The following is a 173820-nucleotide window of genomic DNA, read 5'->3' on the forward strand; positions in this document are numbered from 1 at the left end:
CAACCAAAATCATATGTCCAAACGTGGCTCCCCTTATTTGCGCAGAGCTATCTGGTTAGCTGCTAATGTTGCCAAAATACATAACCCCATTTTGAAAGACTTTTACACCCAAAAAATCGCTCAAGGCAAGCATTCTTTTTCCGCAACTGGTGCTGTTGCTAGGAAGCTCACATACATAATTCATGCAGTTCTTAGAAATCAGAAACCCTATGTGCCTCTAGCTTAACTTATTGAAATCCTTTGCCTATTATAGGCTTATTTCTTGTGCCCAAAAATAACCTCCTTTTAGATTTCTTAACTTGTGGTACTTGACTTTTCATAGCTGGTCTTTAATTTAATTTAGATTTTAATATACCCTAATTGAGGTATATAACTAATCTCTTTTCTGCAAAATGTTCGAATATCCTATAAGGAAACAACCATTAGGCTGCAATGCACGTGCCCCTTACAGCGTATGACACCCTGAAATAGCAGCTTTGCCAAAGGATTATATCGAGCTTTGGCGCTAAATTCACCCCAGACGCCACCTGATCTCAAAGGCTATGTTTTCTTTTCAGCCAAACACAACACTCCATCGCTTCCGAAGATCATTTATTACCCTATCTATGGCATGGTACTTTTCTTCTCCTTTAAAAAACAGTCCCAACTGCTCCTGTACTTGTAACACGATTTTCCCAGCAGTAATATTTACTGAGCGTGCTCGGTCCTTTACATTCTTTAATGACAATATTTTGGACATCGGATGCGGCGGCGGTGCGAATATCGCCCGGATGTTGGATATGGCTCCAGAGGGAAAAGTCTGTGGCCTGGATTACTCTGCTCTAAGCGTAGAGAAATCCATAAAATACAACCGAAAGGCGGCAGCTGCCAAACGTACGGAAATAAAGCAAGGAAGTGTGTCTCAGATACCATATTCAGACAATACGTTCCATATCGTCACCGCTTTTGAAACAGTTTATTTCTGGCCAGACTTTATAAATGACCTAAAAGAAATATTACGTATATTAAAGCCCGGTGGAACCTTCTTTATTTGTAACGCAGCGGTGCGTTTGGATGGTGAAGAGCCCCCATACAAAGGATTTGTAAAAATGTTGGATTTAAAAATGTATTCCCCGAATGATTTCAGGCAAACACTGATATCAGCAGGCTTTAAAAACGTGGATGTCATTCTGTCAAAACAAAAAAGCCTTGTTTGTGTGATTGCGAATAAACCTAAAAATGAAAAACTATGAACTTGCTTTCCGATAAGGAAAATAAATTCACGGACAAATATAGAGAAAGAGCCTATAAACCCTTATAAATCAAGGATTCATAGGTTTTTTCCATTTCTATCCTTCCGTGTCGATTTTCATAGTGTTTACTACGTAAAACGCCAAACTCAAAAACCTAATGTTTCTAACCATGTCCGGGAAAACATATGCTATTTCCCCATGACCTTGAAGCCTTATTCCACAAGGCTTCAAGGGTTGTGTTTTCTTTGCAGCCAAACTACCGACTCAATGTGCATTAAGTTTACCAACCGGCATTCCTTGATCTATGAATTAGAAGCAAATATAAGTCCCCTTCGTTCTTATTATTTATATATCCAGAGTAAAGTGGAGCAGAAAAACACTAAAAATAACGGCAACTTCCCCGACTAAACGACATGAGAAGAGTTGCCGTAAAACCTTATGAGCATGCGATCTGTAAGACGCTCTTCTTGACTGGAAAAAAATTGATGTTATACTATAATTAATAATATTCCTATTTAGGTTTATTACTAATTTTTAAGTGGTTTCTAAGGAGGAGTCTATTATGTTTCAAGACAAAACGTTAACTTGCCGTGAATGTGGCGCCCAATTCGTGTTCACGGCGTCAGAGCAAGAGTTTTTCGCTGAAAAAGGGTTTACCAATGAACCCGGTCGTTGCCCTGCATGCCGGGCCCGTAGGCGCCAAGAAAGATCTAGCAATATTAGCAGACCTCAAAGACAATTGTTCGATGCCATCTGTGCTGAGTGCGGCGCAAAAACTCAGGTGCCTTTCCGCCCTACCGGCGATCACCCTGTATACTGCAGAGATTGTTTTAATAGATTGAAAAACAGACGATAAGTAATCGACTCCTTGCAATACAAGGATTACATCATATCTATAGGTTCTTCATGAGCAACATGCGCTCTGTCTTCCGGTTGCGCTGTCAGCCATCCTTACACCGGCATCAATCTCCCGTTAACAAATTCAAATGAAGAGTTTTAAATTGTTCCACTAATGTTCAACGAACTAGTTTGCACATGCCTATTATCCAATCTCAGGATAGAATGGTTCTTAATTCTTGTTTACAGAATATATTAACAAGTGCTATTGTATAAACAACCCTATAGTTTCAGCCAGTCGCTTACTTCGACTGGCATATTTCATTTTCGGAGGTAAAAATGTGCCGTTGTAAAATTCCAATCATATTCATTCTTTTTCTGGCTTTAAGCTTAATGCCGGTAACACCGGTTGCACTGGTTTCGGCAGCCTCATTACCTGATGTTTTGCCTCAACTTAGCTCTGATACCAGCTCCAGTAGTGGATTAGTCAATATTATATTGGGGTTGCTTGTGGGAAAGCTTCTCGGTAATACCGCAAATAATGATTTATCGGGTATAACCAGGACACAAGAAAAAACCACTACCTCCGCCGCTTCAGTTGATTCCAGTGGCGCCAATATCGTGAATACCGCGCAAAAGTATATGGGAGTTCCTTATGTCTGGGGTGGCGAAACCCCTAGCGGTTGGGACTGTTCAGGATTTACCAGGTATGTGATGAAAGAGAACGGCATTAATCTCCCACGCACCGCCGCCGAGCAGTTTGCAGTAGGAACTCCGGTAAACAAGACTAACCTTCAGGCGGGAGACTTGGTTTTCTTCACCACCTATAAACCCGGCGCCTCCCATGTAGGCTTTTACATGGGAAACGGCAAGTTCATCCACGCTAGTTCGGCGGCCAAACAGGTTACGATTTCCGAACTGGCGGACGAATACTATACCTCCCACTACATTGGAGCTCGCCGGTATGTGAAATAAGCAGGAAAAATTAGGACTCGCCTAATGGTGAGTCCATTTTTTGTCTTGAACCATCTATATTAAGATAATTGTCATGATAAAGTCATCCATATACATAATTCCCCTTCAAACCTACAGCTCAGAATGAAAGCAATACCAAAGAATTCGCAAAATTCACGCGCCCCACTGGCTGACGTCAATAATGAAAAAGCCGCTTCAGTTTTGAAAACCGAAGCGATCTTGGATAAGAATTTTATTCATCTACCAGCCGATAGCCAACCCCTATTTCTGTCAGGATATACCGTGGTTTTGCCGGATTTTTTTCGATTTTTCGTCTGAGTCCCGCCATGAGGGCCCGCAGTGCCTGTGTATCACTGCCATAGCCTACACCCCAAATCTCTTTTAAAATTTGCTTTGTCGTAAGCACTTTGCCAATATTCTTGAAAAATAGCGCTAGCAGGTTATATTCCATGGGCGTAACATGGGTTTCACTGCCATCGACATAGAGCAATCGTTTATCGAGATCAATTTGCAGCCCGCCTACCTGGAGGATACTCTGCGCTTTATTACCGCTATTTTGCCGATATAAATATCGCAGCACAACACGGATTCGGGCAAAAAGCTCGGTTGCGGAAAAGGGTTTTGTCAAATAATCGTCGGCTCCCAAATCCAGCGCAGCTGCCTTTTCCTTGTCTTGATCGCGCGCGGAAATAACGATAATCGGCATTTCCGACCATTCGCGCACTTTCCTGATGACCTCCATGCCATCAATATCCGGAAGTCCCAGATCGAGCAGCATCAGGTCGATTGGTTCCGAGACAAGTATGCTTAATGCACCCTCACCGGTGCTTGCAGCAATGTGACTGAAGCCTTCTGCGTCCAGCAAATAACAGATATAATTCCGTATTTGCCTGTCATCCTCAACCGCAAGGACATAGGCGTTATATAAATTCATAGTCTATTCACCTCCAACGGGAGCGTAAAGATAAGCTCCACTCCAGGGCCATCCATGCGATTACGGGCCATTATGCTCCCTCCATGCGCCTTCACTACCGCGTCGCATATGGGAAGTCCCAGTCCTATGCCAGGCTGCGCATCCGAATGCTTGACCCGCGACGTATAAAACATCTGAAAGATATTCGGCAGTTCGGAGGCTGCAATGCCTTCTCCACGGTCACGGATCGAGAACACGGCACAGTTCTTCTCCGCATCCTTTGTCACCGAAACACAGATTTCATCTTGGAGATTTGTATGCTTGACAGCATTGTCCAAAAGATTGATAAGTACCTGTCTGATCAGCTTTGCATCCATTGGTACGAGCAACAGTTCATCCGGTACATTTACTGCTATTTCATACTCCGGGTAGTGCCGTGAAATATGGCGGATGGCAGCACCTACGACCTCTTCGGCGGCTTCCTCCTGTTTGTTGAGCACCAGCTTTCCATCCTGCAAACGGGTCAGGCTCAAAATATTCTCAACCAAGGAATGCAGCCAGTTGGCATCTTTATGGATTCCCGCCATAAGAGGGTATCGCAGGTCGTCCTGCGCCGTCATATTCAGCAGCATTTCAGACGTTCCTATGATGCCGGAAAGTGGTGTGCGCAAGTCATGAGAAATTGACCGCAGCAGATTTCCACGAAAGCGCTCTCGTGCGATTTCCTCATTGAATTCTATTCGCTGCTGCGTGGCGCGAAAACGATCCATTGCCAACGCCGTGCTTTCGATCATGGCGTGCAGCATTCGGGTTTGCGATTCGTTCATGGCTTTCGCCGCTTCTTGGGGAACCCGGATAATACCCAGCGGTGTCTCCCGTCCATAGATCGGCCAGTCATAAAACTCCGTGCCGACATTGCAGTCGCTCTTCAGTCCTTCGATCCGGTGCCGGAGTGCGTCCATGTCCGGTATTTCCCGGAGAAATTGCTGTTGGGAAGAAACCTGCTGACTAAAGGTCTGCTCCGGTTTTCCATTCGGATCAAACCAAAGGCATCCTACATTACTGTTTAGCATTTTGCTGATAGCACCCGTTGCAATCCTCGCAATATCATGAATATCTGCTGCCTCTGTAAGATGATTTGTCAATGTATACAGAATCTTTGTTCCGGTTTCTTTTTCACGGGCTTCTATTGCATTTTGCTTGGCATGTGTAGTAAGGGTACTCGTGACCAGCGCCGCGATGGTCATGATAATAAAAGTGACAACATATCTGTGGGCATATACAGAAAAGGTAAAGAACGGATCAACAAATAAGTAATTGAAGAAGAATGCCGCAAGCAGGGAAGCAAGAATACCGAAAGCATATCCATCCGTAAAACGTGCTGTTAACAAAACGGCTAAAAGGTATACAATGACTATATTGGTTTCCAGTAATCCCAGCGCACGAAAAAAATATCCGATAGCAGAGGCGGCGATTACCAAAACAAGCATAATGCCTGCACGATAGACGATAGATTTTATATCACTTTCCCGTTTTGCGGTCATCATAGATATAATATTTTTAGTAATCTGCTCCATCATGGCTTAGGTCCTTTCTTCTTTAAGATCCCACACGGCAACAAAAAAACCGTCTCACCAGACGGCGCAAAGGCGCAGGCAGATTAGCCCCTCAGCATAAAACTAATGGGCTCTGCCGCGATAAGCACCGAGTGTTCCTCACAGCGCTCTCACACGGTTTCGCGCATTCTCACACCGTACTCACAGCATCTTTGTTATAATAACTTCCAATGAGCTAACTCGCTTAGAGTGGGCAATAAATAGGTTCCACGTTTTGGGTAAGCCGCTGCATGATCTGACGGAAGGAGGCGCCTGCCAATGGGAACAAATTGTGCAATTCAAGATGATAATATGTCTCAGTATTTAATTGATTATCATGTCGCAAAGGCAAAAAGCCGATCTGGCTTAATTACCATTGAAGCAACCGCTGTCGATCCATTGGGAAAAACTATCGTGGATCAACTTGGGTTATGGTCTGATGAGCACATTACCGGGTTTAAAAACTTAGTGGATGAGTGCCATAAATATGGTGCCAAGGTCTCAGTACAACTCCACTATGCCGGCAAAGAAACCAATGCTTTAGTCACGAATATCCGCCCTGTTTCCTTAGCTCCCAGTGCTTGCTCAAAATGGTTGGAGATTCCGCAGGAACTTACAACTGAAAAAATTCATGAGATTATTCAAAAGTTCGCAGATGCCGCCAGAAGGTGCCGGGATGCCGGTGCTGACGCCGTTGAAGTACATGCTGCGCATGGTTATTTAATTGGCCAATTTCTGTCGCCACACATGAATAAAAGAGTAGACGAATTTGGTGGTAATCTCGAAAATAGGCTGAGATTCCTCCTGCTAATTATTCAGGGTATTCGACAGCAAGTTGACAACGCATATCCTATCATCGTTAGAACCGGGGATTTAAGTATTACCGAAATAGGTGCTATAGTCAGACACCTGGACGGCACCAAGATTAGTGCGATACTCGTCTCAACAAGTTCCGGATACTTAGCCTACCTAGCAGAAAAGATCAAAAAATCCGTTAAAAACCCTGTTATTATAAAATTCCTGTTATTACCATTGGCAGAAACACTGAACCTTGTGTCACAGAAGATATTTTGCAGACTGGCAAGACGAATCTGATTTCTTGGGGGAGGACAATTCTCTTAATTTTCCTGATCTTTTTCAGTATACCAATATACAGGCGAAAGTACAATCCTGTGACCAGACGCTATGGCCAGACCCGTTTATCCCAAAAGTTACCCGCTTCCTTTAATAAGCATTATACGATGCATGGCAAGATAACCGCTCTGTTTATATAACCGCTGAGTCAATTTGAAAAAAAAGGGGGGACAGTATTGTCAAGAGCTATTTTTATTACCCGTACAGATCAGGAGAGACTGGAGAAATTAATCCAGCTCGAAGAAGAATTTGCACCAGACAGAAAGGTGCACCTGGAGGAATTGAAGTACGAGCTGAAACAGGCTGTTATCATAGAGCCGAAGGCTATTCCCTCTGATGTGATTACGATGCGGTCACAAGTATTGCTGAAAGATCTGAGCAACGGAGAAGAAATGATCTGCACTCTGGTTTATCCGGATGAAGCCGATATGTTAGCAGGAAAGATTTCGGTATTAGCGCCGATCGGCACGGCTATTTTGGGATACCGGGAAAGCGATAGGGTTGAACGGGCAATTCCCGGGGGGATCGCCCTGTTAAAAGTAGAAAAAGTTCTTTTTCAGCCTGAGGCCAGCGGTAATTTTGATTTATAAAGAGTAAGCATAATGTATGGAAAGAAAAAACACCGACAATACCACGATCTGAAACAAGCAAGGCCATTGCCATATTTTGCAGTGGCCTTGCTTGTTTCAAAACCGTAAACCTTCTAATACCTTTTTCATAGCCGGACTTGCAAAAACTATATCTATAAAAGAAAAGCAACCGGCCAAGAAGCCGTCATCTTCTGCACAAGTTCCCGAACATCCCGGCTATCGCAAATCGTAACAACAGCTCCGATAGCTTCATTGGTATCGTTGCGCAGAGGCAGAGTACTAACCATACAGTATCTGCCGATACTCTCAATAAAGATCTCCCTGTTGCGAAAAGAATAGCCGCTGTCCAACGTTTGCCAAATAAGGAGACTATCCGCCAGGCTGGATGATAACGGTTGTTCCAGGCTGTCTTCCTTTAGTCTTAGAATGTTGGCAGCTGCTTTATTGCAGTGTTTCAGTATCCCTGAGTCATTTACGGCCAACACGCCATCCGGAACAGAGTCCAGGGCAGCCTCAAGCTGCTCGACCCGTTCTTTCGACGGCATATCAAAGACTTCGCTAACTTTGTAGATTCCATCCACTTGTTGCAATTCTCGCATAATCTGCGGCTTTTGCTTTTCAGAAGCAAGCTGATACTCCAGATAAAGTTCACCCTTATCCACCTCGACAGATACTATATTACATTCCCAATTCACCAGAATTTGCGAGATGTCCAGCAGCAATCCAGGCCTATTTGTACATGGCATACATAAACGCACCAAATCACCTCCCTTTTACAACTTTCTCATATGGAATATGTCATCGGGCGCAGAATTTGAGGTTGTCCAATATTTTTCCGGTGCCATGCGCCACACAAGTAAGAGGCTCCTCCGCTATACGCACCGTAATACCGGTTTCCTTAACCAGCAGCTCATCCAGCCCTCGCAGCAAAGCGCCACCGCCGGTCAGGACCATACCACGGTCGATAATATCAGCGACCAGTTCAGGCGGGGTGCACTCCAGCGTGCTTTTTATCACTTCGACAATGGCGGCGACCGATTCAACCAAAGCAAAGCGCACCTCCTGTTCCGAAAGAACCAATGCCTTTGGCAGCCCGGTCAACATGTTGCGTCCACGAATCTCCAGTTGTGCTTTATCCTCCGGTAACGCGACAGTTGAACCAATAGCAATCTTGACAGCCTCCGCTGTCCGTTCACCGATAATCAGATTGTGTGTTCTTTTTACATATTGGCTGATCGCTTCGTCCATTTCAACGCCGCCAATACGGATAGTCCGGCTCCTGACAATACCGCCCAGTGAAACGACCGCCACCTCGGTTGTTCCACCGCCAATATCAACCACCATATTGCCTGTGGGTTCCTCCACAGGCAAGCCTGCGCCGATAGCTGCCGCCATAGCCTCTTCGATTAAATACACTTTATGGGCTCCGGCCTGTGTAGCTGCCGATACTACCGCCCTTTTCTCCACCTCCGTATTGATCGAAGGAACGCCGATAACAACCCGCGGCTTCTTATAAAAACGCGCCGAAACAGTTTTGTGGATAAAATACTGTAACATTTGCTGAGTGACGTCAAGATCAGCAATAACCCCGTTTTTTAACGGCCGGAGTGCTACGATATTACTCGGGGTCCGACCCAGCATGGCTCTGGCTTCCTCGCCGACTGCCAGCACCTCGCCAGTGTGCTGAAGCACCGCAACTACCGAAGGTTCCTGAAGAACAATCCCCTGACCCTTGCTATAGACCAGCGTGCTGGCGGTCCCTAAATCGATTCCCAGGTCACAGCCTAATGCCCGAAACAACCTAATCATTAACAGTCACCGCCTACACTAGCGGGGTTAACTGTGTTCAATTTTTTCATCTCTTTTGACCTCATATCAATTGATGTTCAATACCAATCATCATAACAAAAATGCTGTGAGCACGGTGTGAGAAAGTCCGAAATCGTGTGAGTACGGTGTGAGAATGCATTTCCCTGCTTATCGATGTCAATGAAAAAAACCTTAATTCCAATTTTCCCCTTCTCTTTTTTTGAGATAAAAAAATAGACGTTCAATGCAAAAATTGAACGTCCTAATCTGTTATTTCATCATCTTTTGTGTTTACGCATTCCAGGTTAACAATTATAGAAACCTGAAAATACTTTTTGAGGACCTTATTTCGCTTTTTAAGGCCTTCTTCCACAAACATGAATGGTCATGAAGCAGCAAAGTCTAAGGATTTCCAGTGGCACGGCGTTGTATCGAAACAATAGCCTCCACGTGCACTGAGTTAACATAATGTTTGAAAAGAAAACACAATTCATCTTACCTTGGAATTGAAATCAATGGCTGACAGATACCTACGAGGGATTGACCGCTACAGCAATTTTAGTAATGCCAGCCTGTCGAATGGTATCCATCAATTCAATCACATGTCCATGTTCTGTGTTTCGATCAGCATTGATTATGACTGATGTTTGCTGGCCGTTGCTTTGCTGAGAAAGACACTGCACCACTTCTGCTGGCGAGGCGATTGGTTCTTGATCATAAAAGAGCTTATTGTCTTTAGTCAATGTTAAGATATGTACCTGCTGTTTTTCGGTCTGAATACCATTAGCATGCGGCAGGTTGACCGGTAAGCTATTTTGACTGGTCATAGATAAGGTGGCAATCATAAAAAATACCAAAAGGAAAAACATCGTATCAATCATCGGAATAATCTCAATGTGGGCCTTTTTAGGCGTATTTCTTGCTATCTTCATGCATATCGCTCCTATGTGGCCGTGTGCCTAATACCACTTCCAGCCGGGTTGCGTAGTATTCAATGACTTCCGTCTCTTTCTCGACACGGGTTAAAAAATAGTTATATGGAATTAAGCTACTTACAGCAACAAGGATGCCTGCCGCAGTCGCAATCAGAGCTTCCGCCACCCCTCCGGTGATCACATGGGGCTGACCTATTGAGCCTACTGCCATTACTTGAAACGAACTGATCATGCCAATAATCGTACCTAATAATCCTAAAAGCGGTGATAGGGTAATAATGGTATCCAATACCGGTAAGCCGCGTTTTAGGATGGTAATTTCAGCTATGGCTGCTGCTTCCATGGCTTTGACGGGATTACTTATATGCTCAATTCCTGCATGTAATACTCTTAGCAACGGCGCTGCATCTACATTGCTCAGTCGGGCCGCTTCCTCCACCTGCCCCTTTTTTACTAAACTAACAATCTGTTCAGCATAGTCCGTCGCTGCAATTTTTTTTAAAAACCAGAGTCGTTCTACGATAATTGTAAGAGAAACAAGTGAACAAATGATTAGCGGCACCATGACCCAGCCGCCTTTGATTATAATCTGAAGCATATTTTTTAACCTCCCCTTGTTGTATTGCTTTTATTGTTTTTGTATTACTGGCTTACTGCCAATCGTCCAACCGGAATTTTACCCGCACATCATAATAACTTTCTACTGCTGTCGAGCCGTAGCGTGCTGGTGCAAAGCGCCATTTTTTCACTGCCCGCATTGCCGCTTCATCAAGAGATGCACAGCCGCTGCTTGTCAGCACCACTACGTCTACAGCCGAGCCATCAGTGCTAACAAGCGTCCGGAGTACGACAGTTCCTTCTTGGCCTGCCCTGCGAGCATCCAGTGGATAGACAGGACGCGGGCCGGAAATGTATCCAGGTTGTGAGCGGATAATGGAACGATTTACCGGACCATTGACTGACGGTTCGTTAACGTCACCACCGCTGGCTGCTGTTACTCCCTCTGTCGTTATTTCATTAGCAGTTGCAGATACTGCGCTTGTCTCATTTGCTCCCGACTGCTGGCTGCTTTTAGCTGGTGCTGTTTTTTGGTTTACAATACGTCCCTCCAGTTTAGTCTGCTGCTCGGATGATTCAGCCTGTCGTTCGAGTTGCAGTGCGGCAGGTGCTGGTGAAGAGTTAACTTTATTCAGGCTATCTCCCTGATCAACCACATTCACCAAGGCAAATTCCACTTCGATAGGTGAGATAACCGCAGGCGGCGTAAACATACCGCTGTAGCCAATTGTTAAAATACCGATCAGTACAGTATGAATAGCTAAAGATATTCCGGCTGCCTTGCTATAAGGGTGTTTTATCATCGCACGCACTCTCCCTAATATTCTTTTACAGCGGCACTAGCTTATAAATAGATAACTGTAGAGAGATGCGCTGAGCGACCTCTACAAAAAGTACGGGCTAGGTTTTTCCATTCTTAACGCATAGCTGCAGGGTGTACCATTAAACACCAATACGCCATTTTATTAACCAAATTTTCTGTTGGTCAAGTTATTAATTTATCGCATAATTTCAACAATCAAGTAAACTAGGTTATGGCTAGTCCAAAGGCCAGGACCGTAAAACATCAGTCCTGGCCTTTAGTTTTCTATTAATCAGCCAAACGCTATATTCGACCATATAAAAGAATGTGTAAAGCTAATTAATACCTATAGTTTGCCTTTACCCAAATAGTACGGCCCGGTTCGTTTACTCTAAAGGAAGAAACGATGCCCAGCGCCGGAATTGAAGCGCCCGAACGGCTAATAAATTCGGCATAATTCTTGTCAAAAATATTATCCACACCGGCAGCAATCGTAATCTCCTTACTGGCTTTATAGCCCACATTAGCCGAAAGAATACCAAAGCCGCTGCTTGCTCCCAAATCATAGCCGATTTCACTGCCGCTGTTTAAATCATAGCGAGTTTGTGCCTGAACGCCGCGCCACAACAAGCCGGCTTCTAACTTCTCATGACTGTATTTGAGACCTAACGTTCCTTCCAGCGGTGGAACCTGAGCCAAGGGTCGATGATCCGAATCATTATTGCCCCGTACATAAGCCAGGGAAGCGGTGACCGTCCAATTTTTATTCAGCAAATAGGCCGCATCAATCTCGCCGCCATACAATGAGGCATCGATATTCTCTGCCGTCTTGCTTGACGAGTCATTGGCATTTTTAAATAAAATAAAATCATTAATATTGGCGTAAAACACCGACAAACTGCTATTCAGTTTACCGGAACGATAAAGAAGCCCTGTGTCAAGCTGGGTGTTCTTCTCCGGCTTCAGGTAAAAATTAGTGTTCCGTTCCCAGTAATCAGCCGGCCGCTGGGCATGACCAAGGCCGATATATGTGGTAACCGGTGCGTTGGCGTGATCATGTTCATAGCGCAGGAAAGCGCCGTAAGTGCGATCATGGCCTTCCGCCGCTGTTTCTTCATCTTTTACGTCCAGGCTGTCGGTCCGGAATCCGGCCAACAGACGGCTGTTCTTCGCTAACTGGTGCTTAAACTCGCTGAATAAGCCGTAATTGGTAAACGTCAAATCACGGGACCAGCTTGTATATCCCATTCCCATATTGCTTCGTCCGGCATGCTCATTCTTTTGATAATCCAACCCTACCGTTGCTGTCGTAGTCTTCCCCAAATTCAAATCTGCCGCTAACCGTCCCCCATTGGTTGTCCGGTCAACTTCCATCGCCATTGGCATCATAGCACCAGGCCGCAGCGAATAGTTATCCATCACATGGTCCACATAGTTATGAAAGGCTTTGAATTCCAGGTTACGCACCACCGGTGATATGTTTTTCTTATTGAATTTAAAGCTGTAATCATTGCGGTCAAACCGGGGGCCGTCCATTGACCGGCCGCCGTAAGCCGCCTCGGCATCACTGGTCTCGGCCGTAAATTCGTACAGGGTATCGGCATCAGGCGTCCAGCCAAAGATGCCGGTCAGGCTCTGCCTGGTATAGAACGAATGAACCTTATTGCCGTTACCGTCGGTATAATCATCGGCATTGGAGTGGGTTTTTATGATCCGCACATAGCCTTTGGTATCACCGGCCGTAATGTCCAACAGCTCATCATCACGACCGTTGCTGCCGAACAGTAGGCTGCTGTTGACACGAACGTCCGGTTTGTCAAACCGCTCCGTCTCCCGGTCAAACAATACCGTCCCAGCGACATTGCCGCCACCGTATTTGACCGTTTCCGGTCCTTTTAAAATTGTGATCTTGCTGTACGATTCGGGGAAAACATACGAGGTAGTGGGGTCCATCCGGCCGGGGCAGGCGCCAAACTGATAAGTGCCATCCAATAAAACATTAAGGCGCGTTCCTCCCAGCCCCCGGAAAACCGGATCACTGCCTGTCCCACCCTGACGGGCCACGGAAAACCCGGGAATATTTTTCAGATAGCCGCTGCCATCAGCCGCCGGCACCGGCTGTTTGGGCGACTTGGGGTCGGTTTCCACCGTCAGGGGATCACTCACCGCTGGCGCGGTAACCACAATCTCATTCAACGTAAAGGTTGTCTTCTCCTCATCTTCCGCCAAAGCTGGCTGTGTATTGGCAGATAATAGCAATAGAGAAGAGGCAACTAGAGTCCGTACTTTTTTCATCCATCATCACCATTCTTATTTAATTCTTTTTAGGCTAATTCAGTTTCCCACTTGTTACGACAAACTATATGTTTTATTCATGTCCCCCTTTCATCGCTAAACCAAACGTTACTGCCTGGCAAAAAAATAAAGGCCAGGTGTTCTTAAAGAACAGTCCTGGCCTTCAGTTTTTACTAATCAGCCCTATTTATTTATTCTAACCGTATTATTGATTATATCCTTTTACTTTGAAATAGAATACCATACTAAAGTACTAATTAATTATCTATAAACACTAAAAACAGTCATTTATCTCCTGCGCTTGTTAATATATTATTTATATTTTAATTTGCAATTTGACCCATAAGTATCACTGACAAACCGAGAATAGTACTTTTAGACAGCATCAATAGTACTTTAGGGTAATTGACATGATAAAAATATAGTTTTAATATAAATAACATAGTTGATTAGCAACGGGCTAAAGGCTACAAGGGTCATTCGACCTTTGTAGCCTTTAGTGTTTTTCCGGCACAGGCGGCATCCCGCAAGAAAAGGCAAGCTTGACTGTGAACACCGGTAGCTGTCAGCCAAGAACACTCATTTTTATTAAGGAAGGACAACTGTTGCTTTCATCAGCCGGTGCATAATTTCAACAAAAATAAGGAGGCTTTACAATGAAAACTCGTATTCTGCTGATATTAACGTTATTTTTAACTCTCACGCTAATGCCAATCTACGCTCACGAGAGTCCTGCCACCGATTCTGTTTCCGGCGGGCACGACGGCACTACATCACTGCACGCAAAAATTGACCAGTTTTTAAAATCAGTGTCTGATAATCATTCTTTTGTTGTGTCGCTAGATAGTAAAACGGCCACTGACCTCCTGCTGGATGTACGCGCAGCAGAAGATTTCCAGAAATCACCGGTCAAAGATGCCCTGAATGTACCGCTTACTGATTTACATGATCATATAAAAGACTTACCCAAAGACAAGCGCATATTGGTTATTGGCGATCCTGTGGACGGGGCGTACGCCGTCTTTGTCTTACGCTTGCACAGCATAGACGGCTGGCTGGCAAAAAGCAGCGAAGCAACAGGCGGCTGCCCACTGATGGAAGCGCATAAAAAACATCACTAACAGGTTTTAACAACGCATAAAGAAGGCCATGCAGCCATTCTTTATGCGTTATTCCACATCCGAAGCTCACTTCGCCAAGACGTTTCTTGCTGAATAATAAAAACCAAGTGTAAGGAGATTGGCAAAAATGAAAACTCATTGCTTTATCGCATTGCTCGTCACATTTATCCTGGCCGGCTTTTCCTCCACCGTTTTTGCCACCGGCCAGGAGATCACCATTGTAAATGCCAGTAATTCCGACCTCTATGATTTATCAATTACGCCAACTAACAGTACTGCCCAGGGACCAAACGCCTTAAATGGGCAAGAACTACTAAACGGGCAAAGCAGGCGAATTGTCTTTCCTAATTATGACACCGGTGTTGTACAATGGGATATGTGGGGAATTACCTGTTGCGGTGAAAAAGTGAAGTGGCAACAGCTTAATTTAACTATAGCGCATACGATTATCTTACGCGAAGGCGGCCTTGCCGAATTGAATTGATGTTTTGGCAAAACCGCCGCCACTTATTGCCTGAACGTACAGCGCTGCCTCATGATAGTTTTCGAACTATTAAGGCAGCGTTTTTAGATCTAAAGCGGAACGATTGCTACGCCCTTTCCCGCGCTAAGCACCTGCCGGCTGCAATGCAGTTGCCGCATAATGCCAGCCATTGCTCCTATTGACAAAGGACTTATCTGCGTATTACATCCTGCTTACCTACCTTGGAGGTATCCGTATGCATACTACTCAAATGAAATGGATCGCAGCCATCGTACCGGCTATCTGCATCGGCCTGTTCGAATTCGCCAGGCACGAATTTTTACACGTTATTTCGATGGATTGGGGCAATGTTTTGGTAGCTGTACTGACGGGGATCATCTTTATGCTATTTTCTCACGGCATTTTCACCTTGATGGAAAATCTTTACGGCAAACTGCAGCAGGAAAAGCAGGAAACAGCCGTATTGCAGGAGCGGTACCGGATTGCCCGCAATTTACATGACAGTATCGCCCAATCATTATTTTTTATGAATGTAAAAATAATGGATATCGAAAGAGCTTGCCAAAATCGGCAGGAACCATGGACGGCAATTAAGGATTTGCGTGAAGCTATCCGCTTTGCCGATACCGAACTACGGCAGCATATTTTTGCCTTGCAAACCGTGGCTGCGGAGGACAACATTGATCTCATCGCCGCCATGCAGGATCACTTACGCCAGTACGAAACGCAAACCGGCACGAAAGTCAATCTAGCTATCACTTGTGCTAAGAAAATTCCCTTTAGCTCCTATGAGCGAAAACAACTGTTCCATATCTTTCAGGAATTATTATTCAACATCCGCAAGCATGCTGCAGCCACACAGGTGAATGTCAGCTTAAGTGAACAAAGCGAAGCCTTTACCCTGTCAATCGCCGACAACGGGAAAGGATTTGTAGCGGCAGAAAATCTTCGTCAAAAAAAATCTTTCGGCTACAAACTATTGGAACAGGATATTCAATCCATCGAGGCTGACCTTCAACTTGTCAGTATTCCGGGTGCCGGGACTACTGTAACAGTTACGAAAAAGAAGAAAAAGGAGCTGCCGTCGTGACTATTCGAGTATTAATCGTTGACGATCACTTTCTGTCACGCAGGGGAATCGCCAGCATTCTTTCGGCCAATCCTTTGTTTGAAGTCATCGGCGAAGCAACCACAGGAACTGAAGCGCTGAAAAAGGCGACACAGCTGGTGCCGGATCTTATTTTGATGGACATCCGCATGCCGGACGGTGATGGATTAGAAGCTACCGGCAGGATTAAATCAACCATGCCGCATATAAAAATCATCATTCTGAGCGTATCGGACGACGTCCAGGACTTCTTCGAAGCCATAAAACGCGGCGCCCAGGGATATTTACTCAAGAATATGGAACCAGAATACTGGTTGGATTATATTATCAGCATTGTGCAGGGTGAAGCTCCCATATCCCGGGTGCTGGCAGCCAAAATACTGCAGGAATTTGCCGGACAGAAACAGGCAGTTCCGGATAGCAGACTGTCCGAGCGTGAACAAGAAGTACTGCAGCTAATTAGCCAAGGGCTTAGCAATAAAGAAATCGGAGAAAATCTATATCTTAGTGAAAGCACGGTAAAAAACCATCTACGCAGTATTCTGGATAAACTCCATTTGCAAAACCGGATGCAATTGATTGCCTTTGCTTATAAAAATCGGCTGGTTGGCCATTAGCTTGCATAAAGAATTCTAAAATACTATTTGATTACTAGAGAAAATATTATATGATTATCATAACTAAGCTGATTGGAATAACCCGAAGGCTGAGCGCAACCAATGCGTTCAGCCTTTTACTTTAATAAGCCAAAAAAAACCGAGGAGAGATGCAAGATGACATTAGGGAGATATTTCATTGTAGCTGCTATTATTTTCTTTATCGGTTTAACCGCCTTGTATGTCGGCGTAAACCGTCCTCCTTTCCGCCAGACGCCACAGCAGGAGCATACCGGTAACCACCATGGGACAGCACCAACAGAAAAAACAACGGCAGACGAAACACTCTGTCCAGCACCGATCCTGCAGCCAAAAGAAAAATCTTAACTAAAGGGGTTAACAGATATGAACTATGAGAAGATTTTAGCCTGGGTGGTTCTACTTCTTAGCATGGGACTTTTACTCCTACCAAGAATCATTCCAATTTGCACAGGACTTGCCGGCGGCAAACCGATGACCTGCCATTATACTTACCAGGCGGAATTTCTGGTGACCTTGCTTGCCGTGATTGTCGCCGGCAGCCTGTTTGCGCTGCATACCGCTGAGGCCCGCCTACTGAGCGGATTTATCCTCGCACTCCTGGGCGTAATCGTGGTGGTATTGCCGCAACCATGGGCCATTGGTTTATGCACTTATGGTAACTGCCAAAAAACTGCATTCTTTTCCGTATGCGGCGGTAGCCTATTGACTTTGACCGGAGCGGCAATCGCCTGGTATAGCTCCAGAAAAATACAAACCGATCCAGAAAATTGGGAGGACAATGCATGAAGTCGCTGATTTTGAAAAGCCTGCTGCACCGAAAATTGCAAAGTCTGGCCATTGCCATATCCATTGCATTCGGCATCGCTATTATTTTTGCTATTGCGGCCATCTATCAAGGTGTACATTCAGGCATGGAGCTTTCCAAGCAACGGATGGGTGCCGATATCGTGGTCATCCCTGGTGGGGTAACCATGGAGCCCAGTTTATATCTGTTTGGCGGTGCAACGGTGAATACCTATATGCCAAAAGAGACCTTCGACATATTAAGAAAACTGCCGGGGGTGACCAAGGCCACTCCTCAGTTTTTTACGCATACGCTCACAGCCGACTGTCACGACATCGGAACAAACAATCGGATGCTCGGCTATGATCCGGACAGCGACTGGATTCTTCAGCCGTGGCTGAAAAAAATCAATAAAAACTGCCTGGCTGACGATGAAGTCATACTTGGAGCCAAAGTGCCAACTTGGACACAGGATAAAATATCTATTCTAGGCAAATGGTACAATATTGTAACTATTGCCGAGGAAACAGGCACTACTCTGGATTATTCCCTGTTTGTCAGTATGGAGGAAGCACGGCGGGTAGCCGGTAGCAGTTCGCAGCTCCAATCGGTTTGGGCAAACGAAGGTAATCCGACGGGCCTGATCTCTTCGGTACTGCTACAAATTGATCCCGCAGTAAAGGCGAGCAGTATCGTTGACAAGATTCAACAGATCGGCTACTTTCAGACTATTGTCGCAGCGGAAGTGAAACAGCGCATTATCGATCAGTTCACCATACTGGTGTACCTGTTGGGCAGTGTAGGTGCATTAACTGCTATATTATCACTATTTCATCTATTTACCCGTTTCTATGCACTGACCTGGGAACGGCAGGCGGAATGGGGATTATATCTGGCTATCGGTGCCTCCGCCCTGGACCTCGCAGCCCTGATTGTGGGTGAGGCTGTAACAGTTTCCCTGATCGGTTCGGTATGCGGAATAGCATTGGGCAGTCTTTTGTATGTCGGTGGCCTGCACATCCTCCAGTATTACCAGTCTTTTCCGTTTATCCAGCCCTCCTGGCAGTTTTTAACAGCAACAGCCCTCCTGCTAGTTGTCAGCTTCTCGGGACTGGGTGCACTGGCCGCCTGGCTGCCGGCCTATCGAGGCAGCCAAATTGATCCGAGTACGATTATGACTCGCGGCGAATTCGATTAATCGGCTGTTGTGAAAGTCAGTAATTTATTTTCAAGGAGGAGTTCCATGTCAGCCATTTTGGCAGTTCATCACATTCATAAGAATTATGACGACGAGAGCATTTTAACGAATATTTCCTTTACGTTGGAGACGGGAAGATCATTGGCGATTACCGGGCAGTCGGGCAGCGGCAAGACCACATTGCTTTCGATTATTGGATTACTGCAGCAGGCAACTTCAGGACAGATAGTAATAGCCGGACAAAACACCGGTAGTTTAAGCCCAAAACAGCAAGCCCGGCTACGGGCCACTTATTTGGGTTTTGTCTTTCAGCGCTCCCGGCTAATTAATTCGCTGACCGCCTATGAAAATGTCGTTGTTCCCGCCTATTTTGCCCGGACGGGCAAAAACGCCGATAAACGCGCCCTTGAGCTACTGACTGATTTTGGCCTTGAGCACCGGCTGAATCACCGTCCCCAGGAACTCAGTCTCGGCCAGTTAAGACGGGTGGCTCTGGCTCGGGCCCTGCTGCTTAATCCTAAAATCCTGTTAGCGGATGAACCGACAAACGACCTTGATCCCACTCTGGCCAAAGTCGTGACAGACAGTCTGTTTCAAGCCCGCGACAACGGCAGTACCGTTATTATTGTCACCCATGACCTTGAACTGGCCGAGCGGGCTGATGCCCGACTTCATTTGCAGCAGGGCCGGCTAACTGTTCCAGATGTGACAACAGATTTGGCCTAGGGGGTAAACGAAGTATCATAATACATAATAAAACCAAATAATGAAATTTGGTTAAAAACAAAACTTTTATTTAAAAAACATCCAATCACACTCACCTTAAATTCTTTTTATCAGTTGTTTACCTTTCCCACAAAGCTTTCCACCACGGAGGTGCTGGTGGTTCATTAAAACTGATCGCAATGTTTCTTTTATGCATAGTTTCAATCAATGGACTTGCATCCTGGGGCAAGATAACACTGAATTCCTGACCATTTTTAAGCTTGCCTCTAAGATATTTATCAGTGATGCTAACGCGCTCAATTGCCCCTTGATCGACTTCCTGTAGCAAATTTGAATATGTAATCTCTTTGATATTTTGATTTCTTGATGAATAATAGTCAATAACAGAAATTATAAGCACAAGAACGAAGAAAAATCCTGCTACATATAACATCCTCTTGAAAAACTTACCAAAATTGTTGCTGCCAGCTGTTTCTTCCTCTCCACGTAAAAAGAGCTTACCGATAAAATAAAATAAGACGATAGTAGCAAGTATTGTTAAAAGCCTGGCAAAAAGTCTAAAGCTAAAAACGCCTAAAATTATGTACGTAATACCCAAAATAATTAGTATTGCATTAACCTTCAACTCTTTTATCTTTTTCAATTCTCTGCCCAAAAGGCAGAACAAGAACCCTTCTACTAAAATTAGAATCGTATAAATATTGAATGTAACAAGTGCAAATTCCTCACTCACCAGAGCAAAGAATTGCGACAGGTGCCTGGCACACCTACCATGCGATCATGTTGCACATCGTTATCTGCATAAAGGGGAATACAAAATAGCAGCTTCTTATTTTTCAGGCTGACAATTTGTCGGACTACGCCAAAATCCCGCAACTTTCTTCCATTGGTTAACAAGGAGGATATTGATTCGCCCTTCCGGTGTAATCAGTACCATGTCACCGTCGATTAGCTGTCTGCCTGAAATACGGAATGGACTACCCTTCTGTTAACCGGTTCGGTGATTGTATGACCGGTGATGGTGGCGCTATAGCCGAAATTGTCTGTATAACCGTCAGGTGTAACCAGGATTCGATCTTGCCGATTAAAGAGGTTATGCGATTTGCTGGTAATGACTCCGACTATGGAGTGGGGAATAGTTCAATGCAAGACTGTTTGACCAGCTCTTGTACTACCTGACCGGCAAAGATCTCCTCATAGGTGTTTTTTAAGACACGTCCCAGGAGAAAACGCTTATCACCGGTTCTGGCAAGCATGCGGGCTTCATCAGTCGGGTATATCTCTCCATAGAATAGCCCAGTTGTTCCATGTTGTTTCTAGCAAATCCATATGGGTTTAACGCCCGTAAGAACACACCATCAAGGCATCCCAATTCCTTCTTAAATAATCCATTTTTATTTGAATTTCATTAAAAAATCCTCGGATTTTAAAATCCGAGGATTCGTTATTTAAGGGCTATTTTTAATTTTGGAAATATGTTGATTTACTTTTTAGGTTTTACAAAACCGTGTATACAAATGGGCATAAATAAAAACAGCCTTGGGGAAAATTTTATTCACACCTGCCTAAATAGTTTTTTAATGGTTCCCTTAGCAGATCATAGCTAATTTCCACCCGATGCGGAATATCTATGTGTCCAAAGTAATTTTTTCCCTGTGGGCCATAGCCTTTCTCATCATCCCGCAAACGCCATATTTCCCCCATTAACAATTCGTAGAAACGTTCTTTACTCCATAAATCCTCTATCCTGTTATCAAACTCCATTTTGCGATTCATTTCAGGAATAAAGGGTGCATAACTAACCAGCAAAGTGTCTTTCGGAAGATATTGTTTTAAAGAAATATAACTCCGATATTGCAACAGAGGATCCTGCAACAAAGCTATCGAAGGATATTCTACTCCCTGCTCCTTTAAAACCTTCAAGGCAAATCGACTATTTTCACTACAATTGGTTGATCGGTTTTCAACCAAGATTCTCTCTGCCGGTATATGATAAAGCTTTCGGGCTATTTCGGTGAAAATATCCCCCTCACCGCCTTGCAAATTACAGTTTGCATATAGAGGATTCTCTCTGAGTTTTTTCCTGAGAATCTCCGTAGAGTGTCCGATGCCGCCGCACATCAGCAAATAATCACATAGTCCGACCTGATATGCCTGACAGGCCACTGCCGGAACACAAGGCAGATCATTGCCAAATACAACTAGTACAGCTACTTTGTCCAAACTGTACGTTTTTTGTAAATGATCTCGTGTGAACTTTTCCAAATTTCTAAACGCCAGAAAACGGCTTATGGTATTAATCGCTGTGTGAAATTCATCTTTCATATTCCGGCTCCTTTACTTTTTTATGGCCATGGTAACAAGCGTGTATCTTACTGTCTAAGTAGGTTACACATCTATTTACCATATAATTACTCCTCCACCCGTTCACTTGACTATACGTAAAAGAGTTACCGTTCTTGTTGAATAAAACGATAACTCCTCTACCTAATTTTACTATCATTCGGCTATAAATAAGCAAATGACTGTCCTGTATAAACAAAATACGGCATGCCACACAATATTAGGTAAGTACCTTACATGCCCAATTCACTTCTAGCATCGACAAGAGCTTCTATCATTTCCCGGAGTGTCGCTACCTTATCCGGTGCGCAGACAATCCCACTAGTGCCACCGGTACCGTCAGCCCCGGCTTTAATCACCTGGTAAACATCTTTTCCCGTGCTGATACCTGCCCCTTGCAAAACCAGGGTATCCGGTGAAATCTGCTTAACCGCCGTGTTACTTGTTTCCCTATAGTGAGCACTGCTGGTCTGTCCAGTGCCAATCAATTCAGTTGGCTCACAAATAAGAATATCCGGTTTTAGCTGAGCGATAGCCTGCGCTTCCTCAACAGAATCGGCACAGGCAATTGTATACATTTCTAAACTGTTGGCCAGCTTTATTGTTTTTACCAAATCCCGCAAATTCATCGGATGTTCAGCATGATTAAGAAAGGTAGCTTTCACGTTATAATATTGCAGAGCCGCTGGAAAGATATATCCCATCCCTCGCCCAGGAGCCAGCGGATCCATATGCTGCGCCGTCAAAAATATCCTTTCGGCAACCTCATTGATTGCCGGGAAATCAATGACCTGAGCTGTGTAAAATAAGTCAATGTTATATTGTTTAGCCAGACGGTCAGCTTCGACAGCCAACTCAACTACTTCTTTCCCATACAGATACCCCTTCGGATTGACTGAAAAAAAGGGGGTTTTAATCTTTCGTTTCATTGTGTTTCCTCTCGTATTGTCATATTTATAAACTAGAGGCCGTTAATAGGCCGCTTCCGGGAAAATTATATACCCTCTTTTTCTTCTTTTTGCTTTTCTGATCTATTTATTCTGTACTTACCTATGCATTATCCGAGCAAGCTATACCGGTAAGATCTTCCTGACTGCTTTCGCCAATCATACTTAAATCCACATATTTAAGATCCGCTGGCGCTTTACCGATTCCACCACAACAATCAATATATCCTTTTAAACACTCACGAATAGCTTTTTCCGCCACTATTCCCTCTTCCGCATATTGCAGATTAGCAGTGGATTCATGAATGGCGCGCCTAGCTGCTTTCATTAAATCTGTGCCCACATTCAGCTTACTGATACCAGTTGTAACAGCCTTGGCTAACAGTTCTTTGCCTGTCCCCGACCCACCATGTAAAACCAGTGGCACATCTACTTCTTTTTTTATATCGGCCAATCGCTGAAACTCCAACTTCGGTGTTCCATTATATTCACCATGAGCAGTTCCTACAGCAACAGCTAAGCTATCAATTTGTGTTCTCTCAACAAACTCACGAGCCTGTAATGGATCAGTCAACAGGCTTTGATTGATTACTATTTCCTGATAATTTTGACCGCTACCTACATGTCCGAGTTCCGCTTCCACTGTAACATTACAAGTCTTGGCAACACGAACGACTTCACTTGTCACACGAATATTCTCCTCATAAGGCAAACTTGAAGCGTCAATCATAACTGCAGTGAAACCAGCCCTAATCGAACGGACGACTGCATCAAAAGTCATACCATGATCCAGTTGTAATGCAATGGGCATATCTGTTTTACTAGCATAGTATTTAACCAGTTCACCTACTTCTTCTGGTGTAATAAAACGAAAATGAACTTCTGCCAAACCAACAATAATCGGACACGAGGTTTCCAAGCTGGACCGCAAAATCGCCCGCAAGCTTTGCAAATCCCATACATTGGGTTGAATTATACAATATTTTAAGTCTGAGGCCTTTTGCAACATTTCCTTTGTGTTTACCAACATAAACGAACATCCTCTCTAATTTAAGATTTAGTTATAAAGAACTATGTAGGTGACACTTTTATAGCTCAATAACCACTTTCAAACCTTGACCTGTTTTGACTAAATTAAACCCATCAATCAATTGTTCCAACGGCAAGACATGAGTAATTAATTTTGCTGCATCCACTGTTTTATCAGTCAATAGCTTATAAGCCTCTATATTCTGATCCAACCGGGAACCATAGGCTCCATGGATTGATACTTCATTGTAGTGAACAATATTCATATCTAAGCAATTAACTGCTTTTTCTTTAGGCAATCCGGCAAAAAAGCTAACCCTTCCACCCTTTCCGACAGACTTAAGAGCCTGTTCCTGGGCAATCGGAACGGAACAGGCCGTAATCGCCACATCCACGCCATTTCCGTTTGTTAATTCTTTTACCTGCCCCACCAAATCCACGTCCTTGGAATTAATCAACAAATCAGCACCGCATTTGCCGGCCAACTCTAATCGATTAGAATCAATATCAGCTAAAATGACGTTGGCACCATTTGCCTTGGCTAACAATACATGCATAGCACCAATTGGGCCAGCACCGATCACCAATACTTGATCACCTTTTTTTATATTTAATGGTTGCTGTCCATTAATAACACAAGATAACGGCTCTGCCAGACAATATTCCGACAATCTCGCACGGGGCGCCAGTTTGATCAAGTTACCGTTTGCAATCGCAGTAGACGGTACACGGATATATTCGGCAAAGCCACCATCTACGCTATAACCAAAGGCATTTGCTTGCGTACAAAAATTACTATGGCCTCGTCCGCAGTCTTTACAAGTTCCGCAAGCGATAGCAGGAGCCAAAATTGCATTTTCACCAGTCACATAACCACTCACGTTTTTTCCCACTTTATCAACAACACCAGTTATTTCATGCCCTAAAATCCGGGGCGGTATTACATTTGCCTGACCAAAACTATAAATCCTGACATCAGTACCACAAATAGAACAATACTTCACTTTGAGAAGAATTTCATCATCTCCGATTTGTGGGATGTCACGTTCTTCAATAACAACATTTTCTCGGCCATAATATACCGCAGCTTTCATAGTAGACACATCTCCCTCATTAAAGTAATTTTTGTAAAAACAGGAAAAGAACCATGAGAAGCGATTCTTTGCTAGCCCCCGGCCCTTTTCCTCTTTACCAAACTCTATGGACTTGTCTTCAATCATTTACTTCCATTTCCCAGAATCTATCACTTGTACTGAAAAACTTCTTGATGATATCTTTTATTTTTTAAAATCTAATAATAATTTTGAAGTTTCTTCATCAGTAATCAATCCATTTATACACTTTCCCTGTAAATAGTTGAGAAACAGCTTCTAAAGTTGGAAATAACCACAAGCATAGCCTTATTTTTTTTGCATGAAATATGGCAGGGTAATAAAGCAAACAGTATTTTAGCTCACAACAACGTTACTCACGAATAACTGTAATCTTAGAACCAACATTAAGAGCAGGTATTTGTTCCCCAATTAAATGAATGGAGCCGGGAAGCCTATCCGCCTCTGGTTTAACATTAAAGTCCAGAGTACAATGCCCCATGGCTAGTAAATTTTGATTAGCAACGTCACCAACACTGGTAACCCGATATGTCTTATCATCGATTTTTACAATATCGCCATTTGCAATTGATTTTTTTACAGAATTATTGTTGTGTTTATAACACACTTCCTGTAAAAACTCCGGAGCTTCAGCTCCAAATAAAACAAGAAGTTTTTCATCATTTAAAAGTTGAACCGCCATATCCCCGATTGCAAAAACTTCCGTTTCATAAATTACTTCCTGCATAACAATTCTTCTCCTAGATTATATAATTTATACCCCTAACACCAGGGAGTAGACACCTGCTACCAATACAGCTATCGGTCCTGTAATAAAACGCCCTATCAGTATGGCCGGCACCGACACTTCAATGGTCTCAGGATCCGCTTCGCAAAGACCTACGCCTACCGGGATAAAGTCACATCCAACCTGAGCATTAATTGCAAACAATGCCGGCAATGCCATGGATGGAGGAATATGTCCCAGACCGATTTCCGTACCGACTAAGACGCCGATAACCTGAGCAATAACCGCGCCTGGTCCCAGCAAAGGAGACAACACCGGGAAACCGCAAATCATTGATAAAAGAACCAGACCTGGCAAGGAGGAAGCCAGCGGACTCAACGTCTTAGCAATTACATCGCCAATGCCGGTTGTTAAAATAATACCGATCAAGGCCGACACGAAGAACATAAAGGGTAGAACTGTTTCCATAATTACATCTTTCGTTTCTCTACCAGCCTGAAAAAACGTTGATGTAAATTTCCCTGCCAAACGCCCAAACTTAGTCATAAATTTTCCTATCGCAGAGTCATTCATATTCATAATTTTACCTCCTAGTATTTGTTATCAGCCTTCAACAATCTTTACCGTATCCACAGTAGCTCCCGAGAGATAAATTCCTTCCTTTGCATGCTGACCCATGGGACCGCTCGGTGGGCCGCCATTAATATTGATTGTCAAGATCTTCTTCATTGGCAATATACCAAGCCGGCACGTACCGCCGCAATCAATAACAGCACACGCTACTTCCTTGTCCGGCACCGAATTCTTCAATCCGTCAATAGCTATACCACCCGTTAACTCTGCAATCTTTTGTGCAAGAGGATCAATTCCTCCACCTGTAATGGAAAGGATTTTGTCTTTTCCCGGCACAGGCTTTATAACTAACGGCGTTCCCCAACCGCCACGTCCTTTAGAGACTTCAACTGCTTTATATTCCATTTAAGCTCCTTCCTTTCCTAACTATAATTTTAAAATACAGATTTAATGTCAATTTAACGTAGTAGCCCCTGTTCCTGCATTAACATCAATACCTTTTTTCTTAGCAAAATAAATCCAAAGCCGTTCGGTAACCAGTCCTCTAATCAACGCCACCGTTATACCAGCAACCAAATATCCTACAGCCAGGCCGGCAACCGGCAATCCCAAAGTTACTAATCCCTGCGATACACCCAGCCAAATAAATAACTCCGAGGGATCCGTATGCGGGAAAAGTCCGGTAAAAGGATGGCCCAACGCACAAATTGCATCAAAAAATGCTCCTTTATATTTCTGCGGTAGAAAACGTCCCATCGTAAATGCCATCGGATTGGCCAAGATAAGCCACGACAACGACGGCAGCACGACATACCGGATAATAATACTGTTGGCCCCTTTTTGCGCTAGTGCTTCAAGTTTTTCTTCACCAATAAATTTGACAATTGCTTTAACAACCACCAGTAAGCAGGCCAGCGTCGGAAGAATTCCAGTAATTAATGACACCAACGTTTTTCCGCCTGCTTGGAACATCGACATAAAATATACCGAAGCATTAACAACAATATCCATAAATCAATTACCTCCCTGTTTAAATATTCTCGAGATTTTACCCATTCTGCTACGCTCTCCCTCATGCTCCTTTCCACATTACTATAAATAATTCTAGGGAACCGCTGATTTAATGAGCCTGTCGGCCTGGCAAGAGATTTCTTCATCTGACAAGGAAGCAAAATCTGCTGACGCAGCCAGACAGGAAAAAATCCGTCAGGACATGCGGTGCGAATAAATCAGTAGTTCCCTAGTGATCATACCTAACGAGGATCATTTACTTAATAACATGTTTTTTTACTATTGTTCAACTGTCCGACTAAACATAATGCTGTCTTTATATAGCTTAACTTCGTATTTACAGCGATCACTTCGTACTATAGACTGTGTCATCTCAAAGATCTCCTCAGTCTCAAGGTAAGAAATACGTTCGACAAAATATCCACTCATACCGGGTTTGCACTGTAATAATTCTGCTTCATATTTTTTTAATATAATCGGTTGGTACGTCTCTACCGCATAATATGCTTCTATTGATGAGAGATCTTTTAGAATCCGGTACAACGAATCATGTTCGAGCATTTCCTTTGTTAAATAGGGACAGAATTTTGAGGGAATAAATGTAGTTTCCAATAACAGCGGCTCGCCATTTGCCATACGGACTCTGACAACCTCAAATATATTTTCTTCTGAATCGCGAATTTTCAATCCCTTCATTAGATCTCGAGACACTTTCCTATTCGCAAATCGAATGACTTTAGAGTCTGGTTTTAACCCTTGTTGAATCATGTCATTTGAAAAACTATATACATTATCAAGCTTACGCCGTAATTTAGGCTTTGCCACATACGTTCCCTTGCCCCTACGCCGGATCACCAAACCATCCTCTTCCAAGCTTCCGAATGCTTGCCTTACCGTCGAACGACTGATTTTGTACGAATCCATAAACTCCACTTCTGATGGCAGCAAGTCACCCGGCTTTAAAACAGCAGAAGTAATGTTTCTCTTAATAATCGAAACCAATTGATAATATAATGGAATGCCATTATCATCCACTAGTGTTCCCTGTAATGCAGGATTTTTTTCCATATGAGCTTTCTCCCTTATCTCCATCTGTTGCAATGATAGAGATATTTCTCAGGATTATTCTCTGCATTGCTCTTTTATCATGATCTACACAGCCAAAAATATCATTGTGGGAACAACCGGTTTGACTAATAATTATCTGCTTTACCAGCAGCAACAGCTGACTCACCCAGCACAACAGGCACCGATTTGTAGCCAACCCCCATACGGTCAATTCCCATATCGATCAGTTGCAGGAAATGCTCGCGAGTCCGAATGCAGCCACTACCCTTAACTTGACACTTATCGCCTACTTCCTCCATCATCACCTTGATAATTTCTGGAGTGGCACCATGTGCTTCGAAGCCAGTTAAAAAGCCAGTGCTCGTTTTTACAAAATCAACGCCTGCAGCTACGCAGCATTGGCATGTTTTACGAACTTGTTCTTCCGTAAGTGCATCCGTTTCAAAAATCACTTTCAATTTGCGGCCATATTTATGGCATGCATCTGCACACGCTTTGAGATCTGCTGTCACTTTGTCATACATTTCACCACGAATCCAACCAAAGTTCGCCACAACATCGACTTCTTTGACCGAGTCATATTTAGCAACCACTTCAATTTGTTGTACTTTAGATTCGGTAGAACTCGTGCCAAAAGGAAAATCACATACCGGACATAACATGGTCTCCGTATTTTTCACATATGGTTCGCAAAGTTCCATATATCCCGGATTAATGCAAATGGTTGCGCAGTGACGTTTTACTCCGTCTTGAGTTAACTCGATAATCTCTTTTTCAGTAAATTCCGGTTTTAGAACTGAATAATCAATATACCGCGCCAATTCTTTTGGTGACATCTCAATTGCTTTTTTAGTTGGTTTCATTTCTAATTCCTCCATAATTCCTTTTAACTTTTTTATTTTACAACCAAATCGAGTCTCAATGTATCAAATGTATGATACATCTGGTATGTTAAATATACTATTCTTTTTCAGTTTTGTAAAGTCCATTTTTTGATTAATTTGTTTTTTTTGATAATTCTTTTTTCTTGTCTACTAAAAACAACTATTCGAGCCTTCCCGCATGTTCGAAGCTATGAATCACACATCTATATCCAAGTATTCTTCGTTATTTGCCAAATTTTCCGTTTAGTCTGATAATTTATCATACACAAAAAACCTCTTCTAGTTATTCTTCTACCGCACTCACTACCTTTTGATTATTAAACATCAGAAAGTTATCAACCGCATTCAATATTGCTTTTTTAGTTTGCATATCCATCTTTTCATAATTTTCTTCAGTTAGATTATGCAACGAATGATTATTTAGATAATTGAAAGGCTTAAATCGAGCAAAACTGGATCTTCCTGCCATTCTTTCCGCTTTCATAATATTCCCCAGCGGATCAATACAAATTAGAACAACAACACCTGCCTTCAAGCGTCCATAAGAACGACCTATAACAACTCGTCCTTCCTCCCTTAATCGCTTAAAGCGTGCATTAAAATGCTTCATTTGCCAATATCCTAATATTCCTTGAATACTCCATAAAAGGGCTATCAATATGATAAATTTCCACATAGCAAACTCCATTTTTAATATTTTACTGCTTAATCTTGGTGTAATCTTTCTTTTTACAGAACAAGCTATCTAATTAGGGCTTGTTGATAAAATACCAGAATCTCCCCTAACAATGCTTTTTGTGCCATATTTCATTATTTTTTTAATAGGAACCGCTATCCCTAAAAAATTTCGCGTGCCCTTTAGGGTATAATTCGTCTGGCACAAAAATAACTGGTCATGAGTCATTCCGTTAATTTACACACAAGCCCTAGCAAAATTGTCTGTAGACCTAAAAAATTAGAAATTCCCTTTCTTGTTCCTCTTGATTACTAAAGCAATTAGTTCATCCGGGTCAGCTTTCCACCGTACTCCTCAATTTTTGACTTCCAATAATTTTTCAATTCTTTCTCGGGCACATAATATTCCTCTTGCTCATATCCAATTCGCTTTGCTTTAGAAACACCCATTTTGTGATAAGGCATCACTTCAATAGCAGCTAAATTTGGATATCGTTTGCACATATTTGCAATACCTCTGAGATGTTCTTCACTGTCGTTGACTCCGGGAATCAACGGACACCGTAGAACGATCTTTGCGCCACGCTCGTAAAGGCAGTGTAAATTCGCAAGAATCAGTTCATTGGAGACTCCCACCAGCTTTTTATGTGTCTCTTCACTGGTTGCCTTATAATCCCACAAGAATGTGTCGATATAGGGCATAATTTGGATGTAATTTTCCAAGGCTGAAAACCCGCTTGTTTCCAACGCCGTCATGATTCCTTGCTCTTTTGCCAGCTTTGCCAGTTCGATGGCAAACTTCGCCTGCAGCATCGGCTCTCCTCCGGAGATGGTCATACCGCCTCCAGAGGATTTAAAATAACGTGCGTCCTTGACCACTTCCGCGACCACTTCTTCTGCGGTCATCAGTTCACCCACAAGACGTAAGGCCCGATAGGGACAGTGACGTGCCAAATCCCGCTTCTGATCATCGCTCAACTTTTCAGTACTTTTTATATCCCTATAGATATGTCCGCACCGACCACAATGGGTACAATTCCGTTCGTAATATTGCAAACCAATACCGCAAGACAAGCCTTCGGGATTATGGCACCAAAGACAGCGCAACGGGCACCCCTTAAGGAATACATTGCTTCGTATTCCAGGGCCATCATGAATTGAAAAATGCTGAATTCCAAAGACTAATCCCTTTTCCACAATTACTCTCCGTACATTGTCCGAGTCAAAATTTCTTTCTGCAGGGTTCGATCCAAATCCACGAAGAACTCGCAATAACCACCGACGCGAACGATCAGGTCTCTGTGCTTATCGGGATGGATCATTGCGTCCTGCAAATCTTCGGCATTGGTGGTATAGACCTGAATTTGTGGACCACCATTGTCGATATAGGTTTTCAACACCTGCTTCATGGCGTTCCTGCCGGAATCATCCGCAAAAAAAGAGGGATTCATTTTAAAGCTTAACGCAAACGCACCTGTAATCTTGTCTGCCTCCAGCGCCAGTACAGAATTCAGAAGCCTTGTGGGACCATTGACATCCATCCCTTGACTAGGTCCCATACTGTCACTGAAAGGTTCGCCCTTTTTACGTCCATTTGGTGTCGCCTTAGCGATCTCGCCGTGGTAGATGTGGAAGAAATATCCGAACAAAGTGGACACAAACACATCACCCATGCCCCGCTTGTTCAGTGCAGAAACCTGCTGCGTGAAATAGTTCAGGACTTCATTTGCCACTTTATCAACATCACTCTGATCATTGCCATAATGCTGACCACACTCAATCAGCAGATTGCGTTCGTATTCATAGCCCTCGAAGTTCGCGTTTAGCACTTCGTTCAGATGCTCTAAGGTCATGCTTTCGTCTTCAAAGATAACCTTTTTGACTGCATACAAGGAATCCGCCGCAGTCCCGATGCCATAGGCATACACCGACCATTCCATAGGCAACTCAGCGCCGCCTTGTAGCATATCTTTACCATTTTCTATGCAGCCATCAATTAACAGGGAAGAATAGGGATCGAAGCAGCGATTCTTCATATTTGCTTTCTTCTGAACAGCTTCCTCGAAGTCCGCTTCGATTGCGGCATTCAATTCCGCCTTGTAAGCATTCATATAATCGTCGAAAGTATTGATCGTACAGGTTCCTTCAGCATACTTGCGCATGACCTCTTCAATCAACACTGGGAACGCAATAGATTCGCAAACACCATAACTGGGCTGTTTTCCGGGAACTTCCAGTTCTACGCAACCCATGTTGTAATAATCATTTGCATTTTCCTGAGAGAAACCCAGGCTCATCAGGCTGGGAACCCATATCTCATCGTTCAACAGCATGGGCTGACCGGAACCGGCAGCTGTGGTGTTGATTGCTTCATCATACAGCCAGTCAGGATTCTTCCGGTTGATGCGCAGTCCAATATTAGGATAAGGCACACGCAAATCGGCAGCCACCTGCAGACAAATTCTGGTTAGGTCATTGGCTGCATCGTTGCCTTCTCTGTCGACGCCACCCAGAGTTACGCTTTCCACGGTTCTCATTCTGGGCTCGTTTACCTTCAACCAGACGCACGCGAGCAGATCTTTCGCAAAATCTTCGGTAATTTCGCCAGCGTCCAGATCCTTTTTATAGAAAGGATACAGATATTGGTCGATGCGCGCCAAAGACAAAGCAGAGCCGCCCTGGATATTGGCAATGATGTGCAGCATCCACATCAGTTGCGTTGCTTCATAGAAGTTCGATGCCGGAGCTTCCGCAACGGTATCCAAAATCTCGGCCATCCGCTTCAGCTCTTCGGAGCGTTGCAAGGTAACAGCGGCAGCTTCGCTTTCAGCACGGGCCGTTTGCGCATAACGGCGGATAAACGCAATGGTCGCGTCCGCCGCGATGACAGCAGCCTGATAATATTCCTTTTTGTCTGCATCCTCAGCCGCCTCATACAGAGCCTGCACCTGATTGCGTGTGGCCTTCAGCCCTACCTTGACAATCCGCTCATAATTCAGACTGATATGGTTGCCGATAAAATAGGGAAGCGAATCAAATAGCTTTTTGTCTTCACTATCGTACTCAATTTTGAAAGAACGCTCCAGTTCGCGGCCAATTTCATAAGGCTCAATGTCCTGGCCCTGATACCGTTCCTTCATCTCTGCGATTGTGCCCTGTAGATCATCGTAAGGAATCGAAGCGTCCTGGTGAACGCGGGCCATCAGCGACCAGCGGCTCTTTTTACTGCCAAAGTTCTCTTCAAAGCTCTTGACATGACCTTCAGCAAATTCGATAGTATGACTAATATTTTTTTTCCTCTTTTTGTCCAAATAGGTCTCGATGATCTGAATAGCTTTTGCCCGTCGCTCATCTTCGGATAAAATATCCTTTTTCAAAGGACACTGACCAAGCATAGTGCCAGTAATCAGTTCATAGGGAAAAACGACTTGCGTTGTTCTCTCCATAACGTTCTGAAAGGCTTTTGCACGACGAATCTGGATCGGTTCCCCCACGGTTTTCCTCAGCGATTCACCAACGTATTCGTACAGTCTCTTTTCACGTACGCCCTTGTTCAAATCCAGGATTAAAGTTTTTAGATTTTCAATTCTCTGATTCATAAATTCTCCTCCTAAACAGATTTGGTAAAACGTATCTCAAGGGGGGGCACGAACCTTCTGCTTGTTCAGCCCCAACTATCTTTGAATCTGCTGCCAATCATAAGCAGATCTTTCGATATTGATCATAAATTTGTTTATCTATAAACATATTACAGCCAGATATGTTTGTCGTCAAGCATTATAATGCGAGTTCTTATAAATAAACAGATTATTTCTTTACGCCTTTGATCACTCATGATAAAATACAAATAAATTAAGAATTTTTCTATTCATACTTAGACATTGTTATGAAATGCCAATGGATCAAAAGGAGAATTTGTTCATGGTCGAAAGAATTGAATATATACTGAATAAACTAGATGAAACCGGCGTACTAAATGTGAATGAATTGGCTGAAGAGCTCAAAGTGTCTTCGGCAACTATTCGAAGAGATTTTGCGGATCTCGAAATACAAAGAAAATTGAAGCGAATCCCGGGAGGCGCTATTAAGCCACTTGACAGTTCTATTGTTACATTAGATTCAGATTTAAGAATGGCCAGTAAGCTACAATTGAATAGTTCCGGTAAAAAAATGGTATGTGAAATGGCTTGTAAAGAGGTTCGTGATGGCGAGTGTATTTTTATTGATGCAGGAACGTCAACGGTGCATATGTTCAAATTACTACAAGATCGCCTTATCACCATTGTGACGAATAATTTTTTGCTCTCATCTCAGATTACACCGCCAATTACAGCTCGCATTATCGTTGTAGGTGGATTATATTTGGCAGACTATGCACTGACATATAGCTCTACCGCTATCAATGAAATACAAGGTTACAATTTCGACCGTTGCTTTATCACTTGCGCCGGAGTTGATATCCACAAGAATTTCTCATACTCCACAGAAATTGAAACGAGAAATCTCAAAAACCTTGTATGTCAGAGATCTAAGTACCGCTATTTACTGCTTGATCAATCAAAGTTAGATACGATTGGATTTTGCACCTTAGAACCGCTGACCTCTTTTGATACTGTTTTCTGTGATCAAAAAAGAGAAGACATGGAATATCCGGATAATTTCCGCTTTTACCAGTCAATTTCGAATTGACAATTATCATTTTCAACTTTATACATTCATATCTATTTAAGAGATTGTGAAAGGTGAGAGGAGCAAGAATTATGCACAAGGTCTTAATAAAAGCACAAAAAACCTTTGTATGATCCAAGAGATAACTCTGGATAATACAAGGGCTGTAATGATATTCCCCTTCTTTTTTTATTATCTTTATTAGCAATGAGCAACCGAATAACAGATTCTCACAGTTTAATTGAAGACATCTCCATGTCCTTTCTGGTTTAAATTTACGTGAGAACTAAGTCATAACATAGAATGGGGGGATTACCCCTATTTTTTTACATTTATTCTTTGTTAGAACGAATTGTCCTTACTTGACGACCGTCTAATTGCCTCCGCCAAGAGTGGCACCTTCAATTTAAATCCGGCGAAGTGTTCCTACATCGGCTTAATCCAAGGTAAGGTCAGGCGGCAAGGTTCCGTCCCGGCCCATACCGAAGAGTATCCTCGCTATCACGGCTTGAGCCGATATCGCGCAGGTCAGACTGGCCAGGTTGCCGATCCAGAAGTATAGCGGCTGCATATAATCAGCCTGAAGCTACAGAGACATCGAAAAACCCGTATTAGGATTGGCAATCTCCTTCCAGCTTGACGGCCAGGCAATTTGGCAAAAGTAGGCAACCAGTAATTCCTCTGGTCGGCAGCCACCAACAACCACTCGACCGACCGGGTCCTTAACACAGTGGAGACACAGGCTTCCGGCACATCGGAACTTCAGTCGTTGACGGCGGCGGCTCAGTATTTTTTTTGAATACGGTCAGGACAAAAGTGCAGCAACATTCTTTTTGAATGGCACTGCTTTCATTTCATCGCCCACCTTTAACATTTCACAATAATTAACTCAATTCTTCTAACAAAATCTAGCCAGCTTGATTAATGCATTGAGCAAAAGCACCAAGGACATCGGCGACGTGGACATCCCGCCGATGTCCTGAAAAAATAACTGGCAAATAAAAGAGGACTCGGTGCGGCCGAGGGCTTACTGCCACATCCGAAAAATAGCCTCGCACACAGTTGTATCGGCGCACCAACGCGAAGGGATGGCAGGGAACATTCCCGACCATCCCTTCGTAAAACAACCGGCCATTTTTTTGTCCTTCAAAACTTTGATTTATAACAAAAAACGGCTTTCAGCTTATGCTGGCGCCGTTTTCTGTGACAAAACCTGCTTCTAAAATTCAACCATAGTATTTATCAGCTAAATCATACTTAGATAATTCCCATAACTGATAAAGCTCCTCCAAAGATAAAAATCAGTCCCATTATCTTTACAACAGATACTTGCTTTTTTGTAAGTAAATAATAGATTAAAAAGGTAGTGAGTAAAGGTAAAATGCCAGGCATAATTCCATCCAAAAGCTTCTGCAAAGACACTATCGTTTGCCCATTATAGGCTATTTTAGTAGATACGCTGACAAAACTTGCCGTTAACCCACCTATTACAGTTAAACCCAAAACTGATAATACTTCTGTGAATTTTTTAATTCCTCCACTAGCTAAAAGGGAAGAAATTGCTCCAGTCCCTAATTCATAGCCCTTTTTAAACAGCCACCAAGAAAGGCCGGTAATAATTGCAACATAACTTATAAAAAAGAAAATTGGACCGAAAACATTTCCGGCTTGCGCCATGCTTATACCGATACTGAGCAGAATGGTATTTAGCAAACCTGCAACCATTGAGTCACCAATACCGGCGATAGGCCCCATCATCCCTGATTTAACCGAATCAATAGTCTCTTCAGAAATATCACTGCCATTAGCTTTTTGCTCTTCTAAAGAAGTGATAATCCCCTGTACTATCGTACAAGATTGGGGTTCACTATTAAAGAATTTCAAATGCCGTATTAACCCTTCTTTATATTCCGTACTATTACTGGCCAATTTTTTTATCGCTTTTTCCATACTCAAAGAAAAAGCTACATTTTGCATTCGTTCCCAGCTCCAACAAACCGTATGATAATGAAACCAGGTAATCCATACGTTAAAAAGATCTCTCTTACTAAGCTTTTTAGTCTGATTATTATCCATAATTATGCAATCTCCTCATTTTTATTTCTCAAATAAAGAACTACAAAAGCTAAGGAAATTCCAATAACAGACAAGGGTACAATACTAATTTTCAAAACAGCAACCATAACAAACCCAATCAAGAAAAAAGACCAAAGGCTAAATTCATTGATCATCATTTTCAAGAGTAGCGCCATCCCGATGGCGGGCAAGATGCTTCCGATTGTACCTAATGCCGTAGTTAACCAGGCCGGAATTAATGCTGATAAATTATTTCCATAAGCAGCACCAAAATAAACGACTAGAAATGCCGGTACAAACCGTAAGGCAAAGCCAAGTAATTGAGGGAGAAAAATACCGGCAAACCTCATTTTCGCCAGACTGCCTTCTGCGGCATACTTATCTACCATATGAACAAAAAACACATTGATTGTTGAGAAGGCATTCCAGGCAAATACCCCGATTAAACCAATAGGTACTGCCAGGGAAACCGCCACTTGCGGGGATGAATTAGTAATCATAGCGAGAGCCGTTCCAATAAATCCGGCAAAATTTAAATCCGCAGCCATGGCGCCCCCCGGCGAAATAGCCCCCAGGAAAACCATGTTGATAGTAGCACCAATGATCATGCCCGTTTTTACATCTCCCAGAATTAACCCGACCAAGGTTCCCGCCACCAAGGGACGTCCGATTCCATACCAGCCACCGGTTGCTCCCAAAAGCCACGGCGTATGAATGGCCCCCAAATAAGTGACTAGACCAATTAAAACTGCCTGCAATAACGATACTTCCATCAGAAACTCCTCCCTTATATTCCTTTTATGTTTTTAAACAAAACTTTTTCACCGTCAGGCACCAATTGGAAATAAATGTGTAACCCTTGACTATCCAAATAGCGAAGAGCCTCCCATTCTTCATTTAGTAAATAAGCATTCTTTGCTACCATTTTTGCTCCCGGTTTGGCACTCATGGGACCGATATTCAATTCACCCAGAGTAACTCCATTTTCACATAGTTTTCTTACGGTTTCGGGTGTTTTGAAAATAAGCATGACCTTTTCATCGGTATTTACAGCTTCATTAATCTTTTTGGTTCCTTCTTCGACTGTGCAAATATTCAAGGTAACGCCCCGCGGTGTGGCCATTTTCAGAATTTCTAAGGTAAACATATCTTTGGCAACCTTGTCATCAACAATAATTACCCGTTTGCATCCCATGCTTGGAATCCAGGTTGTTTGAACCTGACCGTGAATCATTCGATCATCGACTCTGCAAAATACAATCATTTTCTCACCTCCTTTACTTTCCTAATAAGCTATCTAATGAAATTTTTTCAATAGATTCCTTACCATTTTTCATAGCGGTATCGGCAATTTCATTTAGGCTCAAACACTCTCTATTCATTAATGCTTCAATTACCACGCTGAGATTCATCCCCGTTACCACTTTAAATTTACAATTCCTAAAAACAGAAAGACTTGCATTAAAAGGACTTCCGCCTTTTATATCGGCCAATAGGATGATCTCTTCCTTTTGTATCTGCTCTGCAATCGCCTTAATTCTTTTTTCAAATGTCTCAATTCCGTCATCGGTAAGACAAACAGCATGCACCCCTTCCATATCACATCGCAAAATCATCTTAGCTGAACTAACAAGAGCCTCAGCTAAAGGACCATGGCTCACTAAAACAACCTGTACCAAGACTTATTCTCCTTTCTATCCCCACATTTTAAGATCGTACACTCATTTATTATGCAATTACCATGCCATATGACTTATCAAAAAAAACCTTATATTCTCTATGGTTTAAGACTACACATTTAACCCAAGCCAAACCGCACATGTCACACACATGACACAGATTGCATCCGGTACAAGCGTACTAAGTTGAAAGGCAAAGCCTATTATACACTTCCCCCTAACAGGCACAAAAAAATATGGCCAAAGAACTTTTGCATGTCTTCTTTGGCCACACCGTACTCACTCCTATTAACTAATCTTTATACTATATTGACAGCAAAATTCTTCTCCCATCTCCAGCCTTTGCATTCCTTCTTTATCTTTAAATATCTTTCTCTCATTCCTATTGTCGGAAACTCCATACCAAGGTTCAATGCAAATAAAAGGAGCTCCTCCATTGGGTCTTGACCATATTCCCAGGTAGGGAAACCTCGCAAAGTCTATTTGTATGACCTTATCAGACTTTTGACTTTTTAACGCAACTGACTTGGATTTTAAATTTTTTAGAATAATTGCGTCTTGTCTAAACAGCTCTGCCGTCAGGGGAAGAGTATCACTATCCTGCAAAATTTCTTCGCACTCACCCGACAACAGTCCCTTATGTAAAAGATAGCGGACTGTTGTCTCCTGCGCCGAAAACTTCAGATAATAATCCTCCCACCGTTCTCCGGCACCTAGCGGACACCGAAAGGCAGGATGAGCACCAATCGAAAAATAAATGGTTTTATCATCTTGGTTAATTACTTTATATTCTATGGACAATACATCATCTTGTAATGTGTAGATAATGAAAAGCTCGAATTTACCCGGATATTTTTCCAATGTTTTGCTGTTAAAAAGCAGCCTAAAAACAGCCTTTTGCGAATTTTGTAAAACAATTTCAAATTCCATGTCTCGGGCAAAGCCATGCTGGGACAATTGATAGGTCTGACCGTCAAGTTCATATTGGTTATTGATTAATTGTCCCACAATAGGAAATAACACAGGAGCATGCCTGCCCCAATAACCCGGATCAGCCTGCCATATATATTCAGTTCCATTTTGTTTCAATTGCAGACTGCACAGTTCAGCACCCAAACTTTTAATACAGGCAATTACCTTCTGTGTCTCAAGCTTAACTAACATAGTTTGCCACCTCTTGTTTATTTACAAATTAATTTTTATGACCATAAACATACGTTCTAGAAGAACCCGCCTAGATACTCCTTTACTTCAAATAAATTCGCACATAACTTATAGGCAAATTTCTTTATTTCAGCGTCCGGTTCTTTCAAATCCGGTACATGAATCCCCATCATTCCGCCACGATAAGCCGCCTCTATGCCAGCTTGAGAATCTTCCAAAACAAGGCATTTCACTGGATCGGCCTTGAGTTCTTCTGCTGCCTTTAAGAATATTTCAGGATCCGGCTTTGAATTTGTTACATCATCGCCACAAACTATCACCTGAAATTTCGTCCTTAAGCCCGCCATCTCTAATAAATAAATCGCTTTTTTTCGATTCGAAGAAGTTGCCAACGCTAGTTTACAACCCTGTTTATCCAAAAAATCCAGCAATTCATATGCTCCGGGTTTGACTGACACGCCATTCTCACGTATTGACCTAAACATAACAGCATCTTTATGCTCCCGAATTGTCGCTATTGGAAAATCCTCGCCATATAGTTTAACAAGCATGTCATTAACCATGGTAGGCTTTCTCCCGGCTAACTGATTGTATATGTCCGCTTCCATGCTATATCCAAATTCGCCCATCACTTTTTTCCAGGAGATAAAGGACGCTCGTTCTGTATCAAGCAACGTTCCATCCATATCAAAAATAATACTTTCCATTTCGCTACGCAACCTCCTTTACATATTTTATTTTATAATAAAAATTGCTCCAGCTCATACGGGGACCAGTTTTTATTTTTGTTATATATTGTCATGTTACATCGTGATGATGGTAGATTAACAGGAGTGGCCATTTGACTGATCTATTATTTAACAAACACACTAGAGAGTTACTGCCAAAAACTCACAATGACCAGTTACTGTAAATGCATCATCTTGAGCAGGAATAAAGATGGTTTCGCCTTTCTGAAAATTTAATGTTCCCGAAGTGCCGCGTAATTCAGCCTTACCGTCCAAGCAGATCAAAGCTATAAAGCTTTCCTGGCTACTGCAAAATCGCACTGTACTATCGACACGATAGCGATAGGTATTAAAATAACGACATGAACGCAGCAACTGAATAACAGCCTCAGATGTTGTAGATAAAGTCAGTTCTGGATCAGTATTCAGTATTCCGGGTTCTACATCGGCAACATCCAGTGCTTTTTGGAGGTGTAACGACCGCTTATTACCATTGACATCCAAACGATCAAAATCATATAGTCTATAGGTTATATTTGAGCATTGTTGTATTTCGCAAATTACAATTCCTTTGCCAATAGCATGAATTTTGCCCGCTGGGATAAAAAATACATCCCCTTTGTGTACAGGAAGTTTTCTCAGCACTGTATCTATTTCGCCTCTCTGAATTGCGGTTCTTAGTTCCTCTTTAGTCACCATTTGATTAACGCCCACATATAAACATGCTCCAGGCTCATGCTCAAGGATTACCCACATTTCTGTTTTTCCGCTATCACCCTCGTTTGCTCTCGCATAAGCATTATCAGGATGTACCTGAATGGAAAGTGTGTCTTTTGCATCAATGAACTTAATTAAAATAGGAAGTTTATTACCAAAGCACTTGGCTTTTAGTCCAAGACATCCTACTCCTACTTCCTTTATATAAGCCTCTAATGTATAGCCGGAATAAGAGCCGCTGGCAATAGAAGATTGTCCATCTTCATGTATAGATAACTCCCAGCTTTCTGCGATAATATCCTTTTCACTTTGTTTACCATATTGCGTTCCTAGCTTAGTCCCACCCCAAAGATAATCTTTATACGCCGGTAACAGTTTTACAGGTTTATACATAAGTAATACCTCCTTTTTATCATTTTCAAAAAAAAAGAACCGCAAGCGGCTCCTTCTCTCAACGCAAATTCCCTATCCACCGATTCTCACAGCTAAACCTTTCGCCTTTCCAATTTCACAGAAGGGAACCAGTTCTTCATTTTTTAACATGGGAAGCTCATCCTTATAAGGATACTCCAAACCAAGTTGGGCAAACTTACTCTTACCTAATGTATGATAAGGTAAAAGATGAACGGTGGATATGTTATTCTCCAACGCTATTTTATATATCCCGTCAATAGTATCCTGATTATTGTTAAAACCGGGGACCACCGGAACACGCAATATAATCATTTCCGCCTTCTGCTCGGCTGCAGCCTGCAGATTCTGCTTTATCAGACTTAAATCGCCGCCGGTAAATTCTTTTAGTATGACCGGATCGCAATGCTTGAGGTCGAATAAGAACTGATCAACAAGGGGAATCGCTTGGCAAAATTGCAAAGGATTAACCTGCCCCGTCGTCTCAACCGCTGTGTGCAACCCTGCCTCTTTACTCTCTCGCAAAAGAGCCAATGCACCTTGAAACTGAAAAAAAGGCTCGCCACCGGATAATGTTATGCCTCCTCCGGAGTTACGGTAGTAATCATGATCCCGCATAACAATACGCAGAATCTCAGAAGTAGTCATAACCTTGCCGGCGAGATAAAGTGCGTTATGGGGACAGACTTCGACGCATGCACCGCATGTAGTACATGCCCTCCGGTCAATGTTTAACCGATTATCCGAAAGCTTGATTGCGTCAACAGGGCAAACCGACGCACACCGGCCACATGCCACGCATTTAGATTTAATGTACATCAACCTGGTCTCAATGTGCCAGGATTCCGGATTGGCACACCATGGACAACGCAATGGACAGCCTTGCAAAAATACTACCGTACGGATACCGGAGCCATCATGAATGGCAAACCGTTCTATATCAAATACACGCACCAATTGACTACTCAATTACATCACTCGCTATTAATCATATAGTACACGACTCATTACCTCTTGCTGGATATCCGGTGCCAAATTAACAAACACCGCCGAAAATCCACTGACACGGACAAGAAGGTTGGGATACAGTTCGGGACGTTTTACAGCGTCTTCCAAAACCCCCTTATCAAGAACCGTCACCATCAAATGACAACCGCCTTTTTCAAAATAGGTTTTGAACAGAGCTTTGATAACCTGTCGATTTTCCTTAAACATTCTTCGGGTGAACTTGATATTCTGCACCGAACCGCCATGATATTTGGGATCGAATTTCGCCAGGGAATTCAGCATAGCCGTAGGTCCGTTTTTATCAGCGCCACCCTGGGGGTTGTTGGCCGGATTCATATACATTCCGGTCAACCGGCCATCTGGAGATGCGGCGGTACGGCGGCCCCATTCCGTATTGACCTGGTTGTTGCTGATTACAATCAGATAATATTGCATACCGGCCTTAATCCCACTGTCGCGCACTCCCATGGCGACATGGTTATAAAGATCCACCGCCAAATCATCTGCCGTATCAAGATCATTGCCATATTTATCACAGGCTAGACAATCCTTGCGGATATTTTCGTAACCCGCAAAATTCGCCCGTGTTGCCTTGACAATCTGCTCCAAAGTATATTTGCCAGTATCGTAAACCAAGTGCTTAATAGCCACTAAAGAGTCAGACGTATTGATGTTGCCATAAGTTTCATTCGTCCCACCAAGATAACGAACACCGCCATCCAGCAACGCCTTACCTCGATCAATACAATCATCCATCAGCATGCTGGTAAACAGGAAGGAAACCTGGTCGTTCATTACCTTATAGGAATGCATCTGCGCTTTAATGGACAGCTCAATATAATAATCCAGCAGGCGCTTATAACACTGGTACAGAGCTTCAAAGGTTGTAAACTCGCTTACCGGCGGGATAACCACCTGTCCCGCCTTGTACTGGCCATCCATGGGATCAATCCCCTCGTTTAACGTGATGGTCAGCAGTTTCAACAGGTTTAAACAAACATTGGGCGTACCGGTGCTCTGCCCCTGAATAACGAATTCGGTACAACCAAACGGCACATACTGTTCCGCAGTTTGCTCATCAACGCGCATACCGAACTGAACGGCAGGAATATTGACATCATCATTGTATAAAGTCGGATAGGTAGCGCCAACCCCTAGGCAATCCAAGGCCATATCTATAATGTCTTCCGGCGTGTTTTTGTCAAAACGAAGGGTAAATTGAGGCTCCACATACCGGCAATCATAAGCCACTTTCATTGCAATGCGTAGAAAAACGTCTGCTTCTTTTGGATTGCGCCGACCACGGCCACCAACAATGATCCGGCCGTTAACCGTTGTACGGCGATTCTCGATCATGGTCCACAGGGACTTAATGCAATCATACGCTTCCTGTTCGTTCATCCGGCCTTCTTCCAGGTCTTTGGCCAGATAAGGACCAAGAACATCGTCCATCCGTCCGTAATTAATAACACCGGCCAGCAGCGCAAACAGCCAGAACAATTGCAATGCCTGATGAAAATTATGGGGCTTGTCTGTCTTCACCACTTCCAGGCTGTCAATAATCCGTTTCAGTTCTTTTTGCCGCTTAGACGAAGCATTTGACATGTGGCGTTCAGCCATTTTTTGCAAATACACCGCACTAACTACAAAAAGATCAAGGCAAGACAACAGCGCCTGATAAAAGGTGTTTTCCGGGCTTTTCACCATGCATTGCTTGATTTCCTTACGCAATCCGTCAATGCCAAGATCCATCAATTTCCGGTAATCCAGCATCATACCGGATAAACGGGCCGTGGCGATCATCGGATATTCACAATCAATAAAAGCACCGACTGTCGTATCAGTTAATACATCCTTGCAATACAGGGTTTTAGTGTCATGGTCAAGCCAATAATTATACAGAGCGTCTACCCTTGGTTTTTCTGCATCAGGCAGTTCTTTTTGAAACTTTCTGAGCTTGCTGAATACACAGTAATGTCCGACACCGCCCACGGAGGTTACGCAACCAAAACCAATAGGCAGGAAATCAGTCCGGCCTATGAACAGGTCGCCATCTTCAATCTCACGAAAAAGCGTGGGGTAAAGAACCTTGAGGCACTCGACCTCTCTCATTTCTTTGGAAAGATTAGCAGACTTACGATGTGTCTCAGTATATTGCTCCATAATGGCCAATTGAACTAAAACAGGCTTTTCACAAGGGATCTTTTTACTAATCTCGGCATTTTGGGTTACCTCGACATTCAGTTTTGCCATACCGATCTTCCTCTCTTCAGAATAAATATAGTCTGCTTATTAAATTCGTATATATAAGCATTAGTGGCTGCTGCGTTCTGCATCGCGCCAATTGTTTTGGTAACCTGTTAGAAGGTCAACAAATCGCTTGGCAATCAAATGGGGCCGTGTAATTGCACTGCCAACTACCACCGAGTGAGCTCCAAGAAAAATGCACTTCATCGCATCTTCCGGCGTGTACACATGGCCTTCCATCATCACATAAGCCTGATCACCAAATTCACGGCACATTTTAGCAAAATCGCGCATATCGGGCTGTTCAATATGTTTGGTTTGTGCAGTATAACCGTACAATGTCGGAGCTATGATATCCGCCCCAAGTTCAATAGCACGCCTTGCTTCGTCAGAGGTAGAAACATCAGCAAAAATTATAGCCTCAGGAATTTCTTTTTTTACTATCGGGAGAAGTTCGTAAGCTTTTGTCTTCTCATGGGTAGTTTGCTCGGTACAATCCAGTGCAATGATCTCTGCGCCGGCATCCCATACCGCTTTGGCCGCCTCTAAAGTAGGGGTTATAAAAACATCCGTATCATTGTGCCAGATTTTCCAAAGACCAATTAATGGCAATTTAACCTTGGATTTAATAGCACGGATCTGCTCCGGCATGTTTGCCCGGATACCTACTGCACCAGCCCATTGAGCTGCTTCTGCCATTTTTACGACTATGTCATCTGTAAAAATTGGCTCATCATGTTGAACTTGACAAGACACAATCAGACCACCCTTTAGAGATTCAAGAATCGCTCTTTTCTTTGGATCAGTTGTCTTCATTAATATCAATCCCCTTTCATTACATAAATTATCAAAAATTATCTTTTATGATCATATTGTATCATTATAATTCAATAGATACAATATTAATTTAAAAAAAAATAAGCTATGGATTATGATTATTGTCCATAGCTTATCTCATCCGGGCTCTATACCCACATAACTTTTTCAATATATGGCTTGTTATCTATTCGGTTACATATAATACCTGTAAAACCTGATAAATCCGTAAACTTCAGAAATCCGTGCTTTTCCAATTTACTATCATCAAGCAGAAGATACTGTTTCTCCGCTCTCTCTAAAGCTATTTTTTTCATCAAAAGACTTTCCATCTCGGTTGTATATACTACTCCTTCTTCAACGTCAACACCGGAACATCCTAAAAATGCAATGTTAAAGCGGAACTGCTTTAGCATGTCCTGTGCCGACGCCCCGACAAACATACTATAATGAGGAAGATATTTCCCTCCAACGACAAACATTTCCGCCACTGGATTCGGCATGTTTCGGACAATCAGTGAATTATAGGTTACAATTTTCACAGGTTTCAACAGAAGGATATCCAACAACGGGGCCATGGTTGTTCCCGCATCAACAAAAACATGATCACCATCTTGTACTAAATCGGCAGCCGCCTCACTTACCAGACGCTTCTTAGGGACATGCACCGAAAGCCTATTCTGCATGGTAAGTTCCGCGTTTTCCAGAGCCTCTTCCAACGCAGCTCCACCCTGAACACGTTTTAATTTTCCCTCCAATTCCATTTTTTCAAAATCACGACGTACAGTAATCTCAGAAATATTCAATTCACGGGCAATATCTTTTATATTGATGATGCCCTTTTGGTACAGGTTTTTCATTATGTAGACCCTGCGTTCCGATGCAAGCATAATTTCCTCCAACAATAAGAATAACATAAATTTACATTTAGAATTATTATACATAATATAACATAAACGATCAAATTCCGGTTAAAAAATCTAATACAAATGGAACATACGTTGCAGTTTGCCAGTGAATTGAACACAAAATCCATCGCTCATAAATGACTAGGTTTAATGATTGTGGGAAGTGACAAAAGCAGTATTCTAGACAGTTTTTTGCGTTTTTTGATTAGCAAGGATAAACCTGCTTTGCTGTACGATAAACATTAAAAACGCTAATCATTGGTAGCTTGCATTCCATAACGGATAATTTCATGGATAGCTTTTTTCTCTTCAAAAGGAATTTCGACTTTGTATTTATAACCTAATTCTTTTATTGGGTCATTTAAGTATGAAGCATGAGGGATAATCTTTTCATCATAAACAGTTTTTTCATTCTTATCAGAGAACAGCAATCTTTCCAACATGCAACAAATATGAACGATTAAATTCGTACAGGTGTTTCTGGTTAAGTCTTCGCTAAAATTATCTTCAATTCTTTCAATTGCTATTAGAACATTTTCTAATGTTTTTCCTGGATCTAAATAATATAAATAATTTTTTATTACAGATATCATAGCGGCATTATTAAAATCCATAATGTTTGAATTATTTCCTCTTTTTTCATTGAATGGTTTGACTCGCTTAGCAAAAACTCCATATTTCATCAATAATTTTTCAATCCATACTAATCCCTGTCCAAAAATTACCTCTTCCAAAGAAATGAAATGAGAATTTAAATGTTTAGGCCGTATAGTACCAATTACAGCCAAAGGTTTATGGCCTTCACACAAATCGACAATTCCTTGTTCTAAATTATCAATTGTGTTTACATCTATAGCTTTAATTTTTACTTCTGTACCAAATAAAAATTGCTCTTCCAGCATTTCTTTCAATTTTACCGCCGTACCGCTACCGGTCATGCAAATTGTTACAATATATAAATCATCTTCATCAAAATTGTCATTTTGCAGTACTTGAAGATCTTCACTATAATACATATCACGTTTAATTTTTTGTATTTCATAAAATAGTTCATTTAGCGTCATTTTTCCGTAATAGCTTTTTTGCGCCGCTTCAAGAACCAAAAGAGTATTAGCATAGCTAACTACTTTTATCGGTATTCCGGTAGCTTTCGTGATTTCCACTCCGATATTATATAATGATCCCATGTCAATAAAGAGCAAAATCCCTTCATTAGAATGAATCTTTTTGCACAGCTCAATCGCTTTATTAAAGACCATTTCCCACTTCTCTTCAAAGGGCATATCTATATGATACACACAAACATTTCCAATTAAATAATTTGCTACGTTACTTATACTGGATGCTACTCCATCGCCATGAGCCATAACCAAAATCGGTACAGTTCCATGTTTTTTTTCATCTTCAATTATATTTTTTATAAGTAAAGCCAGTACTATAACCTCTCCTTGTGGTATATTTACACCCAAATCCTTTTCCAGCAGCGCAGTTAATTCTTGACTTAACTCTAAATATAAGCTTAAACCAGCAGCATCTTTTTCATCCAATAATTTCCCTTGGATTTTAATATTTCTATTTAGTTGTTGAATAATCGCATTAATATGCATAGTCAGCGGTGTTACATAATAAAAGTCAATGTTCAGTTTATACTTCGTCAAGGCAATTTCTAAAAATTTCCTGATTACTTCAATGATCTTTTCATCTACAAAATGAAGTAATTTTTCTCTTTGATCTTTTTCATTGCCTTTATAATAATCTAGAAAACTGGCAAAATAATTTTTCACCATGTTAATGGGGTCGTTTTTCTTCTCTTGCACAGCCTCTTCCGAATATGTATATAATTGATTTTTTATAAATTTATATATACTTGTTTCAAATTCCATCGGAGTATCAAAATCTATGCTTTTTTCACTCGGTTTAATAATCGTTGGATCCTGAATATAAATATTTCCTAATCGTTTTGTATAATGTCGCAATTTAATTTTATCTTCATCAAAACTTTCCATCAAAATGTTACTATCAATGATTAGCTTTCTTTCGTTTTCAGCTAAAGTTCTCATATACGCTCTGGCACAAACAAGCTTTATATCACCTTTTAACTGACCTATATTACCTTTACATTCATATGTTAAAAAATATTTAATAACCTGAGAAGACAATACGAGCACTTTATCAATGACATTGGCTTCTTGTTTAAATATTTGCTTAATTAAACTGAACCGTTCATCCAATCCCCTTGCGTCCAATGACGGCAAACGAATGCTAACCGGTATTCTACGCATAAACGTATTCAATAAATTAGAGCTTGGTTCTTCTGTGGTCGCAGCAATAATAAAAGGTCTTGCTTTACGGGTACTTTCAATTTCGCCTAACCTTCTGTATATACCATGGTCCATTAAATAAAATAACATTTCCTGCGCTTCCGGTGGCAAACGATGTACTTCATCAAGAAATAAAACACCACCATCAGCCTTCTCTACTAATCCACTTTTTTCTTGGTCTGCTCCCGTAAAAGCACCTTGTGTATAGCCAAAAAGCTGTGCAACAATAAGTTGAGGGTTGTAGGAATAATCAGCACAGTTAAACACCACAAATTGAGAGTTCTCTCGTCTTTTGCCTAAATGTACGGCAAACTTGTACATCATGCTGGCAAATAATGTTTTTCCTACTCCTGTTTGCCCTAAAAGTAATGTGGTAAGACCATAAGGAGGATATGTTATTGCAGCTTTTGCTTGCTCTATTTGCTTTTTTAAACTCTTATCATACCCAATCAAGTCCTGAAACACATCTTTGTCAGGCTCCTCATAATCAACCACATAATCTTCCCTGTTATGATTTTCAATAATCTCACATTGGTTAGAAACTTCCAGTACATTATCACTTAACTGCATGTTTAACAATTCTTCTACTGCTTGCTTACTGATAAATAACACAGGTTTACCAATGACTTTAATAACTGATCCTTCCCGAAATAAAGTATTTAAAATCCTACTTATATTTGTCCGGTCTATACCTAGAATTGCCTCCAAATCATAGACATTAAAACCAACTCTGTCTTTCCCCTTAAATTTTTCTAATCTAATCTTTTGAGAAAGTGAATGAAGAGTATTATACACACTTTCTTTTCTTCCCATAATTTATACACCCTTTACAAACTAATATAGAAATTAGTTTTCATTCGACGTATTATCATAAATCCTTTACTAAACTTTTTGGACGAAAACAATGATTGTTCTATCAATGACATATGGTACAGTTTCCCCGGATTTCAACGTTCCGATAACGTACGCATTAGTTTTTTTACTTACCTGTAACACAAGTACAATTCTAGAAATGAAGCAAGCTGTAAAATATCTGAAGGATTATATTGTTCACGCATCTATGCAATGACTAGTCTTGTTATACCCGGCTTTCTAACTCTATAAAACACTATTATAATTCTAAAAACAAGAAGAAATACCTGCTAATACTTAATAATTGACCTTTTACAAAAGAATAAATTCGTGAATGTACTATAAAAACAAATATAACACCGACTAGTTCTGTCAGTATTATATTTGTTTTTATCAAATTGTTTATCTGATACTAAAAGTTAATACAAAAAATCGCTCTATTTCCAAAAAATTTAGCATATATCGCAATTTTGAATTAATATTTATCAGTTCTAAAAATTCATCCACATCTAATACCATGCCATTGGCGGGCACGTTTCTGATAAACTTCGTGCCTACACGCACTACAAACTATTTCCATAGAAAGTATATATTACGTACCTTCAGAAAGGGCAGTAAGCTTATCAAGAGAGTCCTTTGATGTTACGAATTCCGTAACTTGACTCAATTACCACAATTCCTGATATTAGTCCCGTTACTGGTGCAACCACTCTCGTTATATCTCAAATTTCACCAACTCTTCTAAACTTACTACTTGCGCAGTACTGACTCTTCTATACACTAATTGGGTAATTAACAAAGTGCGAATAACAAGGGAACTGGTTTTTAGACAAATGTTTTCTTACTTTGTCTGCGGAAACAAAAACCATATTTCCCCATCTTCCTTGAAACCAGGCGCCACCTGGCTTCAAAGGCTGTGTTTTCTTTTCAGCCAAACGCAACACTCCACGTGAAAAGTCTGAGGAAACATATCCACTGGCTGAACTTCCCGGGTTTCGTATCCTTGCTCGTTAAATACCGCCAAATCCCTGGCGAGGGAGGATGGATTGCAGGATACATAGACAATACGCTGAGGTTTCATATTCACAAAGGTCTCCAGTACCTGACGGTCACAGCCGGCACGAGGCGGATCGACGACAATGACGTCCGGTCGCAGGCCTTCTTTAAACAAGCGCGGCAGTACGTCCACGGCATCACCAACGATAAATTCGGCGTTCTCCACTTGATTGCGCTCGGCATTAAGCCGGGCATCACGAATTGCCGGTTCCACTATCTCTATTCCATATACTTTCTTGGCCTTTTGCGCCAAAAACAGGCTGATTGTTCCTGTCCCACAGTATGCGTCAATGACCACTTCCTGACCGGAAAGATCGGCGTACTCCAGTGCTTTTTCATAGAGCACTGCCGCCTGTGTAGTATTCACCTGAAAGAAAGAACGGGCCGAAATGGCGAAACTGCAATCTCCCAGACGGTCGGTAATGGTATCCCGTCCCCAAAGTGTTTGTGTCTCCTCGCCCATAATGACATTGGTCTTCCGGCCATTTACATTTTGAATGACGCTCACCAGACCGGGAATGCGATTTTTCAATCGGTCAATGATTTGTTCTTTGTGAGGCAGGTGCTTAGCGGCAGTAACCAAGACAACCATCACTTCGCCGGTAGCCACCCCTACCCGTCCCAATACATGGCGCACCAAACCTGTGCCGGTATTTTCATCATAAACGCTAATCCCAAACTCATGTAAGGCGGCTTGCACTTCCTGCAGAATCACATTGTTCGCCTGGTGCTGGATGGTGCATTCGGTCGTAGGAATAATAGTATGCGTCCCTTGGGCAAAACAACCTGCCACCACGGCTCCATCTGCCAAACCTACGGGAAACTGCATTTTATTTCGGTAATACCAGGGTTTGGTACACCCTAAAGTAGCATGGACAGGAACTCCGTCCAGCTTTCCAATCCGGGTAATCGCATCAACCACAGTCTGCCGTTTACTTTCCAATTGTCCTTCATAGGTAAGGTGCTGCAGTTGACAGCCGCCACAGGACTTATAGATCGGACATTTTGCAGTTGTTCGCCGGGGAGAGGCTGTTTCAACGGTCAGCAATACTCCCTTGGCATAATTCTTTTTAACCTCTATGATTTTTGCCTTAACTTTCTCTCCCGGCAATGCCTGCGGTACAAAAACAGTAAAGTCCTCCACCCGCCCAACACCTTCGCCACTATGGCCCAGGCTGACAACATCCAGACTGTATATACCGCCTTTTTTTACCGGCGGAGTAGCAATATTCTTTTTCACACTATCACCTTTATAATTCAATTATCTTATTTGAAAAAGGGCGGCACCTGTCCGCCCTTCTTGATGACCGGACATCAAAAGTCCAGGCCATTATTTCAGAGTAAGGCTTTGCCCGCATCCCGCAAGACTCGGCACGAGCCAAGTTTTTTATTTTTCATTATCCGCACTTTTTCCCAATTTGATTAAGGTTTGCATATACTCTTTTAGCTTTTTCTCGACCAAATCATGAACCGTATTGAGCGGATAGGTGCCATCTGCCTGAAGCTGCCCGGCCGGAGTACCTGTCAAAATTTCGATACCTTCATCAATAGTCTTGACCGGATAAATATGGAAATTTCCCTGCCGGACGGCCTCCACCACTTCGTCGTTGAGTGTAAGGTCATCTACATTCTGCCAGGGGATCATAACACCCTGTTTACCGGTCAAACCCTTGATCTTACAGACCTCGAAGAAGCCTTCGATTTTCTGAGTAGCTCCGCCAATCGGTTGAATTTCTCCTTTTTGATTGACCGAGCCAGTCACAGCGATGTACTGTTTGATTGGCAGGTCCGACAGACTGGATAAGATGGCATACAATTCGGTACTGGAAGCGCTATCGCCATCTACACCGTCATAGGTTTGTTCAAAGGTCAGGCTGGCTGTCAGCGTCAGCGGCTGGCGCTGGGCAAATTTTTCTCCCATATACCCGCTTAAAATCATAACACCCTTGGTGTGGCTAGTGCCGCTCATTTTTGTTTCCCGTTCAATATTGATTACGCCGCTTTTACCCAAATAGGTGTTGGCGGTAATGCGGGAAGGTTTACCAAACATATACTCCCCGACCGCCATAACGGCCAGACCGTTAACCTGCCCCACTTTTTCTTCATCGGTATCAATTAAAAATTTCCCGTCGGCAAACATTTCTTGCAAACGTTCTTCGTACTTATTCGACCGGTATCGCTTCTCTTCAATAGCTTGTTTAACATGCTCAGCCCGGACAAGCTCGCTGTTATCCAGCGTGGCCCATACATCGGCCTCACACAAAATTTCCACAACCTCATTAAACCGGGTAGTCAGTTTCTTTTGACTCTGGGCCAGACGACAGGAGTATTCAATGACTTTGGCCACAGCCACCCGGTCAAAAGGTTTAAGTTCTTTGCGATTTACCGTAGAACTAATAAATCCAGCCAGTCTTTTGATATTCTCCGGATTATTATTCATTTGGACATCAAAATCGGCATGAACCTTAAACAGCTTCCGGAAATCCTCGTCATAATTGTACAGTAGATAATAGATTTGCGGACTGCCGACCAACACGACCTTTACATCTACCGGTACGGGTTCCGGTTTTAAGGAAGCCATGGCCAGCATGCCGTATTGCTCCCCCAGATTTTCGATATACAGCTTTTTAGTCTTTAATACCCGCTTCAAGGCTTCCCAGGCACCGATATTGGTCAGTACATCACGGATATTTAAAATTAAATAGCCGCCATTGGCCCGATGCAAGGCGCCGGCCTTAATCATGGTATAGTCGGTGCTAACCATTCCCATGCGGGTTTCATATTCGACCCGTCCTACCAGATTATAGTAAGTCGGGTTTGTTTCCACCACAACCGGTGCCCCCCGGCTAGCTCCATTATCAACGACAAGATTGACCTTGTACTTTTCTTTTCCCGTCTCCTGCATATTCCGCTTAAACAGCATCAGCGGATTTTGCTCTTCTTCGTTGTGCGGCTTAAATTCATTAATATGAGTAACAATGTCTTTCTTAACAGCCTCCAGATAGGCCGTAACTTCGGTAAAGTCCGCATATTTTTCGGTTAAACTATCAATCAAATGCCCAACCGCAAACAAACCGATACGGCTGTCCAAACTTTTAAGTTCTTCCCGTACTTCCCGTTCCACTACCTGCAGGTGACGAATAACCTCGGCAGCCTTGTCGTGCAGCAGCAGCGCCTTTTTCTCAATCTCTTCCCGCTGTGTGACATCCAGATTTTGAAATTCCTCCTGGGTCAGTACTTTATTATCCACAATGGGCAGACCGGCAAAACCGGTCGTAGACCACTGAGGTTGTATTCCCATTTCCTCTGCTTTTTTATTAAACCCTTCCACAATGAGCGTACGTTTATCCTGAAAAGTTTTAATCAACTCGGCGCGGGATTGTTCATACTCATCGCCGCTGAATACTTTGGCTATACCAGTTTTCAGCTCGTCCATGAGCACTTGCATATCCTGCTGAAATTTAGCGCCCATACCGGCCGGTAGGGAAAGTGCTTTGGGCTGCGCCGCATTATGAAAATTATTCACATAACACCAGTCAAGCGGCAATTCTTGCTTTTGTGCCGCCCGCTTAGTCACGGCCGCCTTAGCATAGGTAATCTTTCCCGTACCGACCAGGCCGGAAATAAAAATATTGTAGCCGGAATTTTGAGTATATAGCCCGAATTCAACCGCTTTTACCGCCCTGGTCTGGCCAATCATAACGTCCAGCGGCGAAACCGTCTGGGTCGTTTCAAAATCAAGCAACCTTTCATCACATATAAAGTGCAACTTATCTGCCGGTAGTTCCTGCCAGTTAGTCATTACGCCAATCCCCTCTCCCTCATTCTCCTTGACTAAACTTGCTATACATGATTTGTAGGCTCTATATATGTTGATTGATCTATATTGTTCGCCTCAGCAGCCGCTAAATCCTCTTCCCATGCCACTTCCTGGCTGCCACAGTAAAAGCAGGTATCAAAATACTCCTTCGGATGGGAGCTGGCCGCATTCACAACCGCTTTGACAGCCCCCATGCTGGTAAGCTGTTCCAGTCCGTTTTCTTTAAAATCACCGATCAAGCCGGAAAGTGGTCCGTTGCTATAGGGTGAAGCCGGCAGCACTTTGCTGGAAACAAAACTTTTACGGTTTCCACAACGCAAGCAACGAGGCATACAGCATCTCCTCCCTTGTGCTAAATTTCATTTACGTTACAGGCAATACACCGAAAAACAGCAGCAATATTTTACTAGCATTAACAAAGGCATGGGCCACTATGGCGCTAACTAATGATCCTGTCCAATAATATAAAAGAGCAAGGCCAATTCCTATCACCATCATTTCCCCTAACCAGTACACACTAAAATGCATGAGCGTAAATATAGCGGCACTGCCTATCGTTCCGCCCCACACTCCCCAACGTTCTCGCAGCGGCAGAAAAGTCAGCAGTCGGTATAGCGCCTCTTCCGCCACCGGTGCGGCCACGCCGGCCAAGAATAAAGGGGACAGCAATTGTTGCCAGGAGGCAGCAGCCTGGGCCTGCACGGCCAGTGGATGCTGTGCCGGTGTCAAGAGCAGCCAGGCGGCATAATATTTTTCACTATAGATACTGACGGTCAGCAGCCCCACTCCAGCCAACAACCCCCATAAGCCATTCCTGCCGGCATGATTCAGGCTGAGGCCAATCTCCGTCCAAGCCACCCGGCTTTTAACCAGAACCAACCACACCAAAAACAACACTGTTATTCTATCGACCAGTTCGATCCAAAAAGCAGAGTCACCAGACCAAAAGGGATATACGGTCTGCGCCAGCAGCAATCCTGTTACAATGCGTAACACATGAACAGCCATCACTGTACCGATATTCCAGCTCGCTTTTTCCGGCAGCATGATCTTCCCTTCTTTTTGAAAAGCTGTATGTACTACCATTATGTACGGTCACAAATGCTTTAATGCCAAGATATATTTTCCGCTGCAAAGATATATGTTAAAAAAAATAAGGGCAAAAGCTTCATCGCCTTTGCCCTTATTTTTTTTATAATCTTTCCCGTAGCAGCTTGTTTACCATTTCCGGATTAGCCCGGCCTTTGGTCTGTTTCATGATCTGACCAACCAAAAATCCGATTGCCTTTTCCTTGCCCGCTTTGAAATCGGCTACCGACTGGGGATTAGCGACAATAACCGAGTCAACAATAGCAACGATAGCACTGGCATCACTAATCTGGACCAGTCCTTTTTCTTTTACCACCGTATCGGCATCCTTGCCGCTTGACCACATATCCTCAAACACGGTTTTCGCTATTTTGCCGGAAATAGTCCCCTTATCAATCAAGGCAATCATTCCGGCCAGTTTAGCCGGTGTAACCGGGCAAGCTTCAATATCCAGTCCTGCCGTATTCAAGTGCTTCGACACTTCCCCCATCAGCCAGTTGGCAACTGATTTGGCATCGGCTTGGCAAGCCACGGTTTCATCAAAATAATCGGCCATCGCCTTGCTGGCGGTAATCACACTGGCGTCATAAGACGACAGGCCGTAATCGTTCATTAAGCGTTTCTGCCGGGCATCAGGCAGTTCCGGCAAACTCTGCCGGATTTCTTCCACCTTGGCCGGATCGACAATGATGGGCACCAGATCAGGTTCGGGGAAATAGCGATAGTCATGAGCCTGTTCCTTGCTACGCATCGAAAGGGTAATGCCCTTTGCTTCGTCCCAGGAACGGGTTTCCTGAATAACCCGGCCGCCTTCCTCTAAAACCTGTTCCTGCCGGGCCGCTTCATATTCCAGTCCGCGCTGTACCGAACGGAAGGAGTTAAGATTTTTGATCTCAGCCTTAGTGCCAAACGGTTCCGTACCGCATGGCCGCAGTGAGATATTGGCATCGCAGCGCAGGCTGCCTTCCTCCATCTTGCAGTCCGATACATCAATATATTGTAGAATGGCTTTTAGCTTTTCCAAATAGGCCTTGGCTTCCTCCGGAGTGCGGATATCCGGCTCCGATACGATTTCAATCAGCGGTACGCCGGTACGGTTGTAGTCAACCAGCGCATAGTCGGAATTATTGATCGTCCCGGAATGCACCAGCTTGCCAGCATCCTCTTCCATATGTACACGGGTGATGCCAATCCGCTTGGTCTGCCCCTCCACCTCAATATCCAAATAACCATTTACGGCAATGGGCAAATCATATTGTGACGTCTGGAAATTTTTTGGCAAATCGGGATAGTAATAGTTTTTACGGTCAAATTTACTAAAGGGCAAAATCTCGCAGTTCAGCGCCAGGCCAGCCCGAATGGCAAACTCAATCACTTTTTCATTAATGACGGGCAGTACACCGGGCAACCCCAAGCATACCGGACATACATTGGTATTTTGATCCGAACCGAACTGCGTGCTGCAGCCGCAGAATATCTTCGATTTTGTTTTTAGTTCGGAATGCACTTCCAAGCCAATTACAATTTCATAATCCATTTTCTAACCCCCCAGCCGTGCCGAACGCTTGTGATAGTCATTGTTTTGTTCAAAGGTATACGCGGTGCGAAGAATGGTCTCTTCTCCCAACGGCTTGCCAATGATTTGCAGGCCGACCGGCATACCGCCGGCAAAGCCGCACGGCACGGAAATACCGGGAACGCCGGCAAGATTGACCGGAATGGTGCAAACATCCTGCAGGTACATAGCCAACGGATCGCTGGTCTTTTCACCAATTTTAAACGCCGTAGTCGGAGCTGTCGGCGTAATAATAACGTCCACTTGCTCAAAGGCCTTGTCAAAGTCCTGTTTAACCAGCGTTCTGACTTTTAGTGCTTTCAGATAGTACGCATCGTAATAACCTGAACTTAAGGCATAGGTCCCCAGCATAATGCGCCGTTTGACTTCGGTGCCAAAGGCATGGCTCCGGGTTTTTTTATACATATCGATAATATCGTTGCCCTGCTCCCGGTGACCAAAACTAACACCGTCATACCGGGCTAAATTGGAGCTGGCCTCAGCCGGCGCCAGCAAATAATAGGCCGACAGAGCATATTCCGTATGCGGCATAGAGATTTCCCGGCACTCGGCGCCCAAGGCCACCAATTGCTCAATGGCCTTCCGTACAGCCGCTTCCACTTCCGGGTCCATACCGGCCACGAAATATTCTTTCGGCAGACCGATTTTCAGTCCCTTCACATTGTTCACCAGCGACTTCGTATAGTCGGGGACCGGCGCATTAATCGAGGTGGAATCCTTCGGATCGTAGCCGGCAATGACATTCATGACATGGGCAGAGTCAGTTACATCCCGCGTAATGGGACCGATCTGATCCAGTGAAGAAGCGTAAGCGATCAAGCCGTAGCGGGATACCCGGCCATAGGTCGGCTTCAAGCCAACCACGCCGCAATAGGCGGCCGGCTGGCGGATGGAACCGCCCGTATCCGAACCAAGCGCCCAGATGGCTTCCCCTGCAGCGACAGCCGCTGCTGAACCACCGCTGGAACCGCCTGGCACGCAATCCAGGTTCCAGGGATTGCGGGTCGGGAAAAACCCCGAGTTTTCCGTCGATCCACCCATGGCGAACTCATCCATGTTGGCCTTACCGGTCATCACCAAATCATTAGCCGCCAGTTTCTCGATAACGGTGGCGTCATAGGGCGGTACAAAGCGCTCCAGAATATGCGAAGCACAGGTGGTTTTTACGCCTTTCGTGCACAGGTTGTCCTTAATGATGCCGGGAATACCGCTCAACAGGGTAAGGGCTTCCCCACGGGCCAGTTTTGCGTCAACCGCTGCCGCCTGGGCAATAGCAGTTTCACGGGTTTGCGTTATATATGACTTAACCTGGCCTTCTACTTGATCGATACGGTCATGCACCGATTTTATAATTTCAACTGCCGTAATTTCTTTGTCAATTAGTTTCTGATGCAGTTCTCTTGCTGTATAGGCAAACAAATCCATACTAGTCCTCCCTAAAAACAAATTTACCACTTCTTTACCTGTCAGCCGGCAGGAAGCCTATTATCCTTCTATAATCTTCGGCACTTTAAAGTAACCATCCTCTTGCTCCGGCGCATTAGACAAAGCCAATTCACGGGGCAGGGAGGTTTTTACCGCATCCGGCCGCATTACATTTTTCAAAGGCAGCACATGAGCCGTCGGCTGAATAGCCGACGTATCCACTTTATTCAGTGAATCGGCATATTCCAGGATCGCATTGAGCTGGCCGGTAAAGGTTTCCAGTTCAGTTTCCGGCATGTCCAATCTTGAAAGAAGCGCCACTTTTTCCACATCATTTCGTGTAATCTTCATCTTTTCACCATCCAAACTAAAGTTTCACAAACATTCCATAAGACCTATATTATACCATAATATTATACCACGGCACAGAAAGAATGAAACCGTTGATTCAATAATATATTGCCGCTGTCAGGGAATTCGGCCTGTTTTACATTACGAGCCACCTCGGAACTGACGGCTTTTTGCTTCAACAGAATTCAACTCGAACCACCCATGCATAAAAGCACTGTTTTACGTTAAAGGATATTAACACCAAATGCTGAATAAAGAATGATGGATAACTAAACCAAAGACATACTGGGCCGTAGCGCTGGCTAAATCCACAATAAGGAGTCTTTTGTTATGAGAAAAAAAATCTTTCTTTTTCTGCTGAGCATGTCAATTATCTTGTCCTTTACTACCTGCCTTGCCGCTCAACCGCAAAAAGTAGCTATCCTGCCGGTCATAACCCCCGGCTATATAAAGCTGGACCAGGCCTATGAGCGTCAGATCACCCAAGCTCTGAAACGGAAATTCCATACTTCGTTAGCCTCACTGGTACCGGTCTTTGAACTTTTGCCGGCAGACACGATCCAGACCGATTATACAGCTATACAAACGCACAACGGCAAGCCAGTACTTGATAAAGCCCTGTTGCAGGCCATGGCAGCCGCCACGCAAGCGGACATTGTCATTGCGGCCGAGGTTACCTCCTTCCGCGCGCTCACGCACCGTACCTGGGATAATGAGGAGGTTCAGGAAACCGATGTCGCCTTACATATCGCCAGCTATCAAAAAAGCTCCGATTCCTTCCTAACAGTTCGTGACCGGCAAACTTACCGAGGTACCTTCCTGCTTAGCGGCCGGCCAGACTATATCCTGGACGACCTGCTCTACCGGCTGCTGAACAAGCTGCCTAACTACCAGCAATAACCCAGGTGGTGACAGGTTCCTATCTTAAATCAAAGGATGCAGGATGAAATCCCACTATTTTTTGCCGCGCTTATTGTCAATCCGCTTTTCCAGTCCATATAGCTCTTCTACTTTTTTAGTCATTAACGCCTGTGCATCGGCGACCGCCTGATTGTAAAAATAAGGTCCGATCTGCCGCACCATAAAGTCCAGCAGTACCGCTGCCTGAAAATCACTGAGTTCTTCATCCCGTTCGGTAAGAAAGAACTCCTTTATTGCACGCAATACTTCTGTTTCCGCTTCTTGCCCCAGCTTAATCTCACTCAAACTAACACCTCTTTGTCGCTTTTATTGCTTTTCATGGATTACACACAGGAGGAATTTCTTATGTTATATTTGCTTTTATCGTTTTGCGCCGGCCTGGGCATTACCTTCCAGGCCGGTCTGAATACCCAACTGCGTACCGCTCTGGGCAATCCGGTACTGGCATCGCTGATCAGCTTTGCGGTCGGTTCAGTGGCACTATTGATCTGCGTTCTGGTAACCAACGGCTCCATTCCGCCTCTGGCCAGTTTAACTCAGATTAGTTGGTGGAAATGGTGCGGCGGGCTGCTGGGGGCCTTTTATGTGTATGCCGTTATCATGCTGACTCCTTTGATCGGTCCGGCCAATATGCTCAGCCTGACCGTACTGGGCCAGTTGCTGCTTTCGATCATCCTGGAACATTACGGACTGCTGGGATTCAGCATTCACACAGTCAGCCCGTTCCGTATCGCCGGCCTGGCCCTGCTAGTCAGCGGCGTATATCTGATTCAGAAATACTAGTACGTTATCAACCTTAATCCTGTGAAAACTGGCGGTCTATTCTTCTACTGCTTTTAAGACTGACAATGTACTAGCCTGTAAAAAAGAGGTTCAGCTTACGGCTAGAACCTCTTTTTTACACGATTACTCTTCTCGTTTTTTAAAGCTTACCAGATCCATAATCGCTAAAATCTGTCTTACCGCATTAGCCATCGTTCCCGTGTTCTTTACCACATGATCGGCCATCTGCCAGTTATTAAACTCACCACTAAGTTCGGCATAATCAAGCCGCTTTTTAATATCTTCCAGATCGGCGCCCTGCAGAATGTACCGGTTTAAAATCGTATCTTTATCGACTAAAACATAAATGGATTCCACCCGTTCGCCCAGAATCTTTTTCAGTTGTTCAAACCCGGCCAGACTAACATCGACCACCGAGACAGGATAACTGCTCACTTTATTGGTCACTTCTTCCTTGCTCAGTCCGTAGTAGGCTCCGGAATAGTTCACCTTTTCTAAAAAGGCCGTCTGCGTAAATTCGGTTTTATCAGTAAAATAGTAGTCGATGCCTTGCCGCTCTCCTGCTTTGGGCGCTCTCGTCGTATGGCTGACCAGTGCCGGAATCTCATATTGGTCGTACAAGCTTTTGACAATTGAGCTTTTTCCTGATGCCGGCGGCCCAATAATAGCATACACCTTATGCATAGAGCTATCCCCCTTTAGGCTAAAATTCCATTTTCAAGCTGCTATAGTTACATATACTTTATATCTGCCCAAAACCCTTTCGGAACTTCTGGACAAACCTTCCTGAAAAGGGACTTTCAGAAAAGTTGCTTCCCTGCAACTGGCAAAAATATGATAAAATATCAACATATTGACGTATAGTAAGGAGCGATACAATGAGTAGACTTGTTAAAAACCTGCTAATCATACTAACCCTGGTAAGTGCCAGCGCTTTGCCTTCCCTCGGCTATGCCGCCGCCCAAACAGACAAGAAACCGGATTCCACCATCTCCTTCCTGGGCACCCTGGAAATACCGTCTCAACTGGAAATCATCGATATGAAAGACGTATTTATCGAGATCATAAAGATGGGTGAAAAACTGCAAGAAGAGAAAGAGGCAAAGGAAGGCTCCAGTAGCACCGGCGAAATACCCAAGAAAATATCGGAAGAAAACCTGAGAACGGCGTTAAATCAGTATGACATCGGCGCCTATCAGTTTGCCTTGAAACAGAACGGCTCTTACAATCAAGCGTTTGTTCTGGCGGCCAAGCTCCCGCCGAACATGAAGGAAGCAGCAGGCCGTTTTCTCGGCGAAATGAAAACCTATGACAAAAAAAAGCAGTCAGAGCTAAAAGCACTGACTGAAAAAGCCATCCAGGACGCCATCGCTTCCACACCGGAGCTAAAGACATCCTTTTCCTTTGAACTGCTGGAGTTCTATCCCTTTGAATATACTAAAAAGGGAAAGCTGCAAATGATCAGCGCCGGTGGCAGTATGGCTGTCCGCACCTATAAACTAATCCAGCCTTTTGCTGTTAAAACCTACTTATTGGAAAAGAACTCGGACTATTATGTCTTTGCGATCATCAATTCCGGCCCGGACCGGAAACTCTGGGACAATCTGACCAAAGAAATGCTATTGAAACTAAATTAATCCTCTGCCCCGGCACACAGGCGCAGGAATTGGTCTTCATCAAGAATGGTGACGCCCAAGGTCTGCGCCTTTTCTAATTTTCCACCGGCTTCTGCGCCTGCCAGGACATAATCGGTTTTTTTGCTGACCGACCCTGACACTTTGCCGCCGAAGCTTTCAATGAGTGCCGCCGCTTCCTGCCTGGTCATGGTAGGCAGTGTGCCGGTCAAGACAAAGGTTTGCTTGGTAAAAATCAGCTTTTTATCTGTTTTCACCACATCTTCCGTCATTTTCACGCCGGCAGCGGCCAACTTTTCCAAGAGAGCAATATTGTCCGGCACGGCAAAATAAGCCACCACACTTTCGGCTATTTTTTCCCCGATCTCATCCAATTCGCGAAGTTCCTCGGCACTGGCGGCCCGGACAGCTTCCATACTGCCGAAATGCCTGGCCAAAATACCGGCAGCTTTAACTCCCACATAGCGTATACCCAAGGCAAAGAGTAATCTTGCCAGTCCGGCGCTTTTGCTCTTTTCAATGGCATTGACCAGATTCTGGGCCGACTTCTGCCCTAACCGCTCTATGGGCACCAGCTTTTCGACGGTTACCCTATACAAATCAGCCACGTCATTCACCAGCTCTGCCTCCAGCAGGGCAGTTAAAATCGAAGGTCCCAGCCCGTCGATATTCATGGCATCCCGGGAGACAAAGTGGATCAGCCCTTCACGAATAAGCGCCGGACACTGCGGATTGGTACACTTGTGCGCCGCCTCGCCCTCTTGCCGCACCACCGGCGAAAAACATTCCGGACATTGTGCCGGCATAACAAAGGGCATCTCCTGACCACTGCGTTTTTCCTTGATTACCGAAACCACCTCGGGGATAACCTCACCGGCTTTATGGATAATAACGGTATCGCCAACACGAATGTCCTTTTCCTCAATAAAATCCTGATTGTGCAAGGTGGCACGGCTCACTGTCGATCCGGCAACCCTCACGGGGCGCAGAATGGCTGTCGGCGTCAGCACGCCCGTCCGGCCCACGCCCACAAAGATATCCTCCACGGTAGTAACGGCCTGTTCGGTGGGAAACTTATAGGCAATGGCCCAACGAGGGTCCTTGGCAGTATAACCCAGCCGTTCCTGATCAGCCAAGGAATTTACCTTGATGACCATTCCGTCAATGTCATAAGGCAGCTCTCCACGTTTTTCCGTCCAGCTCAAACAGTAGTCGATCACTTCCTGCATGGTGCTACAAACTTTATAATAGGGATTGACCTTTAGACCCAGAGCGGCTAAATATTGCAAGGTCTCCGCATGAGTTTCCAGTTCGATACCCTCATGCACACCAATGCCGTAAATAAATGCATCCAACGCCCGTTTGGCTGTCATCCGCGGATCAAGCTGACGCAGCGATCCGGCGGCGGCATTGCGCGGATTAGCCAACTCCGGTTCACCGGCTTCGCGGCGCTCCAGGTTCAGGCGGTCAAATTCACGGCGGGGCATGTAGATTTCTCCCCGCACCTCCAGTACGGGCGGCAGGGGTTGCTGCTCTGCCCGCAGCAGCAAGGGAATAGCGCGCACCGTACGGATATTACCGGTCACATCCTCGCCCTCGGTACCATCTCCCCGGGTGGCCCCCCGCAGCAAATGCCCGTTCTCATAGACCAGGTCAATGGCCAAACCGTCTATTTTGAGTTCTACCACATATTCAATTTCTGCTTCCGGTTTACCGTCAAGACCACTGACAACACGCTGATGAAAAGCCAATAGTTCACTTTCGGAAAAAGTATTGCCCAGGCTGCGCATGGGGGTGAGATGGGCAACACGGGTAAAGCCTTCGGCCGGTACGCCCCCCACTCGCTGGGTCGGCGAAGCCGGGGTTACCAGGCTGGGAAAAGCCTCTTCCAGACGCAGCAAGCGCCGCATGAGCTTATCAAATTCAGGATCGCTGATTTCAGGCTCATCCAGCACATAATAACGGTGTGTATGGTACTGAATCTGCTCCCGTAAGAACGCCGCCTCACGTTCGGCTTCCGGCAACGTGCCCGGTAATTTATCATTAGGCATTTGGTTCACTCCTAGTTATATCACTTACACTTTATAAATCGGTGCAAATTTGGTCATTAGCTGTTTAATTCCCTGATTAGGAAAGGCAATTTTCAATTCCTGTCCCTCACCGCTGCCGCGTACCTCCACAACAGTGCCAATCCCCCATTTGCCATGCTGAACTTTGTCGCCGGCCTGCCAATTAGCTGCCGTCTGCTGTCCGCCGGTCTGAGGTAAAGGCTGCCGCACCATCGGGGGAGCAGCGGCAGGCATAGCCGTTCGCTGCACACCAAAACTGCCTTGCCGGGCATACCCACTGTCGTACCGTTCCATTTTGCGCTGTTGCCGCTCCAGCATCTGGGGCGGAATTTCCAGTAAAAACCGCGACGGAGGATACATGGTGGTCCTTCCGTAAATGGTACGCATCCGCGCATTGGATAAATATAACTTTCTCCTGGCCCGGGTTATTCCCACATAGCAAATGCGCCGTTCCTCTTCGATTTCACTTTCATTCATCAAGGTCCGGGCATGAGGAAAGATCCCTTCCTCCATACCACACAGGAATACAACCGGAAACTCCAGTCCCTTGGCTGAATGCAACGTCATCAGAGTTACCCTTGCCTCCTCCAGCTCCGCCGTATCAATATCGGAAACCAGTGAAACATGGCTTAAGAAGTTTTCCAGTGTATTATCCTCTTCGCCGGCAGCAAATTCTTTGGCTACCGACAGCAGTTCCCGCAAGTTCTCCAGTCGGGCTTCGTCCTGCGGCGTATGTTCCTTTTCCAGTTCGGCAATATATCCGGTCTCATCCATGACCTTTTCGATCAATTGAACTACCGGCAATTGACCGGCTGCCGCCATAAGGTTAAAGATCAGCTCCGCCAGGTTCTCCAGCGGGCGCTTGGCCCGGGCGGTCAGATCAGGCACCAGATCGGGATTGCTGATCACATCAAACAGACTCATCCCGTGCTGTACGGCGTAGTCATTAAGACGGGCAATGCTGGTTTCACCAATGCCGCGGCGGGGTACATTGATAATCCTGAGCAGGCTGATTGTATCGGCAGGATTAAAAATAACCTTCAAATAGGCCAGCATATCTTTAATCTCTTTACGGTCATAAAATTTCAGACCGCCGACCATGGTGTACGCAATACCGGCTTTCATAAAGGCCTCTTCCACGACCCGCGACTGCGCATTGGTCCGGTAGAGCACGGCCATATCCCCATAAGAGACATGCTGTGCGGTATTCAATGTCATCATAGTATCTGCAATAAATTGAGCTTCATCACGTTCATCGTGGGCCAAATAATAGGAAATTGAATCCCCCTTCGGATTATCTGTCCACAGCGACTTGGGTTTGCGCTCCGTATTGTTTTCAATAACCGCATTGGCGGCATCAAGAATCGTTTGCGTTGACCGGTAGTTCTGCTCCAGTTTGATAGTGACGGCCTCCGGATAATCCTGCTCAAAATCCATAATATTGCGGATATCGGCGCCCCGCCAAGCATAAATACTTTGGTCTGCATCACCAACTACGCAGATATTCCGGTGCTTTTCAGCCAGGAAGCGAGCCAGCAAATACTGGGCACGGTTTGTATCCTGATATTCGTCAATCATGATGTACTGGAATTTCTGCTGATATTTTTCCCGGACTTCCTCGTTTTGCTCCAAGAGCTGCACCGACAGCATCAGTAAATCATCAAAATCCACAGCGTTATTGTTAAGCAGCTTCTGCTGGTATAATTCGTATACTTCAGCTACTTTCTGCGCATAGAAGGTATCAGCTTCTTTGGCAAATTTCCGGGCATCAATCAGCCCGTTTTTCGCATTGGAAATTGCCGACTGAATCGCCCCCGGCGTATACTGTTTTTCATCCAGATTCAGTTCTTTCAGGCACATCTTAACCAGCGCCTGTGTATCGCCGCTGTCATAAATAACAAAATTCTTCTTGTATCTTACCAGGTTCTCGATTTCCATGCGCAGAAACCGGGCACAAAAGGCGTGAAAGGTGCTCAGCCAGATATCGCGGGCCGTACTGCCTACCATGTTGTACACCCGTTCTTTCATTTCAGCTGCCGCCTTATTGGTAAAGGTAATCGCCAGAATGTTCCAGGGTGCCACCCCCTGCTGCAGTAAATAGGCAATCCGGCAGGTTAATACCTTGGTTTTTCCCGATCCGGCGCCGGCCATGATCAGCAGCGGACCGCTAACATGTGTTGCGGCCGAAGCCTGCGCGGGATTAAGTTGATCAATAATATGGTTCGTCATGTATTCCTCCACTATGCAGTTCCTTAGACTTAATTTAAGTTCTCCATCTTGGGCCTATTCCCTTTTTACCGAAAAAAATCCTCAGCTTGGTTAGAGCATGTCTTCAAACTGTTCGGAATGATCCCTGACAGCGCTTTCTTGCCATACTTTGTTAAACCTTTTTTTAAAATAGAGCTATTCCTGCAAAATTTAGCGTGCTCTTTAACTTATACCTCGTCTGGCGCAGAAATTACTACTCGCCATTGACCATTCACTAATTGTGAAGACACACCCTACAAAAATTACGCTGGATAAATGTTTTTCCATTTATCCAGCGCATAAGCCTGTCTATGTTTGCAGCAATACTCAGGGCATGTCTTCAAATTACAAAAACTTTTCCCTGGCCGCCTCCGACAACGGCGGAATAATTTGTTTTTTCCGGGACATGACGCCCGGCAGGTAAAGTAGTTCCTCGCCCTCGCCACTGCCGAAAGCTTCCGCAATCAGTACACTCTGCTTACCGCTATATAACAGATAAGTTCCTTCTTTAATAATATCGGTGATCATGAACAACACAATGTCATAATGCCCCCGGTGGCACATGCTTTCCATATCCTCTTCAATCTGTTCCCTGGCTCCCAGAATTTCTTCCGGGTCAAGCACCGACAACTGAGCTACAGCCACGCGGTATTCACCGATCTGGAATTCCTTTACATCATAACGCAGCAACTCCGAAACCGTCATATCGCCCAGCCTGGTACCGGCCCGCAGCACGGCCATGCCAAACTCCTCCAGATTAAGTCCGGCCAACACAGCCAATTTCTCCGCTGTATCCCGGTCTTTCGGCGTGGCGGTCGGTGATTTAAACAACATAGTGTCAGAAATAATGGCTGCCATTAAAAGTCCGGCAATCTTCGGAGGAATTTCAACGTCACGATGCCACAGCATGTTGGCAACAATAGTAGCCGTGCAGCCCACCGGTTCATGACGGATAAAAATCGGTTCACTTGTCCGCAGCCCGCCAAGACGGTGATGGTCAATAATTTCAATAATTTTAGCTTCCTCGATTCCCTCCACCGCTTGACTCTGTTCATTATGATCGACTAGAATGACTTTCTCCTTAGTCTTGTTAAGCAGATGATCTCTGGTAATATAGCCAATCAGCTTTCCATGATCCAGCACGGGATAACTTCGGTAATTGGTGCTGGCCATGACCTTTTTCACATCGCTTAACAGGTCGTCGGACCGGAAGGATATGATTTTCTTCTGCATAATCATCCGAACCGGTATACTCTGGTTGATCAACCGGGCGCAAGTGTATGTATCATAGGGCGAACGGATAATAATGACGCCCTGCTTGTTGGCTGCGTCGATTACTTCTTCTTCCACCGCCCGCTCACTGGTCACAATCAGGCAGGCAACCCCTTTTTGGATGCACGCCATTTGGGCGTCAAAATTATTGGATACCAGCATAATATCGCCCGGACAGGCAATATTCAAGATGGTAAAAATCCTGGCTGCTGCAATGCGGACTTCGCCTTCCACCTTGCGTTCCAAATTCTTACCGCAAATGACTTCCCCGTCAAGTGCTCGCTGTACACCATAGAAATCAACTTCGCCTTGTGCCAAATCTTGCATTTCCACTTCTTCGAAATACCGGTTAGCCAGATCACCGGCAGAAACTACACCCACCAGTTTCTGCTCATCGTCAATAACGGCAATTGATTTCAGTTTGTTTTGCTTCATACTATTACCCAGTTCACGCAGCGTTGCTTTGGGGTGAATCGAAACACTGTTATAGCTCATTACATCTTTTACCCGTGGGTATAGATCGCTGATCAGCTTAGGCGGTTCCACGCCGAGCGTCTCCAGGACAAACTTGGTTTCCGTATTGATTTTTCCGGCCCTTGCCGCAATAACATCGGCTCCTAAAGCTTCCTTTAGAAATGCATAGCCAATCGCCGAGCATATGGAATCGGTATCCGGATTGCGGTGCCCTATTATATAAATTGGTTTAGACAAGCTATCACCTCATTCTATTTTTCTTTGCTATTATTTGACGTAGTTTTGCGCTTTTCCTATAAAAAATTTGTATTGTCCATAAAAATGCAGAATCTTTTTAGATTCAGTATACCCTGTGTCAATCAGGAAAAGCAATAGCAAACAAACGTTTGCCAAACACTTGTTCGTGTTGTATACTAAGTATATCAGGCTACCAGCCGGCAACAGTACCGGCTTTAACCAGACCACAGAACAAAAGGTGAGAACATGGAAAATAAATTAAAGCTTTTAGGCGAAAGTGCCAAATATGATGTGTGCGCTTCCACCTCGTCCCAGAACAACCGGTTTAAAAACACCGCTATAGGACGCAGTCTGCCTAGCGGTGTCTGTCACTCGTTTACTCCGGACGGACGATGTATTTCCCTGTTCAAAGTATTATTAACCAATTATTGCGAGAAAGATTGCGCCTACTGCCCCAACCGGACAGCCCGCGATATTCCCCGAACCGCCTTCCGGGCGGAGGAACTGGCCGGTTTATTTATGGATTTCTATCGCCGTAACTATGTGGAAGGCCTGTTCTTGAGTTCCGGTATCCTTCATTCGACCTCACGCACGATGGGCGAAATAATCAAGGTTGCCGAACTGCTGCGCAATCATTATCGCTTTGGCGGTTACATTCATCTTAAAATACTGCCCGGTTCCAGCGAAAGTGAAATCCAGGCCGCCGCTGCGGTTGCCAATCGGATCTCCCTCAATATGGAAGCCCCGACAGCAGTCCATCTGGCCCGACTCAGCCACAGCAAACAATTTGACGCTGAACTGTTGTCAGGCATGTCCGCCATCAGCAAGCAAATAACAGCAACAAAAGGAGTAACCCATTCCACTCAATACATCGTAGGTGCTGCTGGTGAATCTGACCGGGATATTATAGGTTCTGTCAACCGGCTCTACCGTGATTATCGACTGCAGCGGGCTTACTTCAGCGCCTTCCAACCCGTAAGCGGTACACCGCTGGCCGATATTGCACCGGCTCCTTTATTGCGCGAAAACCGACTGTACCAATCGGATTTTCTGCTGCGTTTTTATAACTTTACCTTAGATGATCTGGTCTTTGAAAATGACGGCAACTTCGATCTGCAGATGGACCCCAAACTCGCTTATGCCCTGCACCATCCGGACCTGTTTCCGCTGGAAATTAACAAGGCCTCGTACCACAATCTGCTGAAAATTCCCGGCATTGGCCCCAAGTCAGCCGCTACCATCACCAAAGTACGCCGGGAGCATCGTTTTGCCGACCCAACAGAATTGAAGCATGCCGGTATTGTCCTAAAACGGGCTCTGCCATTTATCACTGTCAATGGCCGTTATTTCGGCAGTTTTACCATGCTTAGCCGGCCCCGCAAGGCGGTCTACGAACAACTTAATCTCTGGGGGGATTCCCGTGATCTTTTGCTCACCGACACCGGCTTCCATCATTAAGGCTGCATTGCTGGCAAAACTACATAACGACCTTCCCTGTATCAAAGGGGAAGAAACCTGTCTTGGTTTATTTGCCCTTACCGAAAGTCATGATGCCAACCGTTTTTCACTGCGTGATTTAATCGAACAACTGCAGTTGTCCTGCGGCCTTCAGGCCGATTGGCTTGCTACAGACTCCGTGCGAACCTTGCTTCGCCATATCAATGCCAATTTACGTTACGGCGCAGCCGACCGGTCGGCCGTGATCTTTGCCGCCGTGGAACAGGCACTTGTTTACGGGCCGGCCTATACTTTATGCGGCATTGGCGATATCAGCCGGATTTTCGTCCTGCGCACCCGCGCCGTTGCCCATGAAATACATCGGATGACCGGCTTTATCCGTTTTTCTCCCGGTGAGAATAACCGGACCTTAATCGCCGTACCTCAATTATTCCATCAAACAGCCGATTTAATTCTTGAAAGACTAGCCGCCCGCTATCCCGGTCACAAACTGGTTTTCCTCCTCGACGATCGAGCTCTCGTACTGGAAAATAAGGCAATCACCTGCGAGTCGGTTGACCACTATCAGCCCTATGTGGCCCAGGACAATTTTAAAGAACTGTGGGAGACTTACTACCGTTCTCAATATATCACGACCCGCAAAAATATCAAATTAGCCAGCCGGGTCATTCCTAAGAAATACTGGTCCTGGCTGGCTGAGGGAAAAATTCTTGCCCAGGAAGCCGGTGAGTCTGCTAAGACAGCAGTTCCGATGCAAAAACCAGACGGATTCCCTTGGCCTCCAGCTCCGGAATCATTTCCTTAATTGCGGTGGCCGTATGAAGGCGGGCATGACCGATCACAGTAACCGCGCCATAACGCAGTGCCATATTGGCCGCCGTACGAATTTGCTGTTTTATGGCATCCACTTCATTGTTGTTATCCAGGAAAAGATCATTAGAAGTGGTTCTTATCCCCAGGGGACCGGCTACGTCTATCGCCACCGACTTACTAGTTGTCCGGCTATCCAAAAAGAATAGACCATGTTCTTTGACCACACCCAAAACCTGGCTCATCACCCGCTTATCAGCCGTCGCTCTGGAACCCTGATGATTGTTTACACCGATAATTCCCGGTATGGAACGGATTGCCTGATCAGCCGTATTCCGTATTTCCTCATCACTCATCTGTACGGTAATTGTGGTGGCCTCAGATTGTTCACTGGCCGCCAGCGGTTCCATCGGCAGATGCAAAATCAATTGCCGGTCTGACCGGCTGCCTGCTTGTGCCGCTTCATTGCTATACATCCGATAAGGCAAAATGGCAAAAGTCAACGGACGGTCAATGGTTGCATAGGCCGTGATCGGCTCCCGGGCGTAACCAAAATCATCAACAACGATCGCCATCCGCGCCCTGGTCGGTTTTGGCTGTGGTTCAGTTGCTTTAACCTGCGGTTTTGGCATATTAACCAAATAAAGCTGATCGGTAATGCAGGTAATTGTTTCGTTATCCACCTTGCTTTGCAAACCAATATCCAAACGAGTAGCCTCATATCCTTGATATTGGTCGGCCTTTCGTTCAATGATTTTAGCCGGAATGCTTTGTACCGCCTCTGCCAAGGCCGTCTCCAGCTTTTTCGCCGTCGCTTCGTCGGCAACTTTAACCAGGGCCTTACGCTGTGACCAGCTAACAGCTCCTTCGGTTCCCTGCAGCTTTGTCCGCTGCTCGCCTTCCTGCTCGGCCTCAGCCTGCAGACCCGCGGCGGCAAGGGCATTGTTCACGGCCACGTGAATCTTATGGGCAGTTGCCGAAAAGTCCACTGTACCGCCAGCTCCTGACCTTTTTATTTCATAGGACTTATCTTGCTGCCGCTGGTGACTATTCTGGAAATAAAGAAACCCGGCAAGGCAAATGAAGCATAAAATTCCGCCGATCCATACTATACGTGTCCTGCGTCTCATCTCTAACGACTCCTTCTGCGCAATTGTCTATGTCGCCTACGCGTCAAAGCTGCCACCTGATTTCTTATTAGGTTTCCCTGCCAGTAAAATAAATCCTGCTTAAAAGCAAGGGGAAGCTTCCTGTTTTTGTGAAGAATGCCGCAAACTTTCCGCCTAGAACGCTGCGTACCTCGTCAGCCTTAAGATATTAGTAGCTGATCTATCGTATAGTATGAGAAATTTTGTATCTTTTGTTCCACGCAAAAAGAAAGAAGTCATTGCAAAATGCAATGACTTCTCTGTTTGCATAGATAATTATTTATGTTTTACCGTGAATTTCTTGCGGAGATAATCTCTTACTTCATCGGCATCGTTCATAGCCAGGACTTCGTCAAGAATTTGCTTGCACTGTTCCGACGAAAGCTTCCGGACAATTTCTTTAACACGTGGTATAGCCGGAGCGCTCATACTCAATTCATCCATACCCATAGCTACCAGTAAAGCGGTTGCCAGCGGGTCGCCAGCCATTTCGCCGCACATGCCGGCCCAAATACCATGATCATGGGCTGCCTTAATGGTGTTGGCAATCAGTTTTAATACTGCTGGATGGAATTGATTGTACAGCGGACTTACCTGCACATTGCCGCGGTCAACAGCCAGGGTGTATTGAACCAAATCATTGGTGCCAATACTGAAGAAGTCGCATTCCTTAGCCAGCAAATCGGCCGTAACAGCCGCCGCGGGGGTTTCAATCATAATGCCCACCGGCACGTTGTCGGCAAACTCTTTACCTTCTTTTCTCAGCTCTTCTTTGGCCTGTTCAAGAAACGCTTTTGCCTTGCGAATTTCACCGATACCGATAACCATCGGCAGCATAATGGCAATCTGGCCATATACAGCAGCCCGCAATAAAGCTTTTAACTGCGGAATAAATACGTCAGGACGCTGCAGGCTGATACGCAATGCCCGGTAACCCAGGAACGGGTTTTCTTCCTCTTCTACCTGAAGATAGGGCAGCGGTTTGTCGCCACCGATATCCATGGTACGAATAACGCAAATGTGCTCGCCGCATTTTTCAGCAACTTGTTTATATGCGTTAAATTGTTCTTCTTCGGTCGGAATGTTTTCACGGCCCATGAACAAGAACTCGGTACGGAATAAGCCGATCCCTTCACAACCAAATTTCAAGGAGTTATCCATATCGGCCGGACCGCCAATGTTAGCCGCCAACTGCACTTTGACACCATCGGTCGTAACTGCCGGAAGCTTAACATTTTCAAGGTCACGACGCCGTTGTTCCTGCTGTTCTTCCAGCATAGTTTTATATTCGGACAGGCGCTCCTGATCAGGCGAAAGAATAACCTCACCGGAATAGCCGTCAAGAATAATCTGTTCACCATCGGTGATATCACCAAGGAATTCAGCCAAACCTACCACGGTGACTAAGCCGCGGGACTTGGCGATAATAACCGCATGAGAGGTCGTACTGCCTGTGCCTAGAATAACCCCTTGCACTTTCTCAATCGGAATGTCGGCCATGACGGACGGTTCGATTTCGGCGGCACATAAAATAATCGGTTCATCACCGAACTCTACGCCTTTAATCCCGAGAATGTGCCGGACAACCCGCTTGCTGACATCACGGACATCGGCTGCCCGTTCTTTAAAGTACTCGTTATTCATCGACTCAAACATCGATGCGTATTCTTCTCCGGAAGCCAGCATCGCGCGCGGCGCTGACATGGATTTCTCAATCCGGTCAAAAATACTGGTTTCAAACACAGGATCATTCAATATTTGAATATGTGCTTCCATAATAGCAGCCTGGTTTTCCTCGTCGGCTTTATGCGCTTTATCAACAATCTTTTGTATTTCTTCTGTTGCAATTACTATGGAAGCTTTTAGTTTTTCAATTTCTTCAGCAGGCGTACCTGCATTATAGCTGTCAAGATAAGCTGTCAAATCCGTTGTTAAAATTTTTACTTGACCTACTGCAACGCCCGTTACTACACCTTTACCATGTAAAACTTTAGCCACAACCAGACCTGCCTTTCAAACATTAATTTAACATTCCCAAAGATGATTATTCGCCGAAATTGCTGTCAACCAATTTTTTCAATGCAGCCAGACATTCCTTTTCATCCGGACCGTCTACCGATACATTGATCGTAGTTCCCTTGGTTACGCCCATAGCCATTACAGACAGAATGCTTTTGCCATCGGCAGTTTTGCTGTTTGCTTCGATTTTCACTTTGCTTTTGAAGCTGGAGGAAGTTTTTACGAATTGAGCAGCCGGTCTTGCATGCAATCCTGCAGGGTTGTTAATTGTCATTTTTGCTTGTACCATAATGATCATTCTCCTTTTATCTTTTCATTTATTATTAGCGATAAGCATACGGGGAGAATCCTTGGTTACACTTTCCCCAATTCATCACCTCAATATTCATATGCAAAAACCATGCCAATCGCACGACCCCAGTTCCCACAAAGGTTTTACTGACAGCGAACCATCATCTTGGTAAAAAGTATCAACTCTTTTTTTCTTTGTTGATACTTTTTACTAGGTTACCCCTTTTTCTCCCAAAGAATATTCTTTTCAATCCCATATTTTTGGGCTTTAGCGGCTACCGTTTTGTGAGTAAGCCCCAGCGCCTTAGCAGCGGCATTGTAACTTCCATACTTTCTTAAGGCCATTTGAATAATCTGCTTCTCGTATTCCTCCCAGGGAAGTATACTTTCCTGGGAAAAAGCATGGTCGATCAAAGTTGTGGCTGATGAAACATTTTCCCGCAAATAGATAGGAAGGTCACGGCTTTCTATATATTTGCCATCGGTTAAGGTTATGGCTCGTTCAATGATATTTTCCAGTTCCCGTACGTTGCCTGGCCATCGATACTGTAGCAACACCTCCAGTGCATCCTGTCTAATTCCTTTTATTTCTTTGTTGATTTCACCATTTATTTTATCAATAAAATGTTCAATCAACATAGGAATATCTTCCTTACGCTCCCGCAGCGACGGCAAAAGAATGGGTATGACGTTCAGGCGGTAATATAAATCTTCCCGGAACTCACCAGCAGCCACCATCTCCTCCAAATTCCGGTTGGTCGCCGCAATAATCCTGACATCCACCTTAAAGATATCTTCGCCACCCACCCGGCCAATTTCCTTCTCCTGAATGACACGCAGCAGCTTGGCCTGCATGTTTTTTTCCATTTCCCCGATTTCATCCAAAAAGATAGTGCCTTTATGGGCCAGTTCAAACTTCCCAAGTTTCTTTTTTATGGCACCGGTAAAAGCGCCCCGTTCATGACCAAACAGTTCGCTTTCCAGCAAAGTGGCCGGTATGGCCGCGCAATTCACCCGGATAAACGGTCCACCGGCCCTGATGCTGGCGCAGTGAATGCCCTCCGCCACCAGTTCCTTCCCTGTGCCGCTTTCCCCGCGGATCAACACCGTGGCCAGCCCTTCAGACGCTTTGGCAGCAACCGCCAGGGCATCGAGAGCCTTGCCGCTACGACCAATAAATTTGGCAAAAGCACGGGCCGGTCTTTTAATACGCCATAGTTCCTGTTCCAGATATTCAGCTCTGGCTGAAACGCGGTTTAATTTTTCCACCAGACCCTGCACCTCGGAAACATCTTTAACAATCGAAACGGCGCCGTCCACTTCGCCGTCCACGACAATGGGATTTACATTAGCCACAATGGTGACGCCATTGTGTTTGGTACTAATGCTGCCCAATACCTGTTCCCCCGTATTAAGCACCTTGTTACGGGCGCCCTTGGGCGATATAATCTCAATGCTGTGATTGACAAGATCTTCTCTCGCTTCACCGACAATTCGCAAGTAGGACGGATTTACATAGGTAATATAGCCGTCTTTATCCAATACGCAGATACCGTCATGCACCGACTCCAGGACCAACTGCAGCTTTTCCTTTAACTGCTTGACTTCCCGCAGCTCTCCCGCCGTTTTTTCCATCGCCGAAATATCCTCAAAAATGGCGACTACACCCTTTGATTGACCGTTGACGATAATCGGGCTGCGGTTGGTCACAATAATGGAATTGCCGATCAATTGGCGACAGCCCAACTCAGGTTCCATCTTTTTATTGACAATATGCATCCGGGAACCGGGTATGATCTCACAAACCGAATTGCCGATTGCCTCCACTGCGGCAATTCCCATGATTTTTTCAGCCGCCGGGTTAAAAATAGTAATAATATCGTTTTCATCGGTAACCACCAGACCATTGGCCATGCAGCTAAATACCTGTTCTGCCGTAAAGGTATTTTCATGGATCAGGTTGTCCACCTGCGTAAACGTGCGAAAATCGGCAATCTGAAAATCGCTCTCCAGAAAACCGACCATTTCATTCACCGCCGCCTCAGCCAAAGCCCCCTCGCCGGATACTTGAACAACATCGCCTACCTTAATCCGCAGCGATACAATCAGCATTAGACTGCTGGCTGTCACCTTCTCCCGGCCCGGGCAGTGCAAATATAACGGTACGTTATATTTGTTCTTTATTTCATAGGATTTTTGCACAACCATCGCGGCAACTCTGGCATGGAGCCCGCTTTTATGCTTAATAACAGCTTTTTTTATAATATACAAACTTCCACCTCCGTCTCCATTCTTATTATCAGCCTATTTTGCAAAAATATCGTCGATAATAAGCTGTGTGGAAACAGGTCATTTTCCAGCTAAATAATTGTGTTATAGCCACCATGAGCTATATATCTTCGACGGCTGCGCTCAATTTCCTCTCACAGGGCCGCTCTATCCATCAAAAAGAAAATAAGTGCAGCTTCTGTCGAAGCCGCACCCAAAGGCCTGTTATTTTCTTCTTTTTTGCAGTTCCGCCAATAATTCACTGGGGCCAATATTATGATAGCCCAGCAGCACCAGACAATGGTACCACAAGTCGGCCATTTCGTACAGAATTTCCTCTTTACTGTTATTTTTGGAAGCAATAATGGTTTCCGCACTCTCTTCGCCGACTTTTTTCAGGATTTTATCCTGCCCTTTAGTGAAAAGATAGTTGGTGTACGAGCCTTCTTTCGGATTTTCTTTCCGGTCCATAATAACCCCGTACAACTCATGCAAAACAGTGGAAACCGATTGTCCGTATACCTTGCTTGTATCAACCAGCGCTTTCACCTCTGTCGTGCCGCCCAGCTTCCGGCTAAAGCAGGAATAGGTTCCTTCATGACAGGCGACACCTGTTTGTTCCGCCTTAACCAGCAATGTATCAGCATCACAGTCATAATAAATATCCTTAACAGTTTGAATATGCCCCGAGGTTTCCCCTTTTTGCCACAAACGGTTCCGGCTGCGGCTGTAAAACCAGGTGACACCGGTGGTCAGCGTTTTTTCAAGCGCTTCCTGATTCATATAGGCCAGCATCAGAACCTCATTAGTGGCTACATCCTGAATAATGGCCGGCACCAGTCCCTGCTCATTAAAACGAATCATTGTAATGTCGATCATAATCGTACCTCCACGCCTCTGGATTTCAAATATTCCTTCACCTGACGTACAGTAAACTGTCCATAGTGAAAAACGGAAGCAGCCAGCACCGCATCGGCCCGGCCGGCGGTAAGAACCTCATAAAAATGCTCCAGCTCTCCGGCACCGCCGGAAGCGATGACAGGCACATCAACGGCCAATGACACCGCTCTGGTCAGGGCAATATCATAGCCATCCTTGGTTCCGTCTTTATCCATGCTGGTCAACAGAATTTCTCCGGCTCCCAGTGCGACTGCCTGTTTAACCCATTCCAAAGCATCAATCCCGGTCGGCGTACGCCCGCCGTTAATAAATACTTCCCAGGCATCCGGTCCGGTCTGTCTGGCATCCACCGCCAGCACAATGCACTGGCTGCCGAAACGTTTTGCTCCTTCTTCAATCAAACCGGGATTTTTAATGGCCGCCGTGTTGAGAGATACTTTGTCGGCGCCGGCCTTCAGCATTCGTCGAATGTCTTCTACCGTTCTGATGCCGCCACCCACAGTAAAGGGAATGAATACCTGCGACGCCGTATTCTCAACGACCTGCACCATGGTGTTACGTTCCTCGTGGGAAGCAGTAATGTCCAGAAATACCAATTCATCGGCTATTTCCTTATCATAAATGCCGGCCAATTCCACCGGGTCACCGGCATCGCGCAATTGCACAAAATTGGTTCCTTTAACCACCCGGCCGTCCTTCACATCCAGACAGGGAATGATTCTCTTTGTATACATGCGTTCACTCTCCCCGCGCGACTTTTAGCGCTTCCGTCAAGCTTAGCTTGCCTGTGTAAATAGCCTTGCCGACGATAACGCCTTCCACACCCGCCGCCTCAGCTTCTTTTACGGCAATAATATCCGCCAGACCGCTTACACCACCGGAAGCAATGACCGGAATCGCCGCCGCCTTAGCCAGCGAGCAGGTCGACGGAACATTCACCCCGGCCAGCGTACCGTCACGGGATATATCGGTATAGATGATCCGTGCCACACCAACGGCGGCCATTCGCTTCGCCAGTTCCTCCGCCTGGATGCCGCCGGTAACACCCCAGCCTTCTACAGCTACCTGTCCGTCCCGCGCGTCAATACCAACAACGACACGGTCGCCATATAGCCGGCAGGCTTCTTTTACCAGGTCCGGCTGCCGGACGGCAATGGAACCCAAAATTACCCTGGCCACACCTTTATCAAAAAGAGTCTCCATATAATCAAGCGTACGAATACCGCCGCCTAATTGCACCGGAATATCCACCGCCTTGACAATCGCCGCAACAAGGTCCAGGTTTACGGCTTTTCCTTCCAAAGCGCCGTCCAAATCCACCACATGCAAATACTCCGCTCCTTCACGCAACCAACGCAGCGCCATATCAACCGGCTGATCGGCAAACACCGTTTCCTGGTCAAACCGCCCCTCTGTCAAACGCACACATTTTCCACCACGAATATCAATCGCCGGAAAAATAAGCATAAACATCTCTCCTTCTATTCCGGTTCAACCTCTATAGGCAACAAAATTTTGCAATATGCTAAGTCCGGTACGGCTGGACTTTTCCGGATGGAACTGAACGGCTTGCACATTACCGCGGCCCACGGCGGCAGTCACCGGACCACCGTATTCAGTCACGGCGGTAATTAGTTCCGGGTCCTCCGGTACAGCCTGAAAGCTGTGAACAAAATAAGTATAGGAAACCTCGTCAAGGCCAGAAAATAAAAAGCTTGGCGTACGGTACTCCAGACTGTTCCAGCCCATTTGCGGAATTTTCATGCCCGGAGCCTGTATCTTGCGGACCATACCCGGAAAAATCCCCAGGCCGGCAACGCCGGGATTTTCTTCACTGCCCTGAAACAATACCTGAAGGCCCAGGCAAATTCCCAGCAGCGGTCTGCCGCTGGCGACCACTGAACGAATCACCTCAACCATGCCACGTTGCTGCAAATTGTGCATACAGTCGCCAAAAGCCCCTACGCCAGGCAGTACGACCTTATCTGCCGCCGCAATAACCCGGGGATCACCGGACACGGTGACGGGCGCGCCCAACTTAACGAATGCTTTTTCCACACTAAAGAGATTTCCCATTCCGTAATCTATGATTGCGATCATCTTCGCGCCTCCTCTTATAGCATCCCTTTGGTGGACATAACTCCTACAATCCGTTCATCCTTCCGGGTTGCCTCATCCAAAGCCCGTCCCAGAGCCTTAAACACAGCTTCTACCATATGATGAGCGTTCTTGCCATACAAAATCCTTACATGCAAGGTTAAGCCTGCGTGCACCGCCAACGCCCGCAGGAATTCTTCCAGCAGTTCGCTGTCAAATTCACCGATTTTAACCGACGGCAGCTCTCCTTCAAAGACCAGGTAAGGCCTGCCGCTAATATCCAGCGAAACCATAGCCAACGCCTCATCCATAGGAACAAACACCGTTCCATAACGCTTGATACCGGCTTTGTCCCCTAAGGCCTTGAGTAAAGCCTGCCCTAATACAATACCGGCATCTTCTACCGAATGATGTCCGTCCACATACAAATCTCCCTGCATGCGGACCGTTAGATCAAATAAACCGTGCCTAGCCCATAATGTCAGCATATGATCGAAAAAGCCAATGCCTGTGGCAATATCGGTTATACCTGAACCGTCAAGCTGGACACTGACGGTAATATCGGTTTCCATTGTTTTACGTGATACGGTTGCTGCACGCTGCATCTATCCATTCCTCCCAACTGCCTTGTCTTATGATCGAATCTGAATCGCCCGGGCATGGGCAGTCAGCCCCTCGGCCTCAGCCAGCCGGATAATGTCCGCGCTGACCGCCGCCAGCGCTTCCGGTGTGTAGGAAATAATACTGGTTTTTTTCATAAAGGTTTCCACATTAAGCACCGAATAGAAGCGAGCTGTTCCGCCGGTTGGCAATACATGGTTAGGTCCGGCAAAGTAATCACCCAGCGGCTCTGGTGAATAGGGGCCCAAAAACACCGCGCCAGCGTGCCGCACATAGGGCAACAGTCGGAAAGGTTCGGCCGTGATGATCTCCAGATGCTCCGGTGCCGATAGATTAGCCAGTTCCATCGCTGCCTGCAGCGTATCGGTTACAACAATCAGGCCGTTTCGTTCCAACGCCAGTGCCGCAATCTCCTTGCGCAGCAACAGTGCCAACTGCTGTTCGACCGCCTGCCGCACTTTATCGGCCAGTTCACGGCTATCGGTAATAACAATGCTGGAGGCCAGCACATCATGCTCGGCCTGGCTGAGCATATCCGCCGCAATATACCGCGGTTCAGCCGTTTGATCGGCAACAATCAGAATTTCACTGGGACCGGCCAGCATATCAATATCGCAATAGCCATAAACAGCTTTCTTCGCCAAGGTCACAAAAATATTGCCCGGACCGGTAATCTTATCCACCTTGGGTATTGTATCCGTACCAAAAGCCAAAGCCGCAACAGCCTGCGCCCCGCCGGCTTTAAAAATCCGGGTGACACCGGCTTCCCGGGCGGCTATCAAATACAGGGGATTTATACTGCCATCCCGGGCAGGCGGCACAACCATGATAATTTCTTTGACTCCGGCCACCGCCGCCGGTACGGCATTCATAACCACCGAAGATGGGTAGGCCGCCGTGCCGCCGGGAACGTACATCCCGACCCGTTCCAGCGGGATACATTTCTGGCCAAGCATCGAGCCGTATTCGCGGGTGGTCAGCCAGGTTTTCGGCAACTGCTCGGCATGAAAGGATTGAACATTTTGTATGGCCTTGCGCAGAGAATTCAGAGTATCGGCATCCACTTGACGATAAGCTGCATCAACTTCCGACTCCTTGATTTCCAGGTCCTGCGCCTCCAGCCTGACTCCATCAATTTTTTCCGTATAAGCAAGCAGTGCTTTGTCGCCTTCCGCCCGGACATCACCGACAATTCGTTCCACCACCTGGGCAGCAGTCAACTCTTCACCAAAAGCGGCAGCAATCCGCGCCTTAGCTTTTTCACCCAATTCCACCGTATCAAAGGCAGGCTTTTTTAACAATGCCTCCAGTTCTACCTCAGTCATCTCGCTGGCAAATACAGTTTTCACTTCACGCCACCTCTCGTGACCAGTTCCTGCAAATCTTTGGTCAATTGATTAATGCGGTCAAATTTCATCTTAAAGCTGACCCGGTTGGCGATAAAACGCGCCGTTGCCGGTTCAATCTGCGCCACTTCGATCAACTGATTCTCCTTTAGCGTACGGCCGGTTTCTACAATATCGACAATCATTTCCGCCAGTCCGACCATCGGCGCCAACTCAATGGAGCCATTTAATTTAATAATTTCCACCTGAATTCCCATACTATGAAAAAAGCGTTCCGCAATATTGGGATATTTCGTCGCCACTCGCATATGGGCATAATCACTGAATTTTTCCTGTTTTAACGCCTGCGGCACAGCCACCATAAGACGGCAATAGCCAAACTTCAAATCAACTAGTTCATATACATGCTTTGCTTCTTCGAGCAGGACATCTTTCCCGATAATTCCGATATCAGCGGCGCCATATTCCACATAAGTCGGTAAATCAGCCGTTTTGGTAATGATAAACTTTATTTTTTTAGCTTCATTTACGATGACAAGTTTACGCGAATTTTCACTCAAACCCTCCGCCGTATAACCCAACTCAGCCAGCAAATTAGCCGAAGGCTCGAACAGCTTTCCCTTGGGCAAGGCAATCGTTAGATATTCCATATCACTGGACGTCATATGCAGTCCCTCCAGATACTTTAGTTATTTAAAGCATTAATATGATAATATGCTATCACATTAGTTTTATCCCGTCAATAAAAAACTGCCGGTGAAATCAATTTGTTTTGCCGGCGACAAATGCACAGTAGGATTTTGCCAAACCAAACTAGAAGTGTTTTTATATTAAAAATCAGACACAGGGGGTCTTCATTGTGCCATTTAACATTTTAGTCTTAAACCAGCTAAAAGAAAATCATATGGCAGCCATCCAGGATGCCGCGCCAGGCAGTTCAATCATCACCGCCGACCTGTCCACAGCCGGCCAACATATCGCCAATACAGACATTCTGGTAGCCTGGGGCAACCAGGATATTCGCCAGCTCTACACCGCCGCACCGCAGCTTCGCTGGGTTCACGCCCTGAGTGCCGGCGTGGAGGACTGGCTATTTCCCGAATTGGTCAACAGTTCTACCTTGCTAACCAACTCCAAGGGAATTCACGGCATCCCCATATCCGAGCATGTCCTGGCCCTCATGCTCGCTTTTACCCGCGGACTCAATCTGCTGATACCGCAACAACACCATAAGCAATGGAAACGGGTGCGGGTCGACGAAATACACGAAAAAACAATCGGCATTGTCGGACTTGGCAATATCGGGCGGGAAATTGCCAAAAAGGCCAAAGCACTGGGCATGCACGTAGTGGCAACCAAGCGGGAAGCAACCACAGAACTATTTGTCGATGCGCTGTACACACCCGATTACCTGACAAAAATGCTGAGCATCTGCGATTTTGTTGTCATGTCGCTACCCTTAACGGAAGAAACCAACGGAATGTTCAATCTGGACTATTTCTCGGCCATGAAACGGACAGCTTATTTCATTAACATTGCCCGTGGCGGTGTCATTGTCGAAGCAGACCTGATTACCGCTCTGGAACAGCAGCTAATCCAAGGTGCCGGTCTGGATGTTTTTGCCCAGGAACCGCTGCCAGACACTTCGCCGCTTTGGAACATGCCTAATGTCATCATCACGCCCCATCTGGCCGGTTTATCTCCCAGCTACCTGGATCGCGCCATTCAGTTGTTTGCCGATGATTTAACACGGTTTATCGATAATGATCAAATTCTTAATATAGTGGATAAACAAAAGGGGTACTAAGGCGTGTTTGCAGGCTAACGGAATGATCCATGGCACAGAAAGCGCCGTCAGGGAGCGTTTCGGATAGTTTGCAAGCAAACACGCCCTAATTCATATTATCGGCCTTTCGGAGAAGACAAAGCTCCGGTGGATCATCCTTGGCCGGAGCTTTATGATGTCGCCTTATGATTTCGATAATTTCGGGCTCGGTCCCGACCTGACTCAGTAACGCAGCTCCCCGCTCGGCATGATTAAAATAGATATAAAAGGCATGCCGCAAATTGGCAGGAAACGTTCCTCGTCCTTGCCTGCCCCAGGCTTCAGCCCAGGCGGGAGCACAGGCATGAGCCAGCACCGCCATAATTTTACCGGCTGTATTGATATCACCACGCCGCTTCCCCACATCGTGCAGCAAAGCGCAGCGAATCAACCGGTGTATGTCAATCGCCAGCCGGCCGGAAAAACTAAGCGCCGTATAGGTTACATTCAGTGCATGCCGCTGTTCGGCCATGCTCATGCCCCAAAATAATTCCTGCTCACCGGGTCGCAAATAACGGTTTGCAAATTCTTCCTCATGTCTGTTTATGCTGGCGGTAAGAGCCGAAATCACTTGTTTCACCCGTGAAAACATGACAGTCTGCTCCCTTAGGCTAAATATAGATAAGTTCTTTACAGCTTTTAGCTTTTTGGCTGGCAGCAGCTTCCTGACGTGACTGCGGGAATAGGGCCAGTTCGACGGACTGCCCCTGCATTCTTAATTCAGAAGCCTTTTGAATAGCCTCCGTCAGTTTGCCGGTTTCCCAGCCCACATACCACTCACGAAAATCAGCGTCCAGTGAAATACCCTGCCGTTCCAATGCCAGCAATACCCGCTCTATTCCTAAGGCAAAGCCGGTGGATGGGCAGTCAACACCGAAGGAAGACACCATATTATCGTAGCGTCCGCCACCGCATAGCGGAAATCCCAGTCCGGGCGTATAGCCTTCAAATACCATGCCGGTATAGTATTCAAAATCCCGGATGATCCCTAAATCAAAATTGACATACTGCTCCACACCGTACCCTTTCAGCAGGCAGTAAATATCGGACAGGTTGTCTAGAGCGGCCCGGCTGACCGGATTCTTAACCATCGCGTAGGCTTGGTCCAGCAATTCTTCTTTGCCGTACAACAGCGGAATCTGCCGCAGCAAAGCCTGAACGTCAGAGCTTAGTCCGCTGGCCGTCAGAATTTCTCCCAGGCCGACCACATTACGATTTACCATACATTGCTTGACCTTTTGGCGCTGTTCGGCGGTCAGGCGGCTTTCTTCCATGATTCCGTTGATAAATTCCACCTGGCCAATATTAACCTGAAAGGTTTGCAAACCGGGATCCTTCATTGCCTGTACAGCCAAAGCAATAATTTCTGCGTCGGCCGCCGGTCCCGGAACGCCCAGCAGTTCTACTCCGGCCTGATAGAATTCACATTGCCGTCCGGCCTGCGCCTGCTCATAGCGAAATACATTGGTTAAATAGAATAAGCGGAGCGGCAAACTGTTTTCTTTAAGCCGGGTAGATGCCACCCTGGCAATGGGAGTAGTCATATCCGGGCGTAGCGCCAGAATGTGATTCTTTTTATCAAAAAACTTGAACATATTCTGCGTCATCTGCTCGTCACTGCCGGCAGACAAAGTTTCCAGATATTCAAAAGTGGGTGTGACCACCTCATCATAGCCCCACTTGGCAAATAATCCGGCCAGCGAACCTTCCACAATCCGTTTATATTTTGCTTCCCGCGGCAAAAAATCTCTGGTGCCGTAAGGAATTTGCGGTACAAATTCATTTGTCTTCATTAAATGGTTACACTCCGTTTCAACATAAATTCAATAAAAACTTACTCTTTTCCCTTTTCGTCAAGCCGCGAAAGAACAATGCCATATCCGTCGGCGCCGTAATTCAGGCAGCGTTTCACGCGGCTGATGGTTGCCGTACTGGCGCCTGTTCTTGCCACAATATCATCATAGGTCGACCCCAACTGCAACATCCGGGCAACCTCCAAGCGCTGCGCTAGAGACTTAAGTTCCCCAATGGTGGAAACATCTTCAAAAAACTGATAACACTCCTCTTCATCCTGCAACAGTAAAATAGCCTGAAACAGTTGATCAATCAACGGATCCTTTAGTTTAGGATTCACCGGCATGGCTAGTGTCACTCCTTATTTTTCCATACTGTATATCAATATATTATATATTCGTGCAGCTAAATAGATTTCCTTCTTTATTCCTTTTTTTCTTTACTCTGTGAAAACTTTATTAAAATGTCCGTTTAAGAAAGATATTATCCAAACAATCTTCTTGACACATACAAAAAACCATGATAGGATTTAAAAAATGAATGATATTATTTATCATCTAGAGTTGGCTGAGGGACTGGCCCAATGAAGCCGCGGCAACCATCCGGAAGGAACGGTGCCAATTCCTACAGGATTTTATCCTGGCAGATGAGAGAAGCCCAAGAGTATGTGCTGGTCTCTTCGCTGCGAAGAGATCTTTTTATTTGCGCGAAAGGAAGGAGCCCCATTGATTAGTTTAAACGGGATTGAAAAAGTATACCACAGTCAGTCCGGCCAAATTCATGCTTTACGAGGCATTAACCTGGAAGTCAAGGCTGGTGAAATTTTCGGAGTAATCGGTAAAAGCGGCGCCGGCAAAAGTACGCTGATCCGCTGCATCAACCGTCTAGAGCAGCCTACGGCCGGAACAGTGATCGTCGACGGTCAGGACATCACAAAGCTAACGGAAAACGAACTCAGGGAATCACGAAAAAAAATCGGCATGATTTTTCAGCATTTTAATTTACTCTCCTCCCGCACGGTTTTTGACAACATCGCTTTCCCCCTTGAATTGGCCGGCTACGCCAAACAGGATATTGAGGATACGGTAGTCCGTCTCTTAAAATTGGTCGGGTTATCGGACAAACGCGATCAATACCCTTCACAGTTAAGCGGCGGTCAAAAACAACGGGTAGGTATCGCCCGGGCTTTGGCCAACCGCCCCAAGGTATTACTTTGCGACGAGGCCACTTCGGCCCTTGACCCGCAAACTACCAAGTCCATTTTGGAATTATTAAAGGACATTAACCGGGAGCTTAAATTAACCATCGTCCTCATAACCCACGAAATGCATGTTATCAAAGAAATCTGCGACCAGGTGGCAGTTATGGAAAATGGTTTGATTATCGAGCAAGGACCTATTTTGGATATCTTTACCCAGCCCCAGGCAGCCATTACCCAGGAATTTATCGGCACCATCATGAATCACGATTTGCCGGATCATTTTAAAGATATGCCCCTTTCGCGGACACCGCTTCCCGACAGTAAACTGTTGCTGCGTCTTTCGTTTATTGGCGATGCTGCCGGCGAGCCAATCATTGCCGGGATGATCCGGCGCTTTGATATCGATGTAAGCATTCTTTACGGAAATATGGATCATATCAGAAATGTCTCCTTCGGTACATTAATTGTTGAATTATCAGGCAACCAGGATGCTATCCATAGGGCGCTTGAATATACCAAGGCACACGAAGTGGGAAGCGAGGTGATCGGCTATGTCCCAAGACATGCTTATGCTGCTGTTTGAAGCCCTGCTTGACACAACCTATATGGTTGCTGTTTCCACATTGATTTCCACCCTGCTCGGTATACCGCTTGGTGTTATCCTGGTTGTTACCGATAAGCGAGGCATCCTGGAAAGTCTGTACATCAACCGTGTTTTAGGCAGTATTGTAAACGCAGCCCGTTCTACTCCCTTTATCATTTTAATGGTGGCCATCATTCCCTTAACCCGCTTATTAACAGGCACCTCTATCGGCACCAATGCAGCTATCGTTCCATTAAGTCTGGCGGCCATTCCCTTTGTCGGCCGGGTTGTGGAGTCGGCTCTGAAAGAGGTTGATTACGGGGTGGTTGAAGCCGCGCAGGCCATGGGAGCCTCTCCATTTGAAATCATCCGCAAAGTATTGATACCGGAATCGCTTCCTTCTATTATATTAGGGATCACCTTAACCATCATCAACTTGATCGGTTACTCGGCCATGGCCGGTGCGATCGGCGGCGGCGGTCTGGGCGATTTGGCAATCCGCTATGGTTATCAGCGGTTCCGCGCCGATATTATGCTGGCCACGGTAGCCATTCTAATTGCTCAGGTCCAAATCGTTCAATCCTGCGGTGACTATCTGGCCCGCAGAGTAAACAAAAGGTAAGTGCTATTCGTTTTCCAAGCAAGACCATATATCTATTATTTTTTAGGAGGATTCATTATGAAAAAACTGGTTTTACTCATGGTTTCCCTATTAGCATTGACGGTTCTTTTCGCTGGCTGCGGCAGTAATGATAAAAAAGAACCCAATGCCACTGCTGCCAAAACGGTGTTAAAGGTAGCAGCTACCCCCGTACCGCATGCTGAAATTCTGCAGGTGGTTAAACCCATACTGGCAAAAGAAGGCATCGACCTTCAAATTGTGGAAATGAACGACTATGTCCGTCCGAACATTGCCGTTGCCGAGAAAGAACTGGACGCCAATTTCTTTCAACATACGCCTTATCTGAACAAATTTGCCGCAGAGCATAATTTGCAATTAAGCAATATTGCCGGCGTACATATTGAACCGATGGGCATCTACTCCAAAAAAGTAAAAGCGCTGACCGAAGTTGCCGCTGGCTCGCAGGTAGCGATTCCCAACGACCCCACCAATGGTGGCCGGGCACTGGTTTTATTGGAAAAAGCCGGTCTGCTGAAACTGAAACAGGGAGTCGGCATTAACGCAACTGTAGGCGATATTGTTGAAAATCCTAAAAATCTAAAAGTAACCGAGCTGGAAGCGCCTCAACTGCCCCGCGCTTTGGACGATGTAGCCATTGCCGTCATCAATACCAACTATGCTTTGGAAGCAAAGCTGGTGCCGACCAAAGACGCTCTGTTTATTGAACAGAATGACTCGCCGTTTGTCAACATTTTAGTAGTTCGCAAAGGTGATGAGAATCGTCCGGAAATTCAGAAACTGGCCAAAGCCTTAACGTCTGATGAAGTGAAGAAATTCATCAACGACAAATATCAGGGAGCTGTTGTTCCCGCCTTCTAGGACTTGTTAAACCGTATACGTAAAAGACAACCCGGAGAAATTCTCCGGGTTGTCTTTTTGCTTAGCCCCAGGAAACGAAGAGGGAAAGTCTCCGCCAACAAGACGGAGCACTTTCCCTCTTTCTTATCCCGCTCTTTATAAGGTTTTCGGACGCTTCCGCCGGAATAGCCGCAAAAAAAGATTCCGCAGCGAAGCAAGAAAAGAGTGTTTTTCAAAAAACAGAAAAATGATGGGAATGCCGATTAAGGTGAAGAAAGTTGAGGAAGCCAGACCACCAATAACTACCCAGGCCATACTGACCCGTGTCTCCGCGCCGGCGGTTACGGCCAGAGCGGTGGGCAGCATCCCGGTAATCATCGTCAGCGTAGTCATAAAGATTGGCTTTAAACGGGTCTTGCCGGCTTCAATAATGGCATCCTGTGCTTTCATACCCCGTTCCATCAACGTCAGCGTATAATCTAAGAGCAACGTACCGTTTTTGGCTACCACGCCATCCATAACCAGAATACCGATCAAGGAGTATAAATTAATGGTATTGCGGGTAATTGCCAAAAAGAGTAGCGATCCGATCAAGCCAAAGGGCAGTGAAAACATACGGATAAAGGATGTAGACAGCGATTCGTACAATGTGGAAAGCAGCATATATACCAAAATGAGCGATAATCCCAGGGCCTGCGCCATTTCACCAAAGGTGGTGTTCATATTGTCCGCCTGCCCGGTGAAACGGTAGGTTACATTAGTTCCCAAATCCTCCGGCTTTATGTTTTTGCTGATATCGTTTAGCACTTCCTGCAACGGACGATCTGTGACATTAGCCGCTATGTTAATTGATTCCTGTTTATCTACCCGTCGCAGCATGACCGGACCAACGCCATCCTGCAGGCGAGCCACATCGCTCAGCTTCACTAAACCGTTGCCGGCTTTTACCGGTATGGAACTTATATCGGAAGCCTTAAAACCTTCGCTATATTTAAGGCGTACATAAATATCCGTATCCTGTCCATCATTAGTCGGATCATTGGCATAATAACCGGCTAACGTTCCGGCCACCGCGCCGGAAAATACATTGTTGACTTCATTAACCGTAGTATTAAAGAATTTCAGCCGTTCCCGGTCCACCGTCAGCCTTAGTTCAGGCATGCCTTCGCTATAGGAGCTACGGACATCCTTAACGCCAGGTACCTTGGCAATAATATCCTGTATCCGGTAGGAGGCTTTGATAATATTATCTAAATTAGCTCCCCGGATTTCAATCTGCACCGGTGAATTATTGGGGCCGCCGCCCCCGGTACCGGTACCGCCGGAGACACCGGCGACAGAGGACTGTGTTTCACTAACCTGTGCCGAGGCTTGCGGGAAGTTTTCCTTGAGAAAACGGCGTACTTGCTCGGTCACCTGCCAAACGCTTAAACTTCGCTCTTTCCGGTCAACCATTTGCACACTGACACTGCCGTAATTGCCGGCAGGAGTGCCTACACTGGATAGGTAATAGCTAACTTCCGGAATGGTCGTGAGGTATTCTTCTATTTTTCTTACTTCCCCGTTTGTCTGATCGATGTTTTGTCCTACGGGAAACTGAATAAAAATCCGGAAACTGCCTTCATCGGTTTTAGGCATATATTCAGAACCGATCACGCCCAAAGGAACGAGAGAAACTGCAGCGATAAAACAAACGGTAATAGCACTGATGATTTTAACCGGATTGATCAGACTCCACCGCAATATTCTTTCATATTTTTCAATGGCTCCCTGCTCCAAGCGGTTCATAAAATCCCAAAGCCGTCCCTGCGGTTCCTTGAGACCATTCTTAAAGAATTTTGAGGCCAGCATGGGAGTTAAGGTAAATGACACCATGAGTGAACACAGGGTAGCAAAGACAATGGTCAGACCAAACTGCCGGAAAAACTGCCCGGTCATGCCGGTCATAAAAGCGACCGGCATAAACACAACTACGTCGCACAATGTAATCGCCAGGGCCGCCATGCCAATCTCATTCCGCCCATCTTCCGCCGCCGTCTTGGCATCCTTGCCCATTTTCAAATGGCGATGGATATTCTCCAGCACGACGATCGAATCATCGACCAAGGTACCGATACATAACGACATGCCCATCAGTGACATCATGTTGAAAGTAAAGCCGGCCATATACATAACAAAAAAGGTAGAGATCAAAGACGTGGGAATAGCGATTAAAACAGCAATCGATGAACGCCAGCCCCGCAGGAAAAGATACAGCACCAGTCCAGTCGTAATCAGCCCTTCAATCAGCGCCTCCAGCGTATTATGCAGGGAATCCTCGACATATTGAGCGGCATCGGTAATGACCACAAACTGATAATCCGGGTACTCGGCCCGCAGACTTTCCAGCTGCGCCTTAGCCGCCTTGGCCGTATCCACCAGATTGGCATCGCTATTTTTGTAAACTGTCATAGATACAACATCCTGTCCGTTAGTCCGGGCATAGCGGGTAACCCGCTGGTCCTGCTCCCTAACTGTGGCAAGATCGGTCAACGGAATATTAACACCGTTCGTATTGGTAACATGAATACCGCCTAATTCCTCTGGCGAAGCATATTGAGCAAGCAGGCGTACATTGGTTTCCTTTTTATCGTCAAACACTGAACCGGCCGGCGTCAGGACATTTTCCTGCTGAATCCGGCTCACAATGGAGCTTAAGGAAATGTTGTAGTAAGACAGCTTATCCTTGTCCACCTCCACGGCCACTTCCTTATCCCGCCCGCCAAACAGCGATACATCGGATACACCGCTAGCCCTTTGCAAACGCTCGGAAAATACATCGTTAGCCAGGGTATATACTTCCGACAGGGGTTTGCCGGAAACAATGGACACCTCCAAAATCGGCGAGGCATTAATATCCCGTTTGATAACCGATGGCGTTTTCACACCGGTCGGCAATTTGCTTATAGCCGCATTGACATATTGTGTGGCATCAACGGCTGCCGTATCTACATTGGCCCAGAACTCAAATTCCAGGGTAATTTGGGCTCTTTCCGGTCTGGCAACCGAAGTGATATGCTTTAAATTGGCCAAAGAAGACAGTGAATTTTCCAGGGGTTTTATGACGTCCTGCTCCACCTGTTCGGTCCCGGCCCCCGGGTAGTCAACCGTTACCGTGACATAGGGAATATTGACGGCCGGCAACAGTTCTACCCCAATCCGGTAAAAGCTGAATAAACCTAACACGACAAACAGCATGACAATCATCGAAATGCCGATAGGTTTTTGGATGGAAAAACGAGTTATATTCACGACTGGCCACCTCGGTTATCTATCGTGACCGGATTGGCCTCAATTTGCAGCCCTGACCGCAGACGCGAAAGATTGCTGACGGCCACCCGCTCACCCTCGTTAAGACCGGCTATGATTTCCACATCCGCATCACCGCTTGCGCCGACCGTCACGTCCCGCTCTTCTGCCTTATTTTGTGCATCGATAATAAATACATGGCTTTTGCCATTCTTTTCTACAATGGCATCTTTCGGTAAAACCAAGGCCTGCGGCCTCAGTACACTGTTTACAATGGTCCTGGCAAACATGCCGCCTCTAATATCCGTTGTCGGATTGTTAAGCTCAATGCGCAGGGAAAACACCAGATTAGTGCTGTCGCTGGCCGGACTGATATAAATAATGGTGCCCGGCACTTCCTTGCTTAAGGCTTCTAAACTCACGTTAACCGGCATACCCAAAGTGAAGGCCGGCAAATCCCGCTCGGAAACTTGGCAGTCGACATAGATCTTGCTGTTATCAACGATAGTTAACAGTTTTTGTCCGGCTGAAACAATGGCTCCAACCTCGGCTTGACGATAACCGACAATGCCGGAAAATGGTGCCCGCAGGAGAAGATCGTTTCTTTGTTTTTCGGCAGCGCTTACACTGCTTTTAGCCTTTGACGCAGCCGCCTGAGCCGACTCCACCGTGGCCGGTACAGAATTGGCATTCATCTGATTGACCAAGGCATCCAACGAAGCCTTAGCGTCCAGCATTTGCTGTTCGGCGCTCTCCAGCGTATCTTTAGCAATGCCGCCGGCTTCGTAGAGAGTTTTATAGCGCTGATAACTGGCCATGGTCCGGTCATAGTCAGCCTTGGCCTTATTATAATTTGCCTGATAGGCCACTCCGCTGTTTACCGCATCCGCCATGGCCTGCTGATAAGCCGCCCGGTTCTGGGCCACGGCCAATTCGGCATCACCGGTATCCTGTTCAATCAGCACCTGCCCCGGAACGACCGACTGTCCCAATTCAGCATTTACCGCGACCAGCTTTCCTTGATATTTTGCGGCAATATCCACTTGAGCCTTGGGTACGGTCTGACCGGTCAAGGCTATGCGCTTTATCAAATCAGTCTTCCCTACAGTTACTACATCCACGGTTGTCTGTGCCACACCATTACCGGCCCGCCCGGCGGAAGAACTGTGCATGACCCGGAAATAAAGAACCAAGCCCAGACACAGTATGATAACCGCTCCGGTAGTCAGCAGAAATCTTCCCCGTTTATCGCCTTTTATGAATTGTCGCATGCTGCTTCCCCTTCTTTCCAATATCCCTGAAATTCACCAATGGTCCGTTAACTTTGAAAGTACAAATTAAATTTACGGAAACTTTTTCGTGAGGCAAGGCGCAATTGTCGAAAATAAACGAGTCGACGCTAACGAAGCCTTGTGAAAAAAGATCCGTGAAGAAATTGTGGTTTCAGAGTTGACGGACCACTCGCTTCCCTACTGCTTTTTTGCCGGCAAAGGACAAAAATGCAGTACAGCTAATGATTGGACCAAATGCCTTCATTATATTCCACAGCTATGACAAAACTGTGACAGCCTCCCATTTTCTGCAAAAGACTGCAATCTTAACACTAATCCTGTCCCACCTGTTCAATCGTCCTCCAGCCACCCTTCTTTTATCCAAAAAAGGCTTGAGTTTATGTTGGAATAAACTCAAGCCTAAGGGTAAAAAAACTAGCTGAAACACCAAATCATGGGTAGTTTATTTTTTTCGCGGCGGTAGGCTTTGAATCATAGCAAGTAAGCCTTTCGCCGATTCTTCCGGTCCCTTTTGTTCCCAGCCTTTAATACTTAAGCGAGTGCGCATCTGCCCCACAAACACATCTTTGGCAAAAAATTGATCAAAATATCTTTGGGCAATAGCCTCATGGGTTTCCCGGTACTGCGGCGGTCCAAACACATTAGCAAAATACGTATGCACCAATCCGCTCGAAGTTGTCGTCCCCTTGCTCATAACGGCGCCTGAACGGAATACATTAATGGCTTCGGCCGCCGACGTAAACCGCTCAATGACCGGATGGTCCTCATCAATTTCCTCAAAGTTATTGCAATATAGCACAAAATCAATCTTATGCCCTTTAATTACATTCTCATAGGAAGTAACCGGCAGGATGGTTCTGGCATTTTTTTGGCTCGGATTCATAATAATAGCCCGGTCAAGCTGGCCGAACGCATAGCCCGGGTTCAGATCATCCAGCCGCACGTAAGCGCCGATTTCCGTACCATAGGCAAGAATATCGCCGTCTTCACCAATAGCCAGCGACCCCATATCATCGGCAACAACCACAATATCCTGAATAAACTCCTGACCTAATACCCGGAAGGCCTCCAGTGTTTCCGATTTGCCGGCGCCGGTATCTCCCATGACCAGAATATTAGCCTGTTTATCACCCTTTAACACAATCCTGAACATAGCGCCATGGAAAGGCATCTTGCCAGCCCGCATCATGCGGATATTATGCAACGTTAACACCATCTTTTTCAAATAGCCGAAATAACCGAACTGATCCCGGTTGGGAATGGCCGCAACAAACATATCATTCTCTTCATCGTCATAAAATACAGTCGGCAGCGGTGCCAATTCGTCAATGGCATTGCCGGGAACACCACACAAATAAACAGCGTCCGGTTTTTTAGCCAAGTCAGCGTCATTGGCCAATTCAAAGAGATTACACATGGAGAATCCCAAATCATAAAATTGTTCATGGAAATAAACATGAATCAACAAGGGCCCGACTTTAGCCGGGAAACAAAGCCATTCGTCAGGCTCAATGGTAACAAGATCCAATGGATTTTTATATACCCGTTCAAATTTCCCGGTCCGTTTATTCATCGGCGGATCGAGTACTAACGGGGGATTCAATAGAATTTGACGGATAACGGCAATCTTATCCAGCTTCTTATACAACTCACCGGTATAGGGAATGGCTTTGCGCTTGCCAATGGCAGCCAGTTGTGCCCCGGCTTTAACCTGGCGGAATATGTTGGGATGCTTGCCGGCAACATTGTCCTGCAAATCCCGGTATACTTTACGTACCAAATTGGTAAGCTTCTCAACCGTCGCATTAAAGGTCCGGTAAGGACGTTTATCAATATCATCATTTTCGGAAGTGCATACAACGAATCTGTCAAAATTGCGCCAGTAATTATACAGGTATTGGATAAATTCATTGAGCAGCATCGGGTTTTTAGCAAACTGCTCCGAACCCTTAACCACATGCGTCACCAGATCAATTTGCATTTTGGTCGCGTAAACTAATGTATCGATAAGAACCTGAACATCCTCATCGGTAATATTGTTTTTATCAGCGAAAATATCCAGCAAAATAGAATTTCGCTTTTCCAGATCACGGATAGCTAGTTTTAAAACCCGGCTAAATAAATCACTGGACAACATTTCTTCGCCAGTATCACAAATTCTGTCATTCACTTTAATAATTACTTTTTTTTCCAATATCTTACTAGAAATAACATTCATCCATACATCACTCCTTTTGGTCTTCAGCCTTATCAAATTCCTGCATATTGTAGAGTCAAGCATACATCCCTATCTTTCCAGTGTAGCATATTTTACAATAGTTCTCAATAAGTGAGGTATAAATATACAGTATTATAAAGGACGCTATTCCAGCATAGTTTATGCATCGACAACGTTCGGCATTCAACATAGCCGGCCTTTCCTTGAGAACTACTGATTAGGCAAAAGGAAATCCAGCCAAGGCTGGACTGTTTAATAAGCTTGATAAATGCGCTTCCCTTCCGGCAGACATAGCTGAGGGCAATCACCCTTGGACTGCGTCACTGTTTAGCCACTCCATATAAGAACATATCGGCAATCATTTGGGCGCAAGCCTCCACATCACCAGCCATTTTTTGAAAAGCTAGCATGACAATCACGCTAAATAGACCATGGGCACATTTAACGACATCACATTCCCTAAATACACCCTTGCTGACCCCTTCCGCCAGGACCTTTTCCAGCATGCCGATTGTGTCATGAAAACCCTGGTGATATTTCTCCCGCTGTTCCTGCGTAAAACTCGAAGTCTCGTCATCATGGCCAAAGCCGCGGACTTCATGCATCATGACCCGCCATAGATCGGCATTAACAATATAAAATTCAAGAAACACCTTGATCATTGCTTTGATTTTTTCCATCGGCGGCTCTTGGGAAACAACAATTTCCTCCAGAGCTCGGTCAAAAGGTATACTCCGTTCTTTGATCAGGGTATAAAAAAGCTGTTCTTTATTTACAAAATAATTGTATACCGTGCCTTTGCCGGTATCTGCCAAAGCAATAATTTCATCTACAGTTGCCCGGTGGTAGCCGTTGCGTGAAAATACAATATAAGCGGCTTCCAGAATTTGCTGCCGCTTGCTTCGCGAATCCGAACTTAAGGCGAGCCCATCTCGATTATAACTCATAGTAGCCTCCATGCTATCTGTCAGGTAAGGTATGACCCTGCGGCCGATTGTTCCATTGGTAAGATACATTCTACAAATTTTGCTTATTTCCTTTTTACCGTCAGGCATAAGTAAGACTCCGGGAAGAAAACCGGAGTCTTACCAAACTGTACCGCCTACCTGACAAAACTAGGGAACCGTTGATTTGATGAGCCTGCCAGCCTGGCGAGAGATTTTTTCGGCTGGCAGGGAAGCAAAAGTACAGGAATAGCGGTTCCTATTTCAAGGTTTTGCTGACGCAGCCAGGCGGAAAAAAATCAGGCTGCGCAGGGTGAATAAGGCAGTAGTTCCCTAGCGATTCATTGCCCGATAGGCAATGTCCTTACGATATTGGACGTCTTTAAAATCAATATGTTTCACAGCGGCATAGGCTTTTTGCACCGCCGCCGGAATGGTCTCGGCAGTTGCCGTAACCCCCAGAACCCGGCCACCGCCGGTTACAACGGTATCACCTCGCAGCGCCGTTCCGGCGTGAAACACACAAATCCCCTCCTCGGCGGCGGCCTGCAGTCCCCGAATAGGCTCTCCCTTAGCATAATCTCCCGGATAGCCACCGGCAGCCATAACCACGCAAACTGCGGCCTGATTCAGCCAGTTAATCTCACACTGTGCCAATCTTCCTTCCACACAGGCTTCCATAATATCCACCAGATCGCTGGCCAAAAGCGGCAAAACCACCTGGGTTTCGGGATCGCCAAAGCGGGCATTGAACTCAATCACCTTCGACCCCGTTTCGGTAATCATCAGTCCCGCGTACAAACAGCCGCAATATAGCCGCCCTTCCTGGCGCATAGCATCCACGGCAGGTTGTAAAATATCTCTGACAATATCCGCCTGCAGCGCAGCCGTAACCACCGGTGCCGGTGCATAAGCTCCCATACCTCCGGTATTGGGGCCCTGATCACCATCAAAAATCCGTTTGTGATCCTGAGCCGCCAGCATCGGCACAACTGTCGTGCCATCAGTAAAAGCCAGCAACGATGCTTCCTCACCCTGCAGGAATTCCTCAATAACCACCTGACTGCCTGCCGCGCCAAAGGTGTGGTCCCGCATAATGGAATCCACGGCCCGCAGGGCTTCTTCCTCTGTCATGGCCACAATCACACCCTTACCGGCAGCCAGCCCGTCGGCTTTCACCACAATGGGTGCCTTATGCTCCCGGATATAGGCAGTTGCCTGATCGGGATCACTAAAAACGGCATAGCGGGCGGTAGGAATCCCGTATTTTTGCATTAGCCCTTTAGCAAATGCCTTGGAGCCTTCCAATTCCGCAGCAGCCTGCGAGGGGCCAAAAACCTTCAGTCCCCGGCCGGTAAAATAATCTACAATTCCATTGGCCAAAGGAGCTTCCGGTCCTACAACGGTAAGAGAAATCCCCTTTTCCCCGGCAAATTTGGCCAGCGCTTCATTATTTCCAATTCCGATATCCACACATTCTGCCAGTTGGGCTATTCCCGGATTTCCGGGAATGGCATAAATTTTTTCAACCCGCGGACTCATCGCCAATTTCCAAACCAAGGCATGTTCACGACCGCCGTTTCCAATAACCAAAATTCGCACAATGTCACCTCTCAAACTCGCTAGATCGTACTGACCGTGTGGCTGCGCCAAGCAGCCGGCTTAATGTTTAAAGTGCCGCATACCCGTAAAGATCATAGCGATGCCCTGTTCATCGGCGGCCTGAATGGATTCGGCGTCCTTCACCGATCCACCGGGCTGTATAATCGCGGTAATTCCGGCGGCCACGGCGGTATCCACCGTATCCCGGAAAGGGAAAAATGCGTCAGAGGCCAAAACAGCGCCTCTGGCCTTTTCACCGGCCTGGTCCAGAGCAATCGCAGCCGCACCGACACGGTTCATCTGTCCGGCACCGACCCCCAGGGTCTGATTGTTCGCCGCCACTACAATAGCATTGGATTTCACATGCTTCACCACACGCCAGGCCAGCATTAACTGCTCCCATTCAGCCTGGGTCGGCGGACGTTTAGTCACAACTTTCATATCTTCAATTTCCGCATCCCTGGTATCCCTGTCCTGCAGCAAAATACCACCGGATACCTTTTTAATGTCAAATTCCGCCACATCTGCGTCAACCGCTTCGGCCGTCAACAGCCGTATATTCTGTTTCTTGGTGAGAATGGTCAGTGCTTCCGGCGTAAAGGAAGGAGCAATGACAGCTTCAATAAAAATTTTGCTGATCTCTCCTGCCGTTATCGCATCCACCTCACGGTTTAAACCGACAATGCCGCCAAACGCGGAAACCGGATCGGACTCATAGGCTTTTTCATAGGCTTCGGCCAGGGTCTTGCCAACCCCCGTACCGCAGGGATTGGTATGCTTGATGATAGCAGCAGCCGGCTGTTCAAACTCCCCGACAATTCCATAAGCCGCTTCCACATCAACAATGTTATTGAAGGAAAGTTCCTTGCCATGAAGCTGTTTCGCATTGGCAATACCAAATCCGTCACCGTACTTTTCCCGGTAAAAAGCAGCCTGTTGATGAGGATTTTCCCCGTAACGCAATTCCTGAACTTTCTCGTACACGGCATGCATGGTTTCCGGAAATTGCCCGTTATCCAACTGTTTGCCCAAATACTGGGCAATGCAGGCGTCGTATTCCGCCGTATGATGGTACGCCTCCTGGGCCAATGCCATGCGGAATTCAGCACTGATTTCCTGCTTGGCCGCCAATTGGTCGATAATTTCAGTGTACCGCTCAGGATTCACCACAACGGCTACATACTGGAAATTTTTTGCCGCAGCCCGGATCATGGCCGGTCCGCCAATATCAATGTTCTCAATAGCATCTCCCAGCGTCACATCCGGCTTGGCTATGGTCTGACGGAACGGATAAAGGTTGACCACAACCATGTCAATCCCTTTAATATTGTGCCGCTCCATGGCTGCGGTATGCTCCGGATTATCCCGCAGGGCCAGGATGCCGCCATGGATATAGGGGTTCAAGGTTTTTACCCTGCCGTCCATGATCTCGGGGAAACCAGTTACATCACTTACATAGGTTACCGGAATACCAGCTTCCCGCAAGGTCTTCATGGTCCCCCCTGTCGAAATGATCTCAACCCCATAGTTTGCGAGCCGACGCGCAAACTCTACAATACCGGCTTTATCCGAAACGCTGATAAGCGCTCTTTTAATTTTCATGAGTACCCTCACCTTTTTCCAAAATGGTAACCCGGCGGCCTTCCACTTTTAGCCGGCCTTCGCAATACAGACCAATGGCCCGCGGGTACAGCACATGCTCCACATGCAGAATGCGTTCCGCCAACGTCTCCGGCGTATCCCCTTCTTCCAGCGGCACGGCTTCCTGTAAAATAATCGGCCCCGAATCCATTCCTTCATCAATAAAATGTACGGTGCAACCGGAAACCTTCACTGCATGATTAACGGCCTGTTCCTGCGCGTTCCGTCCGGGAAAGGCCGGCAGCAGCGAAGGATGGATATTCATTACCCGACCGGAGAGCCGGTTGACAAAATAAGGACTTAAAATGCGCATGAAACCGGCGAGCACCACCAGTTCTGCCTGATGAACATTGAGTTCATCGGCAATGGCCGTTTCCCACGCTTCCTTGCTTTCATATTGCTTTCTTTCGATACAAACCACCGGCACATCCCATTCAATAGACCGCTTGATCACATTGGCATCCGGATTATCACTGATGACAACGCCGATTTTAGCAGACAACCGTCCGGCGTCTATCGCATCCAGGATAGCCTGTAAGTTACTGCCACGCCCTGATGCTAAGACTCCCAGCACCATTTTACTCACCAAACACTCCTCCTTTGAGCACCACATTCCGGGATCCTTCCGTAATTTTCCCGATCACATAGGAAGTCTCACCGCGGGCCGCTAGATCTTCCTGTATCGGATTTACCTGCTCCGGCGGTACAACCAGGATCATGCCGATCCCCATATTGAAGGTCCGGTACATTTCAGGCCAGGCCACATGTCCCCATTCTTGCAATAGCTTGAAGATCATAGGCTGAGGCCAGGTTGTGGTATCCACCTCTACAGCGCAGTGTTCCGGTAAAATCCGTGGAATATTGTCATAAAATCCGCCACCGGTAATATGAACCATACCTAATATAGGAAAATTATCCAAGAGTGGCAGACATGCTTTAGGATACAATGTCGTCGGTGTCAGCAACTCTTCACCAAGGGTTTTGCCAAGTTCCGGCACATAATCTTTAACAGACAGTTTTTTCACATCAAAGCAAATTTTTCTGACCAGCGAATATCCATTGGAATGGAGGCCACTGGAGGGAAGTCCAATAAGCACATCGCCGGGAGCAATGTTTTCACCGGTGATGATGCGGGATTTGTCCACCACCCCGACGGCAAAACCGGCAATATCATATTCGCCTTGGCTATAAAAGCCGGCCATTTCGGCGGTCTCACCACCAATCAAGGCACAACCGGACTCCCGGCAGGCTCTGGCAACGCCGCCAACAATATCAGCCACTTTCTCCGGCTCCAATTTCCCTACTGCCAGATAATCCAGAAAAAATAACGGTTCGGCGCCTTGTACCAGAATATCGTTTACACACATGGCCACAGCATCCTGACCAATCGTATCATGTTTATCCGTCATAAAAGCCAGACACAGTTTGGTCCCTACTCCATCCGTACCCGATACTAAAACAGGTTCTTTATATTTTGCCACCTGCAGGCCGAACAAACCGCCAAAACCACCAATATCACCTAATACTTCCGGCCGATAGGTCGATTTAACCTGCCGCTTGATTAAATCAACGGCCCGGTTGCCGGCATCAATATCGACACCGGCCTCCCGGTACGTCAACTCCTGGTTTAACTTGGCCTTGGAAACCGAATTTTCTTTTATACTCACATTGATCCCTCACATGTCTTAGTATACCTACCTAAAAACGTCACATCAGCGGGCGCGCACACGTTGCTCAAAGACAAATTTGTTGCTGCCGCAATGGCTTTCACAGGGAGTGCTGGCCGGATACTTGCTGTTAAAGCAGGCATAGCACATATTGTCATACTTAATGTTGGCAACAGACCCATACAACCCTTCCAGGGATAGATAATGCAGCGAATCGGCACCAATATAGTCCCTGATTTCCTCCACTTGTTTGGTCGCCGCAATCAGCTCCTTACGCACCGCGGTATCGATACCGTAGTAGCAGGGATAAGCAATCGGCGGCGAGCTGATACACATATGAACGGCCGTGGCTCCTGCTTCTTTTAACATATGAACGATTTTCCCGCTGGTAGTACCTCGGACAATCGAATCATCCACCATGATAATCGATTTGCCTTCAACCACCGACCGTACCGCATTCAGTTTAATCCTGACTCCTAAATCACGCTTTTTCTGCTCCGGCTGAATGAAAGTACGTCCGATATAGCGGTTTTTCATAAGACCTTCGGCAAACGGAATGCCCGCTTCCCGACTGAAGCCCAAGGCTGCCGTCGTTCCCGAGTCGGGTACGGATATAACAATATCCGCTTTGTAGCCGCTTTCCCGGGCTAGTTGCCGGCCCATTTCCCAACGGGCCTGATATACGCTCTGTCCGTCGATAATGCTATCGGGACGGGCAAAATAAATATATTCAAATATACATAAGGCCTGTGCATCATTTTCAGCAAACCCGTAGGAATGCAAGCCTGCCTCATCGACCACCACCATCTCACCGGGAGCAACATCACGGATTAATTCGGCTCCCACTGTATCCAAAGCACAGGATTCCGAAGCAATAACCCAGCCGTCGGCGGTTTTGCCGATACATAAGGGGCGAAAGCCATGGGGATCCCGCACACCGATTAACTTGTCTTCGGTCATGACCACCAGACAGTAGGCTCCTTCGATCTTGGTCAGACTTTCCATCATTTTTTCTTCAATAGTAGGTTTTCGCGAACGGGCAATCAAATTTACGATGACTTCACTGTCAATCGAAGTTTGAAAAACACTGCCCGTTTCCTCCAAAGTACAGCGCAGCTCCTGCGCATTGGTCAAATTGCCGTTATGAGCCATGGCAATATGACCACCCGAATAAGTTACCATAAGGGGCTGCGTGTTAATCAGTAGACTGGAACCGGTTGTCGAATACCGGACGTGACCGATGGCAATTCGCTGGCCTTCCATATGCGGCAACTGGTGACGGAATACTTCACTCACCAAACCCATGCCCCGGTGGACATCCATCCAGGCACCGTCGGTTATCGCAATCCCGGCACTTTCCTGGCCCCGGTGCTGCAACGCGTATAAACCCCAATAAGTGCTTAACGATACATTATCCTCACGCGAGTATATTCCGAAAATACCGCACTCCTCGCGGGGTTTATCCATTTCCAGTGCCTCATAACTCATAAAACTTCTCCTGTAAGACGCTGTAATACTTCTTGGTACGCTTCCTCCACGTTGCCAAGGTCACGACGGAATCTGTCCTTATCCATTTTTTGACCTGTCTCGGTATCCCAAAAACGACAGGTATCGGGCGAAATTTCATCACCTAAAATGACTTCCCCGTTGTGAACACCAAATTCCAATTTAAAGTCGATCAGCTCCAGTTTTTTATCTTTCAAATAGGTAGATAAAATGGAGTTTATTTGCAGTGCATATTCCGACATAGTTTTGACCTGCTCTTTAGTGGCCAGTCCCATTGCTTCAATATGGTATTCATTGATCAACGGATCGCCCAGTTCGTCATTCTTGTAATACAGTTCCAATACGGTGGAGGGCAGCTTCGTGCCTTCTTCCCAGCCGATTCGTTTAGCCAAACTACCGGCAGCAATATTGCGGACAACAACTTCCACCTGAAGGATTTTCAATTCCTTTACCAACATTTCACGGTCGCTGATCATCCGGATGAAATGATGAGGAATCCCCTTTTCACCCAAAAGTTTGAAAAAGAAGCTGGAAATTTTATTGTTTAAAACTCCCTTGTCGGCAATGGTGCCTTTTTTCAGACCATTAAAGGCCGTAGCATCGTCTTTGAAATAAACAATATATTCACCGGGATTATCGGCAGCAAAGATTTGCTTTGCCTTTCCTTCATATAATGGTTGCTTTTCCATTGATTACCCCTCCTGATTATATATAATACAAATTATTGTTTTGCCAATAACTTAGCAGCCTTTTTCTCCACCTCAACTGCCATGGTTTCACGGTGGCGCCGTAAAGCTTCTTCAATGGTCGCCTCACTGACCCCCAAAATTTGCGCCGCAAAAATAGCTGCGTTTTTAGCACCGTTGATCGCCATAGTAGCTACCGGAATGCCTGACGGCATCTGTACAATGCTGTATAACGCATCGACCCCGTTGAGCGGCGTGCTGTTGATCGGCACACCAATCACCGGCAAGGTTGTATAACTGGCTACCACGCCCGGCAGATGAGCCGCCGCACCGGCTGCGGCGATAATGACTTTTACACCCCGTTCCCGGGCAGTCGCAGCAAAGGTGTGAACCTTATCCGGCGTCCGGTGAGCCGAAGCCACCATAACTTCCGTAGCAATACCAAATTCCTCCAAGGTTTTTACCGCTGTTTCCAGAATGGGCCAATCGGAATCGCTGCCCATAATAATAGCTGCTTTCATTATATCCCTCCTGCTCTTTTATCCGCTTACGGCCTATCTCACGACTGTCATTCTCTGCCTAGTATTTCTACAATAAATGAGACTTATTTCCGTCGGCTGGCCCTTAAGCGAAATATATGGCCTATCTATTCCATTAGTATTAAACCCAGACATCAGAACTTCTGATGTCTGGGTTTATTTGTTTCCCGGCAACTACTCGGCAAGGAATACAAACCGTGCTACAACCAGCACTGCCAAGACGTATATAATCCAGTGAACCTCGCGCCCCCGGCCGGTAATCAGCTTAACCAGCGGATATACAACAAGCCCGGCGGAAACACCGTTGGCAATACTGTACGTGAAAGGCATCATAACAATCGTGAGGAAAGCCGGTAAGGCTTCCGTAAAATCACCAAAATCAATGTGACGGACAGACTCCATCATCAGTGCGCCAACAATAATCAGCGCCGGTGCCGTTGCTGCGTCAGGAATCAGCCCGGCCAAAGGACTGAAAAATAAGGCCGCGAAAAATAGCAAACCGCAAACAACAGCCGTCAACCCGCTCCGGCCGCCGGCACCAACACCAGCTGCGCTCTCCACATAGGCGGTAATCGTGCTAGTGCCCAGTAAAGCCCCCAGACTGACACCGGTTGCATCAACCAGCATGGCTTTGCCGATGCCAGGGAAATTACCGTTTTTATCCATCAGGCCGGCTTTTGTTGCCGTACCAACCAGTGTTCCCATAGTGTCAAACAATTCAACAAAGGTAAACGTGAAGATAATAGTCAACAGTCCCATATGGACAGCACCCATAATGTCCAGCGCGAAAAATGCGTTCTGACTAAAATCAGGAACCGCAACCGGGCTGAAGCCAGCCGGAATCTTAACAACGCCCATAACAACACCCAAGATGGTTGTTACTAAAATACCGATCAACATGGACCCTTTAATATTGCGCGCTATGAGAACCCCAATAAACAAAAGACCAAACACAGCCAATAGAACTTCTTTGTCGGCCAGTTTTCCCATCTCAATGATGGTCTCAAAACTCAGCGGAGTGCCATTGCCATGAGCAGCTACCAGTTTTTCCAAAGTCGGCGGAATGAGCGACAGACGAATAGACATCAAACCGGAAAGCTTCAGGCCAATAATTGTAATGAACAAGCCTATCCCGACGCTGATCGCGTGCTTTAGCGAGGCTGGCATGCCTTCCACCAAAAGCTGACGCACTTTCGTAACGGTTAACAATATAAAAATAAGACCGGAAATAAACACGGCACCCAGTGCCACCTGCCAGGAAACACCCATACCAATAACAACAGTGAAGGCGTAGAACGCATTCAGACCCATCCCCGGGGCCAGGGCAATCGGATAGTTAACAAAAAGTCCCATCATGATGGTAACAGCACCGGCACCAATAGCGGTAGCCAAGAGTACCGCATTCTTGTCCATCCCTGCCGAACCAAGAATACTTGGATTTACAAATAATATGTACGCCATAGTCATAAACGTGGTGATACCGGCCATAACTTCCGTGTTTACATCGGTTTTGCGTGCTTTCAACGCAAATAATTTTTCTAACATTTTATCGCTCCTTAAAAAATAAAAATACCTGTTTTTGTGCTGCAGTATCTTGCGTTACTTAAAACATAGGGTAAGCTTGCAAGGATTTTTTCGTCCCACAAGGCGGAGGAGCCGCACATATCGGACATATGTAAGGCGACGACAAAGGGATCGAAAAAAACTGCAAGATGATCCATGTGTTTAGTGATGCAAGGTACTAAAGTGTATACTTTATCCACCTCCAAAAATAAAAAAGAACGGAGAAGTTTCACATCGTTCCTGAGCGAAACTCCTCCGTCCGGGCTTTTATCCCATCGGTGTAACGCAACACTGCGCCTATGTCGCTCGGTCCTGCCACAACAACAAAAGAGACCTCTCCCTGTTATGCGGAACCCTAGACATACTTTCACTCGTAGTCAGGTAATTTACGGTTGCCTGGTAGATACTTTTGAGCCTTATCCTCAAATTTATACGAGCACTATTCGTTTACGCTATTATTTTAACAGTTGGTGTCAAAGCATGTCAACAAAAAATATGAACTATAAAAGTTATCTAGTTGTCAACGTTCGGATTTTACCGTCTTACCGCCTATAAGAACAACCTTATTCAACCACTAAAAAACAAAAAAGGTAAAGCCTGCTTGACGCTAAGACGTACGGTCTTAGTCTGATATAACAAACCGCTTCTTATTCACGTCAATCCAGGAAACCGCTGATTTAGTGAGCCTGTCGGCATGACGAAAGATTTTTCGTCCGGCAAGGAAATAAAACTTTGAAATAGCTCAACTACTTCAAAGTTTTACTGGCGCAGCCAAGCTAAAAAAGACAGGACACGCAGTATGAACTAACCAGGGGATTCTGGCAAAACCGAAACATAAACGACCGGATCACGAGGCAAGTCCGCCAGAAGGACCTACTCTTTATCCTACTCAAAAGGCAAACGGTCCTGTTGCAGGCACCACATTTGCCAAAACATACCCTGCTGTGCCAGCAGTTCCCGCAAAGTACCCCGCTCTACCATTTCGCCCTGATGAACAACCAGTATTTCCTCCATCATTTCAAGGCCGGTCAACTGATGGGTAATCCATAAAGAGCTGCGCTCCCGCAGGGTCTCTTGAAGTCCTGCCAGCACCCGGCTGGCTGTCAGCGTATCCAAATGGGCGAAAGGTTCATCCAGCAGCAACACCGGTGCCTCCTTCAGCAGCGCCCGCGCAATGCCAATCCGCTGCCGTTGTCCGCCCGACAACGCTTGTCCATGCTGCCCTACCGGCGTATCAACACCTTGCGGCAGCGAATCAATTAATTCGTCAAGAGCAGCCTGAGAAATAACAGCTTCCAGTTCAGCCTGACTTGCTGTCGGTTTAGCCAGCAGGATATTTTCTTTTATACTGGCGTGAAATAAATAAACCTGCTGCGGCACAACGCTAAAAATTTCCCGCACGGCTTCCGGGCTAAAATAAGTACTGTCTTTCCCGTCGAACGTGATGCTGCCCTTGTCACAGTAGCCAAACTGCAGCAGCGCAGCTATTAAACTGCTTTTCCCTGCCCCGCTTGGCCCCACCACGGCAACCGGCCGCCCCGGACGCAATGAGAAAGAAATATTTTTCAGCACCGGTGAAGCGTCCTTGCTGTAACGGAACTCAACCCGCTCTAAAGTCACGGTTCCGTTGAGCCTATCTTCATGCCGCGCCCTTCCCTGGCTGACGGCAGATTCCGGTAAGGAAAAAAGGCGTTTGGCCGCCGCGGCACTTTCCGGCAGATAGCGGCTGGCCGCCGTCAAAGGAAGAACCGCCTCAAAACCGCTTTGGACAGCAAAAACCAGAACAGCCAGATACACTCCCGGCAATTGTCCTGTTTCAACCAGCCGGACTGCCAGGTAAAGGATACACCAGACACTGCCATGCAGCGTAAACAGGCCAATAGCCTCGCTGGTTGCCTGTCCCCAGGCAATGCGGGCCTGCAAAGTTGTCAGCCGCTTGCCGGTACGGATCATTTGGCCCGTCAGCTTTTCACCGTATTGGAAGGCGGCCAGCTCAGTCATACCGGCAATTCCGTCTACAATATGCCCGTTTAGGCTGGCCCTGGTCCGCAGCAATTGACCGGCATTGCCAAGTTGCCAATAATACATCCCGGCCGGACATAAAACACCACAGATAAAAAAGGCAGCCAGCAGAACATAGAGAAAAGCGGTATCAAGCTCAGCAAACAGGCGCAAAGCCGCCAATAAGATTATACCGGCAACAGCTGGGGGCGCCAGCAGCCGCAAATAGAAATCTCTCATCGTTTCCACATCCTGCATAAGCAGGGTTAACAGTTCCCCGTTATTTCGCTGTACCTCAGCCGGTAATAACGGTTCAATTCTGGCATATACCCAGGTCCGCAACATCCCCATTAGCGAGAAAGTGGCCGAATGCGCCGTATACCTTTCCAAATAACGCAATAAAGCACGGGCTATACCAAAAAAACGTACGCCCACAATAGCGGTCGACAAGGCCGCCAACGGCGGATGCAGCGCCGCAAGCGAGATCAGATAGGCTGCCAGGGCCAACAAACCGACATTGCCGGCCACAGCCAGACAGCCCAGTAAAACAGCTAACAACATCATCGGTCCTGCCGGCTTTATATAAGTAAGTATTTTCCATAAAAATTTCATAGACTTCCCTGGAATCCGTTCAGCATAGTATAATAAGCTCCCTTTTGTTCGATGAGTTCGTGATGGGTTCCACTTTCCTGCACCTGGCCATCGGCAAGAACCACAATTTGATCGGCAGAACGAACCGTCGAAAGACGGTGCGCTATAATAAGAACCGCTTTATCCTGCATCAACCGGTCGACACTCTCGTCCAGCAATTTCTCATTATAAGGATCCAGACCGGTAGTTGCTTCATCCAGGATCAAGAGTGGAGCATTCTTCAGGAAAGCCCTGGCAAGCGCGATTCGTTTCGCTTCGCCGCCGCTCAAAGCTTGCCCGCCGTCCCCCAATACCGTATCATAACCAGCAGGCAAAGCCTGAATAAACTCATGGGCTCCGGCAGCCTGCGCCGCTGCTATAACAGCCGCCAGCGGCGCCGTTTCATCGCCCATACGAATATTATCGACCACAGAGCAGCAAAAAAGATGCGGCGTTTGCGGCACCAGGGCGATTTGTTTTTGCCATTCCAGCAGGCTGAAGTCCTGCAGCGTAACACCGTTAACCCGGATCTCCCCCTCCTGGGGCGTCAGAAAACCGAGCAATAGATTTACCAAGGTGCTTTTTCCCGCACCGCTGGGTCCGATCAGCGCCGTTCTCTCACCGGGCTTCAAATTAAAGAACACTTGTTTTAAGGCCGCTTTATCCCGGCCGGGATAGCAAAAACTTACTGCTTCTACTGCCACCGTACAGCCTGTTTCCCCGGCAAAAGTCCGGTCACCAAACTTTGCCGGCGTGAAGTCCCTGTTTAGCAAACCATAAATGCGTTCAGCCGTTGAAACTCCGGACAGGCCGGCGTGAAACTGACTGCCAAGCTGCCGCAGCGGCAGGAAAAAATCAGGTGTCAACAGCAGGACGAACAGAGCCTCTTTAAAATAAATCTGAGAATATAACAGCCTAAGGCCAATGCCGACAGCGACCAGAGCCGTGCTGATCGTCGCTACCAGTTCCAGAACCAACGCCGAGAGAAACGCAATCTTCAACACACTCAGCGTTGCAGCACTAAACCCCTGACTCATGGCGGCAATCACCTTGATTTGCTCCCTGCTGCGGCCAAACAGCTTCAATGTCGTCAGACCTTCGAGCACATCAAAAAAATGACCGCTGACCCGCGACAGATATTCCCACTGCTGTTTTGATTTCTTTTCCGCCAGTTTGCCAATCAATATCATAAATACAGGTATCAGCGGCGCCGTAATAAGCAGAATGACCATGGTAATTTTATCCCGCAGGAAAACACTGCCTAGAATAGTTAAGGGAATCAGTGCCGTTACGCATACCTGTGGTAAATACCTGGCAAAATAGGGCTCTATATTCTCAATGCCCTCCAGAAGAAGATTAGTCAGCTCCCCTGTTTGCTCAGACGCACCGGCAACAGGTCCCATGCGCAATATTTTGTCAAGCAGCCGTTGGCGCAAGTCCCGTTTAATCTCAAAAGCCAGTTGATGTCCTGCCAGTTCCAAAAACCAGCCGCTAAGCACCCGTCCGCCGGCAATAACCAGTAAAATCGACAGCCAGTCCCTCACATCCTGCAGCCTCAGCCCTTCCAAAAACACCCCGCTAATAATCCGGGACAAATAATCGGCCTGCAGGACCGCACAAACCCCGGCCGCCAGACCCAGAAGAATAATCAGTAAAAACCATCGCGTATGCTGCTGCGCTTCCCGCAGCAACCGTTTATCAATCATGGTCAACCTCCAAAACCTGCACGATAAAACAGGCTATACTCCGGTTAATCCGGCAATATAGCCTGTTTTACGTTGACAAAAGATATGCCTAATATTCTAAGCTTTTAGCCGTTACCCGCTTTCTAAATACCCAGTAGGTCCAGGCCTGATAAACCAGCACAACCGGCACCAGTAAGAGAGCCGCCACGGTCATAATTTTCAACGTATAGATGCTAGATGACGAATTATGGATAGTCAGACTCCAGGCCGGATTTAAACTGGAAACCATAAAACGAGGGAATAACCCGGCAAAAAAGGCGATAGTAGTTAGTATAATCGACAGGCTGCTTGTTGCAAATGCCCAGCCGTACTTACGCTGCCAGGCAAGAATATAACCCAGGACAAAAATAATTGCGGCTCCCCAAAAAGCGGCTGCTGCCAGCGAACTGGCAAACAAATCGGTTTTCGCGTAACTCAAGCCCAATAGTCCCAGAAAGACTACCGCCGCCGCTGCGCCGCTGCTCAGCGCGGTCTGACGGATTCGCTCCACCAGCTTGGTATCCACCTTCAAAGCAAGGTATAAGGCGCCATGAAACAAGAATACCAGCAGAAAGGTTAGTCCACCGGTCAAAGTGTACGGACTGAGTAGATCGAAAAAGTTTCCCACATAATGCATCTTCTCATCAATTGGAACACCCTGAATCAAATTGGCGACCGCCACACCCCATAACAAGGCCGGTACGGCACTGCCAATAAAAATCATCCAGTCCCAGGTGGCACGCCAGGTTCTGTTTTCATCCTTGCTGCGAAATTCAAAAGCCACACCACGCACAATCAGCGCCATAAGCAGTAAAAACAGAGCCATATAGAACCCGCTAAACAAGGTGGCATATACATGGGGGAAAGCGGCGAACAAGGCCCCACCCGCCGTAATCATCCAAACTTCATTACCGTCCCAAACAGGACCAATAGTATTGATGATAATTCGTCGTTCCGTATCATCCTTCCCTAGAAAAGGCAGCAACATACCTACGCCATAATCAAACCCTTCCAGAAAGAAAAAGCCGGAAAATAACACGGTGATCAGAATGAACCACAGTACATTCAGCTCCATAATGTCGCCTCCTTTGCCGTTCCCGCTCTGACCGGCTGCTCCTTCTCCGGCCCTTTTAACACAAACTTACGGGCCAGATATATTGCGGCAATAGCCAGCACGCCATATACCAAAGTAAAACCGGTCAGCGATATCCAAAGCTCGGTAGCCGTCACATTAGGCGAAACAGCCTGACTCACCTTCTGCAAACCGTAAACAATCCAGGGTTGACGTCCGCCTTCTGTGACAAACCAGCCGGTGGAATTGGCCAGATACGGCACCGGCAGGCTCCAAAGTACCGCCTTTAATAAGTACGCCGACGATTCCAGACGTTTCAAATACCAAGCCAAAACACTAACTACCGCCAATAGCAACATCCACATGCCTGATACGATCATGATACGGAAACACCAAAAGAGCTGTGTCACAGCCGGTATGTAATTGCCCGGCCCGTATTTATCCGTATAAAGCTGCTGCAACTCCTTGATTCCCTTTACTTCTCCCGTAAAAGAATCATGAGCTAAAACGGTTAGTGCGTAAGGCACCGCAAGTTCGGCTGGATTTTCCTGATTCTTTTCATCAATGACGGCAGCTATGGCAAAGGGAGCTGGATCAGCAGACTCCCAGAGGGCTTCCATCGAAGCCAGCTTCATCGGCTGTACCTTGGCAACATATTGTGTCTGCAGATGCCCTGTGCCCATAACCAGAAAGCCACAGAGCAAGGTACAGATTACCCCGATTTTATAAGAAGAACGGAAAAAGTCCAAATGTGTTTTTTTCAGCAAATGGTAGGCGCTGATTGCCATAACGAAAATCCCTGCCGTTACCAGTCCGGCCAGAACCGTATGGGGAAACTGATTCCATACATAAGGATTTTTAATTAAAGCCATAAAGTCCGTCATTTCGGCCCGGCCATTTTTAAGGGCATATCCAGCCGGCGACTGCATGAAAGAATTAGCCGTTAATATCCAGAAAGCCGACAAGTTGCTGGATAGCGCGACAATCCAAATACAGAGTGCATGGAGCTTCTTGGACAACCGGTCCCAGCCGAAAATCCAGATTCCCAGGAAGGTGGATTCCAGGAAAAAGGCGGTTAACGCTTCCAGTGCTAAGGGTGCGCCAAAAATATCCCCCATGAACCGAGAGTATTCCGACCAATTCATGCCAAAATGAAATTCCTGAACAATACCGGTGACGACACCTACAGAGAAGTTGACAAGAAATAATTTGCCCCAAAACTTAGCCATTTGTTTGTAAACGGGATTATTGGTCCGTACATAGGCTGTCTCCATCAATGCCACCAGAATGGACAAACCCAGTGTAAGAGGTACAAACAAAAAATGATACACCGTAGTAATACCAAACTGCCAGCGTGCTAAAAACACTTCACCCATCATTCAACCTCCTTGTACTGTTAATACTTTTACTCTAATCTCCTTTGAAAGATTTGTCAATTATTTTCCACTAATAATTATTATCGAACAAAACAACGACTCTGCCAAAAAGTACCTGCCACATTTCATAGATTTCGTTGCATCCAGCTATATTATGCTTATTTCTACAAAGCCTGCCATATTCCTTGCGTGGCAGGCGGAAGGGCAATACAAAAGAGATTGCCCGTCAGTTCTTTGATTATTCTCCTAAAACACTACATTTCTGGTACGTCCAACAAAAAAATAACCCTGCAAAGCCTTGATGCAAGGCTTCACAGGGTTTTCTTTTTTTATTCCCACTCAATTGTGGAAGGCGGTTTGGAGGTTATGTCGTACACAACCCGGTTGACACCTTTCACTTCGTTAACAATCCGGCGGGAAATGGCATCCAGCACTTCGTACGGTAACCGTACCCAGTCGGCGGTCATACCGTCCTCGCTGGATACGATCCGCAGCCCTACCGTATAGGCATAGGTGCGTTCATCACCCATGACTCCAACGCTTTTCATGGCCGGTAAAATAGCAAAGGATTGCCATACCTTACGGTATAAATCGGCCTTTTTGATCTCCTGATGCACAATGGCATCAGCTTCTCTTAAGATATCCAGACGTTCTTCGGTGATTTCACCGATAATCCGGATAGCCAGTCCCGGTCCCGGGAAAGGCTGACGCCAAACGATATCTTCCGGCAGTTCCAGCTCTCTGGCCAAAGCCCGCACTTCGTCCTTGAACAGATCACGCAACGGCTCGACAAGGGCAAACTGCATGTCTTCCGGCAAACCACCCACATTGTGATGGCTTTTAATCACCGCTGCCGTAGCCGTACCGCTTTCCACAACGTCCGGATATAAAGTGCCCTGTACCAGGAAGTCAATTTCGCCTAATTTTTCAGCTTCCGCTTCAAAAACCCGGATAAATTCTTCACCGATGATTTTACGTTTCTGTTCGGGATCAGTAACCCCTTCCACCCGTTTCATAAAGCGGTCCACCACATTGGCATAGACCAGATTCATGTGGAAACCGTCGCGGAAGGTCTTCACTACCTGTTCCGGCTCTCCCTTGCGCAAGAAACCATGGTTTACAAATACACAGGTGAGCTGATCGCCAATGGCGCGGTGAACAAGTACAGCCGCTACCGACGAATCAATGCCGCCGCTCAAAGCACACAAAACGCGCTTATTGCCAACCTGCGCCTTAATGGCCTGAATAGCCTGGTCCACAAAGGACCCCATATTCCAGTCGCCCTTACAGCCGCAAATAGTGAACAGGAAGCTTTTTAGCATCTTCATGCCTTCCGGCGTATGTACCACTTCCGGATGGAATTGCACACCATAAATGCGCTTTTGTTCATCAGCCATAGCCGCCACCGGCGTGCTCTTGGTATGGGCAGTTACGCTAAAACCGGCCGGGGCCGCTTCAATGTAGTCGCCATGGCTCATCCACACCTGCGTTTCCTTATCTGTTTCACTGAAAATACCCTGGTTCAAGTCGACATACAGCTTAGTATTGCCATATTCTCTGGTATCAGCGTGAGAGACCTTGCCTCCCAGCGTATGAGCCGTAAATTGCATCCCATAGCAGATTCCTAAAACAGGAATACCCATTTCGAATACTTTCGTGTCACAGACAGGAGCCTGCTCACTATAGACACTGGAAGGGCCTCCGGAGAAAACAATCCCCTTTGCATTCATGGCAGCCAATTTTTCAATAGGCGTATTAAAAGGCACGATCTCGCAATATACGCCGCATTCGCGAACCCGGCGGGCAATCAGCTGGCTGTATTGGCCGCCAAAATCCATAATTATTACCAATTCACTATGTTTCATAAATGTAACAATCCCTCCTACTCAATATAGTAAGCAGTTTATATTTCACCAAATGACTTATCTGAATTTCCATCTGCTACGTTGTCGTCAATTGGCGTAGCACCGCTACGCCTCATTCCTCCGCCTTGCAGACTGAAAATTCATCCGGTGTACTTTAACTGAAAGATAAACTTGTCACTACACTTAGAGCGTACTATATCATATCCGCCTACTTATTGTAAATAGTTTTTAACAAGGTTTCCTTCCTTAATTCGCTGCAGCCACAAGTCCCCTCCACCGGCATTTGACGAATGGTATCAATAAGTATCCGGCCAATCAGCGGTGCATCATCATAAAAAATATCGCCTAATTGCTGATGAGACCAATCCTTGACCACACCTTCACCGTAGTTGACAACGAAATACAGCCCGGCATAGCAGGCCCCGATTTCCCGAGCCAGATATACTTCCGGACACAGGCTCTGCCCTACAATATCGGCATGTCCCTGCAGCATGGCAATTTCCGCCGGACTTTCAAAATGACGCCCGTCGGTCACGGCATACACACCGCGCTGAAAAATACGTCCCTGGTAGTGCTGCCTCGTGTGTTCCAACAATTGCGAACGGATTTCGGAGCATAGGGAGTCACGCATAATCAGCAAATACCGTCCCTCCAGCCCGACATCCTTGCGCACTGACATGTCAATATAATCGTGAGGAATAACGAAATCACGGGGATCGAGCAGGTGGTTAACCGAACCGACTCCTCCTTCGGAAATAATCCGTTTGACCCCCGCTTCCCTGAATACCCAGAAAATTTGCCGGGAGGCGTCGGCCCGGCTGACGCCTCTGCGCCAGCCGTGCATTTTGCAGGTAAGCACCTGTTTATCATCCACACGAAACAGCCGGAATGCCGGACTTACTCCATAAGGAGTTTCAAACTCCAGATTATCGTCCAATATTGTAATGCCGTCCTCTTGCATGCCGGCCGGGAAATCACTGGACAAAGTCCCGGAACCGCCAATAATTGCAAAGCTTGCTTTTACCATATTCATAGTTTCACCTCGGAAAAATGTTTTATGATATGATAGGCCGTATCACGCTGCGCCGGCTGTTTGCCGGCCGCCCGGATCAAACCGGTCATTTTGTCGATAGACATTTGATAAGCCGTACCGGCGGCCCTGACCACATTCTCCTCCAGCATGATACTGCCCAGATCGTCCGCACCAAACGCCAGGGTTAACTGCCCGACCCGTTCGCCCTGGGTCACCCAGGAACCCTGTATGTGACGGATATTGTCCATATACAATCTGGCAATTGCCAGCGTACGCAAATATTCCCAGGCTGAAATTTTTTCACCGCCCAGCTTCGTGTTGCCCGGCTGATAGGACCACATAATAAAGGCCCGGAAGCCGCCTGTCTTTTCTTGTAAATTGCGAATCCTATCCATATGTTCTATTCGCTGGGCATAGGTTTCTCCCATGCCGATCACCATCGTTGCCGTCGTTTTCAGCCCAACCGCATGGGCCTCTTCCATTACCTGCAGCCATTCGCCGGCGCTGATTTTTTTCGGGCTAACCCTTTGCCGCACTTCATCGACAAGGATTTCCGCTCCGCCGCCCGGCAAGGAATCCAATCCCGACGCCTGCAAACGTTTTAAGGTTTCATTGAGAGATAAGCCTTCTTTTCTGGCGACATACAGCACCTCGGTAGGCGTAAAGGAATGAATGGTGATACTGTACCGCTTTTTGATTTCCTGCAAGAGACCGGTATAATAGTCGAGGCCCAAGGCAGGATTAAGACCGCCTTGCAGCATGATTTGCGTACCGCCGGCCTCTATGGTCTCACTTATTTTATCAAGAATCACCGTGGTCGGCAGCAAATAGGCCTCCTGGTGACCGGGTTGCCGGTAAAAAGCACAAAAATGACATTCACTGGCACAAACATTCGTATAATTAATATTCCTGTCTACAATGAAAGTAACTACATTATCGGGATGCAATTCTTTTCGTCTGGCATCAGCCGCCAGACCTAATGCCAGAATATCTTCCTTTTCCAATAAAGCTTGTCCCTGTTTTGCCGTCAATCGGTCCGTCATGGCCGTACCTCCGCCATTCTCAGTTCCGGCACAGCCGGCAGCAGGTCAAGTGCCTGGGCACGCCGGTAATAGGTGAGCAAAGCCTCCTCGTGCTGCGGCGTAAAGTCATAGTTCAATAGCTTTAGATAATCGGAGATTTGCCGCGCCCTGAACGGAGCGTGCCGTTCCCTGGCCGCAGCAGCTTCCTCAACATGCGTTAAGCCGTAAGCGAAGGCACCGGTTACCTGTTCATAAGCATATTGCACAAGCGTTGGATTTTCCTGGGCAAACTTACGGTTAACGACCCATACGGCATACACCATGGAAAGATTCGTCAACTTGCGCCACTCTGCTCCCATATCATAATAATAATAGCCGTCCTGCCGGTTCAGGTAGGCATGCAGCGCATCATCGCCGATAAACAGTACCGCGTCGGCCGTATCCAGTACTCCTTCCGCCAAAGAAAGTGCACTGACAGCATATTGCGGGCATAGATGATAAGCTTGCTCAAGCACAATTTTTAGCTGCACATGGGAGGTAGCCGATTTGGAAGTCAAAGCGATATGAGCGCCATCCAATTCTTCGATTGGGCGCTTGGCTACCAAAAGAATGCTTTGCAAGGCACCGGCCGCGCTAATAGACACGTTGGGCAGCAAGAAAAATTGATCAGCATGCAAGGCATACATAATGGAAGAAACCGGGCTAATATCCAGCTGACCGGCCACAATAGCCTGATTCAAGGCCGAAGGAACCTGGGGATAAATGTCCATGCCCCGGGCAAAGCCGCCCTGTGTCAGTCCATAATCCAACGGTAAGCAGTTAATAAAATTAATGTGTCCAAGTTTAGGTTTTAGCATGATCAGAGCCATCCTCTCCATATACCTTTACAGGATGGTAAAAGGTATCCCTCTCGACCGGAACATAGCCGGTTTCCCGTATCAGTGTAATTAATTCCTGTTTGGTTATTCCCTTGCGGGTAGTCGCTCCGGCAGCATGGATGATTTTCTCCTCTTGAACGGTACCGTCCAGATCATCCACTCCAAAATGCAGCGCCAGTTGGGCAACCGGCAGGCTAAGCATCATCCAGAAGGCTTTGATATGATCAAAATTATCCAATACCAATCTGGCCATGGCAATCAGTTTTAAATCTTCCCAGCAGCTCACCCTTCTTGCCTTGCCGCTCAATCCCGTATTCTCGGGATGAAAGGGAAAAGCAACAAAGGCCTGAAACCCGCCGGTCTCGTCCTGTATATCGCGCAGCGTCAGCAAATGCCTGATTCTTTGCTCTGCGGTTTCAATATGTCCGTATAACATAGTGGCATTCGTCGGGATATTCTGGCGGTGCGCTTCCTTGATGACGCCAATCCACTCTTGCGTAGTTGCCTTAGCGGGGCAAATGACCTGTCGCACGGCATCATCCAAAATTTCCGCCCCCCCGCCGGGCAGCGAATCCAGACCAGCCGCTTTTAACCGGGCAAGCACAGCCTTCACGGGTAAGCCGCTAATTTTACTGAAATGAATGATTTCCACCGGAGTAAACGCTTTTAGATGAATATGCGGCAACGTCAGTTTGACTGCGGTTATCACATCCAAATAATAACTGAACGGAGTTTCCGGATGCAGCGCGCTTACCATGTGTACCTCGGTCAGATCAGGATTTTCCCGTCCAGCAGTTTCCACCAGCCGCACGACCTCGGCAATATCCATCAAATAAGCATCGGCACTATTTTTCAGACGGGCAAATGCGCACAACGGACATTGCGATACACAAACATTAGTCAGATTTACATGCCTGTTTACATTAAAAAACACTTGGCGACCTGATCGTGATTCTTTCACCGACCGGGCCAGGTTAGCCAAATGCAGTAGATCTCCTTGCTGGTATAAAGCCATCGCTTCCTCAAAGTCCAGCCGCTTGCCAGAGATGATGTTAGCCGAAGCCGCTCTTAGCAGCGAGTTCATATAGTTGCACCTTCATTTCTGTGTTCCCTTGAAAACCATTGACTTATCCACGACCTACATCACGAATCCTTTCGTCGGGCTGCGTCAGAAAAATCTCAGAAGAGCGCTCCTTTTCCTGCGCTTCTATCCTTTTGCCAAGCGAAAAAGTCTCTCTCCCGTGCCAATGCGGTCACTAAGTCAACGGTTTCCTTGTAATTTCCAACAATACTTTTTCAGATTATGCAACTCTTTTATTTCGCCGAAGATGGCTCATTTCCTTCTAAGCTATAAAATTTGCACAGGGACAACACAAAGCGGGCAGTTCCACTGCCCGCATCAACACTTGCATCAATGCTTCAAAATCCCCTGCCCGGCATAGTTTTGCAGTAAATCGCCGACCGTCACAAAAGTGTAACCTTCCGCCTTTATCTTTTCCAGTAAAATAGGCAAGGCATCTGCCGTTTGCACCGGTGTATCGGAGGCATGCATCAGAATGATAGCACCCGGTTTAAGCCGTTTCATGACCCGTTCCACAATAACATCTCTTCCCGGATTTTTCCAGTCCAGCGAATCAACATTCCAGATAATCGTTTTATAGCCCAGTTCATCGGTAGTCTTTAATGAACTTTGGGAATAGTGCCCGTTAGGCGGACGCAACAGTACCGGTTCCACCCCGGTAACTTCTTTAATCTGAGCATGCGCTTTTTGAATATCCTCACGCACCCAGTCGGCGCTCCTATCACCATAGTTTTCATGTCGATAGCCGTGACTGCCTACCTCATGGCCGTCCGTAACGATGCGCTTTGCTACGTCCGGATACTTTGTCGCCCAGGGTCCCATAATGAAGAAAGTCGCCTTTACATTATATTGTTTCAGTGTATCCAAAATCGACGGAGTAAATTTATTGCCCCAGGAATGATCAAAAGTTAGCGCCACAACCTTTTGATCCGTCCTGGTCCCGGCAATGGCAATCGGACCGGTATGAATCAGATCGGCAACCTGAATATATACTGTACTAATCGCCAGCAATCCGACTACGCTGTAAAATAAGTGCCGGAATGTTTTAAACCGCCGCAAATCAAAAATCATCTTTTCGCCCCCTTATCCGCAAGAACCTCGCCCAATAGTACTTATGCAGCAGAGCTCTCCAATATGCCCGACAGAGTAAAAAGATCAATTCATGATCGCCACCCCTTCCTATACCTGCATAAAACTCTATACCCTAAGGACACCATACTATAAAGTACTGATTAGAAAGGAACGAACCACGATGGAACTTGTAACACTTTTGTTTTACCCGGTATATTTGCTTGTAACCTTTTCCTTCACTTTGATTTTTATTCCGAAAAAAGATTACAAAGAATATTTTATTTACGGTTTTCTATTTGGGGCACTTGGCGATGTGCTTATTGTAAGTCTGTTTCAGAACGTTCTTCAAATTATGTGGTTTAAGAATATGGGGCTGTTTGCCGCTTGGGACCAAAATTTTCTTTCTCCGGCGAGCTGGCTTACTACCGTCATGTTATTTCTTTACTTTTTTCCCCAGAAAAAAATTTTCCGTTATCCATATATTTTTACTTTTTCCTGCGCCAGCGTTGGCTATGGGCTTTTAGTAAGGAATGCAGATTTATTTGATTTCCGGCCTTGGCTTTACCCCTATGTTTCGTTTTTCGTATTTTTCCTTTGGTGGTTGTGTATCACCTGGATTTTCCTAAAAACAAGCTCTTTTTTCAATACCGAAAAAAAAGGGTAAGACATCCGTTGCCAAACCAACAGAGCCTCACGAAAGCTTTTCGCTTGCGTGAGGCTCTATCATAATGATCAATCCAACCATAAATAATAATATATTTCAATAATAGCGCGAGTCATAGCGCCTAGAATCAAGATAATTTGCCTTCCCGCCATACTCACGCTCCGCATTTCACACTCATCACCAATCCAGAAGTAATGATTATATTAATTGCAGTATAAATCTTAATTCTCATAGAAATATCGTATAAATATCGCATTTGTAAAATTTCGCAATAAATGTAATCACCGCCAGACCTAGGGAACCGCTGATTTATGAGCCTACTTCTACATTGTCCAAATTGGCAATCAAGGTTACAGACTCACTATAACAAGCCAACACATTATTACAAGAAAAAGAAGCCGCCCACAAATTAATCAATTCATGTATGAGAGCATCCGTTTGATGATTCTTTTCTATCATATCAAATCCCAATCTTCATTTTAAATTTCTGTTCTAATAGTATTGCCTTTTCCTTAGTTAGCAGAGCATCCTCTTTTATGCCTCTAAGCTTGACAATATATGTCCATCTTCCATACATCGCTATTCTGTGAATTTTACTAATTTGAATAATATAAGATTTATGACTGCGTATGAATTGGTTCTCTGGTAGTTTCGCTTCAATTTCCGAAAGCGTTTCTGTCGTATGGTATTTCCCCTGTTCAGTAATGATCGTGGTGGTTCGATCTTCACGCTGAATCAGTATAATATCATTAGGATGAACAATAGCAAGTCCTTCTTTATCCTTAATGAGGATTTCGCATCTTAGCTCTTTTTGAATAGGAGAGTATTCTTGTTCATTCGCCTGAATACGTTGCATCCTGTTAACTGTTTCTTTTAATCTCGCCATTTTAAAAGGCTTAACAAGATAGTCAAAAGCATATAGTTCAAATGCTTGTGGCATATATTTCTCAAATGCTGTTACAAAAACAATCATACATTTGGGGGTTATATCAATAATCCGCTTAGCTGCATCGAAACCGTTTTTTTTCCCCATTTCTACATCTAGAAAAACAGCATGTGGTCTATGAAGTGTAACCATTTCAACGGCTTGATCGGCATTCTCGGCTTCTCCTACTATAACCACATCTTTCATTGACTGCAGGGCCTTTTGCAGCAATATGCGCATGCCTTCCTGATCGTCAACAATTATGACATTAAACAAAACGGTGCCCCCTTTCTTTTTAGAACTTATAAGCTTTTTCATATCCTTCGTTCTATTTGATTTATATTTTTATTACACTACGTTTTATAATTAATTCAAATCACTGCAAGCATAAATCTTCACGTCTTAATTGCCGCTTTAAAGAGCTTTATGGTAAAGATCATCCCGTACTCAGCACTGGTAGCCCAAACATCCCCATAGTTTTTTAATGCTTTCTTAACAAGAAACAGACCAAGGCCATGTCCTTCTTGGTTTTTACTTGTTGTGCCTTCTCTAAACGCAGAAGCTATCTCTTCCTCATTTAAGCGCCTGCCAGTATTAGCTACCTCAAAAAAATAGCTGTGCATATCTTCAAAGATCCTTATCCAGACACATTTATCATCCGCCACCCTGGAAGTCGCTTCAAACGCATTATCAATTAAATTGCTTAAACAGCCGCATAGCTCCCACTCTTCCATCTCAATTTCAGAAAGGCTAGAACTTGCATTAACATAAAAGCGGATTCGTTTATGCTCTGCTTCATTGCTTTTAGTTTGTAGAAGAGCATTAATGGCAATCTTTTCTGTTTTGATATTATTATTTAACTGATTAATTTTACCGTAAATCTTATTGAGATAGTGGAATGCTTCCTCATACGCTTGGAGTTCAATCAAACCATATGTCACTTGCAGATGATTTAAAAAATCATGTCTTTGAGCTCTTAAATCATTATTTAGTAATTCAATATTTCGATAGGCTGTTATCTGCTGTTTATTTTGTCGCCATTTGCTAATCAAAAAGATATTTATGACTAACAGCAGCCCATTGACGCAAAGTATAAGAAACACTAAGCCAAATTCCATTATATTACCTCTTTACGTGTATAATTGATAATAGCATTTTTATCGTTAAGGGCCCCATCTACCAGAAATGAGGAAAGATTGTTTACAACTTGTTCTGGCTATAAACGCCACATCCATTTTGAATCAATTGTCCCGTTACCGCCATACCAGTTTTGCTTCATGGCTATTATCGCCCAGCCTTCTTTGAGTTTATCTTCTAAAGCGTATTTAACTCTGAAGAATTTATAGCTTAATTCTGCTTCTTTGTACTCCTGATTAATAGGACAGTTCGTTCTTTTCACCTGTTCAATATTAATAATATTTCCACCTAACAATCTAATCTTTTTTTCTATGATACTCATACGCTCATTGTAAACACTTCTAGAAGTTACTATAAGCATCCATGAGGAGATGATAACGCCACCTACAAGCGTTAAAAATAATGCTACTTGTAATTCCATTTTTAATACCCCCAAACCATATATATTATACTTTTATTAAACCACGCTTTATGATTAATTCAAGACACTTTGCCTCAAACATACACTTTAATGCTCTAATTGTCATTTTGTAGAAATAGTCTAGTGCCTCATCCGGCAAAGTCTGTAGCAGATCACCGGCCTTTTTACCGTCAGTCTTCGTTGTCGTCGGCTTACATATATCCGATATGCGCGCCTCCTCCGTCTTGCCTGACGGCAAAAATTCTCGACGCCATACTACATCTTCCTACCGGATGAGGCACTAGCTTGAAAGGGGTTCATGCAATAGCTGGCAGACTTAAGGCCAAGGAAATTTGGGAACGGCTTGGACGTTCTGATGACACAACCAGAAAAGTATATCTGCATGTCGCCAAAACAAAAGAAAGAGGCTCCTCAAGAGTTCACTGAACTCATGAGGAGCCTCTGATAAAACAAATTTTATGTGGTCAAGGCACCAATCTGAGCACCTGGCCCCTTAAACTCAAGGGGTCAAAGCACACCTTACATCATGCCGCCCATACCACCCATACCACCCATACCGCCCATAGCAGCGGCAGCGGCAGCACCGTTATCTTTTTCCGGTTTATCGGCAACCAAGGTTTCCGTAGTCAACACCATAGCAGCGATGCTGGCTGCGTTTTGCAACGCAGAACGGGTCACTTTGGCCGGGTCAACAATACCGGACTTAATCATATCAACATATTCCTCAGTCAACGCATTGAAGCCAATACCTTTACCGGCTTTTTTCACGCCTTCCACAACAACCGAGCCTTCCAAGCCGGCATTGTTAGCGATCTGACGGACAGGTTCTTCAATGGCGCGTTTCACCAGTTCCATACCGGTCTTTTCGTCGCCAATGAGGGTCAGGGAATCCAGTACAGCCTGAATATCAATGAATGTAGTACCGCCGCCTGCGACAATACCTTCTTCAACAGCAGCACGAGTAGCATTTAATGCATCTTCAATGCGCAGTTTCTTTTCTTTCAATTCTACTTCGGTAGCAGCACCTACTTGGATAACTGCTACACCGCCAGCTAATTTAGCCAGACGTTCCTGCAGTTTTTCTTTATCAAAATCGGAAGTGGTTTCTTCGATTTGTGCTTTAATTTGATTTACACGGGCTTTGATCTCGTCGGAGGAACCGGAACCGTTAACTACAGTGGTTTCTTCTTTCGAGATGCGGATCTGACGGGCCCGTCCGAGGTCGGTGATTTCCACGCTGTCCAGCTTACGGCCTAGCTCTTCGGTAATAACGCTGCCACCGGTCAGGATAGCAATGTCTTCCAGCATGGCCTTGCGGCGATCGCCAAAACCGGGGGCTTTAACAGCTACGGCTTTAAAGGTGCCACGAAGTTTATTTACTACCAGCGTAGCCAGTGCTTCACCTTCAATGTCTTCGGCAATAATGAGCAGTTCGCGGCCCTGTTGAACCACTTTTTCCAATACAGGCAGTAAATCAGCAATAGCAGTGATCTTACGGTCGGTGATTAAAATGTAAGGGTCATTCAGCACAGCTTCCATTTTATCGGCATCGGTGATCATGTAAGGAGAGATATAGCCGCGGTCAAACTGCATGCCTTCTACTACTTCCAGATCAGTGCCCATGGTCTTGGACTCTTCTACGGTAATAACACCGTCTTTACCTACTTTTTCCATAGCTTCGGCGATCAGTGTGCCGATTTCTTCATCGCCGGCGGAAATTGAAGCAACCTGAGCAATGGCATCTTTCGTTTCTACCTTTACGGCGCTTTTTCTAATTTCAGCTACGAGAGCTTCCACAGCTTTTTGGATACCTTTTTTCAGGATCATCGGATTAGCGCCTGCAGCTACGTTGCGCATGCCTTCACGAATCATAGCCTGTGCCAGCAAAGTAGCGGTTGTGGTTCCGTCACCGGCTACATCGTTGGTTTTTGTGGCAACTTCTTTAACAAGCTGAGCACCCATGTTTTCAAACGGATCTTCCAGTTCAATATCACGGGCAATGGTTACACCATCATTGGTGATAGTCGGTGCACCGAATTTTTTATCAAGAACAACATTACGGCCTTTCGGTCCTAAAGTTACTTTTACAGCATTAGCAAGCGCATTTACCCCTCTTTCGAGTGCGCGGCGTGCTTCTTCGTCAAATATAATTTGCTTTGCCATTATGTATTACCTCCCGTAATTGATTTTTATTATTCTACAACAGCGAGGATATCTCTTTCGCTGAGGATGAGATAATCCTGTCCATCAAATTTAACTTCTGTTCCGCCGTATTTAGCAAAAATGACTCTGTCGCCTTCTTTCACATCAAGCGCAACCCGTTGGCCGTTATCCAATACTTTACCGGTGCCAACAGCAATCACTTTACCTTCCTGCGGTTTTTCTTTGGCAGTGTCCGGCAATACAATGCCGCTTTTTGTTTTTTCTTCTTTTTCCACAACTTTAACAATTACTCTGTCGCCTAATGGCTTAATCATGAAAATGACCTCCCTTTATCGTGTTTGTCATTTATAATTTACTTGTTAGCACTCACTAAGGTTGAGTGCTAATTCCATAAATTATAATATATAATTTGCACAAAAAAATCAAGAGCTTTCTGGGGAAAAATCCACTTTTTTTACAACTTGGGTACAACTTTCCTGTTCTAGTACCTTGTCAGCCTTAAAACACCAGGAGAATGGTAAAGCTATTTTCACGACCCAAGACGAAAGAAGGAGGTATACCGGCAGTATGCTAACTGACGATAACGAAGGTGGCGAAAAATAGACCGCCAGTATTCACTGGATTAAGACTAACAGGATACTAGTATGGCCCCATCTGGAAAATTTATTCAAATTGCAAAAGAAACTCTCAGAGAGCCGGACCGGACTTCCCCGAGAGTTATATACTGACCGCTAAACCGGCAAACAATGCTCGCAAGGCGGCCTATGAGACAAAACCCAGCAGCAGCCTGCCGGGTTTACTACCTTTTCTTTGTAACGGACTCTACAATCGCCTCAGCCACTTCCCTTATAGATTTCCGTTTACTCATACTATACTGCTGAATACGGCGGTATGCTTCACTTTCATTCAAATTATAGGCATCCATCAGAATGCCCTTGGCCCGGTCTAAAATTTTACGGGTCTCCAGAGAGTTTTTAACGCCTTCCAGTTCCTGTTCCAATTCGGTAATTTCCCGGAACCGAGAGAGAGCAATTTCCATTGCCGGAAATAAATTTACCTCTTTGACCGGTTTGACCAGATAGGCCAATACACCTGAGTCTTTTGCCCTTTCCACTATTTCTTTCTGACTAAATGCAGTAAGCAGCAAAACCGGTGAAAGTTTTTCGTTGGAAATAACTTTTGCAGCCGCAATTCCATCCATCTCCGGCATTTTTATATCCATGATCACCAGATCGGGGCGCAGCTTTCTCACTAATTCCACCGCTTTCACCCCGTCGTTGGCTTCACCGATCACAGTATGTCCGGCTTCTTCCAGTATTTCTTTCAAATCCATGCGGATAATTGATTCATTGTCCGCTATCACGATACGCAAAGGTTGCATATGATTATTTCCCTCCTTCCACTTCGCGGGGTATGGTAATGCACGCATGAGTCCCATTATTGGCGTATAGCTGAAAACTGCCGCCAAGATCGTCTTCTATCAAGGTGCGCACAATCTGTAACCCCAGGCTGTTTGAATTTTGCGGGCTAAAGCCATCAGGCAGGCCAATACCATTATCATATATATCCACTTGATATGTTTTTTCCAACGTGGCAATATCCACACCTATCATGCCCTCGCGACGGCCGATAAAACCATGTTCAATGGAATTTTGGATTAATTCATTGATGACCAGAGCCAGACTGCTGGCTTTTTCTGAAGCCAAAATGACCGTATTCCCATTAAAAATTGTCTGCAAATTAAAATCTGGCTCCAGCATATTTTGAATCACCATATCCAAAATATTACGGGCGACTTCCGCCACATCAATAAATTCGGCATCCTGTTGCGATAAAAATTCATGCACGACAGAAATACTAAGAATGCGGTTGACACTTTCCCGCAGAGCTGCCTTAACCGGCTGCGATTTGGTACGGCGGGCTTGCAATCTAAGCAGACTGGCAATCGTTTGCAGATTGTTTTTAACCCGGTGATGGATTTCCTGAATAACAGCCGCTTTGATCAAAAGCTCTTTTTCTTTTTTCTTTATTTCTGTCACATTGGCGACAATAACAACCACCCGGGCAACCAGTCCGGCGTCACTGACAATCGGAATCACCCGTTGTACCAGCGTCATCCCGCCAGCTTCTACTTCAACCTCACTGGGTTCTTTGCTGCGAATTGCCTTTTGGACTAACCGCATATCCACATGGCGATCGTAAAAACGCCTTCCCACAATATGAGAGACACCTAAAACCTTAAAAATACTGGTAGCGGCCGAATTGGCAAAAATAATTTGTCCTTTTTCATCAATCACCAGGATACCGTCACTGGCTGAGAGCGGCCGGAACAGCTTGCGGTTAGACCTTTCCCGCAGAATTGCCTGCAACATATACGCACTTTCCACTAAAATGCCATGGCCTTCCGCCCGCACTTCATCAGAGCTGGCTTCAAAGCTGATGACCGCAATAATATCGTCATCGTTATCAAAGATCGGGTAAGTTCGCATTTCCATCCACATACCCAGCGCCCATTCACGCTGCCCGCAAATAGACTGACCGGAAACAAAGGTACGGGCAACCAGCGGTTCTTCGGCAATGTGGACGGTCGACCCCAGCAGGCTGGGCTTACGCTGAATAAAACTCGTATGAGGTTTTACCTGAGACAAAATGACAACAAAATTATTGTCACTCGCCTTAGCGTATACAGTGACCTGCGCATGAGCCAAATCTGCCATGAGTCCTATATTGGCAGTTATATTTTCTAACAATTCAATCTGCGTTGATTGCAGTGTAGTTATTTTTCTGCATATATCTCCTACTACACTCATGGCTATACAAGTACCTCCAAAAATGGTTCAAAGTATATCTATTCTACTTACCGGTTAAAAATTCCTTGTTTCCCAGGACAATTTACAACAACAAATCTCTAATTTTCATAAATATTTACTATATAAGTCCACCATAAGAAAACAATCAATGCAAACATGTTCCTTCTTCAAACGTCTAGGTGACCATAGGTGTATTTGCACAGCCCCTCCTGACGGATCTTTTTCCACCTGACGACGTCAGCAAACCCCTGAAATAGCCCCTCTATTCCTGCGGTTTTACTGCCTTGCCATATAGCACCAGGCCGACAGGCTCATTACTTCAGCGGTTCCCCAGTTTTAAAGCAGGCCGGGCGTTTAGGTGCAAATCCGCCAGATCACCCTGTAAGTAGTGGTAATAAGCACGACAGGCAATCATAGCGGCGTTATCCGTACAAAGAATGGGGTCGGGATAATATAATGCCAGTCCTGCAGCTCCGCAGGCTTCCTGAAGAGCGGTTTTGAGGGCGCTGTTAGCGGCTACGCCGCCGGCTACAACAACTTGGTTTACCTGGCACTGCCGGACGGCATGCATGGTTTTATCAACCAGTACATCGACAACAGCCGCCTGAAAGCTGGCCGCCAAATCGGCCTGCGGTATCCGTTCTCCTCTCTGTTCGGCGTTATGAATGTAATTAATAACCGCTGATTTCAAACCACTGAAGCTAAACTCGAAATTTTTCTGGCCCGTAAGGGCCCGGGGAAAGGCAATGGCCGCCGGGTTTCCCTGCTGAGCCAGCCTGTCGATGTGAGGACCACCCGGATAAGGCAGTTTAAGCACCCGGGCAATCTTGTCAAAGGCTTCCCCTGCCGCATCATCCCTGGTTTGTCCCAATAGTTCGAAGGAATGATAGTCTTTGACCTGGATTAAGGAAGTATGTCCGCCAGATACTACCAGGGCGATAAATGGTGGCTGCAAGGCAGTGTGAGATAAAAAATTGGCAAAGATATGTCCTTCCAGATGGTTTACGCCAACCAGCGGCAAATCTGCCGCAAAGGCAAGCGCCTTAGCCACGGAAACACCGACCAGTAGGGCACCAACCAGCCCTGGTCCATAGGTTACCCCGATGGCTGAAATGTCGGTTAAGCCGACTCCGGCTACAGACAACGCCTCGTCAACCACCGCCATTACATTCTCAATGTGTTTGCGGGAAGCGATTTCCGGCACAACACCGCCAAATTTTTGGTGCACCGGAATCTGCGAAGAAATAATATTTGATAATACGACCCGCCCGTCGGCAACAACAGCCGCTGATGTTTCATCACAGCTCGTTTCCAATGCCAGAGTAAGGCATCGTTGTCGTATAGTGTCACCCATATCCTGTAATCCTCCGTATTGCTATTAATTTCATGGTATCGTTCGACCGAATTTATGCCACATTAGAATCAGGCGACAATCATGCGATACAAAATCACGCCTAAAAAGGAGAGAAAGCCACTATGGCACGTTCGAGAAAACCTGTGAATCCGTCTGCAGAAAACGCTTTAGATCAGATGAAATTAGAGGTTGCGTCAGAGTTAGGAATTGCCGAACGAGTTCGCTCCCAGGGTTGGAACACAATGACTTCCGCTGATTGCGGCCGGGTAGGCGGTCACATGGTTCGCAAAATGATTGAACAATATGAATCCAAGCTGTAGTAATGTATCGGGCGGCCCTGGCCGCCCCTACATTTTTTATAGCTCAAACCCGGTAACACTCTGATTACCATCGGCATATTCTACTGTGAACAATCACCCTTTGACCACGAAAGTGGTCTTTTTTTCCATTTTCCATACATCTTATAACTTATCGCACCACATAATAATGGCATCTTCCTTGGTGTCGGTATAATAATGTTTCCGCACTCCCGCACGGCTAAATCCCAGTTTTTCATAAAGCTTTTGTGCCGCGTAATTGGAAGGCCGGACTTCCAGGGTCATTCTGGCGGCCCCCCGGCTATCAGCGGCTTCCTTTAAAGCGATTAGCAATTTCTCACCAATTCCCTTACCGCGGTATTCAGGCAAAATAGCGATGTTGGTAACATGAGCCTCATCGACAATAACCCACATCCCAGCATACCCAATTACCTGCTTTTCTACACATACGACTAAGTAATGGGTCAGTTCATTATTGCATATTTCCGACTCAAAGGCGGTTCGGGACCAAGGCGTTAAGAAAGAAGCCTGTTCGACCAAGAGTACGGCGTCAATGTCCAGCAGCCCCATTCGTCGAATGCAAGTATTACTCATTGGCGGTTCCACAACGCTTTTCCCAAAGTTCTTCGGCTTCCGACCTTCTTATATACAAAGGCTCCAGCGTAAAAGGATCGCTGATCTTTCCGTTGTCCAGCAACCGATGAGCCAACACGGCGGTACTGCCGGCCCGGGACATAATCAGATGCGGTTCGGCCAGCATAACCGGCATTCCCTTGGCCTGAATGACTTCCCGGTAAGCGGCGGCAGACTCCCCTAACAGTAATACCGGCGTATCCATAGCAGCTAATTCCTTCAGTACATCAGTAAACGCAATGACCCGCGGCGGCACTAATTCCTGCAGTTCCCGATTATGCCAGCGGTATGAGGCCTGATAGACGTTCCCCTTCTGGGCATCCAGCATCGGTGAAAGTACCACGCCGGGGACAGGACAGGCAAAGGCCAGTGCCGGTAAAGTCGGCACCCCCACAAGGGGAATTTTTAAGGCATAGGCTAGAGCCTTGGCCGTTGCCAGACCGATGCGCAGCCCGGTAAAGGAGCCCGGTCCAATACTGACAGCCACCGCCTGCAACGCATGTTTATCAACTTCCGCCATTTGCAAGACCTGGGCTATGTGAGGCATCAGTAATTCCGAATGGGTTTTCTTTGTCTGCAAAGTTAATTCGGCAATCAGCGTGTCGGCTGTTGCCAAGGCAACGCCGGACACCAAGGTCGCTGTATCAATCGCAAGAATTGGCAATATCTTTCAACCTCTCAATCCGTCTTTCGTAATTTCCACCATTTGCGGCCAGGCTAATCACCCGTTCCCCGCTTTGTTCGCCCAGACTGATGGTAATCCAGAAATTTTCTTCCGGCATATATCCATCAAACCGGTCAGGCCATTCAATAATAGCCACACCGTCAGAATGTACATTTGTATATTCATCAAAACCGATGTCGGCCAGTTCGCCGGGCTGCTCCAAACGATACAAATCGAAATGGTACAACCGTACAGGCGCATCATATACATTCATGATCGTGAAGGTTGGACTGGTGACTGCCTCCCGAATCTTGAGTCCTGCCGCAATGCCCTGTGTTAGTAGCGTTTTTCCGGCGCCGAGTGTTCCTGACAGACAAACCACGTCACCAGCTTGCAGCAATACCGCCAGTTTTTCTCCCAGCCGGTAAGTTTCTTCCGGCTTAAAAGTTTTTATTTTTATTACTACCATTATAGTAAGCTCCTGTCGTTTCTATTGTGTTATACGGCTAGTGCTCCGGCAACTTTGAAAGTGTAAATTAATTTGCGTTTTTTTGTAAGGCAAGTCGGAGGAGGCTTGCCTGTCGACTATAGGTAAACCATCAACAACGAAGCCTTTACGGTAAAACTCCGTAAAGACGTTGTAATTTCAGAGTTGGTAGCGCAGCCCGCCATCTACCGAAAATGATTGTAGCCACGCGCTACGAGCGGCTGTTCCTCGCCCGTCTCATTGATCAAAATCACCCCGGTATGGGGTTTGGTCACCTCACCAATCGGGGTAACGGCTACACCTAAATCAGTTGCCTGCAATTCCCGCCATTTGCCTTTTTCCATGGTAAATACAAGTTGATAATCTTCCCCGCCGTACAGCGCATAGTCGAGAGGAGTCTTATGAAATAAAGCGGCAGCAGCCTTTAGTTCGTCAGACAGCGGTATTTGCCCGGCAAAAAGCCGTATCCCTACCTGACTGGCAGCGGCAATCTCATTAATCTCACTCGCCAGACCGTCACTGATATCATTCAGGCTGGAAGCGCCGGCAAGCCCCAATAATTTTCCGGCCTTTACCTGCGGTCGCGGCGTCAGGTGCGCAGTTACCAGCGGCCAGGCAAAATCATGGTCTTCCCAGTCGCCGGTCAGCAGCAAGTCTAAGCCGCCGCTGGAATTGCCCAGTTTCCCGGTAACAGCTACAATCTCCCCGGGATTGGCGCCGGATCGCCGCACAATATTACCCGGTTCCACTTCACCCATGGCTGCTACGTTGATAACAATACCGCCGGAAGTAGCCACCGTATCGCCGCCGACAATGTTCACTCCAAACTCACGGCAGATTTCTTTCATTCCTTCATATAGATTAACAACAAAATCCGGTGAAACCTGCTTATTGATCGCCAGTGAAACCAGCACGTGCCTGGGAGTCCCGCCCATAGCGGCAATATCGCTAAGATTGACCGCAATGGCTTTATAGCCGAGTTGCCAGGGAGTCGTCGTCCGAAGATCAAAGTGAACGCTTTCCACCAGCATATCTGTTGTCAATAGTTGGAGCTGCCTTGGCGCAGGCAGAACAACGGCCGCATCATCACCTATCCCGGTAATGACACAGCCCGGATTTTGGATGGTATCTTGTTTGATTAAATCAATCAGACCAAATTCGCCAATTTCCTCGATTTTGTGTGTTGTCATAAAAAAACAAACCCCGCCATGTATTTTTTATCTGAGTTACTAACAATACATTGATAACGTAGTTAGTGGCAATGTGTTTTCATCTGGTTTACTTCTTGCCAGATATCAGCATTTCCTGCATTATTAGTATGCCACTTCACAGAAAAAATTTGTGAGAAATAAAAAAGGAAATCGTACCGGCCGCGCCTAACATTATTAAATCATCTGATCGGTGCAGGCCAATACCTTGCGTCACACTTATCATATTTTAAAAAATCCGACATATTTGTCTTTATCAGCCTAAGGAGGAACCATGAAAAGTCTATGCCTGAAAATCCCCAATGTGGACCGGATTGGGTTAATCAAAGATATCTCCTGTATTTTGGCCGAACGCCAGATCAACATTCTTTCGATGGAAGTAAAACCAAACACTGTCTTCTTAGAAATTAATCTGTTGACAGAAGATGACAAATTCTACATCTTTCAAACGATTAGAGCCATTTCTCAGGTAATTGATGTCCAGGAAATTGATTTAATGCCCTATCAGGAAAAAGCCGAACAGCTTAAAGCGGTATTAGGCTCGGTTAGTGACGGAATCATCGCGGTCGATCCCCAGGGAAATATAACGCAGCATAACCCGGCCGCCGAAAAGATCACCCATCTGACCGCAGACCAATTAGTCAAAAGCTCATTGGACAGCCTGTTTCCGTCCAGTATCGTTCCCTTGCGGACTTTGCTGCAAACGGGAACAGGTTACGATAACTGTGAAGTGATCAATATCCTTACACAAAGCCATTACCTGACCAGCGGCCGCCCTATCATGGACGGCAACGGGCGAATTATCGGCGCTGTCGCCATTTTGAAGGACATCAGCGATGTCCGGGACCTGGTCTATACGGTAACAGGCCAGTCCTCCTTTTCCTTTGGCGATATTCTTTATACCAGCAAAGCCATGCAGCGGGTAGCGACACTGGCAAAAACCATTGCCCAGGGAGATTCAACGGTATTAATCCGCGGCGAAACCGGCACGGGTAAAGAACTGTTTGCCAAGGCCATCCACGACACTTCGGCCCGCGCTAAGGAATTATTCGTACCGCTCAACTGCGCCGCCATTCCGGATACTTTATTGGAAACCGAACTGTTCGGCTACAAGGACGGTGCCTTCACCGGTTCGGCCAAAGGCGGAAAAAAAGGACTCTTTGAGTTTGCCGATAGGGGAACTATCTTCCTGGATGAAATTGGTGAATTATCCACCTCTCTGCAGGCTAAACTATTGCGGGTATTACAAGAGGGAAAAATACGCCGCATTGGCGACACCCTGGAAATACCGGTCAATGTTCGTGTTTTAGCAGCTACTAACCGCAACCTGGAAGAAATGATTCAGCAGGGAAAATTCCGCGAAGATCTGTATTATCGCATCAATGTCATTCCATTGTTTATTCCGCCGCTTAAAGCCAGACGCGACGATATTCCTTTACTGTCCCAGCTGTTTCTTCGCCGTTACGCCGCCAGACTGCACAAGCCGGTTACCGCTATCAGTGAAAGCTCTTTGCAGAAGCTGATGGAATATCACTGGCCCGGCAATATCCGTGAGCTGGAAAACGTCATTGAACGGGCCGTTAATCTGGTCACAGGCAGCATTCTGCTCAACGAACACATTATCTTTGATCACGATTACTCGCCAACACCGCTGGAGACCGTTCTGCCGGAATGTGCCCTGGATGAAATACTGGATAAAGTGGAACGGGACGTACTTATAAAGGCCTTAACACAGCACCGGACCCTCCGGCAGCTCGGCAAGGCGCTTTCCCTCTCTCACACGGCTGTGCTAAAGAAACTGCGTAAGCATGGTCTCAGCATCGTAAAAAAGTAACCCTTGCGGGCAACATCAGCCGTCTGCCTGCATATTAGGAGGGAGCATGCATAAGCATGCTCCCTCCCTTTAACCGCTATCGTTTGATGATATCCTCTGACCGGCCCAAAGGCTGGCTTAAATCCAAATGTCCGGAAATCGTATCGATAGGCTTTCCCTCCACCAGAATACGAACCTTTTGAATCTCGGGAAACTCGGTCAATGTATCGACAATCGCACCAACAATTAAAATTTCAGAAGCAGACCCACCGCGGTTATCTTTTATCAGCTTATCCGTAAAATCCGGATAGGCAATGTGGTCTTTGACGGTTATGGAACGAAGCTTTGTCCCTGCCGGGATCACGGCTGTCAGTTCCTTATTTTTCGTACCGGCCAACAATAACTCTAACGCTGTTTGAGCCGGGTGTGTACTCTGCGGCACCGTATGCACCTCGGGAACCAGATGCTCCGCATCCTTGCTGGCGTGATAAATAGTCAGCCGCATGGTTCCGGCCTGCACCTGTCCGTTCGGGCCAGTTGCCTGACCGGCGGATTTTTCAGTCTGCGACTGTTCCACACCGGAAGAAGTTTCTGGCGGCACCGTCTGCTGAGAGCAACCGGCAAGCAAGCCCAAGCATAAGAGACTGATAAAAAGAATTTTTAGGCGGCCACTGCAACGTAGGGGCTTCATCTTATTGCCCACCTCCTTTAACGGCTGCCTGAGCAAAGAAACGTCCTAAGCCATTTACAAGCCCTTGCGCCGCCTCCTGTTGAAACTGAGGTGTATTCATCAATTTTTCCTCTTGAGGATTAGAGATAAACCCTAACTCAACCAGGGATGCCGGCATAACCGTATTTTTCAAAACATAAAAATTGGCCTGATGAATGCCACGATCGCCAAAACCGCCGAAAATAGACGTCACCAGATTGTCCTGCAAGCTGTCCGCTAATAGCGTGTCGTAGTCGGTCTTAGGGTAATAATAACTGGCGATACCTCCCACACTGGGATCGGTAAAGGCGTTGATATGTATACTGATAAACACATCGGCTTTATTATTATTGCCCACATTCGCCCGTGCGCCCAGTTCGTCCACCGCACTGGCATTAGGTCCAAAAACGTCTTTATCCGCCTGCCTGGTCATAATTACCTTGGCTCCCGCTTGTTCCAATAACAGCTTGGTTTTTTGCGCTACGGCCAGCGTAATGGTTTTCTCCTGCGTATTACTGCCAATAGCTCCCGGATCAGTCCCACCGTGACCGGGATCAAGGGCAATCACCTTGTTTTTCAGCCCCGGCGTAAACGAAAAGGACGGTACCGGCACAGGCTTGTTGATATCCACTACAATCCGGTGTGTTTTATTGGCCTGGGCATCACTTTTTAAAGTAAATACTTTATAATCGGAAGCGCCGAGAGCAGCCGGTAAAGCAATCACAATCCGGCTAGTCTGACTGTTAATGGCCTGGACACTCATTTGCCGGGCGATAGCTCCATCCAAAGTCAGACTTTTACTTATTTTTCCCGCTGTAGCACCTTGTACATCCACAATCAATTGAGGACTGGGAGCGCTAACCAGAGACCCTTTTGCCTCAACCGGGCCACTGGAATCGATAACCAAACGCAATTTGCTGCTACCGGTTACCGCATCATTGTGGACGGCAAAACGCACATTCAGCAATTCTGCCGCCTGGCGTATGACATTACCGTTCAACGGAGAACCTGCAATAGCCGGAGCAGCCTGGGAAACGTTCAACTCAGCCGCCAGCGCCATATGCGACAGCAGCAACATCATGATCAAAAACGCGAAAAGCAACTTGCGCTGCACCCTCAACCCTCCCATAGTACGACATATATGGGTAATCTTCGCGTTTTTCTAAAAAAATCCTGCATAAGAAACGACAAACTTTACGTCTGAACATTATTTACCAACAAACCGAAAAAAATAAGATCATCACTGCCGCTATGGGTGGCATGAGTGACATGGGAGGTATGGGCGGCATGCTGTAAGGCCTTCGTCAACTCTCCTAGGGCTTGTTTGTAAAATATCCGAAACGCCTCCTAACGGTGCTTTTTATGCCATACTTCGTTAACATGTTTTGAAATAGGGGCCGCTATTCCTGCAACATGTTGCCTCGTCTGGCACAAAAATCACTCGCCATGAAGCATTCCGTTAATTTACAAACAAACCCTAGTAATAATCGGATAAAATTACCAATATTTTATCCCACTAAAAGAACGCTCCAGGCCTACTCGTCTTGATTTTCCGCTAGCAGTGCTTTTAACAATGCTTCACCGGCAGTCCGGGCCTCTTGGGTGGCCTGTGGATCAAAAGTCACCGCTATATCAAAAATATCGCCTTCCCGAACCTTATCGGGAAAAAGAGCGCAGGGCCAAACAACCTGTATCTCTTCATCTCCCAGCAATAAAACGGCCTTATCTCCTTCCAGACGATCAACAACAGCTTTGATACGCATTGTCAGTTTCTCTCCTTGCTTATAGAATACCCCTGGCCATCAGTTCTTATTTCTACCGTACCATCCTTATCGGTGCGGTAAATCTTGATTTTCATTGCCTGATATTTTTTTAAGGTAGACGGATGGGGATGGTGATATTCATTACCCTCGCCTGCCGAAATCACAGCAGCTTCCGGTGCCACCTTGGCCAAAAAGTCTTCCGATGAGGAAGTATTGCTGCCGTGATGCCCACTCTTTAATACGGTACTTTTCAATTGACCGGAAAATTCATTTACCATAACCGCTTCTGCTTCCTGTTCCGCGTCACCGGTAAGCAGCATAGAAAAATTCCCATAGATAAGTTTAGCCACAATAGAGTTGTTATTCAGTGCAGCCTTGCCTTCTAACAGCGGCTTGGGCGGAGAAAGTATCTGCAGCACCGCGCCACCGCCAAGTTCGATTTTGTCACCGCCAGTCATAACTGCAAAAGGAATTTTTTTCTTTTTTATTGTAGTCAAATACTGCCGGTACAAAGAAGTTGTTGTGGTCTGCCCACTATCGTAGGTTTGTTTTACCGGAAAATTATCAAAAACAGCCTTCATCCCTCCCAAGTGGTCGGCATGGGGATGGGTAATAATCACTTTATCCAATTCCTGAATTCCTTGTTTTTTTATGTATGCCACCAGTTTATCCCTGGCTGGAACATCCCCACTGTCAACGAGAACTGTCTCGCCGTTGGTCCGGATTAAAATAGCATCTCCCTGACCGACGTCAATCACATCCACCACCAGCTCACCAGCCTTTGAAACAACCGGCCGTTCGGCACAGCCAAACAGAAATATCGCCGACAGCAATATCATGACCAGCACAGAAAATACTTTGACAGGTTGTTTATAGCTTAGCTGCATAATCTACCTCTTTGCGTAATCCCCTTAAACTTAGTTATTTTACGAAAATTTTCCCGCCTGCGTCGTTGTCATCGCCTGACATAGATCAGCTATACGCGGCTCCTTCGCCTAGTAGTGCGAAAGAGCTTTAAATTTCAATCCGGAAAATTAAAAATAGGCAGTCGCCCGCCTATCCCCTGCTTGCCATACTTTTAAATTTGAACCAGTCCCAGACTCACCCGCACAGCATCATCAATCTGAGTCATAATATCCTCTGTCAGATGTGTCACTTTCTCTTTCAGCCGCCGTTTATCAATCGTACGCATCTGCTCCAGCAAAATAACCGAATCTTTTTCCAAATTGTATTGTTTGGCGCTGATTTCCACATGAGTCGGCAGCTTCGCCTTGGAAATTTGCGAAGTAATAGCTGCAACAATAACGGTAGGACTGTATTTATTACCAACATCATTTTGAATTACTAAAACAGGGCGGTGTCCCCCCTGTTCCGAACCAACAACCGGGCTTAAATTGGCATAATAAATGTCCCCACGCTTTACGATCATATATTATTCACGCTCCGCCAACAGGGTGGGCATTTCAAACATATCCGTATCAATTAGCAGTCCCTCTTCCGCCAAGGACAAATTAATAACGGCCATTTCCTGATATCCCTTGCGCATCATGTCACGAATAGCCTGCTTTTTACGATCTTCAATATACCGCTTCATCGCTTCGCGCACAAACTGGCTACGGCTTAATTTCTCCATGGCGATGATACCGTCAACTTCCTGGAGCAAGCTATTGGGAATACTTATCATAATACGTTTTAATTCGGCCACACCTTCACCCCCGCCAGTCTATACATGGCTTGCTATAATTAATTATATATATTTATATACTAAAGTCAACTTATATATATACCTTCAGAATTAACTATACCATGATTAAGTATGCATTAGCAACAAACAAATTATGCCTACTATTGCCATGGGAATATAGCTAAAAATCGAAATTTCTCTCCCCGGTACTTTATCTGACATCAACCGTCACTTTTTCGGCATGTAGCCCCGGCTGTCTGCAGTTGCGCCAGAACAGCGGGCAGCGTCTTAAGCAGGTCGCCTGCCAGCAGGCCCGCCATTCCATTTGCAGCAGCCAAATCACCGGCCAGCCCCTGAAGATATACCCCGCATAAAGCCGCATCACAGCCCGAAAGGCCCTGGGCCAGCAAACCGGCAATCACACCGGTCAGCACATCGCCGCTTCCGGCAGTCGCCATACCGGCATTACCTGTGGTATTAACAAAAATTTCGCCACCGGGGAGGGCAATTAAGGTAGGCGCTCCCTTTAAAACAACAATGGACTGCCATTCATTTGCCGCCATCTTGGCTACATCCAGCCTATTTTCATTAATATCGGCAACTGTCAGTCCGGTTAACCGGGCCATTTCCCCGGCATGAGGCGTTAACACCGGCATGTGCTTCGCCTTGCCTAACAGCCCGGTATGATCCTGTAAAGCATACAGCGCGTCGGCATCCAGCACTAATGGAACCTGTGACTTTTCAACAATTTCCCGCACCAGCGCCAGCGTCTCCGCCTGACGGCCAAGGCCAGGGCCAACCGCCAGTACCTGGCTGGCCGCCGCCTCGTGCTCAATAATCCCCCAGGCGGCTAAACCGATAGCACCATCGGCGGATTCCGGCAGCGGCCTGGTCATTACTTCGGTCACTTTTACTTCCATAATAGAATTAAGGCTTGCGGCAATTCCCAGGGTGACCAGACCGGCACCAGACCGCAAGGCCGCCGTAGTACACAAAGCGGCGGCACCGGTAAGACCGGTTGAACCGGCGACTGCCCATACACGGCCGCAGTCGCCTTTATAAGCATCCGGCCGCCGCTCGGGGAGACGCCGGCTTATGTCACGCTGCGTAAGCACCGCCAGCTTCAGGGCCGGTGTCTCCAGAAGCGCTGCCGGCAGACCGATATCGGCGACCGTCCATTTCCCGGCACAAGCCGCGCCCGGATACAGCAAAAGCCCCGGTTTGGGCAAGCCGAAAGTAACCGTATAATCAGCCCTTACCGCGCAAGCACCGATCTGTCCGGTATCAGCCTAAACCCCGGACGGAATATCTACGGCCACAATCGTTTTCCCCGCATGATTGATCAGCTCCACTGCCTGAGCCATGGCACCGGTAATATCACGGCCATAGCCGGTCCCTAGGAGCGCATCTACCAGACAGTCGGCAAAAGCGACCCCGATTTTCACTTTATCCCAGTCCCGTATCCCGGTAACTTCGATTACATCCACGCCCATCCGGATAAGAATCTCCAGTTGTATAGCCGCATCACCCTGAACGGCGTCGCGCGCCGCCAATAAAAAGACTTTAATTTTAGCACCCCGGTTGCTTAGATGACGGGCTGCAACAAAACCATCACCACCGTTCTTTCCTTTACCGGCAAAAATACAAATCTTTTTATCAGATACACCATCCATGATTGTCTCAATCTCCCGGACCACCGCCACTCCGGCATTTTCCATAAGTACAATGCCGGGAATTCCATAATTCTGCGCCGCCTGCTCATCCAGGCGGCGCATTTCTTCCGCCATAGCCGCCTTCATCTGTCGTCTCTCCCCCATAGGATCGCTTGTGCCGCCGCATACTCCCGCGCATGTGTTAATGAAATATGGATTTCTCCTACCCGTTGAGTTTCTGCTAACCGGGCAAAGGAACCGTGAAGCCGAACCAACGGACGCCCTCCCTCAGCCGGAATAACCTCAATATCTGTCCAGTTACCACCTGCCAGACCTGTACCGAAGGCCTTCATGACAGCTTCCTTGGCGGCAAAACGCGCCGCATAGGAAGAAGGCCGCTGCACACCCCGGCTTTCACAATACGCCTGCTCCTCCGGCGTAAAAACTCTTCTAATAAAACTTTCCCGGCCGATAGCCGTTCGGATTCTCCCTATTTCAATGATATCAATACCCGTACCCAAAATCATGTTTGTCACCTCACTCTGCATTATAGCCTTTATACCACCTGCTTGCCAAGTCCGGCTACAACAGCCACGGCATAAGAAAACCTTGCATAGCTATCTATATGCAAGGTTCACTGACAGGTTATTTCTCCGTGCTTTATTTTTTACATTTTATAATTTCTTACGATCAGCACTTCCACCCGGCGGTTTTTAATCCGCCCTTCTTCCGTATCATTAGTGGACAGGGGACGAAATTCCCCATACCCAATTGCACTGAACCGAGCCGGTGACAATTTTTCCTGGGCTAAGAGAAATTTGACAAAATTAACGGCCCGTTTCGCACTGAGATCCCAGTTGGAAGGAAACTCGCCGGTATGAATCGGTATATTATCGGTATGGCCGGAAACGACAATCTTCTGGGAAAGCGGCATCAACATCTTGGCAATTTCCGCCCCCATACGACGCGATTCAGGCACCAGATCAGCGCTGCCCGACAGAAAAAGCGCATTATCCTTAATCCGTAGCACTAAACCCTCGTCAGTAATTACCGTTTGCAATTCCGAGGTCAAGCCATTGTCCTGTATGTACTGATCCAACAGTTTTTTCACCTGAGTAAGCTGGGCACTCTCCTGCATATAAGCTTGCTCTTTGGCCGATTTTGCCGATTGATCATCTTCACCGGACTGTGCTTGCTGACTGGCCGTATCAACTCTGACACTATCCAGAATAGCCGGGCTGCCACTGCCAAAGGCCGCACTCATCGACTGGGCGATCTGTTCAAACTTTTTCTGGTCAATCTGCGAAGAGGCAAACAATACGATAAACACGGCCAGCAATAAAGTTAACAAGTCAGCATAAGGAATCAGCCAGGTTTCATCCATATGTTCTTCATGATGCTGTTCATGTTTCTTCTTAGCCATTTCTCTCCTCCGAAGGCTTTAACAGCGCTCTCTGACCTTGCGGTATGAACACCATCAATTTTGCCTCAATCGCGGTAGGGGAATCACCGGCTTGCAAGGATAAAATTCCCTCAATCATCATTTTTTTATTTTCCACTTCAATTTTCGACATCATTTTTAGCTTATTGGCAAACGGATGCCAGAGTACATAGCCGGTGAAAATACCAAGCATTGTCGCGATAAAAGCAGCCGCGATTGAATGACCCAGCTTATCAATATCGTTTAAATTGCCCAAAGCAGCAATCAAGCCTACAACGGCTCCCAGCACCCCAAGCGTCGGTGCATAACTACCGGCCTGCGAAAATATCAAGGCGCCGGTCCGGTGCCGCTCCTCCATACCATGTACCTCGGCATCCAGCACGTCACCGACAAAGTCAGGATCAAGTCCGTCAATAACCATGGACAACCCGTTGCGCAAAAAAGGATCGGGAATTTCGGTTACGCGGTTTTCCAGCGCCAGAATCCCTTCCCGTCTGGCCGTTTGCGACAATTCCACAAACAGTTTTAACAACTCATCTTTAGGAAATTGCGGCGGCTGCCTAAACAGCATTTTAATCAACGTGGGGAACTTTTTTACATCATTAAGAGGAAAAGCATTAAAAATACAGGCAATGGTACCTACGATGATAATTAAAAAGGCAGCAGGGTTATTTAATGCCGTCAAACTGGCTCCCTTTAACACCATGCCTACAAAAACGGCTATTAAACCTAACACTATTCCTATTGCTGTCGACTTTTCCAAGATTCGGCCTCCTAACCCAAAATAAAACTTACAAATACATCATTGTTCCTGCGCCCATCTTCCACCGTATTGTTAGAATCTCAGGAATACGCTGCCGGCAAACCAAATGGCGCATTTCCGGCCGCTATAAGGATTTTGTTTTCGCCGGAGTGCATCAAACACAGCTGAAAAAACGCTTTACTGACCGGATAAGAATCGCTCGGGCTGCTGCCGGGTCCTTCCCGGCAGCAGGGCAGCTTGGGTCGCTTTACCGATGTCGACATGATCGAACATACGAAAACCTCACGCAACTTGCCAACAGATCCATCCGGTCAACGCTGCCTATTCATAATTTCTACCTGTAAAAATTCTTTTTTTTTTTTAATAATCCTGCTAAAAGTCGACACTTTTCAATACTTTATCTATAATTTACACAAAGTATTCGATCGCCGCTGCCGGAAACCGTCGCTGCAGTTCCTCTGTCAGGAAGTCTTTCAGTTCTTTCTGTTCTTCTTTTGGGTAAACATATTTACCGTAGCCAAACTGTCCATACTTAAACATCCGCTCCGTTTCATCGAGCGGCAACTGCGTGTGAGGATATAAGTCCAGGATATTATTTTTCGCCCGTTTGGTAAACCGGTGCGTAATGATTTCAAACGTCAGATCGGGGGCGACTGCCACTTTAGTCATTTCTTGCTGCAACAAGGCAATGACAGCTTGATATTGCTGCTGCCAATCGGGAAACTTAAATACCGGCGCAAGAATAAACCCCAGCGGATAGCCTGCCCTGGCAACATCCCGGGCTGCCGCTACCCGTTCTAACAGTCCCGGAGTGCCATGTTCAAACTGCTGCAGGACCGATGTAGCGTTAATGCTGAATCGAAAGCGGGTATGTCCCGCATGTTTGACCGACAACAGAGAGGCAACATCGGTAAATTTCGTGACAAATCGAAACCGCCCCCATGGTTGTTCACCAAAAAAAGCGATGGTCCGGCGTAGTAGTCCGGTTAGATGTTCCGTCGGGATAGGATCAGAAACGGCGGCTCCCTCAAAAATAGTAATGGCCGGTGCCCGTTCTTCCATATACCGTTTGGCCCGGGCCAGAATATCTTCAATATTTACATATACTCTTATATAGGGCTTTTTCCCCAGGGTAGTCGCCAAATAACAATATTCACACATGCCGGGACAACTGGTATTCAGCGGCAGCTGGTAATGCGCCGAGGGCTTGCAGGTAACAAAGTCGGCGCTTTTTCGCACACCGACAACCAACGTTTGCTTGGCTTCCCGGAAAGCTTCCTGGGTCGAGTTTCCCGGGATTCCGGTCACCCGGTTATGAGAACCGGTCAATTTAATCGGTATATCCATTTGGCGAAACCGTTCGTACATTTCCTGGCCCAGTGGATAGTCCAATGCTTGCGGCTCAAAGAATACCCTTTTCGGAATAAAATCTTTCATAGTCTTCATCCTTTCCTGCAAAATTGCCGTTTGTTAGAACGGCTGTTATTATTGCCTCATAGTATGAGAAAAACCTGGGACAGTTATAACTGTCCCAGGTTTTTTCCGCTGCGAAAACCCGCATGCTGCGCTATGGTTCTGTTGATGGCCGCAATCTTGCCGCCGATACATTGGCGGCAGTGCGCCGGCGTATCATTAATGCAGATCTTACCGGGATACAACATATATAGCTGCCGGTATTCTCCTTCTGTCACGTTAGGCATGACCACGTTGGCCCCACTCTGCAGGGCAATTGTTCTGCCCTGCTTGTTCAGTGTCTCCATGGCTGTGGTAGCCGGAATATTGCTGTCAGGCAATAACAGTCTGGTAATGGCCATCACTTTCAGCGCCAGTTCAAAGGTGCCGCCCGCCGCTGCCCGCAGCGGCGTAGCCGGATTGGGAATAAACGGCCCCAGCCCTATCATATCGGCATCTATTGCTTTAAAAAACAAAATATCCTCGGCCAGAGATTCCTGTGATTGCCCCGGTAACCCCACCATGATACCTGTACCGACCTCATAACCCAAGTCCCGCAAGTCCCGCAAGCAGCGCAGCCGGTTGGCCAAACTCATTCCGGGATGCAATTGATCATATACCTGCCGGTCTGTCGTTTCAATCCTGAGCAGATAGCGGTCTGCACCGGCCTCTCGATAAGCCCTGTATTCCTCCCGCGTTTTTTCACCCAGGCTAAGTGTTAAGGCCAAACCCAAATCCTTGATTCCGTAAATTACGGTTTGCAGCCTTTCCACCGTATAATAGACATCCTCACCAGACTGCAAAACAACAGTTTTATAACCGTAACTCTTTGCTTTAGCCGCCAACTCGATGACGGCTTCAGGTTCTAGCCGATACCGTTTAATATCTTGATTATCGCGGCGCAACCCGCAATACAAACAATTTTGCTTACATATATTAGAAAACTCAATCAAGCCGCGTAAATGTACTTCATCGCCCACATACCGCTGCCGAATCCGGTCAGCCACACCAAATAATTCGGCGTCATCCACACGGTTGGCAAGCAAGGCAACGATCTCCGCTTTTTCCAGTTGATGCAAGCGTTCCGCCCTGATTAGAATTTCAGTTATATCCGACAAATCAATTACCTGCCTTTTACATACGGAATTTAAAGCCATCTCAGGGAACCATTAATTTACTGACCACACCAGATCGGCAAGGATCTTTCGTCTGGCAAGAAAGAAAAACCGCCGGACCAGCCGCGCTCTTGCAAATTTTCCCGACACAGTCAGGCGGAAAAATCCGTCGTGATGCGTGCTGCGAATAAATCAATATTTCTCTAATTTTTTATTCTATTTTCCCTTTTAGAATTCCTTTTTTATCTCACTATCTATTCAGCACATTTTGACAGTAAGAAGCCTGCTTCGGTTATCTAAGCAGGCTTCTTACCTATTTATCCGGATTAAGTTCTCCCTGGCCATTTGCGGCTTTTGCCAGGACGTCTTGCTCCCGTTTTAGCGCATTGCGCACGATTGATCCTACTTTTTGCTCTTCACCGTCCATTTGCTTGTCCGGCTTATCCTCGCGCATACTCATCCCTCCTTTAACGTTTATTGTTCGTCAGCCGTTCGCAGATCATACACCACTTTGCCGCAAGTTTTTTACTATTTATCCATAAAACGTATATTCCGGCAGCGATCTACACATTTTTTCTAATTATCTTTGACTTTTCTTTGAAAAACAAATGCATTTCAAAGAAATTTCTAATAAAATATAGGATGTAAAATAATCCAGGGACGGACAATTTTCTACAGGGCTGTGTTATAAAGGAGTTCAACATGAGAATATTGTTAGTCGAGGATGAAAGGAAGCTGCTTGAATCATTATCTTATCTGCTGAAAAAAAATGGCTATCTGGTTGATACGGCACAAGATGGCGAAACGGGGATTGAAAAGGCCTCGTCCGGTATGTATGAAGTACTCATTCTGGATCGCATGCTGCCCGGAATGGACGGTGTTTCCCTTTTGCGCGAAATTCGCAGCATGGGGCTGGATACGCCGGTCATCTTTTTGACAGCAAGGGACAACGCTGAGGACCGGGTCGAAGGCTTGGATGCCGGTGCGGACGATTATCTAATCAAACCCTTCTTTGCCGATGAACTCTTGGCACGCCTCCGGGCGTTAACCCGCCGGAAAACCAAGACCATGGTAGGCGACTGCCTGCAGACAGCCAATCTGCTTTTTTATCCGCTGCGCTGTGAAGTATTCAAAGACAGCACATCCATTCATCTGACCACCAAGGAATCACAGTTATTAGAACTCTTAATGATCAATCAGGGACAAGTTATTACCAAGGAACGCATTATGGAAAAGGTCTGGGGGTATAATTCGGAAATCGAAATTAACAACGTGGATCTTTATATCCACTATCTAAGAAAAAAATTAGCAACAGACTGCATTCGGACGGTACGGGGCGTTGGCTATTTTTTAAAGGATGACAAGCAATATGTTTCAGCAACTGCGCTTTAAACTCATCCTGATCAATGTTGCCATCATCTTTCTTATTTTTGCGGGACTGAACACAGGCACTTATTATTTTATCCAGTCCGATATGATTCATCGGGCCGAAATGGGTTCACGCAAACTAATGGAAGATATAAAATCCGGTAACCCGCTGCCCTTGTTTCTTACATCCCCTGCCGCCTCCCCCTCCATGCCTTCCCCACCACCGGAATTCTTCCGTAATGTCTTTTATGTAAAAACAGATAACGGGGGCAGCATTACCACTAAACCGTCTGACCGGTTTTCCGAACCGGGACATGTGGAACAATTGGTTCAAAAAATTTTGGACCAGGCTGAACCGGAAGGCACTGTTGCCTTTGAAGAAACCAGTTATTATTATTTGAAATCTTCCTTACCCAACCAGAACGGAACAGTGATCGTAATGGAAGACCTGGAACACGCCAAACATATGCTGCATCAGTTGTTGACAGCATTAAGCATTGCCGGTGTGCTCTGTCTGGCGCTTGCCTTTTTCAGCAGCGCTTACATGGCCGACAAGGCCATGCAGCCTATCAAACATGCGCTACAGCAACAAAAGGACTTCTTGTCCGACGCCTCCCATGAACTCCGGACACCGCTGGCCGTGATGCAGACCAATCTGGATATTGTACTGGACAGTCCCCAGGAACTAGTCGCCGATCAGCAAAAATGGCTGAACAACATTCAGGAAGAAACGACTCAAATGACCAAGCTGATTAACTCACTGCTGTTCCTGGCCCGGGTGGATTCCCATGAACAGCGTCTGGAGCAGCAAACCTTTGATCTCAGTCTGGCTATTGTGCAAACCGTGGAATCCTTTAAACCATTAGCGCTCACCAGGGGAATTTTGCTGCAAGTTATTGCCGATCAGCCGCTGCCGGTAAAAGGCGATGAAGACAAAATCAAACAGGTTGTCGGGATTCTGGTAGATAATGCCCTGCGCCATTCGCCAAATACGGGAAAAATTATTGTAGAACTAAGAAAAAACAACCGCATGGCTTCACTTGCCGTAACCGATTACGGCGAAGGCATTCCACCCGAATATTTGAATAAAATCTTTAACCGGTTCTTCCAGGTAGATCCTTCACGCTCCAAAGGGGGAACCGGCTTGGGACTGGCCATTGCCAAATGGATCGTCGACAGCCACGGCGGTTCCATCCAGGCCGATAGTAAACTTGGTTTACAGACAACGTTTACGGTTCGCCTGCCCTTGTGTAAAGGCGTATGACAATAAAAATTATCAGGGTTTAGCCTGATACATATATGTCTGTGATCTCTTTGGGAGAAGCCGGTTCAGGATATACACCAATTTCCTGCGCCGGCTTCTCTTCTTGCTGTCTGCTCGCCTTAAACGGCCAACCATTAAGGATAATCAAGCTTTCATCTTAAAAAAAAATTATATTTTAATATTTTTTGACAATATCTGTCGTTTCTAAACGAAAAACAAAGATTCATATAGGAAAATAATACTAGAAACCCAGGGAGGGGAAAACTTCACAAGGCTGTGCTTGCAAAGGATGTTTCATATGCGTTTATTATTAGTAGAAGATGAAGTAAAATTGAGCGAAGCACTATCCCATTTGTTAAAGAAAAACAACTTTATTGTCGATACCGCCGAAGACGGAGAAAAAGGCTTAGACATGGCTTGTACCGGAATTTATGATGTAATTATTTTGGATCGCATGCTGCCCCAACTGGATGGCTTAGCTCTGTTAAAAGAGTTTCGTGAGCTTGGCTATGATACGCCGGTGCTCTTTCTGACTGCCAAAAGTTCCCCGGAGGACCGGGCTCAAGGCCTCAATGCCGGTGCCGACGATTATTTGGTTAAACCGTTTTTTGCGGTAGAACTGGTAGCGAGGCTGAAGGCACTGACGCGCCGCAAAAGCAAAGACCTGGTCAAAAGCACTTTGGTTATCGGCAACTTAATTTTCGATTCTGTCCGGGGACAGGTTATCAAGAATAATGAAAAAATCCATCTGACCGTAAAAGAATCGCAATTGCTCGAACTCTTAATCCGCAACTCCGGCCAAGTAGTTACGAAAGAACGGATTATGCAAAAAATTTGGGGCTACAATTCCGATACCGGCATGGAAACCATTAATCTTTATATTCACTATCTGCGCAAAAAATTAGATTTACCTGACATAAAAACGGTACGTGGCGTCGGTTATTATCTACAGAACAGTTCCGTTACAGCAAAAGCCGCACAATAATCTCTTCCTTCGACGCTTTTCGCAGGCAGCTTACCAAAGCTGCCTGCATTTTTTGTAAAAGATTATCTTAATCTTAAAAAACTAAATAAAAACTAAATAATTCCATGCGAAAACATAAATAGATTAACAGAAAGGAGGCTTTTTAAGCACTTCAGCATGTTAACCTGCCGGAAAATAAGGAATAACCTTATGCCGGCACAAAAAATGGGCAAGGATGCTCAATTTTAAAAATCAAGGAGGAATTTACCATGGGAATGATTATCAACACAAACCTATCTGCTTTAAACACCTGGAATCAATTAAACCGTAATACCAGCTCGATGAACAGCGCGTTGGAAAAACTGTCTTCCGGCTACAAGATCAACTCTTCGTCGGATGACGCCGCCGGATTGGCCATCTCCAAAAAAATGGTCAATCAGATCAACGGCCTGGATCAGGCTAATGAAAACTCCCAAAATGCTTCGTCGATGGTGCAAACGGCCGACGGTGCTCTGGAAGAAACCAACAGCATCTTAGAACGGATGCGCGAACTGGCGGTACAATCAGCCAGCGACACCAACACCGACAGTGACCGTTCGAACATCCAGGACGAAGTGGACGCCCTTACCTCTGAAATTAACAATATCGCCAATACCACCGAATTCAACACCAAAAAGCTGTTGAACGGTAATTTGAGTGCGGCTGTGACCACAGCGACCAAAAATGTTCTTTCCAACTCTTCTGTTGTTACGGCCAGCGGTAATGTGACTGCCGGTACTACCACACTGGGTAGCTTAACCGATACAGCTAAAAATTCGTTGGGTATTGACACGGGAGATACCATTACCATCAACTACATGAAAGACGGAGCGTATCGCACGGCTACGATAACGGTTGCAGCCGGTACCACTACTTTGTCCAGCTTAACTGCTGCCAGCACGTATGATAAAACAGGTGCCGCTACCGGAGATACCATTGCTAACGATTTCACCTTCTCCGTCGATGCTAATACCGGCACAATCAAAGTTACTGCGGCAACTACAGGTGCGGCCAATGCTATCTATGGTTTAAATATTACCGTAAATGACGTCACAAGCACAACAGACTCTAACGGTGATACAACAACCACCACTACGGAAAATACGGCTGCAACAGATGCGTTGTCCTCTTTCAATCAAACAGTCGCCGCTAAAGATACTTCCGTTGATGGCACGGCCACCATCTTAATCGGGGCGAATACCGGTCAAGACCTCAAAATAAATATTGGCAATATGGATGCTACCTCACTGGGTGTGCAAAACATTCAGGTTGATACGCAGGAAGCTGCCAATACTGCTATTAAAACCATTGATACAGCAGTATCCACCGTTACGGCCGAACGGGCAAAATTGGGTGCCATAGTCAATCGGTTAAGCTCCACTTCGGATAACCTGTCAACCTCCAGCGAAAACCTGTCGGCGGCCAACTCGCTGATCCGCGATACCGATATGGCTTCCGAAATGGCCAATTACACCAAGCTGAGCACACTGACTCAGGCGGCAACCGCCATGCTGGCCAAAGCCAACTCTCAGCCGCAAATGGTATTGCAATTGCTGCAATCCTAATTGGCTTCTCATTTCAGCTAGGCAAAAGAAAAGCAGGACGATCATTGATCGTTACCTGCTTTTTCTTTTGCCCTATCCTTACTATGACTTATACACGCTATAAATATAGTGCCCCGTTCTCTCCCGTCATCAAAGATAAAAACACCGGGTATGCAGCTTGTTACTGCATACCCGGCGCCTTTTCATATGCCAGAACTACACCTTTGCGTTAATCCGTGTGCGCGGCACCGGGCGCTCCCATTGGTATATATACCGCGAATTAAGCTGATACGTAGTACGGGTGCTGTGCAGTTGGGAAAAAATTTCTGCTTTAACCAACTGAGCATTCTGCAGCACCTGATGACAGGTGTCTAAGATTTCATGCTGCCGGCCCTTGATTGTTTTCTGAAGGGAATGCACCTCATAATTGTCGGGCGGAACTGATTTTCCCCGTAGAGCTCCCACAATGCCACCCAATTCTTCAATCAAGGCTTCCCGCTCTCTAAGCAGCCGCCGCAAACCGGTCATTTGCTGTTTTTTAACAAAACGCCCCTGCTGTTCAGTATTGGCGGCAATCTGATCAAGCACTGCCAGTTTTCTTTTCAGTAAGCCGATGATCTCCTGATCCATCTGCATTCAGCCCCCCGCTACGATGACATGTAGGAAGATAAAGCCGACAATTGTACATTCATCTGATTAATATAGGTTTCTAAATTACTATACTTTGTGTACAGCTTATCTGAGTAAGTGCTTAAACGGTCCTTTTCTTTCGATATCTTCTCTTCATAATCAGAGAGTTGATCGGAAAGCTGGTTATCCGAATTGGATGAATCACCGCTGATGCCGGCCATTTCCAACAAAAGCCCTTTGTTACCCGAACTATCTCTGACAGTAGAGGTATACTTGGCAATCACATCATAAAAACGGTAGGCAACCCCTTCCTCCTTATACCTTGTCGACATGGCCGAGGAACTCAGTGTTCTTACGGAAGTAGTACCGGAATAACTGGTCGACTGTTTCGTAAAGATATTCATCACCGTCTCCGGATCATTTTGGATGGCTTCTTTCAGCGCATCCTCGTCAATCGTCAGTTTTCCTTTTTCACTGTAATCATCGCTGGTATCCAGGCCGATATCGAAAATTGTCGAGGACAGCCCTGACGTCGAATCCAAAAAGGTGGAACGCAACTCGCTTAAAAAGTTACTCAAGGTTGAGTCATTTTCCAACATACCAACCTTGGCTTTTTTCTCGTAAGCACTAATCTGCGTTTCCGACATATCCTCTTTGTCATCATCGGTCAGTGGCGGATAATCCGAATCGTATTCTTCCTGCAGCTTATCGTTAATTGTATCGATCAGGCTGTTGTAGTCATCAACAAAGCTACTAATTAAATTATAAATACCATCCACATCCTGTGTCAGGCTGACCGTAGCACTGTCACCGCTGGAAGTAGTACTGTTAAAGGTATAGGTTACACCATCTACCGTAATCGTATTGGAACTGCGGGTCATCGACTGTCCGTCAACCGTTACTTTAGCGTCTAAGCCGGCTGTGGAACTGCCTAGAAAAGTGCTGATAAAATTACTGCCGTCTCCTTCGGTGACCGACAATTTATTGCCTGCACCAGTGGTCGAGGCTGTTAACACCAGCTTGCCTGATGTATCATTATAAGCAATGGTGGCACCGCAATCACTGGAGTTGATTTCACTCATCATTTCCTTTAAGGTTGTATCCTTATCAAAAGAAAAGGATGTACCGTTAATGGTTAATTCGATTTCGTCATCAGAATTAAAGGTCAGCGTCGAATTTAACTGATCAGCAATATCCCCCAGAGTACTTGTTGTCGTCAAACGGTTGGACAGAACGGCACCACTGCCGAAACCCAGGGAAGACAAGCCACTGGTACCGGAACTGGGTGCGCTGATTTTGATTTGCTGAACCCCGCTGTCAGCAGCAGTAAAGCTCAATATATTGGAACTATCCTCACTAACCGTGATCTTACCTTCCCCCACCGCATTATCTACGGCATCCTGCAGCGAATCCAGATCGGTTACATCATCCAAATCCACCGTATAGGAGGTTCCGTCTACGGTGAGGGAAATGCCCTTACCACTTAAAGCCGAATAATCAACGGCTGTACTCCCCTGCACATCCTTGGAAGGACTGGCGCTGCTCTGCATAGTGGCCTTGGTGGCCAGTTGGCTGACTGTTACCGTATGAGTGCCGGCACTGGCCGAACTGGTATAACTGGCAGTCACGGCACTACTGCTGCTGGTAACCGTATATTGGTTAAAGTTTTTCGTACTCAACAAGCTGGTTGATGAAGTAACATTAAAATATTTATCAGTAAAATCCTGAATGTCGGAGGTAATTGTCCGGTAATCCTCCTGCTTCCATTCAGCCAATTGCTCTTTCTTCTGCAACTTGTACAGCTTCTTTGCTTTTTCCGCTGTTGTCAATTGCGTTACAATGGTATCCACATCAATCCCCGATGACAGCCCGGTTACCCGGGTCGTCCCATTGACTGTGCTCATATTCACACTGCTACTGCTGCTTGAACTGGACATGGCGCTCCCTCCTTTATAAAAAATTCAAACAACATTAAGGAACCACTGATTTAATGAACCTGTCGGCATGACGAGAATTTTTTGCCTGGCAAGGAAGTAAAACCGAAGGAATAGTTAGGCTATTTCAAGGTTTTGCTGACGCAGCCAGGCGGAAAAAGATCCGTCAGGACGCGCAGTGCAAATGAATCAGTAGTCCCTTAAGCCAGATAATCAACCAAAGTCTTGCTGATCGCCTTAGCACCAACGGCCAGGGATGCTTCATACACCGCTTCCGCACTGGACGACTCAATGGTGGCTTTGGCAATATCCACATCTTCATTATTACTCATCAGTGTAGTATAGGTAGTATAGGCATTATCCAGCCGGTCGGAAATCATACTGACATTTTTCATACTGGCCCCCAATGCCGACTGAGCGGTAGAAATCCGGTTCAGGTCGTTGTCAATGTCAGTCAAAAAATCACTGACGTTACTAATCGTATTTTCCGTGACGGTCGTTGTGGCCGGGCTTGTACTCGTATCAACAGTAGCCGTTTTATAACTGGTACCGCCATCCAAAGCCAGCAAAATCTTACTGAACGTATCAAACAGATTGCTGCCTACTCCTTCGCCAACCACATTCTGCCCTTCCACATTGACCGTGACGTCGGTATCAAAGCCGACATTAACTTTTATCGACTGTGCGGACGCGGTGGAATAGATATCACTGGCATTGGTATTGCAAAAATTTTCAATATCGCTGTCGCTCACACTGGAATCTACTACGCCGCCCAGACTCAGATATTTCCCTTTAAAGGTTACCGTGCTGATACTATCACCGTTGCTGTCGGTTAGGCCGGTAGACTCCAACGCGTAAGGAGCCTCTCCCGTACTATAGCCACCGAAAATATACCGTCCGCCGTAGCTGGTGTTCATGACATCAATAGCATTTTGCTGCAATTCACTGATTTGTTCTTTAATCGCCGACTTGTCAGTATCGGACAGCGTATCACTGGAAGCCTTCACCACCAGCGTCCTAACCTGGCCCATGATATCGCTCAAGTCACTCAGCGCCCCATCGGTTGTCGACTGCCAGGAAGTTACGTCATCGGTATTTTTCTGGTACTGTTCAATTGTGTCCACATAGCTCCGGTATTTAATTGCCCGGGTGGCAATGATTGGATCATCAGATGGCAGAGAAATTTTCTTTTCCGTAGAGACCCGTTCCTGCGCTTCATTGACACGGGACGCACTATTGTTAAGATTTTTAATTGTGTTGGCGACAATCATATTATTTGTTATTCGCATAACAACCCCCCCTGTTCATATGATTTCAAGCCACTATGAATTCACCATATTTATGGTCGTCTCATAAATATCGCTCCAGGTAGACACACTCTTGGCCGAAGCCGCGTATGCCTGCTGGTACTTGGTAATATTGGCGGTTTCTTCATTCGTTGATACGCCGGAGACTGAAGACCGGCTCTTATCCACATAGTCCACAATATCCGTCTTAATGGTATTTTGCTGCGAAGCATAGGACCCGGCGGTTCCCAAGGCCGTAATAATCGAATTATAGGCATCCACCGGCGTCCCATTGGCAAACATAGCCGAGTCGTTGCAGATGCTGATCAAAGCCTGGATATTTTCATTATTGCTCTCTTCGTCACTGGCCGAAGCTGCGGCGATCTTGTTTACATCGTTCTCAATATCGGAAGACAATGAAATATTAGCTGCCGTAATATTCTTGTAGACAGCCGCCGTATCCGTGCCACTGGCCATTAAATCAGTAGATGATTTATCGTCATAAGAAAAAAAACGGATTCCCGTCGAACCGTCAAGGCCATAGCCGGATGCATGTCCGCTACCGTAAGATGAGGTGCTGCCGTCTTTATAGATTCCTTCGTTAAAAGCTTCCGCAAAGGTACGGGCAAAATCATCCAACTGATTTTGATAGTAGACGATCCCCTTATACCCCCCATCCTCACCTGTACCATCGCGTAAATCCAGCTCAGCCTTTAACGAGCCGCTGCTGCCTGTTTCAAAAGAAGTCCCCGTATCGGACCAGCGGATACCATACATGCCATCCTGTGTACTGCCATCATTAATAACATATGTCTCTAACTGCCGGGCATTTGATCCATTGACCAATGTTTCACCGCCAACAGTAACCGTATACGAATAAGAAGCTGACGAGCTGTCGCCGGATCCTACCTGTACCTGTGTCACCTGTACACTGGTTAACGCAGACAAGCTGTCAATCAAAGTATCCCGCTGATCTTCCAGCTCATTAGTAGAAGCACCGGAATTGGCCGCAATGGTAATCCGCTGATTGAGATCCGCAATTTGCTGCGCATACGTATTGATTTGATTAACAGAGGTATTGATATCGCTGTTAACATCCGATCTGAGCTGTGTAAGCTGATTGGCCGCATCATTCAAATAGCTGCAGAGAGCTTCGCCGCTTTCCTGTAGTTCAGCCCTTGCGGAGGAACTGCTGGCATCGGAAGATACATCACTCAACGCAGAATAAAACGCATTTAAAGTGGCACCGAAGCCTTCATCCGTAGAATCAATAGACGTCCCCAGTACATTTTGCAATTCCTCAATCGTACTGTCCTTCGTCGACCACTCGTTAAGTGAGCTGTTTTCCTGCCAGTATTTTTGATCCAGACGAAAGCTGCGTACCCGGTCCACCGAGGTGACATCCGTCCCCGATCCGACATAATTGCTGCTGTAGACAGCCGCCGGTCCGACGGCAATCTGATTGACCACCTGCCGCGAATAGCCGGTTGTATTCACATTGCTGATATTGTTCGTAGTAACCGACAGGCCCACCTGACTGGCGGACAGGCCCCGCCCCGCAATGCTAAGACCCATAAATGTAGAAGCCATGTAAGAACCTCCTCCTTTCTACGATAAGGTGCCGCCCAAATCGCTGATCAAGCCGGCCACCAGTTCATCAATCGTGCTTAATACTTTGGCGCTGGCGTTATAGGCGTTTTGATAAATAATCATATTCGACATTTCATCATCAAGCGAAATACCCGACACCGTCTGACGCTGGGTATCAATCTGTGTCACTAACGCGGATTGCGTATTATAATTACTGCTGGCATTACTGCCGGCAGTACCGATCCACGAGGTTAACGCAGCGTAAAATTCCGTGCTGTTCATCGCCAGGCCATCACAGGAAAAATAATCACCACTGGTCAGCTTAGAAATAGCAGTGGCAATTGTTCCATCCCCTTCTTCCCCCGTAGCGGAAATAGCAATTTTATCTGCATCACTGACGATAGCCGGATTAACCTGAATATTAGTGATACTCAATGCCTTACCGGAATCAACGGTGGTAAAAAATCCGCCGATACTGCTGCCGCTATTGCCGTCAAGATCTGTTCCGCTGCTAAGCAGCGAGTTGACCTTCGTGGCAATTGTCGTCAAAAGATTGTTCAAGCCCTGCCGCAGCGTAGTAATTGAGCTAGTGCTATCCGTACTATAACTGTAAGGCAATGTAGACGTATCTATATCACCATAGCCTGTCTGATCGGCATCTTCCAGATAAGCTTTGATGCTGCCGCCGCTTATCTCCGCAGCATCTCCCGTATCAGCCCATTGTACTTTTAGCGGACTATCGACTGAGCCGTCACCGGTCACCGTCAAAGTCCGTGTTTTGCCGCCATCTACTAAAGCCGTCCCGCCAATATTGACCTGTACCGTACCGTCCGCTCTGGTTGTAACGCTAATATTAGCCAGACTGGACATTTGATCCAGCAGCGCGTCCCGCTGGTCTTGCAGATAAGTAGCTTCCCCATTACTGCCTGCCTCAGCCTGACTAATTTGATCATTCAAGGCTGCGACCTGTGAAGCCAGATCATTAAGACTATCCACTCCGTCTTTAACGCTATTGCAGGCATCCTGCTGCAACTGCTGCAGCTGCTGGTCAAGCTCGGTAAAATTGCTCACCAGCGAATTGGCCGCCTCAATCAGCGCTTCCCGGTTGCTTTGACTGGTGGGATCTTTCGATAGTTCCGACCAATCATTGAAAAAGTCCTGAATGGTTTGCTGCAAACCGGTCGATGACGACTCAGACGAAGCATCTGTCGAGCCAAATTCACTCATCAGTTCCTGCATATATTCCAAATCACCGTTTTTCACCGACCAATAGCTGGCCTGCGTGTTTTGAGTCCGGTACGTCTGATCCAGAAGCTGGTCCCTCACCCGGGCGATGGAACCTACATCCGCACCTGTCCCCGTCGAACTGCTGGACTGTACAGTGACCTTATCTGTTGCCGACACCCGGGTCCGCGAACTGCCGGTAGTATTTACATTGGCCAAATTATTACTGGTGGTACCCAGGCCGGCCTGACTGGCATACATGCCTGAATAGGCTATTTTATAAGAACTAAAAGTCGAGCTCATCTTGTCAACTCCTTATTCCTGTCGCTTAGCTGACCATATTGATTAACGATTGCAGGCATTGGTCGGCAGCAGTAATGACCTTGCTGTTGGCCTGATAAGCCCGTTGACTGATCATCATATTACTGAACTGTTCCGCCAGATCAACGTTAGACATTTCCAGCGTACCGCTGCTCAGCGATCCTGTCCCATTGCTGCCGGCTACCACACCACCGGTAAAAGCGCCGGAGTTGACGGTGGTAACATACAGATTATCGCCGACTTTTTCCAGGCCTTGCGGATTGGTAAAATTAGCCAGCGCAATTTGGGCCAGTGACTGGGTTTGTCCATTGCTGTAAGTTCCGGTTATTGTTCCGTCCGAGCTAATGCTTAAACTGGATAATGTCCCGGCTGCATAACCATCCTGGCTGGAAGTGACACTGGAATCACCGCTGCTTAGTACCATGGATGCCACATTGGAAAAATCAAGCGACAGGGTAACAGGTGAACTGCCGCTGGGCGATACGGTAACAGACGCAGTAGAAGGATAGGAACTATCAGTAGTCACCAAATTACCGCTTGAATCAAACAGTAAATAGCCGCTGCCTGTTACTGAGGATACATTGCTGTCGCTGGACGAGGTTTCCCAGTACCAACTGGTTTGCCCGGTGGACGAATCATAATAGCTCTTAGTAAAGTTCACACTCACATCATACGAATTCCCCTGAGCATCATAAACGGTCATAGTCGTCGTCTGGTCTTTGCTATTAGCAGCAGTAAAGGTCAATGTACCTGCCGTTGCACTGCTGTTGGACGCCAGCACAATGGACTCTCCATTCGAGCCGGTCAAGGTGGCTCCGTCACTTAAGTCTTCATCAGTCAGTGTAGCGACTGTGGCACCACTGGCGTCGGTTACCGTAATATCGAAATGACCGCTGGTGGTACCGTCAGTCAAGGTTACCGTATATGTGCTGTTTTGGGTTAAACCCGATGCTGATGAAACGCTTACACCGGTAGAATTAGTTTTCGTTGTCGCCGTTTGAGAAATAGTTCCTATATTATTTAATGCCGTTCCCTTCGCTGTCGCAGTAGTTTTCAAGTTACCCGACAGAGTTTCCTTAGTAGTCGCTTTAGCCGCCATCAACTTTTTATTGCCGCTGTACGAATCGGAATACAGGTTGATCGGCTCCACTGCTCCGTTGGTATTATACACTTTATTGCCGTCCGAATCGGTTGTGTACGACTCCCAGCCGCATACCTTGTAGCCGTTGATAGTCAAATTGCCGTCAGCGTCATAAGTCAAATCGCCTTCCCGGGTAAACTGATATTGACTCTGTGAACCGCCGGTGACAATAAAAAAGCCGTTACCGCTGATCGACAGGTCGGTCGCCACTCCGGTCGACTGGCTGCTGCCTACCGTCATAATGGTATCCGTACTGGCTACTGATGTACCCAGGCCAACCTGTACCGGATTGGTGCCGCCCGAGGTACCGTTCGAACCGGAAGCCGAACTTAAGGTCTGGCTCAAAAGATCACTAAAACTTACCCGCTGCGATTTATAACCGGTGGTATCCACATTGGCAATATTGTTGGAAATGACATCAAGACTTGTTTGTTGTGCTTTGATCCCCGACACAGCGGAGTACAGTGCGCGCATCATAGTAAAAATTACCTCCCCAATATATGTAGTACTATTTCGTCTGTCATTCAGAAATAGCGTCAGCCTCTCTCAGCAGAGTCCGGCTGAGTGTATTTATTAACTGGAACTACTGGAAGTATCTTGCACCTTCACCACATCATCAAGGGAAACAGTATTACCATCGATGCTAAGATAGGTAGACCCGCTGGAATTGATCACCGAATCAACGGTACCACTGATGGTGGATGTATTACCGGAAGAATCGGTATATTCATAGGTAGCCGTTTTACCGATCATATTCAGGGCTTGCACATTGTTGATCGAATTGCCGATGGTATTTAACTGCGACAAGGTACTAAGCTGGGCCATTTGCGATATGTACTCCGAGCTGTCCACTGACTCAGTGGGGTCCTGATACTTCAATTCAGTTGTCAACAAAGTAATAAAGTCACTGTAATCAAGCGTATTGCTGCTGGAGCTGGTTGTAGTCGTAGTCGACGAGGCGGCCGTACCGCTGGAGTTGATAGCTGTTGTCACCGTACTCATGGTTTGTCCTCCCTTATATTGACATTGATAAAAAATCTAAAATTCATCTTATTTTCGCAAAAAATTATTTAGTTTCTGTTTAGCAATTAAATTTTTTAAAACTTTTTCTGATATTTTGTAATAAAATAAGGGAATAACTGCCACAAAAATTGGCAGTTATTCCCTTATTGCCGTAATAATACTTGACAACAGCATGGTCAAAAGCTATGGTACTCATAGAATCGTATTCTATTCACCTTGGAGGCTCACTACATGATTTTAAACCCAGCCATAGAGGCCCTGCCTTTACAGAAAAAAACAGACTTACAGACGGAAAGGCTGCGGGCCATTGTCGAACGGGCTTACCGTAAGACCGGCTTTTACCACCAACGGCTGTCCGCCAGCCAGCTAGAACCTGCTATGCTGCAAACCGTTGAAACGATAGCCAAACTTCCTTTTCTCACTACCGCCGATTTGGCGGCTAATTATCCCTATGGTTTACTCACCGTTCCGGTCAGCGCCATTGCCCGCTTCCAGCAGGGAGTGGGCAACAAAGCAGTCGGCCTGACTCAGCAGGATATCACCAATCACCTGGAACTCTTAGCCCGCAGTCTGGTTGCCGGCCAGGTTTCCAGCGGTTCTGTTTTTATGATGATCGCCGCTAAAGAAGTGATGCCCTATGCTCCCGCTTTGCAAACGGCAGCGGAAGGAATTGGCGCCACCGTCATTGAACAGCATGGGCTGAACGTCAAAGAACTGCTCAAAATCATCCTTAATTTCGGTGTTACAGCCCTATTTGCCAGTCCGGAGACCTTTCTTCACTTGGCGGAAACTCTGACCACGCTTGGGTTTTCTGCCAGCGAGCTTCCCCTGCTAAGTCTGTTGTGTGACGCCCGTCAGTTGGACAACCCTCTGCGCCATAAACTCCGGCAAGCGTACAGCACACCCATTTACACGCTATATGGCCATACCGATATCCTGTCTATGGGGATGGCCGCTGAGTGTCCGGAGCAAAACGGGTTGCATCTACAGGAAGATCACTTCTATGCTGAGATTATCGACCCTTACACCGGCCAACCTGTGCCGGACGGCCAAACCGGTGAACTGGTCATTACAACGCTGACCCGGGAAGGTATGCCGCTGCTCCGCTATCGCACCGCTGATTTTGCCTGTTTGGACCGATCGCCTTGTCCCTGCGGCAGAACTTTGGCGCGCCTGCATTTTTCCTGTTTTGCCCGGCAATAAAAATTTTTATGCATAAAAATAAGACCAGGGAGCTGGCTGCTCCCCGGTCTTATTTTTGCCCGTTAATTAGCGTTACTGATGGAAGGCGGTACAAATACTCTGGTGCTTAATTCTTTATCCAGATAGAGCACATTTACACCGCTATCACCGATTACCTCCAGTTTGCCAAGAATATCAGTGGCATTGGCTTCCTCTTCTACCTGCTCATTGACAAACCATTGCAAGAAAATTTGAGCCGCAAAGTCTTTCTCCTGAATGGCCACTTCATAGAGACCGTTAATTAATCCGGTAACATGCTGCTCATGCTTTAAAACCGTCTTAAACACTTCCGTCATCGTGCCAAACTCGACTGCCGGAGCTTCAATCTGCAGGACTTCTACCTTACCGCCACGTTCTTTCACATAATCCAATAACAGCAGAGCGTGGGCTGTTTCCTCCTGATACTGCACCCGCAGCCAGTTAGCAAAGCCTTTTAAGCCTTTAAAATCACAGTACGACGACATCGCCAAATACAAATTGGCCGAATACATTTCTGCCTGCACCTGTTTATTAAGCACCTTTTGCATTTTTTCACTAATCATAAGAACGCACTCCTTTTACTGCAGTTTTTATCTTTGCTTCACTTCCGACCAAATCCGGTCATATACCGCTGTTGCTTCGCCAACATCCTTCAAATGCTCGCCCTTAGCCAGTTCCTCTTTCGGCGGATAAACGGCCGGATCATTTAAAATAGCCTGATCAATTAGCTTATGCGCTTCCAGGTTCGGATTGGCGTAAGGGAACGCCTTGGATATTTCGGCGCTGATGTCCGGTTCGAGAATAAAGTTAATGAACAATTCAGCGGCTTTTTTATGCGGTGCATCTTTAGGGATAAAGAAATTGTCCTGCCATAAATACATGCCTTCCGTCGGGAACACAACCTTGATATTCGGATTATCCCGGACCGCCAGTGAGACTTCGGCGCCCCATACCAGCGCGGCTTTGGCCTCACCATTGATTAGCAGCGTCTTGGGGCTGTCGCTGTCAAAAGCTTTGATATTAGGCATCAGCTTTTTAAGCTCTTCCTTAGCTTGCTCCAATTTAGCCGGATCGGTTTCGTTGAGAGAATAACCCAGTTTTTTCAGCGCGGCACCAATGATGGCCCGTTGATCATCCAGCACAACCAGTGAGTTTTCAAACTCGGGGCTCCATAAATCCTTATAGGAGGTTATCGGATGCTTCACTTTCTCTGTATTGACGGCAATCGGTACGGCTCCCCACATATAGGGTACGGTATACTTGTTGCCCGGATCAACAGCCGTATTTTTAAACTCGTCGCCAATGTTTTTAAAGTTAGGAACATTGCCCAAATCAATCGGCTGAGCCATATCCTTCTTACGCAGGATTTCCACCATATAATCGGTAGCAACCGACAAATCGTATTGTGAGGCGCCCGCCGCCAGCTTGGCCAGCATCTCCTCATTAGAAGAATAAGTGGTATAGTTTACCTTAATTCCATACTTCTTTTCAAACTTGTCAATCACCGACTGCGGTATGTACTCGGACCAAATAAACAAGTTCAATTCTTTGGCTTCTTCTGCCGCCGGTTTGCCACTATCGGCGCCTTTGCCACAGCCGACAAGTAAAACGGCGCTTAGCAGGCCTGCCAGCAATATAACCCATAAGCTCCCCTGCAGTTTTTTCAACATATCTTTCCTCCTAACACGCAAATTTATTTATCAACCAAAACGGAAGAATGCTTCGACACCGGCACCTTACCGCCATGATCCTATGACATGGCTAGCTATTTTTATGCCTGATCCGCTCGGCAATAACAGCCAAGGGAAGGACAACCAACAGCAACAGTGTGGATAAGGCGTTAATTTCCGGACTAACTCCTGTCCTGACCATCGAAAATACTTTAAGCGGCAATGTCGTATTGGCCGGACCGGCAACAAAAAAGCTGATAATGACATCATCGAGCGATAATGTCAGCGCCAGCAACGCTCCGGCAACAATCCCCGGTAAAATAATCGGCAACGTGACATGAAGGAAAGTTTTCCAGGCGTTGGCACCCAAATCCATGGCTGCCTCCTCCAGCGAGGGATCAAAGCCCTGCATCCGCGCCCGAACCACTAAGATAACAAAGGGCAGACAAAAAGTAATATGCGCGATAATCAGCGTAGCCATGCCCAAATTGACCTGCAAAATAGAAAACAGCGCCAGCATGGCGATACCCATCACAATTTCCGGAATGACAATGGGAATGTATAAAAGTGCGTCCAACACACCTTTCCCTTTGAACTTGAACTTGTACATCGCCACGGCCGTTACCGTTCCCAACATAGTCGAAGCCAACGTGCTGACCAACGCAATAGCCAGACTGTTTTCCGTTGCTTCCAGCACGCCTTTATTGGAAAATAACTGCAAATACCATTTAAAGGTGAAACCTGTCCATACTGCATTGACCTTTGAGTCATTGAACGAAAAAATAATCAACATAAAGATGGGCGCATACAAAAACAAAAATCCGAAAAACAGATAGGCCGTCGCTGCCCATTGAAACCGACTTTGTTTCAATTAAAACACCTCCGGATTTTTCTGTTTTCCTAACACACGCAGGTAGATGCCAATCAACACCAGTGTCAGTAAAATGAGGATAATAGACAGTGCCGCGCCAAAGGGCCAGTCCCGGGCGGTTAAAAACTGATTTTTAATCAAATTGCTGATCAGCATAATTTTACTGCCGCCCATCAAGTCAGGGATGAAAAAGTAACCCAGCGTTGGCACAAATACCAGCAGCGACCCGGCGATAATGCCCGGCAGCGTCAGAGGCACCGTCACTTTTAGGAAAGACTGAACCGGGTTGGCCCCCAAATCGGCAGCGGCCTCTAAATAGGCCCTATCCATTTTTTCAATCGAAGCATACAGCGGCAGCACCATAAAAGGGAACAGCATATAGACCATCCCCAGCAACACCGACTCCTGATTATAGAGCATGGCCAGCGGCTGACTGATCAGCCCCAGTTTCAGCAGGTAAGAATTAATAATTCCTTCCGTCCTTAAGAGTACAATCCAAGCGTAAGTCCGGACCAGTGAATTGGTCCAGAACGGAACGATGGTAAGCATCAGCAAATATATCCGGTAACGCTTCCGGGCCCGGGCAATAAAATACGCAAAGGGGTAACCCAAAAGCAGACATAAAACGGTAGTCGCCAGTGAAATGCTAAGGGAACTCCACAGTACCTTTAGATACAGGGGATCCAGCATGCGGCCGTAATTATCCAGTGTAAACTGATACAATATATCGCCATAAGGACTGCGTTTACAAAAACTGACCAGCAGCACCAGCAGTAACGGTACCGCCAAAAAAACGCTCATCCAAGTGACAAAGGGCGAAAGAGTTATAAACGGCAGTTTCTTATTCAGTTTTTATCACCACCGCTGCTTCCATATTCCAGGTAACGTAATACTCATCCTGCTCCGAAATAACCGGTGCCAGTGCCTGTTCACTTACCACCACTTCCGTTCCCGTCGGTAAAACCAACACTGTTTTCAAGGCGGTTCCCACAAAAATCCGTTCTTTAAGACGGGCCTGCAAATAAAAAAATCCCGGTTCAGGCTTACTGCTCAACCTGATTCGCTCCGGACGCACCGACAAAGTAACGGCTTCACCGGCCCGCAACCCGGTTCCATCAACCGGAACACCACACCCCTCCACATCGACATAAGCCGTATTGCCGTCCCATTTCGTAACAACCGTACTGAAAAGATTGGTCTCTCCTATAAAATCAGCCACAAAAATAGTACGGGGCTTATCATATATTTCACTGGGTGTACCAAGCTGGTCTAATCTACCCCGGTGCATGACCCCAATCCGGTCGGACATAATCAGCGCTTCTTCCTGATCATGGGTCACAAAAATAAAGGTAATGCCTAATCTTTGCTGCAAATGCTTCAATTCCAACTGCATCTGCTTGCGCAATTTTAAATCCAATGCCCCCAGCGGCTCGTCCAATAGCAAGACTTTCGGATTAGTTGCAAGAGCTCTGGCAATAGCCACGCGCTGTCGCTGCCCGCCGCTCAATTGGTTGGGACGCCGTTCTCCATAGGCTTCCAGTTGCACCAGACTAAGCATTCTGGTAACCTGTTCATTGATTTCCGCTTTAGCCATCTTTTTCATTTTAAGACCGAAAGCAATATTTTCCGCTACGTTCATATGAGGGAACAAAGCATAATTTTGGAATACCGTGTTAACCACCCGCTTGTAGGGAGGCCTCCCTACCACGTTCTCGCCGTCGAGATAAATCTCTCCCCGGGTGGGTTGTTCAAAGCCGGCAATCATTCGCAGCGCCGTCGTCTTTCCGCAACCGCTAGGGCCGAGCAAAGTTAAAAACTCGCCACGCCTAATATCAATGGAAAGATCATTCACTGCTACATTATCTTCAAACTCTTTTACTACATTTACAAGTTGCACCATATTATCAGGCAAATACTATCTCCTCCTGCCATGCCAAGAACATCACATTCATGCATTTTCTAAATAGACTGTGTCTTTTCCCTATGACTTTGCTACTATTCTATGTGTACCGGAAAAATCCTGTTTGAAATTCGACATAAACTTTATGTTTAGTTATTTTTTAAAATTATGTTTTGATTACCGCTTTACAGCCAACTTTTCAAGTGCCGCAAAAAGTCCGATATGGCTGGGCGGAAGGCTGTGGCAGCTCTGCATAGCAGGCCTGTTCCGGGCGATGTTCGTAAGGTCTTGCCAAGGCCCGCAGCAGTCTTTCCATAACCTGATAGTCTCCCAGCCGGACCGCGCTGTCCAAAGCTGCCTCAACCTGGTGATTCCTGGGGATTAGCGCCGGGTTATGGCATTTCATCTGCTGTCGTACCGCCTCCGGAGTTTCCTGCTGGCGGGCCAGTCTCGCCCGCCAGGCTTCATGCCAGCGGGTAAATTCAGGATCAGCCCATAATTTGGCATCCTGGCGAGTATCAAAAGTCAAGTCCAGAAAGGTATTGGTATAATCAGCCTGCTGCTTATGCAGCAAAGCAAGCAAGCTCTCCACCAGCGTCTCGTCCTGCGCTTCCTCATTATATAGGCCCAGTTTTGCCCGCATACCGGCCAGCCAATGACGGTGGTACAATTCCGGGAATTCGGCAATAGCCGCCTGAGCGAGCTCTATCGCCGTATTTTCCTCGGCGTCCAAGAGCGGCAGCAGGGTCTCGGCAAAACGCGCCAGGTTCCAGGCAGCAATCTGCGGTTGATTTCCATAAGCATACCGGCCGTAATGATCAATGGAACTAAATACTGTCGCCGAATCATAGTTATCCATAAACGCGCAGGGACCATAATCAATCGTTTCCCCACTGATCGTCATATTATCGGTATTCATCACCCCATGGATAAAGCCGACCAACTGCCAGGCCGCAATTAACCCGGCCTGCCGTCCGATCACGCCGCGCAGCAGCAATAGATACCGTCCGTCTGCTCCGGTCAGTTCGGGAAAATGCCGGTTAATCGCGTAGTCGGTCAGCAGGCGCAATTCCTCGGCACTGCCCCAGCGGGCAGCATATTCAAAGGTCCCCACCCGCAAATGGCTGGCCGCCACCCGGGTCAAGACAGCGCCGGGCAGTTCTGTTTCGCGCCTAATCGCCTGTCCAGTGGTTACCACGGCCAGACTGCGGGTAGTCGCAATACCAAGCCCGTGCATGGCTTCACTGATGATGTATTCCCGCAACATCGGTCCCAGCGCGGCCCGTCCGTCTCCCCGCCGCGAGTAGGGCGTTCGTCCGGCCCCCTTTAATTGCAGGTCATACCGTTCTCCCAGCGGTGTCAACTGTTCGCCAAGCAGTATGGCCCGCCCGTCTCCCAGCATAGTAAAATGGCCAAACTGGTGTCCGGCGTAGGCTTGAGCCAGTGGCGCCGCTCCATCAGGAAGCCGGTTGCCTGCCAGCACAGTCACACCTGCCTCACTTTTCAAATTTTCCCCAGAGAGTCCCAAGTCTGCCGCCAACGCCTCATTGCAGCAAACCAACACAGGCGAAGGTGCCGGTTCAGGTTGCTGAGCCGTAAAAAAAACACCAGGCAGCCGGGCATAACTATTATCAAAATTCCATCCCACAGAATTTATTATCTTTTCCATACAGCAGTCCCTCCTGATCTACAACGCTCTTACTTACTAGTATGCGCAAAACAAACCCGGCCTAATGCGCCACTGCCGCATAGCCTCGAACCACGACTAATCTATGTGCTGCAGGTACTTTTCCAGGCCGGCAAATTCCGGACTGTTCTTTACATACAAAGCGGCAAAGCTGATAGCCTGGACAGTCAGTGCCTCACATAAATGGGGGGGATTATCCGCTTTAAATCCTTCCGGGCGCAACTGACTGCATAGGAGACTGCCAAACCGCACCTCAAAAGTACGGGCAAAATGATAGCAGCAGGAAACAATCGTTTCCGGTGTCAAATTGCGTTCTGCCCCTAAAATACCAATAAACAGCAAGCCACCCTCCACCAAACCGCATTGTGCGGCAAAACCGCCGGCGCCGTGCAAACCAACAGCCGAATAGAGCACTTGCTTCTCCAGGGATATTCCATATAGTTCAGACAGCACCCGTAAGGTAGTCGTCGCACAGTTAACGTCGTCTCGCCAATAACAGTCCGACACCCGCCGGACAATATACTCTTCTACTTCCATACGTTTTCTCACCGCCTTCACCACGTTTTACCCCAACCAGCCATCCAGCTCTATTTCGGTGATATGATCGACTACCATATCGGCCCGGCTCAAGTCCTGTTTGCCGCCATTGGTATGGGGATTGCGAAAACCAATGCAAAACATACCTGCCTCTTTGGCCGCTATAGTTCCGTTCTTAGAGTCCTCAATAACCAGGCAGCGTTCCGGCGAAATGCCCAGGCGGCTGGCTGTGGCCAAATAAACATCCGGGTAAGGCTTGCTTCTCGAAACCTCTTCCCCGCTTACCAGGTGTTGAAAATAATCGGTAAGCTTCAGTTTATTCACTACCAATTCAATCATCTTTTTGCTGGAAGATGAAGCAATGGCTACGGGGACATTTTTTTCCTTTAATCCTTTCAGCAATGGCAGAATTCCCTGAATCGGATCTTCTGCAGTTTCTTTTACATATTTTACAAGCCCTGCCTCATGACAGGCTACCAGTTCTTCTACTGATGCCTTAATCTGATGCTCCTCCTTTAAGGCGGAAAAAATGACAGGAATCGTCATCCCGGCAAACCGGGTCAATGTATTCGTCCCGTTGGAAAGTTTCACACCATGCTGTCTTAATGTTTCCATCGTGACACTGGCATGGACCGGCTCGCTGTCAATAATAACGCCGTCCATATCAAAAATAACTGCTTTCATAATCACATAGCCCCATTTCTTTATAACATACGTTTATTATAACTATTTTTCCGGCATACCGTCATTTTCTTTTTTTCATAAACCAAATCCCTCCTGTTCTTAAGCAGGAGGGATTTAGTTACCTGTCGAAGTAAACGATCATATTTCTCTTATCGATTTCACAACAGATTACGGAGGTATTTTCCATGATCCGCTATGCGACGGCGGCCGATTTGCCCGCCATTTTGGCTATTTATAATGATGCCATTCTCAATACCACGGCGGTGTACGATTACACACCACACACTCTGGAAGACCGGACAGCCTGGTATGAAACAAAAAAAAACGCCCATATTCCCATCTGGGTGATTGAAGAAGATCAGCTGGTGATCGGCTTCGCCACCTTTGGTCCGTTCCGGGCCTGGCCAGCCTACAAATACACGATTGAACACTCCATCTATGTCCACAAGGATCATCGTGGCAAACGCCTGGGAACCCTGCTGTTACAGGAATTGATTCAATATGCCGAGACAAAAGGCTATGCCACCCTGGTGGCCGGGATCGACGGCAGCAACAAAGCCAGTCTGGTGCTGCATGAGAAGGCGGGCTTTACCAACGCGGGAACCATTCAAAAAGCTGGCTACAAATTTGGCAAATGGCTGGATTTGGTCTTTTACCAATACCACTTGACCGGCCCGGCTAACCCAACCGAGAAATAACAACAAGCCCTGCCAAAACGGCAGGGCTACTTTTTAACGGATAAATATGTCCCGGCAATAATTAGAAATCCACCGGCAATGATATAACCGCTGATACGTTCGTGTAACACGACTGCCGCCATAAGCCCGGTCAAAAAGGGTCGAAAATACAGGTAGCTTCCTACCGTTACCGACGGTAATTTAGCAAGTGCCCGGTACCAAGCTAAATACCCGTATACCGAAGCCAGCCCGCCAAGATAAAAAAGGTTAAGCCAGCCGATCCAACTGAGTGAAAAATGTTCCACTCTGGCCAGTTCAGGCAGGGAAAAGGGGATGAGCAAAACCGTCCCCACCCAGGTGGTGTATTTTACAATGGTACGGATGGTATAGGCGGCCAGTATTTTTTTCCCAAACACACTGTAGAGGGCCCAGGAAACGGCAGTCAGTAAAATTAACAGATCTCCCCACCAGCGCCCCTGATTATTCTTTATCGCAACATCGCCATTGGTGATTACCAGTATACAACCAGCCAGCGCAAGCACCAGACCCAGAATCGTAGCAGGTTTGACCCTTTCTTTTAATAAAGTCCAGGAAATACACGCAATAAAGACCGGCGAAAGACTAATTAGAATAGAAGCATCTGTGGCATTGGTATAGTTGATGCCGTAGTGCTGCAGCAAGTAATACAAAGTTACACCGGTGGCTCCCAAGAAAGTTATCCGGCCATAGTCCGAACGCCTGATGGTCTCAGGATTGTTATAATCAATCACCAGCAGGATCAGCGAGGCAATACCATACCGGTACAGGGCGGACAGGGCGGGAGAAATCTCAGTCAGCACATACTTGGTTGAAATAAAGGTTCCGGCCCAAATTGCCACAACCAGCAAAAGCTCCAGATGGGTCAGATACGGCACACCCTTTTGCGTATTGTTGTCCATTAGATGATTTTTACCTCAAACAGCACAGTGCCGCCTTCACTGTAGGGAGGTCCCGGATCAATGCATTGCACTGTTCGCGTCGTCAGACCCAGCTCTTTAAGATCTTTTCCCAGCCTGGCAGCAAACACCGCAGGATAAAGATTGGCAAACGCAAAGCTACAAACCGCATCGCTTTCCTGCAGTGAAATGGTCGCTCCCCGCAGCACCACTTTGTCACCGGCCTTAAGTCCAGCCGCACAATGTCCTTTTACTTCTTTAGCGGTAATCATAATATCGGCCATGCCGCTTCCCCCTCTTAACGTTTGTTTATTAAATAGGATAGTACCGGACTATCGGCACATAACTGCCTGAACCGGCTTTCGCCCAACGCACCAATCAGGGCGTGCCCCCACATATCGTGTTTTATATACTCTTTGGCAATTAGTACAATACTCCCGGTCGTAGTCCATACACCTTCGGTCTGCCCATTGCTGTCCACTTCACAAATAACCACTTCTTTATCATCGCCAATAACCACATTTAACCGTTTCGCCAGCCTGTCATGGGAAGATACGCCGCAGCTTTCCAGATTAACATAGTAACCGGCTTCAGCCAGCGGTTTGCCGAATACGCCGGCAATAACCCGTACACCTCGTTTATCGGCACTAGCCAGCCAATCGTTCAATAAGAATTCCTCCTCAGGCCAAAGGGACAGCAGCAAAGAGGAATTTGCCTGCTGAATCACCTTAGCCGCCCTGGCAAGGAAATGATCATAACCGGAAAAATTTAGATTAACTTCCATATCCGGCACAGGCTCTGTCTGTTTTAGACTGGATTCCAACTGCTGTATCATTGTGGTAAACTGCTCCTGTATTTTGGCCAGGAGCGTCTCCGGCGGCACCGGATAATATTGGCCGCTGTCTGTACCGCTTTCGACAATCGCCCCCTTCACAACCAATCTGTGCAACGTCTCATAAATTTTAGCGGACGGTATTTTCCCGATCTTGCCAATCTCATAACCGTTGGCCGGATGTTTGCGAATCAGTGCATAATAGGCTTTAGCCTCATAAGAGGAAAACCCCAGTTGCTCCAGCTTTAACGTAATATCATTCACTTCATCACTCCCCTATCTACTATCTTAAATTTAAAGTCTTCCCGGAGCAATAACTACCCAAGAGCAGTAGTTATTATTTTTTTGCAACAAAAAAACACCGGCTTCGGCCGATGCTTTTTATTGACAGCAAAAATATATATTTCACCTTATGTTTTAGAATTAAACCGGTAGCCGGTTCCCCAGAGAGTTTCAATAAACTCGGGATTTGCCGGGTCTTTCTCGATTTTCTTGCGCAGCTTCTGGATATGAACGGCGACGGTAGCCACTTCGCCAAAATTCTCATCGCCCCAGATAGCAGTAAATAATTGCTCCTTACTAAAGACAATATTCGGGTTAGAAGCTAAAAAATATAACAACTCATATTCCCTGGCCGTCAACTGCACTTCCTTACCGCTAATGCAGACGGTATGAGCGGCCGTGTTGATTTCCAGCTCCCGGTATTGCAAGACCTCCTGAGCGGGGGCTAAGCCTTTTAGCCGCTGATACCGCTTGAGATGCGCCTTGATTCGGGCCACCAGTTCCGATGGGCTGAACGGTTTGGTCAAATAATCATCAGCTCCCACCGTAAGCCCCCGGATTTTATCGATTTCTTCGCTCTTGGCCGATACCACAATGACGGGAATTTCCTGTCTTTTTCTGATTTCTTTAACAATCTCGAACCCGTCCTTGCCTGGCAGCATGACATCGACAACGATCGCGTCATAGATAGCGGAAGTCGCCTTTTTCAGCCCCTGCAACCCGTCATGAACAATCTCCGCCTTATAGCCGTTAAGCTGCAAATAATCCCGCTCAAGCTCGGCAATATCCGGATCATCTTCGATAATCAGCACACGCTGCACAGTGTTTCCCCCTCACTATCCGGCCAAACCGGCAGTTCAATCGTAAAGCAGGTTCCCTTGCCCAGGGTGCTGACCACCCTAATGTGGCCCCCGTGAGCCTCGATCAATTCCCTGGCAATAGCAAGGCCCAGGCCACTGCCGGTCATTTCCTTGGGGCGCTCTGTGTGAACACGGTAAAAACGGTCGAAAATAAAAGGCACCTTGTCGGGCGCAATGCCCGGACCATTATCGCTTATATCGATACCGACGCCCTCGGCCTGCCGGTATACTCTGACCCGGATAGCTAATTGCCGGTTTGCGTTATGCTGAACCGCATTACTGAGAATATTGTTAATCGCCTGGTGGAAGCGTTTTCCATCCAATTTAACCTGTTCCTCCCCGGTAATCACATTATCATAGCCAAAGGAGATTGCCTGTTCCGTAAAATCCAATTGGTATTCTTCCATCAGATCATCCATAAAATTTTTAAACGGTACACACTGAAACTGAAACTCCAGCTTCTGCATATCCAGCTTGGCAAACAAAAACAGATCATCAATTAAATGATTGACATAGACACTGTTTTGATGAATGATTTTCAAATACTTATCCGTTGTATGTGCCACTACAGCCGTCCCTTCCAGCAAAGCCTCGGTATATCCCTGTATGGCCGTTATCGGCGTCTTTAAATCATGGGATATATTGGCAATCAGCATCTTGCGGTTTTCTTCATATTCGGCCTGGAGGATTTCACTGGCATACAGCTTTTCTGTCATATCGTTAAAAGCGTCGATGACACTGCCCAAATCACCGGATAAATCATTGCGGACTTTGACCGTATAATTGCCCTGAGCCACTTCGTCCAGCCCCTGCTTTAACTTAATCATCGGTTTGATCACGTTCTTTTCCAGTTTCCAGAAAAAGAAGCAATGGACCGCTTCCCTGGCGGCCAACAGCCCGGCAAACAACAGACCAAGCCATTGACTGCCGGTTATACTGAACAGGATATAAAAAACGGCGAGGCTAAACAGAATGCCCGCCGGGCGGATATAGCGAAAATAGGTGTATTGCTGCAAGAACTTTCCATGATGATGATGCAAATGGTGCTGCTCCATATGGCGCAGACGTTCATGAAACTCCCGGCGCCTTTGCCGCGCCGCTTTGCACCGTAGACCGTCATGCCCACGCGGCCCCTGTCCAATCATGATTCTTCACTCTTTTCCTAAAGCTTCCTTCTATAGTGTATTATAGGGCAAAACAGGCGGAGGTGCAAAACACTTTCCGCCCGCTCCGCCCAATCTAAAATTGTAACCGTACACGATAGGCGATTGCCTTGTGCTTGCACTTTCTCTTGCAGGCACCGCAGCGATTGCACAGAACCGTTCTGATTTGCGGTATGCCCGACTCGGTTACCTGAATAGCCCCTGCCGGGCAGACAGCCAAACAGGCCTGGCAGCCTGCGCATAGATCCGGTTTAATGTAATACTGTTTCAGTTGCATAGGAATCGCCTGTTACCAGGCGAAGTTCACTTCCGCCTGCGCTGTTAACCGGTCCGGCCCTTCTTGAACAGCTTCAGCCGTAATCGACGCCTGCTTAACTTCCGCCTTGTCATTGACCAATACAGTAATCTGCACGTCAACCGGACCGGCCTGGCTGAACTCTTGCAAAAAGCCTCCCCGGTGATGATGGCCCAGACCCCGGTGCCGTATTTTATCCTGTACCAGGCACCGTATATCTTCCGGAAGGTCCCTGGTGTTTAGCGACAGAACGGTTTCTTGCCCTTCCCGAGTTTCCACTTGCAGAGCCTGGAAAACACTGATCATAAAAGCTATTCTGTCCAGCTTTCCCTTAATCCCTTCATGAAATTCTCCATGAAAATGATGGTGCCGCCCCCAGGCTTCGTTCTGCTCAAACCGCCCCCTGCAGCCATGCCTTGCTCCACCAGGATGTCCTTCACACTCCATTTCGGTGGTCATCTTCAGTTTGGTTTTACCGCCGCCCAGTTGTTTCTCAAAATCGTTCCGGACAGAAAAAACTACCGTCTGACCCTTTTCCAGTTTTGCTTCCAGCGTGCCGCGTAAGTTTTCTTTGCCACGCAGCGTTGTGATCACATCGTACAACAATTTTGCTTTATTCATCTGCAATAACCTCCTTGGTTGTTATGAGGTTATTTTATCGGACGTATATAAACAGGCTGTAAAATATGTTTAAAAATTTTATAAAATTTCACGGTAATCTCCCATTTCCTACCCAATCGCCCCTCTTATTCCCTGCCGGCAAGCCGGAGAATCCATTCTTCGGTGGTTATCACCCGGGAAAATCGCATGGCCTGGGTAATTAAAATTGCCCGGTGCAAGTCGCCGGCAGCGATCTTGCCGGCCCCATTTTCGACAGTCAGCGTCCCGGTGGCATCAGACAGAAATTCCACGGCAAAACCCAAATGAACGGCCTGCCTTGCCGTAGTATCGCAGCACATCTGGGTCATATAACCGCAAATAACGAGCGTATCAACACCTAAGTTTCTTAAAATCTCTTCCAGTCCTGTCCCGGTAAAACTTCCCGGCATGTTTTTGTCAACAATACGTAGATGGTCTTTTGCTAACAGTTCCTCCCAGATTGTCCAGCCCCGGCTGTTTCTGGCAAAGGCTGTTGCCCCGGGCTGCGTTGCTTCATGCCTGATCAGAATGACCGGTACCCGGTGCTCATTGGCTGCGTCCACGGCAGCCAGGATATTGCTAAAGCTATTGGCCGGATAAGTGACCGGCAAGGCCCCTGAGAAATACTCCTCTTGCACATCAATCACCAGTAATGCTCTTTTCACACTAACTCCCCCTCCAAGTTTTCTTTCAGTCACCCTAACAACTCTGCTATAATTAAGTATACCTTCAGACCCGGTTCCACCGTGAAAATAATAGAAGCCTTCTACTTTCATGAAGAAAGACTAACTATAAAAAGTCAAGGGTGAAAAGCCAAAAGAGTTACGAATAGGCAAAGAAGACAAAAGGGCATAGCAAAAAGAGCGTCTTGC

At 46.3% G+C, this 173820-nt stretch carries 165 protein-coding genes and 2 riboswitches; of the genes, 33 read left to right on the forward strand and 132 right to left on the reverse strand.

Going from position 1 to position 173820, the window contains the following annotated elements; all coding sequences use genetic code 11:
- From BMW43_RS06645 to BMW43_RS06660, 4 genes are all read left to right on the forward strand, one after another.
- Positions 1-226 (forward strand): transposase (locus tag BMW43_RS06645; protein WP_143050578.1); only part of this gene is annotated, 226 nt, incomplete at its 5' end.
- Positions 227-605: 379 nt separating this feature from the next.
- The gene (locus BMW43_RS06650) at positions 606-1232 is read left to right on the forward strand and encodes a class I SAM-dependent methyltransferase (RefSeq protein ID WP_091745037.1); all 627 of its coding nucleotides are present in this window, start codon (positions 606-608) and stop codon (positions 1230-1232) included.
- 562 nt (positions 1233-1794) lie between these two features.
- Entirely contained in the window at positions 1795-2088 is a 294-nt protein-coding gene (locus BMW43_RS06655) for a zinc-ribbon domain containing protein (RefSeq protein WP_091745039.1), read from the forward strand.
- A 320-nt stretch (positions 2089-2408) separates the two neighbouring features.
- Positions 2409-3044, forward strand: a complete 636-nt coding sequence (locus BMW43_RS06660; protein WP_091745041.1) for a C40 family peptidase — start codon at positions 2409-2411, stop codon at positions 3042-3044.
- 232 nt (positions 3045-3276) lie between these two features.
- Here BMW43_RS06660 and BMW43_RS06665 read toward each other — a convergent pair whose 3' ends face one another.
- Positions 3277-3978, reverse strand: a complete 702-nt coding sequence (locus BMW43_RS06665; RefSeq protein ID WP_091745043.1) for a response regulator — start codon at positions 3976-3978, stop codon at positions 3277-3279.
- On the reverse strand, positions 3975-5537 hold the full coding sequence (locus tag BMW43_RS06670) for a DUF4118 domain-containing protein (RefSeq protein ID WP_218140621.1): 1563 nt from the start codon (positions 5535-5537) through the stop codon (positions 3975-3977). Before BMW43_RS06670 ends, BMW43_RS06665 begins: the two co-directional genes overlap by 4 nt.
- Before the next feature lie 294 nt (positions 5538-5831).
- On the opposite strand from BMW43_RS06670, the gene BMW43_RS06675 reads away from it, so the two are divergent.
- Both BMW43_RS06675 and rnk read left to right on the forward strand, forming a co-directional pair.
- The gene (locus tag BMW43_RS06675; RefSeq protein WP_091745045.1) at positions 5832-6647 is read left to right on the forward strand and encodes an NADH:flavin oxidoreductase; all 816 of its coding nucleotides are present in this window, start codon (positions 5832-5834) and stop codon (positions 6645-6647) included.
- A gap of 215 nt (positions 6648-6862) precedes the next feature.
- Positions 6863-7276 (forward strand): nucleoside diphosphate kinase regulator, encoded by a 414-nt coding sequence (rnk, locus tag BMW43_RS06680; protein WP_091745047.1) that lies wholly within the window; start codon positions 6863-6865, stop codon positions 7274-7276.
- A gap of 152 nt (positions 7277-7428) precedes the next feature.
- Here rnk and BMW43_RS06685 read toward each other — a convergent pair whose 3' ends face one another.
- From BMW43_RS06685 to BMW43_RS06710, 6 genes are all read right to left on the reverse strand, one after another.
- Complete coding sequence (locus tag BMW43_RS06685) at positions 7429-8034, reverse strand: PAS domain-containing protein (protein WP_091745050.1); 606 nt, start codon at positions 8032-8034, stop codon at positions 7429-7431.
- A gap of 40 nt (positions 8035-8074) precedes the next feature.
- Entirely contained in the window at positions 8075-9085 is a 1011-nt protein-coding gene (locus BMW43_RS06690; protein ID WP_091745052.1) for a rod shape-determining protein, read from the reverse strand.
- Between the two features lie 530 nt (positions 9086-9615).
- Entirely contained in the window at positions 9616-10017 is a 402-nt protein-coding gene (locus BMW43_RS06695) for an ExbD/TolR family protein (protein WP_091745054.1), read from the reverse strand.
- A complete protein-coding gene (locus BMW43_RS06700; RefSeq protein WP_091745056.1) occupies positions 9992-10618 on the reverse strand; it encodes a MotA/TolQ/ExbB proton channel family protein in 627 nt (208 codons plus the stop codon). Before BMW43_RS06700 ends, BMW43_RS06695 begins: the two co-directional genes overlap by 26 nt.
- A gap of 52 nt (positions 10619-10670) precedes the next feature.
- A complete protein-coding gene (locus BMW43_RS06705; protein WP_091745059.1) occupies positions 10671-11381 on the reverse strand; it encodes an energy transducer TonB in 711 nt (236 codons plus the stop codon).
- Positions 11382-11719: 338 nt separating this feature from the next.
- Complete coding sequence (locus BMW43_RS06710) at positions 11720-13675, reverse strand: TonB-dependent copper receptor (RefSeq protein ID WP_091745061.1); 1956 nt, start codon at positions 13673-13675, stop codon at positions 11720-11722.
- 656 nt (positions 13676-14331) lie between these two features.
- Here BMW43_RS06710 and BMW43_RS06715 point away from each other — a divergent pair.
- From BMW43_RS06715 to BMW43_RS06750, 8 genes are all read left to right on the forward strand, one after another.
- Positions 14332-14796 carry a rhodanese-like domain-containing protein gene (locus BMW43_RS06715; RefSeq protein WP_091745063.1) on the forward strand — a complete coding sequence of 155 codons (465 nt, stop codon included), beginning with the start codon at positions 14332-14334 and terminating at the stop codon, positions 14794-14796.
- Between the two features lie 127 nt (positions 14797-14923).
- On the forward strand, positions 14924-15280 hold the full coding sequence (locus BMW43_RS06720) for a hypothetical protein (protein ID WP_091745065.1): 357 nt from the start codon (positions 14924-14926) through the stop codon (positions 15278-15280).
- A 235-nt stretch (positions 15281-15515) separates the two neighbouring features.
- On the forward strand, positions 15516-16370 hold the full coding sequence (locus BMW43_RS06725; RefSeq protein ID WP_091745067.1) for a sensor histidine kinase: 855 nt from the start codon (positions 15516-15518) through the stop codon (positions 16368-16370).
- Positions 16367-17005, forward strand: coding sequence for a response regulator (locus BMW43_RS06730; protein ID WP_091745070.1), 639 nt, complete (start codon positions 16367-16369; stop codon positions 17003-17005). The genes BMW43_RS06725 and BMW43_RS06730 overlap by 4 nt, the downstream gene beginning before the upstream one ends.
- Positions 17006-17161: 156 nt before the next feature.
- Positions 17162-17371 carry a hypothetical protein gene (locus tag BMW43_RS06735; protein ID WP_091745072.1) on the forward strand — a complete coding sequence of 70 codons (210 nt, stop codon included), beginning with the start codon at positions 17162-17164 and terminating at the stop codon, positions 17369-17371.
- 18 nt (positions 17372-17389) lie between these two features.
- Positions 17390-17812 carry a DUF4418 family protein gene (locus BMW43_RS06740; protein WP_091745074.1) on the forward strand — a complete coding sequence of 141 codons (423 nt, stop codon included), beginning with the start codon at positions 17390-17392 and terminating at the stop codon, positions 17810-17812.
- Positions 17809-19008 (forward strand): ABC transporter permease, encoded by a 1200-nt coding sequence (locus BMW43_RS06745; RefSeq protein WP_091745076.1) that lies wholly within the window; start codon positions 17809-17811, stop codon positions 19006-19008. The genes BMW43_RS06740 and BMW43_RS06745 overlap by 4 nt, the downstream gene beginning before the upstream one ends.
- Before the next feature lie 45 nt (positions 19009-19053).
- Positions 19054-19734, forward strand: a complete 681-nt coding sequence (locus BMW43_RS06750) for an ABC transporter ATP-binding protein (RefSeq protein WP_091745078.1) — start codon at positions 19054-19056, stop codon at positions 19732-19734.
- Between the two features lie 118 nt (positions 19735-19852).
- Here the strand turns inward: BMW43_RS06750 and BMW43_RS06755 are convergent, their stop codons facing one another.
- From BMW43_RS06755 to BMW43_RS06815, 14 genes are all read right to left on the reverse strand, one after another.
- Positions 19853-20377 carry an ATP-dependent metallopeptidase FtsH/Yme1/Tma family protein gene (locus BMW43_RS06755; RefSeq protein ID WP_143050580.1) on the reverse strand — a complete coding sequence of 175 codons (525 nt, stop codon included), beginning with the start codon at positions 20375-20377 and terminating at the stop codon, positions 19853-19855.
- Between the two features lie 908 nt (positions 20378-21285).
- Complete coding sequence (locus BMW43_RS06760; RefSeq protein WP_091745082.1) at positions 21286-22059, reverse strand: YdcF family protein; 774 nt, start codon at positions 22057-22059, stop codon at positions 21286-21288.
- 251 nt (positions 22060-22310) lie between these two features.
- Positions 22311-23006, reverse strand: a complete 696-nt coding sequence (locus BMW43_RS06765; protein ID WP_091745085.1) for a triose-phosphate isomerase — start codon at positions 23004-23006, stop codon at positions 22311-22313.
- 121 nt (positions 23007-23127) lie between these two features.
- A complete protein-coding gene (locus tag BMW43_RS06770) occupies positions 23128-24054 on the reverse strand; it encodes a class II fructose-bisphosphate aldolase (protein ID WP_091745087.1) in 927 nt (308 codons plus the stop codon).
- 58 nt (positions 24055-24112) lie between these two features.
- Entirely contained in the window at positions 24113-25273 is a 1161-nt protein-coding gene (locus BMW43_RS06775) for a zinc-dependent dehydrogenase (RefSeq protein WP_245732252.1), read from the reverse strand.
- Between the two features lie 244 nt (positions 25274-25517).
- On the reverse strand, positions 25518-25892 hold the full coding sequence (locus BMW43_RS06780) for a PTS glucitol/sorbitol transporter subunit IIA (RefSeq protein ID WP_091745091.1): 375 nt from the start codon (positions 25890-25892) through the stop codon (positions 25518-25520).
- A gap of 27 nt (positions 25893-25919) precedes the next feature.
- Positions 25920-26471 carry a PTS glucitol/sorbitol transporter subunit IIB gene (locus tag BMW43_RS21955; protein ID WP_439331449.1) on the reverse strand — a complete coding sequence of 184 codons (552 nt, stop codon included), beginning with the start codon at positions 26469-26471 and terminating at the stop codon, positions 25920-25922.
- Between the two features lie 24 nt (positions 26472-26495).
- On the reverse strand, positions 26496-26870 hold the full coding sequence (locus BMW43_RS21960) for a hypothetical protein (RefSeq protein ID WP_439331450.1): 375 nt from the start codon (positions 26868-26870) through the stop codon (positions 26496-26498).
- A 48-nt stretch (positions 26871-26918) separates the two neighbouring features.
- Positions 26919-27476 carry a PTS glucitol/sorbitol transporter subunit IIC gene (srlA, locus tag BMW43_RS06790; protein WP_091745092.1) on the reverse strand — a complete coding sequence of 186 codons (558 nt, stop codon included), beginning with the start codon at positions 27474-27476 and terminating at the stop codon, positions 26919-26921.
- A gap of 279 nt (positions 27477-27755) precedes the next feature.
- A complete protein-coding gene (locus BMW43_RS06795; RefSeq protein ID WP_177173487.1) occupies positions 27756-28544 on the reverse strand; it encodes a GntR family transcriptional regulator in 789 nt (262 codons plus the stop codon).
- Between the two features lie 125 nt (positions 28545-28669).
- Positions 28670-29407, reverse strand: coding sequence for a deoxyribose-phosphate aldolase (deoC, locus tag BMW43_RS06800; RefSeq protein ID WP_091745096.1), 738 nt, complete (start codon positions 29405-29407; stop codon positions 28670-28672).
- A gap of 304 nt (positions 29408-29711) precedes the next feature.
- Positions 29712-30104, reverse strand: coding sequence for a transcriptional regulator GutM (locus BMW43_RS06805; protein WP_177173488.1), 393 nt, complete (start codon positions 30102-30104; stop codon positions 29712-29714).
- A gap of 320 nt (positions 30105-30424) precedes the next feature.
- Entirely contained in the window at positions 30425-31300 is an 876-nt protein-coding gene (locus BMW43_RS06810) for a glycyl-radical enzyme activating protein (RefSeq protein WP_245732253.1), read from the reverse strand.
- A 2-nt stretch (positions 31301-31302) separates the two neighbouring features.
- Positions 31303-33702, reverse strand: coding sequence for a pyruvate formate lyase family protein (locus BMW43_RS06815; RefSeq protein ID WP_091745100.1), 2400 nt, complete (start codon positions 33700-33702; stop codon positions 31303-31305).
- Between the two features lie 322 nt (positions 33703-34024).
- On the opposite strand from BMW43_RS06815, the gene BMW43_RS06820 reads away from it, so the two are divergent.
- Positions 34025-34792 carry a DeoR/GlpR family DNA-binding transcription regulator gene (locus tag BMW43_RS06820; protein ID WP_177173489.1) on the forward strand — a complete coding sequence of 256 codons (768 nt, stop codon included), beginning with the start codon at positions 34025-34027 and terminating at the stop codon, positions 34790-34792.
- A gap of 415 nt (positions 34793-35207) precedes the next feature.
- Here the strand turns inward: BMW43_RS06820 and BMW43_RS21695 are convergent, their stop codons facing one another.
- The 20 genes from BMW43_RS21695 to gatC form a co-directional block, all read right to left on the reverse strand.
- Positions 35208-35342: a hypothetical protein gene (locus BMW43_RS21695; RefSeq protein ID WP_281246117.1), complete on the reverse strand. Its 135-nt coding sequence runs from the start codon at positions 35340-35342 to the stop codon at positions 35208-35210.
- Positions 35343-36028: 686 nt separating this feature from the next.
- Positions 36029-36847 (reverse strand): PTS system mannose/fructose/sorbose family transporter subunit IID, encoded by an 819-nt coding sequence (locus BMW43_RS06830; protein ID WP_091745106.1) that lies wholly within the window; start codon positions 36845-36847, stop codon positions 36029-36031.
- 2 nt (positions 36848-36849) lie between these two features.
- Complete coding sequence (locus tag BMW43_RS06835) at positions 36850-37620, reverse strand: PTS mannose/fructose/sorbose/N-acetylgalactosamine transporter subunit IIC (protein WP_091745108.1); 771 nt, start codon at positions 37618-37620, stop codon at positions 36850-36852.
- 14 nt (positions 37621-37634) lie between these two features.
- On the reverse strand, positions 37635-38111 hold the full coding sequence (locus BMW43_RS06840) for a PTS sugar transporter subunit IIB (protein ID WP_091745110.1): 477 nt from the start codon (positions 38109-38111) through the stop codon (positions 37635-37637).
- 13 nt (positions 38112-38124) lie between these two features.
- Entirely contained in the window at positions 38125-38526 is a 402-nt protein-coding gene (locus tag BMW43_RS06845; protein WP_091745112.1) for a PTS sugar transporter subunit IIA, read from the reverse strand.
- 288 nt (positions 38527-38814) lie between these two features.
- Entirely contained in the window at positions 38815-39690 is an 876-nt protein-coding gene (locus BMW43_RS06850; protein WP_091745114.1) for an aldose 1-epimerase family protein, read from the reverse strand.
- A gap of 56 nt (positions 39691-39746) precedes the next feature.
- The gene (locus BMW43_RS06855; RefSeq protein WP_091745116.1) at positions 39747-40397 is read right to left on the reverse strand and encodes an HAD family hydrolase; all 651 of its coding nucleotides are present in this window, start codon (positions 40395-40397) and stop codon (positions 39747-39749) included.
- Between the two features lie 162 nt (positions 40398-40559).
- On the reverse strand, positions 40560-41528 hold the full coding sequence (locus BMW43_RS06860) for a type I phosphomannose isomerase catalytic subunit (RefSeq protein ID WP_091745118.1): 969 nt from the start codon (positions 41526-41528) through the stop codon (positions 40560-40562).
- A gap of 72 nt (positions 41529-41600) precedes the next feature.
- Positions 41601-42500, reverse strand: coding sequence for a glycyl-radical enzyme activating protein (locus BMW43_RS06865; RefSeq protein WP_245732264.1), 900 nt, complete (start codon positions 42498-42500; stop codon positions 41601-41603).
- Positions 42501-42530: 30 nt separating this feature from the next.
- Complete coding sequence (locus BMW43_RS06870; protein ID WP_091745122.1) at positions 42531-44807, reverse strand: pyruvate formate lyase family protein; 2277 nt, start codon at positions 44805-44807, stop codon at positions 42531-42533.
- A 60-nt stretch (positions 44808-44867) separates the two neighbouring features.
- Positions 44868-45617, reverse strand: coding sequence for an N-acetylmannosamine-6-phosphate 2-epimerase (locus BMW43_RS06875; RefSeq protein ID WP_091745124.1), 750 nt, complete (start codon positions 45615-45617; stop codon positions 44868-44870).
- A gap of 149 nt (positions 45618-45766) precedes the next feature.
- The gene (locus tag BMW43_RS06880) at positions 45767-46507 is read right to left on the reverse strand and encodes a DeoR/GlpR family DNA-binding transcription regulator (RefSeq protein ID WP_177173490.1); all 741 of its coding nucleotides are present in this window, start codon (positions 46505-46507) and stop codon (positions 45767-45769) included.
- Between the two features lie 269 nt (positions 46508-46776).
- Entirely contained in the window at positions 46777-49659 is a 2883-nt protein-coding gene (locus tag BMW43_RS06885; protein ID WP_091745128.1) for a sigma-54-dependent transcriptional regulator, read from the reverse strand.
- 946 nt (positions 49660-50605) lie between these two features.
- The gene (gene rlmD, locus BMW43_RS06890) at positions 50606-51994 is read right to left on the reverse strand and encodes a 23S rRNA (uracil(1939)-C(5))-methyltransferase RlmD (RefSeq protein ID WP_091745330.1); all 1389 of its coding nucleotides are present in this window, start codon (positions 51992-51994) and stop codon (positions 50606-50608) included.
- A 147-nt stretch (positions 51995-52141) separates the two neighbouring features.
- Complete coding sequence (locus BMW43_RS06895; protein WP_091745130.1) at positions 52142-54556, reverse strand: Lon protease family protein; 2415 nt, start codon at positions 54554-54556, stop codon at positions 52142-52144.
- A gap of 41 nt (positions 54557-54597) precedes the next feature.
- Positions 54598-54906 (reverse strand): hypothetical protein, encoded by a 309-nt coding sequence (locus BMW43_RS06900; protein WP_177173491.1) that lies wholly within the window; start codon positions 54904-54906, stop codon positions 54598-54600.
- A 31-nt stretch (positions 54907-54937) separates the two neighbouring features.
- Positions 54938-55660 carry a CPBP family intramembrane glutamic endopeptidase gene (locus BMW43_RS06905; RefSeq protein WP_245732254.1) on the reverse strand — a complete coding sequence of 241 codons (723 nt, stop codon included), beginning with the start codon at positions 55658-55660 and terminating at the stop codon, positions 54938-54940.
- Between the two features lie 106 nt (positions 55661-55766).
- Positions 55767-57200 (reverse strand): Asp-tRNA(Asn)/Glu-tRNA(Gln) amidotransferase subunit GatB, encoded by a 1434-nt coding sequence (gene gatB, locus BMW43_RS06910; protein ID WP_091745134.1) that lies wholly within the window; start codon positions 57198-57200, stop codon positions 55767-55769.
- A 3-nt stretch (positions 57201-57203) separates the two neighbouring features.
- Positions 57204-58664 carry an Asp-tRNA(Asn)/Glu-tRNA(Gln) amidotransferase subunit GatA gene (gene gatA, locus BMW43_RS06915; protein ID WP_091745136.1) on the reverse strand — a complete coding sequence of 487 codons (1461 nt, stop codon included), beginning with the start codon at positions 58662-58664 and terminating at the stop codon, positions 57204-57206.
- A 60-nt stretch (positions 58665-58724) separates the two neighbouring features.
- The gene (gene gatC, locus BMW43_RS06920; protein WP_091745138.1) at positions 58725-59015 is read right to left on the reverse strand and encodes an Asp-tRNA(Asn)/Glu-tRNA(Gln) amidotransferase subunit GatC; all 291 of its coding nucleotides are present in this window, start codon (positions 59013-59015) and stop codon (positions 58725-58727) included.
- Positions 59016-59345: 330 nt separating this feature from the next.
- Here gatC and BMW43_RS06925 point away from each other — a divergent pair, with 330 nt between their 5' ends.
- A complete protein-coding gene (locus BMW43_RS06925; RefSeq protein ID WP_091745139.1) occupies positions 59346-59915 on the forward strand; it encodes a hypothetical protein in 570 nt (189 codons plus the stop codon).
- A 54-nt stretch (positions 59916-59969) separates the two neighbouring features.
- Here BMW43_RS06925 and BMW43_RS06930 read toward each other — a convergent pair whose 3' ends face one another.
- Positions 59970-60221: a DUF2164 domain-containing protein gene (locus BMW43_RS06930; RefSeq protein ID WP_091745141.1), complete on the reverse strand. Its 252-nt coding sequence runs from the start codon at positions 60219-60221 to the stop codon at positions 59970-59972.
- A gap of 60 nt (positions 60222-60281) precedes the next feature.
- Here BMW43_RS06930 and BMW43_RS06935 point away from each other — a divergent pair, with 60 nt between their 5' ends.
- Positions 60282-60719, forward strand: coding sequence for a DMT family transporter (locus tag BMW43_RS06935; protein ID WP_091745143.1), 438 nt, complete (start codon positions 60282-60284; stop codon positions 60717-60719).
- A gap of 123 nt (positions 60720-60842) precedes the next feature.
- Here the strand turns inward: BMW43_RS06935 and BMW43_RS06940 are convergent, their stop codons facing one another.
- Positions 60843-61403 carry a GTPase gene (locus BMW43_RS06940; RefSeq protein ID WP_091745145.1) on the reverse strand — a complete coding sequence of 187 codons (561 nt, stop codon included), beginning with the start codon at positions 61401-61403 and terminating at the stop codon, positions 60843-60845.
- A gap of 194 nt (positions 61404-61597) precedes the next feature.
- On the opposite strand from BMW43_RS06940, the gene BMW43_RS06945 reads away from it, so the two are divergent.
- Entirely contained in the window at positions 61598-62356 is a 759-nt protein-coding gene (locus tag BMW43_RS06945; RefSeq protein WP_091745146.1) for a hypothetical protein, read from the forward strand.
- Here BMW43_RS06945 and ligA read toward each other — a convergent pair.
- From ligA to BMW43_RS06960, 3 genes are all read right to left on the reverse strand, one after another.
- Positions 62353-64404: an NAD-dependent DNA ligase LigA gene (gene ligA, locus BMW43_RS06950; protein ID WP_091745147.1), complete on the reverse strand. Its 2052-nt coding sequence runs from the start codon at positions 64402-64404 to the stop codon at positions 62353-62355. The genes BMW43_RS06945 and ligA overlap by 4 nt on opposite strands.
- 24 nt (positions 64405-64428) lie before the next feature.
- Positions 64429-66651: a DNA helicase PcrA gene (gene pcrA, locus BMW43_RS06955; protein WP_091745148.1), complete on the reverse strand. Its 2223-nt coding sequence runs from the start codon at positions 66649-66651 to the stop codon at positions 64429-64431.
- A gap of 363 nt (positions 66652-67014) precedes the next feature.
- Positions 67015-68652, reverse strand: coding sequence for a putative manganese-dependent inorganic diphosphatase (locus BMW43_RS06960; protein ID WP_091745149.1), 1638 nt, complete (start codon positions 68650-68652; stop codon positions 67015-67017).
- A gap of 246 nt (positions 68653-68898) precedes the next feature.
- Here BMW43_RS06960 and BMW43_RS06965 point away from each other — a divergent pair, with 246 nt between their 5' ends.
- Both BMW43_RS06965 and BMW43_RS06970 read left to right on the forward strand, forming a co-directional pair.
- Complete coding sequence (locus BMW43_RS06965) at positions 68899-70110, forward strand: putative DNA modification/repair radical SAM protein (RefSeq protein ID WP_091745150.1); 1212 nt, start codon at positions 68899-68901, stop codon at positions 70108-70110.
- Positions 70073-70915, forward strand: coding sequence for a DUF4130 domain-containing protein (locus BMW43_RS06970; protein WP_177173492.1), 843 nt, complete (start codon positions 70073-70075; stop codon positions 70913-70915). The genes BMW43_RS06965 and BMW43_RS06970 overlap by 38 nt, the downstream gene beginning before the upstream one ends.
- Here the strand turns inward: BMW43_RS06970 and BMW43_RS06975 are convergent.
- The 11 genes from BMW43_RS06975 to hisG form a co-directional block, all read right to left on the reverse strand.
- The gene (locus BMW43_RS06975; protein WP_091745154.1) at positions 70845-72050 is read right to left on the reverse strand and encodes a divergent polysaccharide deacetylase family protein; all 1206 of its coding nucleotides are present in this window, start codon (positions 72048-72050) and stop codon (positions 70845-70847) included. The two genes, BMW43_RS06970 and BMW43_RS06975, sit on opposite strands and share 71 nt — an antisense overlap.
- Positions 72051-72344: 294 nt before the next feature.
- Positions 72345-74066: a phosphoenolpyruvate--protein phosphotransferase gene (gene ptsP / locus BMW43_RS06980; RefSeq protein WP_091745156.1), complete on the reverse strand. Its 1722-nt coding sequence runs from the start codon at positions 74064-74066 to the stop codon at positions 72345-72347.
- Between the two features lie 46 nt (positions 74067-74112).
- Positions 74113-74376, reverse strand: a complete 264-nt coding sequence (locus tag BMW43_RS06985) for an HPr family phosphocarrier protein (protein WP_091745158.1) — start codon at positions 74374-74376, stop codon at positions 74113-74115.
- A 218-nt stretch (positions 74377-74594) separates the two neighbouring features.
- Entirely contained in the window at positions 74595-76649 is a 2055-nt protein-coding gene (locus BMW43_RS06990; RefSeq protein ID WP_091745160.1) for a sigma 54-interacting transcriptional regulator, read from the reverse strand.
- A gap of 222 nt (positions 76650-76871) precedes the next feature.
- Complete coding sequence (gene hisIE / locus BMW43_RS06995; protein WP_091745162.1) at positions 76872-77525, reverse strand: bifunctional phosphoribosyl-AMP cyclohydrolase/phosphoribosyl-ATP diphosphatase HisIE; 654 nt, start codon at positions 77523-77525, stop codon at positions 76872-76874.
- Positions 77522-78280 (reverse strand): imidazole glycerol phosphate synthase subunit HisF, encoded by a 759-nt coding sequence (hisF, locus tag BMW43_RS07000; RefSeq protein ID WP_091745164.1) that lies wholly within the window; start codon positions 78278-78280, stop codon positions 77522-77524. The genes hisIE and hisF overlap by 4 nt, the downstream gene beginning before the upstream one ends.
- A 4-nt stretch (positions 78281-78284) precedes the next feature.
- Positions 78285-79013 (reverse strand): 1-(5-phosphoribosyl)-5-[(5-phosphoribosylamino)methylideneamino]imidazole-4-carboxamide isomerase, encoded by a 729-nt coding sequence (hisA, locus tag BMW43_RS07005; protein ID WP_091745166.1) that lies wholly within the window; start codon positions 79011-79013, stop codon positions 78285-78287.
- Positions 79014-79037: 24 nt separating this feature from the next.
- Positions 79038-79646 (reverse strand): imidazole glycerol phosphate synthase subunit HisH, encoded by a 609-nt coding sequence (hisH, locus tag BMW43_RS07010; RefSeq protein WP_091745168.1) that lies wholly within the window; start codon positions 79644-79646, stop codon positions 79038-79040.
- Positions 79647-79660: 14 nt separating this feature from the next.
- Positions 79661-80248, reverse strand: coding sequence for an imidazoleglycerol-phosphate dehydratase HisB (gene hisB, locus BMW43_RS07015; RefSeq protein ID WP_091745170.1), 588 nt, complete (start codon positions 80246-80248; stop codon positions 79661-79663).
- Between the two features lie 27 nt (positions 80249-80275).
- Entirely contained in the window at positions 80276-81613 is a 1338-nt protein-coding gene (gene hisD, locus BMW43_RS07020; RefSeq protein ID WP_091745172.1) for a histidinol dehydrogenase, read from the reverse strand.
- On the reverse strand, positions 81610-82275 hold the full coding sequence (hisG, locus tag BMW43_RS07025) for an ATP phosphoribosyltransferase (protein ID WP_091745174.1): 666 nt from the start codon (positions 82273-82275) through the stop codon (positions 81610-81612). The genes hisD and hisG overlap by 4 nt, the downstream gene beginning before the upstream one ends.
- A 194-nt stretch (positions 82276-82469) precedes the next feature.
- On the opposite strand from hisG, the gene BMW43_RS07030 reads away from it, so the two are divergent.
- Positions 82470-83417 (forward strand): D-2-hydroxyacid dehydrogenase, encoded by a 948-nt coding sequence (locus tag BMW43_RS07030; RefSeq protein WP_342725182.1) that lies wholly within the window; start codon positions 82470-82472, stop codon positions 83415-83417.
- A gap of 85 nt (positions 83418-83502) precedes the next feature.
- Here the strand turns inward: BMW43_RS07030 and BMW43_RS07035 are convergent, their stop codons facing one another.
- From BMW43_RS07035 to BMW43_RS07045, 3 genes are read right to left on the reverse strand one after another with little or no spacing between them, the layout of a single operon-like run.
- On the reverse strand, positions 83503-84027 hold the full coding sequence (locus BMW43_RS07035; RefSeq protein ID WP_091745178.1) for an HDIG domain-containing metalloprotein: 525 nt from the start codon (positions 84025-84027) through the stop codon (positions 83503-83505).
- 19 nt (positions 84028-84046) lie between these two features.
- Complete coding sequence (gene hisZ, locus BMW43_RS07040) at positions 84047-85228, reverse strand: ATP phosphoribosyltransferase regulatory subunit (RefSeq protein ID WP_091745180.1); 1182 nt, start codon at positions 85226-85228, stop codon at positions 84047-84049.
- A 41-nt stretch (positions 85229-85269) separates the two neighbouring features.
- Positions 85270-85575 carry a YerC/YecD family TrpR-related protein gene (locus tag BMW43_RS07045; RefSeq protein ID WP_091745182.1) on the reverse strand — a complete coding sequence of 102 codons (306 nt, stop codon included), beginning with the start codon at positions 85573-85575 and terminating at the stop codon, positions 85270-85272.
- A gap of 204 nt (positions 85576-85779) precedes the next feature.
- A riboswitch (SAM riboswitch) is annotated at positions 85780-85882 on the forward strand.
- Positions 85883-85954: 72 nt separating this feature from the next.
- Here BMW43_RS07045 and BMW43_RS07050 point away from each other — a divergent pair.
- The 3 genes from BMW43_RS07050 to BMW43_RS07060 are packed head-to-tail and all read left to right on the forward strand — an operon-like array spanning position 85955 to position 88514.
- Entirely contained in the window at positions 85955-87013 is a 1059-nt protein-coding gene (locus BMW43_RS07050; protein WP_091745184.1) for a methionine ABC transporter ATP-binding protein, read from the forward strand.
- Positions 86982-87635 (forward strand): methionine ABC transporter permease, encoded by a 654-nt coding sequence (locus BMW43_RS07055; protein WP_091745186.1) that lies wholly within the window; start codon positions 86982-86984, stop codon positions 87633-87635. The genes BMW43_RS07050 and BMW43_RS07055 overlap by 32 nt, the downstream gene beginning before the upstream one ends.
- A 57-nt stretch (positions 87636-87692) precedes the next feature.
- Entirely contained in the window at positions 87693-88514 is an 822-nt protein-coding gene (locus tag BMW43_RS07060) for a MetQ/NlpA family ABC transporter substrate-binding protein (protein WP_091745188.1), read from the forward strand.
- Positions 88515-88649: 135 nt separating this feature from the next.
- Here the strand turns inward: BMW43_RS07060 and BMW43_RS07065 are convergent, their stop codons facing one another.
- From BMW43_RS07065 to pdaB, 22 genes are all read right to left on the reverse strand, one after another.
- Positions 88650-91784 (reverse strand): efflux RND transporter permease subunit, encoded by a 3135-nt coding sequence (locus BMW43_RS07065; RefSeq protein WP_091745190.1) that lies wholly within the window; start codon positions 91782-91784, stop codon positions 88650-88652.
- Positions 91781-93052, reverse strand: a complete 1272-nt coding sequence (locus BMW43_RS07070) for an efflux RND transporter periplasmic adaptor subunit (protein WP_091745192.1) — start codon at positions 93050-93052, stop codon at positions 91781-91783. Before BMW43_RS07070 ends, BMW43_RS07065 begins: the two co-directional genes overlap by 4 nt.
- A 463-nt stretch (positions 93053-93515) precedes the next feature.
- Complete coding sequence (locus BMW43_RS07075) at positions 93516-95291, reverse strand: hypothetical protein (RefSeq protein WP_091745195.1); 1776 nt, start codon at positions 95289-95291, stop codon at positions 93516-93518.
- A 320-nt stretch (positions 95292-95611) separates the two neighbouring features.
- The gene (locus BMW43_RS07080) at positions 95612-96238 is read right to left on the reverse strand and encodes a TetR/AcrR family transcriptional regulator (RefSeq protein WP_091745197.1); all 627 of its coding nucleotides are present in this window, start codon (positions 96236-96238) and stop codon (positions 95612-95614) included.
- A 330-nt stretch (positions 96239-96568) separates the two neighbouring features.
- Positions 96569-97837, reverse strand: a complete 1269-nt coding sequence (gene purD, locus BMW43_RS07085; protein WP_091745199.1) for a phosphoribosylamine--glycine ligase — start codon at positions 97835-97837, stop codon at positions 96569-96571.
- Positions 97838-97897: 60 nt separating this feature from the next.
- On the reverse strand, positions 97898-99439 hold the full coding sequence (gene purH / locus BMW43_RS07090) for a bifunctional phosphoribosylaminoimidazolecarboxamide formyltransferase/IMP cyclohydrolase (protein WP_091745201.1): 1542 nt from the start codon (positions 99437-99439) through the stop codon (positions 97898-97900).
- On the reverse strand, positions 99429-100064 hold the full coding sequence (gene purN, locus BMW43_RS07095; protein WP_091745203.1) for a phosphoribosylglycinamide formyltransferase: 636 nt from the start codon (positions 100062-100064) through the stop codon (positions 99429-99431). Before purN ends, purH begins: the two co-directional genes overlap by 11 nt.
- Positions 100057-101139: a phosphoribosylformylglycinamidine cyclo-ligase gene (gene purM / locus BMW43_RS07100; RefSeq protein ID WP_091745332.1), complete on the reverse strand. Its 1083-nt coding sequence runs from the start codon at positions 101137-101139 to the stop codon at positions 100057-100059. Before purM ends, purN begins: the two co-directional genes overlap by 8 nt.
- Before the next feature lie 51 nt (positions 101140-101190).
- Positions 101191-102633: an amidophosphoribosyltransferase gene (gene purF / locus BMW43_RS07105; protein WP_091745205.1), complete on the reverse strand. Its 1443-nt coding sequence runs from the start codon at positions 102631-102633 to the stop codon at positions 101191-101193.
- A complete protein-coding gene (gene purC, locus BMW43_RS07110; protein ID WP_091745207.1) occupies positions 102630-103340 on the reverse strand; it encodes a phosphoribosylaminoimidazolesuccinocarboxamide synthase in 711 nt (236 codons plus the stop codon). Before purC ends, purF begins: the two co-directional genes overlap by 4 nt.
- Positions 103341-103372: 32 nt before the next feature.
- Entirely contained in the window at positions 103373-103858 is a 486-nt protein-coding gene (gene purE, locus BMW43_RS07115) for a 5-(carboxyamino)imidazole ribonucleotide mutase (protein WP_091745209.1), read from the reverse strand.
- Between the two features lie 192 nt (positions 103859-104050).
- Positions 104051-105421, reverse strand: a complete 1371-nt coding sequence (locus BMW43_RS07120) for an NCS2 family permease (RefSeq protein WP_091745211.1) — start codon at positions 105419-105421, stop codon at positions 104051-104053.
- 372 nt (positions 105422-105793) lie between these two features.
- A riboswitch (purine riboswitch) is annotated at positions 105794-105895 on the reverse strand.
- Between the two features lie 429 nt (positions 105896-106324).
- The gene (cydC, locus tag BMW43_RS07125; RefSeq protein ID WP_091745212.1) at positions 106325-108052 is read right to left on the reverse strand and encodes a thiol reductant ABC exporter subunit CydC; all 1728 of its coding nucleotides are present in this window, start codon (positions 108050-108052) and stop codon (positions 106325-106327) included.
- Complete coding sequence (gene cydD, locus BMW43_RS07130) at positions 108049-109776, reverse strand: thiol reductant ABC exporter subunit CydD (protein WP_091745214.1); 1728 nt, start codon at positions 109774-109776, stop codon at positions 108049-108051. Before cydD ends, cydC begins: the two co-directional genes overlap by 4 nt.
- Positions 109777-109864: 88 nt before the next feature.
- A complete protein-coding gene (gene cydB / locus BMW43_RS07135; RefSeq protein ID WP_091745216.1) occupies positions 109865-110869 on the reverse strand; it encodes a cytochrome d ubiquinol oxidase subunit II in 1005 nt (334 codons plus the stop codon).
- Positions 110860-112242: a cytochrome ubiquinol oxidase subunit I gene (locus BMW43_RS07140; protein WP_091745219.1), complete on the reverse strand. Its 1383-nt coding sequence runs from the start codon at positions 112240-112242 to the stop codon at positions 110860-110862. Before BMW43_RS07140 ends, cydB begins: the two co-directional genes overlap by 10 nt.
- Positions 112243-112571: 329 nt before the next feature.
- Complete coding sequence (gene guaA / locus BMW43_RS07145; RefSeq protein ID WP_091745221.1) at positions 112572-114107, reverse strand: glutamine-hydrolyzing GMP synthase; 1536 nt, start codon at positions 114105-114107, stop codon at positions 112572-112574.
- Between the two features lie 208 nt (positions 114108-114315).
- Positions 114316-115140 carry an MTAP family purine nucleoside phosphorylase gene (locus BMW43_RS07150; protein ID WP_091745223.1) on the reverse strand — a complete coding sequence of 275 codons (825 nt, stop codon included), beginning with the start codon at positions 115138-115140 and terminating at the stop codon, positions 114316-114318.
- Entirely contained in the window at positions 115137-116183 is a 1047-nt protein-coding gene (mqnC, locus tag BMW43_RS07155) for a cyclic dehypoxanthinyl futalosine synthase (protein WP_091745225.1), read from the reverse strand. The genes BMW43_RS07150 and mqnC overlap by 4 nt, the downstream gene beginning before the upstream one ends.
- Entirely contained in the window at positions 116180-117019 is an 840-nt protein-coding gene (locus BMW43_RS07160; protein WP_091745227.1) for a menaquinone biosynthetic enzyme MqnA/MqnD family protein, read from the reverse strand. Before BMW43_RS07160 ends, mqnC begins: the two co-directional genes overlap by 4 nt.
- On the reverse strand, positions 117006-118124 hold the full coding sequence (gene mqnE, locus BMW43_RS07165; protein ID WP_091745228.1) for an aminofutalosine synthase MqnE: 1119 nt from the start codon (positions 118122-118124) through the stop codon (positions 117006-117008). Before mqnE ends, BMW43_RS07160 begins: the two co-directional genes overlap by 14 nt.
- 327 nt (positions 118125-118451) lie before the next feature.
- Positions 118452-119192 carry a polysaccharide deacetylase family sporulation protein PdaB gene (gene pdaB, locus BMW43_RS07170; protein WP_091745230.1) on the reverse strand — a complete coding sequence of 247 codons (741 nt, stop codon included), beginning with the start codon at positions 119190-119192 and terminating at the stop codon, positions 118452-118454.
- A 367-nt stretch (positions 119193-119559) separates the two neighbouring features.
- On the opposite strand from pdaB, the gene BMW43_RS21335 reads away from it, so the two are divergent.
- Complete coding sequence (locus BMW43_RS21335) at positions 119560-119856, forward strand: hypothetical protein (protein ID WP_218140623.1); 297 nt, start codon at positions 119560-119562, stop codon at positions 119854-119856.
- A 460-nt stretch (positions 119857-120316) separates the two neighbouring features.
- On the opposite strand, the gene BMW43_RS07180 is transcribed toward BMW43_RS21335, so the two are convergent.
- The 8 genes from BMW43_RS07180 to tsaD all read right to left on the reverse strand — a co-directional run bounded on the left by BMW43_RS07180 (position 120317) and on the right by tsaD (position 128666).
- A complete protein-coding gene (locus BMW43_RS07180) occupies positions 120317-121057 on the reverse strand; it encodes a LytR/AlgR family response regulator transcription factor (RefSeq protein WP_177173495.1) in 741 nt (246 codons plus the stop codon).
- 119 nt (positions 121058-121176) lie between these two features.
- Positions 121177-121899 (reverse strand): sensor histidine kinase, encoded by a 723-nt coding sequence (locus BMW43_RS07185; protein ID WP_091745236.1) that lies wholly within the window; start codon positions 121897-121899, stop codon positions 121177-121179.
- Between the two features lie 98 nt (positions 121900-121997).
- On the reverse strand, positions 121998-122339 hold the full coding sequence (locus BMW43_RS07190) for a hypothetical protein (protein ID WP_091745238.1): 342 nt from the start codon (positions 122337-122339) through the stop codon (positions 121998-122000).
- A gap of 519 nt (positions 122340-122858) precedes the next feature.
- Positions 122859-124502, reverse strand: a complete 1644-nt coding sequence (gene groL, locus BMW43_RS07200; protein ID WP_091745242.1) for a chaperonin GroEL — start codon at positions 124500-124502, stop codon at positions 122859-122861.
- A gap of 29 nt (positions 124503-124531) precedes the next feature.
- A complete protein-coding gene (gene groES, locus BMW43_RS07205) occupies positions 124532-124816 on the reverse strand; it encodes a co-chaperone GroES (RefSeq protein WP_091745243.1) in 285 nt (94 codons plus the stop codon).
- 485 nt (positions 124817-125301) lie between these two features.
- On the reverse strand, positions 125302-125883 hold the full coding sequence (locus BMW43_RS07210; RefSeq protein WP_091745245.1) for an ANTAR domain-containing response regulator: 582 nt from the start codon (positions 125881-125883) through the stop codon (positions 125302-125304).
- 4 nt (positions 125884-125887) lie between these two features.
- A complete protein-coding gene (locus tag BMW43_RS07215; protein WP_091745247.1) occupies positions 125888-127312 on the reverse strand; it encodes a sensor histidine kinase in 1425 nt (474 codons plus the stop codon).
- A gap of 319 nt (positions 127313-127631) precedes the next feature.
- Positions 127632-128666, reverse strand: coding sequence for a tRNA (adenosine(37)-N6)-threonylcarbamoyltransferase complex transferase subunit TsaD (tsaD, locus tag BMW43_RS07220; RefSeq protein WP_091745249.1), 1035 nt, complete (start codon positions 128664-128666; stop codon positions 127632-127634).
- A gap of 122 nt (positions 128667-128788) precedes the next feature.
- Here tsaD and BMW43_RS07225 point away from each other — a divergent pair, with 122 nt between their 5' ends.
- Complete coding sequence (locus tag BMW43_RS07225) at positions 128789-128986, forward strand: alpha/beta-type small acid-soluble spore protein (protein ID WP_091745251.1); 198 nt, start codon at positions 128789-128791, stop codon at positions 128984-128986.
- 141 nt (positions 128987-129127) lie between these two features.
- Here BMW43_RS07225 and rimI read toward each other — a convergent pair whose 3' ends face one another.
- The 4 genes from rimI to thiL all read right to left on the reverse strand — a co-directional run bounded on the left by rimI (position 129128) and on the right by thiL (position 131957).
- A complete protein-coding gene (gene rimI / locus BMW43_RS07230) occupies positions 129128-129577 on the reverse strand; it encodes a ribosomal protein S18-alanine N-acetyltransferase (protein ID WP_091745253.1) in 450 nt (149 codons plus the stop codon).
- Entirely contained in the window at positions 129570-130280 is a 711-nt protein-coding gene (gene tsaB / locus BMW43_RS07235) for a tRNA (adenosine(37)-N6)-threonylcarbamoyltransferase complex dimerization subunit type 1 TsaB (protein WP_091745255.1), read from the reverse strand. Before tsaB ends, rimI begins: the two co-directional genes overlap by 8 nt.
- On the reverse strand, positions 130261-130749 hold the full coding sequence (gene tsaE / locus BMW43_RS07240) for a tRNA (adenosine(37)-N6)-threonylcarbamoyltransferase complex ATPase subunit type 1 TsaE (RefSeq protein WP_143050582.1): 489 nt from the start codon (positions 130747-130749) through the stop codon (positions 130261-130263). The genes tsaB and tsaE overlap by 20 nt, the downstream gene beginning before the upstream one ends.
- Before the next feature lie 203 nt (positions 130750-130952).
- Positions 130953-131957: a thiamine-phosphate kinase gene (thiL, locus tag BMW43_RS07245; protein ID WP_091745257.1), complete on the reverse strand. Its 1005-nt coding sequence runs from the start codon at positions 131955-131957 to the stop codon at positions 130953-130955.
- Positions 131958-132249: 292 nt separating this feature from the next.
- On the opposite strand from thiL, the gene BMW43_RS07250 reads away from it, so the two are divergent.
- The gene (locus BMW43_RS07250) at positions 132250-133809 is read left to right on the forward strand and encodes a sigma 54-interacting transcriptional regulator (RefSeq protein WP_091745259.1); all 1560 of its coding nucleotides are present in this window, start codon (positions 132250-132252) and stop codon (positions 133807-133809) included.
- A gap of 76 nt (positions 133810-133885) precedes the next feature.
- On the opposite strand, the gene BMW43_RS07255 is transcribed toward BMW43_RS07250, so the two are convergent.
- The 14 genes from BMW43_RS07255 to BMW43_RS21045 form a co-directional block, all read right to left on the reverse strand.
- Positions 133886-134479 (reverse strand): GerMN domain-containing protein, encoded by a 594-nt coding sequence (locus BMW43_RS07255; RefSeq protein WP_091745261.1) that lies wholly within the window; start codon positions 134477-134479, stop codon positions 133886-133888.
- A gap of 1 nt (position 134480) precedes the next feature.
- Complete coding sequence (locus tag BMW43_RS07260; protein WP_245732255.1) at positions 134481-135611, reverse strand: N-acetylmuramoyl-L-alanine amidase; 1131 nt, start codon at positions 135609-135611, stop codon at positions 134481-134483.
- A 421-nt stretch (positions 135612-136032) separates the two neighbouring features.
- Positions 136033-136260, reverse strand: coding sequence for a DUF3006 domain-containing protein (locus BMW43_RS07265; RefSeq protein WP_245732256.1), 228 nt, complete (start codon positions 136258-136260; stop codon positions 136033-136035).
- Between the two features lie 2 nt (positions 136261-136262).
- A complete protein-coding gene (locus BMW43_RS07270) occupies positions 136263-137147 on the reverse strand; it encodes a ComEC/Rec2 family competence protein (RefSeq protein WP_091745265.1) in 885 nt (294 codons plus the stop codon).
- Positions 137148-137338: 191 nt separating this feature from the next.
- Positions 137339-137689 carry a type II toxin-antitoxin system PemK/MazF family toxin gene (locus BMW43_RS07275; protein WP_091745267.1) on the reverse strand — a complete coding sequence of 117 codons (351 nt, stop codon included), beginning with the start codon at positions 137687-137689 and terminating at the stop codon, positions 137339-137341.
- Between the two features lie 3 nt (positions 137690-137692).
- On the reverse strand, positions 137693-137965 hold the full coding sequence (locus BMW43_RS07280; protein ID WP_223191584.1) for a CopG family ribbon-helix-helix protein: 273 nt from the start codon (positions 137963-137965) through the stop codon (positions 137693-137695).
- Between the two features lie 200 nt (positions 137966-138165).
- A complete protein-coding gene (locus BMW43_RS21500; protein WP_245732257.1) occupies positions 138166-139173 on the reverse strand; it encodes an NAD(P)H-hydrate dehydratase in 1008 nt (335 codons plus the stop codon).
- Between the two features lie 60 nt (positions 139174-139233).
- The gene (locus BMW43_RS21505) at positions 139234-139743 is read right to left on the reverse strand and encodes an NAD(P)H-hydrate epimerase (RefSeq protein WP_245732258.1); all 510 of its coding nucleotides are present in this window, start codon (positions 139741-139743) and stop codon (positions 139234-139236) included.
- Entirely contained in the window at positions 139740-140123 is a 384-nt protein-coding gene (gene acpS / locus BMW43_RS07290) for a holo-ACP synthase (RefSeq protein ID WP_091745269.1), read from the reverse strand. The genes BMW43_RS21505 and acpS overlap by 4 nt, the downstream gene beginning before the upstream one ends.
- Before the next feature lie 140 nt (positions 140124-140263).
- Positions 140264-141019, reverse strand: coding sequence for a flagellar motor protein MotB (gene motB, locus BMW43_RS07295; RefSeq protein ID WP_091745271.1), 756 nt, complete (start codon positions 141017-141019; stop codon positions 140264-140266).
- Complete coding sequence (gene motA, locus BMW43_RS07300; RefSeq protein ID WP_091745273.1) at positions 141012-141800, reverse strand: flagellar motor stator protein MotA; 789 nt, start codon at positions 141798-141800, stop codon at positions 141012-141014. Before motA ends, motB begins: the two co-directional genes overlap by 8 nt.
- Before the next feature lie 408 nt (positions 141801-142208).
- Entirely contained in the window at positions 142209-143237 is a 1029-nt protein-coding gene (gene splB / locus BMW43_RS07310; RefSeq protein WP_091745277.1) for a spore photoproduct lyase, read from the reverse strand.
- A gap of 83 nt (positions 143238-143320) precedes the next feature.
- Positions 143321-144370, reverse strand: coding sequence for a [FeFe] hydrogenase H-cluster radical SAM maturase HydE (gene hydE / locus BMW43_RS07315; RefSeq protein ID WP_091745279.1), 1050 nt, complete (start codon positions 144368-144370; stop codon positions 143321-143323).
- Positions 144371-144680: 310 nt separating this feature from the next.
- Positions 144681-144821 carry a hypothetical protein gene (locus BMW43_RS21045; protein WP_177173496.1) on the reverse strand — a complete coding sequence of 47 codons (141 nt, stop codon included), beginning with the start codon at positions 144819-144821 and terminating at the stop codon, positions 144681-144683.
- 248 nt (positions 144822-145069) lie between these two features.
- On the opposite strand from BMW43_RS21045, the gene BMW43_RS07320 reads away from it, so the two are divergent.
- From BMW43_RS07320 to BMW43_RS07335, 4 genes are all read left to right on the forward strand, one after another.
- The gene (locus tag BMW43_RS07320; protein WP_091745281.1) at positions 145070-145759 is read left to right on the forward strand and encodes a response regulator transcription factor; all 690 of its coding nucleotides are present in this window, start codon (positions 145070-145072) and stop codon (positions 145757-145759) included.
- Positions 145737-146999 (forward strand): sensor histidine kinase, encoded by a 1263-nt coding sequence (locus BMW43_RS07325; protein WP_245732259.1) that lies wholly within the window; start codon positions 145737-145739, stop codon positions 146997-146999. Before BMW43_RS07320 ends, BMW43_RS07325 begins: the two co-directional genes overlap by 23 nt.
- Positions 147000-147297: 298 nt before the next feature.
- Positions 147298-147984: a response regulator transcription factor gene (locus BMW43_RS07330; protein ID WP_091745339.1), complete on the forward strand. Its 687-nt coding sequence runs from the start codon at positions 147298-147300 to the stop codon at positions 147982-147984.
- Between the two features lie 248 nt (positions 147985-148232).
- Entirely contained in the window at positions 148233-149567 is a 1335-nt protein-coding gene (locus BMW43_RS07335; RefSeq protein WP_218140625.1) for a flagellin N-terminal helical domain-containing protein, read from the forward strand.
- A gap of 195 nt (positions 149568-149762) precedes the next feature.
- On the opposite strand, the gene BMW43_RS07340 is transcribed toward BMW43_RS07335, so the two are convergent.
- The 7 genes from BMW43_RS07340 to BMW43_RS07370 form a co-directional block, all read right to left on the reverse strand.
- Positions 149763-150176: a hypothetical protein gene (locus BMW43_RS07340; RefSeq protein ID WP_143050583.1), complete on the reverse strand. Its 414-nt coding sequence runs from the start codon at positions 150174-150176 to the stop codon at positions 149763-149765.
- Between the two features lie 17 nt (positions 150177-150193).
- Entirely contained in the window at positions 150194-152113 is a 1920-nt protein-coding gene (gene fliD, locus BMW43_RS07345) for a flagellar filament capping protein FliD (RefSeq protein WP_091745285.1), read from the reverse strand.
- Between the two features lie 197 nt (positions 152114-152310).
- Positions 152311-153399: a flagellar hook-associated protein FlgL gene (flgL, locus tag BMW43_RS07350; RefSeq protein ID WP_091745287.1), complete on the reverse strand. Its 1089-nt coding sequence runs from the start codon at positions 153397-153399 to the stop codon at positions 152311-152313.
- A gap of 33 nt (positions 153400-153432) precedes the next feature.
- The gene (gene flgK, locus BMW43_RS07355) at positions 153433-154986 is read right to left on the reverse strand and encodes a flagellar hook-associated protein FlgK (RefSeq protein WP_091745289.1); all 1554 of its coding nucleotides are present in this window, start codon (positions 154984-154986) and stop codon (positions 153433-153435) included.
- A gap of 18 nt (positions 154987-155004) precedes the next feature.
- Complete coding sequence (flgK, locus tag BMW43_RS07360; protein WP_091745291.1) at positions 155005-156513, reverse strand: flagellar hook-associated protein FlgK; 1509 nt, start codon at positions 156511-156513, stop codon at positions 155005-155007.
- A 25-nt stretch (positions 156514-156538) separates the two neighbouring features.
- On the reverse strand, positions 156539-158149 hold the full coding sequence (locus BMW43_RS07365) for a flagellar hook protein FlgE (RefSeq protein ID WP_091745293.1): 1611 nt from the start codon (positions 158147-158149) through the stop codon (positions 156539-156541).
- A 96-nt stretch (positions 158150-158245) separates the two neighbouring features.
- Positions 158246-158674: a flagellar hook capping FlgD N-terminal domain-containing protein gene (locus BMW43_RS07370; RefSeq protein ID WP_091745295.1), complete on the reverse strand. Its 429-nt coding sequence runs from the start codon at positions 158672-158674 to the stop codon at positions 158246-158248.
- Between the two features lie 252 nt (positions 158675-158926).
- Between BMW43_RS07370 and BMW43_RS07375 the strand changes: the two genes are divergently transcribed.
- Positions 158927-159898 carry a phenylacetate--CoA ligase family protein gene (locus BMW43_RS07375; protein WP_091745297.1) on the forward strand — a complete coding sequence of 324 codons (972 nt, stop codon included), beginning with the start codon at positions 158927-158929 and terminating at the stop codon, positions 159896-159898.
- A 62-nt stretch (positions 159899-159960) separates the two neighbouring features.
- Here the strand turns inward: BMW43_RS07375 and BMW43_RS07380 are convergent, their stop codons facing one another.
- The 8 genes from BMW43_RS07380 to BMW43_RS07415 form a co-directional block, all read right to left on the reverse strand.
- Positions 159961-160479, reverse strand: a complete 519-nt coding sequence (locus tag BMW43_RS07380; RefSeq protein WP_091745299.1) for a ferritin — start codon at positions 160477-160479, stop codon at positions 159961-159963.
- A gap of 27 nt (positions 160480-160506) precedes the next feature.
- A complete protein-coding gene (locus BMW43_RS07385) occupies positions 160507-161586 on the reverse strand; it encodes an ABC transporter substrate-binding protein (protein ID WP_091745301.1) in 1080 nt (359 codons plus the stop codon).
- A gap of 91 nt (positions 161587-161677) precedes the next feature.
- The gene (locus tag BMW43_RS07390) at positions 161678-162457 is read right to left on the reverse strand and encodes an ABC transporter permease (protein WP_245732260.1); all 780 of its coding nucleotides are present in this window, start codon (positions 162455-162457) and stop codon (positions 161678-161680) included.
- Complete coding sequence (locus tag BMW43_RS07395; protein ID WP_245732261.1) at positions 162458-163246, reverse strand: ABC transporter permease; 789 nt, start codon at positions 163244-163246, stop codon at positions 162458-162460.
- Between the two features lie 52 nt (positions 163247-163298).
- Positions 163299-164369 carry an ABC transporter ATP-binding protein gene (locus BMW43_RS07400; protein ID WP_281246118.1) on the reverse strand — a complete coding sequence of 357 codons (1071 nt, stop codon included), beginning with the start codon at positions 164367-164369 and terminating at the stop codon, positions 163299-163301.
- Between the two features lie 187 nt (positions 164370-164556).
- Positions 164557-166026 carry a protein adenylyltransferase SelO gene (locus BMW43_RS07405; protein WP_091745305.1) on the reverse strand — a complete coding sequence of 490 codons (1470 nt, stop codon included), beginning with the start codon at positions 166024-166026 and terminating at the stop codon, positions 164557-164559.
- A gap of 96 nt (positions 166027-166122) precedes the next feature.
- Positions 166123-166581, reverse strand: a complete 459-nt coding sequence (locus BMW43_RS07410; protein ID WP_091745307.1) for a C-GCAxxG-C-C family protein — start codon at positions 166579-166581, stop codon at positions 166123-166125.
- A gap of 27 nt (positions 166582-166608) precedes the next feature.
- Positions 166609-167265 (reverse strand): HAD family hydrolase, encoded by a 657-nt coding sequence (locus BMW43_RS07415; protein ID WP_091745309.1) that lies wholly within the window; start codon positions 167263-167265, stop codon positions 166609-166611.
- Positions 167266-167450: 185 nt separating this feature from the next.
- Between BMW43_RS07415 and BMW43_RS07420 the strand changes: the two genes are divergently transcribed.
- Positions 167451-167963, forward strand: coding sequence for a GNAT family N-acetyltransferase (locus tag BMW43_RS07420; protein WP_091745311.1), 513 nt, complete (start codon positions 167451-167453; stop codon positions 167961-167963).
- 26 nt (positions 167964-167989) lie between these two features.
- Here the strand turns inward: BMW43_RS07420 and BMW43_RS07425 are convergent, their stop codons facing one another.
- From BMW43_RS07425 to BMW43_RS07460, 8 genes are all read right to left on the reverse strand, one after another.
- The gene (locus BMW43_RS07425; protein ID WP_091745313.1) at positions 167990-168880 is read right to left on the reverse strand and encodes a DMT family transporter; all 891 of its coding nucleotides are present in this window, start codon (positions 168878-168880) and stop codon (positions 167990-167992) included.
- Positions 168880-169161: a TIGR04076 family protein gene (locus BMW43_RS07430; protein WP_091745315.1), complete on the reverse strand. Its 282-nt coding sequence runs from the start codon at positions 169159-169161 to the stop codon at positions 168880-168882. Before BMW43_RS07430 ends, BMW43_RS07425 begins: the two co-directional genes overlap by 1 nt.
- A 14-nt stretch (positions 169162-169175) precedes the next feature.
- Complete coding sequence (locus BMW43_RS07435; protein ID WP_091745316.1) at positions 169176-169973, reverse strand: TrmB family transcriptional regulator; 798 nt, start codon at positions 169971-169973, stop codon at positions 169176-169178.
- Positions 169974-170119: 146 nt separating this feature from the next.
- A complete protein-coding gene (locus BMW43_RS07440; RefSeq protein ID WP_091745318.1) occupies positions 170120-170812 on the reverse strand; it encodes a response regulator transcription factor in 693 nt (230 codons plus the stop codon).
- Positions 170797-171996 carry a HAMP domain-containing sensor histidine kinase gene (locus BMW43_RS07445; protein WP_245732262.1) on the reverse strand — a complete coding sequence of 400 codons (1200 nt, stop codon included), beginning with the start codon at positions 171994-171996 and terminating at the stop codon, positions 170797-170799. The genes BMW43_RS07440 and BMW43_RS07445 overlap by 16 nt, the downstream gene beginning before the upstream one ends.
- 94 nt (positions 171997-172090) lie before the next feature.
- The gene (locus BMW43_RS07450) at positions 172091-172291 is read right to left on the reverse strand and encodes a 4Fe-4S dicluster domain-containing protein (RefSeq protein WP_091745319.1); all 201 of its coding nucleotides are present in this window, start codon (positions 172289-172291) and stop codon (positions 172091-172093) included.
- A 12-nt stretch (positions 172292-172303) separates the two neighbouring features.
- Complete coding sequence (locus BMW43_RS07455) at positions 172304-172930, reverse strand: hypothetical protein (protein WP_091745321.1); 627 nt, start codon at positions 172928-172930, stop codon at positions 172304-172306.
- A gap of 125 nt (positions 172931-173055) precedes the next feature.
- On the reverse strand, positions 173056-173613 hold the full coding sequence (locus tag BMW43_RS07460) for a cysteine hydrolase family protein (RefSeq protein ID WP_091745323.1): 558 nt from the start codon (positions 173611-173613) through the stop codon (positions 173056-173058).
- Positions 173614-173820: the final 207 nt, after the last annotated feature.

This window comes from Propionispora vibrioides, assembly GCF_900110485.1.
In the GTDB taxonomy this organism is placed as follows: Bacteria; Bacillota; Negativicutes; order Propionisporales; family Propionisporaceae; genus Propionispora; species Propionispora vibrioides.

What these genes read in the sequence shown, in the direction of transcription:
- BMW43_RS06650 (WP_091745037.1), top strand. Translation starts at nt 606, where the DNA reads ATGGCATGGTACTTTTCTTCTCCTTTAAAAAACAGTCCCAACTGCTCC.
- BMW43_RS06655 (WP_091745039.1), top strand. Translation starts at nt 1,795, where the DNA reads ATGTTTCAAGACAAAACGTTAACTTGCCGTGAATGTGGCGCCCAATTC.
- BMW43_RS06660 (WP_091745041.1), top strand. Translation starts at nt 2,409, where the DNA reads ATGTGCCGTTGTAAAATTCCAATCATATTCATTCTTTTTCTGGCTTTA.
- BMW43_RS06665 (WP_091745043.1), bottom strand. Translation starts at nt 3,978, where the DNA reads ATGAATTTATATAACGCCTATGTCCTTGCGGTTGAGGATGACAGGCAA.
- BMW43_RS06670 (WP_218140621.1), bottom strand. Translation starts at nt 5,537, where the DNA reads ATGATGGAGCAGATTACTAAAAATATTATATCTATGATGACCGCAAAA.
- BMW43_RS06675 (WP_091745045.1), top strand. Translation starts at nt 5,832, where the DNA reads ATGGGAACAAATTGTGCAATTCAAGATGATAATATGTCTCAGTATTTA.
- BMW43_RS06690 (WP_091745052.1), bottom strand. Translation starts at nt 9,085, where the DNA reads ATGATTAGGTTGTTTCGGGCATTAGGCTGTGACCTGGGAATCGATTTA.
- BMW43_RS06695 (WP_091745054.1), bottom strand. Translation starts at nt 10,017, where the DNA reads ATGAAGATAGCAAGAAATACGCCTAAAAAGGCCCACATTGAGATTATT.
- BMW43_RS06700 (WP_091745056.1), bottom strand. Translation starts at nt 10,618, where the DNA reads ATGCTTCAGATTATAATCAAAGGCGGCTGGGTCATGGTGCCGCTAATC.
- BMW43_RS06705 (WP_091745059.1), bottom strand. Translation starts at nt 11,381, where the DNA reads ATGATAAAACACCCTTATAGCAAGGCAGCCGGAATATCTTTAGCTATT.
- BMW43_RS06710 (WP_091745061.1), bottom strand. Translation starts at nt 13,675, where the DNA reads ATGAAAAAAGTACGGACTCTAGTTGCCTCTTCTCTATTGCTATTATCT.
- BMW43_RS06715 (WP_091745063.1), top strand. Translation starts at nt 14,332, where the DNA reads ATGAAAACTCGTATTCTGCTGATATTAACGTTATTTTTAACTCTCACG.
- BMW43_RS06720 (WP_091745065.1), top strand. Translation starts at nt 14,924, where the DNA reads ATGAAAACTCATTGCTTTATCGCATTGCTCGTCACATTTATCCTGGCC.
- BMW43_RS06725 (WP_091745067.1), top strand. Translation starts at nt 15,516, where the DNA reads ATGCATACTACTCAAATGAAATGGATCGCAGCCATCGTACCGGCTATC.
- BMW43_RS06735 (WP_091745072.1), top strand. Translation starts at nt 17,162, where the DNA reads ATGACATTAGGGAGATATTTCATTGTAGCTGCTATTATTTTCTTTATC.
- BMW43_RS06740 (WP_091745074.1), top strand. Translation starts at nt 17,390, where the DNA reads ATGAACTATGAGAAGATTTTAGCCTGGGTGGTTCTACTTCTTAGCATG.
- BMW43_RS06745 (WP_091745076.1), top strand. Translation starts at nt 17,809, where the DNA reads ATGAAGTCGCTGATTTTGAAAAGCCTGCTGCACCGAAAATTGCAAAGT.
- BMW43_RS06750 (WP_091745078.1), top strand. Translation starts at nt 19,054, where the DNA reads ATGTCAGCCATTTTGGCAGTTCATCACATTCATAAGAATTATGACGAC.
- BMW43_RS06760 (WP_091745082.1), bottom strand. Translation starts at nt 22,059, where the DNA reads ATGAAAGATGAATTTCACACAGCGATTAATACCATAAGCCGTTTTCTG.
- BMW43_RS06765 (WP_091745085.1), bottom strand. Translation starts at nt 23,006, where the DNA reads ATGAAACGAAAGATTAAAACCCCCTTTTTTTCAGTCAATCCGAAGGGG.
- BMW43_RS06770 (WP_091745087.1), bottom strand. Translation starts at nt 24,054, where the DNA reads ATGTTGGTAAACACAAAGGAAATGTTGCAAAAGGCCTCAGACTTAAAA.
- BMW43_RS06775 (WP_245732252.1), bottom strand. Translation starts at nt 25,273, where the DNA reads ATGATTGAAGACAAGTCCATAGAGTTTGGTAAAGAGGAAAAGGGCCGG.
- BMW43_RS06780 (WP_091745091.1), bottom strand. Translation starts at nt 25,892, where the DNA reads ATGCAGGAAGTAATTTATGAAACGGAAGTTTTTGCAATCGGGGATATG.
- BMW43_RS21955 (WP_439331449.1), bottom strand. Translation starts at nt 26,471, where the DNA reads ATGAATATGAATGACTCTGCGATAGGAAAATTTATGACTAAGTTTGGG.
- BMW43_RS21960 (WP_439331450.1), bottom strand. Translation starts at nt 26,870, where the DNA reads ATGGAATATAAAGCAGTTGAAGTCTCTAAAGGACGTGGCGGTTGGGGA.
- srlA (WP_091745092.1), bottom strand. Translation starts at nt 27,476, where the DNA reads ATGGATATTGTTGTTAATGCTTCGGTATATTTTATGTCGATGTTCCAA.
- BMW43_RS06795 (WP_177173487.1), bottom strand. Translation starts at nt 28,544, where the DNA reads ATGGAAAAAAATCCTGCATTACAGGGAACACTAGTGGATGATAATGGC.
- deoC (WP_091745096.1), bottom strand. Translation starts at nt 29,407, where the DNA reads ATGAAACCAACTAAAAAAGCAATTGAGATGTCACCAAAAGAATTGGCG.
- BMW43_RS06805 (WP_177173488.1), bottom strand. Translation starts at nt 30,104, where the DNA reads ATGTGGAAATTTATCATATTGATAGCCCTTTTATGGAGTATTCAAGGA.
- BMW43_RS06815 (WP_091745100.1), bottom strand. Translation starts at nt 33,702, where the DNA reads ATGAATCAGAGAATTGAAAATCTAAAAACTTTAATCCTGGATTTGAAC.
- BMW43_RS06820 (WP_177173489.1), top strand. Translation starts at nt 34,025, where the DNA reads ATGGTCGAAAGAATTGAATATATACTGAATAAACTAGATGAAACCGGC.
- BMW43_RS21695 (WP_281246117.1), bottom strand. Translation starts at nt 35,342, where the DNA reads ATGCAGCCGCTATACTTCTGGATCGGCAACCTGGCCAGTCTGACCTGC.
- BMW43_RS06830 (WP_091745106.1), bottom strand. Translation starts at nt 36,847, where the DNA reads ATGGATAATAATCAGACTAAAAAGCTTAGTAAGAGAGATCTTTTTAAC.
- BMW43_RS06835 (WP_091745108.1), bottom strand. Translation starts at nt 37,620, where the DNA reads ATGGAAGTATCGTTATTGCAGGCAGTTTTAATTGGTCTAGTCACTTAT.
- BMW43_RS06840 (WP_091745110.1), bottom strand. Translation starts at nt 38,111, where the DNA reads ATGATTGTATTTTGCAGAGTCGATGATCGAATGATTCACGGTCAGGTT.
- BMW43_RS06850 (WP_091745114.1), bottom strand. Translation starts at nt 39,690, where the DNA reads ATGTTAGTTAAGCTTGAGACACAGAAGGTAATTGCCTGTATTAAAAGT.
- BMW43_RS06855 (WP_091745116.1), bottom strand. Translation starts at nt 40,397, where the DNA reads ATGGAAAGTATTATTTTTGATATGGATGGAACGTTGCTTGATACAGAA.
- BMW43_RS06860 (WP_091745118.1), bottom strand. Translation starts at nt 41,528, where the DNA reads ATGTATAAACCTGTAAAACTGTTACCGGCGTATAAAGATTATCTTTGG.
- BMW43_RS06870 (WP_091745122.1), bottom strand. Translation starts at nt 44,807, where the DNA reads ATGGCAAAACTGAATGTCGAGGTAACCCAAAATGCCGAGATTAGTAAA.
- BMW43_RS06875 (WP_091745124.1), bottom strand. Translation starts at nt 45,617, where the DNA reads ATGAAGACAACTGATCCAAAGAAAAGAGCGATTCTTGAATCTCTAAAG.
- BMW43_RS06880 (WP_177173490.1), bottom strand. Translation starts at nt 46,507, where the DNA reads ATGCTTGCATCGGAACGCAGGGTCTACATAATGAAAAACCTGTACCAA.
- BMW43_RS06885 (WP_091745128.1), bottom strand. Translation starts at nt 49,659, where the DNA reads ATGGGAAGAAAAGAAAGTGTGTATAATACTCTTCATTCACTTTCTCAA.
- BMW43_RS06895 (WP_091745130.1), bottom strand. Translation starts at nt 54,556, where the DNA reads ATGACTAACTGGCAGGAACTACCGGCAGATAAGTTGCACTTTATATGT.
- BMW43_RS06900 (WP_177173491.1), bottom strand. Translation starts at nt 54,906, where the DNA reads ATGCCTCGTTGCTTGCGTTGTGGAAACCGTAAAAGTTTTGTTTCCAGC.
- BMW43_RS06905 (WP_245732254.1), bottom strand. Translation starts at nt 55,660, where the DNA reads ATGGTAGTACATACAGCTTTTCAAAAAGAAGGGAAGATCATGCTGCCG.
- gatB (WP_091745134.1), bottom strand. Translation starts at nt 57,200, where the DNA reads ATGGATTATGAAATTGTAATTGGCTTGGAAGTGCATTCCGAACTAAAA.
- gatA (WP_091745136.1), bottom strand. Translation starts at nt 58,664, where the DNA reads ATGGATTTGTTTGCCTATACAGCAAGAGAACTGCATCAGAAACTAATT.
- gatC (WP_091745138.1), bottom strand. Translation starts at nt 59,015, where the DNA reads ATGAAGATTACACGAAATGATGTGGAAAAAGTGGCGCTTCTTTCAAGA.
- BMW43_RS06925 (WP_091745139.1), top strand. Translation starts at nt 59,346, where the DNA reads ATGAGAAAAAAAATCTTTCTTTTTCTGCTGAGCATGTCAATTATCTTG.
- BMW43_RS06935 (WP_091745143.1), top strand. Translation starts at nt 60,282, where the DNA reads ATGTTATATTTGCTTTTATCGTTTTGCGCCGGCCTGGGCATTACCTTC.
- BMW43_RS06940 (WP_091745145.1), bottom strand. Translation starts at nt 61,403, where the DNA reads ATGCATAAGGTGTATGCTATTATTGGGCCGCCGGCATCAGGAAAAAGC.
- BMW43_RS06945 (WP_091745146.1), top strand. Translation starts at nt 61,598, where the DNA reads ATGAGTAGACTTGTTAAAAACCTGCTAATCATACTAACCCTGGTAAGT.
- ligA (WP_091745147.1), bottom strand. Translation starts at nt 64,404, where the DNA reads ATGCCTAATGATAAATTACCGGGCACGTTGCCGGAAGCCGAACGTGAG.
- pcrA (WP_091745148.1), bottom strand. Translation starts at nt 66,651, where the DNA reads ATGACGAACCATATTATTGATCAACTTAATCCCGCGCAGGCTTCGGCC.
- BMW43_RS06965 (WP_091745150.1), top strand. Translation starts at nt 68,899, where the DNA reads ATGGAAAATAAATTAAAGCTTTTAGGCGAAAGTGCCAAATATGATGTG.
- BMW43_RS06975 (WP_091745154.1), bottom strand. Translation starts at nt 72,050, where the DNA reads ATGAGACGCAGGACACGTATAGTATGGATCGGCGGAATTTTATGCTTC.
- BMW43_RS06985 (WP_091745158.1), bottom strand. Translation starts at nt 74,376, where the DNA reads ATGGTACAAGCAAAAATGACAATTAACAACCCTGCAGGATTGCATGCA.
- hisIE (WP_091745162.1), bottom strand. Translation starts at nt 77,525, where the DNA reads ATGATCGACATTACAATGATTCGTTTTAATGAGCAGGGACTGGTGCCG.
- hisF (WP_091745164.1), bottom strand. Translation starts at nt 78,280, where the DNA reads ATGTATACAAAGAGAATCATTCCCTGTCTGGATGTGAAGGACGGCCGG.
- hisA (WP_091745166.1), bottom strand. Translation starts at nt 79,013, where the DNA reads ATGCTTATTTTTCCGGCGATTGATATTCGTGGTGGAAAATGTGTGCGT.
- hisH (WP_091745168.1), bottom strand. Translation starts at nt 79,646, where the DNA reads ATGATCGCAATCATAGATTACGGAATGGGAAATCTCTTTAGTGTGGAA.
- hisB (WP_091745170.1), bottom strand. Translation starts at nt 80,248, where the DNA reads ATGCAGCGTGCAGCAACCGTATCACGTAAAACAATGGAAACCGATATT.
- hisG (WP_091745174.1), bottom strand. Translation starts at nt 82,275, where the DNA reads ATGACGTCCAGTGATATGGAATATCTAACGATTGCCTTGCCCAAGGGA.
- BMW43_RS07035 (WP_091745178.1), bottom strand. Translation starts at nt 84,027, where the DNA reads ATGTTTTCACGGGTGAAACAAGTGATTTCGGCTCTTACCGCCAGCATA.
- hisZ (WP_091745180.1), bottom strand. Translation starts at nt 85,228, where the DNA reads ATGAAGACAAATGAATTTGTACCGCAAATTCCTTACGGCACCAGAGAT.
- BMW43_RS07045 (WP_091745182.1), bottom strand. Translation starts at nt 85,575, where the DNA reads ATGCCGGTGAATCCTAAACTAAAGGATCCGTTGATTGATCAACTGTTT.
- BMW43_RS07055 (WP_091745186.1), top strand. Translation starts at nt 86,982, where the DNA reads ATGTCCCAAGACATGCTTATGCTGCTGTTTGAAGCCCTGCTTGACACA.
- BMW43_RS07060 (WP_091745188.1), top strand. Translation starts at nt 87,693, where the DNA reads ATGAAAAAACTGGTTTTACTCATGGTTTCCCTATTAGCATTGACGGTT.
- BMW43_RS07070 (WP_091745192.1), bottom strand. Translation starts at nt 93,052, where the DNA reads ATGCGACAATTCATAAAAGGCGATAAACGGGGAAGATTTCTGCTGACT.
- BMW43_RS07075 (WP_091745195.1), bottom strand. Translation starts at nt 95,291, where the DNA reads ATGAATGTTATTTCTAGTAAGATATTGGAAAAAAAAGTAATTATTAAA.
- BMW43_RS07080 (WP_091745197.1), bottom strand. Translation starts at nt 96,238, where the DNA reads ATGAGTTATAATCGAGATGGGCTCGCCTTAAGTTCGGATTCGCGAAGC.
- purH (WP_091745201.1), bottom strand. Translation starts at nt 99,439, where the DNA reads ATGAAAATTAAAAGAGCGCTTATCAGCGTTTCGGATAAAGCCGGTATT.
- purF (WP_091745205.1), bottom strand. Translation starts at nt 102,633, where the DNA reads ATGAGTTATGAGGCACTGGAAATGGATAAACCCCGCGAGGAGTGCGGT.
- purC (WP_091745207.1), bottom strand. Translation starts at nt 103,340, where the DNA reads ATGGAAAAGCAACCATTATATGAAGGAAAGGCAAAGCAAATCTTTGCT.
- purE (WP_091745209.1), bottom strand. Translation starts at nt 103,858, where the DNA reads ATGAAAGCAGCTATTATTATGGGCAGCGATTCCGATTGGCCCATTCTG.
- BMW43_RS07120 (WP_091745211.1), bottom strand. Translation starts at nt 105,421, where the DNA reads ATGTTAGAAAAATTATTTGCGTTGAAAGCACGCAAAACCGATGTAAAC.
- cydC (WP_091745212.1), bottom strand. Translation starts at nt 108,052, where the DNA reads ATGAAATTTTTATGGAAAATACTTACTTATATAAAGCCGGCAGGACCG.
- cydD (WP_091745214.1), bottom strand. Translation starts at nt 109,776, where the DNA reads ATGATTGATAAACGGTTGCTGCGGGAAGCGCAGCAGCATACGCGATGG.
- cydB (WP_091745216.1), bottom strand. Translation starts at nt 110,869, where the DNA reads ATGGAGCTGAATGTACTGTGGTTCATTCTGATCACCGTGTTATTTTCC.
- BMW43_RS07140 (WP_091745219.1), bottom strand. Translation starts at nt 112,242, where the DNA reads ATGGGTGAAGTGTTTTTAGCACGCTGGCAGTTTGGTATTACTACGGTG.
- guaA (WP_091745221.1), bottom strand. Translation starts at nt 114,107, where the DNA reads ATGAAACATAGTGAATTGGTAATAATTATGGATTTTGGCGGCCAATAC.
- BMW43_RS07150 (WP_091745223.1), bottom strand. Translation starts at nt 115,140, where the DNA reads ATGAATATGGTAAAAGCAAGCTTTGCAATTATTGGCGGTTCCGGGACT.
- mqnC (WP_091745225.1), bottom strand. Translation starts at nt 116,183, where the DNA reads ATGACGGACCGATTGACGGCAAAACAGGGACAAGCTTTATTGGAAAAG.
- BMW43_RS07160 (WP_091745227.1), bottom strand. Translation starts at nt 117,019, where the DNA reads ATGCTAAAACCTAAACTTGGACACATTAATTTTATTAACTGCTTACCG.
- mqnE (WP_091745228.1), bottom strand. Translation starts at nt 118,124, where the DNA reads ATGAACTCGCTGCTAAGAGCGGCTTCGGCTAACATCATCTCTGGCAAG.
- pdaB (WP_091745230.1), bottom strand. Translation starts at nt 119,192, where the DNA reads ATGATTTTTGATTTGCGGCGGTTTAAAACATTCCGGCACTTATTTTAC.
- BMW43_RS21335 (WP_218140623.1), top strand. Translation starts at nt 119,560, where the DNA reads ATGGGGCTGTTTGCCGCTTGGGACCAAAATTTTCTTTCTCCGGCGAGC.
- BMW43_RS07185 (WP_091745236.1), bottom strand. Translation starts at nt 121,899, where the DNA reads ATGGAATTTGGCTTAGTGTTTCTTATACTTTGCGTCAATGGGCTGCTG.
- BMW43_RS07190 (WP_091745238.1), bottom strand. Translation starts at nt 122,339, where the DNA reads ATGGAATTACAAGTAGCATTATTTTTAACGCTTGTAGGTGGCGTTATC.
- groL (WP_091745242.1), bottom strand. Translation starts at nt 124,502, where the DNA reads ATGGCAAAGCAAATTATATTTGACGAAGAAGCACGCCGCGCACTCGAA.
- groES (WP_091745243.1), bottom strand. Translation starts at nt 124,816, where the DNA reads ATGATTAAGCCATTAGGCGACAGAGTAATTGTTAAAGTTGTGGAAAAA.
- BMW43_RS07210 (WP_091745245.1), bottom strand. Translation starts at nt 125,883, where the DNA reads ATGCAACCTTTGCGTATCGTGATAGCGGACAATGAATCAATTATCCGC.
- BMW43_RS07215 (WP_091745247.1), bottom strand. Translation starts at nt 127,312, where the DNA reads ATGAGTGTAGTAGGAGATATATGCAGAAAAATAACTACACTGCAATCA.
- tsaD (WP_091745249.1), bottom strand. Translation starts at nt 128,666, where the DNA reads ATGGGTGACACTATACGACAACGATGCCTTACTCTGGCATTGGAAACG.
- BMW43_RS07225 (WP_091745251.1), top strand. Translation starts at nt 128,789, where the DNA reads ATGGCACGTTCGAGAAAACCTGTGAATCCGTCTGCAGAAAACGCTTTA.
- rimI (WP_091745253.1), bottom strand. Translation starts at nt 129,577, where the DNA reads ATGAGTAATACTTGCATTCGACGAATGGGGCTGCTGGACATTGACGCC.
- tsaE (WP_143050582.1), bottom strand. Translation starts at nt 130,749, where the DNA reads ATGGTAGTAATAAAAATAAAAACTTTTAAGCCGGAAGAAACTTACCGG.
- thiL (WP_091745257.1), bottom strand. Translation starts at nt 131,957, where the DNA reads ATGACAACACACAAAATCGAGGAAATTGGCGAATTTGGTCTGATTGAT.
- BMW43_RS07250 (WP_091745259.1), top strand. Translation starts at nt 132,250, where the DNA reads ATGAAAAGTCTATGCCTGAAAATCCCCAATGTGGACCGGATTGGGTTA.
- BMW43_RS07255 (WP_091745261.1), bottom strand. Translation starts at nt 134,479, where the DNA reads ATGAAGCCCCTACGTTGCAGTGGCCGCCTAAAAATTCTTTTTATCAGT.
- BMW43_RS07265 (WP_245732256.1), bottom strand. Translation starts at nt 136,260, where the DNA reads ATGCGTATCAAAGCTGTTGTTGATCGTCTGGAAGGAGATAAGGCCGTT.
- BMW43_RS07270 (WP_091745265.1), bottom strand. Translation starts at nt 137,147, where the DNA reads ATGCAGCTAAGCTATAAACAACCTGTCAAAGTATTTTCTGTGCTGGTC.
- BMW43_RS07275 (WP_091745267.1), bottom strand. Translation starts at nt 137,689, where the DNA reads ATGATCGTAAAGCGTGGGGACATTTATTATGCCAATTTAAGCCCGGTT.
- BMW43_RS21505 (WP_245732258.1), bottom strand. Translation starts at nt 139,743, where the DNA reads ATGAAGGCGGCTATGGCGGAAGAAATGCGCCGCCTGGATGAGCAGGCG.
- acpS (WP_091745269.1), bottom strand. Translation starts at nt 140,123, where the DNA reads ATGATTTTGGGTACGGGTATTGATATCATTGAAATAGGGAGAATCCGA.
- motB (WP_091745271.1), bottom strand. Translation starts at nt 141,019, where the DNA reads ATGGCTAAGAAGAAACATGAACAGCATCATGAAGAACATATGGATGAA.
- splB (WP_091745277.1), bottom strand. Translation starts at nt 143,237, where the DNA reads ATGAAAGATTTTATTCCGAAAAGGGTATTCTTTGAGCCGCAAGCATTG.
- BMW43_RS21045 (WP_177173496.1), bottom strand. Translation starts at nt 144,821, where the DNA reads ATGCGCGAGGATAAGCCGGACAAGCAAATGGACGGTGAAGAGCAAAAA.
- BMW43_RS07320 (WP_091745281.1), top strand. Translation starts at nt 145,070, where the DNA reads ATGAGAATATTGTTAGTCGAGGATGAAAGGAAGCTGCTTGAATCATTA.
- BMW43_RS07325 (WP_245732259.1), top strand. Translation starts at nt 145,737, where the DNA reads ATGTTTCAGCAACTGCGCTTTAAACTCATCCTGATCAATGTTGCCATC.
- BMW43_RS07330 (WP_091745339.1), top strand. Translation starts at nt 147,298, where the DNA reads ATGCGTTTATTATTAGTAGAAGATGAAGTAAAATTGAGCGAAGCACTA.
- BMW43_RS07335 (WP_218140625.1), top strand. Translation starts at nt 148,233, where the DNA reads ATGGGAATGATTATCAACACAAACCTATCTGCTTTAAACACCTGGAAT.
- BMW43_RS07340 (WP_143050583.1), bottom strand. Translation starts at nt 150,176, where the DNA reads ATGGATCAGGAGATCATCGGCTTACTGAAAAGAAAACTGGCAGTGCTT.
- fliD (WP_091745285.1), bottom strand. Translation starts at nt 152,113, where the DNA reads ATGTCCAGTTCAAGCAGCAGTAGCAGTGTGAATATGAGCACAGTCAAT.
- flgL (WP_091745287.1), bottom strand. Translation starts at nt 153,399, where the DNA reads ATGCGAATAACAAATAATATGATTGTCGCCAACACAATTAAAAATCTT.
- flgK (WP_091745289.1), bottom strand. Translation starts at nt 154,986, where the DNA reads ATGGCTTCTACATTTATGGGTCTTAGCATTGCGGGGCGGGGCCTGTCC.
- flgK (WP_091745291.1), bottom strand. Translation starts at nt 156,513, where the DNA reads ATGAGCTCGACTTTTAGTTCTTATAAAATAGCCTATTCAGGCATGTAT.
- BMW43_RS07365 (WP_091745293.1), bottom strand. Translation starts at nt 158,149, where the DNA reads ATGATGCGCGCACTGTACTCCGCTGTGTCGGGGATCAAAGCACAACAA.
- BMW43_RS07370 (WP_091745295.1), bottom strand. Translation starts at nt 158,674, where the DNA reads ATGAGTACGGTGACAACAGCTATCAACTCCAGCGGTACGGCCGCCTCG.
- BMW43_RS07375 (WP_091745297.1), top strand. Translation starts at nt 158,927, where the DNA reads ATGATTTTAAACCCAGCCATAGAGGCCCTGCCTTTACAGAAAAAAACA.
- BMW43_RS07380 (WP_091745299.1), bottom strand. Translation starts at nt 160,479, where the DNA reads ATGATTAGTGAAAAAATGCAAAAGGTGCTTAATAAACAGGTGCAGGCA.
- BMW43_RS07385 (WP_091745301.1), bottom strand. Translation starts at nt 161,586, where the DNA reads ATGTTGAAAAAACTGCAGGGGAGCTTATGGGTTATATTGCTGGCAGGC.
- BMW43_RS07405 (WP_091745305.1), bottom strand. Translation starts at nt 166,026, where the DNA reads ATGGAAAAGATAATAAATTCTGTGGGATGGAATTTTGATAATAGTTAT.
- BMW43_RS07410 (WP_091745307.1), bottom strand. Translation starts at nt 166,581, where the DNA reads ATGGAAGTAGAAGAGTATATTGTCCGGCGGGTGTCGGACTGTTATTGG.
- BMW43_RS07415 (WP_091745309.1), bottom strand. Translation starts at nt 167,265, where the DNA reads ATGAAAGCAGTTATTTTTGATATGGACGGCGTTATTATTGACAGCGAG.
- BMW43_RS07420 (WP_091745311.1), top strand. Translation starts at nt 167,451, where the DNA reads ATGATCCGCTATGCGACGGCGGCCGATTTGCCCGCCATTTTGGCTATT.
- BMW43_RS07425 (WP_091745313.1), bottom strand. Translation starts at nt 168,880, where the DNA reads ATGGACAACAATACGCAAAAGGGTGTGCCGTATCTGACCCATCTGGAG.
- BMW43_RS07430 (WP_091745315.1), bottom strand. Translation starts at nt 169,161, where the DNA reads ATGGCCGATATTATGATTACCGCTAAAGAAGTAAAAGGACATTGTGCG.
- BMW43_RS07445 (WP_245732262.1), bottom strand. Translation starts at nt 171,996, where the DNA reads ATGATTGGACAGGGGCCGCGTGGGCATGACGGTCTACGGTGCAAAGCG.
- BMW43_RS07450 (WP_091745319.1), bottom strand. Translation starts at nt 172,291, where the DNA reads ATGCAACTGAAACAGTATTACATTAAACCGGATCTATGCGCAGGCTGC.
- BMW43_RS07455 (WP_091745321.1), bottom strand. Translation starts at nt 172,930, where the DNA reads ATGAATAAAGCAAAATTGTTGTACGATGTGATCACAACGCTGCGTGGC.